At 55.1% G+C, this 228,831-nt stretch carries 231 protein-coding genes, 6 tRNA genes, 4 rRNA genes, 1 other RNA gene and 1 riboswitch (1 of these 243 cut by a window edge); of the genes, 86 read left to right on the top strand and 156 right to left on the bottom strand.

Annotated features, from left to right (window positions below):
- Both parC and IV493_RS02250 read right to left on the bottom strand, forming a co-directional pair.
- On the bottom strand, positions 1-1,279 hold the 5' portion of the coding sequence (parC, locus tag IV493_RS02255; protein ID WP_195857671.1) for a DNA topoisomerase IV subunit A. 995 nt of this gene lie to the left of the window's left edge; 1,279 of the gene's 2,274 nt are visible here — the first part of the coding sequence; the start codon lies at positions 1,277-1,279; its stop codon lies beyond the left edge, outside the window.
- Positions 1,280-1,471: 192 nt separating this feature from the next.
- The gene (locus IV493_RS02250; RefSeq protein WP_095706662.1) at positions 1,472-2,236 is read right to left on the bottom strand and encodes a transporter substrate-binding domain-containing protein; all 765 of its coding nucleotides are present in this window, start codon (positions 2,234-2,236) and stop codon (positions 1,472-1,474) included.
- A 167-nt stretch (positions 2,237-2,403) separates the two neighbouring features.
- Between IV493_RS02250 and IV493_RS02245 the strand changes: the two genes are divergently transcribed.
- Together IV493_RS02245 and IV493_RS02240 are read left to right on the top strand one after the other, a co-directional pair.
- Positions 2,404-2,985 carry an NAD(P)H-dependent oxidoreductase gene (locus IV493_RS02245; RefSeq protein ID WP_013359049.1) on the top strand — a complete coding sequence of 194 codons (582 nt, stop codon included), beginning with the start codon at positions 2,404-2,406 and terminating at the stop codon, positions 2,983-2,985.
- A gap of 48 nt (positions 2,986-3,033) precedes the next feature.
- Complete coding sequence (locus IV493_RS02240) at positions 3,034-3,342, top strand: putative quinol monooxygenase (RefSeq protein WP_013359050.1); 309 nt, start codon at positions 3,034-3,036, stop codon at positions 3,340-3,342.
- 373 nt (positions 3,343-3,715) lie between these two features.
- Here the strand turns inward: IV493_RS02240 and IV493_RS02235 are convergent, their stop codons facing one another.
- The 6 genes from IV493_RS02235 to nudF all read right to left on the bottom strand — a co-directional run bounded on the left by IV493_RS02235 (position 3,716) and on the right by nudF (position 9,167).
- Positions 3,716-4,615 (bottom strand): LysR substrate-binding domain-containing protein, encoded by a 900-nt coding sequence (locus IV493_RS02235; protein ID WP_013359051.1) that lies wholly within the window; start codon positions 4,613-4,615, stop codon positions 3,716-3,718.
- 94 nt (positions 4,616-4,709) lie between these two features.
- Positions 4,710-6,605, bottom strand: coding sequence for a DNA topoisomerase IV subunit B (gene parE / locus IV493_RS02230; RefSeq protein ID WP_033784060.1), 1,896 nt, complete (start codon positions 6,603-6,605; stop codon positions 4,710-4,712).
- Between the two features lie 49 nt (positions 6,606-6,654).
- Positions 6,655-7,236 carry an esterase YqiA gene (gene yqiA / locus IV493_RS02225; RefSeq protein ID WP_013359053.1) on the bottom strand — a complete coding sequence of 194 codons (582 nt, stop codon included), beginning with the start codon at positions 7,234-7,236 and terminating at the stop codon, positions 6,655-6,657.
- 3 nt (positions 7,237-7,239) lie between these two features.
- Positions 7,240-8,067 (bottom strand): 3',5'-cyclic-AMP phosphodiesterase, encoded by an 828-nt coding sequence (gene cpdA / locus IV493_RS02220; RefSeq protein ID WP_013359054.1) that lies wholly within the window; start codon positions 8,065-8,067, stop codon positions 7,240-7,242.
- 42 nt (positions 8,068-8,109) lie between these two features.
- Positions 8,110-8,535, bottom strand: coding sequence for a DUF1249 family protein (locus IV493_RS02215; RefSeq protein WP_008925735.1), 426 nt, complete (start codon positions 8,533-8,535; stop codon positions 8,110-8,112).
- A complete protein-coding gene (gene nudF / locus IV493_RS02210; protein ID WP_195858144.1) occupies positions 8,532-9,167 on the bottom strand; it encodes an ADP-ribose diphosphatase in 636 nt (211 codons plus the stop codon). The genes IV493_RS02215 and nudF overlap by 4 nt, the downstream gene beginning before the upstream one ends.
- Before the next feature lie 213 nt (positions 9,168-9,380).
- Between nudF and tolC the strand changes: the two genes are divergently transcribed.
- The 3 genes from tolC to IV493_RS02195 all read left to right on the top strand — a co-directional run bounded on the left by tolC (position 9,381) and on the right by IV493_RS02195 (position 12,829).
- Positions 9,381-10,847 (top strand): outer membrane channel protein TolC, encoded by a 1,467-nt coding sequence (gene tolC / locus IV493_RS02205; RefSeq protein ID WP_095706657.1) that lies wholly within the window; start codon positions 9,381-9,383, stop codon positions 10,845-10,847.
- Between the two features lie 142 nt (positions 10,848-10,989).
- Positions 10,990-11,661 carry a DUF1190 family protein gene (locus IV493_RS02200; protein ID WP_033733914.1) on the top strand — a complete coding sequence of 224 codons (672 nt, stop codon included), beginning with the start codon at positions 10,990-10,992 and terminating at the stop codon, positions 11,659-11,661.
- A 7-nt stretch (positions 11,662-11,668) separates the two neighbouring features.
- Positions 11,669-12,829, top strand: coding sequence for a glutathionylspermidine synthase family protein (locus tag IV493_RS02195; RefSeq protein ID WP_013359058.1), 1,161 nt, complete (start codon positions 11,669-11,671; stop codon positions 12,827-12,829).
- A 53-nt stretch (positions 12,830-12,882) separates the two neighbouring features.
- On the opposite strand, the gene ygiD is transcribed toward IV493_RS02195, so the two are convergent.
- On the bottom strand, positions 12,883-13,668 hold the full coding sequence (ygiD, locus tag IV493_RS02190; protein ID WP_195857670.1) for a 4,5-DOPA dioxygenase extradiol: 786 nt from the start codon (positions 13,666-13,668) through the stop codon (positions 12,883-12,885).
- 236 nt (positions 13,669-13,904) lie between these two features.
- Positions 13,905-14,561, bottom strand: a complete 657-nt coding sequence (ribB, locus tag IV493_RS02185; protein WP_033784063.1) for a 3,4-dihydroxy-2-butanone-4-phosphate synthase — start codon at positions 14,559-14,561, stop codon at positions 13,905-13,907.
- Positions 14,562-14,671: 110 nt separating this feature from the next.
- Positions 14,672-14,829: riboswitch (FMN riboswitch) on the bottom strand.
- 171 nt (positions 14,830-15,000) lie between these two features.
- Between ribB and IV493_RS02180 the strand changes: the two genes are divergently transcribed.
- Entirely contained in the window at positions 15,001-15,390 is a 390-nt protein-coding gene (locus IV493_RS02180; RefSeq protein WP_195857669.1) for an accessory factor UbiK family protein, read from the top strand.
- 38 nt (positions 15,391-15,428) lie between these two features.
- Here IV493_RS02180 and hldE read toward each other — a convergent pair whose 3' ends face one another.
- The 3 genes from hldE to IV493_RS02165 form a co-directional block, all read right to left on the bottom strand.
- Entirely contained in the window at positions 15,429-16,853 is a 1,425-nt protein-coding gene (gene hldE / locus IV493_RS02175; protein ID WP_013359063.1) for a bifunctional D-glycero-beta-D-manno-heptose-7-phosphate kinase/D-glycero-beta-D-manno-heptose 1-phosphate adenylyltransferase HldE, read from the bottom strand.
- Between the two features lie 70 nt (positions 16,854-16,923).
- A complete protein-coding gene (gene glnE, locus IV493_RS02170; protein WP_195857668.1) occupies positions 16,924-19,776 on the bottom strand; it encodes a bifunctional [glutamate--ammonia ligase]-adenylyl-L-tyrosine phosphorylase/[glutamate--ammonia-ligase] adenylyltransferase in 2,853 nt (950 codons plus the stop codon).
- Between the two features lie 33 nt (positions 19,777-19,809).
- Positions 19,810-21,120, bottom strand: a complete 1,311-nt coding sequence (locus IV493_RS02165) for an inorganic triphosphatase (RefSeq protein WP_013359065.1) — start codon at positions 21,118-21,120, stop codon at positions 19,810-19,812.
- 273 nt (positions 21,121-21,393) lie between these two features.
- Between IV493_RS02165 and IV493_RS02160 the strand changes: the two genes are divergently transcribed.
- Together IV493_RS02160 and IV493_RS02155 are read left to right on the top strand one after the other, a co-directional pair.
- A complete protein-coding gene (locus IV493_RS02160) occupies positions 21,394-22,014 on the top strand; it encodes a TIGR04211 family SH3 domain-containing protein (protein ID WP_008925741.1) in 621 nt (206 codons plus the stop codon).
- 158 nt (positions 22,015-22,172) lie between these two features.
- A complete protein-coding gene (locus IV493_RS02155; RefSeq protein ID WP_195857667.1) occupies positions 22,173-23,405 on the top strand; it encodes a multifunctional CCA addition/repair protein in 1,233 nt (410 codons plus the stop codon).
- Positions 23,406-23,420: 15 nt separating this feature from the next.
- Here IV493_RS02155 and bacA read toward each other — a convergent pair whose 3' ends face one another.
- Together bacA and folB are read right to left on the bottom strand one after the other, a co-directional pair.
- The gene (bacA, locus tag IV493_RS02150; RefSeq protein WP_013359067.1) at positions 23,421-24,239 is read right to left on the bottom strand and encodes an undecaprenyl-diphosphate phosphatase; all 819 of its coding nucleotides are present in this window, start codon (positions 24,237-24,239) and stop codon (positions 23,421-23,423) included.
- A 191-nt stretch (positions 24,240-24,430) separates the two neighbouring features.
- Complete coding sequence (gene folB, locus IV493_RS02145; RefSeq protein WP_013359068.1) at positions 24,431-24,790, bottom strand: bifunctional dihydroneopterin aldolase/7,8-dihydroneopterin epimerase; 360 nt, start codon at positions 24,788-24,790, stop codon at positions 24,431-24,433.
- A gap of 108 nt (positions 24,791-24,898) precedes the next feature.
- Between folB and plsY the strand changes: the two genes are divergently transcribed.
- On the top strand, positions 24,899-25,504 hold the full coding sequence (plsY, locus tag IV493_RS02140) for a glycerol-3-phosphate 1-O-acyltransferase PlsY (protein WP_003848436.1): 606 nt from the start codon (positions 24,899-24,901) through the stop codon (positions 25,502-25,504).
- A gap of 29 nt (positions 25,505-25,533) precedes the next feature.
- Here the strand turns inward: plsY and tsaD are convergent, their stop codons facing one another.
- Positions 25,534-26,547, bottom strand: a complete 1,014-nt coding sequence (gene tsaD / locus IV493_RS02135) for a tRNA (adenosine(37)-N6)-threonylcarbamoyltransferase complex transferase subunit TsaD (protein WP_013359069.1) — start codon at positions 26,545-26,547, stop codon at positions 25,534-25,536.
- 277 nt (positions 26,548-26,824) lie between these two features.
- Here tsaD and rpsU point away from each other — a divergent pair, with 277 nt between their 5' ends.
- The 3 genes from rpsU (at position 26,825) to rpoD (ending at position 31,202) form a co-directional block, all read left to right on the top strand.
- Positions 26,825-27,040 (top strand): 30S ribosomal protein S21, encoded by a 216-nt coding sequence (rpsU, locus tag IV493_RS02130; RefSeq protein WP_001144069.1) that lies wholly within the window; start codon positions 26,825-26,827, stop codon positions 27,038-27,040.
- Positions 27,041-27,158: 118 nt separating this feature from the next.
- Positions 27,159-28,904, top strand: a complete 1,746-nt coding sequence (dnaG, locus tag IV493_RS02125) for a DNA primase (protein ID WP_013359070.1) — start codon at positions 27,159-27,161, stop codon at positions 28,902-28,904.
- Between the two features lie 456 nt (positions 28,905-29,360).
- Positions 29,361-31,202, top strand: a complete 1,842-nt coding sequence (rpoD, locus tag IV493_RS02120) for an RNA polymerase sigma factor RpoD (RefSeq protein ID WP_013359071.1) — start codon at positions 29,361-29,363, stop codon at positions 31,200-31,202.
- Positions 31,203-31,277: 75 nt separating this feature from the next.
- Here rpoD and mug read toward each other — a convergent pair whose 3' ends face one another.
- Both mug and IV493_RS02110 read right to left on the bottom strand, forming a co-directional pair.
- The gene (mug, locus tag IV493_RS02115) at positions 31,278-31,796 is read right to left on the bottom strand and encodes a G/U mismatch-specific DNA glycosylase (protein ID WP_013359072.1); all 519 of its coding nucleotides are present in this window, start codon (positions 31,794-31,796) and stop codon (positions 31,278-31,280) included.
- Positions 31,793-32,377: a TetR/AcrR family transcriptional regulator gene (locus IV493_RS02110; RefSeq protein WP_195857666.1), complete on the bottom strand. Its 585-nt coding sequence runs from the start codon at positions 32,375-32,377 to the stop codon at positions 31,793-31,795. The genes mug and IV493_RS02110 overlap by 4 nt, the downstream gene beginning before the upstream one ends.
- A 138-nt stretch (positions 32,378-32,515) precedes the next feature.
- Between IV493_RS02110 and IV493_RS02105 the strand changes: the two genes are divergently transcribed.
- The 3 genes from IV493_RS02105 to ddlA all read left to right on the top strand — a co-directional run bounded on the left by IV493_RS02105 (position 32,516) and on the right by ddlA (position 35,744).
- Positions 32,516-33,307, top strand: coding sequence for an SDR family oxidoreductase (locus IV493_RS02105; RefSeq protein WP_195857665.1), 792 nt, complete (start codon positions 32,516-32,518; stop codon positions 33,305-33,307).
- Between the two features lie 202 nt (positions 33,308-33,509).
- A tRNA-Ile gene (locus IV493_RS02100) sits at positions 33,510-33,585 on the top strand.
- 1,061 nt (positions 33,586-34,646) lie between these two features.
- Positions 34,647-35,744, top strand: coding sequence for a D-alanine--D-alanine ligase (gene ddlA / locus IV493_RS02095; protein WP_195857664.1), 1,098 nt, complete (start codon positions 34,647-34,649; stop codon positions 35,742-35,744).
- 25 nt (positions 35,745-35,769) lie between these two features.
- Here the strand turns inward: ddlA and IV493_RS02090 are convergent, their stop codons facing one another.
- The 4 genes from IV493_RS02090 to IV493_RS02075 form a co-directional block, all read right to left on the bottom strand.
- Positions 35,770-37,191 carry a GGDEF domain-containing protein gene (locus IV493_RS02090; RefSeq protein WP_195857663.1) on the bottom strand — a complete coding sequence of 474 codons (1,422 nt, stop codon included), beginning with the start codon at positions 37,189-37,191 and terminating at the stop codon, positions 35,770-35,772.
- Positions 37,192-37,460: 269 nt separating this feature from the next.
- Complete coding sequence (locus IV493_RS02085; RefSeq protein ID WP_033784076.1) at positions 37,461-38,936, bottom strand: SulP family inorganic anion transporter; 1,476 nt, start codon at positions 38,934-38,936, stop codon at positions 37,461-37,463.
- Positions 38,933-39,568 carry a carbonic anhydrase gene (locus IV493_RS02080; RefSeq protein WP_095706637.1) on the bottom strand — a complete coding sequence of 212 codons (636 nt, stop codon included), beginning with the start codon at positions 39,566-39,568 and terminating at the stop codon, positions 38,933-38,935. The genes IV493_RS02085 and IV493_RS02080 overlap by 4 nt, the downstream gene beginning before the upstream one ends.
- A gap of 579 nt (positions 39,569-40,147) precedes the next feature.
- Positions 40,148-40,957 carry a 5'-nucleotidase, lipoprotein e(P4) family gene (locus IV493_RS02075; RefSeq protein WP_195858143.1) on the bottom strand — a complete coding sequence of 270 codons (810 nt, stop codon included), beginning with the start codon at positions 40,955-40,957 and terminating at the stop codon, positions 40,148-40,150.
- Between the two features lie 106 nt (positions 40,958-41,063).
- On the opposite strand from IV493_RS02075, the gene IV493_RS02070 reads away from it, so the two are divergent.
- The gene (locus IV493_RS02070) at positions 41,064-41,771 is read left to right on the top strand and encodes a polyphenol oxidase family protein (RefSeq protein ID WP_195857662.1); all 708 of its coding nucleotides are present in this window, start codon (positions 41,064-41,066) and stop codon (positions 41,769-41,771) included.
- A 209-nt stretch (positions 41,772-41,980) separates the two neighbouring features.
- Complete coding sequence (locus IV493_RS02065; RefSeq protein WP_195857661.1) at positions 41,981-43,999, top strand: NADPH-dependent 2,4-dienoyl-CoA reductase; 2,019 nt, start codon at positions 41,981-41,983, stop codon at positions 43,997-43,999.
- Here the strand turns inward: IV493_RS02065 and rlmG are convergent, their stop codons facing one another.
- On the bottom strand, positions 44,000-45,118 hold the full coding sequence (gene rlmG, locus IV493_RS02060) for a 23S rRNA (guanine(1835)-N(2))-methyltransferase RlmG (RefSeq protein ID WP_195857660.1): 1,119 nt from the start codon (positions 45,116-45,118) through the stop codon (positions 44,000-44,002). It abuts the gene before it with no gap.
- Between the two features lie 83 nt (positions 45,119-45,201).
- On the opposite strand from rlmG, the gene IV493_RS02055 reads away from it, so the two are divergent.
- Positions 45,202-45,705 (top strand): M48 family metallopeptidase, encoded by a 504-nt coding sequence (locus IV493_RS02055; RefSeq protein WP_013359120.1) that lies wholly within the window; start codon positions 45,202-45,204, stop codon positions 45,703-45,705.
- Here the strand turns inward: IV493_RS02055 and IV493_RS02050 are convergent.
- Positions 45,702-47,390, bottom strand: coding sequence for a chloride channel protein (locus IV493_RS02050; RefSeq protein WP_195857659.1), 1,689 nt, complete (start codon positions 47,388-47,390; stop codon positions 45,702-45,704). The two genes, IV493_RS02055 and IV493_RS02050, sit on opposite strands and share 4 nt — an antisense overlap.
- Positions 47,391-47,536: 146 nt before the next feature.
- Between IV493_RS02050 and IV493_RS02045 the strand changes: the two genes are divergently transcribed.
- The 3 genes from IV493_RS02045 (at position 47,537) to sstT (ending at position 51,215) form a co-directional block, all read left to right on the top strand.
- Positions 47,537-48,523 carry a Gfo/Idh/MocA family protein gene (locus tag IV493_RS02045; protein ID WP_195857658.1) on the top strand — a complete coding sequence of 329 codons (987 nt, stop codon included), beginning with the start codon at positions 47,537-47,539 and terminating at the stop codon, positions 48,521-48,523.
- Between the two features lie 255 nt (positions 48,524-48,778).
- On the top strand, positions 48,779-49,747 hold the full coding sequence (locus IV493_RS02040) for a TerC family protein (protein ID WP_013359123.1): 969 nt from the start codon (positions 48,779-48,781) through the stop codon (positions 49,745-49,747).
- 235 nt (positions 49,748-49,982) lie between these two features.
- Positions 49,983-51,215 (top strand): serine/threonine transporter SstT, encoded by a 1,233-nt coding sequence (gene sstT / locus IV493_RS02035; RefSeq protein WP_033784084.1) that lies wholly within the window; start codon positions 49,983-49,985, stop codon positions 51,213-51,215.
- A 341-nt stretch (positions 51,216-51,556) separates the two neighbouring features.
- On the opposite strand, the gene IV493_RS02030 is transcribed toward sstT, so the two are convergent.
- The 5 genes from IV493_RS02030 to uxaC all read right to left on the bottom strand — a co-directional run bounded on the left by IV493_RS02030 (position 51,557) and on the right by uxaC (position 56,744).
- The gene (locus IV493_RS02030) at positions 51,557-51,865 is read right to left on the bottom strand and encodes a CcdB family protein (RefSeq protein ID WP_195857657.1); all 309 of its coding nucleotides are present in this window, start codon (positions 51,863-51,865) and stop codon (positions 51,557-51,559) included.
- Complete coding sequence (locus IV493_RS02025; protein ID WP_013359125.1) at positions 51,865-52,104, bottom strand: type II toxin-antitoxin system CcdA family antitoxin; 240 nt, start codon at positions 52,102-52,104, stop codon at positions 51,865-51,867. The genes IV493_RS02030 and IV493_RS02025 overlap by 1 nt, the downstream gene beginning before the upstream one ends.
- Positions 52,105-52,382: 278 nt before the next feature.
- Positions 52,383-53,873 (bottom strand): UxaA family hydrolase, encoded by a 1,491-nt coding sequence (locus IV493_RS02020; RefSeq protein WP_195857656.1) that lies wholly within the window; start codon positions 53,871-53,873, stop codon positions 52,383-52,385.
- A gap of 4 nt (positions 53,874-53,877) precedes the next feature.
- Positions 53,878-55,326 (bottom strand): tagaturonate reductase, encoded by a 1,449-nt coding sequence (locus IV493_RS02015; RefSeq protein WP_195857655.1) that lies wholly within the window; start codon positions 55,324-55,326, stop codon positions 53,878-53,880.
- A gap of 2 nt (positions 55,327-55,328) precedes the next feature.
- Positions 55,329-56,744 (bottom strand): glucuronate isomerase, encoded by a 1,416-nt coding sequence (gene uxaC / locus IV493_RS02010; protein ID WP_195857654.1) that lies wholly within the window; start codon positions 56,742-56,744, stop codon positions 55,329-55,331.
- Positions 56,745-57,144: 400 nt separating this feature from the next.
- Here uxaC and IV493_RS02005 point away from each other — a divergent pair, with 400 nt between their 5' ends.
- The 10 genes from IV493_RS02005 (at position 57,145) to IV493_RS01960 (ending at position 63,912) form a co-directional block, all read left to right on the top strand.
- Complete coding sequence (locus tag IV493_RS02005; protein WP_095706629.1) at positions 57,145-58,449, top strand: MFS transporter; 1,305 nt, start codon at positions 57,145-57,147, stop codon at positions 58,447-58,449.
- Between the two features lie 86 nt (positions 58,450-58,535).
- Positions 58,536-59,312, top strand: coding sequence for a transcriptional regulator ExuR (gene exuR / locus IV493_RS02000; protein ID WP_013359130.1), 777 nt, complete (start codon positions 58,536-58,538; stop codon positions 59,310-59,312).
- Positions 59,313-59,635: 323 nt separating this feature from the next.
- A complete protein-coding gene (locus IV493_RS01995) occupies positions 59,636-60,310 on the top strand; it encodes a DedA family protein (protein ID WP_003850219.1) in 675 nt (224 codons plus the stop codon).
- Positions 60,310-60,657, top strand: coding sequence for an EnvZ/OmpR regulon moderator MzrA (gene mzrA, locus IV493_RS01990; RefSeq protein ID WP_013359131.1), 348 nt, complete (start codon positions 60,310-60,312; stop codon positions 60,655-60,657). Before IV493_RS01995 ends, mzrA begins: the two co-directional genes overlap by 1 nt.
- 190 nt (positions 60,658-60,847) lie before the next feature.
- Complete coding sequence (locus IV493_RS01985) at positions 60,848-61,222, top strand: DUF1090 domain-containing protein (protein ID WP_033784674.1); 375 nt, start codon at positions 60,848-60,850, stop codon at positions 61,220-61,222.
- 35 nt (positions 61,223-61,257) lie between these two features.
- Positions 61,258-61,563, top strand: a complete 306-nt coding sequence (locus IV493_RS01980) for a YqjD family protein (RefSeq protein WP_033733985.1) — start codon at positions 61,258-61,260, stop codon at positions 61,561-61,563.
- Positions 61,564-61,565: 2 nt separating this feature from the next.
- Complete coding sequence (locus IV493_RS01975; protein WP_033733987.1) at positions 61,566-61,961, top strand: phage holin family protein; 396 nt, start codon at positions 61,566-61,568, stop codon at positions 61,959-61,961.
- The gene (locus tag IV493_RS01970) at positions 61,961-62,245 is read left to right on the top strand and encodes a YqjK-like family protein (protein WP_033733988.1); all 285 of its coding nucleotides are present in this window, start codon (positions 61,961-61,963) and stop codon (positions 62,243-62,245) included. Before IV493_RS01975 ends, IV493_RS01970 begins: the two co-directional genes overlap by 1 nt.
- Before the next feature lie 202 nt (positions 62,246-62,447).
- Positions 62,448-62,861, top strand: coding sequence for a DoxX family protein (locus IV493_RS01965; RefSeq protein ID WP_013359135.1), 414 nt, complete (start codon positions 62,448-62,450; stop codon positions 62,859-62,861).
- Positions 62,862-62,937: 76 nt separating this feature from the next.
- Positions 62,938-63,912, top strand: coding sequence for a glutathione S-transferase family protein (locus tag IV493_RS01960; RefSeq protein WP_033784091.1), 975 nt, complete (start codon positions 62,938-62,940; stop codon positions 63,910-63,912).
- Positions 63,913-64,208: 296 nt separating this feature from the next.
- On the opposite strand, the gene rnpB is transcribed toward IV493_RS01960, so the two are convergent.
- Positions 64,209-64,587: RNase P RNA component class A (gene rnpB, locus IV493_RS01955), an RNA gene on the bottom strand.
- 33 nt (positions 64,588-64,620) lie between these two features.
- Complete coding sequence (gene rsmI / locus IV493_RS01950; protein WP_013359137.1) at positions 64,621-65,487, bottom strand: 16S rRNA (cytidine(1402)-2'-O)-methyltransferase; 867 nt, start codon at positions 65,485-65,487, stop codon at positions 64,621-64,623.
- Between the two features lie 62 nt (positions 65,488-65,549).
- On the opposite strand from rsmI, the gene IV493_RS01945 reads away from it, so the two are divergent.
- The 4 genes from IV493_RS01945 to dolP are packed head-to-tail and all read left to right on the top strand — an operon-like array spanning position 65,550 to position 69,122.
- Positions 65,550-67,580: a penicillin-binding protein activator gene (locus IV493_RS01945; protein ID WP_033784092.1), complete on the top strand. Its 2,031-nt coding sequence runs from the start codon at positions 65,550-65,552 to the stop codon at positions 67,578-67,580.
- Positions 67,538-67,933, top strand: coding sequence for a YraN family protein (locus IV493_RS01940; RefSeq protein WP_033784093.1), 396 nt, complete (start codon positions 67,538-67,540; stop codon positions 67,931-67,933). Before IV493_RS01945 ends, IV493_RS01940 begins: the two co-directional genes overlap by 43 nt.
- 14 nt (positions 67,934-67,947) lie before the next feature.
- Positions 67,948-68,535 carry a DnaA initiator-associating protein DiaA gene (diaA, locus tag IV493_RS01935; RefSeq protein ID WP_003855538.1) on the top strand — a complete coding sequence of 196 codons (588 nt, stop codon included), beginning with the start codon at positions 67,948-67,950 and terminating at the stop codon, positions 68,533-68,535.
- Between the two features lie 14 nt (positions 68,536-68,549).
- Positions 68,550-69,122, top strand: a complete 573-nt coding sequence (gene dolP, locus IV493_RS01930) for a division/outer membrane stress-associated lipid-binding lipoprotein (RefSeq protein ID WP_013359140.1) — start codon at positions 68,550-68,552, stop codon at positions 69,120-69,122.
- Positions 69,123-69,174: 52 nt separating this feature from the next.
- On the opposite strand, the gene IV493_RS01925 is transcribed toward dolP, so the two are convergent.
- The gene (locus tag IV493_RS01925; RefSeq protein ID WP_095706626.1) at positions 69,175-69,879 is read right to left on the bottom strand and encodes a pirin family protein; all 705 of its coding nucleotides are present in this window, start codon (positions 69,877-69,879) and stop codon (positions 69,175-69,177) included.
- 129 nt (positions 69,880-70,008) lie between these two features.
- Between IV493_RS01925 and IV493_RS01920 the strand changes: the two genes are divergently transcribed.
- Complete coding sequence (locus IV493_RS01920; RefSeq protein ID WP_013359142.1) at positions 70,009-70,908, top strand: LysR family transcriptional regulator; 900 nt, start codon at positions 70,009-70,011, stop codon at positions 70,906-70,908.
- Between the two features lie 22 nt (positions 70,909-70,930).
- Here IV493_RS01920 and IV493_RS01915 read toward each other — a convergent pair whose 3' ends face one another.
- The 11 genes from IV493_RS01915 to pmbA all read right to left on the bottom strand — a co-directional run bounded on the left by IV493_RS01915 (position 70,931) and on the right by pmbA (position 80,614).
- A complete protein-coding gene (locus IV493_RS01915) occupies positions 70,931-72,841 on the bottom strand; it encodes a transcription antiterminator (RefSeq protein ID WP_041457115.1) in 1,911 nt (636 codons plus the stop codon).
- Between the two features lie 107 nt (positions 72,842-72,948).
- On the bottom strand, positions 72,949-73,689 hold the full coding sequence (locus IV493_RS01910; protein ID WP_033734002.1) for a KDGP aldolase family protein: 741 nt from the start codon (positions 73,687-73,689) through the stop codon (positions 72,949-72,951).
- A complete protein-coding gene (locus IV493_RS01905) occupies positions 73,686-74,807 on the bottom strand; it encodes a DgaE family pyridoxal phosphate-dependent ammonia lyase (RefSeq protein ID WP_147789833.1) in 1,122 nt (373 codons plus the stop codon). The genes IV493_RS01910 and IV493_RS01905 overlap by 4 nt, the downstream gene beginning before the upstream one ends.
- Positions 74,791-75,921, bottom strand: coding sequence for an amidohydrolase/deacetylase family metallohydrolase (locus IV493_RS01900; RefSeq protein WP_195857653.1), 1,131 nt, complete (start codon positions 75,919-75,921; stop codon positions 74,791-74,793). Before IV493_RS01900 ends, IV493_RS01905 begins: the two co-directional genes overlap by 17 nt.
- Positions 75,922-75,964: 43 nt before the next feature.
- The gene (locus IV493_RS01895) at positions 75,965-76,606 is read right to left on the bottom strand and encodes a DUF4310 family protein (RefSeq protein WP_033734006.1); all 642 of its coding nucleotides are present in this window, start codon (positions 76,604-76,606) and stop codon (positions 75,965-75,967) included.
- An 11-nt stretch (positions 76,607-76,617) separates the two neighbouring features.
- On the bottom strand, positions 76,618-77,394 hold the full coding sequence (locus IV493_RS01890) for a DUF4311 domain-containing protein (protein ID WP_008925780.1): 777 nt from the start codon (positions 77,392-77,394) through the stop codon (positions 76,618-76,620).
- Positions 77,395-77,521: 127 nt separating this feature from the next.
- Positions 77,522-77,821 (bottom strand): DUF4312 family protein, encoded by a 300-nt coding sequence (locus IV493_RS01885; RefSeq protein ID WP_013359149.1) that lies wholly within the window; start codon positions 77,819-77,821, stop codon positions 77,522-77,524.
- Between the two features lie 2 nt (positions 77,822-77,823).
- Positions 77,824-78,180, bottom strand: a complete 357-nt coding sequence (locus tag IV493_RS01880; protein ID WP_010256477.1) for an SFCGS family glycine-rich protein — start codon at positions 78,178-78,180, stop codon at positions 77,824-77,826.
- Positions 78,181-78,193: 13 nt separating this feature from the next.
- The gene (locus IV493_RS01875) at positions 78,194-78,529 is read right to left on the bottom strand and encodes a glycine dehydrogenase (protein WP_061063460.1); all 336 of its coding nucleotides are present in this window, start codon (positions 78,527-78,529) and stop codon (positions 78,194-78,196) included.
- 294 nt (positions 78,530-78,823) lie between these two features.
- Positions 78,824-79,210, bottom strand: a complete 387-nt coding sequence (gene cybC, locus IV493_RS01870) for a cytochrome b562 (protein ID WP_033734013.1) — start codon at positions 79,208-79,210, stop codon at positions 78,824-78,826.
- A gap of 63 nt (positions 79,211-79,273) precedes the next feature.
- Complete coding sequence (gene pmbA, locus IV493_RS01865; protein ID WP_013359153.1) at positions 79,274-80,614, bottom strand: metalloprotease PmbA; 1,341 nt, start codon at positions 80,612-80,614, stop codon at positions 79,274-79,276.
- Positions 80,615-80,729: 115 nt separating this feature from the next.
- Between pmbA and yjgA the strand changes: the two genes are divergently transcribed.
- Positions 80,730-81,275, top strand: a complete 546-nt coding sequence (gene yjgA / locus IV493_RS01860) for a ribosome biogenesis factor YjgA (RefSeq protein ID WP_013359154.1) — start codon at positions 80,730-80,732, stop codon at positions 81,273-81,275.
- Between the two features lie 38 nt (positions 81,276-81,313).
- Here the strand turns inward: yjgA and IV493_RS01855 are convergent, their stop codons facing one another.
- Positions 81,314-82,054, bottom strand: a complete 741-nt coding sequence (locus tag IV493_RS01855) for an oligogalacturonate-specific porin KdgM family protein (protein WP_195857652.1) — start codon at positions 82,052-82,054, stop codon at positions 81,314-81,316.
- Between the two features lie 352 nt (positions 82,055-82,406).
- A complete protein-coding gene (gene mpl, locus IV493_RS01850) occupies positions 82,407-83,759 on the bottom strand; it encodes a UDP-N-acetylmuramate:L-alanyl-gamma-D-glutamyl-meso-diaminopimelate ligase (protein WP_033784102.1) in 1,353 nt (450 codons plus the stop codon).
- 168 nt (positions 83,760-83,927) lie between these two features.
- On the opposite strand from mpl, the gene fbp reads away from it, so the two are divergent.
- On the top strand, positions 83,928-84,935 hold the full coding sequence (gene fbp, locus IV493_RS01845; protein ID WP_013359157.1) for a class 1 fructose-bisphosphatase: 1,008 nt from the start codon (positions 83,928-83,930) through the stop codon (positions 84,933-84,935).
- A gap of 58 nt (positions 84,936-84,993) precedes the next feature.
- Here the strand turns inward: fbp and IV493_RS01840 are convergent, their stop codons facing one another.
- Positions 84,994-86,553 (bottom strand): methyl-accepting chemotaxis protein, encoded by a 1,560-nt coding sequence (locus tag IV493_RS01840; protein ID WP_195857651.1) that lies wholly within the window; start codon positions 86,551-86,553, stop codon positions 84,994-84,996.
- A gap of 169 nt (positions 86,554-86,722) precedes the next feature.
- Here IV493_RS01840 and IV493_RS01835 point away from each other — a divergent pair, with 169 nt between their 5' ends.
- The 3 genes from IV493_RS01835 (at position 86,723) to ppa (ending at position 88,274) form a co-directional block, all read left to right on the top strand.
- The gene (locus tag IV493_RS01835; RefSeq protein WP_013359159.1) at positions 86,723-87,133 is read left to right on the top strand and encodes a lysozyme inhibitor LprI family protein; all 411 of its coding nucleotides are present in this window, start codon (positions 86,723-86,725) and stop codon (positions 87,131-87,133) included.
- Between the two features lie 60 nt (positions 87,134-87,193).
- Positions 87,194-87,643 (top strand): DUF441 domain-containing protein, encoded by a 450-nt coding sequence (locus IV493_RS01830; RefSeq protein ID WP_095706621.1) that lies wholly within the window; start codon positions 87,194-87,196, stop codon positions 87,641-87,643.
- Between the two features lie 100 nt (positions 87,644-87,743).
- Entirely contained in the window at positions 87,744-88,274 is a 531-nt protein-coding gene (gene ppa, locus IV493_RS01825) for an inorganic diphosphatase (protein WP_003855519.1), read from the top strand.
- A gap of 59 nt (positions 88,275-88,333) precedes the next feature.
- On the opposite strand, the gene IV493_RS01820 is transcribed toward ppa, so the two are convergent.
- The 3 genes from IV493_RS01820 to IV493_RS01810 are packed head-to-tail and all read right to left on the bottom strand — an operon-like array spanning position 88,334 to position 94,169.
- The gene (locus tag IV493_RS01820; RefSeq protein WP_195857650.1) at positions 88,334-88,687 is read right to left on the bottom strand and encodes a gamma-glutamylcyclotransferase; all 354 of its coding nucleotides are present in this window, start codon (positions 88,685-88,687) and stop codon (positions 88,334-88,336) included.
- A gap of 2 nt (positions 88,688-88,689) precedes the next feature.
- A complete protein-coding gene (locus tag IV493_RS01815) occupies positions 88,690-92,457 on the bottom strand; it encodes a translocation/assembly module TamB domain-containing protein (RefSeq protein WP_195857649.1) in 3,768 nt (1,255 codons plus the stop codon).
- Positions 92,454-94,169, bottom strand: a complete 1,716-nt coding sequence (locus IV493_RS01810; protein WP_179291186.1) for an autotransporter assembly complex family protein — start codon at positions 94,167-94,169, stop codon at positions 92,454-92,456. Before IV493_RS01810 ends, IV493_RS01815 begins: the two co-directional genes overlap by 4 nt.
- A gap of 516 nt (positions 94,170-94,685) precedes the next feature.
- On the opposite strand from IV493_RS01810, the gene IV493_RS01805 reads away from it, so the two are divergent.
- A complete protein-coding gene (locus IV493_RS01805) occupies positions 94,686-96,008 on the top strand; it encodes a hemolysin family protein (RefSeq protein WP_013359164.1) in 1,323 nt (440 codons plus the stop codon).
- An 81-nt stretch (positions 96,009-96,089) separates the two neighbouring features.
- On the opposite strand, the gene IV493_RS01800 is transcribed toward IV493_RS01805, so the two are convergent.
- On the bottom strand, positions 96,090-96,296 hold the full coding sequence (locus IV493_RS01800; protein ID WP_003855513.1) for a DUF1107 domain-containing protein: 207 nt from the start codon (positions 96,294-96,296) through the stop codon (positions 96,090-96,092).
- Between the two features lie 315 nt (positions 96,297-96,611).
- On the opposite strand from IV493_RS01800, the gene IV493_RS01795 reads away from it, so the two are divergent.
- The gene (locus IV493_RS01795) at positions 96,612-97,169 is read left to right on the top strand and encodes a YtfJ family protein (protein ID WP_013359165.1); all 558 of its coding nucleotides are present in this window, start codon (positions 96,612-96,614) and stop codon (positions 97,167-97,169) included.
- Between the two features lie 66 nt (positions 97,170-97,235).
- Here IV493_RS01795 and cysQ read toward each other — a convergent pair whose 3' ends face one another.
- Positions 97,236-97,979 carry a 3'(2'),5'-bisphosphate nucleotidase CysQ gene (gene cysQ, locus IV493_RS01790; protein ID WP_033734032.1) on the bottom strand — a complete coding sequence of 248 codons (744 nt, stop codon included), beginning with the start codon at positions 97,977-97,979 and terminating at the stop codon, positions 97,236-97,238.
- Between the two features lie 293 nt (positions 97,980-98,272).
- Here cysQ and IV493_RS01785 point away from each other — a divergent pair, with 293 nt between their 5' ends.
- Positions 98,273-100,216, top strand: a complete 1,944-nt coding sequence (locus IV493_RS01785) for a bifunctional 2',3'-cyclic-nucleotide 2'-phosphodiesterase/3'-nucleotidase (protein WP_195857648.1) — start codon at positions 98,273-98,275, stop codon at positions 100,214-100,216.
- A gap of 45 nt (positions 100,217-100,261) precedes the next feature.
- On the opposite strand, the gene fklB is transcribed toward IV493_RS01785, so the two are convergent.
- On the bottom strand, positions 100,262-100,882 hold the full coding sequence (fklB, locus tag IV493_RS01780) for an FKBP-type peptidyl-prolyl cis-trans isomerase (RefSeq protein WP_010256433.1): 621 nt from the start codon (positions 100,880-100,882) through the stop codon (positions 100,262-100,264).
- A gap of 220 nt (positions 100,883-101,102) precedes the next feature.
- On the opposite strand from fklB, the gene IV493_RS01775 reads away from it, so the two are divergent.
- Complete coding sequence (locus IV493_RS01775; protein ID WP_304622260.1) at positions 101,103-101,780, top strand: LysM-like peptidoglycan-binding domain-containing protein; 678 nt, start codon at positions 101,103-101,105, stop codon at positions 101,778-101,780.
- An 82-nt stretch (positions 101,781-101,862) separates the two neighbouring features.
- On the opposite strand, the gene rplI is transcribed toward IV493_RS01775, so the two are convergent.
- Genes rplI through rpsF form a run of 4 tightly spaced genes read right to left on the bottom strand, consistent with a single transcriptional unit; the run spans position 101,863 to position 103,303 of the window.
- Positions 101,863-102,312, bottom strand: a complete 450-nt coding sequence (gene rplI, locus IV493_RS01770; RefSeq protein ID WP_003855506.1) for a 50S ribosomal protein L9 — start codon at positions 102,310-102,312, stop codon at positions 101,863-101,865.
- A 39-nt stretch (positions 102,313-102,351) separates the two neighbouring features.
- Complete coding sequence (gene rpsR, locus IV493_RS01765; protein ID WP_002210155.1) at positions 102,352-102,579, bottom strand: 30S ribosomal protein S18; 228 nt, start codon at positions 102,577-102,579, stop codon at positions 102,352-102,354.
- A gap of 4 nt (positions 102,580-102,583) precedes the next feature.
- Entirely contained in the window at positions 102,584-102,901 is a 318-nt protein-coding gene (priB, locus tag IV493_RS01760) for a primosomal replication protein N (RefSeq protein ID WP_013359169.1), read from the bottom strand.
- 6 nt (positions 102,902-102,907) lie between these two features.
- Positions 102,908-103,303: a 30S ribosomal protein S6 gene (gene rpsF / locus IV493_RS01755; RefSeq protein WP_003855334.1), complete on the bottom strand. Its 396-nt coding sequence runs from the start codon at positions 103,301-103,303 to the stop codon at positions 102,908-102,910.
- A 404-nt stretch (positions 103,304-103,707) separates the two neighbouring features.
- On the opposite strand from rpsF, the gene IV493_RS01750 reads away from it, so the two are divergent.
- Complete coding sequence (locus IV493_RS01750; protein ID WP_013359170.1) at positions 103,708-103,914, top strand: hypothetical protein; 207 nt, start codon at positions 103,708-103,710, stop codon at positions 103,912-103,914.
- A gap of 49 nt (positions 103,915-103,963) precedes the next feature.
- On the opposite strand, the gene yjfP is transcribed toward IV493_RS01750, so the two are convergent.
- On the bottom strand, positions 103,964-104,713 hold the full coding sequence (gene yjfP / locus IV493_RS01745; protein ID WP_195857647.1) for an esterase: 750 nt from the start codon (positions 104,711-104,713) through the stop codon (positions 103,964-103,966).
- 159 nt (positions 104,714-104,872) lie between these two features.
- Between yjfP and IV493_RS01740 the strand changes: the two genes are divergently transcribed.
- Both IV493_RS01740 and bsmA read left to right on the top strand, forming a co-directional pair.
- The gene (locus tag IV493_RS01740; RefSeq protein ID WP_013359172.1) at positions 104,873-106,804 is read left to right on the top strand and encodes a methyl-accepting chemotaxis protein; all 1,932 of its coding nucleotides are present in this window, start codon (positions 104,873-104,875) and stop codon (positions 106,802-106,804) included.
- 56 nt (positions 106,805-106,860) lie between these two features.
- Positions 106,861-107,187 (top strand): biofilm peroxide resistance protein BsmA, encoded by a 327-nt coding sequence (gene bsmA / locus IV493_RS01735; protein ID WP_195857646.1) that lies wholly within the window; start codon positions 106,861-106,863, stop codon positions 107,185-107,187.
- On the opposite strand, the gene IV493_RS01730 is transcribed toward bsmA, so the two are convergent.
- From IV493_RS01730 to nnr, 15 genes are all read right to left on the bottom strand, one after another.
- Positions 107,161-108,789, bottom strand: a complete 1,629-nt coding sequence (locus IV493_RS01730; protein ID WP_195857645.1) for an isovaleryl-CoA dehydrogenase — start codon at positions 108,787-108,789, stop codon at positions 107,161-107,163. The genes bsmA and IV493_RS01730 overlap by 27 nt on opposite strands.
- 220 nt (positions 108,790-109,009) lie before the next feature.
- The gene (gene rlmB / locus IV493_RS01725) at positions 109,010-109,744 is read right to left on the bottom strand and encodes a 23S rRNA (guanosine(2251)-2'-O)-methyltransferase RlmB (protein ID WP_033734044.1); all 735 of its coding nucleotides are present in this window, start codon (positions 109,742-109,744) and stop codon (positions 109,010-109,012) included.
- An 81-nt stretch (positions 109,745-109,825) separates the two neighbouring features.
- On the bottom strand, positions 109,826-112,321 hold the full coding sequence (gene rnr, locus IV493_RS01720; RefSeq protein ID WP_013359176.1) for a ribonuclease R: 2,496 nt from the start codon (positions 112,319-112,321) through the stop codon (positions 109,826-109,828).
- Positions 112,322-112,337: 16 nt separating this feature from the next.
- Positions 112,338-112,781 (bottom strand): nitric oxide-sensing transcriptional repressor NsrR, encoded by a 444-nt coding sequence (gene nsrR / locus IV493_RS01715; RefSeq protein ID WP_013359177.1) that lies wholly within the window; start codon positions 112,779-112,781, stop codon positions 112,338-112,340.
- Between the two features lie 218 nt (positions 112,782-112,999).
- Positions 113,000-114,298, bottom strand: a complete 1,299-nt coding sequence (locus IV493_RS01710; RefSeq protein ID WP_013359178.1) for an adenylosuccinate synthase — start codon at positions 114,296-114,298, stop codon at positions 113,000-113,002.
- A gap of 166 nt (positions 114,299-114,464) precedes the next feature.
- A complete protein-coding gene (locus tag IV493_RS01705; protein WP_010256126.1) occupies positions 114,465-114,665 on the bottom strand; it encodes a DUF2065 domain-containing protein in 201 nt (66 codons plus the stop codon).
- A 56-nt stretch (positions 114,666-114,721) separates the two neighbouring features.
- A complete protein-coding gene (gene hflC, locus IV493_RS01700) occupies positions 114,722-115,726 on the bottom strand; it encodes a protease modulator HflC (protein WP_013359179.1) in 1,005 nt (334 codons plus the stop codon).
- A gap of 3 nt (positions 115,727-115,729) precedes the next feature.
- Positions 115,730-116,968 (bottom strand): FtsH protease activity modulator HflK, encoded by a 1,239-nt coding sequence (gene hflK / locus IV493_RS01695; RefSeq protein WP_013359180.1) that lies wholly within the window; start codon positions 116,966-116,968, stop codon positions 115,730-115,732.
- A gap of 227 nt (positions 116,969-117,195) precedes the next feature.
- Positions 117,196-118,476, bottom strand: coding sequence for a ribosome rescue GTPase HflX (gene hflX / locus IV493_RS01690; protein ID WP_013359181.1), 1,281 nt, complete (start codon positions 118,474-118,476; stop codon positions 117,196-117,198).
- Positions 118,477-118,548: 72 nt separating this feature from the next.
- The gene (hfq, locus tag IV493_RS01685) at positions 118,549-118,860 is read right to left on the bottom strand and encodes an RNA chaperone Hfq (protein ID WP_009087468.1); all 312 of its coding nucleotides are present in this window, start codon (positions 118,858-118,860) and stop codon (positions 118,549-118,551) included.
- A 104-nt stretch (positions 118,861-118,964) separates the two neighbouring features.
- Positions 118,965-119,915, bottom strand: coding sequence for a tRNA (adenosine(37)-N6)-dimethylallyltransferase MiaA (gene miaA, locus IV493_RS01680; RefSeq protein ID WP_013359182.1), 951 nt, complete (start codon positions 119,913-119,915; stop codon positions 118,965-118,967).
- Entirely contained in the window at positions 119,908-121,767 is a 1,860-nt protein-coding gene (gene mutL / locus IV493_RS01675) for a DNA mismatch repair endonuclease MutL (RefSeq protein ID WP_013359183.1), read from the bottom strand. Before mutL ends, miaA begins: the two co-directional genes overlap by 8 nt.
- 46 nt (positions 121,768-121,813) lie before the next feature.
- On the bottom strand, positions 121,814-123,484 hold the full coding sequence (amiB, locus tag IV493_RS01670; RefSeq protein ID WP_033784114.1) for an N-acetylmuramoyl-L-alanine amidase AmiB: 1,671 nt from the start codon (positions 123,482-123,484) through the stop codon (positions 121,814-121,816).
- Complete coding sequence (gene tsaE, locus IV493_RS01665) at positions 123,481-123,957, bottom strand: tRNA (adenosine(37)-N6)-threonylcarbamoyltransferase complex ATPase subunit type 1 TsaE (protein ID WP_033784115.1); 477 nt, start codon at positions 123,955-123,957, stop codon at positions 123,481-123,483. Before tsaE ends, amiB begins: the two co-directional genes overlap by 4 nt.
- Entirely contained in the window at positions 123,954-125,474 is a 1,521-nt protein-coding gene (gene nnr, locus IV493_RS01660) for a bifunctional ADP-dependent NAD(P)H-hydrate dehydratase/NAD(P)H-hydrate epimerase (RefSeq protein WP_195857644.1), read from the bottom strand. Before nnr ends, tsaE begins: the two co-directional genes overlap by 4 nt.
- Between nnr and queG the strand changes: the two genes are divergently transcribed.
- The gene (gene queG / locus IV493_RS01655; protein ID WP_013359187.1) at positions 125,473-126,612 is read left to right on the top strand and encodes a tRNA epoxyqueuosine(34) reductase QueG; all 1,140 of its coding nucleotides are present in this window, start codon (positions 125,473-125,475) and stop codon (positions 126,610-126,612) included. The genes nnr and queG overlap by 2 nt on opposite strands.
- A gap of 350 nt (positions 126,613-126,962) precedes the next feature.
- Here queG and IV493_RS01650 read toward each other — a convergent pair.
- The 4 genes from IV493_RS01650 to orn all read right to left on the bottom strand — a co-directional run bounded on the left by IV493_RS01650 (position 126,963) and on the right by orn (position 127,946).
- Positions 126,963-127,038, bottom strand: a tRNA-Gly gene (locus IV493_RS01650).
- Positions 127,039-127,063: 25 nt separating this feature from the next.
- Positions 127,064-127,139: transfer RNA gene (locus IV493_RS01645), tRNA-Gly, on the bottom strand.
- 28 nt (positions 127,140-127,167) lie between these two features.
- Positions 127,168-127,243, bottom strand: a tRNA-Gly gene (locus tag IV493_RS01640).
- Between the two features lie 154 nt (positions 127,244-127,397).
- Positions 127,398-127,946 (bottom strand): oligoribonuclease, encoded by a 549-nt coding sequence (gene orn, locus IV493_RS01635; RefSeq protein ID WP_003855299.1) that lies wholly within the window; start codon positions 127,944-127,946, stop codon positions 127,398-127,400.
- 101 nt (positions 127,947-128,047) lie between these two features.
- Between orn and rsgA the strand changes: the two genes are divergently transcribed.
- The 3 genes from rsgA (at position 128,048) to mscM (ending at position 133,512) form a co-directional block, all read left to right on the top strand.
- Positions 128,048-129,097 (top strand): small ribosomal subunit biogenesis GTPase RsgA, encoded by a 1,050-nt coding sequence (rsgA, locus tag IV493_RS01630; protein ID WP_033784116.1) that lies wholly within the window; start codon positions 128,048-128,050, stop codon positions 129,095-129,097.
- Positions 129,098-129,268: 171 nt separating this feature from the next.
- Complete coding sequence (asd, locus tag IV493_RS01625; protein WP_013359189.1) at positions 129,269-130,168, top strand: archaetidylserine decarboxylase; 900 nt, start codon at positions 129,269-129,271, stop codon at positions 130,166-130,168.
- Between the two features lie 14 nt (positions 130,169-130,182).
- Positions 130,183-133,512, top strand: a complete 3,330-nt coding sequence (mscM, locus tag IV493_RS01620; protein ID WP_033784677.1) for a miniconductance mechanosensitive channel MscM — start codon at positions 130,183-130,185, stop codon at positions 133,510-133,512.
- A gap of 49 nt (positions 133,513-133,561) precedes the next feature.
- Here the strand turns inward: mscM and mdh are convergent, their stop codons facing one another.
- On the bottom strand, positions 133,562-134,500 hold the full coding sequence (gene mdh, locus IV493_RS01615; protein ID WP_033784117.1) for a malate dehydrogenase: 939 nt from the start codon (positions 134,498-134,500) through the stop codon (positions 133,562-133,564).
- 440 nt (positions 134,501-134,940) lie between these two features.
- Here mdh and argR point away from each other — a divergent pair, with 440 nt between their 5' ends.
- The 4 genes from argR to yhcN (IV493_RS01595) all read left to right on the top strand — a co-directional run bounded on the left by argR (position 134,941) and on the right by yhcN (IV493_RS01595) (position 136,856).
- On the top strand, positions 134,941-135,411 hold the full coding sequence (gene argR / locus IV493_RS01610; protein WP_013359192.1) for a transcriptional regulator ArgR: 471 nt from the start codon (positions 134,941-134,943) through the stop codon (positions 135,409-135,411).
- 474 nt (positions 135,412-135,885) lie between these two features.
- On the top strand, positions 135,886-136,149 hold the full coding sequence (yhcN, locus tag IV493_RS01605; protein ID WP_013359193.1) for a peroxide/acid stress response protein YhcN: 264 nt from the start codon (positions 135,886-135,888) through the stop codon (positions 136,147-136,149).
- Positions 136,150-136,232: 83 nt separating this feature from the next.
- Positions 136,233-136,499: a YdgH/BhsA/McbA-like domain containing protein gene (locus IV493_RS01600; RefSeq protein WP_013359194.1), complete on the top strand. Its 267-nt coding sequence runs from the start codon at positions 136,233-136,235 to the stop codon at positions 136,497-136,499.
- A 93-nt stretch (positions 136,500-136,592) separates the two neighbouring features.
- Positions 136,593-136,856 carry a peroxide/acid stress response protein YhcN gene (yhcN, locus tag IV493_RS01595; RefSeq protein WP_195857643.1) on the top strand — a complete coding sequence of 88 codons (264 nt, stop codon included), beginning with the start codon at positions 136,593-136,595 and terminating at the stop codon, positions 136,854-136,856.
- A 65-nt stretch (positions 136,857-136,921) separates the two neighbouring features.
- On the opposite strand, the gene IV493_RS01590 is transcribed toward yhcN (IV493_RS01595), so the two are convergent.
- The 5 genes from IV493_RS01590 to aaeX form a co-directional block, all read right to left on the bottom strand.
- Positions 136,922-137,191, bottom strand: coding sequence for a hypothetical protein (locus IV493_RS01590; RefSeq protein WP_013359196.1), 270 nt, complete (start codon positions 137,189-137,191; stop codon positions 136,922-136,924).
- Positions 137,192-137,246: 55 nt separating this feature from the next.
- A complete protein-coding gene (locus tag IV493_RS01585) occupies positions 137,247-138,698 on the bottom strand; it encodes an NAD-dependent succinate-semialdehyde dehydrogenase (RefSeq protein WP_195857642.1) in 1,452 nt (483 codons plus the stop codon).
- 113 nt (positions 138,699-138,811) lie between these two features.
- A complete protein-coding gene (aaeB, locus tag IV493_RS01580; RefSeq protein ID WP_195857641.1) occupies positions 138,812-140,764 on the bottom strand; it encodes a p-hydroxybenzoic acid efflux pump subunit AaeB in 1,953 nt (650 codons plus the stop codon).
- A 9-nt stretch (positions 140,765-140,773) separates the two neighbouring features.
- Positions 140,774-141,706, bottom strand: a complete 933-nt coding sequence (aaeA, locus tag IV493_RS01575) for a p-hydroxybenzoic acid efflux pump subunit AaeA (RefSeq protein WP_013359200.1) — start codon at positions 141,704-141,706, stop codon at positions 140,774-140,776.
- 7 nt (positions 141,707-141,713) lie between these two features.
- Positions 141,714-141,917, bottom strand: a complete 204-nt coding sequence (aaeX, locus tag IV493_RS01570) for a p-hydroxybenzoic acid efflux pump operon protein AaeX (RefSeq protein WP_003855277.1) — start codon at positions 141,915-141,917, stop codon at positions 141,714-141,716.
- A 232-nt stretch (positions 141,918-142,149) separates the two neighbouring features.
- Between aaeX and aaeR the strand changes: the two genes are divergently transcribed.
- Positions 142,150-143,067, top strand: coding sequence for an HTH-type transcriptional activator AaeR (gene aaeR, locus IV493_RS01565; protein ID WP_013359201.1), 918 nt, complete (start codon positions 142,150-142,152; stop codon positions 143,065-143,067).
- A 33-nt stretch (positions 143,068-143,100) separates the two neighbouring features.
- Here the strand turns inward: aaeR and tldD are convergent, their stop codons facing one another.
- The 8 genes from tldD to csrD all read right to left on the bottom strand — a co-directional run bounded on the left by tldD (position 143,101) and on the right by csrD (position 155,601).
- Positions 143,101-144,546 (bottom strand): metalloprotease TldD, encoded by a 1,446-nt coding sequence (gene tldD, locus IV493_RS01560; protein ID WP_033784121.1) that lies wholly within the window; start codon positions 144,544-144,546, stop codon positions 143,101-143,103.
- A gap of 64 nt (positions 144,547-144,610) precedes the next feature.
- Positions 144,611-148,441, bottom strand: a complete 3,831-nt coding sequence (gene yhdP / locus IV493_RS01555; RefSeq protein WP_195857640.1) for an AsmA2 domain-containing protein YhdP — start codon at positions 148,439-148,441, stop codon at positions 144,611-144,613.
- A 132-nt stretch (positions 148,442-148,573) separates the two neighbouring features.
- A complete protein-coding gene (gene rng / locus IV493_RS01550) occupies positions 148,574-150,043 on the bottom strand; it encodes a ribonuclease G (RefSeq protein ID WP_003855268.1) in 1,470 nt (489 codons plus the stop codon).
- Entirely contained in the window at positions 150,033-150,626 is a 594-nt protein-coding gene (locus IV493_RS01545; protein WP_013359204.1) for a nucleoside triphosphate pyrophosphatase, read from the bottom strand. The genes rng and IV493_RS01545 overlap by 11 nt, the downstream gene beginning before the upstream one ends.
- Before the next feature lie 8 nt (positions 150,627-150,634).
- Entirely contained in the window at positions 150,635-151,123 is a 489-nt protein-coding gene (mreD, locus tag IV493_RS01540; protein ID WP_013359205.1) for a rod shape-determining protein MreD, read from the bottom strand.
- On the bottom strand, positions 151,120-152,148 hold the full coding sequence (gene mreC, locus IV493_RS01535) for a rod shape-determining protein MreC (RefSeq protein WP_013359206.1): 1,029 nt from the start codon (positions 152,146-152,148) through the stop codon (positions 151,120-151,122). Before mreC ends, mreD begins: the two co-directional genes overlap by 4 nt.
- A 148-nt stretch (positions 152,149-152,296) precedes the next feature.
- The gene (gene mreB, locus IV493_RS01530) at positions 152,297-153,340 is read right to left on the bottom strand and encodes a rod shape-determining protein MreB (protein ID WP_003855260.1); all 1,044 of its coding nucleotides are present in this window, start codon (positions 153,338-153,340) and stop codon (positions 152,297-152,299) included.
- A 311-nt stretch (positions 153,341-153,651) separates the two neighbouring features.
- A complete protein-coding gene (gene csrD / locus IV493_RS01525) occupies positions 153,652-155,601 on the bottom strand; it encodes an RNase E specificity factor CsrD (RefSeq protein WP_095706609.1) in 1,950 nt (649 codons plus the stop codon).
- Between the two features lie 284 nt (positions 155,602-155,885).
- On the opposite strand from csrD, the gene msrP reads away from it, so the two are divergent.
- From msrP to IV493_RS01455, 14 genes are all read left to right on the top strand, one after another.
- Positions 155,886-156,890: a protein-methionine-sulfoxide reductase catalytic subunit MsrP gene (gene msrP, locus IV493_RS01520; protein WP_013359209.1), complete on the top strand. Its 1,005-nt coding sequence runs from the start codon at positions 155,886-155,888 to the stop codon at positions 156,888-156,890.
- A gap of 3 nt (positions 156,891-156,893) precedes the next feature.
- Positions 156,894-157,496 carry a protein-methionine-sulfoxide reductase heme-binding subunit MsrQ gene (msrQ, locus tag IV493_RS01515; RefSeq protein WP_033784679.1) on the top strand — a complete coding sequence of 201 codons (603 nt, stop codon included), beginning with the start codon at positions 156,894-156,896 and terminating at the stop codon, positions 157,494-157,496.
- 232 nt (positions 157,497-157,728) lie between these two features.
- Positions 157,729-158,181: a type II 3-dehydroquinate dehydratase gene (aroQ, locus tag IV493_RS01510; protein ID WP_195858142.1), complete on the top strand. Its 453-nt coding sequence runs from the start codon at positions 157,729-157,731 to the stop codon at positions 158,179-158,181.
- Positions 158,182-158,206: 25 nt separating this feature from the next.
- Positions 158,207-158,668 (top strand): acetyl-CoA carboxylase biotin carboxyl carrier protein, encoded by a 462-nt coding sequence (gene accB, locus IV493_RS01505; protein ID WP_013359212.1) that lies wholly within the window; start codon positions 158,207-158,209, stop codon positions 158,666-158,668.
- Between the two features lie 11 nt (positions 158,669-158,679).
- On the top strand, positions 158,680-160,029 hold the full coding sequence (gene accC, locus IV493_RS01500; RefSeq protein ID WP_013359213.1) for an acetyl-CoA carboxylase biotin carboxylase subunit: 1,350 nt from the start codon (positions 158,680-158,682) through the stop codon (positions 160,027-160,029).
- A 72-nt stretch (positions 160,030-160,101) separates the two neighbouring features.
- Entirely contained in the window at positions 160,102-160,344 is a 243-nt protein-coding gene (locus IV493_RS01495) for a YhdT family protein (RefSeq protein WP_013359214.1), read from the top strand.
- Positions 160,334-161,779 (top strand): sodium/pantothenate symporter, encoded by a 1,446-nt coding sequence (panF, locus tag IV493_RS01490; protein ID WP_013359215.1) that lies wholly within the window; start codon positions 160,334-160,336, stop codon positions 161,777-161,779. The genes IV493_RS01495 and panF overlap by 11 nt, the downstream gene beginning before the upstream one ends.
- Positions 161,780-161,795: 16 nt before the next feature.
- Positions 161,796-162,677: a 50S ribosomal protein L11 methyltransferase gene (gene prmA / locus IV493_RS01485; protein WP_013359216.1), complete on the top strand. Its 882-nt coding sequence runs from the start codon at positions 161,796-161,798 to the stop codon at positions 162,675-162,677.
- Between the two features lie 367 nt (positions 162,678-163,044).
- Positions 163,045-164,010, top strand: a complete 966-nt coding sequence (gene dusB, locus IV493_RS01480; protein ID WP_013359217.1) for a tRNA dihydrouridine synthase DusB — start codon at positions 163,045-163,047, stop codon at positions 164,008-164,010.
- A gap of 23 nt (positions 164,011-164,033) precedes the next feature.
- Positions 164,034-164,330, top strand: a complete 297-nt coding sequence (gene fis / locus IV493_RS01475; protein WP_003855228.1) for a DNA-binding transcriptional regulator Fis — start codon at positions 164,034-164,036, stop codon at positions 164,328-164,330.
- A 544-nt stretch (positions 164,331-164,874) separates the two neighbouring features.
- The gene (locus IV493_RS01470; RefSeq protein WP_033784126.1) at positions 164,875-165,900 is read left to right on the top strand and encodes an amino acid ABC transporter substrate-binding protein; all 1,026 of its coding nucleotides are present in this window, start codon (positions 164,875-164,877) and stop codon (positions 165,898-165,900) included.
- 68 nt (positions 165,901-165,968) lie between these two features.
- Complete coding sequence (locus tag IV493_RS01465; protein ID WP_033784127.1) at positions 165,969-167,147, top strand: amino acid ABC transporter permease; 1,179 nt, start codon at positions 165,969-165,971, stop codon at positions 167,145-167,147.
- 15 nt (positions 167,148-167,162) lie between these two features.
- Positions 167,163-168,263: an amino acid ABC transporter permease gene (locus IV493_RS01460; protein ID WP_013359220.1), complete on the top strand. Its 1,101-nt coding sequence runs from the start codon at positions 167,163-167,165 to the stop codon at positions 168,261-168,263.
- Between the two features lie 8 nt (positions 168,264-168,271).
- Positions 168,272-169,033 (top strand): amino acid ABC transporter ATP-binding protein, encoded by a 762-nt coding sequence (locus IV493_RS01455; protein ID WP_010699823.1) that lies wholly within the window; start codon positions 168,272-168,274, stop codon positions 169,031-169,033.
- Between the two features lie 202 nt (positions 169,034-169,235).
- On the opposite strand, the gene rrf (IV493_RS01450) is transcribed toward IV493_RS01455, so the two are convergent.
- The 6 genes from rrf (IV493_RS01450) to IV493_RS01425 all read right to left on the bottom strand — a co-directional run bounded on the left by rrf (IV493_RS01450) (position 169,236) and on the right by IV493_RS01425 (position 174,528).
- Positions 169,236-169,351 (bottom strand): 5S ribosomal RNA (gene rrf / locus IV493_RS01450).
- A 34-nt stretch (positions 169,352-169,385) separates the two neighbouring features.
- Positions 169,386-169,461: transfer RNA gene (locus IV493_RS01445), tRNA-Thr, on the bottom strand.
- A 14-nt stretch (positions 169,462-169,475) separates the two neighbouring features.
- A 5S ribosomal RNA gene (gene rrf, locus IV493_RS01440) occupies positions 169,476-169,591 on the bottom strand.
- A gap of 92 nt (positions 169,592-169,683) precedes the next feature.
- Positions 169,684-172,593, bottom strand: a 23S ribosomal RNA gene (locus tag IV493_RS01435).
- 230 nt (positions 172,594-172,823) lie between these two features.
- Positions 172,824-172,898, bottom strand: a tRNA-Glu gene (locus tag IV493_RS01430).
- 88 nt (positions 172,899-172,986) lie between these two features.
- Positions 172,987-174,528: ribosomal RNA gene (locus IV493_RS01425) — 16S ribosomal RNA — on the bottom strand.
- Together the 16S, 23S and 5S rRNA genes with 2 tRNA genes alongside form the textbook arrangement of a ribosomal RNA operon.
- A 490-nt stretch (positions 174,529-175,018) precedes the next feature.
- Here IV493_RS01425 and IV493_RS01420 point away from each other — a divergent pair.
- On the top strand, positions 175,019-175,573 hold the full coding sequence (locus IV493_RS01420; RefSeq protein WP_195857639.1) for a gamma carbonic anhydrase family protein: 555 nt from the start codon (positions 175,019-175,021) through the stop codon (positions 175,571-175,573).
- Here IV493_RS01420 and IV493_RS01415 read toward each other — a convergent pair.
- Genes IV493_RS01415 through dprA form a run of 6 tightly spaced genes read right to left on the bottom strand, consistent with a single transcriptional unit; the run spans position 175,540 to position 179,334 of the window.
- Positions 175,540-175,797, bottom strand: coding sequence for a DUF1488 domain-containing protein (locus tag IV493_RS01415; protein WP_013359224.1), 258 nt, complete (start codon positions 175,795-175,797; stop codon positions 175,540-175,542). The genes IV493_RS01420 and IV493_RS01415 overlap by 34 nt on opposite strands.
- Positions 175,798-175,811: 14 nt before the next feature.
- Complete coding sequence (gene aroE, locus IV493_RS01410; RefSeq protein ID WP_195857638.1) at positions 175,812-176,612, bottom strand: shikimate dehydrogenase; 801 nt, start codon at positions 176,610-176,612, stop codon at positions 175,812-175,814.
- A 3-nt stretch (positions 176,613-176,615) separates the two neighbouring features.
- The gene (tsaC, locus tag IV493_RS01405; RefSeq protein WP_013359226.1) at positions 176,616-177,188 is read right to left on the bottom strand and encodes an L-threonylcarbamoyladenylate synthase type 1 TsaC; all 573 of its coding nucleotides are present in this window, start codon (positions 177,186-177,188) and stop codon (positions 176,616-176,618) included.
- A gap of 3 nt (positions 177,189-177,191) precedes the next feature.
- Positions 177,192-177,740, bottom strand: a complete 549-nt coding sequence (locus tag IV493_RS01400; protein WP_033734101.1) for a topoisomerase DNA-binding C4 zinc finger domain-containing protein — start codon at positions 177,738-177,740, stop codon at positions 177,192-177,194.
- A gap of 24 nt (positions 177,741-177,764) precedes the next feature.
- Positions 177,765-178,238, bottom strand: a complete 474-nt coding sequence (gene smg, locus IV493_RS01395; protein ID WP_013359228.1) for a DUF494 family protein Smg — start codon at positions 178,236-178,238, stop codon at positions 177,765-177,767.
- Positions 178,210-179,334: a DNA-protecting protein DprA gene (gene dprA, locus IV493_RS01390; protein WP_013359229.1), complete on the bottom strand. Its 1,125-nt coding sequence runs from the start codon at positions 179,332-179,334 to the stop codon at positions 178,210-178,212. Before dprA ends, smg begins: the two co-directional genes overlap by 29 nt.
- A 115-nt stretch (positions 179,335-179,449) precedes the next feature.
- Here dprA and def point away from each other — a divergent pair, with 115 nt between their 5' ends.
- The 5 genes from def (at position 179,450) to mscL (ending at position 184,208) form a co-directional block, all read left to right on the top strand.
- Positions 179,450-179,962, top strand: a complete 513-nt coding sequence (gene def / locus IV493_RS01385; protein WP_013359230.1) for a peptide deformylase — start codon at positions 179,450-179,452, stop codon at positions 179,960-179,962.
- Between the two features lie 20 nt (positions 179,963-179,982).
- Entirely contained in the window at positions 179,983-180,927 is a 945-nt protein-coding gene (fmt, locus tag IV493_RS01380; protein WP_195857637.1) for a methionyl-tRNA formyltransferase, read from the top strand.
- Between the two features lie 49 nt (positions 180,928-180,976).
- Positions 180,977-182,278, top strand: a complete 1,302-nt coding sequence (rsmB, locus tag IV493_RS01375) for a 16S rRNA (cytosine(967)-C(5))-methyltransferase RsmB (RefSeq protein WP_013359232.1) — start codon at positions 180,977-180,979, stop codon at positions 182,276-182,278.
- Between the two features lie 18 nt (positions 182,279-182,296).
- Complete coding sequence (gene trkA / locus IV493_RS01370; RefSeq protein ID WP_013359233.1) at positions 182,297-183,673, top strand: Trk system potassium transporter TrkA; 1,377 nt, start codon at positions 182,297-182,299, stop codon at positions 183,671-183,673.
- Between the two features lie 124 nt (positions 183,674-183,797).
- A complete protein-coding gene (mscL, locus tag IV493_RS01365; protein ID WP_013359234.1) occupies positions 183,798-184,208 on the top strand; it encodes a large-conductance mechanosensitive channel protein MscL in 411 nt (136 codons plus the stop codon).
- Here mscL and IV493_RS01360 read toward each other — a convergent pair.
- From IV493_RS01360 to rpsJ, 32 genes are all read right to left on the bottom strand, one after another.
- The gene (locus IV493_RS01360) at positions 184,144-184,440 is read right to left on the bottom strand and encodes an alternative ribosome-rescue factor A (RefSeq protein ID WP_071822199.1); all 297 of its coding nucleotides are present in this window, start codon (positions 184,438-184,440) and stop codon (positions 184,144-184,146) included. The genes mscL and IV493_RS01360 overlap by 65 nt on opposite strands.
- Before the next feature lie 59 nt (positions 184,441-184,499).
- Positions 184,500-184,916 (bottom strand): Zn(2+)-responsive transcriptional regulator, encoded by a 417-nt coding sequence (zntR, locus tag IV493_RS01355; protein ID WP_013359235.1) that lies wholly within the window; start codon positions 184,914-184,916, stop codon positions 184,500-184,502.
- Entirely contained in the window at positions 184,917-185,288 is a 372-nt protein-coding gene (locus IV493_RS01350) for a DnaJ family domain-containing protein (RefSeq protein WP_013359236.1), read from the bottom strand. It lies immediately after the preceding gene.
- Positions 185,289-185,383: 95 nt separating this feature from the next.
- On the bottom strand, positions 185,384-185,770 hold the full coding sequence (gene rplQ / locus IV493_RS01345) for a 50S ribosomal protein L17 (RefSeq protein ID WP_003850180.1): 387 nt from the start codon (positions 185,768-185,770) through the stop codon (positions 185,384-185,386).
- Positions 185,771-185,810: 40 nt separating this feature from the next.
- Positions 185,811-186,800, bottom strand: a complete 990-nt coding sequence (gene rpoA, locus IV493_RS01340) for a DNA-directed RNA polymerase subunit alpha (RefSeq protein ID WP_003850179.1) — start codon at positions 186,798-186,800, stop codon at positions 185,811-185,813.
- 25 nt (positions 186,801-186,825) lie between these two features.
- Positions 186,826-187,446 (bottom strand): 30S ribosomal protein S4, encoded by a 621-nt coding sequence (gene rpsD / locus IV493_RS01335; RefSeq protein ID WP_008927131.1) that lies wholly within the window; start codon positions 187,444-187,446, stop codon positions 186,826-186,828.
- Between the two features lie 33 nt (positions 187,447-187,479).
- Entirely contained in the window at positions 187,480-187,869 is a 390-nt protein-coding gene (gene rpsK / locus IV493_RS01330; protein ID WP_004160563.1) for a 30S ribosomal protein S11, read from the bottom strand.
- A gap of 16 nt (positions 187,870-187,885) precedes the next feature.
- On the bottom strand, positions 187,886-188,242 hold the full coding sequence (gene rpsM / locus IV493_RS01325) for a 30S ribosomal protein S13 (protein WP_003850176.1): 357 nt from the start codon (positions 188,240-188,242) through the stop codon (positions 187,886-187,888).
- A gap of 146 nt (positions 188,243-188,388) precedes the next feature.
- Positions 188,389-188,505, bottom strand: coding sequence for a 50S ribosomal protein L36 (gene rpmJ, locus IV493_RS01320; RefSeq protein ID WP_010252805.1), 117 nt, complete (start codon positions 188,503-188,505; stop codon positions 188,389-188,391).
- A gap of 32 nt (positions 188,506-188,537) precedes the next feature.
- Positions 188,538-189,869 carry a preprotein translocase subunit SecY gene (secY, locus tag IV493_RS01315; protein ID WP_003850175.1) on the bottom strand — a complete coding sequence of 444 codons (1,332 nt, stop codon included), beginning with the start codon at positions 189,867-189,869 and terminating at the stop codon, positions 188,538-188,540.
- Positions 189,870-189,876: 7 nt separating this feature from the next.
- Positions 189,877-190,311 (bottom strand): 50S ribosomal protein L15, encoded by a 435-nt coding sequence (rplO, locus tag IV493_RS01310; protein WP_003850168.1) that lies wholly within the window; start codon positions 190,309-190,311, stop codon positions 189,877-189,879.
- A 3-nt stretch (positions 190,312-190,314) separates the two neighbouring features.
- Positions 190,315-190,494: a 50S ribosomal protein L30 gene (gene rpmD, locus IV493_RS01305; protein ID WP_003850166.1), complete on the bottom strand. Its 180-nt coding sequence runs from the start codon at positions 190,492-190,494 to the stop codon at positions 190,315-190,317.
- A gap of 5 nt (positions 190,495-190,499) precedes the next feature.
- The gene (gene rpsE, locus IV493_RS01300; RefSeq protein ID WP_003850164.1) at positions 190,500-191,000 is read right to left on the bottom strand and encodes a 30S ribosomal protein S5; all 501 of its coding nucleotides are present in this window, start codon (positions 190,998-191,000) and stop codon (positions 190,500-190,502) included.
- A gap of 14 nt (positions 191,001-191,014) precedes the next feature.
- Complete coding sequence (rplR, locus tag IV493_RS01295) at positions 191,015-191,368, bottom strand: 50S ribosomal protein L18 (RefSeq protein WP_003850163.1); 354 nt, start codon at positions 191,366-191,368, stop codon at positions 191,015-191,017.
- Positions 191,369-191,377: 9 nt separating this feature from the next.
- Positions 191,378-191,911: a 50S ribosomal protein L6 gene (gene rplF, locus IV493_RS01290; protein ID WP_013359237.1), complete on the bottom strand. Its 534-nt coding sequence runs from the start codon at positions 191,909-191,911 to the stop codon at positions 191,378-191,380.
- A 13-nt stretch (positions 191,912-191,924) separates the two neighbouring features.
- A complete protein-coding gene (gene rpsH / locus IV493_RS01285; RefSeq protein WP_003850158.1) occupies positions 191,925-192,317 on the bottom strand; it encodes a 30S ribosomal protein S8 in 393 nt (130 codons plus the stop codon).
- Positions 192,318-192,349: 32 nt separating this feature from the next.
- Positions 192,350-192,655 carry a 30S ribosomal protein S14 gene (rpsN, locus tag IV493_RS01280; protein ID WP_008927132.1) on the bottom strand — a complete coding sequence of 102 codons (306 nt, stop codon included), beginning with the start codon at positions 192,653-192,655 and terminating at the stop codon, positions 192,350-192,352.
- 14 nt (positions 192,656-192,669) lie between these two features.
- Positions 192,670-193,209, bottom strand: coding sequence for a 50S ribosomal protein L5 (gene rplE, locus IV493_RS01275; RefSeq protein WP_003850155.1), 540 nt, complete (start codon positions 193,207-193,209; stop codon positions 192,670-192,672).
- 14 nt (positions 193,210-193,223) lie between these two features.
- Entirely contained in the window at positions 193,224-193,538 is a 315-nt protein-coding gene (gene rplX, locus IV493_RS01270) for a 50S ribosomal protein L24 (RefSeq protein ID WP_003850150.1), read from the bottom strand.
- 10 nt (positions 193,539-193,548) lie between these two features.
- Positions 193,549-193,920, bottom strand: a complete 372-nt coding sequence (gene rplN / locus IV493_RS01265) for a 50S ribosomal protein L14 (protein WP_006120590.1) — start codon at positions 193,918-193,920, stop codon at positions 193,549-193,551.
- Between the two features lie 248 nt (positions 193,921-194,168).
- Positions 194,169-195,521, bottom strand: coding sequence for an 8-oxoguanine deaminase (locus tag IV493_RS01260; protein ID WP_195857636.1), 1,353 nt, complete (start codon positions 195,519-195,521; stop codon positions 194,169-194,171).
- A 359-nt stretch (positions 195,522-195,880) separates the two neighbouring features.
- The gene (rpsQ, locus tag IV493_RS01255; RefSeq protein ID WP_003850147.1) at positions 195,881-196,135 is read right to left on the bottom strand and encodes a 30S ribosomal protein S17; all 255 of its coding nucleotides are present in this window, start codon (positions 196,133-196,135) and stop codon (positions 195,881-195,883) included.
- The gene (gene rpmC, locus IV493_RS01250; RefSeq protein ID WP_003850146.1) at positions 196,135-196,326 is read right to left on the bottom strand and encodes a 50S ribosomal protein L29; all 192 of its coding nucleotides are present in this window, start codon (positions 196,324-196,326) and stop codon (positions 196,135-196,137) included. The genes rpsQ and rpmC overlap by 1 nt, the downstream gene beginning before the upstream one ends.
- Complete coding sequence (gene rplP / locus IV493_RS01245; protein ID WP_008927134.1) at positions 196,326-196,736, bottom strand: 50S ribosomal protein L16; 411 nt, start codon at positions 196,734-196,736, stop codon at positions 196,326-196,328. The genes rpmC and rplP overlap by 1 nt, the downstream gene beginning before the upstream one ends.
- 12 nt (positions 196,737-196,748) lie before the next feature.
- A complete protein-coding gene (rpsC, locus tag IV493_RS01240) occupies positions 196,749-197,447 on the bottom strand; it encodes a 30S ribosomal protein S3 (protein ID WP_008927135.1) in 699 nt (232 codons plus the stop codon).
- A gap of 17 nt (positions 197,448-197,464) precedes the next feature.
- On the bottom strand, positions 197,465-197,797 hold the full coding sequence (gene rplV / locus IV493_RS01235) for a 50S ribosomal protein L22 (RefSeq protein ID WP_008927136.1): 333 nt from the start codon (positions 197,795-197,797) through the stop codon (positions 197,465-197,467).
- Positions 197,798-197,810: 13 nt separating this feature from the next.
- Positions 197,811-198,089 (bottom strand): 30S ribosomal protein S19, encoded by a 279-nt coding sequence (gene rpsS, locus IV493_RS01230; protein ID WP_001138115.1) that lies wholly within the window; start codon positions 198,087-198,089, stop codon positions 197,811-197,813.
- Positions 198,090-198,105: 16 nt separating this feature from the next.
- Positions 198,106-198,927 carry a 50S ribosomal protein L2 gene (rplB, locus tag IV493_RS01225; RefSeq protein WP_013359239.1) on the bottom strand — a complete coding sequence of 274 codons (822 nt, stop codon included), beginning with the start codon at positions 198,925-198,927 and terminating at the stop codon, positions 198,106-198,108.
- A gap of 17 nt (positions 198,928-198,944) precedes the next feature.
- Complete coding sequence (gene rplW / locus IV493_RS01220) at positions 198,945-199,247, bottom strand: 50S ribosomal protein L23 (RefSeq protein ID WP_003850708.1); 303 nt, start codon at positions 199,245-199,247, stop codon at positions 198,945-198,947.
- Positions 199,244-199,849, bottom strand: a complete 606-nt coding sequence (gene rplD / locus IV493_RS01215) for a 50S ribosomal protein L4 (RefSeq protein WP_003850711.1) — start codon at positions 199,847-199,849, stop codon at positions 199,244-199,246. The genes rplW and rplD overlap by 4 nt, the downstream gene beginning before the upstream one ends.
- Positions 199,850-199,859: 10 nt before the next feature.
- The gene (gene rplC, locus IV493_RS01210) at positions 199,860-200,489 is read right to left on the bottom strand and encodes a 50S ribosomal protein L3 (RefSeq protein ID WP_003850712.1); all 630 of its coding nucleotides are present in this window, start codon (positions 200,487-200,489) and stop codon (positions 199,860-199,862) included.
- A gap of 32 nt (positions 200,490-200,521) precedes the next feature.
- A complete protein-coding gene (rpsJ, locus tag IV493_RS01205; RefSeq protein WP_001181005.1) occupies positions 200,522-200,833 on the bottom strand; it encodes a 30S ribosomal protein S10 in 312 nt (103 codons plus the stop codon).
- Positions 200,834-201,226: 393 nt separating this feature from the next.
- Here rpsJ and IV493_RS01200 point away from each other — a divergent pair, with 393 nt between their 5' ends.
- Positions 201,227-201,994, top strand: coding sequence for an A24 family peptidase (locus tag IV493_RS01200; RefSeq protein ID WP_195857635.1), 768 nt, complete (start codon positions 201,227-201,229; stop codon positions 201,992-201,994).
- On the opposite strand, the gene bfr is transcribed toward IV493_RS01200, so the two are convergent.
- The 11 genes from bfr to fkpA all read right to left on the bottom strand — a co-directional run bounded on the left by bfr (position 201,981) and on the right by fkpA (position 210,222).
- A complete protein-coding gene (bfr, locus tag IV493_RS01195) occupies positions 201,981-202,454 on the bottom strand; it encodes a bacterioferritin (RefSeq protein ID WP_013359241.1) in 474 nt (157 codons plus the stop codon). The two genes, IV493_RS01200 and bfr, sit on opposite strands and share 14 nt — an antisense overlap.
- A gap of 100 nt (positions 202,455-202,554) precedes the next feature.
- Entirely contained in the window at positions 202,555-202,749 is a 195-nt protein-coding gene (gene bfd, locus IV493_RS01190) for a bacterioferritin-associated ferredoxin (RefSeq protein ID WP_033784140.1), read from the bottom strand.
- Between the two features lie 172 nt (positions 202,750-202,921).
- On the bottom strand, positions 202,922-204,106 hold the full coding sequence (tuf, locus tag IV493_RS01185; RefSeq protein WP_013359243.1) for an elongation factor Tu: 1,185 nt from the start codon (positions 204,104-204,106) through the stop codon (positions 202,922-202,924).
- A gap of 68 nt (positions 204,107-204,174) precedes the next feature.
- The gene (gene fusA, locus IV493_RS01180) at positions 204,175-206,289 is read right to left on the bottom strand and encodes an elongation factor G (RefSeq protein WP_147789573.1); all 2,115 of its coding nucleotides are present in this window, start codon (positions 206,287-206,289) and stop codon (positions 204,175-204,177) included.
- A gap of 90 nt (positions 206,290-206,379) precedes the next feature.
- Positions 206,380-206,850 carry a 30S ribosomal protein S7 gene (gene rpsG / locus IV493_RS01175; protein WP_009087603.1) on the bottom strand — a complete coding sequence of 157 codons (471 nt, stop codon included), beginning with the start codon at positions 206,848-206,850 and terminating at the stop codon, positions 206,380-206,382.
- 96 nt (positions 206,851-206,946) lie between these two features.
- Positions 206,947-207,321: a 30S ribosomal protein S12 gene (gene rpsL, locus IV493_RS01170; protein WP_003852912.1), complete on the bottom strand. Its 375-nt coding sequence runs from the start codon at positions 207,319-207,321 to the stop codon at positions 206,947-206,949.
- 124 nt (positions 207,322-207,445) lie between these two features.
- Entirely contained in the window at positions 207,446-207,733 is a 288-nt protein-coding gene (tusB, locus tag IV493_RS01165; protein ID WP_013359246.1) for a sulfurtransferase complex subunit TusB, read from the bottom strand.
- Between the two features lie 9 nt (positions 207,734-207,742).
- The gene (gene tusC, locus IV493_RS01160; RefSeq protein WP_195857634.1) at positions 207,743-208,102 is read right to left on the bottom strand and encodes a sulfurtransferase complex subunit TusC; all 360 of its coding nucleotides are present in this window, start codon (positions 208,100-208,102) and stop codon (positions 207,743-207,745) included.
- Positions 208,102-208,488: a sulfurtransferase complex subunit TusD gene (gene tusD, locus IV493_RS01155; RefSeq protein WP_013359248.1), complete on the bottom strand. Its 387-nt coding sequence runs from the start codon at positions 208,486-208,488 to the stop codon at positions 208,102-208,104. Before tusD ends, tusC begins: the two co-directional genes overlap by 1 nt.
- Positions 208,488-209,210 (bottom strand): transcriptional regulator, encoded by a 723-nt coding sequence (locus IV493_RS01150; RefSeq protein ID WP_013359249.1) that lies wholly within the window; start codon positions 209,208-209,210, stop codon positions 208,488-208,490. The genes tusD and IV493_RS01150 overlap by 1 nt, the downstream gene beginning before the upstream one ends.
- A gap of 166 nt (positions 209,211-209,376) precedes the next feature.
- The gene (fkpA, locus tag IV493_RS01145; protein WP_013359250.1) at positions 209,377-210,222 is read right to left on the bottom strand and encodes an FKBP-type peptidyl-prolyl cis-trans isomerase; all 846 of its coding nucleotides are present in this window, start codon (positions 210,220-210,222) and stop codon (positions 209,377-209,379) included.
- A 269-nt stretch (positions 210,223-210,491) separates the two neighbouring features.
- Here fkpA and IV493_RS01140 point away from each other — a divergent pair, with 269 nt between their 5' ends.
- On the top strand, positions 210,492-210,710 hold the full coding sequence (locus IV493_RS01140; RefSeq protein WP_095706600.1) for a SlyX family protein: 219 nt from the start codon (positions 210,492-210,494) through the stop codon (positions 210,708-210,710).
- 97 nt (positions 210,711-210,807) lie between these two features.
- On the opposite strand, the gene slyD is transcribed toward IV493_RS01140, so the two are convergent.
- The 4 genes from slyD to kefG form a co-directional block, all read right to left on the bottom strand.
- A complete protein-coding gene (gene slyD, locus IV493_RS01135) occupies positions 210,808-211,368 on the bottom strand; it encodes a peptidylprolyl isomerase (RefSeq protein ID WP_009087618.1) in 561 nt (186 codons plus the stop codon).
- A 197-nt stretch (positions 211,369-211,565) separates the two neighbouring features.
- A complete protein-coding gene (locus IV493_RS01130) occupies positions 211,566-211,760 on the bottom strand; it encodes a YheV family putative zinc ribbon protein (RefSeq protein WP_010253033.1) in 195 nt (64 codons plus the stop codon).
- Positions 211,761-211,783: 23 nt separating this feature from the next.
- Positions 211,784-213,592 carry a glutathione-regulated potassium-efflux system protein KefB gene (gene kefB / locus IV493_RS01125; RefSeq protein WP_013359253.1) on the bottom strand — a complete coding sequence of 603 codons (1,809 nt, stop codon included), beginning with the start codon at positions 213,590-213,592 and terminating at the stop codon, positions 211,784-211,786.
- Complete coding sequence (gene kefG, locus IV493_RS01120; RefSeq protein WP_013359254.1) at positions 213,593-214,144, bottom strand: glutathione-regulated potassium-efflux system ancillary protein KefG; 552 nt, start codon at positions 214,142-214,144, stop codon at positions 213,593-213,595.
- 112 nt (positions 214,145-214,256) lie between these two features.
- Between kefG and IV493_RS01115 the strand changes: the two genes are divergently transcribed.
- Positions 214,257-216,161, top strand: a complete 1,905-nt coding sequence (locus tag IV493_RS01115; RefSeq protein ID WP_095706598.1) for an ABC transporter ATP-binding protein — start codon at positions 214,257-214,259, stop codon at positions 216,159-216,161.
- A gap of 31 nt (positions 216,162-216,192) precedes the next feature.
- Here the strand turns inward: IV493_RS01115 and tauD are convergent, their stop codons facing one another.
- From tauD to tauA, 4 genes are read right to left on the bottom strand one after another with little or no spacing between them, the layout of a single operon-like run.
- Positions 216,193-217,032 carry a taurine dioxygenase gene (gene tauD / locus IV493_RS01110; RefSeq protein WP_147789575.1) on the bottom strand — a complete coding sequence of 280 codons (840 nt, stop codon included), beginning with the start codon at positions 217,030-217,032 and terminating at the stop codon, positions 216,193-216,195.
- Positions 217,029-217,856, bottom strand: a complete 828-nt coding sequence (tauC, locus tag IV493_RS01105; protein ID WP_013359257.1) for a taurine ABC transporter permease TauC — start codon at positions 217,854-217,856, stop codon at positions 217,029-217,031. Before tauC ends, tauD begins: the two co-directional genes overlap by 4 nt.
- Positions 217,853-218,620 (bottom strand): taurine ABC transporter ATP-binding subunit, encoded by a 768-nt coding sequence (tauB, locus tag IV493_RS01100; protein WP_195857633.1) that lies wholly within the window; start codon positions 218,618-218,620, stop codon positions 217,853-217,855. The genes tauC and tauB overlap by 4 nt, the downstream gene beginning before the upstream one ends.
- A gap of 9 nt (positions 218,621-218,629) precedes the next feature.
- The gene (gene tauA, locus IV493_RS01095) at positions 218,630-219,607 is read right to left on the bottom strand and encodes a taurine ABC transporter substrate-binding protein (protein ID WP_195857632.1); all 978 of its coding nucleotides are present in this window, start codon (positions 219,605-219,607) and stop codon (positions 218,630-218,632) included.
- A 236-nt stretch (positions 219,608-219,843) separates the two neighbouring features.
- Here tauA and IV493_RS01090 point away from each other — a divergent pair, with 236 nt between their 5' ends.
- The gene (locus IV493_RS01090; RefSeq protein ID WP_095706596.1) at positions 219,844-220,824 is read left to right on the top strand and encodes a LacI family DNA-binding transcriptional regulator; all 981 of its coding nucleotides are present in this window, start codon (positions 219,844-219,846) and stop codon (positions 220,822-220,824) included.
- A gap of 1 nt (position 220,825) precedes the next feature.
- Here IV493_RS01090 and IV493_RS01085 read toward each other — a convergent pair whose 3' ends face one another.
- Positions 220,826-221,428: a LysE family translocator gene (locus IV493_RS01085; RefSeq protein ID WP_013359261.1), complete on the bottom strand. Its 603-nt coding sequence runs from the start codon at positions 221,426-221,428 to the stop codon at positions 220,826-220,828.
- 58 nt (positions 221,429-221,486) lie between these two features.
- Between IV493_RS01085 and IV493_RS01080 the strand changes: the two genes are divergently transcribed.
- The 3 genes from IV493_RS01080 (at position 221,487) to IV493_RS01070 (ending at position 223,657) form a co-directional block, all read left to right on the top strand.
- Positions 221,487-222,503, top strand: a complete 1,017-nt coding sequence (locus tag IV493_RS01080) for a hydrolase (protein ID WP_095706595.1) — start codon at positions 221,487-221,489, stop codon at positions 222,501-222,503.
- Positions 222,504-222,507: 4 nt separating this feature from the next.
- A complete protein-coding gene (locus IV493_RS01075) occupies positions 222,508-222,726 on the top strand; it encodes a YheU family protein (protein WP_013359263.1) in 219 nt (72 codons plus the stop codon).
- A 61-nt stretch (positions 222,727-222,787) separates the two neighbouring features.
- Positions 222,788-223,657: a phosphoribulokinase gene (locus IV493_RS01070; RefSeq protein ID WP_195857631.1), complete on the top strand. Its 870-nt coding sequence runs from the start codon at positions 222,788-222,790 to the stop codon at positions 223,655-223,657.
- A 409-nt stretch (positions 223,658-224,066) separates the two neighbouring features.
- Here the strand turns inward: IV493_RS01070 and IV493_RS01065 are convergent, their stop codons facing one another.
- Positions 224,067-224,471, bottom strand: a complete 405-nt coding sequence (locus IV493_RS01065) for an OsmC family protein (protein WP_013359265.1) — start codon at positions 224,469-224,471, stop codon at positions 224,067-224,069.
- Positions 224,472-224,774: 303 nt separating this feature from the next.
- Between IV493_RS01065 and crp the strand changes: the two genes are divergently transcribed.
- Together crp and IV493_RS01055 are read left to right on the top strand one after the other, a co-directional pair.
- Positions 224,775-225,407, top strand: coding sequence for a cAMP-activated global transcriptional regulator CRP (crp, locus tag IV493_RS01060; protein ID WP_003852956.1), 633 nt, complete (start codon positions 224,775-224,777; stop codon positions 225,405-225,407).
- A 57-nt stretch (positions 225,408-225,464) separates the two neighbouring features.
- A complete protein-coding gene (locus IV493_RS01055; RefSeq protein ID WP_013359266.1) occupies positions 225,465-227,540 on the top strand; it encodes a YccS/YhfK family putative transporter in 2,076 nt (691 codons plus the stop codon).
- Between the two features lies 1 nt (position 227,541).
- Here the strand turns inward: IV493_RS01055 and IV493_RS01050 are convergent, their stop codons facing one another.
- Positions 227,542-228,762 carry an aspartate aminotransferase family protein gene (locus IV493_RS01050; protein WP_195857630.1) on the bottom strand — a complete coding sequence of 407 codons (1,221 nt, stop codon included), beginning with the start codon at positions 228,760-228,762 and terminating at the stop codon, positions 227,542-227,544.
- Positions 228,763-228,831 lie beyond the last annotated feature (69 nt).

The following is a 228,831-nucleotide window of genomic DNA, read 5'->3' as shown; positions in this document are numbered from 1 at the left end:
GCAACTTCAGTTCGAGGATCGATTCGGCCTGCGTTTCACTGATGCCAAAGCGCGACATCAGGACCGGCTTCGGCTCATCCTCAGTACGGATGATCTCGATCACTTCATCGATGTTCAGGAATGCGACCAGCAAACCTTCCAGAATATGCAGGCGGCGCAGCACGCGATCCAGTCGGTAGTTCAGACGACGTTTAACCGTGTCGCGGCGGAACACCAGCCATTCGGTCAGGATCTCATGCAGGTTTTTCACCGCCGGGCGGTTATCCAGGCCGATCATATTAAGGTTAACGCGGTAACTCTTCTCCAGATCGGTGGTGGCGAACAGATGGTTCATCACCTGATCGAGATCGACGCGGTTAGAGCGCGGCACGATCACCAGACGGGTCGGGTTCTCATGATCCGACTCATCACGCAAATCCTCCACCATCGGCAGCTTTTTGTTGCGCATCTGGTTAGCAATCTGCTCCAGCACGCGCGCGCCTGATACCTGATGCGGCAGCGCGGTGATAACCACCTCGCCCTCTTCTTTCTTCCATACCGCACGCTGGCGGATGGAGCCGCGCCCGGTCTGATAAATTTTGCGGATTTCGTCACGCGGCGTAATGATCTCAGCCTCGGTCGGGTAATCAGGCCCCTGAACAATATCCAGCAGCTGTTCCAGCGTGGTTTTCGGGGCGTCAATCAGCGCAATGGCAGCCTGAGCGACTTCGCGCAGATTGTGCGGCGGAATATCGGTCGCCATACCTACGGCAATACCGGTGGTGCCATTGAGCAGAATATTGGGCAGACGCGCTGGCAGAATTTTCGGCTCCTGCAGCGTGCCGTCAAAATTTGGCTGATATTCTACCGTTCCCTGGCCTAACTCACCTAACAACAGCTCGGCATATTTTGACAGCCGTGATTCGGTGTAACGCATAGCTGCAAACGACTTAGGATCATCCGGCGCACCCCAGTTACCCTGACCGTCGACCAGCGGATAACGATAGGAGAACGGCTGCGCCATCAATACCATTGCTTCATAGCAGGCGCTGTCGCCGTGCGGATGGTATTTACCCAGCACGTCACCCACGGTACGCGCCGATTTTTTAAATTTGGCGCTGGCATTGAGGCCCAGTTCCGACATGGCGTAGATAATGCGTCGCTGTACAGGCTTCAGCCCGTCGCCGATATAAGGCAACGCGCGGTCCATGATGACGTACATCGAATATTTTAAATACGCATCTTCGGTAAAGGTATGCAGGGCAAGACGCTCTGCACCATCCTGCGTCAGTTCACTCATGAATTTTTCATCCTCACATCGTGACCCACAACGGCGGGACACCCGGCGGTGGTTTGGCGAGGATAGTACCTTATTCCCTGGTGTTAGTCACAGGGGAAGCACGGGACAAGAGGCGTCCCGCCGGGCGATTTCATGTGCCGGAGGCACGCCGGATTCAGACCGGCAAGTCCCTGACCTCTCTGCGGAAGTGAATCAGGGCTTTGCCCCTATCCACTGCCGGGCAATATCGCGATATTCACCGGTGGCGGTGCTGAGATGCACCCACTGATCGACATAGAGCTTCCAGCTGATGTCGTCACGCGGGATCATGTAAGCCTTCTCGCCATACTGCAGCGGTTTATCAGGATTGATCGCGCACAGCGTCGGGTAATGCTGCTGCTGAAAACGCGCTTCAGAGGCATCGGTGATCATCACATCCGCCTTGTTATCGACCAGCTGCTGAAAGATGGTGACGTTATCGTGGAATAGCGTCAGTGAGGCTTCTGGCAGATGGCTGTGGACAAAGGCTTCGTTGGTGCCGCCAGCCGGTTCAATCAGCCGCACATCAGGCCGGTTGAGCTGTTCGATGGTCTGGAAGCGCTCTTTATCACTGCAGCGCACCAGCGGGATTTTGCCATCCACGTCCAGCGGCTGCGCGAACCAGGCGGTCTGCTGGCGTTTCAGCGTGACGGAGACGCCGCCAACGGCGATGTCACACTGCTTTGCCAGAAAGTCTGGCATCAGGTTTTTCCAGCTGGTCTGTACCCACTCCACCTTCGCACCAAGCGACGTCGCCAGCGCGTTCGCCATGCTGATATCCAGCCCTTCATACTGACCATCGGGTCGCAGATAGCTGTAGGGTTTGTAATCGCCGGTGGTGCAGACTTTGAGCGTCTTAGAACTGAGAACGGTGTCGAGATGAGACTGCGCATGGACAGCACCGCTGGCCAGCAGCAAAGCGAGGATTAATTTTTTCATTCTGATTATTTTCTATGATTTTTTATGGTGAGTTTGCCCACCGATGGTGCCATAAACCGGCGTATTGTTGCTGCTACAGCAAAAGTGTTGTGATCAACCTCGCATTTTTCTGCGGCTGTGGCGCGCGTAAGCTGAGCGCCATATTCAGGAAACGAGGCAACCTATTCATGAGCAGGATTTTAATTATCGATGGCGGCAAAACTTTTGCCCACTCTAAAGGCGAACTGAACCACACGCTGACCGATGTTGCGGCCAGCCAGCTGCGTGACATGGGACATGAGGTGTCAGTCACCGTAGCTGACAGCGATTACGTGATCGCCGATGAAGTGCAGAAATATGTCGACAGCGATGTGGTGATTTATCAGATGCCGGGCTGGTGGATGGGCGAGCCCTGGACGGTGAAGCGTTACATCGATGAAGTCTTTACTGAAGGCCACGGTTCGCTCTATGCCAGTGATGGCCGTACCCGTTCCGATGCAGCAAAAAAATATGGTTCCGGCGGTCTGCTGCAGGGCAAAAAATATATGCTGTCTCTGACCTGGAATGCGCCGCTGCAGGCCTTTACCGACCCGGAGCAGTTCTTTGAAGGCGTCGGCGTCGATGGTCTCTATCTGCACTTCCACAAGGCCAACCAGTTCCTGGGAATGGACGCGCTGCCGACCTTTATCTGCAACGACGTGATTAAAGCGCCGGACGTGCCACGCGATATTGCCGCTTATCGGACCCATCTTAGCCGTGTTTTTGCGTAAGATGGTAAGGGGATACCCCCTATTTTCTCACGAAAGAGGAATTCGAGAATGTTAACAGTCGTAGCTGAAATTTGTGTTAAACCCGGTCGCCGTCAGGCTGTGCTGGATGCAGTGAAAAAGCTGATCCCGCAGGTCTTAGAAGAAGATGGCTGCCATCAGTATGACGCGCTGCTGGATCATCAGGCGCAGGTGCCATGGAAGCAGAACTCGCCAGACTCTATTTTCATGCTGGAGCAGTGGGAAACGCTGCGCCATCTTGAGCAGCATCAGCAGATGCCGCACATGGATGCGCATCGCGCCATCATTAAAGATGATGTGGTGGATGTGAAGATTCTGGTGCTGGAACCGAGTGCCTGACTAATAAGCTGATTGCTAATGCTCCTGTATTCGTGCCGGAGGCTGCTGGCAAACTCAAAGCTGAGTGGCTCTGGCAGCAACGCATTAGCTCAACCCGAAGGGAATATGGGCAGAAGAGGAAAGCGTCCCGCGTCAGGGACAAAAACGCCGGGAGCGTTTTTGAAAAACGCAAAGCGTTGGCCCGACAAGGGCGCACCTCAGGGATGAGGTGCGTAATCGCGCGGGTAGAGCGACCAGGGACTGGCTTGAGCGTCTTTCCGATCTGTCCATATTCCCTGAGCGGGCACAATCAGAAAGCAAAACCGGCCAGACTTTGTCACCCTCCTCAAACCTCTGTTCTGTGACAGAGGTTTTTTGTTTCTGACATACCGGTTTAAAGCATCTGACGCCGATCAATCTCGGTGCGGAGAAAATCGAGAAAACAGCCGATACGCGACGAGAGCGTGGTATTACGGTAATAAACCGCATGCACCGGCAACCGCAAATCGCGGGTTTCCGCGGTAAGAACCGGCACCAGTCGGCCAGCGGCACAATCTTCCCGGCTGACAAAGTCGGAGAGCCGTGCGATACCCTGTCCTGCCAGCGCCAGCTGCCGGATGGTTTCACCGCTGGAGGCTGCGAGTGTCGGCTTGACGCGCATAAAATCACCATCGGGCTGCCAAATCGGCCAGACGTTGAGGGTGTCAGGATAACTGAAGCCGATAGTCTGATGCTGCGCGAGATCGGCAACACTCTGTGGCGTGCCCGCTTTCGCCAGATAGGCCGGACTGGCCATCAGCCGGATTGCACTACTGCCAAGCAGCCGGGCGCGCAGCGTGGAGTCGCGCAATTCCCCGATACGAATGGCAATGTCGGTCTGCTGCTCCAGCAGATCGATCATAATATCGTCGGTATTCAGCTCAAGCTGGATCAGCGGATAGCGGGCGCGAAAATCGTCCACCAGCGGCACAATCACATGCAGCATAAAGGGCGTCGCAGCGTTCACCCGCAGCCGTCCTGACGGCATCTCGCGCCGCAGCGCAATCTGCTCTTCCGCCTGCTCAACCGAGGCCAGGATCTGGCGCGCATGCTCCAGAAAGACCTGTCCCTCTTCAGTCAGCGCCAGCCGTCGGGTAGTCCGATGCAACAGCGTGGTCTGCAGCTTACTCTCCAGCCGCGACAACGCCCGGCTAATGCCCGAACTGGTCTGCGCCAGCTGGGTTGCCGCCGCCGTAATGGAACCGCTGTCCACCACCGCCACCCAGGCGCGTAGCTCTTCCAGGGTAATTTTCACAAGGGTTACTGTCTCTGCTCTGAATCTGCCGGGTTCTCTGAGGATGTGCGGGCTGAAGCACAAAGAGAACAGGACGCTTTCGCGTCCTGTTTTTTTACACTTCAATATCGGCCAAATCGCCTTTTTCCTGCAACCAGTTACGCCGGTCTTCGGAACGTTTTTTCGCGAGCAGCATATCCATCATGCGCAGCGTCTGATCCACATCCTCTTCACTGATCGTCAGCTGGACCAGACGGCGGGTATTCGGATCCAGCGTCGTTTCACGCAGCTGTAACGGGTTCATCTCGCCCAGCCCTTTAAAGCGCTGAACGTTCGGTTTGCCCTTTTTGCGTTTCAACTGCTCCAGCACGCCCTCTTTCTCATCTTCGTCCAGCGCGTAGTAGACCTCTTTGCCGAGATCGATGCGGTAGAGCGGCGGCATCGCAACGTAGACGTGACCATTTCTGACCAGTGAACGGAAATGTTTCACGAACAGCGCACAGAGCAGCGTAGCAATGTGCAGACCATCGGAGTCCGCATCCGCCAGAATGCAGATCTTGCCATAGCGCAGCTGCGACAGATCTTCGCTGTCAGGATCGATGCCGATCGCCACGGAAATATCATGCACTTCCTGCGACGCCAGCACCTCATCGGAAGAGACTTCCCAGGTGTTCAGGATCTTGCCTTTCAGCGGCATAATCGCCTGATATTCACGATCGCGCGCCTGTTTGGCCGAGCCACCTGCCGAGTCCCCTTCCACCAGGAACAGTTCTGTTTTATTCAGATCCTGTGCGGTGCAGTCCGCCAGTTTACCCGGCAGTGCCGGACCACTGGTGAGCTTTTTACGCACCACTTTTTTGGCTGCCCGCATACGCCGCTGGGCGCTGGAGATCGCTAGCTCAGCCAGCATTTCCGCCGTCTGAATATTCTGGTTCAGCCACAGGCTGAAGGCATCTTTTACGACGCCAGAGACAAAGGCAGCACACTGACGTGAAGAAAGACGCTCTTTGGTCTGTCCGGCGAATTGCGGATCCTGCATCTTCACCGACAGCACATAGGCGCAGCGATCCCAGATATCTTCCGCTGAGAGCTTCACGCCACGCGGCAGAATGTTGCGGTATTCGCAGAATTCACGCATCGCATCCAGCAGCCCCTGACGCAGGCCGTTGACGTGCGTCCCGCCCTGCATGGTCGGGATCAGGTTAACGTAGCTTTCCGTTAACAGCTCGCCGCCTTCCGGCAGCCACAACAGCGCCCAGTCCACCGCTTCCACATCACCGGCAAAGCTGCCGACAAAAGGTTTTTCCGGCAGCGTCGGCAGGCCATTCACCGCTTCACACAGATAGTCGGTCAGGCCATCTTCGTAGCACCAGCGCTGCTCGGTATTGTTCAGCTTGTCTTTGAAGACAATCTCAACGCCAGGGCAGAGCACCGCTTTGGCTTTCAGCAGATGGGAAAGACGCGATACCGAGAAACGCGGGCTGTCGAAGAAGCTTTCATCAGGCCAGAAATGGACGCGCGTGCCGGTATTACGTTTCGCCACCGTGCCGGTGACGGTGAGATCCTGCACTTTGTCGCCATTTTCAAACGCCATGTCATAGATTTCGCCATTACGGCGCACCGTGACTTCAACACGTTTTGACAGGGCATTAACCACAGAAATGCCGACGCCGTGCAGGCCGCCCGAGAACTGATAGTTTTTGTTGGAGAACTTGCCACCCGCATGCAGACGACACAGGATCAGCTCGACAGCGGGCACGCCCTCTTCCGGGTGGATGTCCACCGGCATGCCGCGACCATCATCAATCACTTCCAGCGACTGATCAGCGTGCAGAATCACTTCAACCCGCTTCGCATGGCCGCCCAGCGCCTCATCGACGCTGTTATCAATCACTTCCTGACCCAAATGGTTGGGACGCGTCGTATCGGTGTACATGCCCGGACGACGGCGAACAGGCTCAAGGCCAGTCAGGACCTCAATGGCATCCGCGTTATAGTTAGATTGACTCATCGTAAATGTCTGATTAGAAGGGTGAAATGGGGTGCGATTTCCGCATTACTCAGGGATGATTCAGACCGAGAAAGTCCAGAATCTGCGGGAAATGGCGCTCGAATCCAGTAAATGCATGATTACCGCCCTCTTCTACCGTATGACGGCACGCGCTGTAATAGTCGAGCGCCTGGCGGTAATCGAGAACTTCATCGCCGGTCTGTTGCAGCAGCCAGAGTAAATCGGGCGCTTCCAGCGGTTCAATCTGCATTACTTTGAGATCGTAAATGTGGCGTGACTCTAACACATATTGCTGGCCGGTGTAGGGATTCTGATTTTCGCCCAGGAAATCCGCCAGCAGCTCAAAAGGTCGCACCGCAGGATTAACGACCACGGCAGGCAGCATAAAGCATTGCGACAGCCAGGTGGCGTAATAACCGCCCAGCGAGGAGCCCACCAGCCCCAGCGTTTCGCCACTACGGCTCAGTACCAGATCTTCCAGCATGGCCGCGGCATCGGCCGGAAAAGTCGGCAGCTGAGGCACGATCATCTCGATCCCGGGATGCTGCGTCTCTAACCATTGCCGGAACTGCGTTGCCTTCGCCGACTGCGGCGAGCTGTTAAAACCGTGCAGATAAAGCAATGCCGCCACGCGTCAGTATCCTTCTGAGTCTAAATCGGGACGAAAAGCGTCGGTGTCGAGTCGGTTGACCTCGGTCTCAAGGCCGCCATCCGGATGCAGGGTAAACCAGCGCCAGCCCGGTGCCACGGTATCAATTGTAAAGCTGGTGCAGTGCGGTTTGAACTGGACGCAGGTTGAGGGTGTGGCCAGCACGCGGCGGCCGTGCCACTCCAGATCCAGCTCCTGATGAATATGACCACAGACCAGCGTCCGGGCTAACGGGTAGCGCTGTAACACCGCATCGAGCTGATGGGAATTACGCAGGCTGTGCTGATCGAGCCAGGTACAGCCCGAGGCCAGCGGATGGTGATGCAGCAGGACCAGCGTATGACGTTGCGGAAAGCGGGACAGTGCGTTGTCGAGCCACTCCAGCTGATAGTCGCTCAGCATCCCATGCGGGACACCGTAAACCTGGCTGTCGAGCAACACAATTTGCCACTGCTCACCCACCAGCACCTGCTTGTGGGCATTGATGTGCGCTGCCGCCAGCGTGTCGACCATCGCGGGCTGAAAGTCGTGATTACCGGGCAGCCAGACACAGGGGCGCGGTAAACGTGAGATACCCTCAGCAAAATGCTGATAGGCTTCGACAGAGTGATCCTGGGCGAGATCGCCGGTGGCGATGATCAGGTCATAGTCGCGCTGTTGCGCAATAATCGCATCCAGCACCGCGTCATAACTCGACCAGGTGTTCACGCCAAGCAGCGATTCATGTTTTCCCGCGAACAGGTGAGTATCCGTGATTTGCAAAATCCTGATTTCGGAACCGTTCGCTGCAGGAAGAGTTAGCAGGCTATCCAAAGCGTTTCCTTCGTCTCCACGCCATTTACTGCATTATACGCATCAGCAGACCGGAACTGCCATTGCGCCATGCGCCAGGCAGTAGCGCAGCCAGTCTGCAAGAAACTGGTTTATCTGATGCTTTTCATCGCGCTGATGCAATTTTTTATTAGGATAATCATAGCGCGCTTTGAAGCGATAGATCTGTTGAGTTGAACACACTTCGGCGACCATCGCATCGTGATAGAGCCGGACCGACATTGAGGGCAGGCTCCAGTAACTCACGGCAGGCGCGACCTGGCGGATCTCCACCAGCGTGGTGTAGCGCGTCGACTCCTGAATCGTCAGCTGATAACGGGCGCCACTCACCTGATAAATCACCGATTCGCCCGCCTCATCGTTGCGCGGCAGCAGGCGGCGTAACTGGGCGAAGTTGGTTTCGCAGAGCCGCATCATTTCGGGAAAGTCAGGGGTATAGCGCTGTTTCATTTTTGTATCCACTCTTCGCGTAGTTTTTCATGGTGCAACGCCAGCCATTGCAGGGCGATGACAGACGCCGCATTGTCGATTATCCCCTCTTCCACCCAGCGATAAGCCTGTTCGCGGCTCACCACATGCACAAGAATATCCTCATTCTCTTCCTCCAGACCATGGCATCCCTCTGCCTGGCTGGCATCCACTTCCCCAATCAGCACCGACAGACGTTCGCTGGTGCCACCAGGGCTGGCCAGATAGCTAAGCACAGGCTTAACCCGGCCAACGTCTAAACCTGCTTCTTCAACGGCTTCACGGCGCGCAACCTGCTCAACCGATTCGCCGGGTTCAATAATGCCGGCGACCATCTCCAGCAGCCAGGGTGAAGCACTGCTGTCATAAGCCGGGATGCGGATCTGTTCAATCAGCACCACTTCATCGCGTAAGGGATCATAAGGTAGCAGCACGGCGGCATGTCCGCGCTCAAAAACTTCACGCTGCACTTCCCCACTCATTTCGCCATTAAACTGGCGGTGGCGGAAGTGGTAACGTTCGACGGAAAAAAAACCATCATAGACGGTTTCGCGTGCAATAATTTCTACATCGTTTTTTGTGAAAGTCACAGGGGATTTTTTTTCTTCCGGCATCATCAGGTTCCTTGTGCAGATTGGAGTGGAGCGAAAAAAGCCTGTAACTGTGCTCCATGTAAGTAGTTCTTTCTGAATTATTTACGTAAATTAGGGGGAGAAGGCACGTTCAGCCAACTTATCTCACAGTTGCCCTCTGCTAGAATCGGCGATAATTTTTTGGCTTACCCGGCAGCGCACCCACTGCAATTTGCTGCAACAAAAGGAATGCAAATGAAAAAACTGCTCCCATTTTTTATTGGGCTGAGCCTGGGCGGTTTCAGCTTCGCCAGCCAGGCAGAAGACCTGCTTCAGGTTTATCAACAAGCGCGTCTGAGCAACCCGGATCTGCGCAGTGCCGCTGCCGATCGCGATTCTGCTTTTGAGAAAATCAACGAAGCGCGCAGCCCCCTATTACCCCAGCTCGGCCTGGGTGCAGACTACACCTATAACAACGGCTATCGCGACAGCAGCGGTCTTCATTCCAACACGACCAGCGGCTCGCTGCAATTAACCCAGACTATTTTCGACATGTCGAAATGGCGCGCGCTGACCCTGCAGGAAAAAGCAGCCGGTATTCAGGATGTCACCTATCAGGTCGCACAGCAGGATCTGATACTGAACACCGCGACCGCCTACTTCAACGTGCTGAAAGCGATTGATACGCTTTCTTACACCGAAGCGCAGAAACAGTCGATCTATCGCGAGCTGGATCAGACCACGCAGCGCTTTAACGTTGGCCTGGTTGCCATCACTGACGTACAGAACGCCCGCGCGCAATATGACAGCGTACTGGCCAATGAAGTCACCGCGCGTAACAACCTTGATAATAACGTAGAAACGCTACGTCAGATCACCGGTATGGATTACATGTCGCTGGCTTCGCTGAGTATCGATCGCTTCAGAACCGATAAGCCCGAAGCGGTCAGTGCGCTGCTTAAACAGGCTGAAAGCCGTAACCTGTCGCTGCTCTCTGCACGTCTGAATCAGGATTTAGCCCGTGAGCAGATTCGCTCTGCAGAAACAGGTCATATGCCGACGCTGGATTTGACCGCCTCTACCGGCATGTCGAACAGCAAATATGGCGGCAGCCGTGCCAATCAGAGCCAGGGGTCTACTGACTCGATTACCGGTTCAAATCAGGTTGGCCTGAGCTTCTCTCTGCCACTCTATAGCGGCGGTAGCGTCACCTCTCAGGTAAAACAGGCGCAGTACAGCTTCGTCAGCGCCAGCGAATCGCTGGAAAGCGCGCACCGCTCAGCCGTCCAGACGGTACGTTCATCGTTTAACAACGTGAATGCGTCTATCAGCAGCATCAACGCCTACAAACAGGCCGTCGTTTCTGCACAAAGCTCTCTGGATGCGTCAGAAGCAGGCTATCAGGTGGGTACGCGTACTATCGTCGATGTGCTCGATGCGACTACCGTGCTCTATAACGCGAAGCAGCAGCTTTCCGATGCGCGCTATAGCTACCTGATTAACCAGCTGAATATCAGCTATGCGCTGGGTACGCTCAATGAGCAGAGCCTGCAGAAACTGAACAGTCAGTTGGGTAAAGAGATCCCGACGTCACCGGAAACCGTGGCACCGGAAAATGCCCAGCAGACCGCACGTGTGGATAGCGGTCCGGCGGCAACCGGCTCTTCTGAGGCAGCGCGTCCTGCAGCTCGCCACAGCAGCGGTAATCCTTTCGGTAATTAATCTGCGGGCGGGCTGCTTTGCGGCCCGCCTCTCTGTTGAACGTATAACTAAGTAAAGATCCCTGTTGTATCAGGCCTCCAGCTTCAATTTTACCCCCCCATCCCCTATTCTATGCGCTACCTTTGGGCACAGGATAATCATAATGAAACGCACAAAATCTATTCGCTATGCCGCTTTTCGTAAGAGCTGGCAGGCACGCCATTTAACGCCCGTTGCTATCGCCGTTTCGGCGGTATTTATGCTGGCTGGCTGTGAACAGAACGATGAAACGGTTTCGATGTACCAGAACGCCGATGACTGTTCGAAAGCCAATCCGGGCCAGAGTGCGCAATGTACCACCGCATTCAATGAGGCTAAAAAAGAGGCGGAACGCACCGCGCCAAAATATGCCACCCGTGAAGATTGTGTCGCTGAATTTGGCGAAAACCAGTGTCAGCAGACACCGGCTCAGGCAGGTGTAGGCACCACCAATGCGGAATCACAGCAGAGCGGCGGAAGCTTCTGGATGCCACTGATGGCGGGTTACATGATGGGCCGCATGATGGGCGGTGGTTCAGGCTTTGCGCAGCAACCGCTGTTCTCGCCGAAAAATGCCCGTAGCCCGGCCAATGGTCAGTTTGTTGATGCATCGGGCCGTAACTACGGCGCAGCTACCTCCGGCAAAACCATGACCGTGCCGAAAACGGCGCTGGCACCAAAACCGGCCACCACGTCGACCATTACCCGTGGTGGCTTCGGTGAAACCGTCGCGAAGCAGAACAGCATGCAGCGCAGCAGCGCCACCGGCACCTCCAGCCGCTCAATGGGAGGCTAACGCCCCGATGGAACGCATTGCCATTTCAGAGCGCCCAGGCTGGCGCGAAAAAGCCACCGAGTTCGGTTTTCGTTTTCACACCATGCATGGCGAACCCTACTGGTGTGAAGAGGCCTATTACCAGTTCACGCTGGCGCAAATCGAGCATCTGGAAGAGGTCACCGCCGAGTTGCATCAGATGTGCCTGCAGGTGGTGGAAAAAGTGGTCAACAGCGAAGCGCTGCTGACTAAATTCCGCATCCCTAAGCATACCTGGGATTTCGTGCGCGATTCATGGCATCAGCGTCAGCCATCGCTGTACTCTCGTCTGGATCTCGCCTGGGATGGCAAGGGTGATGTGAAGCTGCTGGAGAACAATGCTGATACGCCGACCTCGCTGTATGAAGCAGCATTTTTCCAGTGGCTCTGGCTGGAAGACCAGCTTAATGCCGGTCAGCTCCCCGCTGGCAGCGATCAGTTTAATAGCCTGCAGGAAAAGCTGATTGAACGCTTTGCCGCGTTACATCAGCAGCACGGCTTTAACTGGCTGCACTTCGCCTGCTGCCGCGACACCGACGAAGATCGTGGCACCGTGCAGTACCTTCAGGATTGCGCTACCGAAGCGGGTCTGCCGAGTGAGTTTCTCTATATTGATGAGATTGGCCTGGGCGAAAAAGGTGAATTCACCGACGCTCATGATCAGGTGATTAGTAACCTGTTCAAGCTCTACCCATGGGAGTTCATGCTGCGTGAAATGTTCTCTACTAAGCTGGGCGATGCTGGCGTGCGCTGGCTGGAACCGGCATGGAAAAGCATCATTTCGAACAAAGCTCTTCTGCCGCTGCTGTGGGAGATGTTCCCGAATCACCCTAACCTGCTGCCCGCCTGGTTCGCGGAAGATGACGTGCCACACATGGAAAAATATGTGGTGAAGCCGCTGTTTTCACGTGAAGGGGCTAACATCCGCATCGTAGAGAATGGTCAGGAGATTGCCCGCGTTGATGGACCGTACGGCGAAGAGGGAATGATCGTCCAGCAGTTCCATCCGCTGCCAAAATTTGGCGACAGTTATACGCTGATTGGTAGCTGGCTGATCGACGATCAACCGGCTGGGATCGGCCTGCGTGAAGATCGCGACCTGATCACTCAGGATCTTTCCCGTTTCTATCCGCACGCCTTTATCGGTTAACGCACCGCGATAATAACAGGCCAGCTTCTGGCCTGTTTTCTCTCAGCTTCGCCCTAACCTACCTGAACCGACAGCATGCTGATAGCACCCATCTCCATGCCATCAACCGGAATACTGATGACGTCATCCGGCTGACGTGCGCCCAGCACATAGAGCAGCGGCAGATAGTGCTCAGGCGTCGGGTTAGAAAGTGCCGCGCCGGGATGATCCATAAAGTTAACCAGCGGATGAGAAGCTGCATCGCTCTGTACTGCAAGGTTATTGCGGACGAACTGTTCAAAACTGCTGGCCCACGGATAGACTTCGCTGTTGCCATCCCAGCGCACTTTACGCAGGTTGTGCACCACGTTGCCGCTGGCGACAATCATTACGCCCTGATCGCGCAGTGCAGACAGTTTCTGGCCCATCTCAAAATGCCATGACGCAGGTTTAGTGCCATCAACGCTGAGCTGTACCACCGGAATATCGGCATCCGGGTACATCTTAATCAGGACGCCCCAGGAGCCATGGTCCAGTCCCCAGTCCTGATCCAGCTTCACCTCAACGGGCGCTAACTGCTCCACCAGCTGCTGAGCAAGTTCAGGCGATCCGGGTGCCGGATAGCGCGTATCAAACAGCGCCTGTGGGAAGCCACCAAAATCATGAATGGTCTTCGGCTTTGCCATTGCCGTCACGGCGGTGCCACGCGTATACCAGTGCGCCGAAACCGCAATAATGGCGCGTGGACGTGGCAGCGTGTCGCCTGCGTGACGCCACGCGGCGGTATAGCGGTTCTCTTCAAGGGCATTCATCGGGCTGCCGTGGCCTAAAAACAGGGCTGGCATGCGTAACTGGCTCATTCGTACTCTCCGGCATCCGGTGGTTTAATAGCCACTACGATACGCGCATTTGCCAGGTTATCACGCGGATAACCATGATGATGATCACCAGGAAATTTGAATGAAATCTGACGTAACAGCTGGCACAGGTATTCAGCAGAGAGAAGTGTGGAAAAGCGAGAGTTCAGCCGGCGTCATGGCGGTATGAAAAAAATGAAACAGGCCCTGATCGGGGCCTGTTTATCGCAGCAGAAAGATTAACTGGCGTGGCGCGTTTCGTGCGTACGACGCCAGGCGATCAGATCTTCGATTGTCACTACCGGCATGTTGTGCTGACGCGCGAACGTAATCGCTTCAGGCGCATGGGCCATAGTGCCATCATCGTTAGTCAGTTCACACAGCACACCCGCAGGCTTAAAGCCGGCCAGAGTGACTAAATCGATGGTTGCTTCAGTGTGTCCGCCACGGGTTAACACGCCGCCTTCGCTGGCACGCAACGGGAAGACATGACCTGGGCGATGCAAATCGGCTGGTTTTGCATCGTCGGCAATCGCCGCGCGGATGGTGGTGATACGGTCCTGCGCGGAAACACCCGTCGTGACACCTTCTGCGGCCTCAATGGTCACGGTGAAGCCGGTGCCAAAGGAGCTGGTGTTGTTTTCTACCATCATCGGCAGGTCGAGCTGCTGGCGACGCGCTTCGGTCAGGCAGAGGCAGACGATGCCGCTGCCGTGACGAATAGTCAGTGCCATTTGTTCAACGGTCATGGTTTCTGCGGCGAAGATCATATCGCCTTCGTTTTCACGATTTTCATCGTCGAGTACCATCACACCGCGTCCCTCACGCAGGGCGGCGATAGCACGTTCTACACGCTGTTCAGGCGTGCCAAATTCAGAAAGTAGCGTCTGATTCATGGTAATAAAAACCTTAAAATGTATGGGTTACCAGAATCAGGGCGTGCTTAGGAGTGACGTCAAAAAGACGTGGCAATAACGTGATGCAGACACAATTGTCCGACAGATGTCGTTACCCTCTCCCATCCGGACTGTAACCGTCGGCCCCGGAATTACACCGGATCTGCTGACCTTTATCTCTCTTTTCATCAAGATAAAGCGCTCGCGGGCTTTCAGCCAAAGCTGATTTACCGCCGGTGGGGAATTGCGCCCCGCCCTGAGAATAAGCCTTTCAACTATAACGCCGATCGTTTGAGGCGGCAATCATCAATAGCGCAATTGCTTTTGCATTTCCTGCGTTACGGATTTGAGGTTTATCCTTTTCATTTCTGGCATTACACTTAACACTTATTACGTTGGTAAACACGCTGACACAGCTCCCCGTAACCAGGAAATCATCATGATCGACACGAAAAAAATTGAACAACTTGCCCGTCAGGTTCACGAAGCGATGCCTAAAGGTGTTCGTGAGTTTGGTGATGATGTCGAAAAGAAAGTTCGTCAGGTTCTTCAGGCGCAGCTGACCCGGATGGATCTGGTCAACCGTGAAGAGTTTGATGTGCAGACGCAGGTATTACTGCGTACGCGGGAGAAACTGGCGGCGCTGGAGCAGCGTCTGGCCCAGCTGGAAAGTCAGGGTTCATCAGCGGGTACGCCTCCGACGGCAACCGCACCGGCAACACCTGTTGCAGCGGCCACACCATCTGCTTCAGTAGCCACCTCACCCGCTGTTTCACCGCCACCGGTTGCCGATGTCGTGAAACCTGTTCCGGACAACAAGTCAGAATAAGCGTTAAGCGGGAGCCAGGCTCCCGCTTACCCTCTGCGTTAGCTGCCGCGAATGGTTTTGATGATGTTGGTAGTGGAGATACCATCTTCGAAGTTCAGCACCTGCACGTCGCCGCCATTTGCCCAGACTTCTTTACTGCCCGCGATATCTTCCGGCTTGTAATCACCGCCTTTGACCAGCAGGTCAGGCAGAATGCCCGCAATCAGCCTCTGCGGCGTATCCTCTTCAAATACGACCACCCAGTCGACCGCTTCCAGCGCACCCAGCACGATCATCCGGTTTTCCTGCGGATTGACCGGACGGCTTTCACCTTTCAGACGCTTAGTCGACGCATCGCTGTTCACCGCAACGATCAGTCGATCGCCGAGCTTGCGGGCGTTGGCCAGATAAGAGACATGTCCCGCATGCAGAATGTCGAACACGCCGTTAGTCATCACCACTTTTTCGCCACGACGGCGGGCCATCTCAACGGCGGCTTTTAACTGCGCTTCCGTCATGATGCCAAAACCCTGTTCCGGGCGGGCATGAATCGCATTTTCCAGTTCAACGGTGCTGACGGTCGAGGTACCGAGTTTACCCACCACCACGCCCGCTGCCGCGTTGGCCAGGAAACAGGCTTCTTCCAGCGAGTCGCCGGCTGCCAGCGCTGCCGCCAGCACGCCAATCACCGTATCGCCGGCACCGGTGACGTCATAGACTTCCTGCGCCTGGGTTGGCAGATGCAGAGGCGCTTTGCCCGGCTGCAGCAGCGTCATACCGTTTTCGGAACGGGTCACCAGCAGTGCGGAGAGATCAAAATCCGCGATCAGTTGGGTGCCACGCGCCACGATCTCCTCTTCGTTTTTGCATTTGCCGACCACGGCTTCAAATTCGGAGAGGTTCGGCGTCAGCAGCGTCGCGCCACGGTAGCGCGCAAAATCAGTGCCTTTCGGATCGATCAATACCGGCACGCCCGCTTCGCGCGCAAGGGTAATCATGGTCTGCACGCTGGAGAGCGCGCCTTTGGCATAATCGGACAGCACCAGCGCACCCGCTGCGGCCAGTGAATCACGCATTTTCTGATGAATTGGCTCCGGATCGACCTGTTCAAAGCCCTCTTCAAAGTCGAGGCGGATCAGCTGCTGGTTGCGGGAAAGCACGCGCAGTTTGGTAATGGTCGGATGGCTTTTGACCGCCACGAAGTCACAATGAACGTTGACGTCTTTCAGCGTGTTGCTCAACACGCGCGCCGCATCATCTTCGCCGGTCAGGCCGATTAGCCGGGACGCGGCACCGAGTGCTGCAATGTTCATCGCTACGTTTGCCGCGCCGCCAGGGCGCTCTTCAACCGTGTCCACTTTCACCACCGGAACCGGTGCTTCAGGGGAGATACGGCTGGTTGGGCCATACCAGTAACGATCCAACATTACATCGCCAACAACCAGCACTGAGGCTTGGCCGAACGCGGGCAGAGTCACTTTCATTCCAGACACTCCAGACTGCATTAAAAATAGTGCGCGGATGATAGCACAGTTGCGATTTGTGCTATCAGCATCACGCCAGGATAGACGCAGGCGTTATCAGCCAGCGCTGCCAGCTGTTCAGAACCGTCTGCCGCTCCGCTGCGTAAGCCTCTGGCTCAACGTGGCCCGGCAGCTCCTGCAGGGCGCGATGGTGCAGGGCGTCGCGCAGCGTGACATAAGCCTGCGTCAGCGCCTGCGCTTCATCGGCGGGCATTTTATGGTACTTCGCCATCAGCTCGAAAATGCGCACATTGTCAGACCAGCGCGTCAGTTCAGGCTGCTCAGCGGCGTAGCGTAAGACAAGATATTGGGCGATGAATTCAATATCGGTGATGCCTCCCGCATCGGCTTTGATATCCCAGCGACCTTTATGTTTGTTGCTGAGGTGAGCGCGCATCTTTTCACGCATCTCACGCACTTCGGTTTGCAGCGCGTCTGCAGGACGTGGCAGCGACAGAATCGTCTGACGAATCGCGTTGAAACGGTCACCCAGTGCCGCCTCACCAAACACCACGCGCGCCCGGACCAGCGCCTGATGTTCCCATGTCCAGGCTTCACTGCGCTGATACTCTTCAAATGCCTCAAAGGTACTGACCAGCATCCCCGCCGCGCCAGAAGGACGCAGCCGCGCGTCCACTTCGTAGAGAATGCCGGAGGCAGTGCGGGTACTAAAGAGATGCATAATGCGCTGAGCGAGCCGCAGATAGAACTGACGACCATCGATGCTGCGATCCCCTTCGGTCACGGCGTCTGCCGGACAGTCATGCAGGAAGACTAAATCGAGGTCAGAACTGTAACCCAGCTCCCAGCCACCCAGTTTGCCGTAACCCAGCACCGCAAAACCGCGTTCATGTTCATTGCTCAGGTGAGAGGGACGACCGTAGCGCTGCACCATCATGTTCCACGCCTGACGCACCACAGAGTCGATGATTGCTTCCGCCAGCCAGGTGAGATGATCGCTGACTTTCATCACCGGCAGCGTGCCCGCGATGTCAGCAGCAGCGATACGCAGATGCTGCGCCTGCTTAAACTGCCGCACCGCTTCCAGCTGCTGCTCCTCATCCTCAGTGGGGATGCGCAGCAGATACTGCCGCAGCTCGTCACGATAGGCGTCGGTGGCAGTCGGCTGATAGAGCGTGGCGGGATCGAGCAGTTCATCCAGCAACAGGGGGTGACGCGCCAGCTGGCTGGCTACCATCGGTGAGGCCGCACACAGGCGAATCAGGTGACGCAGGGCACCGTGATATTCGGTCAGCAGCTCCAGATAGGTGCTGCGGGTCAGCACGCCGAGCAGCAGTGGCGTCAGACGGCTCAGCGTGACCGCCGCGTCTTCACGCGGGCAGACCTCGCTCAGCAGGCGCGGCATCAGCTGATCCAGCGCCTGACGGCCACGCGGGCCGATGGTGCGCCGGCTGATGTCCTGACGAAACGCCTCCAGCGTCTGATGCAGCGTAAGCCGCTGATCGTCGCTGAGCTGCGGCACCAGCGGAGCCAGTTCACTATCTTCCAGCTGGTCCTGCCACAGCACCTGAAACTCCGCCAGCTCACGCTGATCGCCAATCTCAGGCGTATCTTCCCCAATCAGCTCATCAAAGATTGTCCGTACCGCTGCCATCTGAGCATCAAGTTGGGTCATCAGCGCAGGCCAGTCGGCACAATCCATCGCCCACGCCAGCCGGGCGCGATGCAGCTCATCCTCGGGCAGCGTCTGGGTCTGCTCGTCACCCAGGCTTTGCAGCAGATTCTCCAGCCGCCGCAGGAACAGATAGGCGTCACGCAGCGCATCCACCTGCTCAGCAGGCAGCAGGGCCAGCGTTTTGATCGCCTCAAGCGTCGGCAGCAGCGAACGCAACTGAAGCGAGCGTTCACGTCCGCCGCGAATCAGCTGGAACACCTGCACGATAAACTCGGTTTCACGGATGCCGCCCGCGCCGAGTTTGATATTGTTTTTCAGCCCGCGTCGCCGGACTTCACGGCTGATCATCCCTTTCATGTTACGCAGCGACTGGATCACGCTGAAATCGATGTAACGCCGATATACGAACGGCCGCAGCATCTGCTGCAGCTCCAGGCTCCAGCGGTCGTGGTCATTGCCCATCAGGCGGGCCTTGACCATGGCGTAACGCTCCCAGTCACGTCCCTGCTCCTGGTAGTAATCTTCCAGTGCGGCAAAGCTCATGACCAGCGGACCGCTGTCGCCAAACGGCCGCAGCCGCATATCCACACGGTAGACAAAGCCATCCATGGTGGGTTGATCCAGGACTTTGATCAGCCGCTGGCCCATACGGGTAAAGAACTGAGCATTATCGAGCTCACGCCGTCCGCCGCGCGTGGTGCCGTTTTCTGGCCAGGCGAAAATAAGGTCAATGTCAGAGGAGAAGTTCAGTTCACCGCCACCCAGCTTGCCCATGCCCAGAATCAGCAGCGGCTGAGCGTCGCCATCGGCATTACAGGGCGTACCAAAATCACGGCAGCAATCCTGATATACCCAGTCGCGCGCCCTGCTGACCAGCACCTCAGCTAAGACACTAAGCTGTTGCAGACTCTGTTCAGTCGTGGCGTGTTGCAGAGCCTGCATCCAGGCGATACGCACCAGCATACGGCGGCGAAACAGCCGCAGTTCGCGCATCAGGCTCGCTTCACTGTCAATGCCGCTGAGTACCTCATTTAGCCATACAGCGTAGTGCTGCCACTCATCAGGCTGCAGCGGCTGGTCGAGCATCGTCTGCCACCAGTCGGGATGTTGTTGCAGGTTTTCCAGCACGAAATCGCTGAAAGCCAGCCCGGCGGCCTGCTCCGGGCTAAGCGAAGTCGGCGGAACCCCAAGCTGTCGGGCGGCCTGGTCGGCCTGGTCGCGTAGCAACGCGGGAAGTGCTGCCAACATAACGCCCTCCTTGATGGCGGTACGAATTACCCGTTAGCGGCTAGCGCCGCTGGTGAGCCAGAATGGCTGCTGTTTCAGTGCCTGCGACGTCAGCCAGGCTAATCCGGATGACTGCTTTTCATGAATCGCCGACAGTAGTTGCTGCCAGGGTTCGAGCCAGGCCATCACCGTTTCCACGGGATAGGAACCCGCCAGCAGGTGCACCGTCAGCAGCTGACGCGCCAGACGGGTAGCTTTGTCCTGATACTCATTGGGCTGTTTGACCGTGATGAATGTCTCTCTCAGATCGGCATTGACGCGGCTCAGCATGATGTCGCTGAAACGCTTAAACGAACCCTGCAGCTTGGCTTCTCCTTTGGCATCGATCCACTGACGCCACTGAGACTCCGCCAGCCAGTGGGTCAGCGCCAGCTGCGTTTCAACCGAGAGGGAAGATAAGCAGAACGTCGCCGCCTCCTGCTCTTCGTTTACCAGCGTCTCTTCCAGCGTGGTCAGCTGCTGACGCAGAGCACTGCTGGCTTTGCGTGGCACCAGCGCACCAAACAGGCTGAACGCCTGACGCAACAGATCCAGCGCTTCGCGCACTGCATCCTGCGCCGCCGCGTTGCCGCGCAGCCAGACTTCTTCATGATATTGCCAGTGACGCAGCCCCGCCGACATTGAAGCGACCATGCCCTGCTCAACGGTCGCTTTAGCGCCTGCTTTCAGCAGCGGGAAAGCCTCAATCTGGCGCGGCGGATTACCCTGCGCCAGTTGATAACCGCGGGCGGCTTTGCTCAGGCTGCCCATACGCAGACCGCCCAGCGCCACCAGTTGCTGCGCAAAGGCCAGCAGATCCTGGCGTTCGCCACTTTTCAGCTCCAGTTCGATCTCGCACAGCGGTTCGCTGAGCTCACCCGCCGTGACCGCACCCTGATCAAATGCGACTTCAATTTCACTATTGCCTGTGGTGATCAGCCAGACTTCGCGCTGGAAATGGGTGGTGAATAGCGGCTGTAACCGCTGTTGCAACGCCGCGACATCAGTGCCCTTAGGCCAGATCTCTGCGGGCAGGCGCGCAATATCCAGCACCGGCTCGCTGAGCTCAACGTTATATTCCGGACGCTGATGCAGGCCGCCGAGCGTCTGCCCCGCCGCTTTCAGCGTCATTTCATAACGCTGGTCGACGCCACGGATACGTAATCCCATGTCCCAGCGCCGAAGCTGGTTGTCGTCAGTTTCGAAGTAGATGTTGGTCAGCTCGCGAGCAGCCTGATGCTGATGCGGCAGAGTGGAGAGCAGTTCAGCCAGTTTCCCGGCTGCCTGTGGAGTTGCAATGAACTTTAGTTCGATTTCGATGGTCATAATTTTTTATTCACTACGCCGCTGGCACTTAAGAGGGTTTTTCCTGCATATTTCAGGCGATTATCAGCAGGTTACTCACGCTGCCGCCTGGAGGGCAAGGGGTTTATGAGGCGAAGATTAATGCACAGAAGCCGCGCTGTCTCTGCTTTCTTTGCTCTTTCGCAGACCTTTTCGCACTCTCATGAGACCAGGATAGTTCTCATTCAGATTTATGCGAGGCCTCTCCAGACTGTGCCGGTAAATTTTAAGTCAGACTAAGCCAAACGAAATCGAATGAAAAAAATCACACTCGCTGGACTCACTTTGCTGGCCCTCAGCACCCTTGCACCTGCCCATGCCGACGAAAAACGCTATGTTTCTGATGAACTCTCAACCTGGGTCCGCAGCGGGCCGGGCGATCAGTTCCGCCTGCTCGGTAAGCTGAACGCCGGGGAAGAGGTGCAGCTGCTACAGACTAACAATGACACCCATTATGGCCAGATCCGTGATTCGGAAGGCCGCACCACCTGGATCCCCCTGTCGCAGCTCAGTGCCAATCCGAGCCTGCGTACCCGGGTGCCGCAGCTTGAGCAGCAGGTGAAAGATCTGACGGCCAAGCTGGATAACATCGACAACAGCTGGAATCAGCGTACTGCTGAGATGCAGAACAAAGTCGCCAGCAGCGACGGCGTGATCAACGGGCTGAAAGGCGAGAATCAGAAGCTGAAAAATGAGCTGATCGTCGCCCAGAAGAAAGTCAGCGCCGCTAACGTTCAGCTGGATGACAAGCAGCGCACCATCATCATGCAGTGGTTTATGTATGGCGGAGGCGTGCTGGGTGTTGGCCTGCTGCTGGGACTCTTATTGCCGCACATGCTGCCGCGCCGTAAGAAAAGCGATCGCTGGATGAACTGACCCCCTTCTGTCGGGTTTGAGCAGGGGATCGCAGGATCCCCCTTTTGGCATGTCTGCAATCCGGGGAATCTGTGCAACAATAAAATGAGATGCACCGCTGATTTCAGGCGCGGGATACGCCCGGCGTGCAGGTCATTTCTTTTTCTCTGGAGTTTTGCGTGAAGACGTTTCTTGTTGGCGGTGCGGTGCGTGATGCGCTGCTGAATCTGCCGGTTACAGACAAAGATTGGGTGGTAACAGGCTCCACGCCCGAAGTCATGCTTGAGCAGGGTTATCAACAGGTCGGTCGCGATTTTCCCGTTTTCCTGCATCCCGTCAGTCGCGAAGAGTATGCGCTGGCCCGGACCGAGCGGAAAAACGGGAAAGGCTACACCGGCTTTGTCACCTGGTCTGCGCCCGACGTGACGCTGGAGCAGGACTTACAGCGCCGCGATCTGACCATCAATGCTATTGCGCAGGATGAAAACGGCGAGCTGGTTGATCCCTACAACGGCCAGCGTGATATTGCCCAGCGCCTGCTGCGTCATGTCTCGGAAGCCTTCAGTGAAGATCCGCTGCGGGTATTGCGCGTTGCGCGCTTTGCTGCGCGTTTTGCCCATCTCAACTTTCGTATTGCTCCCGAAACCCAGCAGCTGATGCAGCAGATGGCCGAAAGCGGTGAGCTGTCGAATCTCACTGCCGAACGGGTGTGGAAAGAGACGGAAAAAGCGCTGAGTTCACGCAATCCGCAGGTCTATTTTCAGGTTCTGCGAGACTGCGGTGCGCTGCAGGTACTGTTTCCTGAGCTGGATAATCTGTTTGGTATTCCTGCACCGATTAAGTGGCACCCGGAGATCGACACTGGCGTTCACACGCTGATGACACTGGCGATGGCCGCCGCGCTCTCCAGTGAGATCGATGTGCGCTTCGCCACACTGTTTCATGACGTCGGTAAAGCGCTGACGCCGCCTGAGCTGTGGCCGAGCCACCACGGTCATGGTCTGGCAGGCGTTCCGCTGGTCGAGGCGCTGTGCCAGCGGCTGCGGGTGCCCAACGCAATTCGCGATCTGGCGCTGATCGTGACCGAGTTTCACGACATTGTGCACACCATTGAGCGGCAATCTGCGGCGTCACTGGTAGCGCTGTTCGACCGCATCGATGCCTGGCGTAAGCCGCAGCGCGTTGAGCAGATGGCGCTGACCAGCGAAGCGGATGCGCGCGGGCGAGCCGGGCTGGAGAGTATGCCTTATCCGCAGGGCGACTATCTGCGTCGTGCTTTTGCGCTGGCGCAGGCGGTGCCGACCAAAGCGGTCATCGAAGCGGGATTCAAAGGAATGGAAGTGCGGGAAGAGATGACGCGACGACGCATTGCCGCCGTCGCGCAGGGTCTGGCGATCGGGCAGCCTGACTAGCAGGCTGCCACGGGTTTACATGAAGATCATGTAAACCGCTGCCGCCACGATAAAGCGGTAAATGGCGAACGAGACAAACGAGATGCGTTTGATCAGCTCAAGGAAAGCTTTAATCGCAATCAGCGCCACGATAAATGCCGTTACGAAGCCCACGGCGAACATCGGAAAGTCTGCCATGGTCAGGAAGCCGATGCTCTTGTACATGTCCAGTACGGTCGCACCCATCATCATTGGCACCGCCAGGATGAAGGAGAACTCTGACGCGGCATAGCGGCTCACACCCATCAGCATTCCGCCGGAGATGGTTGCACCGGAACGTGAGAAGCCCGGCCACAGCGCTAAGCACTGGAAGCAGCCAATCATGAAGGCCTGACGATAGGTAATATCATCGACGCCGACGGCTTTCGGCTGTTTTGGCTTAAGATACTCTGCGGCCAGCAGCAGCACACCCCCCACCACCAGCGCGTACATCACGTTGATCGGATTGAACAGCGTTTTGATCTGATCGTGCAGCACCAGACCCACTACCACAGCCGGAACCATACCCAGCAGGATATGGATCAGCGACAGGCGCCCGGTGCCGACACCTTCATGTTTGACTTCGCCAAAGTGAATGCCGATCAGGCCAAACAGACGGCGCCAGAACATCACTACTACAGCCAGAATCGATCCTAACTGGATCACAACTTCAAAGGTCTCGGCTTTTTCACCTTCAAAGCCCAGCAGGTGACCCACTATAATCATGTGCCCTGTGGAAGAGACCGGTAAAAATTCGGTCAGCCCTTCCACAACGCCCAGGATTGCAGCTACCCAAAGCTGATGAATATCTGCCATCAAATGTTCCCTCTATCCGTTTCAAAACCATTAAAAAGGCGGTAGCGCGTTGCTATCGCCTGAAATCATGCCGCAATTAGCCTGAATTAAACCTTAAGGTCCGCTCCGTTTCGCCTGCTGTAACGAAACGGTTCACGCTATGACAGACAGTAATTTGGTTTGGTTTCATTGTGATGGCAATCACATCGTATTTATTTAGGAATAGTCCCGCGCTCAATTCGCACGCCAACCTGCGCCGCCTGGGCTACAGCGCCCGGTTTGCTTACCTTTATGCGTACGCCAGGCGAATTGAAACGGTTCATCAACAGATCCGCGATTTCTTCAGCTACCCGCTCAACCAGGGCAAAACGCCCCCCGTTCAGATGGGTCAGAATCGCCGAGGAGACATCGGCATAGCTGAGACAATCTTTAACATCGTCGCTGCTGGCCGCCAGACGGTTATCCCAGGCCATTTCGACATCGAGCACCAGCTTCTGCTGTATACCCTGTTCCCAGTCGTAAACGCCAATGGTGGTGAACACCGTGAGTTGTTCTATAAATACGATATCCATGATGAGGGTCTCTGTTTTTGGCTAAGCCGGATACCACTTCCGGCGGATTATGCGTATTATCCACGGTTGATGAGATCAAAACGACCCTAAAGGGAACGGTACGGTGTTATGAGTGCTTTCGCGCTTGGTATGATTATTTTCGCGTATCTTTGCGGTTCGATTTCCAGTGCGATTCTGGTTTGCAAACTCGCTGGCCTGCCCGATCCCCGCACACACGGTTCCGGTAATCCGGGTGCCACCAACGTACTGCGTCTGGGCGGTAAAGCCGCAGCAGCAACCGTATTAGTGTTTGATGTGCTGAAGGGGATGGTGCCGGTCTGGCTGGCTTATCTGATGCACGTGACGCCGCTCTATCTTGGCCTGACCGCCATTGCCGCCTGTCTCGGACATATCTATCCGGTGTTCTTTCACTTCCGCGGAGGCAAAGGTGTGGCGACGGCATTTGGCGCGATTGCGCCGATTGGCTGGGACTTAACCGGGCTGGTCACCGGCACCTGGCTGCTCACGGTTTTACTCAGTGGCTATTCCTCGCTGGGGGCGATTGTCAGTGCACTGATCGCGCCATTCTATGTCTGGTGGTTCAAACCGCAGTTTACCTTTCCGGTGTCCATGCTCTCCTGTCTGATCCTGCTGCGTCATCACGATAATATTCAGCGGCTGTGGCGCGGTCAGGAAGGCAAAATCTGGAAGCGCAAAAAGAAATCTCAGCCATAAAAAAAGCCGGCAAGCCGGCTTTTTTTACGTCAGATGGCGGGCAACTCCGCCAGCGGCCAGCGCGGTCGCACGCTGACACTCAACTCGCCCCGCGTCCCGCCTTTTAACCGCACCATGCCCGCGTACGCGATCATCGCACCGTTGTCGGTACAGAACTCCGGGCGGGCGTAAAACACTTCGCCCCCGCGCTTTTGCATCATGACCGCCATCTGCTCGCGCAGTGTGCGGTTAGCGCTGACGCCACCGGCAATGACCAGACGCTTAAAGCCGGTCTGATCCAGCGCGCGCTTACATTTGATCGACAGCGTATCCACCACCGCATCTTCAAAGGCGCGGGCGATGTCAGCACGGGTCTGCGCATCATCAGGATTAGCGCGAATCGTATTCGCGGCAAAGGTTTTCAGGCCGGAGAAGCTGAAGTCCAGGCCCGGACGATCGGTCATCGGCCGCGGGAAGGTGAAACGCCCTGCCGTACCCTGCTGCGCCATCTTCGACAGCATCGGCCCGCCCGGATAATCCAGACCCAGCAGCTTCGCCGTCTTATCAAAGGCTTCGCCCGCTGCATCATCGATCGATTCACCCAGCAATTCATATTCACCGACGCCAGTGACACTAATCAGCTGGGTATGTCCGCCGGAGACCAGCAGTGCGACAAACGGAAATTCCGGTGGATTCTCTTCCAGCATCGGTGCCAGCAGGTGGCCTTCCATATGATGAACCGGCACGGCAGGCACTTTCCACGCAAACGCCAGCGCGCGGCCAATGGTGGCGCCGACCAGCAGCGCACCCACCAGTCCGGGACCGGCTGTGTAAGCCACGGCATCAATCTGTTGCGGTTCAAGCCCCGCCTCTTTCAGCGCCGCCTGAATCAGCGGCACGGTTTTACGCACGTGATCGCGTGAGGCCAGTTCCGGCACCACTCCGCCATAATCGGCGTGCAGTTTTACCTGGCTGTAGAGCTGGTTAGCCAGTAATCCAGCCTCGTCATCATAGATTGCGATGCCGGTTTCATCGCACGACGTTTCAATACCCAGAATTCGCATTGCATCACCTCATTCTTGCGGCGCGCAGTTTATCACAGCAATGTGATGTGCAGCGCGGGCATCCCGCGTAAAAAGTCATTTTCTGTCGGCTAAAGAGTGCGCTATACTCCCGCCCCTGGAAAAACCGGCAGCCGCACAGGCAAACGCTCCTGTTGGTTTCAAATTATCCATGGTGCTTTACAAACCAACATGAGTTGGAGTAAAATGCTGCACCATTTTGAAATGTGCTGGCGCCGCAGTCAGCAGCAAAACCGAATTTTATCGAGGTGAGAGTTACATGCCGGTAATTAAAGTACGTGAAAACGAGCCATTTGACGTAGCACTGCGTCGCTTCAAGCGTTCATGCGAGAAAGCAGGCGTTCTGGCTGAAGTTCGTCGTCGTGAGTTCTATGAAAAACCGACTACCGAACGTAAGCGCGCTAAAGCGTCAGCAGTTAAGCGTCACGCCAAGAAACTGGCTCGCGAAAACGCACGCCGTACTCGTCTGTACTAAGTCGTTCCGGAGGTCCGCCTCCACCGCGTGATTCACGCAGACAGAGTCAAGTAAAAGGCCGTGCTTTCCGAAAGGAAGCGCGGCTTGTTGCCGTTTATGAGCTGAAAATCTGGGGCGTATGGCTGGACGAATTCCACGCGTATTTATCAATGATTTACTTGCCCGCACGGATATCGTGGATCTTATCGATGCCCGCGTTAAGCTGAAAAAGCAGGGTAAGAATTTCCATGCGTGCTGTCCTTTCCATAATGAAAAAACGCCCTCTTTCACCGTAAACGGCGAAAAGCAGTTCTATCACTGTTTCGGCTGTGGTGCACACGGCAACGCTATCGACTTTTTAATGAACTTTGATCGTCTGGAGTTTGTTGAAAGTATTGAAGAGTTGGCCACTTCTCACGGTTTAGACGTGCCTTACGAAGCAGGCAGCGGGCCCAGCCAGATGGAACGCCATCAGCGCCAGAGCCTGTATCAGCTGATGGAGAACCTGAACGGTTTTTATCAGCAGGGTCTGCAGCAATCCAGTGCGCAGCCAGCACGCGACTATCTTGATCGTCGTGGTCTGAGCGCCGACATCATCAATCATTTCGCTATAGGTTATGCGCCAGCCGGCTGGGACAACGTTCTCAAACGTTTTGGCAAGCAATCGGAAGACCGCGAATCGTTGATGGAAGCGGGCATGCTGGTCAGCAATGACAAAGGCCGTACCTATGACCGGTTTCGCGACCGCGTCATGTTTCCGATCCGCGATAAACGCGGACGCGTCATCGGTTTTGGTGGTCGCGTACTGGGTAACGATACGCCGAAGTATCTGAACTCACCGGAAACCCCTATTTTCCATAAAGGCCGCCAGCTTTATGGCCTGTATGAAGCAGTTAAGAACCATCCTGAACCCGCCCGCCTGTTAGTGGTCGAGGGATACATGGACGTGGTTGCGCTGGCGCAGTACGGCATCGATTATGCTGTTGCGTCGTTAGGCACCTCCACCACGGCTGAACACATTCAGTTGCTGTTTCGCAGTACCGACACCGTGATCTGCTGTTACGACGGCGACAGGGCGGGTCGTGAAGCAGCATGGCGCGCGCTTGAGACCGCATTGCCCTACATGAATGATGGTCGTCAGCTACGCTTTATGTTTTTACCCGATGGTGAAGACCCGGATACGCTGGTACGTAAAGAGGGTAAAGCCGCCTTCGAAGCGAGGATGGAGCAGGCGATGCCGCTCTCTTCGTTTTTGTTTGATAGCCTGCTGCCGCAGGTTGACCTGAGCTCACGCGACGGAAAAGCGCGTCTGAGCACGCTGGCTTTACCGCTGATTACGCAGATCCCCGGTGAGACCTTACGTATTTATATGCGTCAGGAGCTGGGGAACAAGCTCGGTATTCTTGACGACAATCAGCTTGAAAAGCTGATGCCAAAGCTGGCCGCAAGCGGAACGGCGCCGGTTGCGCCACCGCTGAAACGGACCACCATGCGTGTGCTGGTAGCATTGCTTATTCAGAACCCGCAGCTGGCGACACTGGTGCCTTCGCTTGATGGGCTGTCTGAGTCAAAAATGCCGGGTTTACCGCTATTTGTTGAGTTAGTGGGTCGTTGTACTGAGAATCCTGGATTGACCACCGGACAGCTACTAGAGTTATATCGCGGAACAAATTTTAGTCAGACGCTTGAAACGCTGGCGATCTGGAACCACATGATAGTAGATGAAGAAGCCGAAGCGGTGTTTCAGGACTCGCTGGCCAGCATCTACGATTCTGCTCTTGAAGAGCGCCTGGAGTTTTTAATTGCGCGTGAGCGCACCCAGGGACTAAGCGCCGATGAGCGCCGTGAACTCTGGACACTCAGTCAGGCGTTTGCCAGGAAATAATTTAGCACGCTGCCCGTTCTGACGAAGGGCGGCGTGGCTGTTTTAAGGCCGGGAGCGTTAAGCCAGTCTGGTTACCGCCAGCGCACAGCTCCCGGAGCGTACTGAAGTACGTGAGGAGAGCGAGCACTGCCGGGAAGCAGAATGGCGAGTAAGCCAGGCCGTCAGCACAGGAATTAAGGGCCGTCGGCGGCGAAGCCAGTCTGGTTACCGCCAGCGCACAGCTCCCGGAGCGTACTGAAGTACGTGAGGAGAGCGAGCACTGCCGGGAAGCAGAATGGCGAGTAAGCCAGGCCTGTACCACCAAAAATTTATACAAGCGGCTTAAGTGCCGATTACTGTTGGGCAAAGCCCACGCCGCGACGAAGGCAGCGGCAAGAATTAAACGCCTTCACTGCTATTGTTGGCGCGCTGCCGACCGACACCAATCTAATTTAACAGAAGTGTGGATACCGTCTTATGGAGCAAAACCCGCAGTCACAGCTCAAGCTTCTTGTCACCCGTGGTAAGGAGCAAGGCTATCTGACCTATGCTGAGGTCAATGACCATCTGCCGGAAGATATCGTCGACTCAGATCAGATCGAAGACATCATCCAGATGATTAACGACATGGGTATTCAGGTGGTTGAAGAAGCCCCGGATGCCGACGATCTGATGCTGAATGAAAACAGCTCCGATACTGACGAAGATGCCGCGGAAGCTGCCGCTCAGGTGTTATCCAGCGTTGAATCTGAAATCGGGCGCACCACTGACCCGGTTCGCATGTATATGCGTGAAATGGGTACCGTGGAACTGCTGACGCGCGAAGGCGAAATCGACATCGCCAAGCGTATTGAAGACGGTATCAACCAGGTTCAGTGTTCTGTAGCCGAATACCCTGAAGCGATTACTTATCTTCTGGATCAATACGACAAAGTTGAAGCAGGTGAATCACGCCTCTCCGATCTGATCACGGGTTTCGTCGATCCTAACGCAGAAGAAGATCTGGCCCCGACGGCAACGCACGTGGGTTCTGAACTTTCTGAAGCCGATCGTAACGACGACGATGAAGAAGATGAAGAGGATGATGACAGCTCCGACGACGATAACTCTATCGACCCGGAACTGGCGCGCGAGAAGTTTTCTGACCTGCGTAAGCAGTATGAAACCACCCGCGACGTGATTAAAAGCAAAGGTCGCAGTCATGCTGCCGCCGTTGCCGAAATCCAGAACCTCTCCGACGTCTTCAAGCAGTTCCGCCTGGTACCGAAGCAGTTCGATTACCTGGTAGGCAGCATGCGCACCATGATGGAACGTGTCCGTACCCAGGAACGTCTGATCATGAAGCTCTGTATTGAGCTGTGCAAAATGCCAAAGAAAAATTTCATCACGCTGTTTACCGGTAATGAAACTAATGAAAGCTGGTTCAAAGCCGCACTGGCAATGAACAAGCCGTGGTCTGAGAAGCTGCTGGAAGTGCAGGATGACGTGATGCGTTCCCTGCAGAAACTGGCACAGGTTGAAGAAGAGACCGGCCTGACCATTGAGCAGGTTAAAGACATTAACCGTCGCATGTCGATCGGTGAAGCCAAAGCGCGTCGCGCGAAGAAAGAGATGGTGGAAGCGAACCTGCGTCTGGTTATTTCGATTGCCAAAAAATATACCAACCGCGGTCTGCAGTTCCTCGACCTGATTCAGGAAGGTAATATCGGCCTGATGAAAGCGGTAGATAAGTTTGAATATCGCCGTGGTTACAAGTTCTCGACCTATGCGACCTGGTGGATCCGTCAGGCTATCACCCGCTCTATCGCTGACCAGGCGCGTACCATCCGTATTCCGGTGCATATGATTGAGACCATCAACAAGCTCAACCGTATTTCGCGCCAGATGCTGCAGGAGATGGGCCGCGAACCGACGCCGGAAGAGCTGGCTGAGCGTATGCTGATGCCGGAAGATAAAATCCGCAAAGTGCTGAAAATCGCTAAAGAGCCGATCTCGATGGAGACGCCGATTGGTGATGATGAAGATTCACATCTGGGCGATTTTATTGAAGACACCACGCTGGAGCTGCCGCTGGATTCTGCTACCTCAGAGAGCCTGCGTTCTGCTACTCACGACGTGCTGGCTGGCCTGACCGCGCGTGAAGCGAAAGTACTGCGCATGCGTTTCGGTATCGATATGAACACGGACCATACGCTGGAAGAAGTGGGCAAACAGTTTGATGTTACGCGTGAGCGTATTCGTCAGATTGAAGCGAAAGCCCTGCGTAAACTGCGCCATCCGAGCCGTTCGGAAGTGCTGCGTAGCTTCCTCGACGATTAAGTCCGACAAAAACCCCGGTTCGCCGGGGTTTTTTATGCCTGCCTTTTACCATTTCCTCCCCTGCCCTGCCCCACTTCAATGACTCTCCGGATGCAGCTCCAGCCAGAGCTGACGATACGCTTCTACCATCTCATCCAGCGATGCGCGATTTAGTCCACTCGGATTCGGCAATACCCACACCTGCGTTTTTCCCATACAGATTGGCTGCTTGCCCCATTCAACCTTGCTCTGCTTAAAGGCGCGACGAAAAGCATCTTTACCCAGAATCGCGAGCGCAGCGGGCTGATAATCCAGCACCTTTTGCATCAGACGCTTACCGCCATCGCGCAACTCATCAGGCGCTAACTCATTCGCCTGGACTGTAGGTCGTTCAACCAGCATGGTGATGCCGCAGCCGGTTTCTGTCAGACGCTGCTCCTCTTCCGGTTTCAGCTGCTGTTGGGTGAATCCTGCCAGATGAATCACCTTCCAGAACCGGTTACCGGGATGCGCGAAATGGAACCCCTGATGGGCAGTTGACTGACCTGGATTGATGCCGCAGAACAGCACATCAAGACCGGAGCTGATGATGTCGCGGATAGCGTGTTCACTCATGCCGCCACCTTCAGCGTGCGCTGCTTCAGCGCATCGCGGCTGCGTTGCAGCATCTGGCTGGCCTGCTCTGCATCCGGACAGGCGCGCGCCAGCGCCAGCGCGCCAACCATCTCTGTCAGCATGCTGGAGGCCAGCGCTTCCGCATCCGGCAATCTCAGCTCACCCAGCATCCGCGTCAGACCGGCATGCATCGCATTAAAGCCCTGGGCGAAGATCTGCCGTGTCGGCTGTGGAAGATGGGCCACTTCGCTCACCAGCGCCGCCATCGGACAGCCCTGAGCCGGCGCATTGCGATGCGCCTCGGAAAGATAGTTATCAATAAAATCCGCCAGCTGCTGCGCAGGCTTTGTCACCGACTCAGCGGGCTTGAAGGTATCGGCTTCAGCAAACATATGCTTCAGCACCTCCTCGACCAACTCCTCACGTGACGCAAAATGTGCATAAAAACCGCCGTGTGTCAGACCGACCCGCTTCATCAACGCCGCCACACCAATTCCTTCAGTGCCGGTTTCACGCATCACACGCGCCGCCTCATCAAGTATACGCCGCCGCGTTTGTGCTTTGCTGCCCTGCTTTTCCATCTCATCTCCTGCGGTGTCTGCTACGTAGCATCTGGCTATTATAGTAATTATTACGCTCATCATATTCCAGCTTGACGAATCATATGATGATCGTCATATTAACGATCATTATGACGACCATCATACGAGGAAGCAAACATGTCACAATCAGGCACAGCTTTAATCACCGGCGCATCCAGCGGTATCGGTGCAACTTACGCAAAACGACTGGCAGCACGCGGTTATGATCTGATCCTGGTCGCACGGGATCAGGCACGACTCACCACACTGGCTGAGGCGCTGACGCAGCAGCACGACATTCGCGTAACCGTAATGAAGGCTGACTTAACGCATGAGCAGGACCTGCAGCGCGTGGAGTCGGAGCTGTCAAACAACGCTCAGATTACACTGCTGCTAAACAACGCAGGCATGGGTGTCGAAGGCGAGTTTCTGGAGGCGGATATCACACGCATCAACAGCATGCTGGCGTTAAATATTCTGGCACCGACACGTCTGGCACAGGCGGCTGGCCGGGCATTTAAAGCACGCGGTCACGGCACCATTATCAATATCGCCTCGGTACTGTCGCTGGTGCATGAGATGTTCAATGGTGCCTATAACGCCACTAAGTCTTATGTGCTGACCCTGACGCGTGCCATGCAGCGTGAACTCGCGGAGAGCGGTGTGCAGGTACAGGCGGTGTTACCCGGCGCAACCCGTACAGAGATTTTTGATCGCGCAGGCCAGTCTATTAATGAAATCCCGGCTGAAATGCTGATGGACGTCGATGAGATGGTGGACGCCGCGCTGGCCGGACTCGACAGCAAGGAGACGGTCACCATTCCTGCGCTGGAAGATCTGCAGATGTGGCACGACTACGATCAGGCACGTGGCGCGATGGTCCCTCACCTTTCTCGTGATAAATCGGCATCCCGCTATCGTCAGAGCTGAGTCAGCCATTAGCCATAATGACTGAAGTCCGGTTTCGCTAAAGGCACGGAGAAGCATTTTCCGTGCCTGTTTGCGACTTCGGGATCGCTGTTCTCCAGATTTGCTATAGAAATCAGCAGGTAAATCGCTGCTGCTTATTTCAGCAACCAGTGGCTGAGTGCTGGATCGCCCTGAAGAGATACTTTATAATCCCCGCTCCGCTGGCCCCTTAGCTCAGTGGTTAGAGCAGGCGACTCATAATCGCTTGGTCGCTGGTTCAAACCCAGCAGGGGCCACCAAATTTATTATATGAAGACATATGCTTAAGCCGCTCATTGAAGCGGTTTTTTTGTGTCTGGCTTTTCGAGTGGCGGTAAAGTGGCGGCACATTTTCACCGCTACCGCCTCCCCCCGACTGATTATCCTGAGCAGCCCGAATGAAGGCCGTGAATAGCAGAGCCTTCTGCAAGCCTTTATCCTCAATGACAGGGCTGGCGCCACACCGCAGAATCGGCAGACGGTTTCAAAATCCACGACGCATCAATAATGGCTGAGGCCAGGAACAGGGGACCTGGTTTCTCCCCTGTAACTAACCCTAAACGCCTCTCATAAATCCGGCCCATTAAATATTAGCTTCATGTTAAAGTCATTGGCATTGCCTGACCTGAAGACGAGAGCAACATAACCATGCATCCGATTTTCGAAATACTCTCAGAGTTATTTAGCGCGTGGCCTGCCACGTCAGGGAAGCAAAAAGAGAGAAAGCCAGTCAGGGATAGAAGAAAGGTCTCACGTCTTGACTACAAACCTTTATGCAAGATAACGACCGACCCAAAAAGAAATGAGGTACCGCATAAAGATGAAAGCAACTGAGAAAACGTACTCTTCTTCCTATCTGCTGGTGTGAACACAAGCGAGGCAGGCAGAAGTCATCTTCCACACTGACGTTGCACCTTAGCTCACAGTTTCATCCTCTCAAGCGGCATCGCGAATCGTCAGTCATTGTCCTGAATGTGGCGTCATCGCCACATTCAGGACACTATCCCGAAAGCGCCCACGACATCGTACTGAGCGAGGTGCAACAACGGGCTGCACTATCCTCCAGCCCTACCCGGCGATATCCCACATTGCCCTCTGCCCAATCGTCAGATTTAGTCATCTCTCATCCTTTCTGATCTGCAACCGCTCTTCCTCCAAAGTAATCCCTGCGACCTGTCTACACCGTGTGGAAGAAAGGATGGCTGCGATTAAAACAGTCTGAGGACGCAATTCCTGTCGCCAGCATTTAGATTTCAGGTAATTTAACCCGCGCAACCCCCATGCTATCTTGTGGTTTTGATTTTTTCAGTGGGCAAAACAGATGACAAAGTTGCGGGTAGGGATCGTGTTTGGCGGGAAATCGGCTGAGCATGAGGTGTCGTTGCAGTCGGCCAAAAATATCCTTGAGGCGATCGACAAGACGAGGTTTGACGTGGTGTTGCTGGGCATCGACAAACAGGGACACTGGCGTCTTAATGATGCGTCGAACTTCTTACTTAACGCTGAAAATCCGGCGCTGATCGCGCTGAATCACGCCGCTGAAGATGTGGCGCTGGTACCAGGTACGACGCAGCAGCAAATCATCACCCGCCACAACGCCCATCCGCTGTCGCAGATCGACGTCATCTTCCCTATCGTGCACGGTACGCTGGGTGAAGATGGCTCACTTCAGGGCCTGCTGCGTATGGCCTCGCTACCCTTCGTTGGTTCCGACGTGCTGGGTTCGGCGGTCAGCATGGATAAAGATTTCACCAAGCGCCTGTTACGCGATGCCGGTCTCAACGTCGCGCCATGGCTGAGCGTCACTCAGGCACAACGCGCCCATCTGGATCCAGAGGCCGTGATTGCCCGCTTTGGACTGCCGCTATTTATCAAACCCGCCAACCAGGGTTCTTCAGTGGGCGTCAGTAAAGTGGATAGCATTGAAGAATTTGATGCTGCGCTGGCGCTGGCCTTCTCCTTTGACCGTAAGGTGCTGATTGAACAGGGCATCAAAGGTCGGGAAATTGAGTGTGCCGTGCTGGGCAACGATGCGCCGGAAGCCAGTCCCTGCGGAGAAGTGGTGGTGCATGACGCCTTCTACTCTTATGACACCAAATATATCTCTGAGAGCGGTGCGCAGACGGTGGTCCCGGCGGCTATTGCAGCGGAAACCAGCGAGGCCATTCGTGAGGTTGCCATTAAAGCTTTCTCCGCGCTGGAGTGCTTTGGCATGGCGCGCGTGGATGTATTCCTGACCGACGATGGTGAGATTATCGTTAATGAAGTCAATACCCTGCCGGGCTTCACCAATATCAGCATGTACCCGAAACTCTGGCAGGCGGCCGGACTGAGCTATCAGGATCTGATCAGCCGTCTGATCGACCTGGCGATTGAACGCCACCAGCAGGGCAGCACCCTGAAAAGTAGCGTCAGCTGACCGAACCGAATCCGGTGACGTGGCGTTATGCCACGTCGCTGGTAATGGCGCGATAGTTAACCGGCGAAGTCTGATTACGGCCATTGCGCTTTGACAGATAGAGATTCTTATCCGCCGCGGAGATGAGCCAGTTGATCACGCGGTGCCATTCCGTCGCCTCATCGGCACTGCCATGGGCCAGCCCCAGGCTGACGGTGACCGTGGCGGTACTGCCCTGCAGCCAGAACTTCTCTTTCGCCATCTTCTGTCGGATGCTTTCGGCAAGGAAATAAAGCTTTTCAGGGTTCTGATCGAACAGCACCACCACAAATTCCTCTCCGCCAAAGCGACAGATACGCCCCGCTTTACCCACTACCCGCTGCATCCGGCGGGCGATCTCTTCCAGCACGCTGTCACCTGCATCGTGACCAAAATTGTCATTGATAGCTTTGAAGTAATCGACATCCAGCAGGATCACGCCCACTCTCCGATCCGGGAAAATCGGCTCCGCACGCAGGCTTTCATATAAACCGGAACGTGACAGCAGGCGGGTCAGGAAATCGTAATTCGCGCGCAGCGCCAGACGCTGATTAAGCTGGCGGATTGCATCCATGCTTGCGGCCACGATCAGCGGACTGATCGCGATGGTTGCCACGCCCAGCCGCGCAGAGGTCAGATGGCTAATCGGCAACAGATTATCGTCGCCCTGAATGTTCATCACACCATGAGAGACCAGAATGATTTCGGTAATGCCGGTCAGCAGGATCACCAGGCTGGTCAGCGGCATCGGCAACACAATGGCGCACCAGACCAGCGCCGGAACCGGCAGCGTCAAACTGCCCGCGCCGCCCATCATCGCGCCGATCATCAGCGAAACCATCACAGCGATGACCGGTGCCAGCTTGCGGATTTGCAGAAACTGGCGGGGCGACAGCGACGACCAGTCGCGCGTCAGCAAAAAGGGCAGCAGCATCAGCCCGGTTGAGAACTGCTCGCTGAACCAGTCACCCCATGCCACCGCCAGTCCGGCATTAAAATCAGCCTGCTGTGCCAGTGCTCCCCAGCTGGCACAGGCCAGCGCGGCCAGCAGACAGGCCGGAAAAATACGCAGCACACTGGTAATACGCTCGCTGCCGGAGTCGTGCTGAAGATGCTTTACCAGCAGCGTGGCAGCCACCAGCACAAACAGAAGATTCGCCAGGTTGAGGGTAAATGCAGAGAGCGCCCAGCCAGAAAATACGGTGTCGTTAAACACCATCGCGGCAAAAATGGCCAAATAAGAGCGGGTCTGATGCAGAAAAGGATTACGGACGATAACGCCAGTGACGATCGCGTTGACCGGCCAGAACAGAGACAGCTCCTGGGGGAAACGCAGGTGTCCGCCGATAAAGCAAAACAGCAGCGTGATCAAAAACAGCAAAAATGCGTTCTTCTTAGCGTTGTGCTCTTCAAACAGCTGTATGCGCATACATCCGGACCTTGTCGCAGAGAGGCTGGCTGTCCACGCCAGCCTGAACAGGCGCGTGGTGTCAGAATGATTAAATCCTGAATACCCTCAATGTCATCCGGCGATAAAGCCTCATTTCACGGGCTGATTCAGGAAAGTTATCCTGCAGAGGTTAAACCCATCAGATGACAGCAGAAATTAGGAACTTATTATGCCTCGCAAATAAAAAAATCGGATATCCGAGATATCCGATTTTTGCCTTTTAAACGACTTTACCGTTGCGCTAAGCGCTATTTTACCGCGACCGGCCACTGACTCAGGCGGATGCCACGTTTGTCGGCGTTATCACCAAAATCTTTCAGCACCGCTTTAACGTCCGGATCGATATACTCCGCATTGTCGTTATCAACAATGACGACGCTGTTCTCCGGGATCTCATCCAGCAATCCCTGCAGCTTTGGATTGTGCATAAAGGTCAGGTTCTGTTGGAAACGCAGCACGTAGTGGTCGTCATAGCGGGTAAGCTGCAGCGCGTTACGATGGCTCTTATAGATGCTGTAGAGGATTTGCGTGGCGATGCCGATGCCGATACCGACCAGCATACCCAGCGTGATAATGCCGACGATGGTGGCCAGAAACGGCACGTACTGCTGTGCCCCCATCCGGAACTGCTCAACAAACAGTTTGGGTGTCGCCAGTTTATAACCGGTATAGAGCAGCACGGCAGCCAGGCTGGCCAGCGGAATGGCATTCAGCATCTCACTGAACCACATGCCGCAAATCAGCAGCAGCACGCCGTGAATGAAGATCGAGAGCTTCGTCTGCGCGCCCGCACTGACGTTGACTGAGCTGCGCACAATCACTGCCGTTATCGGCATCGCCCCAAGAAAACCGGCCGCCAGATTACCGATACCCTGCGCGAACATCTCTTTGTTGGGCGATGGCGCGGGTGTCTGAGGACGCAATTTTTTCAGCGCCTCCTGACTCAGCAGGGTCTCCAGACTGGCGACCAGTGCCAGCGTCACCGCAACCACCCAGACCTGCGGATTCTGCCAGGCCATCCAGTCGGGCGTTTCCAGTTCAGCCACCAGCGCAGAGACGCTGTCAAAAGCGGGTAAAGAGATGCGCGCCAGCCCCTGGGTCATCTCAGGAAAAAGTCGTCCTCCCACCACGGTAGCCAGGCAACCGATCAGCACCGCAATCAGCGGGCCGGGGATCCAGGCGAGCGCTTTGATCCGTTTCACCGGCGCGGTCGTCCAGAGACACAAAATGGCCAGACCGACACCCGCTACCATGATTGCGGGCAGCGAGAAAGTCATCTGGCCGGTCACCAGTGACACAAGTTCTGCATCACCAGCGGCACCCAGCGCTACCGGGATCTGCTGCATAATCAGCAGCAGGCCAATCGCCGCCAGCATCCCTTTGATGACGCTACCTGGCACCAGCGAAATAAACCGCCCGGCGCGCAGCAGACCAAACACGCATTGCAGTGCCCCGGCAATAATCAGCGCAGTGAGAAAGGCGGAGAAACTGCCCAGTGAGGCCATTGAGGCGACGACGATGGTGACCAGGCCCGCCGCCGGGCCACTCACGGCAAACCGGGATGGGCTCAGCGACGTCACCACCAGACCGCCAATCACACCGGTAAGGAGACCGGCAAACGGGGGTAATCCGCTGGCCTGAGCGATGCCAAGGCAGAGCGGTAAGGCGACCAGGAAAACCACCAGACCCGCAGGAATATCGCGACGCAGGGTATCGAGGTTCATAATGAAGGCTCCTCTGCAGATTGATGAATCAGCTCTTTGAGATGACCGGAGCGCAGGTCGTAAACACAACCAAACACCTCCAGTTCCTGGCCCGATTGCCAGATTTGCCTGACCGGTTCAGATTTCACCAGTCTGGCGAATTGCGCCTTAACATTGGCCTCAACCAGCCGATCGAGCTGTTCGCCCGGCGGTGCGTCTGAGGAAGGCATTTCTGCCAGGCCATGCTGAATATCATCACGCAGGGTCTGAATGCGTCTCGCCAGTGCGCTCTCCTGCCCGTCCAGTACGCTGCCCGGCAGATTTTGTGCGGCTTCTACACCGCCGCAGCCATAGTGACCGCTTAATACAATGCGTTTAACGCCGAGAAAGAAGAGTGCGTATTGCAGCACGCTCAGTAAATTGTCATCGTCCTCGATCACCATGTTGGCGATATTGCGATGCACAAAGAGTTCGCCAGGATGGGAGCCGGTTAAGACTTCTGCCGGAACGCGACTGTCAGAACAGCCAATCCAGAGTGAGTGCGGCTTTTGCTGATGAAGGAATTTATTAAAATAATCCGGATTACGCTGGCGGCGCTGTAATGCCCAACTGCGATTTTTCGCTAATAAGGGTTTAAGTGTCGTCACAATCATCTTCTCTCTACTACCGGGATGTCGCATCCTGGCTAACCACAAAGTGTATCGGCTCACAAATAAAGCGTGAGCCGCCAGGTTAATAAGAACTGAGTCACAGAAAAAGGTTATAGACGCTAACCAATTTCAATGCACGCGCAATATTTCACAGCGATTTAACAACGCGGTTTTTGTCAGTCAACGGTCAGTAAAGGTCAGGCTTAAGTAAATTTAATTCAGCAGCAGAAATGAGGCCAGATAAACCAATCGCCTTATTAATCCATTAAAATCAATCAGCTAAAAAAGAAGTAAAAATAAACTAAGGTTGCCGCTGACAAATAAATACAAACATTAAATAAGGGGATATTCACTGCCATACCAACCGGCGTGCTTTTTACCAGGAATACTCTTAATTAAAAAATTAACCATTAGCACAATCCACCAGCTTAATTACTGACAGCCAGTTAAATATGCCTGTAATAAGAGAAGAATGAAGCAAGAGATGATTAATTTGATTTGCAGCAGAATAGTGACGGCAGTAAGTAAATCAGGGCCATTTCTGAACAGAGCCTGAACGGGCAGGCTCTTTTTCTTGACGAATTATTTACCGTTCCAGCTCTGCAGCCGTGATTCCCGCACCGACAGTTGCTGTTCGGGTGTCAGTTTATTGTAGTTTTCCGCCATTCCACTCTCCCAGTCGCCGTAGAGCGGATTCGGCAGCACGATGAACTGCGTACCAAACTGCTGGTGGTTAAGATTCACAAAATCGCGACGCGTCTGATTACCCTTATGCCAGGTCGAGCCACCGAAATCGTTGAGGTTGTCGCCGACATAGAGCACCACGTTGTAGCCCGCGTTTTTGATAGCATCGAAACGCGCCTGCTTGTTGGAGCTGTCGGTATTCAGACGTACCGTTTTATCGCTGACGTTCGGGAAGCCGAGCTGCTGCATATTGGCGACCGTGGCGGCGTAATCTTTCTGATCGCGGTTCGACACATAGAACAGCGTACCGCCATTCTCTGTCACATGACGTGCGAACTCTACCGCACCCGGCACCGCTTTCGCCTGACGCGCCTGCGTCCAGGCTGACCAGGTTTTGCTGCTGAACGGCTGGCCGTTCTTCGCCTGCCATGCACTGTAGGCGCTGTTATCCAGCATGGTTTCATCCAGATCGACAATCACCGCTTTGGGTTTGCCGGTCAGCGACGGTGCCTGATCAAACGCCATGCGCGCGGTGTTAAACGCCTGCCAGGTCAGCGCCTGATATTCACCAGACTGCTGGAACCAGTTCAGCGCCAGCACCGATTGCTGGCCGAGCTGCTGTTGTGCGGTCTGATGTGACGACGAGGCGCAACCGGTCAGCAGCAATGCGACCAGTCCGGATGCAGCGAGTTTTGCGGAGGTTTTCATCATTTCATCCTTAAGGTGATAAAGGTCTGAGGAGAAGCTTCAAAAATGTAGCAGTTAACGTAAGCTGTGGGCAGCCCAACGCACGCTGTTATAACAGGAGATTCTTATGGCCGTGATCCCGCGCTCGCCATTGCTCGATTCGCTGGAGTGGCTCGATTATGCGTTTCAGCCCGCCGGTGAGCCGCCTCCCGCCGATGCCGCCTGGGGCCATCAGCGCCACAGCGCGACCGTGGTCACCGACATTGAGAACATCCCGCCGAAAAGCTGCGAGTCAGATGGTGTAATCGGCAGCGGGACGCGCCCGGTGGCGGTTTATACCGCTGACTGCCTGCCGGTGCTGTTCGCCGATCGCAATAAGCGAATCGTGGCGGCGGTGCATGCCGGACTTAAGGGCACGCTGGCGGGCGTGCTGACCCGCGCCGTGGAAAAACTGGGCGAGCTGGGCTGTGAGCCGCAGGATCTGGTGGTGGCCATCGGCCCGGCGATGGGCCCCTGCTGCTATGAACTGGCCGAACCGCAACTGGCGGAGATAGCGCAGAACCCGGCGTTTGCCCTCGGGCTGCGCTGGCACCAGAAGCAGCCGGTCAACCCGCTGGCGCAGCGTACTCAGGCCTCTGCTCACCAGCAGGGCGTCTGGTTCGATCTGCCTGCGCTGGCGACGCAGTTGCTGGTGAACGCGGGCGTCCCGGCCGTGCAGATTGATAACGTGAATGTCTGCACCTACTGCATGGCTGAGAGCGGATCAAGCTACCGCTTTAATACTCACCATGGCAGCGGCTATCGCTCACGCTATTCGTGGATCCGGCGGCGTTAGCGGTTTCAGAGCCGGTTAATCGGTCTGAACATCAAAAGCGATGCAGGAGATGGCGGTGCTGCGTAACGCACAACCTCCCTGCTCCCACTCATTCGCCTTTCCCCACCGATGTTTATGATTTCACTCACACCCTGACATTCTTTCACTTTTTTTTAACGCAGAAGTGGCTAGAGTAAACTCATCCGACCACTTAACTGTGAGTGACTATCATGTCCGTCAATCCTGATTATCCTGCGCTGTTTACGCCGCTGGATCTTGGCTTTACTCAACTGAAAAACCGCTTTCTGATGGGATCGATGCACACCGGTCTGGAAGAGCATCCGGATGGCGCAGCCCGGCTGGCGGCGTTCTATGGCGAGCGGGCGCGTGAAGGCGTCGCGCTGATCGTCACCGGCGGCATTGCGCCCAATGCGCAGGGTGTCACCACCGCGCATGGCGCGATGCTTACCGATGAGGCGCAGTGCAGCTGGCATCGTCAGATCACGGCGGCGGTGCATCAGCATCAGGGCAAAATCGCCCTGCAGATCCTGCATACCGGCCGTTACAGCTATCAGCCCGATCTGGTTGCGCCTTCGGCACGTCAGGCCCCGATTAACCCGTTCACGCCACAGGCGATGAGTGAGGCGGCGATTGAACAGACCATTGAGGACTTTGCCCGCTGTGCCCGTCTGGCGCAGCAGGCGGGCTACGATGGCGTGGAGATTATGGGTTCCGAAGGCTACCTGATTAATCAGTTTCTGGTGAAGCACACCAATCAGCGCACCGATCGCTGGGGCGGCGACTTCCGCCAGCGGATGCAGTTCGCGCTGGCAATTACCCGCGCGGTGCATGCCGCAACCGGCGACGCCTTTATCATCATCTTCCGGCTGTCGATGCTCGACCTGATCGAAGAGGGCAGCACGCTGGAGGAGACGCTGCTGCTGGCGGGCGAGCTGGAGCAGTGTGGCGTCACGCTGTTCAATACCGGCATTGGCTGGCACGAGGCGCGCATCCCGACCATCGCTACCTGCGTGCCGCGCGCGGCCTTTGCCTGGGTAACGCAGCGCCTGCGAGCCCACGTGTCTGTGCCGGTGATCGCCACCAACCGCATTAACCACCCCGCCGTTGCCGAAGAGCTGTTGCAGTCGGGCTGCACCGATATGGTCTCGATGGCGCGCCCTTTCCTTGCCGATCCTGCTTTTGTCAGCAAAGCACAGCGCGGCCAACCCGACAGCATCAACACCTGCATTGCCTGTAACCAGGCCTGCCTCGACCAGGTGTTTGCCGGGAAGATCACCTCCTGTCTGGTCAATCCGCGCGCCTGCCATGAGTCGCTGATGCCGGTCATTGCCACCATCGCACCGCGCAGGCTGGCGGTGGTAGGTGCCGGTCCCGCCGGAATGGCGTTTGCGTTGCAGGCAGCGCAGCGCGGTCATCAGGTGACGCTGTATGAAGCCGCGCCCGACATTGGCGGCCAGTTCAATATTGCCCGGCAGATTCCTGGCAAATCTGAGTTCAGCGAAACCCTGCGCTACTTCCGCAATCAGCTGGCGGCTGCGGGCGTGACGGTTAAAACCGGCTGTCGGGTCACGGCGGATCAGCTGTGTGACGCCGATGAAGTGGTGCTGGCAACCGGCATCCAGCCGCGCACGCCCGATATTCCGGGCATCGATCACCCCAGCGTGCTCAGCTATCTTGAGGTGCTGCGCGATAAGCGCCCGGTGGGTAAACGGGTGGCGATTATCGGCGCGGGCGGGATTGGCTTTGATGTGGCGGAGTATCTGTCACAGCCTTCCCATGACGAGGATCGGGCGGCGTTTTATGCCGAATGGGGCATTGACCACAGTCTGACGCAGCGCGGCGGCATCGTGAAACCTGAGCCGCCTGCCGCGTTACGGCAAATCTGGCTGCTGCAGCGCCGGACGGGGAAACCCGGTGCCGGCCTGGCAAAAACCACCGGCTGGATCCATCGCGCCAGTCTGCAGGCGCGCGGCGTGGAGATGTGGGGCGGCGTGGAGTACCTGGCGATTGATGACAGCGGTCTGCATCTGCGGCGCAACGGCGAAACGCTGCTGCTGGCGGTGGATAACGTGATTATCTGTGCCGGACAGGAGCCGCAGCGCGAACTGGAAGCCGCGCTGCGTGCACAGGGACAGGTGGTGACGGTGATAGGCGGTGCAGATGTGGCGCAGGAGCTGGATGCGCGCCGCGCGATTGCGCAGGCGACGCAGCTGGCGTTAACGGTCTGACTAGCGCATTTTCACCGCGCGCAGCACCACAAACTTCTGGTTAGAGGCGATCAGCGTGCAGTTGCCGAACAGCTTCTTCAGCTTGTGGTGATAATCGAGGTGGCGGTTGCCGACAATACGCAACTCGCCGCCATACTGAAGGCAGCGTTTCGCATCGCGGAACATCTGCCACGCAAGGTGATCGGTGACCGCGTGCTGCTGATGGAACGGCGGGTTGCACAGCACCGCATGCAGCCGATCCGACGGATAGCCGCTCAGCACGTTGTTCACCAGGAACTGACAGCGCGACAGATCGTCAGGACGGTTTACTTCCACGTTAAGCTTGCTGGAGGCGACCGCCATATAAGACTCATCAAGGAAATGCACTTCGGCCTGCGGATTCTGCTCCAGCGCCACCAGTCCTACCACGCCGTTGCCACAGCCCAGATCGACAATCTCACCCTCAATGTTTTCCGGCAGATGCTGCACAAACAGCCGTGCGCCGATATCCAGCGACGAACGTGAGAAGACGTTGGCGTAGTTGTGAATCTGGTAAGGGGTGCCATCCAGCGGCCAGACCAGCGTCGGCGTCGCCTCACGCAGTGCAGGCTTGCTGAACTGGCTGAAAATCAGACGCGCTTTTTTCCACGCCAGTGAGGTTTTAGTTTCACCGATGATCTGTTCGAACAGCTGCAGAGTCGAGTTATGGATCTCTTTGGCGCGCGCCGCCGCCAGAATCACCGTATCAGGTGTGACGACTTCGCGAATGGCACGCAGCTGATGCTCCAGCAGCGCCAGCGTTTTCGGCACCTTAATCAGCACTGCCGCCGGAGCCGCCGGCAGTTCAGCCAGGCTATCAACAAAGTGTACGTCGCTATCATCCAGCCCATTAAAGGAAAGGTTCTGACGTGCGGCCTGCTGGCTGAGCCAGGAGTCGCTGACGTGCCAGACGGTGCGTGGACTCAGGGCGCAGGTTAATGCCCCGAAACTGTCGTTGAAGACCAGCACGGGTCCTTCCGGCAGCGCCTGCTGTAACAGATATTCATCAGCCGCATCCCAGGCTTGTAATGGACTTTCGTCACGCATCTGCGGGAAGCGATGCAGGATCAGTGTGCGATCGTTCAGTTCAAGTTGGCTCATGAATTCTCCGGCGTGGTACACTTTGGTTGATTTTCGCCCCAAAAACGGGGGCGCAGTATACTGTCTTTCGCCTGGAATCCCTAATGTCCTCACTGATCTACCTTCAGGGCTATCCTGCCCCTCTGCTTGAGCAGGTTCAGACGCTGATTACCCATCAGCGCTTAGGTGCGTTTCTGCAGGAACGTTATCCCGACACCCACGACGTGATGAGTGATAAAGCGCTGTATGACTACACCCAGGCGCTGAAAAACCGCTATATGCGCAACGCACCACCGATCAGCAAAGTGATGTGGGATAACAAAATTAAGGTGATGAAGCATGCGCTCGGGCTGCACACGGCCATCTCACGGATTCAGGGCGGCAAACTCAAGGCGAAAGCGGAGATCCGCATCTCGACCTTTTTCCGCCTCGCGCCGGAACCGTTTCTGCGGATGATCGTGGTGCATGAGCTGGCGCACCTGAAAGAGAAAGATCACGATAAGGCGTTCTATCAGCTCTGCTGCCATATGGAGCCGGATTACCACCAGCTCGAATTTGATGCGCGACTCTGGATGACTGACCAGGCGATGCGCGGCAACGCAGCTTAAAGAAACTCCTGCGCTTTCTGAATCAGGCTGGTTTTGGTCAGCGCCCCCAGAAAGCGTCGCTCCCGGGGATTGTTCAGCACCGGCAGTCGCTCCAGCGTGACCGCCGCAAACGCCTCCCAGCCCTCGCGCATACTCTGATTCTCAAACACCACCGGGAAATCCTGATCCATCACGCACTGCACCGGTGAATCGAGGGTGATCTCCTGCGCCAGCACCCGGCGCGAAATCTCATGAATCGACACCACGCCGAGGAAAGCGCCGGCGGCATTAATGACATAGACGTAGCGTTCACGCTTCAGCGAGCTGACCGCCAGCGCCTGCCCCACTGACTCTTCCGGCTGCAGCGCCGCACCGGGAATGATTAACTCGGCAATGCGCATGTTATCGAAATCATATTTCGCCTCTGAACGGCTGAAATGATGACTCACTACTGGATAGGTACTGGCCGATTGCAGGCGATAGACCACCATTGAAGCCAGCACGGTGGCGATCATCAGCGGGAACAGCAGGCTGCTGTTAAGCGTCATCTCCAGCACCATCAGCATCGCCATCAACGGCGCCTGACTGACTGCCGCCAGCACCGCCGCCATGCCAATCGCGGCATAAAGCAGCACATTACCCAGCGGCAGATGCAGCGCTGCCCCCACCGTGGCAATGATGACGCCAAGCAGTGCGCCAATCAGCAGCGAAGGTGTGAAGAGTCCGCCGACCGCGTTCGATCCCACCGACAGGCTGGTGGCGAGGGTTTTCAGCACCAGCAGCAGCAGCAGCCCCGGCAGCAGATAGTTGCCCGCCATCACTTTGACGATGACTTCGTAGCCGTTGCCGAGGATATCGGTGGAGATCAGCGCCAGTAAGCCTACCGCAAAGCCGCCTACGCCCAGACGCACGGGCAGCGAGGCGACCCGGCTGAACAGCACTTTGCTGCGCGCGATGCACTTAATCAGCATCCAGCCTGCCAGTCCGGCGCTCAGCCCAATCACTACCGTCATCAGCAGGCTGCTGAGATCCATGGCGAAGCTCGTCTCCGCCAGCGGATAGAGCGCGCTGCGGAAGCCCAGCGTCCACATGGTCATCACCGCCGTCGCCGAGGCGATAATCAGGGGGATCAGTCGCTGCAACGCGGAAATGCCGAAGGCGATCTCCGCGACGAAAATCGCGGAGGCCAGCGGCGCATGGTAGACCGACGCGAGGCCTGCCGCGGCCGCCATCGCCACCACGTCACTGTTTTTCAGGTTAAGCGAGGACGGTAACAGGCGGCCAATCGCGCTGCCGCACAGTGCCGAGAGCTGCACCATCGGCCCCTCTTTACCGATCGACGCACCGCTGCCGATACTGGCAATCGACGACAAGGCGCGGAACAGCGAGGTTTTGGTCGGCACCGCGTCGAGCCGGGCGTTGATCACTTCAAGGTAATCCGTTTTCACCGTCTGCTGCTGCTCGATGGCTACCGCATAACGCAGGAAATAGCCCGCCAGCACCCCGCCTGCGCCCACCAGCAGCGGCCAGAAGATCCACGGCCAGAGATGCAGTGATTCGGTAATGTCGCCGCTGCGGGCAAACAGCAGATGGTTGATCAGCTCAATGACGCCGCGAAAAGCCAGCGTCACCAGCGACGCCGCACACCCGACCGGAATGGCAATCAGCAATGTGGTCCAGTTTAATGCGTGCTTACTTGCTTTCACCTGTGCTCCCTGGTTGATGCCTGTTTATTATCGCTTCCGCATAGTATTGGAATGCGGATCGCAGGATCAATCCCTGCCTGCCCGGCGCGCTTGCACCGCGTCGGTGAGATGTTACTCTGCCGCTTTACCGCTGCCGGAGAGATGACGTGATTCGTTTTGCCATTGTGGGAACAAACTGGATTACACGCCAGTTTATTGATGCCGCTCATGAAACCGGAGCGATGAAGCTCTGCGCGGTCTATTCACGCAGTCAGCAACAGGCTGAGGGCTTTATTGCCGATTATCCCTGCAAACAGACCTTCACTTCACTGGACGCCCTGGCCGCCAGCCCGGAGATTGATGCGGTCTATCTTGCCAGTCCCAATGCCCTGCACTGCGAGCAGGCGCTGCTGTTTATGTCGCACGGCAAGCATGTCATTTGCGAAAAACCGCTGGCCTCGAATCTGACCGAAGCAGAGAAGATGATCGCCTGCGCCCGTGAGCATCAGGTGGTACTGTTTGAGGCGTTTAAAACCGCCAGCCTGCCGAATTTCCTGCGGCTGCAGCAGGCGCTGCCTGACGTGGGTAAACTGCGAAAAGCGCTGCTGAATTACTGCCAGTACTCCTCACGTTACCCGCGCTATCTCAACGGCGAGAACCCCAATACCTTTGATCCGCGCTGGTCAAATGGCTCGGTGATGGATATCGGGTATTACTGCCTGGCCTCGGCGGTGGCGCTGTGGGGCGAGCCGGATCGTATGCAGGCCACCGCGACCTTGCTGGCGAGCGGCGTGGATGCGCATGGCGTCGTCGTGCTGAGCTACGGCGACTTCGACGTGACGATCCTGCATTCAAAAGTGAGTGACTCCAGCCTGCCCAGCGAGATTCAGGGTGAGGCGGGCGCGCTGGTGATTGAAAAGCTATCGGAGTGCCAGCAGCTGACCTTTATCCCTCGCGGTGCGGAAAAGCAGGCGCTGAGCCAGCCGCAGCATATCAACACCATGCTGTATGAAGCAGCCGCGTTTGCCCGGCTGGTTGAGCATCGTCAGGTGGACCATCCGGGACTTGAGGTTTCGCGGATTACCGCCGCACTGCTGACTGAAATCCGCCGTCAGACCGGCGTGATCTTCCCGGCCGATCGGGCGGCTGTGTAAATATTTCTAAATATGTCTGCGAGGTGTTGCTTCCTGTGCGGCGAGACCGTAACTTACCCTCCTGCAAAGGGGAGTAACTTGTAAGCTGATTGATCGTCATTACGTTGCGCAAGCATCCGGTCATCAGGCAACCCGGAATCCATTTCTGTGTTGTAAGTGAGACCTTGCCGGAAGGCGAGGTTTGCTTACACAAAAATAAGCGGCTGACGTCTTCTGACTTCAGCCGTTTTTTTATTTTTAAGACAGGATACGAATATGCAAACTGTGGGTACGCCTCTACTGTGGGGCAGCTTTGCGGTTGTGGTGCTGATCATGCTGGCTATCGACCTGCTGTTGCAGGGACGCCGCGGCGCGCAGACCATGTCTTTCAAACAGGCGGCTGTCTGGTCGCTGATCTGGGTTTCTGTCTCACTGCTGTTCAGCGCCGCCTTCTGGTGGTATCTGGAGGGTAGCGCAGGACGTGAAGTGGCTAATACGCAGACGCTCGCCTTTCTGACCGGTTACGTGCTGGAAAAAGCGCTGGCGGTCGATAATGTCTTCGTCTGGCTGATGCTGTTCAGCTACTTCTCTATTCCGGCTAATCTGCAGCGCCGCGTGCTGATCTACGGCGTATTGGGCGCTATCGTACTGCGTACCATCATGATCTTCGCGGGTAGCTGGCTGGTCACGCAGTTCAGCTGGATCCTCTATGTCTTCGGTGCCTTCCTGCTGTTTACCGGCGTGAAAATGGCGCTGGCGAAAGAGGATGACGGTGCGGTCGGCGACAAGCCTGTGGTGCGCTGGCTGCGTAAGCATTTACGCATGACCGACGATCTCGACGGCGAGAAGTTCTTCACCCGCAAAAACGGCGTGCTGTTTGCGACGCCGCTGCTGCTGGTGCTGATTATGGTGGAACTCAGTGACGTGATCTTTGCCGTCGACAGTATCCCGGCGATCTTCGCCGTGACCACCGACCCGTTCATCGTGCTGACCTCAAACCTGTTCGCTATCCTGGGCCTGCGTGCCATGTACTTCCTGCTGGCGAACGTGGCGGAACGTTTCTCGATGCTGAAGTATGGCCTGGCGATTGTGCTGGTGTTCATCGGCTTCAAGATGCTGATTGTCGACCTCTACCATATCCCGGTCGGGATCTCACTGGGTGTAGTCGGTGCCATTCTGGCGTCTACCCTGCTGATCAACGCCTGGGTTAACCGCAAAAGAGACCAGAAAAAGCTCGCACCATAATTACCTGCGGGGGCAGCGGATGCCCCTGTTTTATTTTGTGGCAGCCTGTCACGCCATTTCATCTCTCTGTCACACTTCCACTATCCAGCATAATAAAAACCTGACCTGTGCCACAGCGACAGAACTTTCTCTTTTCTCAGCCTGTCATTTCCTTATACTCCGCCGGGCAAACCGTTTTAGCCGATGTAAAACATCGCGTCTGAAACTACATCCGCGACAAAATATAGAAAATATTATGCAGAAAACTCTCTCCGCACGTCTGGGCACACTGCTCGCCGGAAGCCTGGTGAAGCAAATCATGATTGGGCTGATCGCCGGTGTGGCGCTCGCCTGGATTTCACACGATGCCGCGCTGGCGGTCGGTCTGCTGGGTGAACTGTTTGTCAGTGCGCTGAAAGCGGTCGCGCCATTGCTGGTTCTGGTACTGGTCATCGCTTCGATTGCCAACCACCAGCAGGGCCAGAAAACCAATATCCGGCCAATCATCATGCTCTATCTGCTGAGCACCTTTTTCGCGGCGGTCGTCGCGGTGGTCTTCAGCCATCTGATCCCGCAAACGCTGACGCTGGCGGTGGGCAGCACGGAAATCGTTCCCCCTTCCGGCATTACCGAAGTGTTGCGTGGACTGTTGATGAGCATGGTGTCGAATCCGATCACGGCTCTGATGCAGGCGAACTACATCGGCATTCTGGTATGGGCGATTGGCCTGGGGCTGGCGTTCCGTCACAGCAGTGACAGCACCCGTGCCTTTCTCAACGATGCCTCTGAGGCGGTGACCTGGCTGGTGCGCTGCGTCATCCGCTGCGCCCCGGTTGGTATTTTCGGTCTGGTGGCGTCGATTCTGGCCTCAACCGGCTTTGGCGCGCTGTGGCAATATGCCCATCTGCTGGCGCTGCTGCTGGGCTGCATGGTGTTGATGGCGCTGGTGGTAAACCCGCTGCTGGTGTTCTGGAAAATCCGTCGTAACCCCTATCCGCTGGTCTTCACCTGCCTGCGTGAAAGCGGCGTGACCGCCTTCTTTACCCGCAGTTCTGCCGCCAACATTCCGGTGAATATGGCGCTGGCGAAACGTCTGGATCTGGATGAGGATACCTATTCGGTGTCGATTCCGCTGGGCGCGACCATCAGTATGGCGGGTGCATCGATCACCATTACCGTGCTGACGCTAGCGGCGGTGCATACGCTGGGGATCAGCATTGATGTGCCGACGGCGATTCTGCTGAGTCTGGTGGCGTCACTCTGTGCCTGTGGTGCATCGGGCGTGGCGGGCGGTTCGCTGCTGCTGATCCCGGTTGCCTGCAATATGTTCGGCATTCCGAATGATCTGGCGATGCAGGTGGTGGCCGTGGGCTTTATTATCGGCGTCCTGCAGGATTCAGCGGAAACCGCGCTGAACTCCTCAACGGATATTCTGTTTACCGCCGCGGTCTGTCAGGCAGAAGCGGAGCGCGAAACCAGCCGGGCCTGATTCTGGAAGACAAAAAGACGATTAGTCGGTATATGGCCCTGGACGGCTCACAGTAAGCCTTTGCGCCTTGCCTGAACCAAGTACCGACTGAATTCGTTAACTGATTACATTTTTGAATTCAGATTTGGGTCTTACGCCTGTTTCACCCTGATAAGCCGATAACAAGAAGGTCGCTTCAATGCCTGAATCACCAGGCAATGGGTAGCCGGGCGCGACCTGACGTTTTTGGCATACTGCCCGTCCTTTAAAGCGGGCAGGATTTCAAATGGCGGACACGTTAGGGTGTGATAAACACGATAGGGTTTAACGTGTGTCTTAAAACCAGCCCTTTCAGTAAGGTTTCAGATACCATCAAACAGAAAATCGAGGGCAGATTTTATCACCACCGCCTGACCGCTAATGTTCTCCACGTCTTCGCGTAGCGCCTTTTCCGGTACACTCGCCATTTCGTGGGTCATCATCACGTATTTTTGCCCCTCTATGACCAGAATTGGCGTTAGCCGTTCAGCACGTGGCCCTTTGTAGTTCTCATGCGGGAACAGAGGAATAGCCATCCGGGTTTTCCGCCGGCCAATGATGTTGCTCTGAACGTCCAAAACTAATGGGTATATCTCCGCCTTCCCGGTGTTCCTGTAAACGTCAAACTGCATCAGAACGTCCTGTGTTCGTCAGAGAAAAGGCCATGCTCGTCACTGAGCTGGTTCAGATAGTCGATAGCGTCCGCGTTTTCATGTTTCCAGCGTTCTGCTGCGAGAGATTTCAGCTCTGCGCGCACCGCTTTAGCAAGTGTCTGAGAGAAGTTAATCCCTGCTTCACGCGCTTCCAGGGCCAGTTTCGTGTCGATAGTGACGTTGATGTTTTTCGTTGGTTTTGTGGCTACTTCACCCATATAAACCTCCAGCGTGCGTATTGATGTGGGTAGACTACGCACATCAATAGCTCGCAAACAAGGAAAATTAAGTCCAGGCGATCGAAAAGATGTTTCTTTGTGTCTGACATTCTCTTCGCCTTAAAGCGCAGGGAATACGGGCAGAGCAGGATAAGCGGTCCGCCCCCCGGATAAAAACGCCATGAGCATTTTTTGAACAACGCAAAACGTGGGTCCTGCAACCGGCCAGATTTTATCAACGATTTGAAACGACCCGCACTCTGGCGGGTCGTTTTTGTTTAGAGCGTCACACCGCTTTTGAAAATCGCCAGCTCGCGGAAATCGTTTTTCTCATTGTTGGTCTGCTGACCGCTGGCAATCGCCACAATGCTGCCGACAAAATCTTCCAGCATCGCATCCATGCTCATTCCCTCGATCAACCGTCCGGCATTAAAGTCGATCCAGTGCGGCTTTTTCTCCGCCAGCGGCGTGTTGGTCGCCAGCTTCACCGTCGGCACAAATCCCCCATACGGCGTGCCGCGTCCGGTACTGAACAGCACCATATGGCAACCGGCTCCGGCCAGCGCACTGGTGGCAACTGCATCATTACCCGGTGCGCTCAACAGATTCAGCCCCGGCGTTTTTAACCGCTCGCCATACTTCAGCACATCGACCACCTGGCTCTGTCCTGCTTTCTGGGTACAGCCCAGCGACTTCTCTTCCAGCGTGGTGATGCCGCCCGCTTTGTTGCCCGGTGACGGGTTCTCGTAGATCGGCTGCTGGTGATCGATAAAGTACTGTTTAAAGTCGTTGATCATCGCCACCGTTTTGCTGAAGGTCTCTTCGTCGCGGCAGCGGCTCATCAGAATCCGCTCTGCGCCAAACATCTCCGGCACTTCGGTCAGCACGGTGGTGCCGCCATTGGCGATCATCTGGTCTGAGAAACGCCCCAGCAGCGGGTTGGCAGTGATACCTGAAAAACCGTCTGAGCCGCCGCACTCCAGACCAAACTTCAGCTCGCTGAGCTTGCCTGGCTCGCGCCGATCGTGGCGCATTTTTTCATACAACGCATGCAGACGCTCCAGCCCGGCTTCCACTTCGTCATCATGCTGCTGGCACACCATGAACTCGACCCGGTCACTTTCGAACGCGCCAAGCGTATCGCGGAAGGCATCGACCTGATTGTTCTCACAACCCAGACCAATCACCAGCACCGCGCCCGCGTTGGGATGGCGCACCATATTCTGCAGCATGGTGCGGGTATTTTCGTGGTCCTGCCCCAGCTGCGAGCAGCCGAAGGTGTGGCTGAACAGGAATGCACCGTCAATGCCTTCTGCCTCCTGGGTCTCTTTCAGGAAACGCTGCAGGATCTGACGTGCAATCCCGTTGACGCAGCCAACGGTCGGCAGGATCCACAGCTCATTGCGGATGCCGACTTCGCCGTTAGCGCGACGGTAGATCTGCACCTCACGGTCACCCGGCTGCGGTGGCAGCGTCACAAAATCGGGCTGATACGCATAATGATCCAGATCGCTGAGATTAGTGCGGGCGTTCTGCGAATGGATGACCTCACCGGCGGCCACAGGTTGTGTGGCATGGGCAATTGGCAGCCCATATTTGATTACCAGCTCATCCTGCGCGATAGGCTTCAGGGCAAATTTATGCCCGCGTCCCACGGCCTGTTGCAGCGCCACGCTCAGTGGCGGCAGCGCTATCGTAGCGCCCGCATCCAGGTCACGTAACGCCACGGCGACGTTGTCGCGGGGATCAATTTTGATTGCATCTTGCATAGCGTTATCTCAGTTGGCTCAGCGCCTCACGCATTCCGTGAGCGATGATATTTTGCAGGTGTCGGGTAACAACCGCAGCCAGTCCGGGCTGACGGGTTAAATCTTCGCCCCAGTGTTGCGCGTCGCTGAGCACAGCGTGCACCAGCTGTTGCGGCGACATCTGGTCCGCATCAACCGCTTTCCAGCCGTCGGCGTAGCGCTGTAGCCACTGCGGCTCATCCTGTAACGGCCAGCTTTTTCCGGCTGACTCACCGCGGTAGAAAGCAATCAGCGCCGCCAGCGCAAAGGTGATGTGTGTCGGCCATTCACCGGTTTGCTGATGTGCGGCAAGCAGTGGCGTCAGGAGACGGGTGCGGAATTTGGTCATGCCGTTGAGGGCAATCGACAGCAGCGCGTGACGAATGAACGGATTGCGGAAGCGCCGCTGAACCGCATCGGCAAAGGCGTGCAGTTCGTTTGTCGGCAGATCCAGCGTCGGGATCACTTCGTAACGCAGCAGGTTGTCCACAAATCCGGCGATGGCCGGATCGGCCATCGCCTCACCCACGCTCTCAATCCCGGCCAGAAACGCCACCGGCACCATCGCGGTATGCGCGCCATTAAGGATGGCCACTTTCTGCGCTTTATAGGGCGCAATGTCATCCACATGCCGGACCTGCGGCGACAGCGCCGCCAGCTTCAGCTCACTGAACAGCGCCGACGGCCCCTGAATAACAAACTGATAGTAGACTTCACCCGCCACCAGATAGCGATCTTCATAACCCAGCTCACGTTGCAGCTGCTCGCTTTCCGCCGGGAAGCCGGTAACGATGCGGTCAACCAGGGTGTTGTAGAAAGCACAGTGCTGATGAATCCAGGTTTTAAATTCGGATGGAAGATGCCAGTGATCGGCGTAGCGCAGAACCAGATCGCGCAACGCGTCGCCGTTATGGTCAATCAGCTCGCACGGCACCACCAGCCAGCCCCGATCGCTGGCCCCATTGAAGTGTGAATAGCGCGCCCACAGCAGTTGCGTCAGTTTGCCCGGGAAGCTACTGGCAGGCTGATCGGTCAGCTGGTCCGTGCCGACAAAAGTGATGCCCGCCTCAGTGGTGTTGGAAAAGACCATACGCAGGTCAGGATTCCGGGCCAGCGCCATAAATTCGCCGAACTGCTGCCAGGGCTGGATTTCACGGTTGAGGCTGCGGATCAGCCGGGTTTCGCTGACCTGCTCGCCCTGATCGTTCAGTCCGCGGATCAGCGTGGTGTAGAGGCCATCCTGCTGGTTCAGGCTGTCGCTGACTTCACGGTTGCGTGGCCGCACCACCACGATCCCGGCATCGGTGCCCTGATGTTCATTCAGCCAGTCAATCTGCCAGTCGATAAAGGCGCGCAGGAAATTGCCTTCGCCAAACTGGATCACCCGGTCGCGATAGACTGCACCGGGAAAGTCGTGGCGGTTTAGCCTTTTCATTATCAGGCTCCCAGCTCGATACCGAAGTAATCGCGGGCGTTGTTAAAGCAGATGTTCTGTACCATCTGACCTAACAGCGCTTCATCGGCGGGGGCTTCACCCTGCTCTACCCAGCGGCCAATCATCTGGCACAGCAACCGGCGGAAATATTCGTGGCGGGTGTAAGAGAGGAAGCTGCGGCTGTCGGTCAGCATCCCGACGAAGCGGCTCAGCAGGCCAATCTGCGCCAGCTGCGTCATCTGACGCTGCATACCGTCCAGCTGATCGTTGAACCACCAGGCTGAACCGAACTGCATTTTGCCCGCCTGACCTTCGCCCTGGAAATTGCCCGCCATGGTGGCCAGCACTTCGTTGTCGCGCGGATTCAGGCAGTAGAGGATAGTTTTCGGCAGTGCATTGTTGAGATTCTGCGCGCCCAGCAGGCGTGCCAGCGGTTCCGCCAGCGGCTGGTCGTTGATGGAGTCAAAGCCCACATCCGGCCCCAGCAGCTGATACTGGCGCGGGTTGGTATTGCGCAGTGCGCCAATGTGGTACTGCTGTACCCAGCCACGGCGGGCATATTCGCTGCCCAGCCAGACCAGTACCGCCGTTTTAAACTGGGCCGTTTCCTGCGGGTTTGGCGCGGCACCGCTACGACGACGCGCCAGGATTGCATCCAGCGTGGCGTCATCCGCCTCGGCATAACAGACCACATCCAGCGCGTGATCGGAAACTTTACAGCCGTGAGCCGCAAAGTGATCCAGCCGCTGATACAGTGCGCGGCGCAGATCGTCAAAACGCTGCATGCTGATGTCGGTCAGCTGCTCCAGCGTCGCGATCCACGGCAGGAAGGTGTCGGCTTCGATATTAAAGGCTTTGTCCGGACGCCAGCTCGGCAGCACCTTGACGCTGAAGCTGGCATCGTCTGCCAATGCGCGGTGATGGCGCAGGTCATCCAGCGGATCGTCGGTGGTGCCGACCATCTTCACCTTCATCTGCTGCATGATGCCGCGCGTGGTAAAGCTATCCTGAGCCAGCAGTTCATTGCAGCGATGCCAGATGCTGTCGGCGGTTTTCTCAGAAAGCAGCGTATCGGTAATGCCGAAAGGACGGCGTAATTCCAGGTGGGTCCAGTGATAAAGCGGGTTGCCAATGGTGTGCGGCACGGTGCGTGCCCAGGCATCAAATTTTTCACGATCGCTGGCGTTACCGGTACAGAACGCTTCAGCCACACCGTTGGCGCGCATTGCCCGCCATTTGTAGTGATCGCCCTTCAGCCAGATGTCATAAAGGTTAGCAAAACGATAGTTTTCGGCAATCTGCTGCGGCGGTAAGTGGCAATGATAGTCGAAAATCGGCTGATCCTTCGCGTAGTCGTGATAGAGACGACGGGCGAATTCGCTATCCAGTAAAAAATCCTCGGTCATGAAACGTGACATACAAGCTTCCTCATCGACTGAACCACTGATGGCCCAAAGTTATCATACCAATTTTAGTCCGTTACGGATTTATTTGCGATCCTGCTCACATAAACGGCGGTCCCTGACTGCCGTTATGGACGTTTCTGTCGCCCGCAGCGCGCTAAATGGCTGTCATTACGCAGGTTTCCAGTATCCCACAGTGCAGAAAGGGTTTTTGTGATGGCTCTCAACTTTTAAAGTTGTATAACAAGTTAGGCTCTCGCTCCATCATGAGGTCGTTAGAGACTCAGATAACGGCAAGGTCATAACAGGGTTGCTCACACAGAACCTGCGGGCGTGAGCAGAGCTGCATCACGTGCTGTCCCGCTCCAGATAACAACAGCGGCAAGACCGCATACAGAACTGGAAGAGGTAGAGGATGCGTAAGATCAAAGGGTTACGCTGGTACATGATTGGACTGGTGACGATCGGCACAGTGTTGGGGTATCTGACCCGTAACACCATTGCCGTGGCGGCTCCGACATTAATGTCAGAGCTGCATATCACCACGCAGCAGTACTCCTACATCATTGCGGCCTATTCAGCCTGCTACACGCTGATGCAACCGGTGGCAGGTTATGTGCTGGATCTTCTCGGCACCAAAGTCGGCTATGCCATGTTTGCCGTGTTGTGGGCAATATTCTGTGCCGCAACCGCGATGGCAGGCAGCTGGGGCGGCCTGGCTCTGGCACGTGGCGCCGTCGGTGCAGCTGAAGCAGCGATGATTCCGGCTGGACTGAAGGCAAGCAGTGAGTGGTTCCCGGCCAAAGAGCGTTCCGTCGCAGTGGGTTATTTTAATGTCGGTTCGTCTATCGGGGCGATGCTGGCTCCGCCGCTGGTGGTCTGGGCGATCGTGGCGCACAGCTGGCAGATGGCCTTTATCATGACCGGCGTACTGAGCATGGCCTGGGCGCTCTGCTGGCTGGTGTTTTACAAGCACCCGAAACAGCAGAAGAAGCTGAGCGATGAAGAGCGCGACTATATTCTCTCCGGTCAGGAAGCGCAGCATCAGACCGGCAACACCCGCAAAATGTCGGCCCTGCAGATTATCCGTAACCGCCAGTTCTGGGGCATTGCCCTGCCGCGTTTTCTGGCAGAACCGGCATGGGGAACCTTTAACGCCTGGATCCCGCTGTTCATGTTTAAGGTGTACGGCTTCAACCTGAAAGAGATTGCGATGTTCGCCTGGATGCCGATGTTGTTCGCAGACTTCGGCTGCATTCTGGGTGGCTATCTGCCGCCGCTGTTTCAGCGCTGGTTCGGCGTTAACCTGATCGTCTCTCGTAAGCTGGTGGTGACAATGGGTGCAGTGTTAATGATAGCGCCGGGCACCATCGGGCTGTTCACCAGTCCTTACGTCGCCATTGGTCTGCTGTGCGTCGGCGGGTTTGCGCATCAGGCCCTCTCTGGCGCGCTGATCACCCTGTCGTCAGACGTTTTTGGCCGCAACGAAGTTGCGACAGCTAACGGCTTAACCGGCATGGCCGCCTGGACCGCCAGCACCCTATTTGCGCTGGTTGTCGGCGCCCTGGCCGATACGCTGGGCTTCAGCCCGCTGTTTGCCGCACTGGCGGTGTTTGATCTGCTGGGTGCCGTTGTTATCTGGACGGTCCTGAAAAATAAACCGATTTCAGAGCTGAATACTGAAGCGGTTATTCCACAGGCTAGCATTGTTCGCAGTTAATCTGCCGGGCTGGCTTGCGCCAGCCCATTTCCTCGCACGCCCTGAAGTGGTATAACAACTTATCTGTCTGCAACCAGGATTGTGCTATGGACATCACTGAATCCCGTCGACTCTATCAACAGCTGGCCAGCGAGCTGAAAAGCCGCATTGAAACCGGAATCTATCCGGTGGGTGACAAACTGCCTGCTGAGCGCCTGATTGCCGAAGAGATGGAAGTGAGCCGTACCGTCGTCCGCGAAGCGATTATCATGCTGGAAGTGGAAGGCTATGTTGAGGTCCGTAAAGGTTCAGGCATTCACGTCATTGCCAGCCAGCAGCAGAATCGTATCGCCGCCACCAGCAGCCAGCTCGAGTTTGCCACCTTTGGTCCGTTTGAATTACTTCAGGCGCGCCAGCTGATTGAGAGTAACGTGGCGGAATTCGCTGCCACCCAGGTAACGCGTCAGGACATTATCGATCTGATGGCGATACAGGAAAAAGCCCGCCAGGAGGATCACTTCCGCGACTCCGAGTGGGACATGCAGTTTCATGTGCGTATTGCGCAATCCACCCAGAACAGTGCCTTAGCCGCCATCGTTGAAAAAATGTGGCTGCATCGTCTGCACAATCCCTACTGGCTTAAACTTCACGAACATATCGACCAGCGCAGCATTCTCAGCTGGTGCGACGACCACGATCAGATTCTTAAAGCGCTGATGCGTAAAGATCCCGCCGCCAGCAAACTGGCGATGTGGCAACATCTGGAAAATACTAAACAGATGCTGTTTAACGCGACGGCGGATGATTTTGAATTTAACGTGGATCGTTACATGTTTGGTGAAAATCCGGTCATCCTGCCTGATGGGTCCAATAACGCCCGCTAAACGTGCCTGAAAACACCCTGAGATGGTCAGTTAATCTGCAATAGTGTCAGGTCATGTAAAGCTCCTTTTTACACGCCGTTTCACAAGGTAAAACTCCTGTTCGCCAGAGAGTTTTCCTGTCTCAGACAGGCGATTTTTGTTACAGTTATCGCCCTTTTATTACCCTTTGCGACAGGGTTTTATAAAGTCGCTGATTTAACAATCAATTCTGGAAGGATCCGGAAAACCCCGCCCAGGCTGCGCTCCTAAAATTTATAACGAAATGCCGGTCTGCGTTTAAGTCCCTGTGGGACATGTTTAACAATGATGTTCAGGAATGATTGATGGATATTTTGCAAGCGTTGCTGCATGCCCTGTGGCAACAGGACTACGAAACCCTCTCCGACCCCACGCTGGTATGGGCCATTTACGGCGTGCTGTTCATGATTTTGTTTTTAGAAAATGGCCTGCTTCCTGCCGCATTTCTGCCGGGTGACAGTCTGCTGATTCTGGTCGGCGTTCTGATTGCCAAAGGCACCATGAGTTTCCCATTAACGATTCTGGTTTTAACCACCGGAGCCAGCCTCGGCTGCTGGGTGAGCTACATTCAGGGCCGCTGGCTGGGCAATACGCCTACGGTACAGAAATGGCTTTCTCACCTTCCCGCCCAGTATCATCTGCGCGCGCACAGCATGTTCCACCGTCACGGCTTATCTGCCCTGTTGATTGGCCGCTTTATCGCCTTTGTGCGAACGCTGCTGCCGACCATCGCCGGGTTATCAGGCCTCAGCAATGCCCGCTTTCAGTTCTTCAACTGGGTGAGTGCTTTCCTCTGGGTGGTCATTCTGACCGTTATCGGCTTTGCGCTGGGTAAAACCCCCATTTTCCGTCGTTATGAAGATGAGATGATGTTCTTCCTGATGATGCTGCCGCTGGCGCTGCTGGTCTTTGGCCTGGTGGGATCGCTGGTCGTGTTATGGCGTAAGCGTCAGGCGAATCAGAACGGGAAAGCCGAGTAATGAAACTGCTGCAGGCTATTCCTAAACGGTGGATACCGTGGTTGATTGCTGGCGCGCTTGCGCTGACCGCGCTTTGTGTGGTTCCTCCTCTGATGCAGCACGAGACAGTGGTGCAGATTCGGGTTTCTCATGCTGGCGCAACGCTGCCTGATGGCTTTTATCTCTATCAGCAATTAAGCGCGCAGGGGATCCGTATCAAAAGCATCACGCCTGCGGGTGACGCACTGATCATTCATTTTGACAGTGAAGAGCAGAGCCTGGCCGCACAGAAGGTATTACGCCGCCTTCTGCCGCAGGGCTTTATCGTCGCTCAGCACGATCACGCTCAGCACCTCTCTCTGGCGTAATCTGACCCTCTCTTTGCTTTCAGATCGCCGCGAAAGGGTGCGGCGGTCTGAAAGGCTCTCTATCTCCCGGTCTTCTTTGAACTTTTTACTATCGATGTCTATGCTTAACCGAGAGTCGATTTTCAGCACCTGCAGGCATAATGCCTGACGCGTGATGACGAATCAGGTCGCAATGGAAGGTTCAGGACCGATGAAATATCAAGTATTGCTGGGCGTCGCGCTGCTTTCGCTGTCGGGTTCGCTGCTGGCAGCAGAATCGCTTTGTGAACAGAAAGAACAGGATATTCAGCGTGAAATCGGGATGGCGCAGAAGCATAACAACCAGCGCCGGGTTAACGGCCTGGAGCGTGCGTTGACCGAAGTCCGGGCTGATTGCAGCGATAAAAAGCTGGAAGCCGCCCATCTGGAAAGAATTAATGCTCAGAAGCAGAAAGTGGCTGAGCGTGAGCACGCACTCAGGGAAGAGCGTGAAGAGGGCCATGACAGGGAGAAGATTGCCAAACGACAACAAAAACTGGATGAAGCGCGCCGGGAGCTGAAAAAGTTACAGGCGGAGCCCTATTAATCGGAATTAACCAACTGATGTTAAAGGAGTATTTTATGTCTAAAGACACATCATCGGAACATTTGCGTGCTGAACTGAAAAACCTTGCCGACACCCTGGAAGAAGTGCTGAGCAGCAGCACCGAAAAATCCAAAGGCGAGCTGGATAAACTTCGCAGTAAAGCGCGTGATGCGCTGGACAGCTCACGTGAGCGTCTGGGCGAATCAGGCGAGCGCATCGCAGCGACTACGCGCGAAGCGGCGCAGAAAGCCGAAGGCTACGTGCGTGAGAATCCATGGCATGGTGTGGGTATCGGTGCAGCGATTGGCGTCGCACTCGGCATGCTCATTTCGCGTCGCTAACCATGGCCGACTCACAGCAGAACCACGGCCCGGCTAAAGGGGTCATTAACATCGGCCAGCGTATCGTTACCACGCTGGTTGGCATGGTTGAGACACGCGTTCGTCTGGCAGTGGTGGAACTGGAGCATGAGAAAGCGAATCTGATACAGATGCTGTTGATGATTGGCCTGACAATGCTGTTCACTGCATTTGGTCTGATGAGCCTGATGGTTCTGATCATCTGGGCAGTCGATGCACAATATCGTCTGATGGCGATTGGCATCACGACCGGTACGCTGTTTTTGCTGGCGGTTATTTTCGGGCTCTGGACGCTTCACAAATCACGTCAGTCCACGCTGTTGCGCCATACGCGCAAAGAGCTGGAAACAGACCGTAATTTGCTTGAGGACCAGCGCTGATGAGCCGCCGCGAGCGTGAAGAACGCATCCATGAACTGCTTAAGCATGTGCAGCAGCAGCGGCTGGATTTAAGCGCTGCGCGGCGTGACTGGCTGGAAGGCACCGCCCACTACGATCGCGGCTGGTTTACTTTCCTCAGCTTACGTCGCTATCTGGCCATTGGCAGCAGCGCGCTCGCCGTTTACTCCATTCGCAGTCCGAGCAAGCTGTTACGCTGGGCGAAGCGGGGATTCGGTGCCTGGAGCACCTGGCGCATGATCAAGTCTGCTCTTCCCCCGCGTTAATCCCGCTTAAAGCCGGTCCTGAAAAGGCCGGCTTTTCTTCTTCAGAATTTCTGAAGAACACTGACAGTATATCTCGCTTACAACCTTTCCACGCCGCGATTATCATCTCCAGCTATCAACCCAATGAATGCAGAACTGCTTTCAGCGGGCATAAACCCTGCGGGCAGCTTGCCCTGCATCCCTGATAGCGCTGGAGTAAATGATGAAAAAATTCGAAGACGTTGGTTTATTAGTGGCTCGTATCCTGATGCCAATCCTGTTCATTACGGCCGGCTGGGGCAAAATCACCGGTTATGCAGGTACTCAGCAATATATGGAAGCGATGGGCGTCCCTGGCTTTATGCTGCCATTGGTTATCCTGCTGGAGTTTGGCGGCGGTCTGGCGATTCTGTTTGGTTTCCTGACCCGTTTTACTGCCCTGTTCACTGCCGGCTTCACCATCCTGACCGCGTTTCTGTTTCACAGTAACTTCGCAGAAGGCGTAAACCAGCTGATGTTCATGAAGAACCTCTCTATCGCAGGTGGTTTCCTGGTGTTAGGTCTGGTGGGCCCGGGTGCATACAGCCTTGATCGCCTGATCAGCAAAAGAAAACCACAGGCATCAATTGCGCGCTAATCTCACATAAAGCGTATTGCCACATATACTTAACAGGGCGGGGACATTTCCCCGCCCTGCTTGCATTGGAGCCATTATGGGACAGTTAATTGACGGTGTCTGGCATGACACCTGGTACGACACCAAATCTACCGGCGGACGTTTCAAGCGTTCAGAATCGGCTTTTCGCAACTGGGTAACGCCGGATGGCAGCGCCGGTCCGGTCGGTAAAGCGGGATTTGCCGCTGAGCGCGATCGCTATCATCTTTATGTCTCGCTGGCCTGCCCCTGGGCGCACCGCACGCTGCTGATGCGTCAGCTGAAAGGTCTGGACAGCATGATCGATGTCTCCGTGGTAAATCCACTGATGCTGGAGAATGGCTGGACGTTCGATGACACCTTCCAGGATGCGACCGGCGATAAGCTCTACCAGAACGAGTTCCTTTATCAGCTCTATCTGCACGCCGACCCGCAATACAGTGGCCGCGTTACTGTGCCGGTATTGTGGGACAAGCAGCAGAACACCATCGTCAGCAATGAATCAGCGGATATCATCCGCATGTTCAACAGTGCGTTTGATGCGGTGGGCGCCCGTGCCGGTGACTACTATCCCGTTGCGCTGCGTGAAAAGATTGATGAGCTGAATGGCTGGATTTACGACACCGTGAATAACGGCGTCTATAAGTCGGGCTTCGCCACGTCGCAATCCGCGTACGATGAGGCCGTCACTGCGCTGTTCCATTCGCTGTCACGGCTGGAGCAGATCCTGGGCCAGCATCGCTATCTCACCGGCGATCAATTGACCGAAGCGGATCTACGTTTGTGGACCACGCTGGTGCGCTTTGATCCGGTCTATGTGACCCACTTCAAATGCGATCGTCACCGGATCGGTGACTACAGAAACCTCAGCGGTTTCCTGCGTGATATCTATCAGATGCCGGGCATTGCGGAGACGGTCAATCTGCCGCATATCCGTCATCACTACTACTGCAGCCACAAGACCATCAACCCGAGCGGCGTCATTTCGCTGGGCCCGGCGTTTGACTGGGATGAACCGCACGGCCGCGGTTAAATGTTGTTAGCGCCACAAAGCAAAAACCCCGCCGAAGCGGGGTTTCTGGTAAAAAGTCGACGCTGACCGTTAAGCCGCGTTCTTTTCATAGAGAGCGTCGTGGACAGTCATTCATCGCTGCCTGCACCAGGCCCGCAAAAGCAAAAACCCCGCCGAGGCGGGGTTTCTGGTAAAAAGTCGACGCTGACCGTTAAGCCGCGTTCTTTTCATAGAGAGCGTCGTGGACAGTCATTCATCGCTGCCTGCACCAGGCCCGCAAAAGCAAAAAACCCGCCGAGGCGGGGTTTCTGGTAAAAAGTCGAAGCTGACCGTTAAGCCGGGTTCTGTCGTGGACAGTCATTCATCTAGGCCAGCAATCGCTCACTGGCTCAAGCAGCCTACCCGGGTTCAGTACGGGCCGTACCTTGTGAACCCCTATTTGGCCTTGCTCCGGGTGGAGTTTACCGTGCCACGAACTGTTGCCAGTCGCGCGGTGCGCTCTTACCGCACCCTTTCACCCTTACCTGATCCCATTTCTGGGCCATCGGCGGTTTGCTCTCTGTTGCACTGGTCGTAGGCTTGCGCCTCCCAGGCGTTACCTGGCACCCTGCCCTATGGAGCCCGGACTTTCCTCCCCTCTGCCCGTCTCCCCACAAGTGAGGACGACGACAAAGCGGCGACTGTCTGGTCAGCTTCGGCGCGGGATAATAGGACATTCGCCGGCATTTGTCACGCCTCTTGCTGCTCCAGCGCATACTTATAGAGGGCATTTTTCTTCACGCTGTGGATCTCAGCGGTCAGCGCAGCGGCGCGCTTCAGTGGCAGCTCTTTTTGCAGCAGCGCCAGCGTACGCAGCGCATCGGCCGGTAACGCGTCTTCGTCATCGACCTTGTGCCCTTCAACAATCAGCACCATTTCACCTTTACGACGATTGTCATCTTCTTTCACCCAGGCCAGCAGTTCGCCAACCGGTGCACCGTAAATTGACTCCCAGGTCTTGGTCAGCTCGCGCGCCAGCACGACGTAGCGTTCAGCCCCCAGCTCACTCACCATATCCTGCAGACTGTCGATCAGACGGTGGGTCGATTCATAAAAAATCAGCGTGCGTGGCTCCTGTACCAGCGCCCGCAGCGCATCGCAGCGGCCTTTGGTTTTGGCGGGCAGAAACCCTTCGTAACAGAAACGATCGGATGGCAGTCCTGCAGCACTTAACGCGGCAATGGCAGCACAGGCACCGGGCAGCGGCACCACACGAATACCCGCTTCACGGCAGCGACGCACCAGATGGTAGCCCGGATCGTTGATCAGCGGCGTGCCAGCATCGGAAACTAAGGCTATGCTTTGACCCTCCTGCAGCTTCGTTAACAGCAGTTCAGCCTTGTGCTGCTCGTTGTGGTCATGAAGTGAGAAGAGTCGCGCATTGATGGCGAAATGTTGTAGCAACAGCCCGGTATGACGTGTATCTTCCGCAGCGACCAGATCGACGCTCGAAAGCACCGTCAGCGCCCGCTGGGTGATATCACCCAAATTACCAATCGGGGTTGGAACGATGTAGAGCGTGCTGGCAGAAATCTCTGCCCGATCGAGTTGTTTCATTGTTTCATCCGAATTGCCGATTTAATATTGAGCATCTTGAAAAAAACATCACTGGATACAGTATGCTTCCTTCAAAAGTCGTTCGTCATAAAGCAGGACGCTTTCTGCCTGTCATTCTTGCTGGGCTGATTTTAGCCGCATGTAGCGGTCAGGGGCCGCAAACCTCAACCGTCAATATTCAGGGGCCAGTCACCGCCAGCTCCGCTTACTATCTGCAGCAAGCGCAGCAAAGCAGCGATGATAGCAAGACCGACTGGCAATTACTCGCAATCCGCGCCCTGTTGAAGGAAGGAAAGTATCCTGAGGCGACCCAGCAACTGAGCCAGTTGCCGCAGCAACTCTCTGAGACGCAGCAACAGGAATCCCTGCTGCTGAAAGCGCAATTGCTGATTTCACAGCAGAAAACCAAAGAAGCTGAACCGCTATTAGCTGCCGTGAAAACCGGTTCGCTGTCGCAGGATCAGCTGGCGCGTTATTACAGCCTGCAGATCGCCAGCGCCCAGGGTCGCCCTTCACTCTCACTGCTGCGCACCTATATTGCGCAGGAGCCGCTGCTGAAAGGCACCGATCATCAGGCCAACATTGACGCCACCTGGCAGACACTGACGCAGATGTCGCCGCAGGAGGCCAGCAACCTGGTGATTAATGCCGACGAAAATGTGCTGCAGGGCTGGCTCGATCTGCTCGCGGTCTGGCGCGCCAACGCGCAGGATGCGGAGATGCTGAAGTCAGCTATCAAAGACTGGCAGACCCGCTATCCACAGAACCCGGCGGCCAAAACGCTGCCGACGCAGCTAAGCCAGATGCAGAACTACACCAAAGCCTCAACCAGCATCATCGCGCTGTTGCTGCCGCTGAACGGCCAGGCGCAGGTGTTCGCGAATGCGATTCAGAAAGGCTTTAACGACGCGAAGAACGGCGTCTCCGCACCGGTCGCTCAGCCTGCTGCTGCCCAGCCTGCCGCTGCAGATGCGACGGCCAGCACGCAACCTGCCGCTGCAGCGGGATCGGCTGCCGATCCCATCAGCGCGCCGCAGCAGTCTGCTGACACCACAACCCAACCTCAGTCACAGCCCCAGTCTCAGCCTGCTACTGCCGCACCGGCCAGCAACGCCCAGATCAAAGTCTATGACACCAGCAGCCAGCCTATTGAGCAGGTCATGCAGCAGGCTCAGCAGGATGGCGCGACTATCGTGGTCGGCCCGCTGCTGAAGAGCAACGTTGAAAAGGTCGCCAACAGCCAGACGCCACTGAATGTGCTTGCGCTCAATGAGCCGGAGAAGATCCAGAACCATCCGAATATCTGCTACTTTGCGCTTTCTCCTGAAGACGAAGCGCGCGATGCCGCGCACCATATCTGGGATCAGGGCAAACGCCAGCCGCTGTTGCTGGTGCCGCGCAGCGGACTGGGCGATCGCGTCACCAACGCTTTTGCTCAGGAGTGGCAGAAACTGGGTGGCAGCACCGTCATGCAGCAGCGATTTGGCTCGACATCTGAGCTGAAACAGGGCATCAACAGCGGTGCGGGCATCAGCTTATCGGGTACGCCGGTGAACGCTGCACCTGCTGAGCCGCAGGGTGTTTCGATTGCGGGCCTGACCATTCCGGCACCGCAACAGAGCACGCCAGATGTGGTCAGCACCAGCAGCGGTGGCGACGTCGATGCGGTCTACATCGTCTCCACGCAGGATGAACTGCAGCTGATCAAGCCTATGATTGCCATGCGCACCGGCAGCCGCAGCAACATTTCGCTGTATGCCAGCTCGCGCAGCGCGCAGGCGGGTGCCGGCCCGGACTTCCGTCTGGAAATGGATGGCCTGCAGTTCAGCGATATTCCGCTGCTCTCCGGCAGCAACCCTGGCCTGATGCAGCAGACCTCAAAGTCATTCAATAATGACTACTCGCTGGTGCGTCTCTATGCCATGGGTATGGATGCCTGGACGCTGGCGAATCACTTCAACCAGATGCGTCAGTCTCCTGGCTTTACGCTGGATGGCAATACCGGCAAGCTCAGCGCCGACACGGATTGTGTGATCAACAGGAAGTTGACATGGAACCAGTATCGTCGGGGCGAAATCGCACCGGCCAACTAAATCGCCGTCAGATTGGTGCCGGGCATGAAGAAGATGCCCGGCGCTATCTGGAGCAGGCTGGCCTGATATGGGTCGCCAGCAATGTTCACTTTCGCAATGGTGAACTTGACCTGATTATGCGTGACGGGCACTGTTGGGTGTTTGTTGAAGTCCGCTACCGGCGCGATGCGCGTTACGGTGGCGCACTTGCCAGCGTTACCCGGAATAAACAACAAAAGCTGCTGCGCGCTGCCGCTCTCTGGCTGGCGCAACGCGGCGGCAGTTTTGAAACAGTGAATTGCCGTTTCGACATCATCGCCATTACCGGCACGGCGCTCGAGTGGCTGCCGAATGCCTTTAATGCAGACGTTTAGAACCAGGTGGTCGTGTGCAGGAAAGAATTAAAGCGTGTTTTACCGAAAGTATTCAAACCCAGATTGCCGCAGCCGAGGCGTTGCCCGATGCTATCTCGCGCGCGGCCATGACGCTGGTGCAGTCGCTACTGAATGGCAATAAAATCCTGAGCTGTGGTAACGGTGCTTCATCTGCCAATGCCCAGCACTTCGCCGCCAGCATGATCAACCGTTTTGAGACCGAACGCCCCAGCTTACCGGCGCTGGCCTTAAGTGCCGACAACGTGATGCTGACCGCGATTGGTAACGACCGTCTGCATGATGAAATCTATGCCAAGCAGGTACGCGCACTGGGACACGCAGGCGATGTGTTACTGGCTATCTCAACCCGGGGCAACACCCGCGACATCGTCAAGGCGGTAGAAGCGGCGGTAACACGCGATATGACTATCGTTGCGCTTACCGGGTATGATGGCGGAGAGCTCGCCGGACTGCTGGGTCCGCAGGATGTGGAAATCCGCATTCCGTCGCACCGCAGCGCCCGTATTCAGGAGATGCATATGCTCACCGTTAATTGCTTATGCGATCTGATCGATAACACTCTCTTTCCCCATCAGGAATGACCGAAGGAGCACGAATGAAAGCATTGAATGCTATAGCTATTCTGTTAACCGCCATGCTGCTGCAGGGCTGCGTTGCGGTTGTGGCTGGCGGCGCAGCGGTTGCCACCAAAACGGCGACCGATCCCCGCTCGGTAGGGACGCAGGTTGATGACGGCACCCTGGAGCTGCGCGTCACTAACGCGCTGGCGAAAGATCAGCAGATTAAAACCGATGCCCGCGTCATCGCCACGGCTTATCAGGGCAAAGTGCTGCTGACCGGCCAGGCACCTTCGCAGGAGATCGCCAATCGTGCCAAACAGATCACCATGGGCGTTGATGGCGCAACCGAAGTCTACAACGAGATCCGCATCGGCCAGAAAGTGACGCTGGGCACCACGTCGTCCGACACCTGGATCACCACCAAAATTCGCTCGCAACTGCTGGGCAGCGATCAGGTGAAATCCTCCAACGTGAAGGTGACGACCGAGAATGGCGAAGTGTTCCTGCTGGGTCTGGTGACGCAACAGGAAGCGCAGGCCGCGGCCGATGTTGCCAGCCGCGTCAGTGGCGTGAAGCACGTCACCACCGCCTTTACCATGCTGAAGTAACCGGTAAAAGCGCAAAAAGGCGGCCCTGGCCGCCTTTTTTATTGCCCGGTTTTCAGACCGGAATGTCGATAACCAGCGCGCGGGTCGCGGTTTTTGCAGTCAACTGCAACTGCCTCTCTTCCTGCAAAAAGGCACCATCGCCACAGCCCAGCTTCTCCTGATGATCCGTGCCGGACATCGCCTCCAGCGAACCGTGAATCGACTGCAGATAGGCTCGCGGCCCCTGTATCGGCAGCGAGTAATGTTCGCCCGGTGCTAGCTCGACCTGATGGATCCACACCTGCTGACGCAGTTGCAGGCTGTCGTCCACGCCATCCGGCGAAGCAATCAGCTGAGACACGCGACCTTCCGTCAGGGCTATTTTCTGCATCCGCGGATTTTCGCGCTCTGGACAGGCGGCCAGCCAGAGCTGCATGCGCGTCAGCGGGCGATCTTTGCTCAGGTTAATTTCGGTGTAACTCACTCCGGGCTGAGCAGAGAGCAGCAGCGCTTCCCCTTCCCGCACGCTGATCGTGTTGCCTTCACTGTCGCGGTATTCGGCTTCACCCTGCAGCACGATGTTCAGCACATCGACCTGAGGATAAGTGCGCGGCTGAAAAGCGGCACCCGGTGCCAGCACTTCCTGGTTCAGTACGCGCAGCGACGCGTAACCCATCAGTTTGGGATCAAAATAGTGGCCAAAAGAGAAACTGTAGCGGCCCTGTAACCAGCCGAAATCGGCCTGACCACAGGCGGACGCACTGCGTGTCGTTATCATTATTTACCTCCGGCATCCGGTGACGAGGATCGGCCACGGACTTTATGCACCTATGGTAAAAGTCTGGACGCCGGATTGTTAGCCAGTTAATCTGCCCGGCATGTTCAAATTTCCTGACAGAGAACCGGGATGGCTAAAGAGCGTGCGTTAACCCTTGAATCGTTACGCGTTATGGATGCGATTGATCGGCGTGGCAGTTTCGCAGCAGCCGCAGATGAACTGGGGCGCGTGCCTTCCGCCCTCAGCTACACCATGCAGAAGCTGGAAGAGGAGCTGGATGTGGTGCTGTTTGACCGCTCCGGTCACCGTACCAAATTTACCAACGTGGGACGCATGCTGCTGGAGCGTGGCCGGGTACTGCTGGAAGCGGCCGACAAGCTCACCACCGATGCGGAAGCGCTGGCGCGTGGCTGGGAAACCCATCTGACCATTGTTACCGAAGCGCTGGTGCCCATTGATGCACTGTTTCCGCTGGTGACCCGTCTGGCCGACAAAGCCAACACGCAGTTTTCGCTGGTGACGGAAGTGCTGGCGGGCGCATGGGAAAGACTGGAACAGGGCCGCGCCGATATCGTGATTGCCCCCGATATGCACTTCCGCGCCTCTACCGAGATCAACACCCGCAAGCTCTACACCATGATGAGCGTCTACGTCGCCAGTGCGGATCACCCGATTCATAACGAGCCGGAACCGCAGTCTGAAGTAACGCGGGTGAAATACCGTGGCATTGCGGTTGCGGATACCGCACGTGAGCGTCCGGTGCTGACCGTGCAGTTGCTGGATAAGCAGCAGCGCCTGACCGTGAGCAGCATGGACGACAAGCGCCGTGCGCTGCTGGCGGGCCTGGGCGTGGCAACCATGCCCTATTCATTAGTCGAGCAGGATATTGCCGAAGGCCGCCTGCGGGTGGTGAGTCCGGAGTATACCCGCGAGGTCGATATTATTATGGCGTGGCGACGTGACAGCATGGGCGAAGCCAAATCCTGGTGTCTGCGCGAGATCCCGCGCCTGCTGGCGAAGAAAAACTAAGTATCATGGTTTCAGGGCGAAGCTAAGACCGGCTCAGGCAATCCATCGCTACCGCCCTGAAGCTGTTGAAATCGCTGCTGTCCCGCAGGCGGGTCATCGCCCGTTCACGCAGGAACGTCACAAACAGATCGTATATCGCCATTGCCTCTTCATACTCACTTTTGCTGATTGCCAGCAGGAAGATGACATAGGCGGTATCGTCGCCCCACGCGATGCCGTGCGGTGCCAGCACGGTATAGACCACGGTTTTCTTTGCCAGCAGTCCCAGCGAGTGCGGCAGTGCGATCCCTTCGCCCAGCATGGTGCTGACAATCGCTTCACGCTCTTCAACCGACGGACAGAACGCCGCATCCACAAAGCCCTCCGCCTGCAGCTGATCGCACAGCTGACGAAACAGTTCAGACTGGGTCATCGGCCTGTCAACAATATGAAAATGCTGGGCATCAAAAAATTTCGCCAACATATAGGGCCGGGTCCGGTCGACCAGCACCAGCTTGCCAATCTGCTCCAGCTGAAAACCGGTGGGAAACGGTGACATCACCACCACCGGTTTCTCTTTTTCACTGAGCCGGATGGTCGAGATAACAAAATCTTCGTCGATACGGCTGCGCGCCTCATATTCGCGCTGTGACAGGCGCGCCGTGACCTGTAACTGCGGGTATTTACGCAGCAGCATTGCCTCAATCATGCGCAGCGTAGAGTTACCGCTGTCGCACACCAGCAGCACCTGCGGATGGCGCTGATAGCCGACGTCATAGTGGCGCTCCAGCCCGACGCCAATATGCAGCACCAGAAAGCCGATCTCATTTTCGGAGATAACATACGGGGTATATTTCCCCCAGCTGGTTACCGCCGCTAAGGTGACATCGTAGGCCATCGGATAGTGCTGCTTGATGTTGCTGAGCAAGGGGTTGGGAATGTGGATCTGATAGCGCACCCGGGTAATCATGGTTTTGATGTGGGTGAGCAGATCGGCACGCAGCTGCTGATCGTTTTGAAGATTGAAGTTGTAGTGGGTGTTGATAAAGCTGAGCAGGTAATCCACCAGCGCGTCGGCGTCATCGGCATTAATAGCGCTGGGGGCGATCGCCTGAATGCGCCGCGCCGCAATATTGACCCGCAGCCAGTTCTCTTCCGCTGGTGAAATCGGTTTGCTGACCAGCGGGCGCATCAGATTAATCAGCTGATGTGCCGCTTCACGCACCTCATCACCAATCTCCTCGGCTCCCGGATCGTTTAGCGGATAGCCTTCACTGATGCGACGCACCGCCACGGCGCAGTAAAGCCGCAGATAGCGCTCGCCCTCATCGCTGAGACGAATATTGTGCTGGGCAAAGCAGTTTTGCAGCAGCGGGCGCAGCGTCTCCAGCATGCCGCTGTTGAGCGCTTCAATCGTCAGCAGCGGACTCTCCGGCTGCGCCTGATCGATTTGCCATAACAGATCGGTCAGGCAGGTCCGAATCGCCACTTCGCTGCCGAACAGCTTCATGCCGTAGTGTGGCTTGCTTTCAATAGTGAGGTGATAGCGCCCCAGCCATTCGCGGACTTCTGCCATATCATTCTGCAGGGTGGCGCGGCTGACAAACCACTCTTCGGCCAGCTCTTCAAGTTTCAGCGAATAGGCCGCAGTGAGAAAGCGGGTCAGCAGGTAGCGAACCCGGTCTGGCGAGCTGCGTGGCACCCGTAGCGGCGACGCGGTGTGCTGCTGCAGATGCTGAAAGCGCTGAGCATCCTCAATCTTCAGCTGATAGCCCGCGCCACGGCTCAGGATAAACTGCGCGCCATGCTCTGCCAGCAGCGCATTCAGCGCCGTGATATCGGTGCGCACGGTGCGGGTCGAGACGGCAAAACGCCGCGCCAGCTCATCCTGAGGCAGCGTTTCGTTTTGCAGGGCATCGAACAGTTGCGCGAGGCGCTGATTGGGAAATCTCACAAGCGTTACCTGTTTGCAGACAGAAAGTGGGAACATCAGCCTACGGCGATCGTCACACAACGTCCATGTTGCGCGATCGGCCTGCTGCAGGCTGATCGTGTCGATCTCTACGCCAGTAGCGTTTTACAGATAGCCAGTAGCTGCTGCACATCTTCGATGCGGGTTTCTCCGCTGGCTTTGTCGATGATCGAACTGTAGACGTGCGGGATCACTTTGCTGACGCCGGACTCCAGCGCAATGCGCACGATCTCGCCGAAATTCTCCAGATCGATACCGCCGGTGGGCTCCAGCCAGAAATCGAGTTTTGCACAGGCTTCCGCCACGGCGCGATACTCATCCACCGCCTGCAGACCGCCCATCGGGAAATATTTCACCGAGCTGCCGCCCATATCCTGCAGCATCGCAATCGCCGTTTCGATAGGCACGATCCCGTCCTGCTGTTTTGCGCTGCGCGGCCCGGTAGAGATTTTCACCTGACCCGGCGTGCCGGTGGGCGAGATCAGACCGTTCACGATGGTCTGTGACTGGCCCAGCAGCGCACGACTGGTGGCGACACCGGTAAAAACCTGGTTCACATGCTGCGGTTGCAGCACCGCGGAGATCTCACTCACCATCTGTGACTGATTAGGATCACCCGCACCCAGCCCCACCGACAGCGCATTATCAATCAGCGCAGCATACTCGCGCATATCAGCGATAGCGGCGTCATTGCTGGCGTAGTTTTTTGACAGCACGCCGACCAGCACGTGCCCTTCTGCTGCCTGCCAGATGGCGCGGGCGTTCTCTTTTGATCCCGCCAGGACGTTAAGGCAGATACGATCCTGATAAAAGTTGGGGGTCAGCGTCATGCGTGTTTCTCTCCGTTTAACAGTGCCTGAATGCGGGTAAAAATAGTGTTCAGTTGATCGGCGCTGACGCTGCGCACGTCTGCTTCAATGATCCCCTCGTTAGCTTTGTAGCCACGGAAGTAGATCGCGACGTCGCCCTTTTTCAGCGCCTGCACCAGATCGCCAGTGCGCTGCTGGATCGCAGCTTCGTCAAAGGCGATCTCCGCGCGGGCGATATCACGTCCGGCGGCATCCCACACGATACGGGCCGTCACGCCATTCAGGCCATTGAGCTGCTCAATAAACGGCGTCATTTTTTCCACCATCTGCGCACCGCTGATTTTTGGCTGCGTCAGATAGTTTTCGATTGCCTGAGTCAGCCCCAGAATCCCCTCTTTGCCCACTTTCATCGCGCGGCCAATGCCGTTGGTCTGGCGTTTGACCCACTCAACATAGTGGTGTCTGCCAATGACCAGCCCGCTGGTCGGCCCTTCAATCGCTTTTGCGCCGCTGTAGATCACCAGATCGGCGCCCGCCTGGTAGTAACACTGCAGATCCTCTTCCGCGGCCGCATCAACGATTAGCGGCACACCATGCTCACGCGCAACCGCCGCGGCCTGCGCCACATCGAGATGGCTCTTCTGCACGCAGTGATGCGATTTCACATAGAGGATTGCTGCGGTCTGTGGCGTGATCGCCGCCGCCAGCTGGGCAGGTGAGCACTCGTTGCTGTAACCCGCTTCCACCAGTTGCCCGCCACCCAGCGCCACCATGCTGCCGACCGGGGCGCCATAGTTCACGTTGTGCCCTTTCGGCACCACAATCTGGTGCGGGATGGTCAGCGGTGCGGCGTGCAGGTTATCCACCAGCCAGTCATTGTCTTTCACTATCACCGCCGCCACGCACTGGGCGATGCCTGCGGAGGCGCAGGAGACCACCAGCGCGTTCTCCACCTTCAGCAGACCGGCGATATAAGCACCGGTCTTATCCACCAGATCTTTCATTTCAAAGTAGTGGTCGAGGCCGTACTTCACCGTATCGATCACGTCACTCGACGGCGTAGAGACGCCGAGGATCGTCATACGGCCAGAGGCGTTAATTACCGGCTTCAGGCCATACTTTTCATATACCGAGGTCATGCGCTATTCCTTCTTCTGTCGCGATCCACGTACCAGCGACCACGGCCGCCAGCGGAACCAGATGCTTCTCACCGGCGACCTGTTCACCTTCTGAATCGATGAAGGGCCGGGTTTCCTCTTTGACGCTAAAAACAGTCAGGTCGGCGTCATAGCCAACTTTCAGCTGGCCCTTGCGCAGCAGGCGCAGTCCTGCGGCCGCATTGACCGTCACACAATCGATTACCTGCGGCAGCGTCATGCCGACGCTGAAGAATTTCGACATCACATGCGCCAGGCTGTGAACCGGCCCGGTCAGGCGATTACGGCAGTAGATGTCAGAGCTGATGGTGTCGGGCAGAATGCCCTGCGCAATCGCCACGCGGGCGACCTCGAAGCTGAAGCTGGCGCTGCCGTGGCCAACATCGAGTTTTACGCCACGTGCGATGGCATGTTTTACCGCCGCTTTGAGTTCACCCTGCGGCGTCAGAATGCGGTTGGGTTTGCCATTAAAGCAGTGCGTGATGATGTCGCCCGTGGTCAGCAGATCCGCAATCTGGTCGAGATTGGGTGGATTATTGCCAATGTGAACCATCAGCGGCAGACCGCCGCTCTCCTGCTGGATCGCTTTGGCTTTGATCAGCGGCTGGACGCCGTTCTGACCGACCACGCTGCTGCTGATGCGCGCCTTGAGGCCGACAATAAAATCGGGCAGTCGCGCCACGGCCTGCTGCACCGCCTCGCCATCGATCTGCGTCATATCGGCCAGCTCATTCTGAGTGACGATGCCGGTGCGGGCGATATTGATCAGCGCATAGACCTGGGTCTGCGCCGCGCGCGTCAGCTGGTAGAAGTCATCGATGTGTTCTGCGCCGGTGCTGCCCGCATCGACCACCGTGGTGACGCCATGCGCCACGCCAATCGCGTCCGCTTCATCATGGTAAATCGGTGATTTGGGATAGCAGTGAACGTGGGAGTCGATCCAGCCCGCGCTGAGGTAGTAGCGGCCCGCCAGATCGCGCTCACGCGGTGCGCTGCCCTGCACCTTGCCGATGGCAGCAATGCGGCCATCCTGCAACGCAATATCGACCACCTGCTCATCGCTGAGGCGCGCATTGCGGATAATCAAGTCGTACATGGTTTCTCCTTAACGGCAGCCCGCTGCCGGGCTGCCGGTGAGATCAGAGAGCAATCGGGAACAGCGCACCCAGGATCATCGCGCCGAGGATGGCACCGCCGGTAATCGGCTTGTTCCAGAGATAGAACAGCAGCGCACCCAGCAGCGAGCCCAGACCAATCGGAATGGAGGCCGCCATGGCGGACAGGATGATCAGCGGCCCCAGAAAGCGGCCTGAAGCATTACCTGCACCCATCATCACGTCTGCGCCGTAGGTGGAGTCGCTCTGATTGATGGTGAATTTACGCGCCAGAATGATCAGGTAGCCAATCGCCACGCCAATCACCAGGCCCGTCGCCAGCGAAGCTGCGAAGTTCGCCACGGGGAAGATGATGCCCGCCCCCAGCAGCAGTGCCGGCACACCCAGCCCGACCCCAGTCTGGATCGCGCCGCCGATATCCAGAATACCCACCAGCGAGCCTTCGATAATGCGGGCAAACAGGAAGCTGGCACCGAAGGCGGCGACCGCGCCGTAGACGCCGGTTTCCATCCCTGCGCGCAGCATCGAGACAAACGCCACTTCGTTAAACGCGCCAATACCATAGAGGTAATACATGTGGGTCCCGGCGAAAACGCCCGACGAGAGCAGGCCAACAAAGATCGGGAAAGACCAGTCGGCGTACCAGAAGCCTTTATTTTCGTTCATCACATTGCCTCTTATTTGCCGCTGACTGAGTTGTGGATCATGTCGAGCCAGCCTGGAATGCCGAGCTGGAAGGACTGCAGCAGCTTCATGTCGAAACCGCGGAAGAAGCCGCTCAGCACAAACAGCAGCACAATGGCGGTCATCATTACTTTGGTGACCCGGTTCCAGCCGCTCTCTTCCACGCCTTTACCGATCAGGATCCCCAGCACCAGACCTGGTACGGCGTTGCCCATGATCAGTTGCGCCAGACCGCCAAAAATGGTGGCCCAGAAGCCTGATTTTTTGCCTGCATCGATCGCCGCCAGCCAGAAGATGACCGGCATGACGGTATTCACCAGCAGGTTAGCGGCGGGCACCAGCACTTTGACCGCCGTCACCTGCAGCGCAGCCGGCACCGCAGAGGCGGTAGAGTTAAGGAAGGCGACCACGATCATGCCGATGATGCCGCAGGCGATGGCCATTTTTTTCGGATCGTGCAGCGTCTCCGCCACATTACGATTCTTCACCATCAGGGCAGCCGCACCCCAGTTTGGAATGATGCGATGGTCCACATCCTGCGTGAATGAACCGGCTGCGACAGACGATGCCCAGGCATTGAAAAAGAAGCCAAGACCAAAGGAGAAGTGGGAGGCCGGATCGCCTTCACACGAGTTCAGCTCGCCCAGCGTACGAAACGCCCCCATGCCCTGGGTGGTGGGCGCGTGGAACATACGTGCCGCCCCCGCGCCAACGCCGACGCCTACCAGGCCCCCAATGATCAACGACTTAAACAAAATGATTAAAAACATGTTGCTGTACCTTGTTGTCGTTTTTACCCGCCCTATCCGCGCCGCCGCATCGCCCCGGCCTGACCGCCGCGCTATCGCTACAGCAGTGGAATGGGCAAACGGCGGGCTGATGTAAACAGGTTCTGTTTTATGATGCCGCCGTGAACGTCACCTGTTCGGTGTCGAAAACGGTGACGCTGACGGTGATCTCCAGCGTCACGCTGAAGCTCCGCCGTTGGCGCGCCAGAAAGAAAAAGAGAAACTTCTCGGTTCTGACGCTCTCCTGCGCGCGCAGCACCCGGACATCCTGAGGTTCGATGCGCAGCAGAATTTTTTGCGTCGCGCGCAGAACCTGGTTCTGCACACGACTCAGGGCATCGGCAAAGGCTTTCGCTTTGGTGTCGCCTTTGCCCTCAACCGTCACCTGGGTAACGTAGTGTTCTTTCATAATCAGCTGCCGTGCTTCTTGTTCCAGGCCTGCACCAGCCGCTCGCCTAACTCTTCTTTATCCATAAAGCCGAAGCCCAGCACCGTGGCGCCTTCATTGATGGCGGTGACGCCTTCGTCAACAGAACGCATGCCGTGTTTGGCTTTGTAGCCATATTTGTTCTGCGCGGTGATAGCACCCGCGCCGCCGCTGCCGCAGAACGAGATGCCGAAATCGGCGTTTTCTGCCTTCATCACGTCACCCAGCTTCATGTCAGCGGCCACGCCTGGCACCACGACAGCACGACCACCCGCTTTCTCGATGCCCGCCGCCACTTTCTGGCCCTTACCTAAACGATCGCCAATCACTACTGTTACCATGGTGTGTTCCTCTTCAGTTATTTGATCGCGCGACTTCAATATGCACAGACAGCAGCCAGGCCTCTTCGCGGGGGAGATTGCCGAACAGGTCGACGACCTGCTGCGCCAGCGCGACCGTTTCAGGCGGAATATCCTCAAACAGCTCCGCTTCCACTTCCGGCAGCGGCTCCCCGCTCAGCGAACGTGACGCCATGGCCCCGACATGCGATTGCAGCATCTGCTGCTGGACCGCGTTGGGCTGAATGCCATGCTGCTGATAGATCGCCGCAATCTGCGTCATCACGCTGTCAGCCAGCTGTTGCACTTTCTCCGGTGGCGCTTCATACACCGGGACGCCGTTATTGCTCACCTTGCTACTCCTGTTAAACCGGATAATTCGCGTTAGAAATAAATTAGCGGTCATCACCCCGGCTGTGGAGAGGCAACATTTCCAGCAGTAAGTGGAAATTGAAGTGAAGGTTGTGCGTCAGATCGCAGGCTGCACGCTTAGTGCGATATGCGTCGCAAAATGCGCAAAATGATGCCATTAGCCTCGCAAGGCGGTGATGTTGTGCGGCAGCCAGACTGCCGGGCGATGGTTTACGGTGCGGTGATAAGCAGAAGTGATGGTAAAAACCGCCGGTCGGGCTGACCGGCGGTCGGATTAGCGGAATTTCTTATGGTTGGTATTACGGATGTCATCAAATTTAGCGGCTTCGCGCTTTGCGCCGTCCACGTTGTTAGCTTTCGCCAGCGCGCTGACCACGTCAATCTGTGCGATAAGTGAGTCAAGGCCCGCGTGGTAGTCTTTGATCTGCGCACTGTCAGCAGGCTGACCTTCCAGCTTATCGGGCGTCGACTTTTTGGCATCCTGCGCCGCGGTTCGCATTTTGGTTAACGCCTGCTGCATCTCCTGCGCACTGTCCGTTTTCTTAACGATTTTCAGATTCGCATTGAGCGTGTCCATATCCTGCTCCAGATCTGCCGCATAGAGGCTGACGCTGGAGAACAACAGAGAAGCCGACAACATTGCAATCACATGCTTACGCATCATTACTTCCTTTTTATTGTGATGAAAAAAAAGCAGCCAACCGGCTGCTTCAGGAATTCATCTTTATTGTCCCGCTATCTTCATCTCAGGCAGTAACACGGAACCGCACTGGATATTACTGCGGGTTTCAATATCGTCACCGATGGTCACCATGTTGTGCCACATCTCTTTAAGATTGCCGGCAATGGTGACTTCGCTGACCGGGTACTGAATGACGCCATTCTCAACCCAGAAACCGGCTGCACCGCGTGAGTAGTCACCGGTAATGGCGCTGACGCCCTGGCCCATCAGCTCGGTCACCACTAATCCGGTTCCCATCTGCTTCAGCAGGTCGTCAAAGCTGTGGCCCTGACCCGCAATGCGCCAGTTATGAATACCACCAGCATGACCGGTGCTGGTCAGACCCAGTTTACGGGCGGAATAGCTGGTCAGCAGCCAGGTCTGCAATACGCCATCTTTGATGATGTCGCGCGCCTGAGTCCGCACCCCTTCGCTGTCGAACGGCGTGGAGGCGAGCCCTTTCAGCAGGTGTGGCTGTTCACTGATGGTGAGCCACTCCGGCAGAATCTGCTGACCCATTGAATCCAGCAGGAAAGTCGATTTACGGTAAACGCTGCTGCCGCTGATCGCACCAACCAGATGACCAAACAAGCCGGTCGCCACTTCAGCGGCAAAAATCACCGGGGCTTTCATGGTCGGCAGTTTACGCGGGGCCAGACGGGAGAGCGTACGGCGCGCGCACTCGGCTCCTACCCACTCCGGGCTTTTCAAATCTTCAAATGCACGGCCAATGGTATAGGCGTAGTCGCGCTCCATGTTGCCATCCTGCTCAGCGATGACGCAGCTGGAGAGCGAATGGCGGCTTGAGCAGTAGCTCTGCAACATTCCGTGGCTGTTGCCAAAGACTTTGATGCCGACGTGGCTGTTGAAACTGCCGCCTTCGGTGTTGGTAATTCGCTTGTCGGCACGCAGTGACGCCTGCTCCGCCTGCGCGGCCAGTTCAATGGCGCGGTCAGCGTCAATTTCCCACGGATGGTAAAGATCCAGATCCGGCGCATCATAGGCCAGCAGCTCTGCGTCGGCCAGACCGGCAAACGGATCGGGCGAGGTGTAGCGGGCAATATCAATCGCCGCCTGCACGGTACGTTTGATCGCATCCGGGCTGAGGTCGGTCGATGAGGCACTGCCTTTACGATTCTGATGATAAACGGTGATGCCCAGCGCACCGTCGCTGTTAAATTCAACGTTTTCCACTTCGCCATAACGGGTGCTGACCCCGATGCCGGTGGTCTTACTGACAGCCACTTCCGCGCTGTCAGTGCTTGCTTTAGCCAGTTCAAGTGCCTGCGCAATGGCCTGCTCCAGTACTTTTCGCTGTTCTGCAACCTGAGTAGATACGTTCATCGACCTGCCGTCTAATCTTATGTGTGAATGATTTGAGTCTATCAGAGTCAGAGAACAATTTCGCAGTCACCCGATAAACTGGTAGGATTAGCCTCTTTTTTTTGGGAGCCCGGAAATGACCAGACAGCCCGATGAGTGGCTCGACGATGTGCCAGATAATGACGAAGAAGAAGATGAAGAGATTATCTGGGTCAGTAAGAGTGAAATTAAACGCGATGCAGAAGAGTTAAAGCGCCTGGGAGCCGAACTGGTTGATCTGGGTAAAAACTCGCTGGATAAAATCCCGCTGGATGAGCGCCTGCGCACCGAGATCGAACTGGCACAGCGCATCAAGAAAGAGGGTCGCCGCCGTCAGCTGCAGCTGATCGGTAAACTGCTGCGCAGCATTGATGTGGAGCCTATCCGCATTGCGCTGGATAAGCTCAAGAATCGCCACAACCAGCAGGTTGCGCTGTTCCATAAACTGGAAATGCTGCGCGATCGTCTGATTGAGCAAGGTGATGAGGCGATGAGCGACGTGATTGCACTTTATCCCGATGCCGATCGTCAGCAGTTACGCAGCATGATCCGTAACGCGCAGAAAGAGAAAGCGGGCAACAAGCCGCCGAAGTCTGCCCGTCAGATTTTCCAGTATCTGCGCGAGCTGGCTGAAGCGCAGTAATGCCATGGCGGGCAGTCTCGCCCGCCTCCCGGCAGCACTTACCGATAGATATAGAGAATACCGGTGCGCAGCCGCAACTGGCGTTCGCTCGATGTAGCAGAACGTCCGATATCGCCAAAGGTGACGTAAGGCACCCAGACGCGATCGTTGCCAAGCGCATAATCGAACTGTAACTCCTGTTCATAGTCATCATGTTTATTAGCAAACAGTTTCGCATCCGCGTGCTTATACACCAGCTTATAGGTAGTGGTGAGGCGATCGGTTTTATTCCGCAGATAGAGATCAAAACGGTTAGCCGTGCGATGCCGGTCAGTATCGCAATAATCAATACCCCCGGTGCGGCAGTGATCGTCATGGGCATAATCGGTCAGTTCAAGGCGATATAATCCGCCAACAGACCAGCGGTCATTAATTTTATACCAGGGTGCCACACCAAACTTCCATTCGGTGCGCGAGGAGTTAAATTCCGGCTGAATAAAAGGCGATAGCGTCCAGTTCCCCCAGTACCAGGACTTCAGAAAGGTGACTTCCACCACATTTAACACGGTGTCGTTATAATATTTATCTTTTGGATCTGCGCCACCGGTTTTAAATTTGGTTTCGACGCCAAGAAACATATTATCCGGCAGTGTGGTACTCAGCCCCAGCTTGTCATAGTGCGTGCGGTCGCGAAGACGGTACTCGTGCCGGTAATCCACCGTAGCCGTTGCCAGCGCTGCCGCCGAAGTGCATAACAGCGTGACGCCCAGAGCTAATGATCGTGCTGTACTTTTTCCCATAAAAATGTCCTTATTCTCAGTAATAAGGGCAATGAATTATCCGAATTCATTTAACCCAAATTTAACTTATATTTAAACCCTGTATTAATATAAGATGCCACATAAAGAAAACCTGTTAATTGTTTCTTTAATCTGAATCCTTCTGATTATTATTTATTTCTCAGCTGCAACAGAGACGATGCTAAAAATAACCGGCAGGTGTGGCCTTTCTGTTTCAGACACTAATAAAGAAAATATGGCAACTGAAGGAAGAGTGAGCAGATCGGATTCAAACTATGCGGGATTTATTCAGGAAATAATATTAACGGCAATAACGCTTTAAAAAAAAGCGCCCGAAACGGGCGCCTGATTTTCAGGCCAGCCTGTCCAGCAGCTTCTGATGAATGCCACCAAACCCGCCGTTGCTCATCACCAGAATCGTGTCGCCAGGCTGAGCGGCTTTAGCCACCATTTCCACCAGGGTATCGATATCCGCGCTCCAGTGCGCAGGCGGAATGCACGCTTCTGCTACATCTGAAACCTGCCACGGAATATGGTGCGGCTGGAACAGGAAGACCTCATCAGCACGCGCCAGCGACGGCGCCAGGTCGTTTTTGCTGACGCCCATCTTCATCGTATTGGAGCGAGGCTCCAGCACGGCCAGGATGCGTGCTCTGCCACCCACTTTACTGCGCAGGGCAGCCAGTGTCGCCAGAATGGCCGTCGGATGGTGAGCGAAGTCATCATAGACTTTGATGTTATTCACTTCGCCACGCAGCTCCAGCCTGCGACGTGCATTGATAAAGGTGTTCAGCGCCTGGCCGGCATCTTCCGGCTTCACACCTACATGCCGCGCGGCAGCAATTGCCATCAGGCCGTTGTGCATGTTGTGTTCGCCCACCAGCGCCCAGTTCACTTCCCCGACTTTCTCACCGTCGAGCCAGATTTCCCAGTGAGACGCATCGTTGGTCAGCTTCTTCGCCTGCCAGCGCCCGTGCTCGCCAACGCTCTCCTGCTCGCTCCAGCAACCCATCGCCATCACCTGTTTGAGGTTAGGATCATGTTCCGGCAGCAGGATCTTGCCCTGGCCCGGCACGATCCGCACCAGATGGTGGAACTGTTTCTGGATCGCCCGCAGATCGTCAAAGATATCGGCGTGATCAAACTCAAGGTTGTTGAGGATCAGGGTTCGTGGAGAGTAATGGACAAACTTGGAACGCTTATCAAAAAACGCGCAGTCGTACTCATCCGCTTCAATCACGAAGAATGGACTTTTTCCTAATTTTGCCGAGACATCGAAGTTTCCAGGCACACCACCAATAATGAAGCCGGGTTCAAGGCCGCAGGCCTCGAGAATCCACGCTGCCATGCCGGCTGTGGTGGTTTTACCGTGGGTTCCGGCCACGGCCAGCACCCAGCGGTCGCGCAGCACGAAATCATGCAGCCACTGAGGGCCAGAGAGGTAGGGAATGTTGCGTTCCAGCACTGCTTCCACACAAGGATTACCTCGCGTCATCGCATTGCCGATAATGACTAAGTCAGGCACCGGATCAAGCTGACTGGCGTCATAACCTTCCGTTAATTCAATGCCTTGCTGTTCGAGCAGTGTACTCATTGGCGGGTAAACGTTGGCGTCTGAACCGGTCACCTGATGACCCAGTGAACGAGCCAGCACCGCCAGACCACCCATAAAAGTGCCACAAATCCCGAGGATGTGAATGCGCATAACATGATCCATTACTCAAAAGTTCGGCGCACAGTGTAACGCCGCTCGCAGACGGAAGAAACGGATTAGGACTATGGTTTTTGAAGTTCAATCGGCTAAACTGCGTACGCATCCGTTGGCAGACTGTTACGCGTGCTGCCACTCCATCGAAGATTCAGGGAATGTGTTATGAAAACGTTGGGCGAATTTATCGTCGAGAAGCAGCACGACTTTCCGCACGCCACAGGTGAACTGACGGCGCTGATTTCAGCTATCAAGCTGGGTGCCAAAATTATCCACCGCGACATCAATAAAGCCGGTTTAGTGGATATTCTCGGTGCCAGTGGTGTGGAAAATGTTCAGGGTGAACAGCAGATGAAACTGGATCTGTTCGCTAACGAAAAACTGAAGGCAGCACTGAAAGCACGTGGCATCGTCGCCGGTATCGCTTCTGAGGAAGAAGACGAGTTCGTTATCTTTGAAGGTGAGGAAAACGGTAAGTACGTGGTGTTAATGGATCCACTGGATGGTTCTTCTAACATCGACGTTAACGTTTCCGTCGGTACCATTTTCTCTATTTATCATCGCGTCAGCGAGCCGGGTACGCCAGTGGTTGAAGCGGACTTCATGCAGCCAGGCAACAAGCAGGTTGCTGCCGGTTACGTGGTCTACGGCTCATCCACCATGATGGTGTACACCACCGGTGCAGGCGTGCATGCGTTTACTTACGATCCGTCACTGGGTGTGTTCTGCCTCAGCCACGAACGTATGACCTATCCACCAACCGGTTACACCTACTCGATTAACGAAGGTAACTACATTCGTTTCCCGCAGGGTGTGAAGAAATATCTGAAGTTCTGTCAGGAAGAGGATCTGCCAACGCACCGTCCTTATACCTCACGTTACATCGGCTCGCTGGTCGCGGATTTCCATCGTAACCTGCTGAAAGGCGGGATCTACCTCTACCCAAGCACCGCCAGCCATCCTCAGGGCAAGCTGCGTCTGCTGTATGAGTGCAATCCGATGGCCTTCCTGGCCGAGCAGGCGGGCGGTAAAGCCAGCGACGGTCAGAAGCGTATTCTGGATATTCCACCGGTCACGCTGCATCAGCGCTGCCCGTTCTACTGCGGTAATGAGGCAATGGTAAACGACGTTGAGCGTTTCCTGGCCGAGTTCCCGGATTGCCGTCAGGGTTAATCTGGTCGTAGTATAAAAAGAGATATAAAAAGGGCGCGATTTCGCGCCCTTTTTGCTTTTACGCCGTCTGCAATCTGAACTGCGCCATGGTTGCCTGAAGCTGATCGGACTGCGCTTCCAGCGACTGGGTCGCGGCGGTGGCCTGTTCCACCAGCGCCGCGTTCTGCTGCGCCGCCGCATCCATCTGCGTGACCGCCAGATTGACCTGCTCAATGCCACGGCTCTGCTCGTCGGAGGCCATCGAGATCTCCTTCATCAATGCCGTTACGCGCATCACTTCGCCAGAAATCTCATCCATGGTTTCCCCGGCGCGCGTCGCCATCTCGCTGCCCTCTCTGACCCGCGTCTGTGAATCACTGATCAACGTGCGAATCTCTTTGGCGGCGTTAGCACTGCGCTGTGCCAGCGTGCGCACTTCATTTGCGACAACCGCAAAGCCACGGCCCTGCTCGCCTGCACGCGCCGCTTCGACGGCAGCGTTGAGCGCCAGAATGTTGGTCTGGAAGGCGATACCGTCAATCACGCTGAGAATGTCGCCGATGCGATTGGCGCTGTCGGTGATCTCATGCATTTTTTCCATCACGTAGCTGACCACCTCAGCGCCGCGATCGGCAGTCTCGGAGACCGCGCTAGCCAGCTGATTCGCCTGCTGAGCATTCGTGGCGTTAAGGCGCACGGTTGCCGTGAGCTGCTCCATGCTGGCCGCCGTCTGCTCCAGCGAAGCGGCAGACTCTTCGGTGCGCTGCGACAGATTGACGTTACCCGCGGCCAGTTCACGGCTGCCGATGTCGATCTGCATACTCGCTTCACGCACCTGACTCACTGAGGTGCGCAGTGACTGCTGCATCCCGCTCAGCGCGTGGTTAAGCCGTCCCAGCTCGTTGTTACTTGACGGTGGCAATGCCTGTGACAGGTCGCCCAACGCGATCTGCTCAAGATGGACAATTGCCTGGTTCAGCGGCTGCAGCAGCATCCGGCGCAGCAGTTGCCAGGCGAGCACCAGCAGCAGCAGGGTTAATACCCCTGCTACGGCGATCAGGATTTTCATTTTGGTTTCGTTGTAGGCCGCCTGTTCAAGCTGGGCCTGAGTGATCTGATCGGCCAGCTGGCTGAAGTCATTGACCGCCTTGTCGTAACTGGCCGCCAGCGTCGCCAGATTGCCTTCCAGCAGCTGGTAATATTCGTCGGTATATTGCTTATCCAGCGCATCCATCATCGGTTTGATGCCCTGATCGAGATAGGCTTTGTAACTGGCTGAAACCGCATCCGCCAGCATTTTGCCGTGCGCCGTCACTGTTCCGGCATCAACAAAACGCTTCAGGTGTTTCTGCGATGACACCACATCCGCCTGCGACAGTTTTGTCACTGCCGCGCCCTCTTCCAGCATTCCAATTTCAATTTTACGTACCGCCAGCGCCGCGTTTGCGCGGGCCCGCATCAGATCGGAATTGCTCTTATACAGACTGTTCAGCTCGATCCCCTGAATGCGATTGATTACATCCAGCGAGCGATTGCCTTTATTAATTGCCACGATACCCATAAAACTCACCGCCAACAGCAGCAGTGTCATAAATGCCAGCAATGCCAGCAACCCCGTGCGAAGTGATAACTGTTTCATCCTGATAGTTTCCGTGTATGTGAAAAGGCGAATTTTGAAGCGGCCCTAAAGCGGAGAAATTATCGGCAGTAACGAGGCGAAACTTTAACTCTGATTAGTGTTAACAACTTGATCATCACAGAAACATCGCTCAATCTGATCGCCGCCTGCCCGCTATCCGGAGAAAAGAATGAAATCGGGATTACTTCTGATGCTGCTGTTCGTCAGTACGGCGACGATAGCGAAGGATTTGCCTTCAGACGCCGCACTGGATCGCTGCCTCAATGACGCCTCTGCAACCCTTGAGATGAACCAGTGCTATGCTGCGGCTACAACGATCTGGGATCAGCAGATGAATCAGCAGTACAACACACTGATGAAGACCCTGAACGGCGACGCTAAAAACAGACTGCGTATTGCACAGCGCGCCTGGCTGAGCTACCGCGATAGCTGGCTTGCAGCGAGCCACAGCCAGCTGGCGACGCAGGGAACGCTGGGCAGCGTAGCGCTGAGTGCCCAGGGCCTGAGCCTGGTACGCAATCAGGCATTGATGTTGCAGTCCCTCGGTAAAGGCAGTTGTGCCAACCCCGATGACTGCTGACCCATAACCCGCTTTTGCGCTGGCTGACGTCAGTGCGCTGTTAACCTTCAGGGAGAAACCATGGCTGCTTACGCCTCGACATTGATTCTGATTGCCCTTGCCGTACTGAGCTATTTCGTTCACAACAACGCAGTCACCATTTCTATCCTGGTGCTGCTGGCGATTAAAATTACCCCGCTGGCGCAGTTCTTTCCCTACGTGGAAAAACAGGGCATTACCCTGGGCATCATTATTCTTACTGTGGCGGTAATGGCGCCGCTGGCCAGCGGCTCACTGCCCGCCTCCGCGCTGCTTAAATCCTTTGCCAACTGGAAGTCGATTGTGGCGATTGTGGTGGGGATTTTTGTCGCCTGGCTGGGCGGCCGTGGCGTGAACTTAATGAGCGTGCAGCCGTCGGTTATCGGGGGGCTGCTGATTGGTACGGTGATTGGCGTAGCGTTCTTCCGCGGCGTGCCGGTAGGACCACTGATTGCCGCAGGCATTGTTTCGCTGTTTGTGGCGGCTAAGTAGCGTTAGGGCGCATTCCGAAACGCCAAAAAGAGGGCATACTTTCAGAGTCAGTTGGCTATAATAGCCGACACTCAACATACGACTACTGAAGGAATGCCAGATGAGTTTGAACCAGGTGCCAGCAGGTAAAGACCTGCCAGAAGATATCTACGTTGTCATTGAGATCCCAGCGAATGCTGATCCGATCAAATATGAAGTTGATAAAGAGTCTGGTGCCCTGTTTGTAGACCGTTTCATGTCTACCGCCATGTTCTATCCGTGCAACTACGGCTACATCAACCACACCCTTTCTCTGGATGGTGATCCGGTTGACGTACTGGTTCCGACCCCGTATCCACTGGTCCCGGGCTCAGTGATCCGCTGCCGTCCGGTTGGCGTGCTGAAAATGACCGACGAGTCTGGCGAAGATGCCAAACTGGTTGCCGTTCCGCACACCAAACTGTCTAAAGAGTACGATCACATCAAAGATGTGAACGACCTGCCAGAACTGCTGCGTGCACAGATCACCCACTTCTTTGAGCACTACAAAGATCTGGAAAAAGGCAAATGGGTGAAAGTGGATGGCTGGGATAACGCCGAAGCCGCTAAAGCCGAAATCATCTCCTCTTACGAGCGTGCACAGAAGAAGTAATTCTGCTGCCGGTTTGTGAGTCGAAAAAAAAACACCGTCCAACTGGACGGTGTTTTTGTTCAGGCCTCTGGCTCCTCATCGCGCTTCAGCCAGTCACCACTCATAATGCGCTGGCGTCCTGCCACTGAGCGTTGATAGACATAAAGCCATGCACTGCCAAACGGCGTCTGAGTCAGATAACGTTTGTACTCTCCCCCTTTGGTGCGAAGCGCATCCAGCTCCGCAAGGGTTGAGGCATCAATGCGGTACACTTCACACTGTACCGCTCCATTGCCCTCTATGACGCCGGGATAATGCCCCAGACTGTAAAGCTCAAAGCCTTTAATCTGGTGATCACCCAGCCACTGCGCATTCGTCATCCAGTGACTGTTTCCCTGTTTGCGCCGTAAACTGCCGTAGACAATTATTCGCATTGCTAAAACTCAAACTGATAGAGCAAATCGAGAGCCTGATCCACACCGGATACGGCTTCCAGATAGAGCTTAGGCATCAGGCGGTAACGCAAGGTTAACGTCGCCAGTGAATCAAATATGCCAACACCGTATTTTACCTGCAGACCCGGTAGTACATAGCCACTGACCTGCACCTGCTGGCTGTCGCCAACACCCGCAGTATCAACGGCCAGATTACTGACACCGAATGTCTCCCCGATTTTACCCACAACCTGCCCACTTTGTGCAACCCCTAAGCCAACAAGGGCCGAAGTAAGGGCGTTACTGTCGCCGTCACTGCCCAGTCCCTGACCGCGCAGCAGGTAGGAAAGCGCTTCCTGCTGTGACATTGCCGGATCGGAGAAGACTTCTGCTTTCGGCTCATCGGCAAGGCCAGTGACGCGCAGACCGGCGGTGACGCCATCTTCAGTCGCATCCGGGTTACGGATAGCTTCCAGATTGACGTAAGGCTGATCAGGCGGACCGGCAAACTGCAGCTCGCCTTTACGGACGATCAGATCCTGACCGTAGGCGTGGAAGCGACCGGACGGAATGTTGATCTGGCCATTCAGACCAAGCCCTGTCCTATCCTGTACCAGTTTAAGATCGCCATTCAGTTTCGCTTTCAGGCCAAATGCCGAGAGCCGCACATCGTTACCGACGTGGATCACCAGATTACTGTTAATCGGGATCGCGGCGGTTTGCGGTGCAATTGGCTTCAGCTGTTCATCCAGCATCACCTCATCCGACGAGACGCCAGTGGCGCTTTCCGGCACTTCCTGCACCGTGATGCGCGCCCACGGAATGTCGACCCGGCCATCAAGGTTAAAGGCGGCTGGCGTCGCTTCAAACACCAGATCCGGCGAGACATCCATACGCACCATTGGCGGCACGGTCACGCGAACCCGGCTGCCCTGCGCCGCAATGCGCGCACGCCAGTTATCAAGCTGACTCCAGTCCGCGTTACCGCTGAGGTTAATGTTGCCCTGCGCGGTCTGCACCAGCCCGTTCAGGGTCGAGCTCATGCCGTTGAACACCAGATTCAGGTTAGCGGCTGTGAGATCGACCGGCATAAAGTTGCCATCCACATCGACACCCGTCAGACCAAGCTGACCAAATACCTGCGGCTGCTGGATGCTGCCACCCAGACGCAGGCTGCTGTTCAGGCTGCCTTTGATCTTCTCACCCTGCATCAGCGCCGGATTGATCATCGCCAGCGAGATATTGCGGATATTAACGTTGCCGCCCAGCGTACGGCGGTTTTGCGGATCGTCGATCTGCACGTTGCCATCCAGCTGCCCGTTTTTGGCGATGCGGATCAGCCAGTCGAGCTTAGCACGTCCGTTTTGCAACGCGGCATTGAGGTTCAGCGTGTCGAAGGCGATCGGCAGGTTATTGCCCTGCACATCCTGCACCACTTTCACGCCGTTGCCTTTCAGCGCCACGGTGCCGGTCGGCAGCGCGCCGTCGGCCGTCCAGTTGACGCGCACATCGCCGCTGAACAGGCCGCTGAGCTGGGTCGCATCCGGCATAAACGGCTTCACCATCGCCAGGTCAAAGCGATTCAGCACGACATGCGCCTTGCCTGCCGGCCCGGCTTCTACCGGTTCTGGTACACAAATCTGTGCATTCGGGTTCTGCCAGCAGTGCGGCCCGATGGTCGCCGTCTGGCGGCTGTTGAGATAGTCGATGGCCATCGCGCGGGTCAGACGCCACTCGCCGACAGGCGTATCAAAATGGGTATCGTTCAGCGTGCCTCTCCAGCGTTCGGTCTGGCGATCGAAGCTGCCGTTCAGCGCCAGCTGGCCAGAGACCGGTTTGCCCTGCACATTCAGCTTCAGCTGATGCTGATGCTCGTTGCCGTCCGCATTCAGCGTCAGCAGGCTGATGTTCAGCGCATCCTGCTTCAGTTGCTCGACGCGCAGTTGCAGTTTACCCGCCACCTGTTCGCCGGAGCGCACGTCACCATTCAGCGTAACGCGATTGATCTGCATCTGCTGCCAGTGCAGACCACGGGCATTGAGATCGGCCAGCAGCTGTGGGGCTTTCAGCGTGCCACGCGCTTTGAGGGTGCCGTTGACGACACCACTCAGACCGGGTAGCGCATTGTCGAGCTGTGGCGCGTCGATGCTGGCATCAAGATCCAGACTGTCGCCCAGCGCCCCTTTGACATCCAGATGGTTGCGTCCCAGCGCCAGCTTAATGCCCGGCACCGTCCACTGGTTGTAACTGTTACCGGTCAGTGAACCGTCAGCGGTCACGGCGTTCTGCTTCACGTTTCCTTTCAGCTGAAGCTGCGGCACACTCAGCTGCCAGCTGCCGCCATAGAGACTGCCGCGGGTGGTGATTTTTCCATCCAGCCGCGCCGGCCAGTCAGGATACTGTTTTGCGGTGTTGATCCCGGCCAGCGTCAGCTCACTGCGCCAGCTGATCGCCTTGCTCCAGTCCACCAGCGCGGTGAGGTCAATATTGCCCTGCAATGCAGCCACGCGCAGGCGATCCAGGCTGAACTGCTCAACATTGCCTTTACCCGTCAGCGAGACAGTGGCTGGTGGTACGGACTCGCCCTTCACGGCGGTCTGCAGTGACATCACATAGTCGGTGGCTTTGCCTTTAAACTGATAGTTCAGGTCATCCGCCTGATACTGAACCGGGCCGGTTAACGGCCAGCGTAACTGCGGGCTGGTTAACTGCAGTGACAGCGGCAGTCCTGCTACCGCCAGCTGCGTCGTGGCGTCCAGTTGTGCCTTCACCGGACCGGAAAGATTCAGTCCCAGCTTCAGCTCGTCGCGCATTGCACCATTCAGTTTCAGCGCCAGCTTTTCGCCTTTGATCGGGTCGGTGTTAACCGTGCCGTTCAGGGTGAAATCGACCGGCCAGTTATCCGCCAGCGTCGCCTGTCCGCTGCCGTTGAGGTTGCCAAGATTCGAGTCCACTTCCAGCGTCGTCAGTTGCATATGACGATCGGCGGTTTTAGCTTTCAGCAGTAACCGGCTGACGGAGATATCGGTGTCGCCGGTAATGCGCAGCTGTTCACCCAGAATCTGCTGCACCTCGATATCCAGCGGCAGACGGAAATCGGGCAGCGCAGGCAGCAGCGGTTGGGCAAACATCGCCTGCAGCGTTTCACCCAGCGGTTTCTCCGCAGGGTGAGGCTGCTGAACCTTCGGCTCCACCACCTCGTCATTCACGACTTTCGCCGCTTTCGGCAGCGCAATCAGCAGGCTTTGAATATGGGTCGGATTCAGCGTCAGCGCGCGATCCTGCCATTGCAGGCCGGTAGTGAAGTCGAGTAGCGAGATCGCCGTGTCATCCACTTTGACATTGATGTTGTGCAGGCCGAGGTGACGCAGCGTAATCGGGTACGGCGTACTGAGGTTGGTGTTGCCACTCTCCTCTTCCGGCGCTGGCGCAGCAGGTGCCATCTTCTTGCTGTCGACGACCACGCTGATATCACGCAGGGAGACATCGTTAACGCATACGGAGGAGTGCAGCAGGCAGTTGAGATCCACCGCCAGATGGATTTGCCCGGCATCGACGCTGACGCCTGGCATCTCAAAACGCAGACCGTTGAGCGTCAGGTTACGCCAGCCGCCATCAACCTGTCTGATGGACAGGCCGGGCACCCAGCGCGATGCCCCCTTCAGCACTAAATGCAGCCCCGGCGTGGTACCGATTAAAAATGCCACGCCGCCCAACAGCAGTACCAGAAAGATCAGAATACCGATCAGGACCTTTTTCCACAGCTTCATAGTTCTGGCCCCAGCCCTACGTAAAATTGTAATCCATGTGCCTCGTCATCCCCGATGGGTCTGGCGATATCAAATTTGATGGGGCCAACCGGCGAAGACCAGCGCACGCCGACGCCCGCACCGGTTTTGATATTGCTCTGTTTGATGTCGTTAACGGCTTCACCCGAGTCAACGAACACCGCGCCCCACCATTTCCCGGTGACGTTGTACTGATATTCCAGCGATCCGGTGGCGAGTTTGGATGCACCAGTGAGTTTGCCGTCGTCGTCACGCGGTGAAATGTTTTTGTATTTGTAGCCGCGAATACTGCGGTCGCCCCCGGCAAAGAAGCGCAGATCCGGCGGCACTTTGTCAAAGTCGTTGGTTTCGATCCAGCCAAGATTGCCGCGCGCCACAAAGCGATGGCTGTCGCCCAGCGTGCGGATCCAGACGTTCTGCGCCTGCAGGATCAGGAAGTCAACGTCCGAACCCCAGGTCGTATCAGAGACGTCCACCGAGTAGCGCTGTGAATCGCCCCAGGTCGGCATCAGACCGCCACGCGAACGGGTGCGGTTTACGCTGACGCCGGGATAGAGCAGCATCGTGGTGTTGGTCACGCTGCCCTGCGTAAAGTGGTCCAGGCTCCAGCGCAGGTTAACTGCCTTCTGCCAGCCGCTGCTGCTGTCCCAGTTGCGCGACATCGCCAGCGTCGTGGTATCGGCTTTAGTGTCGTTGAGGTCGGTGCGCTTCAGGCCGCCAGAGAAGGTGTAGTACTGCTCCAGCGGGCTTTTCAGCAGCGGCACTTTGTAGCTGAGGTCGACCTGCTGTTCCGGCGCAGAAACGTAGGCGCTGGCCGCCAGGCTGTGGCCGCTATCGTTGATCCACGGTTTTTTCCAGGTGCCTTTCAGGCGCGGACCGACATCTGTGGAGTAGCCGACACCGGTTTCAATGGTGTTTTCGGTGCGGGGCGACATCACGGCATTCAGCGGCAGGACTTTGGTCTGGCGTCCCTTGCTGAATTCGGGCGCGACCACTACCGAATTAAACCAGCCGGTAGCGGAGAGACGCCGATTCAGTTCGGCTAAATCGCGGGAGCTGTAGTAATCCCCCTCTTTGAACGGCACCAGGTTCTGCAGGTACTCTTCGCGAATCTGCGAACCCTGGAACGTGACGTCGCCAAAGCGATAGCGCTCGCCGCTGTCGTAGTCAATATCCCAGAAGGCTTCACGCCGCTCTACCGAGACGCCTAGCTGGCTTTTTTTAAAGGTGCCGTCGAAATAGCCGTTACGCAGCGCAAGATTTGAGAAGCCGCTTTTGAATTTGTCATATTGCCCGTGGTTAAGCTGCGTACCCACTTTCGGCCGTCCCTGCTTCACCCAGGCTTTATAATCGGCGTCGTTCCGCGCATCGCCTTCGACCACGATGGTGCTGCCGCCGATTTTTACCGGTTCGCCGGGGGTGACATGGGCCACTAATACCGGGCGTCCGCCCTGCGCTGGCGCGGGGCGGGATTCAAAATCAATGGTGGGTTCATAATAACCGAGTGCGCGCAGCCCCTCTTTTATCGCAACAGAAACACGCGCGCGAAAACGACCATCGTTAGAGACCTCATCGCTGCCGATGGTCGACAGGCGCGCCCTGACATTTCTTTGAAGATCCCCGGTTAAGCCGTCTACCTGTAATCGCACTGTCGCCGCCTCAAGGGCGGGCGCGGCAAGCAGCAGGCCAGCCATGCAATAAACATAAAATCGTGGCACCTGTACTCCTGTTAATCATGCCGGCCCCTTTTCCGCGGGGCACTTATTAATCATCTTTGCCCGCACTACCGCAACGGCAACACCCTCATCATAGCCGCACTTTATGGTAAACGGCGACGCAACGCTGACATCTAAGTCAAATAACAGGGTATTGTCGGTAAATGGGGATCGCGATACAACTCCTGAGGGGTGGAATGATCAAACCCGGATGACTCACTCAGATAAATCCGAGTCAATAACCGGCCGCTCTGGACGCAGATGCGGTGTGATGCGGCGGTTTGCCCTCTGGCGGCACAATGAGCGCTCCTGCTATAATCTGCCACCACAGGCATTCCGCCTGTTTTCATTTCTGCCCCGACATCTTTTTCCTGTCGAACAGGCGCAGACATTTTTGGCACGGATAGCTGTGATTCACGGATAAACCAACTCTGTTTGCGCTTACCCACGCTGCCCAGGCCAAAAATGACAAGTGGATAACCCTTTGGATCTCATATGTTAGATAGCTTGCTTGTCATTCTGTTGCTGATCGTAATCAGTGCCTTTTTTTCTCTGTCAGAGATATCGCTGGCGGCCGCCCGTAAGATCAAACTGAAACTGCTTGCCGATGAAGGCAATGTTAATGCGCAGCGTGTCCTTAAAATGCAGGAAACGCCGGGCATGTTCTTCACCGTGGTGCAGATTGGCCTTAACGCCGTCGCCATCCTTGGCGGTATTGTCGGCGACGCCGCCTTTTCACCGGTTTTCAGCGGCCTGTTTAACCGTTTTGTCTCGCCGGAACTGGCGGAGCAGCTCAGCTTTATCTGCTCCTTCACCATCGTCACCAGCCTCTTTATCCTGTTCGCTGACTTAACGCCGAAGCGGGTTGGCATGGTCGCACCGGAAACCATCGCGCTGCGCATCATCAACCCAATGCGTTTTTGCCTGCTGGTGATGCGTCCGTTGGTGTTCCTGTTTAACGGCCTGGCTAACGTCTTCTTCCGTATTTTCAAACTGCCGATGGTGCGTAAAGATGACATCACCTCTGACGACATCTATGCCGTCGTTGAAGCGGGTGCGCTGGCGGGCGTGCTGCGTAAGCAGGAGCATGAGCTGATTGAAAACGTGTTTGAGCTGGAATCGCGTACCGTTCCCTCTTCAATGACCTCACGTGAGAATATCGTCTGGTTTGATCTGCATGAAGATGAGACCAGCCTCAAGACCAAAATCGCTGAGCATCCGCATTCTAAGTTTCTGGTCTGCAGCGGTGATATCGATCATATCGTTGGTTATGTCGACTCTAAAGAACTGCTGCTGCGTGTGCTGGGCAATCAAAGTATGGCGCTGAACAGTGGCCTGCAGATTCGCTCTGCGCTGATTGTGCCGGACACGCTGACCCTCTCCGAAGCGCTGGAAAGTTTTAAAACCGCTGGTGAAGATTTCGCAGTGATCATGAACGAGTATGCGCTGGTCGTGGGCATCATTACTCTGAATGACGTGATGACCACGCTGATGGGTGACCTGGTGGGCCAGGGCATGGAAGAGCAGATTGTGGCGCGCGATGAAAACTCATGGCTGGTTGAGGGCGGTACGCCGATTGATGACGTGATGCGCGTGCTGGACATTGATGATTTCCCGCAGTCAGGCAACTACGAAACCATCGGCGGCTTTATGATGTATATGCTGCGTAAGATTCCGAAGCGTACTGATTTTGTGAAGTTTGCTGGCTACAAGTTCGAGGTGGTGGATATTGATAGCTATCGCATCGACCAGCTGCTGGTTACCCGCATCGACGAACGACCGCCGGTGCTGAGCATGACGAAAAGCGAAGAAGAGTAGAATGACCGAGGGCCAGGTTCAGACTGTGAAATAAATAGTCTGACGGGCCAGACACTAAGGGCGCCATCGGCGCCCTTGATATTAGTTGAACTCAAGCTTGAGACGAACGACCTGGCGGTTAATTTCTGACATCACGCTCAGATGCTGTTTGTCTTTGACGCGCGGGATTAAGACTTTCCCTTTATCGAACTCGAACGCGCCAACGTCCTTGATATACAACCTTCCTTTGAACAGCGTTTTTACATATTTCGCTATTTGTAGCGGATTATAGCGCTGGAAGATCTTCATACTGACTAACTCCTGTACATTTTTAAAGCACGCTTCGCCGTTTCCAAATTTGGTTCCAGCCCATGAAGCGCGAATTCGCGATAACTATAGAACACTAAAATCAACTGGTGTTCCGAAAAGTGAATTTTTTTACTGAATTGACACATCATTACAGAACACTCTGTTATCAGGGTCATACAAGACAGTATAAACCTTCATTGGTTAAGGAATTGTGGTGTCCATAACAAACCTGACACCTTTCCATGACAGGCGCATCATCCCTGCTTACTATTGCAGTAAAATGACTGACTGGTCCGATCACTTAAGGAAATAGCAATGCGAAACATTCTGACCGCTGTGGCGTTGTCTTTGCTGATACCAGCAAGCGTGATGGCCCATGACCTCAGGCTGGGATCACGAGTCCCCGCCACTGGCGTTAACGATAAGGGCGAATTGTTATTACAGCAGGAGAAGTTTAGCTACAAAAACTGGAATAGCGCGCAACTCAGTGGAAAAGTTCGTGTGGTCCAGCATATTGCTGGTCGCTCCTCCGCTAAAGAGATGAATGCGGCACTGATAGAGGCGATCAAAGCGGCGAAGCTGCCACACGATCGCTATCAGACCACCACTATCGTGAATACCGATGACGCCATTCCTGGCACCGGCATGTTTGTTCGCAGTAGCGTCGAGACCAACAAGCAGCAATATCCGTGGTCGCAGTTTGTCATAGACAGCAAGGGCAATGTGCAGCATGCCTGGCAGTTACAGTCGGGCGGTTCCGCCATTGTGGTACTGGATAAACAGGGCAAGGTGAGATTTGTGAAGGATGGATCGCTGACGCAGGATGAAGTGACAAACGTGATGGCGCTGCTGGCCTCACTGCTGAAAGAGTAATCGCTGAAATCCCGGCGGTCACAGAGCGACCGCCGGGATTTCATCAGCCTGCAAATTCAGACAGCATTAAAACAAGGAGACGCGGAAGCCAGGATTAAGGAAGGATTCGCGCGGCGCGTAGTCCAGGGTTTTACCCTGCCAGTCATGCACATGGGCGCCAGCGGCCATCGCCACGGCATGACCCGCGCCGGTATCCCAGATGTTGGTGGGCCCGAAACGGGGATAGAGCTGAGCTTTCCCTTCCGCCACCAGGCAGAATTTCAGAGAAGAGCCGGTGGCGACGGTCTGATGTTCACCCAGCTGTTTCAGGTACTCTTTCATCTCGGCGTCATCGCCATGTGAGCGGCTCACCACGACCAGCGGAGGACGCGCGTCACGGGCATGAATCTGTTCACGCTGACCGCCCTCCTCTTTCCACGCTTTACCGTCTGCAGCGGCGTACATGACGCCCAGCACCGGTGCATAAACCACGCCCATCACCGGCTTGCCCGCTTCGATTAGTGCAATATTGACGGTAAATTCGCCGTTGCGTTTGATGAACTCTTTGGTGCCATCCAGCGGATCGACCAGCCAGTAACGCTGCCAGTGCTGACGCACCTCCCAGGCTGGGGGATCTTCTTCTGACAGCACCGGGATCTCAGGCGATAACTGCTTCAGGCCCTTCATGATAACGTTGTGCGCCGCGATATCCGCAGCTGTCACCGGTGAATCGTCCGATTTGTGAGAAACGTCAAGCGGCGCGGCACCGTTATAGACCTGCATAATCGCGTCGCCCGCTTCGCGTGCCAGTTGGCAGATTTGCTCTAACATTTTTCACCTCGTTGTGTCTGTCTGCAGCGGGATAGATTCACCCCAGCTAGTGACATTTTAGCAGTTCAGCCTGCGGTGCTCATGTGCAGGCAGGTTGCCCCATCAATTCATAGATATATCAATATCATAGTTACCCAACAATCGCCACGTCTGCGCCGCTGCGCCTCCGTCGTATAAGAATCCGCCGCTGACTGATGCGCCAAAACGTTATATCCATCACGATTTAAAATGACTATCTGTCATGCTTTTACATTATTTTGAGAGCCTTAATTTAATTTGCAGCAGGAGCAAGCATGTTTAAGCCCGGAATGATGTTACTGGCCCTGAGCGTTTCCGTCGCAACCCAGGCCGCAACGGTAGATTTGCGGATACTGGAAACCACCGATCTGCATAGCAATATGATGGATTTCGACTATTACAAAGACACCCCAACCGCGAAGTTTGGCCTGGTGCGAACCGCCACGCTGATTCACGCCGCGCGCCAGGAGGTGAAGAACAGTCTGCTGGTCGATAACGGTGACATCATCCAGGGCAGCCCGCTGGGTGACTATATGGCGGCCAAAGGATTACGTGAGGGCGAGATCCATCCGGTCTATAAGGTGCTCAATACGCTGGATTACAGCGTCGGCAACCTCGGTAATCATGAATTCAATTATGGCCTGCCCTACCTGAAAAAAGCGCTGGCAGGCGCCCACTTTCCTTATGTAAATGCCAACGTGATTGACGTGAAGAGCGGCAAACCGCTGTTTACCCCATACATCATCAAATCCACCACGGTGGTTGATCGCGACGGCAAAACACAGACCCTGAAGATTGGCTATATCGGCTTTGTGCCGCCGCAGATTATGGTGTGGGACAAAGCCAACCTGCAGGGCAAGGTGCGGGTCGACGACATCACCGAAACGGCACGTCGTTATGTGCCTGAGATGCGCGCACAGGGTGCCGATCTGATTATCGCTATCCCCCACTCCGGCCTGAGCAGCGAGCCGTATCACACGATGGCGGAGAACTCGGTTTACTATCTCAGCCAGGTGGAAGGCATCAACGCCATCCTGTTTGGTCATGCACATGCGGTCTTCCCCAGTGAGGAGTTCGCAGCCATTAAGGGTGCGGACATTGCTAACGGCACGCTGAACGGCATTCCGGCGGTGATGCCAGGCATGTGGGGCGATCACCTGGGCGTGGTCGATCTGGTGCTGAGCAATCAAGATGGACACTGGCAGGTAAGCAGCGGCAAAGCGCAGGCGCGGCCGATTTATGATATCGCCGCGAAGAAATCGCTGGCGGCTGAAGATCCGGCGCTGGTGAAAGTGCTCGCTGACGATCACCGCGCGACGCGGGAGTTTGTGGCGAAGCCTATCGGCAAATCCGCCGATGTGATGTACAGCTATCTGTCGCTGGTGCAGGACGACCCGACAGTGCAGATCGTCAATAATGCGCAGCGCGCCTACGTAGAACACTTTATTCAGGGCGAGCCGGATCTGGGCCGACTGCCGGTGCTCTCTGCTGCTGCGCCGTTTAAAGCGGGCGGACGTAAAAACGACCCATCGAGCTACACCGAAGTGGAGAAAGGCGCGCTGACCTTCCGTAACGCCGCCGACCTTTATCTTTATCCCAATACGCTGGTAGTGATGAAAGTCACGGGCGCACAGGTCAAAGAGTGGCTGGAGTGTTCTACGGGCCAGTTTAACCAGATCGATCCACACAGCAGCAAAACGCAGTCGCTGATCAACTGGGATTTCCGCACCTATAACTTCGACGTCATTGACGGGGTGAATTACCAGATCGATGTGACACAGCCCGCGCGCTACGACGCGGAGTGTAAACTGATCCACCCGGATGCTTCACGTATCCGTCAGCTCACCTGGCAGGGTAAGCCCGTCGATCCGCAGGCCACTTTCCTGGTCGCGACCAATAACTATCGCGCTTACGGCGGCAAGTTTGCCGGCACCGGGGATAAATACATTGCCTTTGCTTCGCCGGACGAGAACCGGGCAGTGGTTGCGGCTTATATCAGCGCGGAAACCAAAGCACACGGTGAAGTGCAGCCGAAGGCGGACAATAACTGGCGTCTGGCACCGATTACCTCATCCACCCCACTCGATATTCAGTTTGAAACGGCACCGGGTGATAAGGCGACCGGCTTTATTCAGCAGCATGCACAATATCCGCTTCAGCCCAAAGGGACAGATGCGATTGGCTTTGCGCTGTGGCAGGTGAATTTACAGCAGAAATAAGGCGGGAGAAGACGCTGCAACCGGGTTGGTTGCAGCGTCCGGGTATTACAGAATTTCCAGCAGCTCAACTTCGAAGATCAGGGTGCTGAATGGCGGGATAGAGGCACCCGCACCGCGCTCGCCATACGCGAGGTTCTGTGGGATCACCAGTTCCCATTTTGAGCCAACCGGCATCAGGGTCAGTGCTTCGATCCAGCCAGGGATAACACCGCTGACCGGGAATTCTGCCGGTTCGCCACGGGCAACCGAGCTGTCGAATACGCTGCCGTCTATCAGTTTGCCGGTGTAGTGAACGCGTACGCGGTCCTGACGTGATGGGATTGGACCTTCGCCCTGAGTAATCACGCTGAACTGCAGGCCTGATTCGGTGCTGCTCACGCCTTCACGCTGCGCATGTTCCTGCAGGAACGCCTGACCTTCTGCTGCCATGGCTTCGGTACGCTCACGACGTACGCCTTCCGCACGTTCGTGTACTTCACGCAGTGCGCGATGAACCACGTCAACCGGTACGGCCGGTGAGTTCCCTTCCAGCGCGTCGCGCAGACCCGCGAGCAGTGCTTCTGGTTGCAGACCCTGCAGACCAGATTCCAGCAACTGCTGGCCAACCTGTAAACCAATACCGTAACTTGCTTGTGCTTCGACGCTGTCGAAAGAAGGGGTAGTCATCTTCGTTCCTTTCACTCTCGGATAAATTCGAACCGGCAGCATAGCAGCGCAGGCCGCTGGCGTAAAATGCCCTGCGTCGCAGATGACTTTTGCGGGGGAAAGAGAAACAATAGAGCCGTCAAATTTATCAATGCTGGCAGGCACTTCGCGCCGGTATTGCCCATACTATAACTATCGATGGGGATCATCCCGTCTGTAGCACCTGAATAAGAGAGCAAACATGGGCCAGATTGCCCCACGACGCCGCAGGATGCGTGCACAACATATTGTATTCCGGCTGCAGAGCTGGCTGGCCGCACGCAGGCCACAGCAGCCTGCCGGAGAGGAGAAACCCCGAATGGCTTCAGACGCGTCATCCCGCCTGCCGACATGGCTTCAGCGTATATGGCATTTTACCGACCACATTCGCTGGATGGACCCGCTGCCTGCGCCGCACCGTCGGGGCATCGTTGCCGCTCTGCTGGTGATGCTGGTGGCGTTTCTCTGGCCCGCCAGTACATTGCGCTATCCGGTTGAGCAGCCTGTCGCACCGCAGGCTGAGAAAGAGGTGCCGATGCAGGCGGATATTTATGAAAACAACGGTACCCGTCAGCCTTCATCCTCGCAATCTCAGCAGACGCCAAAAGCCGATTCTCAGGGGGAATGGCGTAACCTGACCATTGCATCCGGTCAGACGCTGGCGCAGCTGTTTCGTGACAATAGTCTGCCGGTCAATGATGTGTTTGCGATGGCGCGGGTGGAAGGCAGCGATCAGCCGCTCAGCACACTGAAAAGTGGCCAGCAGGTTAAAATCCGTCAGGATGCGCAGGGCGTGGTAACAGGACTGACCGTGGATGGCGCTAACGGCCCGGTGCTGTTTACCCGTCAGCCCGATGGCAGCTTTATTCGCGCGCAGTAACGCGAACAGTGCCTGGAGAAAGGCATAAAAACAAAAACGCCGGCACAGGGCCGGCGTTAATGTCGTGCTCAGTTAATCAGGATTAACCAGCAACAACTTTCACGTTCAGTTTAGCGAAGACTTCGCTGTGAACCTGGAAGCTTACTTCATGCTCACCGGTAGTGCGCAGAACGCCGTTTGGCAGACGAACTTCGCTCTTAGCCACTTCAACCCCTGCTGCAGTCACTGCATCAGCGATGTCGCGGGTACCGATTGAACCGAACAGTTTACCTTCATCGCCTGCTTTAGACGTGATGGTTACCGTGCCCAGTGCATTGATTTTCTCAGCGCGAGCAGTTGCTGCAGACTGAACGTCAGCCAGTTTGGCTTCCAGTTCAGCACGGCGTGCTTCGAAGAACTCAACGTTTTTCTTAGTAGCAGGAACAGCTTTGCCCTGTGGTACTAAGAAGTTACGAGCGTAGCCCGCTTTAACGTTAACCTGATCACCCAGGGTGCCAAGGTTTGCTACTTTATCAAGCAGAATAACTTGCATTACCTTATCCTCTTAAAGTCGTTAATGGACAGTTGCCGATTACTGATGACGATCAGTGTACGGCAGCAGAGACAGGTAACGCGCGCGCTTGATGCAGCGAGCCAACTGACGCTGGTATTTTGCACGAGTACCGGTGATACGGCTCGGGACAATTTTACCGCTTTCGGTAATGTAGTTTTTCAACGTTGCGATGTCTTTGTAATCGATCTCAACAACGCCTTCCGCGGTGAAACGGCAGAACTTGCGACGACGGAAATAACGTGCCATTAGGCTAGTCTCCAGAATCTATCAATTCAATCTGCTCGGCATGGAACACCACTTTGCTTTGGCCATTTCGTGCCTGATGGCAACTAATGAAACCGTCGAGTGTGAGTTGCGTGCCGACCGTTATATGTTGAGTAATCACCTGATGGGCGCTGCCGCTAATAATAACAGGCATACGACACCAGGCTTGCCGGTGAAACCCGGCCTCCTCCTGCACTGAGCGGTGCTCAAGCACGAACTGACAGTGAGGAATTCCTGACGGGCTAACTCTTCGAACCGGTGTCCTGCACACAGTGCCAGACAGGCGAAGCCGATTGACCGTCACGATGGATTACTCTTCAGAATCCCCAGCATCTGACTCATCAGCGGATTCGTTAGCAAAATCTTCGCGACGATCACGACGCTCATCTTTCGCTTTAACCATCGGCGATGCTTCAGTTACCGCGTTTTTAACGCGCATAACCATGCTACGGATAACGGCGTCGTTGAAGCGGAAGTTCGTTTCCAGCTCATCGATCGCTTCCTGCGGCGCTTCAACGTTCATCAGAACGTAATGCGCTTTGTGCAGTTTGTTGATCGGGTAAGCCAGCTGACGGCGGCCCCAGTCTTCCAGACGGTGAATCGTGCCTTCTGCACCAGTGATAGCACCAGTGTAACGCTCGATCATGCCAGGAACCTGTTCGCTCTGGTCAGGATGAACCATAAATACGATTTCGTAATGACGCATCGAAATTGCTCCTTACGGATTATTCAGCCTCCTGTCGGGGTCAACCGCGGCCCATGGAAGCAAGGAACGTTATAGGCTGTGTCCCACAAAGGTTCGCTGTAGCGAGCGCTTGTGGGACACAGCCTGAGAATGCGGCTGAAAAATTGACGCGTAATAATACTGGCGACGGCCCCTGAACTCAAGCGCACATTTAAACAAATTGCCGGCAGCGTGCCAGATACCGTGGCTTTTTGTGCTAATGATGTGAATACAGCGGGTTAATACCGCTTTGTTCAAAAACGCTGACAGAGAGGTTCAGAGGAACGATCTGGCGATAATATGCTCAGTCGCTAAACTGAATAAAGACGCGACGGTTCGCTTAGTGGCGTCATTCAGAGTGTGTTCCCTGAAGTGAGGAGTCGGGCATGAAAACGTTCGTCATCGCCACTTTACTGGGTCTCTTCCTGTCTCCACCCGCTCTTGCCAGCTATGCTGACTGTGCGCAGCAGATGAGAAGTCACAGCAGCGAAGCGGCATCGGGTTATGTCTACGTTAACCGGCTGGATACGCCGGAAAGAAACCCGGTTAATGCGCCTGCCAGAACAGCAGAAAAATCGTCTGCACACTGGTAAGGGCCGGTAAGTTTACGGGCGGCAGAGTTCTTCTCCGCCCGTTCATCGTTTAAAGCTGATTTTTAAAAAAACTGACCAGCGCCGTTAAAGCGGATGGGGTGATCTTGTGACCAATCTGCTTTTCTGACAGTGAGGTCAGATGCTGGGCCAGCCCGTTTTCACGCAGTGCGCGCTCCAGTCGTACGCTCTCCGCCCAGGGCACCACCTCATCCGCCTCGCCATGCCACAACAGCAACGGACGGTTTGACAGTGCCTCCAGATGGTTGCAGGGATCATAGTCCGCCAGCGGGGCCATGCGGGCCGCAAACTGCGCCTTCTGCTCCGGCGTGTCAGCCACCAGCGGCGGAAACAGCGACTCGCTGAGCTGCATAAAATAGCCCGATCCCATCATGCAGGCGATGCTCTGAATCTGCGGATAACGCGCCATCGCACCCAGCGCCGTCATCCCGCCCATCGACGCGCCTGCCACCGCGAAACGCTCGCCAGCGATCAGACTCTTATTACGCAGCGCAGTCTCCAGCAGCGGCAGTTCATCAATGTTCTGTTTCAGAATCTCCCAGAAGCGGCCCAGCCGTGCTTCGGCGTCACCGTGATAACGTGCGCCGTGCAGCTCGGCATCCGGCATGACGGCCCGAAACCCCGCCTGCGCCAGCGCAACGGCGAAGTAGGCGTAGACCTCTTTTGATGAGGTGAAGCCGTGATAAAACAGTACGGTCGGCAGTGGCTGATGCCGTTGTCCGGCAGGCGTGGCGTGCAGGCATTCGATACCGGCCAGCGTTTCGGTGGTGAGTTCAATCATGGTCTCTCCTGAACAGGGGCAAGGCGTGCTGTTCAAGTGTACGTACTGCGGGTTAATTTGCGAAATTCCCCGCTGCGCTTAGTTATGCTTTTACGCGCTAAACTTTTTCCGCAGCGTGCCGTTGATCGTGTATTCCCCTAACTTGATCAAAGGTAATTTATGAAGCGTCTCTCTCTCAGCGGACTGAGTCTCGGAGTTAAGCTGTCTGTACTGACGTCTCTCAGCGTAGCGCTGCTGTTGCTGGTATTGACACTGACTCAAAGCCACAACGCCTCGCGCCAGCTGGAAAATCTCGCCATTGATGACATGCACAATCAGGTGCAGGGCATCAGTGAAATGACCACGATGTTCAATGCCACCCTCACCGAAGAGGTGTCTCATTACACCAGCCTCTTTACCAGCTTTCTGCCTAAGCGCTTTAGCCTGGATGAAAGCTCGCGGGTGCAGGTCGGTGCCTTTTCAACGCCCGTGCTGCGCGCCGGGTTAAAAACGCTGAACCTCGATCAGACCGCGGTTGACGATTTCACCGACCGCACCGCCGCCGTGGCGACCATTTTTGTGCGCGACGGCGACGATTTTATCCGTATTTCCACCTCCCTGAAAAAGCAGGATGGCAGCCGCGCGATTGGTACGCAGCTTGACCGCACAGGTGCCGCCTGGAAAAGCGTTCATCAGGGCGAGGTGTATCAGGGGCTGGCCACGCTGTTCGGCCACCGCTACATCACCCAGTATCAGCCAGTAAAAGATGAGAGTGGCAAGGTCGTCGCCATCCTGTTTGTCGGCGTAGGCATTGATAAGCAGTATGCCCTGATGCGCGAGAAGATTCTGGCACGCCGGCTGGGCGACAGCGGCCATTTCTATGTGCTCAACGGCACGCCCGGCAAGAATCAGGGCGAGTATCTGTTCGATCAGCACAACGAAGGGAAACGGCCAGACTGGGATGACGCGACACTGCAGCCGCTGCTGACGCAGCCGCAGGGCATGCAGCAGGTGGAGATCAACGGTGAGCAGCAGATGCTGGCATGGCAGCAGTTGCCGGGCTGGAACTGGGTGATTACCGGTGAAGTTAACCGTGCCAGCCTGCTCGCCCCGATTACCCACAGCCGTAACCTGTTCCTGATTACCGGACTGATTCTGGTGGTGATCTTCGCGCTGGGCTTTGTCTGGTACAGCCGTCGGGCGATTACCCGTCCGCTGCAGCAGGTGATCCATCTGGCGGAGCAGTATGCCGCCGGAAATCTGCAGGTCCATATGGATACCCGCCGTCGTGATGAAGTCGGTCAGTTGATTATTGCGATTAACGGCATTGGCGATGGGCTGGAAAAAATCGTCGGCCAGGTGCGTGGCGCAGCGCAGGAGATCAGCGACGGCACGGACACCATCGCGGCCAGCAGCCATAACATCAGCGAGCAGATCGGGCGTCAGGCCAGCAGCGTGGAGCAGACCTCAGCCAGCATGGAGCAGTTTGGTGCCACGGTCGAACACACTGCTGACAGCCTGCGTCAGGCGATGTCACTGGTGGCCGAAGCCAGCGATATCGTCAGTCATGGCAGCCAGACGGTGGTGCGCTCGGTCAACACCATGTCAGCCATTAAGGTGTCATCGCAAAGCATTGCGGATATCACCCATGTGATTGAGTCGATCGCCTTCCAGACCAATATTCTGGCACTGAATGCGGCCGTTGAAGCGGCCCGAGCCGGTGAACAGGGCCGTGGCTTTGCCGTGGTGGCCGCAGAAGTGCGTGCGCTGGCACAGCGTTCCGCGCAGGCCGCCAAGGAGATAGATGGACTGATTGCCACCTCCATCACCAACGTGGCGGAGGGCCACCAGCTCTCTGAGCAGACGCGCGATGCGATGACCGATATTGTGACCCACATCGAACAGGTGCAGGCGCTGATGGGCGAGATCAACGTGGCAGCACAGGAGCAGGCGGCGGGTATCGGCCAGGTGAATCTGGCGATGAACCAGATCAGCCAGGCGACCCATCAGAACAGCGAACTGGTGGCACAGGCAGAAAACAGCGCACAGAACCTGAGTGATAAAGGGCATCACCTGACCCAACTGGTCAGCGTTTTCAGCCTTAAATCCTGACGTCATTCAGGACGATGACATACACTTACTGTTTCGTCCTGAACAGGGGTTTTGCTATGCGTTCCGCTTACTTACTGATAATAAGTCTGTTGCTGGCAGGCTGTTCTGCGCTTGAAACCACGCCCAAAGCCCCGCCTGCGCCAACCCAACAGGCGCAGGAGATTTCACGGGCACAGAGTGGCGGTTTGCCGAAGCTGGGTAACATTACCGTTAACGTGCATGGCTCACCGGATGATGCCCAGCGGGCCATCGCCGTTCAGGCTAATCAGGCTGGCGCGGCTTACTATCAAATTGTGATGCTGAGCGAAACGGTGATGCCCGGTTTATGGTACGCCAGCGCGATTCTGTACGGTGCCTCACCGGCCACAGGCACGGGCCAGTAACCGGTCAGTCACTGCAGCCTCAGACGGGTGCGAACCGCGCTGGTCGAGCCACTGCTGGCACCACGCATCAGCCAGGGGTGGCTCACTGTATTTCAGTAGCTGAGCGCCTGTCGCCAGCTGCAGCAGCGTGTGGGTGACGTCGCGCGCCTGCTCTTCGGGAACGTTCTTGAGCCTCAATCGCAGCTGACGCCAGCGCGTATCGAAATGCCGATTACTCCCTTTTACCGCCTCAAACTCCTGACTCAGCATCTCGGTCACCTCTGCATGGCGGCTGAGTACGCGCAGCACGTCAAGACACATTACATTGCCCGATCCTTCCCAGATGCTGTTGACCGGCATGTCACGATAGAGGCGCGGCAGCTCACTCGCTTCGCAGTAGCCGATGCCCCCCAGCACTTCCATCGATTCCGCCACAAACGGCGCACCCGCTTTGCAAATCACATATTTTGCCGCTGGCGTGAATAAGCGGGCAAAGGCGACCTCATGCGGTTTGGCCGGTTGTGACCAGGCACGAGCCAGACGCATCAGCAGGGCAGTTTGCCCCTCAAGCTGCAGCGCCTGCTGTGCCAGAACCTGCCGCATTAGCGGCTGATCCACCAGATTTTTCCCCATGACCTGACGCTGATGAGCATGCCAGAGCGCCACCGAGAAGGCGCGCCGCATCTGACCATGACTGCCGAGCGCGCAGTCAAAGCGCGTCATACCGGCCATTTTCAGGATCAGCCGTACGCCTTCGCCCTCCTCCCCCAGCAGCCAGCCGGTCGCGTCGCGAAACTCCACTTCGCAACTGGCATTTGAGCGATTGCCCAGCTTATCTTTGAGCTGCTCAAGCTGGATGGCGTTACGTGACCCGTCGGGCAACAGGCGCGGCAGGAAAAAGCAGCTTAGTCCCTCGGGCGTCTGGGCCAGGACCAGATGCGCATCACTCTGCGGCGCTGAGAAAAACCACTTGTGGCCGGTCAGCCGCCAGGCTTCACCCGGGCCTCGTGCGCCCAGCGGCTCGGCACGGGTGGTGCTGGTAAGCAGATCGCTGCCGCCCTGCTTTTCTGTCATGCCCATCCCGATCAGCAATCCGCGTTTCTGGTCGCCGGATTGTGCGTGCGTGTCGTAGCGATCGCTGAGCAGCGGATCGAGCCAGCTTTCAAACGCGGCGGGCAGATAAGCCTGCAGCAGCGGAATGGCGGCGTGCGTCATGGTCACCGGGCAGAGCGTACCCGCATCTACCTGTGCGTGCAGAATAAAGCGTGCAGCGCGCGCTACGCTGGCCTGTTCACGCACCGTCGGTTGCCAGCTGAGATTGTGCAGACGACTGGCGCAGACGCCCTGCATCAGCAGGTGCCAGGCAGGATGAAAGCGAACCTCATCCAGGCGCACGCCACGGGCATCGTAGCGCAGCAGTTCAGGCGGTTCAGCGTTGGCGAGCCGCCCCAGCTCCAGCGACTCGGCGCTGCCCAGCTGGCGGCCGACTGACGCCAGCCATTCCCCATCCCATCCGGCGCCTTCGCGTGACAGTGCCTCGCCAAGCGGCGTGTCGGACAGGAACAGGTTACTGTTGCTCAGAGGATGGGGCTGATTAAAAACGGTGTGTGTTGTCCAGGTCATAACCACTCCTCGCGGATGTCACTCACTAAGTATACCCGTCGTCTTTCAAGCTGCATTTTTGTTGGCTGCGTTCACTCACCCGAATCACTTACTCATGTAAGCTCATCGGGATTCGTTCTCTTGCCGCCTCAATGCAACCCGAAATCCTTTGGGTATATACGAATGACGCGCAGTTATGCCTGGTACAGAAACTAATTTGTGGCGAGGATCACATCGGGGATCAGGCGTTGCGCTGACGCACCGCTTCAAACAGGCAGACACCGGTTGCGACCGAGACGTTGAGTGAAGAAACACTGCCCGCCATCGGAATGCTGATCAGCTCATCACAATGCTCGCGGGTCAGACGACGCATGCCTTCGCCTTCCGCACCCATCACCAGTGCCATCGGACCGGTCATTTTGCTCTGGAAGACGGTATGATCCGCTTCCCCTGCGGTGCCGACCACCCAGATGTTGTACTCCTGCAGCAGGCGCAGTGTACGCGCAAGGTTAGTAACGCGAATCAGCGGCACATTCTCTGCCGCACCGCTGGCCACTTTTTTGGCCGTGGCATTCAGGGGAGCAGAGCGATCTTTCGGCACAATAATCGCATGAACACCCGCCGCATCGGCGCTGCGCAGGCAGGCACCCAGGTTGTGCGGATCGGTAACCCCATCCAGCACCAGCAGGAAAGGCTTCTCCAGGCTCTGCAGCAGATCCGGCAGGTCGCCTTCCTGATACTGACGACCCGGTTTTACCCGCGCCACGATGCCCTGATGCACACCGCCTTCAACCTGGCTGTCGAGCCACTTACGCTCGGCCAGCTGAATCACGATCCCCTGAGCTTCCAGCGCGGCGACCACGGGTTGCAGGCGACGATCGTCGCGGCCTTTGAGGATAAAGACTTCCTGGAAACGTTGTGGATCACGTTCCAGCAGCGCCTGCACGGCATGGATACCAAAAATAATTTCGCTCATCGATCTGCTCAGTGGTTGGAAATGAATAAATGACCGCCCTTTCTGCGGAGAGAAAGGGCGGGTACGCGCATCCTGTTACGCTCAGCCTTCAGGCTCAGCTTTTTTTCTGGCGCGCTTCGCCCGGGTGGCGGCGGCGATTTTACGGGTTTTTTCCGAGACGTTTTTACTTTTTTTCTCGGTATTGGCGGCGGCAGGTTTGCCCTTGTCACCCCGGAATGCAGCATCCGGCTCGAAGTTGGACTTTTTGTTCACGTTACGACGACGCTTAGCTGGCGCGTTGTCTTCACGCTTCGCCCGATCACGCGCAGTTTTACCTTCACCACGCACCTGACGCTGGCTGGAGATAAGAGCAAAGTCGATTTTACGCTCGTCCATATGGACCGCCTCGACACGCACTTCAACGGTGTCACCCAGACGATAGGTGCGGCCGCCCGATTCACCGATCAGACGCTGACCTACCGGGTCAAAACGGTAGTAATCGTTGTCGAGGGTTGAAACGTGCACCAGACCATCGATGAACAGATCGCTCAGGCGGACAAAGAAGCCAAATCCGGTCACGCTGGAGATGACGCCGTTGAAGACGTTGCCGACCTGATCCTGCATGAAGTCACACTTGAGCCAGTCCGCGACGTCGCGGGTTGCTTCATCGGCGCGACGCTCGGTCAGGGAACAGTGCAGACCCAGCTGCAGCATCTCCGGCATCTCGTAGTGATAGCCGCCAGTTGCCGTCGTCATATCTTTGGCGACATTGCGCTCCTTCGGCATCAGGTATTTGATGGCGCGTTGTACCAGGCCTTTACCTTCATCCTGCTCTTTTGCCAGCAGATATTTAATGGCGCGGTGCAGCGTCAGATCCGGGTAGCGGCGAATTGGCGAAGTAAAGTGCGCATACGATGAAAGTGCCAGACCAAAGTGACCGCGGTTTTCCGGATCGTAAACCGCCTGCTTCATTGAACGCAGCAGCATGGTTTGCAGCATTTCTGCATCAGGACGATCGGCAACCTGCTTCAGCAGCGCCGCATAATCCACAGGCTGCGGTTTGTTACCGCCTGGCAGAGTCAGTCCCAGCTCGTTGAGCACGGTACGGAAGCTCTTGATGCTCTCATCGGTCGGACGATCGTGATCGCGGAACAGTGCAGGTTCCTGATTTTTCTCAACGAAGCGTGCTGAGGCGATGTTCGCCAGGATCATGCACTCTTCGATCAGCTTGTGGGCGTCATTACGTGACGTGCGCTCAACCCGTTCAATACGGCGCTCGGCGTTGAAGATGAACTTCGCCTCTTCCGTTTCAAACGAGATACCGCCGCGCTCTTCACGTGCAGCGTCCAGTACCTGGTAGAGGTTGTGCAGCTCTTCAAGATCTTTGACCAGCGGTGCATACTGCTGACGCAGCTCTTTGTCGCCCTGCAGGATGTTCCAGACTTTGTTGTAGGTCAGACGCGCATGGGAGTTCATCACCGCTTCGTAATGCTTAAAGCCGGTGAGCTTACCTTTGGTCGAAATGGTCATCTCGCACACCATACAGAGTCGATCGACCTGCGGGTTAAGCGAGCATAAGCCATTCGACAGCACTTCCGGCAGCATCGGCACAACCTGCGACGGGAAGTAGACTGAGGTGCCGCGCTGATGCGCTTCGTCATCCAGTGGCGTGCCAGGACGGACGTAATAGCTCACATCGGCGATAGCGACCCACAGACGCCATCCGCCACCGCGTTTTTTCTCGCAGTAGACCGCATCATCAAAGTCACGGGCATCTTCACCATCAATGGTGACCAGCGGCAGTTTGCGCAGATCGACGCGGCCTTTTTTGGCCTCTTCCGGGACTTCTTCTTTCAGCTTGCTGACCTGAGCTTCCACTTCTGGCGGCCAGGTGTGCGGAATTTCATGGGTACGCAGCGCCATATCAACGGCCAGGCTGGTGCCCATATCATCGCCCAGAATCTCAGCCACTTTACCGATCGCTTTGGTGCGGCGGTTCGGACGCTGGACCAGCTCAACCACCACCACGGAACCCATGCGGGCATTCATCGTCTCTTCAGGCGGGATGAGGATATCAAAACTCAGGCGACTGTCGTCCGGTACCACGAAGCCGGCACCGGCATCGGTAAAGTAGCGGCCAACGATCTGATTGTTACGTGGTTCCTGCACGCGGACCACGCGCGCTTCGCGGCGGCCTTTGCGATCGGCACCCAGCGGCTGCGCCAGGATTACGTCACCATGCATACAGAATTTCATCTGCTCTGCGGAGAGGTAAAGGTCATCTTTCTGACCTTCTGCCCGCAGGAAGCCGTAGCCATCACGGTGGCCAATGACTTTACCGCGCAGGAGATCAAGACGTTCTGGCAGCGCATAGCATTGACGGCGGGTGAACACCAGCTGACCATCACGCTCCATGGCGCGAAGGCGGCGACGCAGCGCCTCAAGGTGCTCTTCTTCGTGCAGGTTCATCTCTTCAGCCAGCTCTTCACGGCTGGCTGGTTTTTCACGTTTTTCTAACAGCGCCAGAATAAATTCACGGCTTGGAATAGGGTTTTCGTATTTTTCAGCTTCTCTATCCTGAAAAGGATCTTTTGACATAGCGGTTCCTCCGATGTCATTTAATATTTATTTCCGCCGGCGATTTGGAAAGGATGATTTCATAAAGTGGTGTATTTCCTTCGACCAAATCTGCCAGCGTATAGCTATCCAGCTCCTGCAAAAAGCGCTGCACTGCATCGTGCAGTGCCTGCTTCAGACGGCAGGCTGGTGTGATGGAACAGGAGGCGCAATCCACTAATTGTAGCGGTTCCATCTTGCGTACCACGTCGCCAATAACAATCTGACGAGGCGGCATACCCAAGCGAATGCCCCCATTTTTTCCACGTGTTGCGGCAACGTAGCCCGCACGGCTCAGCTGATTGATGATTTTGACCATATGATTACGGGACAAACCATAGGTATTTGTCACTTCCGTAATATTGGTCTGCTGACCTTCAGGCAACGCTGCCAGATAAATCAGCGCCCGTAAGCCATAATCAGTAAAACTCGTGAGCTGCACAGTAACCTCAGTGAACCTTCAGGCGTGGCATTGCATTATTCGCCCTGTGATTGATGTCAGAATTAAATCGGATCGTCATTCGATTAGCTACGATGATAAACCAGAGTCTGATTTGCCGTGCGTTTTTTTAAGCCAGCACAAGGTTTGACAAGCGAAGGGAGGTAAAGTGGCATCAAAGAGTGGAAAAACAAGGGCCGGACAGCGTCCGGCCTGAATGATTATGCGTCGAATGGATCGCGCAGAATCATCGTTTCACTGCGGTCTGGACCGGTTGAGATAATATCAATCGGCACACCCGTTACCTCTTCTACACGCTTAATGTAGTCGCGTGCAGCCTGAGGCAAACCTTCCAGCGTCTTCACGCCAAATGTAGTCTCGCTCCAGCCTGGCAGGGTTTCGTAGATCGGCTCAATGCCTTCCCAGTTCTCTGCCGCCAGTGGCGTAGTAGTCACTTCACGGCCATCAGGCATACGGTAAGCAACACAGATTTTCACCTCTTTCAGGCCATCCAGCACGTCCAGTTTGGTCATGCAGAAACCTGACAGGGAGTTGATCTGAACCGCGCGGCGAACCGCGACCGCATCCAGCCAGCCGGTACGACGACGACGTCCGGTGGTCGCACCAAACTCATTGCCCTGCGCACAGAGGAATTCGCCGGTTTCATCGAACAGCTCAGTCGGGAATGGACCTGCGCCCACGCGGGTTGAGTACGCTTTCACAATACCCAGCACGTAGTCGACATAGCGCGGACCAATGCCTGAGCCGGTTGCCACGCCACCTGCGGTCGTGTTGGACGACGTCACGTACGGATAAGTTCCGTGATCGATATCCAGCAGCGTACCCTGCGCGCCTTCAAACATAATCAGATCGCCACGCTTACGCGCGCTGTCCAGCAGTTCTGAAACGTCAACCACCATGCCAGTGAGGATGTCAGCGACTTCCATCACATCGCTCAGCACTTTGTCGAAGTCCACTGCCGGCTCTTTGTAGTACTCAACCAGCTGGAAGTTGTAGAAATCGACCACTTCTTTCAGCTTGGCAGCAAAGGTTTCTTTGTTGAACAGGTCGCTGACGCGCAGTGCACGACGGGCGACTTTGTCTTCATAAGCAGGACCGATGCCACGACCGGTAGTACCAATCGCTTTGGCACCACGGGCACGTTCACGCGCCATATCCATCGCAACGTGATATTGCAGAATCAGCGGACAGGCTTCAGAAATCAGCAGACGTTCACGTACCGGGATCCCGCGCGCTTCCAGGCCTTTCATCTCTTTCATTAAGGCTTCAGGAGAAAGCACTACGCCGTTACCGATAATGCTGGTGACGTTATCGCGCAGAATGCCAGAGGGGATCAGGTGGAGGACGGTTTTTTCACCGTTGATGACAAGCGTGTGGCCCGCATTGTGGCCGCCTTGATAACGCACAACGTAATTCGCGCGCTCAGTCAGAAGGTCTACAATCTTACCTTTACCTTCGTCACCCCATTGGGTGCCCAGTACGACGACGTTCTTACCCATTTCTCAAAATCACCGATTGCTTAAAAAAGGATTCTACCATCTGATCCCATGGTTTTCAGCACTTTTAGCATACGATTGCGCGCTTTTTTGCCTGAGTTTTGATCACTACAACATGTTGGGGATAATGGCGCGAAGAGGCACAATTTAGCCGGTCTTAACCCTGGTATCAGAGGTTGCCATGCAGGCTGAGCATGCAGTAAATCACCATGCCCGCGACCACCAGTCCGCCGCCAAAGCGATGCAGCAGACGGTCGGGTAAGCGGGTCATCGTCAGGATCATGCGTCGCCAGGCGCGTGGCATAAACATCGGTCCCAACCCTTCCAGCACTAATACCAGCGCCAGTGCCATCCAGATGCTTGTTTTCATCTTGCTACCCAAAAAAAAGGCCGACAACATTGTCGGCCCACAGGTTATATCAGTTCTTAACGTGTCGCGTTAGAGGGCGCCTTCATATATCGGAAGAAGTCGCTATCCGGGCTTAACACCATCACATCCTGATTTTCATTAAAGCTGTTTTCGTAGGCACGCAGGCTACGAATAAAGGCGTAGAAGTCAGGATCTTTGCTGAACGAATCCGCAAACAACCGCGCCGTTTCTGCATCACCGTCACCGCGAGTGATCAGGGCTTCACGCTGGGCTTCAGCCAGCGTACGCGTCACCTGATAATCGGCCTGAGCACGCAGTTTTTCTGCCTCTTCCTGACCCTGTGAACGCTGACTACGCGCTACGGCTTCACGCTCAGCACGCATACGGTTGAAGATTGCATCGGACACTTCGGTCGGCAGGTTGATCTGCTTGATGCGCACATCCACAACCTGAATACCCAGTGCTGCCATGCTGTTCGGATTCGGCGCTGGCTCACTGCTGTTGGTTTCACGCTCTACACGGGCTGCTGCGCTGGCAATCGCATCATCAGCCGCAGGCGTGGCGATTTCATCATCGCTGCCCGCAGAACCGGTATTCAGCGCGTCACGCACATCGGTGGTCAGGCGACCACGGGAATCTGTGACGATATCCTTCACATCCAGACGACCCATTTCAGAACGCAAACGGTCACTGAACTTACGTTTCAGCAGCACTTCCGCCTGAGAAACATCACCGCCACCGGTTGCCAGGTAGTAGCGACTGAAATCGCTGATACGCCATTTGATGTAGGAATCCACGATCAGATCTTTCTTCTCTTTGGTGACGAAGCGATCGGCCTGGTTATCCATAGTCTGAATGCGTGCATCCAGCGTTTTAACCGTTTCCAGGAAAGGGATCTTAAAATGCAGACCCGGCTCAAACACCTGGGGTTTATTTTCGCCGTCGCGCAGGACTTTACCGAAGCGCAGAACAATGCCCCGCTGCCCTTCCTGCACCACAAACAGCGACGCATAGAGCGCCACCAGCACGACAATGATTAAAAATACTATTGGCTTACGCATCGATTACTCTCTCCCTTCGCGCTGGCTGTCGCTGCGCTGAGCATTCGCCCGACGCTGATCCATAATATTGTCCGGACTGTATGACGACGTGTCATTGCGGCTGGCGTTGCGATCGGAGGTGGCTGGCAGCGAAGAACTGTTACCGCCTTTCTGACCATTCTGACCCGATGTCGCCTGACCGCCACGCATCAGCTGATCCAGCGGCAGCATCATCAGGTTGTTACCCCGATCGTTAACCAGTACTTTGCGGGTATGGCTCAGCACACGTTCCATGGTCTCGATATAGAGACGCTCTTTGGTGATTTCAGGCGCGGCTTTATACTCCGGCAGAATCTTGGCGAAACGCGCCACTTCACCCTGTGCTTCCAGAACGGTACGCTCTTTGTAAGCGCGCGCTTCTTCCAGAATACGTTGCGCCTGGCCATTAGCACGAGGCTGAACTTCGTTGGCGTAAGCTTCTGCTTCACGAACATACTGTTCGCGGTTTTCACGTGCGGCAATCGCATCATCAAACGCAGACTTCACCTCTTCCGGCGGACGGGCAGCCTGGAAGTTGACGTCCAGCACCGCGATCCCCATGTTGTAAGGGCGAATTGTTTCATCGATTTCACGCTGGGTGTCGCTACGCACCACGGTACGGCCTTCGGTCAGAATGCGGTCCATGGTAGAACGACCAATCACGCCGCGCAGCGCACTGTCAGTGGCCTGGCGCAGGCTGTCATCCGCGCTGGTCACGGCATAAAGATAACGTTCCGGATCGGTCACGCGATACTGCACGTTCATTTCCACGCGCACGACGTTTTCATCTGAGGTCAGCATCACGCCAGAAGCCGCCAGTTCACGCACTGCTTCAACGTTAACCGCGCGTACCTGATCAACAAATGTCGGTTTCCAGTTCAGACCGGGCTCAACCAGGTGACTGAACTTACCGAAGCGCGTTACCACGCCACGTTCCGCTTCTTTGATGGTGTAGAAACCGCTTGCAGCCCAGATGACTACAGCAGCAACAGCCACGATGCCAACGATTTTGCCACCGCTGCCGGAGCCGCGCTGACCGTTGTCGCTCTGTTTGCCACCGCCCAGTCCACCAAGCTTCTTGCTCAGCTTACGGAAGATATCATCCAGATCAGGAGGCCCGGATTCCCGTCCTCCCTTATTTCCCCCAGAGTTGCCGCCTTGATTATTGCTGCTTCCCCACGGGTCGCGGTCCTGTCCGTTATTTCCGGGCTGATTCCACGCCATGTCTCTACTCCATTTATTGTAATTACGGTTTTTACCCTTCATCTTTCGGATTGCAGCGGTACTGGCTGCCTTCGCTCCCCCCATTCACTTACCTGCGTAAGCGCCCGGGGATTCACTCAGTTGCCGCCTTGCTGAAATCCGAAATACCCGGGTAAATCCTGCGTATTCAGGCCTGCAACGAAAGTGCGACAATCTTCAATTTTTAAGGTAAATGCGTTTGGGCAATATCAAACAATGTAACTGGTCAGCGACGGTTCCTGTTTACATAAACGCATCCACTCAATGATAGGCATACGTATCTGCAATCCTACACTGCCGTCCTCTTCATTCCACTCTTTCTCAATCGCCTGCAACTGATAGAAACGGCTGCGAAGTCGCCCCGCCTCCGGTGGCAGACGTAACGCGTGCTGGGCTATTTCCCCTGACAGGCGCTCGGACAAAGCCTGCCACAGCAACGGAATGCCTGCACCGGTCTGGGCGGAAAGCCAGACGCGGATGGGCAGGTTCTCTTCGTTGCGATCGATACGCGGTTCGAATCCGTCGAGCATATCGATTTTATTCATGACCAGTAAGGTCGGAATTTCGTCCGCTTCAATCTCTTCCAGTACGGCATCAACGGCGGCGATATTTTCCGTAACGCGAAGATCGGCACCATCAATCACGTGCAGTAACAGCGTCGCCTGACGTGTCTCCTGCAGCGTGGCTTTAAATGCGGCAACCAGATCGTGAGGAAGATGGCGAATAAAGCCGACCGTGTCCGCCAGAACCACGTCTCCGACATCGGCAACATTCAGACGACGCAGTGTGGGGTCAAGTGTCGCAAACAGCTGATCTGCGGCAAAGACGTTGGCAGAGGTCATAGCGTTAAAGAGGGTCGACTTGCCGGCGTTGGTGTAACCCACCAGCGAAACAGTTGGCACATCCGCTTTAGCACGAGACTGTCGTCCCTGCTCACGCTGTTTTTCAACCCGCTCAAGACGAGACAGGATCTGACTGATACGTCCGCGCAGAAGACGGCGGTCGGTTTCTAACTGTGTTTCACCCGGGCCACGCAAGCCGATCCCGCCTTTCTGACGTTCAAGGTGCGTCCAGCCACGTACCAGACGTGTCGCAAGGTGACGTAGCTGCGCCAGCTCAACCTGCAATTTACCTTCGTGGGTACGCGCGCGTTGGGCAAAAATATCCAGAATAAGACCAGTGCGATCAATGACACGGCATTCGCACAGGCGCTCAAGGTTTCTTTCCTGAGCGGGCGTAAGGGCATGATCGAATAATACGACCGATGCTCCAGTTGTTTTTACCGCATCGGCAATTTCAACGGCTTTTCCTTCACCGACAAAATACTTGGGGTGTGGCGCTTTACGGCTGCCAGTAACCACTTGCAGCGCCTCAACGCCAGCAGAAGAGACCAGGGTTTCAAACTCCTGTAAATCTTCTACTTCTTTGTCTTGGGAGAACCAGATGTGTACCAGTACGGCCTGCTCACCGGCATCATAACGGTCAAACAAGCTATAACCTCGCTAAATAAAAGACCAGGACGGAAAACCTCTGTTCTCCGTTCCTGGCTGTACGGCGACGCGTTATTCTGCGTTATCACCGTCTTGTTGTGGCTGTGGCTGCGCAGATGTGTTGCTGCCACCATGATGGTAATTGTTGCTGCCGCCACCGGTATTATTGCTATGGTGAGAAACCGGGCGCGAAGGAACAACGGTAGAAATGGCGTGCTTATAAACCATCTGGCTTACCGTGTTTTTCAACAAAATGACGAACTGATCAAATGACTCAATCTGACCCTGCAGCTTAATACCGTTAACCAGATAAATCGAAACCGGAACACGTTCACGACGCAATGCGTTCAAAAACGGGTCTTGTAATGATTGCCCCTTAGCCATTCTATCTTTTCCTTATATGCTTGTTGTTTGTTGCTAGTAGAACCTATGGTTCTGAAAAAAACTGCGTAAAAATTTGCGCACGATAACCCATCAATTGTACACAATCACCCATGCTTCGCACTAAGAACCTGTAACACTGTATCACGCGCCAGCCGGGGCTCGTCACTGTCAAGCCAGTGAACATTTTCCCAACCGCGTAACCAGGTCATCTGTCGCTTAGCAAGCTGCCGGGTTGCGCAAATTCCCCGATAAACCATCTCGCTGTAATCGATTTCGCCCGACAAATAAGACCACATCTGACGATAACCAACACAACGAATGGAAGGCATGTCCGTATGCAAATCACCTCGTGCAAACAGGGCCCGAGACTCCGCTTCAAATCCTGACGCCAACATCTGCTCAAAACGCAACGCGATGCGCTGGTGCAGCAATTCGCGGCTCGCGGGGGCGATGGCAAACTGTTGCACGTCGTAGGGTAACGCTTCACCGGATGTTTTTGTCAGTTCCGTTAAAGTTTTACCCGAAATAAAAAAAACTTCCAGTGCTCGCGAAAGTCTCTGCGGATCATTCGGATGAATACGACTGCCGGCAACCGGGTCGATTTCACACAGCTGGCGGTGTAAAGCTTCCCAGCCTTTTTCACGCGCCGTTTGCTCTATCCGCTGACGAACGTCGGGATCGGCCGAGGGCAACGGCGACAATCCTTCAAGTAACGCCTTGAAGTAGAGCATGGTTCCACCAACAAGCAACGGTATTCGTCCGGCTTCAACGATATCCGCCATTTCTGCTAAAGCATCCCGCCGGAACTCCGCTGCCGAATAAGCTTCTGCGGGGTCGCGGATGTCGAGCAGACGATGGGGTGCCACTGCTAACTCCTCAGCCGACGGTTTCGCCGTGCCAATATCCATCTGACGATAGATTAAGGCAGAATCTACGCTGATTAGTTCCACTGGTAACTGCTTACGCAATTCAATTGCTAAAGCCGTTTTGCCAGACGCCGTGGGTCCCATCAAAAAAATAGCCTTTGGCCGGCCAGCCTGGTTTAGTTCACTCATGCTTCAACGCGTTGACTGCGCTCTCAATCTCTATGGGCTGTAATAAGCCTGAAGGCGGCGATTTCAGCAGCTGAGGGCAAAGCCGTTCAAGCTCTGCCAGCAGGTTGATCGCCTGTGAGTGATTCCAGTCAGAGGACTCTGTTTCCTGACGCCGCGCCAGCCACTGGGCCAGTTGCGTCGCAGAGTTCTCCTGCTGCCGGGCGAGATAGCCTAACAGCTCAGGAATCAAGATTTGTAAATTTTGTGTTCGTAACGGTAAAGGCACCGCGCGCAACGTCACGTGGTCTCCTTCGGGCTGAAGTTCAATGCCCATCTGATTGAGCAGGCTGCTATTTTCTTTTGCCGCCTGTCGTTCTTCCTGGGCGATTTTCAGGCGCACCGGGATCAGCAATGGCTGCGGTTTAAGTCCCTCTTCGCCTGGTTCAAGCTGCGCCTGTTTCAGCCAGCGCGCCGCCACCGGCAACGCCATCAGCATTAATGTCTGATCCTGCTCCAGCAGTGCAAAATGATGGTGCAACACGGTCAGTACACGGCCAAAACTTTGAGCATGCGCGGCCAGTGGCGAAGGTCTTTCGGCCTGACGCGCTATCGGCTCGCGGGCTTTTGTCGGTGATGACGTGCTGACAGGGTTTTTCAGTAACTGCTGATAAACCGCCCCTTCACGCTGACGATACACATTCTCTTTGTTCTGCCAGGCCGGTGCAGGCTGTGTTTCACGCCCGGATGCTGCTGATTTCTTCTCGCTGGCAGACGCCGCAGGCTGCGCAAAATGATTACCGCCTGCTGCCTGACGGTTTTCCGGCTGCCAGCGCGGTGCGGGCTCTTCTGCCTGAAGCGCAGGTAAGGTCGGTGCCGCCATCGCCTGTAATGCGCTGACCACGCCCTGATAGATAAAATCATGCACCAGGCGTGACTGATGAAACCGTACTTCATGCTTGGCCGGATGGACGTTGACATCAACCTGATGCGGGTCAATCTCCAGATAGAGCACATAAGCGGGCTGCTGGTCATCCTGAAGCTGGGTCTGGAACGCCTGGCGGATAGCGTGGTTAATCAGCTTATCGCGCATCATCCGACCATTCACATAGCAATACTGCAGATCGGTGACCTGACGCGAACCGGCAGGGTCGGCAACCCAGCCGCGCAGCGAGAGGTCGTCATGCTGCCAGTCGATGCGCAGCGCATGCTGCATAAACGTGGTGCCGCAGATAGAAGCCAGTCGCCGTTCGCGCTGGCTCTCCTCGCTGACGGCCCGATACTGACGCATCATTTTACCGTTGTGGCTCAGCGACAGTGCCACGTCGAAACGTGCCAGAGCAATACGGCGAATGACCTCGTCGATATGACCGAACTCCGTTTTTTCGGTGCGCATAAATTTGCGGCGTGCCGGCGTGTTATAAAACAGGTCCAGTACTTCCAGCGTGGTACCGCAGGGATGTGCCGCCGGTTTAACCGTTACCGCCATATCACGCCCTTCTGCATAGGCCTGCCAGGCTTCAGTTTGATCGGCGGTGCGTGAGGTGAGTGTCAGGCGGGAGACAGAACTGATACTGGCCAGCGCTTCACCGCGAAAACCCAGGCTCATGATCGCTTCCAGGTCATCCAGTGAGCCTATTTTACTGGTCGCATGTCGGGCAAGTGCCATCGACAGCTCGCTTTTCACGATGCCGCAGCCGTTGTCACGAATGCGAATCAGCTTTGCGCCGCCCTTTTCAATATCAACGTCAATGCGCGTCGCGCCGGCATCCAGGCTATTCTCCACCAGCTCTTTAACCACGGAGGCAGGACGCTCAACCACTTCACCCGCCGCAATCTGGTTAGCCAGCTGGGGTGGTAAAATTTGAATCGGCATGATTTTCCTTTTAGCTGGCAGCCCGGCGCAGTGGCCGGGCAAACAATCAGGATGCAGGAATTTTCAGGTTCTGCCCCAACATGACGTTGGTCGACTTCAGATTATTAGTCTGCATTATCGCTTTCGGACTGACGCCGTAGTGTGCGGCAATGCCGGTTAATGAATCACCCACCACAACTTTGTGGCGCACAACGCCGCGTGGCGTAGCGGGCGCGGTGCGACTGGCGACTGCACTGGCCGGCACTTTCAGCCGCTGTCCGACCCACACCACATCCCGCTTCAGGGTATTCATCTCACGCAGGGTGTCCATGCTGACGCCATACTTCGCGGCAATCCCGGAAAGTGTCTCACCGCGCGTTACCGTATGGCGCTGCGTTGCGCCGGTATATTGCGTCACTCCGGTCGCCGGGTTGCTGGCGACGCTAACCGCTGGCGATGAGCCCAGCGGCCGGTTTTCCTCCTTTGGGATGGATTGTAGCGGGTGCGCCAGGAAATAAGTGCGCAGACCTTTGTAGATCGACTGCGCAATCTTATCCTGGTGTGCGCTACTGCCTAGCAGTCGCTCCTCCGAGGAATTACTGATGAAGCCGGTTTCCACCAGCAAAGAAGGAATATCGGGCGAACGCAGCACGCCCAGGCTGGCATGCTCAGGCAGACGTTTGTGCAGCGAGGTGACGCTGCGCATCTGCTGCAAGACTTTCTGCGCGATGTCATAACCGACACGCTGCGAGTGGCCGAACTGCAAATCCAGTACTGCCTGACTGAGGTAGGGATCGGCCTGACTGTTAGCCAGCAGGTCACCCGCGCCGCCCAGCAGCTCAGACTGTTTCTCTTTCTGTTCCAGCCAGTTTGCCATCTCGTTGTTGGCGCGACGGTTGGACAGGACCCAGACCGAGGCGCCGGTCGCCGCATGGCTTGGCGCGGCGTCAGCGTGAATAGAGACCAGCACGTTAGCATTGGCTTTACGCGCCACGTCGGAACGTCCCATGACCGAGATAAAATAGTCGCCATCGCGCGTCAGGACGCCTTTGAACATCGGATCGTTATTGAGCAACACCCGCAGTTTGCGGGCAATGGCGATAGTGACGTTTTTCTCTTTCAGTCCGCGCTGCCCGATAGCGCCGGGATCCTGACCGCCATGTCCGGCATCGATTGCCACAATCACAGTGTCATTCTGGCTGACGGCAGTGCCGGGACGTACGGAACTCGCGGTGCTGGTCACGGACGTCACCGGATTCGAATTGAACGGGTTAGCCGCTGCGGCACTCTGCGCAGGTACGCGCGTCGGTGCTGTGACGGGCGCAGGCAGACTTCGCGTGACAGCGGGCGGCTTGCCGGTAATTGTGAAGACCACGCTGTAGCTGTTGCCATTGCGTTGGGTGACTGCCCGGGTTTTACCCGCCTGCGTCAGTTCAAACACCAGCCGCACGCTCTGTTTGTCTTTTGGGGTGCTGGTACGAATTCGCTTTACGATGTTTTCGCCACTGAAATTCAGCGGCAGCCCCTGAACTACGCCGCTCTGGCGCACATCCAGCACCACACGATTCGGGTTGTGCAGAGAGAAGAAGGCATAGACCGGCTGTCCGGCAAAGTTCAGCGTAACGGTAGCCTGACTATCGCCATTGGCCACTTTGATATCAGACAGCGTGGCGGCAAACAGGGGCGTACAGACCAGCAGCATCAATGATACCAGTGCTATTTTCATCCGTGACATCATGCCTGATCCCTGCCCTGACCAACGTGTTCAAGCCATTGCTGGCCGGACGCGGATTGTGCCGTCAGTTCCGCTTCACGCGCCTCACCTACATAACGCAGCGTTAAGGTGAGATCGGGCTGCGGCAGAAAACCGGCACCCTGCTGCGGCCATTCCACCAGACAGATGGCTTCACCGCTGAAGTAGTCGCGGATGCCCATAAACTCAAGCTCTTCGGGATCCGCAAGGCGATAGAGGTCGAAGTGGTAGAGCGTACGGTCATCCAGCGAGTAAGGTTCAACGAGGGTGTAAGTAGGACTTTTGACATTGCCCTGATGGCCCAGCGCCTGCAGAAAGCCGCGGCTGAAGGTGGTTTTACCCGCCCCCAGATCGCCATAGAGATAAATCACTGCCGCGCTGCCACAGGCGCGCGCCAGCTGAGCGCCCAAACTGAGCGTAGCCGCCTCATCGGGCAAAGAGATAACACAGGTCTTCATGCTTCTTTATTCATCTCAGGATTAACAAACTGCCACAGCAGATCCAGTAAATCAGTGGCCAGCATACCGCGAGTACCGCGTTCTGCCGCAACCGCATCGGCCGCTGCACCATGTGCAACGCAACCCGCGCAGGCCGCATCGAACAGCGTCAGTTTCTGACCCACCAGCGAGGCAATAATTCCACTCAGAAGATCGCCCATACCGCCGGAAGCCATACCGGCATTGCCCACATCCGCAAACGCCATTTCGCCCTGCTCGCTGGCAATCAGCGTGCCGGCACCTTTCAGTACCACTACGCCACCATAACGTTGCGCCAATGTCTGCGCTGCATGTAAGCGGTCACTCTCAATTTCACTGGTCTCGATATTCAGCAAACGCGCCGCTTCGCCAGGATGCGGCGTAATAATGCGATTCTGACGTTTCTCAGCACTGATTGCCAGCAGGTTAAGTGCATCCGCGTCCCAAAGCATCGGCTTTTCACTGCCTGCTACCCGCTTCAGTGCCTGCTTTCCCCATTCACGCTGACCCAGACCGGGTCCAATCGCAATGACATCAGCCCACTCCAGCGCCTCCGTCAGGCGTTCATCCGTCAGTTCATCGACCATAATTTCAGGCCGTGCGGTCAGAATCGGAATAATATTATCTTTGTGAGTAAGTACTCGCACCAATCCACTACCGCTGCGTAACGCGGCTTCTGCCGTCATGCGTACTGCGCCAGCGGTACCTGCATCGCCTCCCACGACCAGCAGACGGCCATGACTGCCCTTGTGCGAGGTTGGTCTGCGTGGCTTAAGCCAGCGGGTTAATGTGCTGGCATCATAACGGGCGATAGGTGCCTCTTCTCCGGCCAGAAAAGCAGCCAGACCAAGATCGGCATACCAGAGCTTTCCGATGTAGTCTCGCGCCTTGCCAGTGATCTGGCCCGGTTTCAGGGCCATCATACTCAGCGTGTGACTGGCATTAATCACCTCGCCGGGCGCGGTGCCGTTGCGCGCGGATAAGCCGGAGGGCATATCAATGGCAACTGTCGGTGCTGCATGGGCGTTTGCCCGCTTGATCAGCATGGCATAGGGCTCTTCGGGCGCGCGATTGCTGCCGGTTCCCAGCAGGGCATCGACAATCACATCAATCTGCTCTGGCCAGGCCGCATCGGCCGCATGGATTTCACCGCCCGCGTCCAGCCATGCGTCCCGCGCGCGCTGCGCCTCTTCCGGCAGCGCTTTTTCACTTTCGCACGCCAGCACCGTAATGGTTTTCCCCGCCGCCTGGCCCAGTCGCGCCAGCACATAGCCATCACCGCCGTTATTGCCGTGACCGCACAGGATTAACCAGTGGCTGGCTTCGGGCCAGTGTGCTGTCAGATGCTCGTAAGCGGCCTGCCCGGCACGCTGCATCAGCTCATACAGAGTAATCCCGAGCACATCGGCTCCCTCTTGCTCAAGCTGCGCCACAGCCTGCGCAGGCCAGACAGAATATGGTAAACTGCGGCTGTTTTTCTTCGAATCCTGGTTACTCATGTCATACCCTCTCGATCTTCATGAACTCGCACAACAGATTAAACAGTGGGGATTGGATCTCGGCTTTCAGCAGGTCGGCATCACCGATACCGATCTCAGTGCAGAAGAGCCGCGCCTGCAGGAATGGCTGGATAAGCAGTATCATGGTGAGATGGCATGGATGGCGCGACACGGCATGATGCGGGCGCGTGCTCATGAGTTGCTGCCCGGCACGCTGCGCGTCATCAGCGTTCGTATGAACTACCTTCCGGCCAAAGCTGCCTTTGCCAGCACCCTGAAAAATCCCCGACTGGGCTATGTCAGCCGTTATGCACTCGGCCGTGATTACCACAAAGTATTGCGCAATCGACTGAAAAAGCTCGGAGAAATGATCCAGCAGCATTGTGGCGAGCTGAATTTCCGGCCGTTTGTGGATTCGGCACCGCTGCTTGAGCGCCCGCTGGCGGCTAAAGCCGGACTCGGCTGGACCGGCAAACATTCGCTGATACTGAATCGGGAAGCCGGCTCGTGGTTTTTCCTCGGCGAGCTGCTGATCGACATTCCGCTACCGGTCGACTCCCCGCAGCAGGAGCAGTGTGGCCGCTGCGTTGCCTGCATGACCATCTGCCCTACCAGCGCTATCGTTGAGCCTTACGTCGTCGATGCCCGGCGCTGTATCTCCTATCTCACCATTGAGCTGGAAGGGGCTATCCCGGAAGAGTTTCGTCCGCTGATGGGTAACCGGATTTATGGCTGCGATGACTGCCAGCTGATCTGTCCGTGGAATCGCTATGGACAACTCAGTGACGAAAGCGACTTTTCACCGCGTGCGGCGTTACATGCACCGGAGCTGCTCGATCTGTTTCAGTGGGACGAAGCGAAATTTTTACGCATCACGGAAGGCTCAGCGATTCGCCGTATTGGCCATTTGCGCTGGCTGCGCAATATTGCCGTGGCGCTGGGTAATGCACCCTGGTCGCCCCACATTATTCATGTGCTGGAACAACGACTGGGTGAGAGTGAACTGCTGGATGAACATATTCAGTGGGCAGTGATGCAACAGCAGCAGAAACGCGAGCAGCTGGTAGTTGAAGTGCAGCCCGCCCAGCAGAAACGGCTGGTTCGTGCAGTTGAGAAGGGTTTACCGCGTGATGCATGATTGAACAGCGAGCCGCTGGATATCTTTTTCCACATGCTGTGAATAAAAATAAAAAGCTGTTGTCATTCAACTGCAACAACGCTGATTTCACTGTGAAACAACAAATTGAAATATCTTCATAAACATAAATATCAACAACTTATGAAAAAGTTGTGTTTATTTAATAATGAGACTACCGCTGCGGTTAAATCACAAAGCTGTGGATAACTCTGTTCAGAACGCATTTGCAGATCGCCCTGACAGGCACGAAAGATGGGAGGTGGTGCTGTGGATAACCTTCTGGAGACAACTGAAATCACGCGACCAAAAACAGTCGTATAACGAACTGAAACAGGGGGTGATGTAAAATCTGGAGCGGGAAACGAGACTCGAACTCGCGACCCCGACCTTGGCAAGGTCGTGCTCTACCAACTGAGCTATTCCCGCATAGAAGGGTACTGCTTTATAAAACTGGAGCGGGAAACGAGACTCGAACTCGCGACCCCGACCTTGGCAAGGTCGTGCTCTACCAACTGAGCTATTCCCGCAAAGAGGTTACTGCTTACATTTTAAATCTGGAGCGGGAAACGAGACTCGAACTCGCGACCCCGACCTTGGCAAGGTCGTGCTCTACCAACTGAGCTATTCCCGCGCCTTGTACCGACACTAAATTCTTCACCGGTACGGGGTGCGCATTATACGAGAAATCGTTGCTGCTGCAAGCGTCTGAAAGCAAAATTTTTCGCTTTCCGCGCGTTTGCTGATTAAATCAGCAACCTGGTGATTTCATGCGCACCCGTCGTCGATTAAAGCTGCAAAAAGTGTTCGCGGTAGTAAGCCAGCTCCGCCACCGACTCGCGGATATCGTCCAGCGCCTGGTGCGTACCGCCTTTTTTGAAGCCAGGCAGGATTTCCGGTTTCCAGCGACGAGCCAGCTCTTTCAGGGTACTGACATCCAGATAACGATAATGGAAATACGCTTCCAGCTCAGGCATGTACTTAAACAGGAAGCGGCGATCCTGCCCGATACTGTTGCCACAGATTGGTGACGTGTTAGCCGGCACCCACTGTTTCAGGAATTCAATAGTCGCCAGTTCGGCTGCGCGATCGTCAATCTGGCTTTCCTTCACCCGCGCAACCAGACCGCTGTTGGTGTGGGTGCGGACATTCCACTCATCCATCAGCGCCAGCTGCGCATCGGACTGATGGACGGCCATGACCGGCCCTTCCGCCAGAATGTTCAGGTTGGCGTCAGTCACCAGGGTCGCAATTTCAATAATGCGATCGTGCGTCGGATCAAGTCCGGTCATCTCAAGATCAATCCAGATCAGATTCTGTTCATTTCCAGTAGCCATGCTGTTTCCTGCGGTTGCTGTAGTCGTCATTCACGATGAATAAGGTGTATCATAGACGTTTTGCCCAGCCGGGCGAAATCTGGCTAACGCTGTGAGGGTGAGTGAGTAAAAATAAACTGTCGAAGGGCCAACAACGTCGCGTAAGCGCTAACCACGATCGCCGTCTCAACCAGCGCAGAGAGCGTCCGGAAGCGGATGACAACCTGTTTGGTGAAGCTGCAGATGGGGTCGTTGTGAGCCGTTTTGGCATGCATGCTGATGTTGAGGATAGCGCAGGCGTCGCCCACCGCTGCAATATCCGCCGTACTATCCGTTCGCTGGTTACGGGCGACCGTGTGCTGTGGCGTCCGGCCACCAGCGGCGGCAAAGGCATTGTTGAAGCGGTGCATGAACGCACCAGCGTATTAACCCGCCCCGATTTTTACGACGGCGTAAAGCCGATGGCGGCGAATATCGATCAGATCATCATCGTCTCTGCGATCCTGCCGGAACTGTCGCTGAACATCATCGATCGCTATCTGGTTGCCAGTGAAACGCTGGACATCGAGCCGTTACTGGTCCTGAATAAAACCGATCTGCTGGATGACGAGGCGCGCGGCTTTGTTGATCAGCAGATGGATATTTATCGCGATATTGGCTATCGCGTGGTGATGGTCTCCAGCCGGGCGAAAAACGGCCTGGACGATCTGGAAGCGGCCTTAACCGACCGTGTGAGTATCTTTGCCGGTCAGTCTGGTGTCGGTAAGTCGAGCCTGCTGAATGCCCTGCTCGGCTTCGACAAAGATGAGCAGGTCGCGATTCTGACCAATGAAGTATCAGATGGCTCAGGCCTGGGCCAGCACACCACCACCGCATCCCGCCTGTATCACTTCCCGCATGGCGGCGATGTGATCGATTCTCCCGGCGTGCGTGAGTTTGGTTTGTGGCATCTGGAGCCGGAACAGGTTACGCGTGGCTTTGTCGAATTCCGCCCCTTCCTGGGCTATTGCAAATTCCGTGACTGCAAACATGGCAGCGATCCCGGCTGTGCGATTCGTGAAGCGGTCGAACAGGGAAAAATCAACCGGTCCCGTTTCGATAACTACCACCGTATTCTGGAGAGCATGGCGCAGGTAAAAACGCGTAAAAACTTCCCTGATGGTGAAAGTTAATCGGTGTAACCGCGTCTGAGCGAATGAGCTGCTGCATTTTGCGAGGTGGATTCCGATCAGGCGTCCGGAGCGTGCAGCGTGCCGGAAATCAGGTATAGTCGCCATCTGAACGGGGCACTGCTACAATCCGCCCCCTTTTTTACCATGTCCTGAAATAGCCAGGAGGCTAAGGTGTTTGATCGTTTAAAACTCGGCTTGAATCATATTCTCCCGAAGAAATGGCTGACTGAACTTGCCGGTTGGGGCGCCAGTCGCCGCGGTGGTTGGTTGACCAAACTGGTCATTGACATCTTTGTCTGGTTTTACAAAGTCGACATGGCGGAGGCGCGCAAGCCCGATACCGCCAGCTATCGCACGTTTAATGACTTTTTCGTTCGTCCGCTGAAAGACGATGCGCGTCCGGTGGATGCAGACGCCAGCCTGATCGCCCTGCCCGCAGATGGTGCTATCAGCCAGCTCGGCCATATTCATGGCGATCAGATTTTCCAGGCTAAAGGTCATCACTACACCATCGATGCTCTGCTGGCGGGTGATGAGCGGATGGCCGCTCAGTTTGTGGAGGGTGAGTTCGTCACCACCTATCTGGCTCCGCGCGATTATCACCGCGTCCACATGCCGTGCAACGGTATCCTGCGTGAGATGATTTATGTGCCTGGCGATCTCTATTCAGTTAATCCGCTGACCGCGCGTAATATTCCCAACCTGTTTGCCCGTAACGAGCGCGTCATCTGCTATTTCGAAACGGATATCGGACCGATGGTGCAGATTCTGGTGGGTGCAACGATTGTCGGCAGCATTGAAACTGTCTGGGCGGGCACCATCACGCCACCGCGTGAAGGTGTGATCAAACGCTGGCACTATCCGGCAGCGGATGATGAAGGCGCGGTAGTACTGCTGAAAGGACAGGAAATGGGCCGCTTTAAACTTGGCTCTACCGTCATTAACCTGTTCGCACCTGGCCGCGTCAAACTGGCTGAAAGTCTGGAAGCAGAAAGCAAAACCCGTCTGGGCCAACCGCTGGCGATCGCGCTGCCTGTGGCGACAGACATTTCCGACGTCATCGTCGACTAAATTGAGTGTCCTCTGTGCGTTCGATTCTCCTCCTGCTGCTGAGCCTGTGGCTCAGCAGCCCGGCCTTCGCGGCCAGCCTTCCTGACGCCAGCCAGCTCAAACAGCAGCTGGAAGAGATAAAATCGGCCAAAAGTTCTCCATCCCAGGCGGAACAGATCCAGACGATTGAAGCTGCCTTGAACTTCCTCTCTGAACGCGATGACTCGCTGGAGCGCGCGGCGCAATATCAGCAGGTGATTGATGACTTTCCGCGTCTGGCGCGCGAACTGCGTCAGCAGATCGCCGCGCTGAGCGACAGCGGAAAAACCGTACGCAGCAACATGAGCAGCGCCGAGCTGGATCAGGAGATTCTGCAGGTCAGCAGCCAGCTGCTGGAAGAGGGGCGTCAGGCACGCCAGGAGCAGGATCGGGCGCGGGAAATCAGCGATTCGTTGTCGCAACTGCCGCAGCAGCAGACCGAAGCGCGCCGGGCGATGACGGAGAGTGAACGGCGGCTGCAGGGCGTCAGTACCAGTTCACCGCAGGGCCAGCTGCAACTGGCGGCGCGTCAGGCGGAAAGCGCCGCAAATAAAGCGCTGGTCGATGAACTTGAGCTGGCCCAGCTCTCCGCTAACAACCGTCAGGAACTGGCGCGGATGCGGGCTGAAGTTCACCAGCGTAAAGCGACACAGCTCGATAACTACCTGCAGGCACTGCGCAATCAGCTTAATGACCAGCGGCAACGAGAAGCGGAAGTCGCCTTGGCCCGCACTGAACAGCTGGCGGAAAACAGTGGCGATCTGCCACCAGCAATCAGCGATCAGTTTCGGGTTAACCGCGAACTCTCGGTTGCGCTGAATCAGCAGGCGCAGCGTATGGATCTGGTGGCATCGCAGCAGCGGCTGGCCACCAATCAGATTATTCAGGTCCGTCAGGCGCTCTCTACGTTGAGAGAACAGTCGCAGTGGCTGGGCGCCTCTAATCTGCTGGGCGAAGCGCTTCGGGCGCAGGTCGCACGTCTGCCAGAGATGCCTAAGTCCCAGCAGATTGATAATGAGATGGCACAGCTTCGCGTACAGCGTCTCTATTATGAAGATCTGCTGGAGCGTCAGGAGACGCTGCGCAAAGGACGGCAGGCCGATGGTCAGCCCTTCAGCGCAGAACAGAAGCGCATTCTTGATGCGCAGCTACGCACCCAGCGTGAACTGCTCAATTCCCTGATCTCCGGCTGTGACACCCTGATTCTGGAGATCACCAAGCTCAAGGTCGGCAACACTCAGCTGCAGGATGCGCTGACGGAAGTCAAAGACGCGACGCACCGCTATCTGTTCTGGACCGCTGACGTCAGTCCGATCGGTCTGAGTTATCCGCTGGATCTGGCTAAAGACCTTTCCCGCCTGCTGTCGCTGGATACGCTGGGTCAGCTCGGCAAAGCGATGGCGATGATGTTTACCAGCCGCAACTCGGTGCTGCCGATTATTGGTGCGCTGCTGCTGGTCGGCTTTAGCATCAGCTCGCGCCGCCACTTCAATGCCTTTCTTGAACGTTCTGCCAGTAAAGTCGGCAAGGTCACCCAGGATCGTTTCCGTCTGACCATCCGTACCGTGTTCTGGTCGATTCTGGTGGCGCTGCCGCTGCCGGTGTTGTGGGGTGCACTGGGTTATGGCCTGCAGAACGCCTGGCCCTACCCTATCGCCGTGGCGATTGGCGATGGCATTACCGCCACGCTGCCGCTGCTGTGGGCATTTATGATCAGCGCCGCCTTTGCCCGTCCGAATGGCCTGTTCATTGTGCATTTCCGCTGGCCGCAGAACCGGGTGGCGCGCGCCATGCGCTACTACTCGCTGAGCATCGGGCTGATTGTGCCGCTGATTATGCTGCTAATCGCCTTTGGCAATCTGGAAGATCGGCAGTTCTCCTCGTCGCTGGGTCGCCTCTGTTTCATCCTGATCTGCGGAGCAATCAGCATTGTTACCGTCAGCCTGAAGCGGTCCGGTATTCCGCTCTATCTCGATAAAGAGGGAAATGGCGAGAACATAGTGAACCGGATGCTGTGGAACCTGATGATCGCCATGCCGCTGATGGCTGCCCTCGCCTCCGCTGTAGGGTATCTGGCAACCGCGCAGGCGCTGCTGGCGCGACTGGAAACCTCCGTCGCCATCTGGTTTCTGCTGCTGGTTATCTATCACATTATCCGGCGCTGGATGCTGATTCAGCGTCGCCGTCTTGGATTTGACCGCGCCCGTCAGCGCCGTGCCGATATGCTGGCTAACCGGGCGCGCAGTGAAGAAGAAAAAGAGCAAAGCGCGCTGAATACCGACGCGATTGAAATCGAAGAACCGGTGATTGATCTGGATGCGATCAGTGCGCAGTCGCTGCGGCTGGTGCGTTCTATCCTGACGCTGATTGCCCTGGTCTCGGTGATCGTGCTGTGGTCAGAAATTCACTCGGCCTTCGGCTTCCTGGAGAATATTCAGCTGTGGGATGTCAGTACATCTGTACAGGGCGTGGAGTCGATTCAGCCAATTACCCTGGGTTCGGTGCTGATTGCTATTCTGGTGTTTATCATCACCACTCAGCTGGTGCGCAATATGCCCGCGCTGCTTGAGCTGGCACTGTTGCAGCATCTTAATCTGACGCCGGGTACCGGTTACGCCATTACTACACTGACCAAATATCTGCTGCTGCTGATTGGCGGGCTGATTGGTTTCTCGATGATTGGTATTGAATGGTCGAAACTGCAGTGGCTGGTTGCTGCGCTGGGTGTGGGACTGGGGTTTGGCTTGCAGGAGATTTTTGCCAACTTTATCTCTGGCCTGATTATCCTGTTCGAAAAGCCGATTCGTATCGGCGATACCGTGACGATCCGCGACCTGACCGGCAGTATTACCCGGATCAACACGCGTGCGACCACGATCACCGACTGGGACCGCAAAGAGATCATCGTGCCAAACAAGGCCTTTATCACCGAGCAGTTTATTAACTGGTCGCTGTCCGATTCCGTAACGCGGGTGGTACTCACTATCCCTGCCCCGGCCAAAGTCAGCAGTGAGCAGGTAACCACCATTCTGGTGCAGGCGGCCGAGCGCTGCAGTTATGTGCTTGATACGCCACCGCCGGAAGCGTTCCTTGTCGATCTGCAGCAGGGGATTCAGTTGTTTGAGATCAGGGTACATGCTGCAGAGATGGGGCACCGTATGCCGCTGCGCCATGAACTGCACCAGCTGATTCTGCTCGGATTTGAGCAACACGGTATCGAGATGCCGTTCCCACCGTTCCAGATGCGCATGGAAACGCTGGGTAAGAAGCTGCCTGCCAGCAACGGTGCGCCCGCGGCCCGCGCCTACAAATCTGGCGGCCTGTAATGCAAAACGCCCGGCAAAGCCGGACGTTATTTCAGATCTGAGCCATCAGTTACTGTTTAACGAACTCTTCACCCTGAGCGATATCTTTCTTCAGCGTATTGAGCATGCCTGACAGCGCCTGCTGTTCGTAAGCGCTAAGTGTGCCAATTGGCCTGCGTTCAGCAATGCCATTTTTACCGAGCAGCAGCGGCTGAGAGAAGAAGCGGGCATATTCGCCCTCGCCTTCCACGTAAGCACACTCTACAACATTCGCTTCACCCTTCAACGCGCGTACCAGCGACAAACCAAAACGCGCGGCCGCCTGGCCCATCGACAACGTAGCCGATCCGCCACCTGCTTTAGCTTCCACGACTTCTGTGCCAGCATTCTGAATGCGTTTGGTTAAATCAGCCACTTCCTGATCGCTGAAGCTGACGCCTTTGACCTGTGACAGCAGCGGCAGAATGGTTACGCCAGAGTGGCCGCCAATCACCGGGACTTCCACCTGATCCGGCTGCTTGCCTTTCAGCGCGGCCACAAAGGTGTTAGCACGAATAATGTCCAGCGTGGTCACGCCAAACAGACGATTTTTGTCATAGACGCCGTGCTTTTTCAGCACTTCTGCCGCAATGGCAACAGTGGTATTGACCGGATTGGTAATAACGCCAATCAAGGCTTTAGGGGCCGTTGTGGCAACCTGTTCAATCAGATTACGAACAATGCCTGCGTTCACATTAAACAGGTCAGCGCGATCCATACCAGGTTTACGTGCGACGCCCGCAGAAATCAGTACCACATCGGCACCCTGTAAGGCAGGCGTGGCGTCTTCTCCACTAAAACCTTCAATAGAGACAGCAGTAGGAATATGGCTGAGATCAACGGCGACGCCAGGCGTAACCGGCGCAATGTCATACAGTGAGAGTTCTGAACCTGCGGGAAGCTGGGTTTTGAGCAGAAGTGCGAGCGCCTGGCCTATGCCGCCAGCGGCACCGAGAACGGCAACTTTCATTCTTAACTCCTTATTAAGGTGGGGCAGAGATGGGCCGAAATTCTATCTGTGTCAGACCTTAATCAACTGCTCAGGCGATGATAAATATCCGCTGTTAATTCTACGTGTTTTCACACTTGCTCGCCGGATTCAAAAGTTACTTATCATTGCGCCTGAATGACCGACAACTTTGCCGTCGTCAGACAGAGAACGGCTATGTGCGTTTTCTGTTACTACTTCTGATACTACACCACCAATAATATAACAACTTTGCAACCTTCGCCTTTCGGGGCTGTGACGGGGGTTTTGGTCTGAGCGGATTTATTTGCTATTATCGCCGCCCGCTAGCCGCCCGAACTCTGCTCATCAATCGACCGATTGCATAAAAATGCATTTAAATGCATAATCACCACTCTGCCGCGGGCGGATGCGCGGTTATTCTCTCTATTTATTGGTAACCTATGCGAAACCCATCGAAACAAGACGATCTTATCAAGGCTTTCAAAGCCTTATTAAAAGAAGAAAAATTCAGTTCCCAGGGCGAAATTGTTCAGGCGCTTCAGGATGAGGGCTTTGAAAATATCAATCAGTCCAAAGTCTCGCGGATGCTGACCAAGTTTGGCGCAGTGCGCACCCGTAATGCCAGGATGGAAATGGTCTATTGCCTGCCCGCTGAACTGGGCGTGCCGACCACCACCAGCCCGTTAAAAAACCTGGTACTGGATATCGACTACAACGATGCGCTGGTGGTGATTCATACCAGTCCGGGTGCAGCACAGCTGATTGCACGTATGCTGGATTCGCTGGGCAAAGCACATGGGATTCTTGGCACGATCGCTGGCGATGACACGATCTTTATTACCCGTGCGCGCGACTTTACGGTTAAGCAGCTGCACAGCGCGATCCTCAACCTGTTTGAACAGGAACTCTGATCGCTGACTGACGGCCTGCTATCCCGCCCCGGGTCGTCAGTTTGTTCTTTCTACCCATCGTTTTGCGGCACACTGCCCCGCTGTTTAATACTAATAAGCCAGTTTTAATACACCTGACTCCTGGTCAGATCGCTTACTCTGCTTAACCTTCTGCGCTATTTTACACTGCTTTACATCAGTGATCCGGCACCATTGCCCGGATCCAGATCAAACTCCAGTCCAATACGCCTCATAGTTTCGCACTAAACGTTAAAGTGATCTATCTCACTGTTTTTCTGATTAAAATCACCGTAAAGGCTATTTTTTATGCTGTTTTTATAACGTTAAGTTATTAAAAGTAGGCATAAGGATAAAGAATCACAAAAAAAAATTATTAGCTGGGTATTAATTTCTCTCGTTATTAGTTCTATACTTCTTTTCGTGATGCAAATCACACTAACTAGAAAGATAAAAATAGACGACGAGGAAATATCTATGAACGTAAAAACTACCATCGCTACCCTGAGCATTTTCTCTGCACTCTCATTTGGTGCAGTAGCAGCAGAATCTATCGATGCCGCACAGGCACAGGATCTGCAGGCTATTGGCACCATCAGTGTCAGCGGCGTCGCGGGTTCCCCGATGGATATCAAACAGAAGCTCAGTGACAAAGCGGATCAGCAGGGCGCAAAAGCCTATCGCGTGATCGAGGCTTACAACAACGGCAATTATCACGCTACCGCCGCGCTGTATAACTAAACCCAATAATGCCAGCGGCTCTCTGTCTGACGCGCCTTTTTGCGCTCCGGAGGACCGAAGCAAAATCTTCAGGAGAGTTGACCATGAAAATGAAATTAGCGATTGCTGCTCTTAGTCTGGCGTCCCTGTTCTCAGTGGGTGCCAGCGCCGCCAGCCTGGTATCAAATGAACAGGCGCAGGGTTTGCAGCCCATGAATCAGACCATCAGCATTGGTGGACGTAACGGCGACCAGACGCATATCCGTCAGGTGCTGTCAGAGAAAGCGGATGCACAGGGCGCAAGCCATTATCGCATCATCGAAAACAACCAGGACAACACCTGGCATGTCACCGCTGAGCTTTATAAATAATTAACCGTGATGACGCCTGAAGGCGCATAACAAATATCGACGACCGGCCCTTACGAGTAACCGCAGGTTGTTGAATGTATTGAGGAGATAATCATGAATATCAAAACAACCATCGCTACAGTCAGTCTGCTTTCCGTTATGGCGTTCGGCGCATCAGCCGCACAGCTGGTCACCAGCGAACAGACGCAGAACCTGCAGCCTGTGGGCACCGTAAGCATCAGTGGAACCGGGGGATCCCCAATGGATTACCGCGCTGAGCTTTCACAGAAAGCGGATGAACAGGGTGCCAGCGCCTATAAAGTCATTGAAGCGCGCACCGGTGATAGCTATCACATCACTGCACAGCTTTATAAGTAATTCCTCGTCAGATCTATGACGAACCCTTTGGCCCCGCTCGCCGGGGCCTTTTTTCATCTGATGTATTATCTGACGTTAAAGTGCAGCCGGCCTTCCAGCTCCTCTTCCGCTTCATCAAATAACAGAATCAGCGCGCCATAGCGCCGTCGCTGTCCCCTGCCCAGATTGACAAACTCAATCTCCAGCGGCATCGGTAACAGATCGCCCGTCACGACATCCCACAATCCATCCAGATCGCAGATGCGGCGCTCCTCCAGTGCAAATCGCTCGCTGAACTGGCGAAAGAAATGGGACTGGTCGACTATTTCATTAAAATCAAAACGCTCGATTTTCATGCTGACGGCTCCCATGCTCCGTCTGCGGGCGACCTCTGCCGCCCGTTCATGACCGTTAGCTCAAACCGCCCAGGTGCAGCGCTTTGACCTCCAGATACTCTTCCATACCGAGTACCGAACCTTCGCGGCCCAGACCCGACTCTTTCACACCACCAAACGGCGCCAGCTCGGTGGAAACGGCGCATTCGTTAATGCCAATCATGCCGCTTTCCAGCGCCGCTGAAACGCGAAACACCCGTTGCAGATTCTGGGTATAAAAGTAAGCGGCAAGGCCGAATGGCGTATCATTGGCGCGGCGGATAACATCATCTTCATCATCAAAGCGGAAACAGGCGGCTACCGGACCAAAGGTCTCCTCCTGCGCAAGCTGCATGCCTTCATGCGCCTCGGTAATGACCGTAGGCTGCCAGAAGTTGCCACCCAGCGCATGTCGCTCGCCACCCGCCAGTAATTTGCCGCCTTTGGCTACTGCATCTTTTACGTGCTGCTCAACCTTTTCCACCGCCGACGCTTCAATCAATGGCCCGACAATCACGCCTTCGTCCATGCCGTTGCCCACCTTCAGCTTGTTCACTTCGGCAGCCAGTTGCTGAGTAAACGCATCATAGACAGCGTTATGAATATAGAAGCGGTTAACACTGACGCACACCTGACCCGCATTACGGAATTTGTTGGCAATCGCACCCTGTACCGCGGCATCAATGTCGGCATCGTCGAACACGATGTATGGGGCATTTCCGCCTAATTCCATCGACACTTTTTTCATGGTTTCGGCAGCATTACGCATCAGCAGCTTGCCTACCTGGGTGGAGCCGGTGAACGAGATTTTACGCACCGCTTTGCTGGCCATGATCGCATCGCTGATGGCATGGGTATCACCCGCCACCGCATTCAGCACGCCATCCGGCACGCCCGCCTGCTTCGCCAGCGCCAGCAGGGCAAAGGCGGAGAGTGGCGTGTTATTAGCGGGTTTGATAATGCCGGTGCAGCCTGCCGCCAGAGCCGGACCCAGCTTGCGGGTCAGCATCGCCATCGGGAAATTCCACGGCGTAATGGCAGCCACTACGCCAATCGGTTCGCGGGTCGCCAGAATGCGGGATCCAGGTTTTGCCGGCGGAATGATCTCGCCGTTCGCCCTCTTCGCCTGCTCGGCGAACCACTGAATAAAGCTGGCGGCATATTCAACCTCTCCCTCCGCCTCCTTCAGGGGTTTGCCCTGTTCGGTCGTCATCAGCTCGCCCAGCCAGCGCTTGTTCTCAATGATCAGCTGGTACCAGCGAGTGAGAATTTCAGCACGCGCTTTTGCGGTCTGCGCCCGCCAGGCGGGAAAGGCGCGTTCCGCGGCGGCGATCGTCTGTTCCGTTTCCGCCTTACCTGCTTTTGCCACCTGCGCAATCACCTCGCCGGTTGCCGGATTGGTCACGTCAAAGGTAGACGCCGCCTGATGCCATTGGCCGTCCGCTAAATAGCCGGTCCGAAACAGTTCGCTCTCTTGCAGTGATTTCATTGATTCGCTCCTGTCAGTTTTGCTCTTCCGTCTGGAGAGTATAGTTGGCAAAAGCGACAGATTTTGTGATGGATGGGGATTGCACAGGCCGCTGCAGGTCGCAGCGGCCAGATTCAGATTTGGATGAGCGTGTTCTGGTATTTATCCAGCATCGTCGCCAGTCGTTTGACCGGTTCCGTTACGCTGACAGGAGCCTCGTAATGGACCAGTTTTTCCTGATAGACATCCAGCTCTTTGAGCAGACGTTCAAAGTAGTAACGGCGCTTGTCGTCGCTGCTGGCGGAGATCACCCGATCGGCGGTGTAACGCAGCTGTCGGTGATACGCAGAGAGATCGGCGTTAACGGGCACTTCTGCGTCGCGTAATCGCTGATGACCGATAATCAGCGTCAGGGCGATGCGATATTTATTGATGTCGCCAGGAAACAGGTTCAGCAGCAGAAACAGTTGCTGATAGAGCGCCGGCAGATGATTTTCGCGCCGACGCGCCTGATTGGTGGTCATGGCCGAGACCGCTGCATACATAAAGCGGTTCAGCAGTTTGCGGCCGGTGCGCGCCTTCGATTTATCCCGAATCAGCAGAATGACCATCATCGCGACAAAGCAGCCGATAACCTGACCGAGCACATTATCGAGGAAAACGTTAATGTGAAATTCCATCGGATTATCAAGGACCAGAACGTTAAGCGTACCAATCAACGCACCCAGCGTGCCGAGCTGACGCCGCTGAATGAAGATGCCGCCGATAAATCCCAGTATGCCGATGGCGATGCAAAGCAGTAGCGCGCTCTGCTGCGTCGCGGGCAGAACATACATAAAATAGAGCGCCCCGAGTGGAACCGCGACCGTCATGCCGTAGAGAAAATCCTTGGCCATCATCAGCGGATTAGGCATACGCATCGCCAGCGCGGTAATAACGGCCAGCATGACCATACAGCCACTGCCAGACGTCCAGCCCGTATAGAGCCAGAACAGCGAACCCAGCGCGGTTGCAACGAAGGTACGGATGCCGTTAATCATTGCATGATGTGTTTCAGCCGAACGCGCCTGAATCACCACTTCGCGCTGCAGAATCTCCTCTTCCAGCGAGGTTATCCGGCTGTTGCTTTTGATGCCTTTAAGCAGCAGCAGATATTCGGTGGCGCTGCCTACCCAACTGGCCAGCGTGACCGGCGTTATTTTGCCCGTAGCGCCAATCACCCGCCGCATCACTTTCATCCGCTTATGCACCTCTTCAACCGTCGAGGCCGGTTTTTCAACCATCAACCGATACTGGGGCGTAATGTAGTCCGGACGGGAATTCTGAATGAGGAAGGTTTCGGCAGCCTGCGTTATCAGCGTCAGTGACAGGGTATTAAGCATCTGCAAACGGCGGTTGCTGTTCTTCCAGCGTGACGACTCCATCATCAGCTGGCTGCGCATGCTGTTCAGCGCCGTGGTGCGCCGTACCAGCGCGCTCCAGGCTTTATCGACCTCTTCCTTATCACCATGGGCGACGCAGAGTTGCAGCAACTGGTAGTGGGCCACCAGCAGCGAATCAACTTCCGCGTCGATCACTTTTTTAATCGAACGTGGCGAGAAGATCATGTCGGCCAGAATGGCGCACAGGATACCGAGTACGATTTCACTGCAGCGCTCAACCGCATATTGCGGCACCAGCGTCAGACCGCCGCTGGCGTTCGCCGTCACCACAATAATCAGCGCGGTATAGCCCGCCAGTCCCAGCGCATAGGAGTTTTCTACCTTAATCAGCGAAGAGAGCCAGACGCAAAGCCCTGCCCAGATGCAGCACAGCAGCAGCATCACAACCGGCGCACGCACGGTGGCGATCATGATGGCGAGTGCAGCGATACAGCCGATGAATGTCCCGATAATACGTAAAACGCCGCGATAGCGCAGTGCGCCGGAATAGGGATCGCCACCCGCTGCAAACGCGGTGCCGCCCGCCACGATCCCGGCGGTCATGACTGCCCAGCGTGGTGTTTCAAGGTTAAAGTGAAACCCTACCATCAGCGCTAACACCAGCGCGAAGGTCAGCTTTACCGGGAAACGCAGGAACTCGATCATATCGCCCTCTTAACCAAACTCACGCAGGCGATTGAACAGTCGGATCATGGGTGAAACCTGTTCAGGCTGGCGATCGGCCTGACCGGTAATCACCACGGTCGCGGTGGTTCCCGCCGGGAAGCGATTACCGGGCTGCTGATCAAGCCGGATGCGCACCGGCACACGCTGTGCCAGACGGACCCACTCCAGATTGGAATCTACCGTTGCCATGCCTTTACTGTCGACCGAGCTGCTGCTGTTGGTGACGCCCGCCGCGACGCTGTCGACGGTGCCACGCAGCACAATGTTGCTGCCAAGTGGCGTCACTTCCGCGCGGAAGCCCTTCTCAACGCCGTGCAGTTTGGTCTCTTCCAGGTAAGCCAGCACATAGAAAGAGTGCTGCTGAACCAGCGCCACCGCCACAGAACCACGGGTAATAAATTCGCCCTGATAGACGTTGAGGTTGGTGACCCAGCCATCGGATGGCGCTTTCACGGTGGTGCGCTCAAGATCGATCTTCGCCAGATCGCGCGTCGCCACCGATTTTGCCAGCTGATGCTCGCTGGTTTGCAGATCGTTGTTAGATTGCTCGATCGCCTCGCGCGACATTGCAGAGGTACCAAGCTGATTACGGCGGCCGGCTTCGCGACGTTTCTCACTCACCAGGGCCTGGTAATATTCAACATCCGCCTGTGCCTGATCGAGCGCCTTCTGATAGCGAGGGCGGTCAACCACAAACAGCGTATCGCCCTTCTTCACCAGCTGGTTGTCGTGTACCGGGACCTCAGTAATCAGGCCAGTGACGTCAGGCGAGATCGCCACCACGTCAGCTGCAAAACGTGCATCACGAGTCCAGGGTGATTCGGTATAGAACACCCAGGCGCGGAAGATGATAACCACTGCGATGATGACCAGCAGAATAGTGATCGCGTAGCGCGCGATTTTTCTTATGAGTGCTTTCACTTCAACCTCAGACTAATAAACGGGAGACAAGGTAAAACACACAGCAGTAAAGCGCTGTATTAAAAAGTGCCGGATGCCAGACAAGATCGTAGATACCGCTCGGCGTCAGTACGCGTTTCACTAACCAGAACAACATCAGTGAAATAATCAATTCGATGAAAACGGGCGGAAAAGAGAGCCCAAACATGACAAATACCGGAAGCACACTCATCACAAATCCTTAGTTCGACCTTGCCGGGATACTTCGTTGCCTTTTCAGATGTCGCAGGAAAACCCTCTGGCAGCGCTATCCGAACCGCAGCTGGCTTAATAATAGCGTATCATCGAAGGGTTTAAGGCAATGAAGAATCACCGGGAAATACCCCGGCGCGCTTATAATAACGCGCCTGACTATAAGTTTTCTACAGAATGTGATCTAAATCACTTTTAAGCCAGAGTAAATAATGGAACGACTGAAAGGTATGTCTGTCTTCGCCAGAGTGGTCGAACTCGGTTCGTTTACTGCGGCGGCGCGTCAGCTCCATCTGAGCGTCTCATCCATCAGCCAGATCGTCGCGAAACTGGAGGATGCATTGCAGGTTAAGCTGCTGAATCGCAGTACCCGCAGTATCGGGCTGACCGAAGCGGGTAAAATCTATTATCAGGGCTGCCGCCGTATGCTGGCGGAAGCGACGCAGGTGCATGAACAGCTCTACGCGTTTAACAATACGCCGATTGGCGTGTTGCGGATTGGCAGCTCCTCAACCATGGCGCAGAATGTGTTAGCCGGTATGACCAGCGATATGCTGCGGGAGTATCCGGGGCTAAGTGTGAATCTGGTTACTGGCGTTCCGGCCCCGGATTTGATTGCGGATGGTCTGGATCTGGTGATTCGGGTGGGCGCATTAAAAGATTCCAGCCTCTTTTCGCGTCGTCTTGGCGCGATGCCGATGGTGGTGTGCGCCGCAAAAAGCTATCTGGCCCAGCACGGCACGCCGGAGAAGCCGGGCGATATCGATAATTTTTCCTGGCTGGAATATAGCGTACGGCCCGACAACAATTTTGAGCTGATTGCGCCAGAAGGCTTAGTCACCCGCCTCGCGCCACAGGGGCGTTTCGTGACCAACGATTCGCTGACGCTGATTCGCTGGCTCAAGTCGGGCAATGGCATCGCCTATGTGCCGATGATGTGGGTGATTGATGAGATCACCGCAGGCGAGATCGATATTCTGTTTCCGCACTATCAGTCCGACCCGCGTCCGGTGTATGCGCTCTATACCGAGAAGGATAAACTGCCGCTGAAGGTGCAGGTCTGCATCGATTATCTGACCGACTATTTTGAACAGGTGGCTGAACAGTATCAGCAGCACCGTAAAAGCTAACAACCCGCCGGGCGGCGGGTTGTTGAGGTCACATCAGGCGGTGCCGCCGATGGTCAGTTTATCCAGCTTCAGGGTTGGCTGACCGACACCGACCGGCAGGCTCTGACCCTCTTTACCGCAGACGCCCACGCCTTTATCCAGCGCCAGGTCATTACCCACCATTGAGATCTGCTGCATCGCTTCAATGCCGGAGCCAATCAGCGTCGCGCCTTTGACCGGTTTGGTGATTTTGCCCTTCTCAATCAGATAAGCCTCTGAGGTGGAGAAGACAAATTTGCCGGAGGTGATATCCACCTGACCGCCACCAAAGTTCGGCGCATAGATGCCGTATTCAACGCTCTCAATAATATCCTGTGGCGATGACTTGCCTGCCAGCATATAGGTGTTGGTCATGCGCGGCATTGGCAAATGCGCGTAGGATTCACGGCGTCCGTTACCGGTCGGGCTGACGCCCATCAGTCGCGCATTCAGCTTGTCCTGCATGTAGCCTTTCAGCACGCCGTTCTCAATCAGCATGTTGTACTGACCGGGAACGCCTTCATCATCGACCGCCAGTGAGCCGCGCAGACCTTCGAGGGTGCCGTCATCCACCACGGTACAGAGTTCAGAGGCAACCTGCTGACCGATTTTACCGCTGAACACCGAGGTGCCACGGCGGTTGAAGTCGCCTTCCAGACCATGACCGACTGCCTCATGCAGCAGCACACCAGGCCAGCCAGCACCCAGCACCACCGGCAACGCGCCAGCAGGTGCCGCCACGGCTGAGAGGTTAACCAGCGCCATACGCACCGCTTCACGCGCCCATGCATCAGCACGTACGTCGCCATTTTCATCTTCAAGGAAGAACGCATAGCCGGTACGTGCACCGCCGCCGCTTGCGCCGCGCTCACGCTTGCCCTGATCTTCAACCTGGACGCTGATAGAGAGGCGAACCAGCGGACGAACGTCTGCCGCCAGCGTGCCATCAGTGGCCGCCACCAGCACCTGCTCGTAAACACCGGTCAGGCTGGCATTGACTTCCTGCACGCGCGGATCAGCCGCACGGGCGACTTTATCGACGCGATGCAGCAGGGCAATTTTGTCTTCACGCGTCAGGCTGCTCAGCGGATCGACCGCCGAATAGAGCGAACGGTTCATCACGGCAGAAAGCGTATGGGCCTTGCCGTTTCCCTGTTCGCGTACAATGCTGCGAGCCGCTTCAGAGGAAAGACGCAGCGCATTCAGCGTAATCTGGTCGGCATAGGCGAAGCCGGTTTTCTCACCGCTGACCGCGCGCACGCCGACGCCCTGATCGATATGGTATGAGCCATCTTTAATGATTTTGTCTTCCAGCACCCAGGATTCGTGAAAGCTGGACTGAAAATAGAGATCGGCATAATCCAGACGACGTTCTGAAAGCTGCCCTAACAGGGAAAATAGGTCCTGCTGATTAATGCCGTTAGCAGTCAGTAACTGCTCACTTACCAGGTTCAGAGTCATCGTTTCTCACTCATTATGTGCTCAGATAATCATAGCCTGCGGTAATTCCGGTACGGCGTCAAATTCACTTGTTGTCTGTTTCACGCGGTTTACGCAGCACTTCATTGATTTCCGGTTTATCCAGCGGGCCACTGATGTGATAACGCAGCAGCGATATCTTGTTCCACAGGGGTCCCAGAACTTTACTGGCGGCAAATACCGCCGCGCCAATCACCGGATTAATGGCAAAGGCAGTCGCTACGCCGACAGAGGCAGAGATCTCAGGCGCAACCACCGCTTCCATATCTATCTGACGTTTCACCAGGTCGAGATTGCCCTGCATGGCGATGTCTGCTTCCAGTCCATCCACCAGCAGGTTATCGGTGCGCATGACGCCGTTTTCGATCCAGGCCGTGCCGTTAATCGAATCGAAATAGAACGAGTTGGTAAAGGTGTCGCTGAAGTCGAAGCGCAGCTTGCGCAGCAGCGCATCGAAGCTCACCAGTCGCAGGATTTTTCCCGCCGTGCCGGTGTTCACATCCGCGATCTGGCCTTTGCCAAAGTGGGTCTTAAGGGTGCCGCTCAGCGTCTCTGCCGAGGGCTGCCACGGTGCAGAGCGCCAGTGCAGGTCGTAAGCAATATCAAAAGGCGCATCGCGCAGCGGGGTATTCACGCCAAACCAGTTGGTCGCATTATTAATATTCGGCCCCTTAAGCGTGCCCTTCAGCGAGGTGCGCTGGTCGTCCGCACGATTAACCCACTCACCGTTAATTTTAAGCTGCGAGCTGCCGGTATCCACTTTTCCGTTAGTAAGCGCTAACGTATCTCCTTTAGGCTGCAGCATCGCGGAGACCTGACCATATTTCTGGCCCAGTACCCAGCACTCTTTACAGCGCAGCTGTAAGGCGGGCCACTGACTGAAGTTAATGTTTGTGGTTTGCTGAGAAGACGCTTTGCCGCCCTTGCCTGCCTCGTTTTCCCATTGCGGATTGTAGTAGAGGTAATCGAGGTTCACCTGCCATGGCGCTCTGGGGGCCATCGCCAGTTCACCGCGCAGCTCTTTCGCATTGACGCTGACCTGACCTCGGCCACCTGAACTTTGTGCCAGCGTCGCCTCAACCTCATGCCATTGCTGTCCGGCCAGCGTAACCGCAGGACTGCGCAGCGTAATGTTACCCGGCAGTGTAACGCCACCGGTCTGGAAGTCGCTCCCGCCGCCCGACACACCCGCTCCCGCAGAGCCGCCTGCAGCCATCATCGCTACCCAGGCCTCACCATCCAGCGCGGGCAGATTCAGTACCATGCCCTCATGATCAGGTAGCGCAGGCGTTTTCTGTGCATCATTCAGCCAGATGCCACGATCAACGCGCAGCGTCGGCTCCAGCAACCAGCGGCTGTTAAAACGGTGGTTTGCATCGACGCTGCCGCTGAGATCGAAATGGTTCAGGTCGCCGCTGGCCTGAATGGCAACTGGCATCGCCTCACCGGCTTTTTTATCGAGTGGTGCAGGTAAGTGACTGCTTACTTCTTTGGCATTACCGTTCAGCGTCACGTCATAACGTGCCCCGCCATGATGCGGCAGCGTAATATTGACGTCCCCCTGCCACGGCAGATGCCCGCCGAGCTGCCTGCTGACAGCTGCCGGAACCTGGCTGATTTTCGCGGGTTGCCAGTCGCCCTGAAGTTTGACGTTAACGCCAAAGTCATCCGGATTCTCCCGGGTGCTGAAACGGACGCCCATCGGCTGCCCAAACCAGTTCGCCCGCAGGTCCTCACTGGCCAGATTGCCGTTCTCATAACGGAAGCGGCCAGAAAGATTGTTGATGGTGGTTTTTAACGGTTTGATAAACAGCGAATTGTTATTGAGATCGACATTGCCGCGGGCGTGGACCTGCTCTCCATCCAGTGGAATATCCAGATTCAGATGACCACCGACACGGCCTTTAATTTCCAGTTGCTCCAGCGCGGCACCCAGTGACGGCTTAAGCGGCGTCTGATCGAAATAGTCAGCGATCTGCTGGCCTTCACCACTGATATCCCCGTCGATGATCAGTTTTTCTTTCAGGTAGTCAGGGATCACCGCCGTGACGTTGCGAGCATCTACTTCGCCCAGTCTGGCCACTGGCGCTTTCATCCACAGACCGTCGTTCAGGAAATTGAGGTCGACATCGAGATTGCTCAGCGCCGGCCATTTGGGCTGAAATGCATAGGTCGCCTGGCGAAGCGGCACCCAGACCTGGAACATGCCATCATTGTGCTTGAAAGGGAACAGCGCCGGGTTACCGGCAAACAGCAGCGTGGCGTTGTCCACCCTGCCACCCTTCACCGCCCCACTCAGATAGTGCGTCAGGCTGTTACCCATCAGCGGCACCGGGAAGTAGCGCCAGGCATCGCCCGCATCGGTAAGCCGGATACCCGCCAGAATATCCAGACGGGGCTCGCCGCCGCTATTCTGCTGGTAGCTGAAGTCGCCGCGCGCCCAGAGTGAGCGCGCTTCGAGGTCAAGGTTTTCACCCGCCAGCGTCAGGCCATGTTCATCTTTAAGCCAGCGCAGTGCCCCGGTCACCCGCTTAATCTCTAAGGGTGCCTGGAACATGTCGCCATAGGGGACGGTTGCCGCGCCCATATCCACACTGACCTGACCATGGCTCAGGCTGCCGCGTGCTTCTCCACTCAGGTGACTGATGCCCGGCAACAGTTTCCAGTGCTGCCAGCTGAAATCACGCCACTTCACCTGTAAGCGGGTTTTTTCAGGCTGCTGTAATGGAATATCCAGCGCAAGGCCATCGATGGTGCCCTGTGGCTGCAGCGTCTGCCAGTTTTCAAACAGCGTCGGAGAGAGCGGCGCAAATAACGGAACGATCGGCGCAATATGACTCAGCACCAGCTGTGTGGCGCGCACCCGCACTTCCTGCTGACCATCCGGCCCCAGCAACTGCTTATCTTCGGGACGCCATAGCAGCGAGAAGTGACCGGCAGGCCAGGCCTCGCCGTCAGTACTGAGCCGCGTCTGCGGCACATTGACCACCCAGCCATTCTGGAAGCGTGACAGATGCGCGGTCAGCCCATCGACTTCTATGCGGTGTCGTCCGGTTTCGCCCTGCCAGCTGGCGCCGCCCTTGCGCAGCAGCAGATCGCCAGCATAGATGTCGCCATCACGCAGGTTAACCCAGGCCGCCAGGCTGAAGCGGGCGCTGTCCAGCCGGGTATTGTCGCGCACCCAGCGGCCCAGCCATGGACGCATGTCGACATCGTCGGCCTGCATCCAGATGCGGCCGTCATTAAGTAAACCGTTGCTGTCGTTAAGGTCGAGCCGCACCTGAACCACGCCGTGCTGACCGGTAAAGCTCGACAGACTGACTTCGCCTTCGGCGCGATGGCGGTTATCTTCATTGACCCAGGTGAGTCGGGGGATCGCCAGCTCAGCATGCTGGCCGGAAGGCGTACGGAAACGAATGGTGCTGTCGCGCAGGTCAAAGTGGTCAAACTGACGCAGGAAAAGTTCGTTAATCTGCGCCGGACGGAAACTGTTTTTCTCTTTGTCGTTGTCGAGTAAGGGGCGATTCGTGTCGAGGTGCAGCTGCCAGAAGGTCAGATCGCGGAACTGCCAGCGCCAGTGCAGCAGAGACTGCCAGACGTCGAGCGCCAGATTGATACGTTTAATCGTGAGTTTGCCGTTTTCATGCAGATCGACGCTGAGGTCACGAACCTGCAGGGTTGGGCCGAAATTCTCCCATTTACCCTGTAACTGGCTGGCGTTGACCGGCACATCCGTTTTGTCGGAGATGAATTGCAGAAGGTTGTTGCGATAGCTGTCGAGATGCGGCATCACCAGACGCAATCCGCTGACCAGCAGCGCGACAATCACGATGATTGCCGCGACCAGCAGTAACAAAATCCTCGGCAACTGCCTCACTCACGCCTCTCCTTGTGTTCCGTAAACGACGGATAGTTGGTTCTCATACCCGACCGTCTTCGAATAAAAGCGTTAAAGATACGCATTTTATCCCAAACAAGGGCGTTTATTCAGCCCGATTACGGGCTGACGTTACATCATTACCACGTCGAACTGCTCCTGAGTGTAGAGCGCTTCAACATGAACTTTCACCTGCTTACCCACAAAGATTTCAACTTCAGCCAGCGCATGAGACTCGTCGGTTTTTAGCGCCTCACCGACTGTCGGTGAAACATAGACCAGGAAACGGTCAGAATCATAAGCGTGGTGAACCCGCACAATCTCACGCATGATTTCATAGCAGACCGTTTCAACCGTTTTCAGCGTGCCGCGCCCTTTGCAGACCGGGCAATCCTGGCACAGGACATGCTCAATGCTTTCACGGGTACGCTTACGCGTCATCTCCACCAGACCCAGCGCCGAAAAACCATTAATCCCGGTTTTGACCCGATCTTTACTGAGCGCGCTTTCCAGTGAGTGGAGTACCCGGCGTCGATGGTCTTCATTGCTCATGTCGATGAAGTCGATAATGATGATACCGCCAAGATTACGCAGTCGCAGCTGACGCGCAATCGCCTGAGTGGCTTCAACATTGGTGTTGAATATCGTCTCATCGAGATTGCGATGGCCAACAAATGCACCGGTATTAATATCGATAGTCGTCATCGCTTCGGTCTGATCGATGATCAGATATCCGCCTGACTTTAGTTCAACTTTGCGATCCAGCGAGCGCTGAATCTCATTTTCAACGTCAAACAGGTCAAAAATAGGCTGTTTACCGTTGTAGAGCTCCAGTTTACCGGCCATCTCCGGGATATATTCGCCGGTAAATTCCACCAGCATGTCGCAGGTCAGACGCGAGTCGACCCGAATGCGATCCAGCGCTGCGCCCGCGAAATCACGCAGGATACGCTGCGCCAGGGCCAGCTCGCCATAGAGCAGACAGCGGGTCTGGTTGCGCTTTTTACGCTCGCTGACTTTGGTCCAGAGACGTTTGAGAAAAGCCGCGTCCTGCGCCAGCTCCTCTTCGCCGATCCCTTCTGCGGCGGTGCGGATGATAAAACCGCCCAGATCGTCGCAGTAATCCGCCACCACCGCTTTAAGCCGATCGCGCTCTTTCTCACTCTCGATGCGCTGAGAGACACCGACATGCGATGCGCCAGGCATAAAGACCAGGTAACGCGAAGGCAGGGTAATGTCGGTGGTCAGCCGGGCGCCTTTGGTGCCAAGCGGATCTTTAACTACCTGAACCACCAGGTCCTGTCCCTGACGCACCAGCTCGGCGATATCGCGCACGATGAAATTTTTCTTTTCGTCGCCCGCTACACATTCCGTATGCGGCATGATGTCAGAAGCGTGCAGAAAGGCGGCTTTTTCCAGGCCAATATCGACAAAGGCGGCCTGCATGCCGGGCAGAACACGGCTTACCCGTCCTTTGTAAATATTGCCAACAATGCCGCGCCGCGCTTCGCGCTCAATATGGATTTCCTGAAGGATGCCGCCATCAATGTAAGCAACGCGTGTTTCAGAAGGCGTGACGTTAACCAGTAATTCAGCCGTCATGTTGACCCCTTACGGCACGCAGTGACTGGAAATGGCTGAGCAGTTCCGCTGTCTCAACTAACGGTAATCCGACCACTGCATGATAACTTCCATTAATTTTGCGGACAAAGTTTCCTCCCCTGCCCTGAATACCGTATGCACCCGCTTTATCCATTGGCTCACCGGTCGCGATATAGTCGTCGATGTCGCTCTCAGTTAAGGTGCGGAATGTCACATCAGTCGTCACGATGCAATCCAGCGCCTGCTGGCTGTCGGCCAGCGCCACTGCCGTCATGACCTGATGCGTATGACCGGAGAGTTTACGCAGCATCGCGTGGGCATCGGCGGCATCGCGCGGTTTTTCCAGCACGTCACCATTCAGCACGACAATCGTATCTGCGCCCAGCACCGGCAGATCCTGCGCGGCCAGTTTTACGCCCGCCTGCGCTTTGTCATTAGCCAGACGGCGGACATAGCTCTCAGCCGCTTCATTCGGCTGACGCTGTTCTTCAACGTCAGTCACGATGCGCTCAAATGTCAGGCCAAGTTGAGTTAACAGCTCACGACGACGCGGTGAACCGGAAGCAAGATAGAGGGTTACCATAAATTTCCTTATTGAACAGCGAACTGACGACGAATTTTTCTCATAAGTAAGAATAGCCAGGGCCAGAGAATACCGTCGACGACACTGCTCCAGAAAATTTCAGGTCGGAATGAAACGTTGATTACCAGGAATTCAGCCCAGAAGACAATTACATCCATCGCCAGTGACAGCACCATAACCATTAACGCCTGCTGCCACAACGCTAAGTTGCGGAATAACTGGAACTTAAAGGCTATCAGGTAGGCGATGATACTGAGTGCCAGCGCACGTACGCCCAGCGTGGATCCGGCAATCAGATCCATGATAGCACCCAGCATAAATCCGCTGCCGACGTTGACCCGATGCGGCAGTGCGAGAACCCAGTAGATAAGGATGAGCAGCAGCCATGAAGGCCGGAACATATAAATTTCATCCGGCCATGGCATGATCTGCAGGACTAACGCGACCAGGAAAGAGAGCCAGATGACCCAACGTCCCTGGCTGCGATATCGACTCAAGGCTGCCCCCCGCGTGAACGCGAGGAGTTGCTCTGTCCGCTACTGCCACTGCTGCCTGTTGATGGAGCAGGCGGCCCCATCTGTGCGGTGGGTGCAGGCGGACCCATTTCACCCGCAGGCGGTAAGACCTGCGGCATCATCTGCATCAGACGCTCATTCGCAACGCGATGAACCTCATCCTGCGGCAGCGGCATATCGCCATTACGATCTGCGCCCCACAGCAGCAGCAGATAACGCAGACGCTGCAGACCCGCGGTCGGATGCGCCTGAATCACCGTGTAAGCGCGCTGAGTATCCACTTTCACAGAGGAGACCACGCCCACTGGATAACCCTCAGGGAAACGACCACCGATACCTGACGTCACCAGCACATCGCCGACCCGTATGTCCGTATTACCCGGCAGATGCTCAAGCTGGAGATCTTCAGTACAGCCGTTACCCGCGGCAATCACACGAATGTCATTACGCAGCACCTGAATAGGCAGCGCATGTGACGCATCGCAGATCAGCAGAACACGGCTGGTGAGCTGTCCGACGGCGATAACCTGACCGACCACGCCTTTATCACTGATGACCGGCTGACCTTCATAGACACCGTTAACGCTGCCTTTGTCGATCACCACCTGGTCGGTGTAAGGATCGGTGCCGGTGGAGATCACCTGCGTCACCATCTTTTGCTCATCCTGACGCAGCGGTGAACCCAGCAGTTCACGCAGGCGTGCGTTTTCCTGTTTATATTGCCCCAGCATTAGCAGGTTACTGTTTTTCAGGAAGAGCTCACGACGTAACGCTTTATTTTCCTGCTCCAGCTGCTGACGCGACGCCAGCGACTCTGACACGCCATCCAGCAGCTGACGTGGCCCATTAGCCAGGAAGTAAAACGGACTGACCGACGTATCCAGATAGTTGCGTATTTGGGTGAAAGAGCTCACACGGCTGTCGGCAATGATAATGGCAATTGCCACAATGACCGCCAGGAAAAGACGCAACTGCAGGGAAGGTCCCCTGCTAAAAATCGGCTTCATATAATCTGCGTGATCCTCGACAACAGGAGAGGAAGCGACGGCAAAACACCGTGCTTCCCTGGGCTGAACGCACTGTACCGGCACAGATTTCGCCGGTTCACATGCCACTCCCTCGCATGATCATTGCGTTCTCAGCCGGTTGAGGCAATTATTCTTCGCTGAACAAATCGCCGCCATGCATGTCGATCATTTCCAGCGCCTTGCCGCCACCGCGCGCCACACAGGTCAGCGGATCTTCAGCAACAACAACCGGAATACCCGTCTCTTCCATCAGCAGGCGATCCAGGTTGCGCAGTAATGCACCACCACCGGTCAGCACCATACCGCGCTCTGAGATATCGGAGGCCAGCTCAGGCGGACACTGCTCAAGAGCAACCATCACCGCGCTGACGATGCCGGTTAACGGCTCCTGCAGCGCTTCCAGAATTTCGTTGGAGTTCAGCGTGAAGCCGCGCGGTACACCTTCTGCCAGGTTACGGCCACGCACTTCAATTTCACGGACTTCATCACCCGGATAGGCTGAACCGATCTCATGCTTAATACGTTCTGCGGTCGCTTCACCGATCAGTGAACCGTAGTTACGACGCACATAATTAATAATAGCTTCATCGAAACGATCGCCGCCAATACGTACGGATGAGGAGTAGACCACACCGTTCAGGGAGATCACCGCCACTTCGGTAGTACCACCACCGATATCAACGACCATTGAACCGGTCGCTTCAGAAACGGGCAGACCTGCACCAATGGCTGCAGCCATCGGCTCTTCAATCAGAAAGACTTCACGCGCGCCGGCGCCCTGAGCGGATTCACGAATCGCACGACGTTCTACCTGCGTAGCCCCGACGGGTACGCAGACCAGCACACGTGGGCTGGGACGCATAAAGCTGTTGCTGTGAACCTGCTTGATGAAGTGTTGCAGCATCTTTTCGGTCACGAAAAAGTCAGCGATAACGCCATCTTTCATCGGACGGATAGCGGCAATATTGCCTGGCGTACGGCCGAGCATCTGTTTGGCGTCATGACCTACGGCCGCGACGCTTTTCGGTGAACCGGCACGGTCCTGACGAATAGCAACCACGGAAGGCTCGTTCAGCACGATGCCCTGTCCTTTTACGTAAATCAGGGTATTCGCGGTACCCAGGTCAATGGACAAGTCGTTGGAAAACATGCCACGAAATTTTTTAAACATACTAAGGGATAATCCTGCAAGCTGGGGGCGGAAAATAAAATCCGCTTACTTTACCAACCACACGAAGCTGCCACAAGGCGCAAAAACGTTCTGCTTCGGTGAAAAAAGACGCCTGATTGCGTTTAAGTCATCTGAACCCGCGATCCGTAGCAGCAGAATGGCGACCAGACGCCATCAGTGCTGCATTTGCCGTGATTTCCGCTTGCCATGCCCGACATAAAATTTAACATTTCCGGCACGATGGTTATGGGTTCAGATGCGGCTTAACATTAAAAAAAACCGTCAATTTCTGTCATTACGACAGCAAATCATTAAATACGGTAACGTTGGGAATACTTCTTCACGTTACTGTTAACCGGAAGCGAAGGGGCAAAAAAGTCGCCCTGCCCGCCTGCCACACCTAGCGCCACTAATGTCTGCCACTCCGCTTTAGTGCGGACACCGGTAGCAAACACCTGAATACCCGTGGACTTACAGACCTCCAGCAGACTCTGTACAAACAGCTGATTGGCGGTCCGCCGTTCAATGTTGCGCACCAGACCCGCATCAAGCTTGATCAGTTCCAGCGGCAGGTGTCGTATATAGGCGCTGCTGACGACGGTTAAACCCGCCTGATTTACCGCTACCCGACAGCCAAAAGCCTTAAGTGCACGGAATACTGGCGTTAAATGGTCGATGTGTTGACAGACATCTGCCTCAGCAAGTTCAAATAAAAATCGTTTTCTTTGTGATTTGGGGCACTGCAGCAGCATATTCTGCAGCCAGAGGACAAATGAACGTTGCAGGAGAGAGGTTATCGTCACCGGCATCACCAGCGTCTCTTCCGGCCAGAGTTCAGAGAGTGCCGCGATGCGCGTGACCAGCTGACGATCCCAGCCATCAGCCATACCGAGCTGCTGCACCAGCGGCATATATTCTGCGGCCAGCACCTCTTTATCGCCATCGAAGATGCGGGTCAGCATGACCCGATGCTGTACCTTGCCTTCGGTATTCACGGTGGGTTTATGGTACAGCCGCGGACCGCCGCGACTAAGCGTGTTCTCCAGCAGGGTTCGCCAGCGCACGCTACCCCGCCCGGCGTCCTGAGGATTTCCTTCGCCATTAGTCCAGTTATTACCCCCCAGCAGTGCCGCACGTCGCGTGGCCATTTCGGCATTTTCTATCACCTGCAAGACGGTCTGCCCGCTGTGCCAGGCGGTGATACCGATGTGGATCAGATCATCGCGATTGACCAGGCGCATCGGCGGCAGAGAATCAACAGCATTAATCAGCTGATCGGCAATACTGTTTGCCTCTTTAAGACTGCGATGCGGCAGTAATACAGCAAAATCACTGCGAAAATAGCGTGCCAGCAAGGCGCCGGGATAGCGCAGCACAAAGGTAGAGAGCATGTTGACGAAATTGAACAGGTACTCCTCAACCAGCGCCGGCTCCAGTGAATCTTTCAGCGCGTCCAGATCGGGCAGGCGCACCATCATCACTACACCGTGGGTACCGACAGCTTCCTGATCTTCCAGCAGGGTCGCGAGCTGATTATCAAAGAACAGCCGGTTGTTAAGGCCAGTGCGTCCATCCTGCGCGGCAAAGGTGCGGATCAGCGTGTCGATACGCAGACGCTGTTCGCCCGCTTCCTGAAGATCCGCCAGCAGTACATCCATCGCGCGACTCGCTCTGGGTGGCCACTCATCCACATCCCGTTTCGGCACGACCCCGCGTTCGCCGTTGATAATCGCCTCTGCCCGTACTTCAAGATGCTCCATGCCACGCCACTGACGGCTGAGCCAGCGATGCATCATCAGCAACAGCAGACTCATCACCAGCATAGCCGTAAACAGAATGCCCAGCGTAGAGGTACCGGTGAATGAGCGCAGCCAGGTTTTGGCAGGATCAAGGGTGACAACCCGCAGCTGCAAACCGGTCTGATGCATCAAAGGCACATCGACCTGGATAAAACGATTGGGTTCGTCTTCCAGCATCTGGTTTTCGTGTCGGGAGAGTGTGAGGAAAGTCTGCCTGCCGTTATGAAGGGAAATCTGCTCGGCATTCATTATGGGCATCATGCGCGTAAGCCAGTTATGAAGCTGTTCTGGCGTCTCGGAGAACATCGCCTGATCGACCTCGGTCGCCAGCACCTGCGCCCGATGTTCAACCCGCTGATGACTGAACCAGAAAACACTGAATGCGCAGCCTGCCAGCATTAATGACATCGCCAGCAGGCTTAGAAAGGTAATAAACGCAGATAATTTTGTGGTTAATCGCATCCCTGTGCCTGTATTGCTGCGGTGATAACCGGATCACCCCACCTTGTACCGTCAGCCTGACGAAAACGCGAGCAAAATAGCATAATTTGCCGCTGCCGACAGCGCCGAGTCGCATGAAGCCGAAGTATATCGTCGGGACAGGATTGCTGATGTTGATCCCGACACTTTTCAGCGCATTCTCATCGCGCAGGCCAGCCAGGAAATTTCACATTTTCAGGGCGAAACTGGCTGATATCAGCGATAGTCATCATGCTGGTTGATGACATCCTGTCTGGAGAAGCCCCATGAAACGCATACCCTGTCTGACCGAAGCCGACGTAACGCCGGAAAGCATATTTAATATGAAGCGCCGCCAGGTGCTGAAAACACTGGGACTGAGCGCTGCGGCGATGGGTATGCCGGGCGTGGCAAATGCCGATATCCTCAGCTGGTTCAAAGGCAACGATCGCCCACCTGCCCCAGCAGGCCGGCCGCTCGACTTCACCAAACCGGCGCAATATCAGGCCGATCTGACGCTGACGCCTGCGGATAAAGTTTCTGGCTACAACAATTTCTACGAGTTCGGGCTGGATAAGGCCGATCCGGCTGCCAATGCCGGAACATTGAAAACAGAGCCCTGGAAACTGACCATTGATGGCGAAGTGTCGAAGCCCGTAACCCTGGATATGGATGACATCTTCAAACGCTTTGCTATGGAGCAGCGAATTTATCGCATGCGCTGCGTGGAGGCCTGGTCGATGGTGGTGCCCTGGGTAGGCTTCGAGCTGAATAAACTTCTCTCGCTGGCGGAACCCACCAGCAAAGCGCGCTTTGTTGCCTTTCAGACGCTCTACGATCCCGAGCAGATGCCGGGCCAGAAGGATCGCTTTATTGGCGGTGGCCTCAATTATCCCTATGTCGAAGGTTTGCGTCTGGATGAAGCAATGCATCCGCTAACCATACTGACCACCGGTGTCTATGGCAAAGCGCTGCCGCCGCAGAATGGCGCGCCGATTCGTCTGACGGTGCCGTGGAAATATGGCTTTAAAGGCATTAAGTCGATCGTCAAAATCACGCTGACCGACAAACAGCCGCCAACCACCTGGAACCAGATTGCCGCCGACGAGTATGGTTTTTATGCCAATGTGAATCCCCACGTTAATCATCCACGTTGGTCACAGGCGACAGAGCGGTTTATTGGCCCAGGCGGCAGTCTGAAGGTCGAACGTCAGCCAACGCTACTGTTTAACGGCTATGCCGAACAGGTGGCGTCGCTCTACCGCGGCATGGATTTACGGGAGAATTATTAGGTGGTGCGCCTGTCGATAAAACAGATCATGTGGCTCAAGGTGATTCTGCACCTGGCAGCCCTGTTGCCGCTGGTCTATCTGGTGCTTGCCGCGATGCAGGGTGGTTTGAGTGCGGACCCGGCAAAAGATATTCAGCATTTTACCGGCCGCATGGCGCTGAAGCTGCTGCTGGGTACGCTGCTGGTTTCACCACTGGCACGCTACGGCAGGCAGCCGTTATTAATCCGCACCCGGCGCCTGCTCGGCGTCTGGACGTTTGTCTGGGCCTCTCTCCACCTGCTGAGCTACTACCTGCTGGAATTGGGCGTGGATAATCTGCGTCTGCTGGGCAGCGAACTCATCTCCCGGCCCTATCTGACACTGGGAATTATCAGCTGGCTGATATTACTGGCTCTGGCGGTAACGTCGTTTCAGCGCGCTCAGCGCAGGCTTGGTAAACGCTGGCAAACCCTGCACAACGCGGTCTATCTTGTGGCGATTCTGGTACCGATTCACTATATCTGGTCGGTAAAAACCGTGTCCCCGCAGCCACTTATCTATGCCCTCCTTGCTGCATTGCTGTTAGCCTGGCGTTACAAAAAATTTCTCAAATGGTGGCCCCGCTAGCACTTCACCCGTTGTTTTCCTCTGCTGTTTTCTGATAAAAGATGTGGCCCGCAGGCCACATCCGATCATCTTCGCAGATAAGACCAGTATTTTGCTGCGAAATGACACGAAACGGATATAATGCCCGGCTTTATTGCTCGTCGGGTCTTCTTTTTCAGCCTGAAAGGTGACAAATGAAGATTCGCAAGGTATTTTACGCGATGCCTCAATGATTGCGGGAGATGGCAGCACGATGGCGCATAAATTACATATTCTGCTTTTAAACGGGCCCAACCTGAATCTGTTGGGAACACGTGAACCTGAGAAGTATGGTCATTCCACGCTGAGTCAGATCGTTGATAATTTGACGCGTCAGGCAGACCAGTTGAATGTGGAATTGAGCCACCTGCAAACCAATGCTGAATTTCAGCTGATTGATCGCATTCATGAGGCCAAAGGCAATGTGGATTACATCATCATTAATCCTGCCGCGTTTACCCATACCAGTGTCGCACTGCGTGATGCCCTGCTGGCGGTAGAAATACCGTTTATCGAGGTTCATCTCTCAAATGTGCATGCCCGCGAGCCCTTCCGTCATCACTCCTATCTTTCTGATGTTTCTGCTGGCGTGATCTGTGGGCTTGGCGCTGACGGCTACACATGGGCTTTACAAACGGCAGTAAAACGCCTGTCTCAAACTAATTAATCAAACTGAGTACGGAACCCCACTCATGGATATTCGTAAAATTAAAAAACTGATCGAACTGGTTGAAGAGTCTGGCATTTCTGAGCTGGAAATCTCTGAAGGTGAAGAGTCCGTTCGCATCAGTCGTGCACCTGCAAACGTGGGTTACCCGATGATGCAGCAGGCTTACGCTGCGCCGGTTCAACAGCCTGCTCTGGCGACAGCCGTTGCCCCTGTTGCAGCCGTTGCCGAAGCGGCACCGGCTGAAATCAGCGGTCACATCGTGCGTTCACCAATGGTAGGTACCTTCTACCGTACGCCGAGCCCGGATGCTAAAGCCTTTGTGGAAGTTGGCCAGAAAGTGAATGCCGGCGATACCCTGTGCATCGTCGAAGCTATGAAAATGATGAACCAGATCGAAGCTGACAAATCAGGTGTGGTGAAAGCTATCCTGGTTGAAAGCGGTCAGCCGGTCGAATTTGACGAGCCACTGGTTATCATCGAGTAACGGGGCAGATCATGCTGGATAAAATTGTTATTGCTAACCGTGGTGAGATCGCACTGCGTATTCTGCGTGCCTGTAAAGAACTGGGCATCAAGACTGTTGCGGTACACTCAAGCGCGGATCGTGACCTGAAGCACGTGCTGCTGGCAGACGAAACCGTCTGCATCGGCCCGGCGCAGTCAGTCAAAAGTTACCTCAACATCCCGGCGCTGATCTCTGCAGCAGAGATCACCGGCGCGGTGGCGATTCACCCTGGCTACGGCTTCCTCTCTGAGAATGCCGATTTTGCTGAGCAGGTTGAGCGCTCCGGCTTTATCTTTATCGGCCCGAAAGCAGATACCATTCGCCTGATGGGTGACAAAGTTTCTGCAATCAATGCGATGAAGAAAGCAGGCGTCCCGACCGTACCCGGTTCTGACGGTTCGCTGACGGATGATATGGAAAAAAACCGTGCCTTTGCCAAGCGCATCGGTTATCCGGTCATCATCAAAGCGTCTGGCGGCGGCGGCGGTCGTGGTATGCGCGTAGTGCGCGGCGACAAAGATCTGGAAGAATCCATCAACATGACGAAAGCGGAAGCCAAAGCGGCTTTCAACAACGACATGGTCTACATGGAGAAGTATCTGGAGAATCCGCGCCACATCGAGATTCAGGTACTGGCTGACGGTCAGGGCAACGCGATCTATCTGGGCGAACGTGACTGCTCCATGCAGCGTCGTCACCAGAAAGTTGTCGAAGAAGCGCCAGGCCCAGGCATCACAGAAGAACAGCGTCGCTTTATAGGCAACCGCTGTTCCCAGGCCTGTATTGAGATTGGCTATCGCGGCGCAGGTACCTTTGAGTTCCTGTACGAAAACGGTGAGTTCTACTTCATTGAGATGAATACCCGTATTCAGGTAGAACATCCGGTAACCGAGATGATCACCGGTGTGGACCTGATCAAAGAGCAGCTGCGTATTGCTGCCGGTCAGCCACTGTCAATTAAACAGGAAGATGTGATCATTCGCGGACATGCGGTCGAGTGCCGTATCAACGCTGAAGATCCAGTCACCTTCCTGCCAAGCCCGGGTAAAATCACCCGCTTCCACGCGCCAGGCGGTTTTGGCGTGCGCTGGGAGTCGCATATTTACTCAGGCTACACCGTACCGCCTTATTACGACTCCATGATCGGCAAGCTGATCACCTATGGCGAAACGCGTGACGTGGCTATCGCTCGCATGAAAAATGCGCTGGCGGAACTGATCATCGACGGTATCAAAACCAACGTTGAACTGCAGATGAAAATCATGTCCGACGAAAACTTCCAGCACGGTGGAACCAATATCCACTATCTGGAGAAAAAACTCGGCTTGCACGAGAAATAATCGCAACGCTGAGTCAGTCTGAGGCCGGTTAATCCGGCCTTTTTCTTTTGCCGCTGGCGTTAAGGTTGAATCATGGATGCTCGTTTTATACAGGCACATAAAGAGGCGCGCTGGTCGCTTTACCTCACACTGCTCTGGCTCGCCGCCTGGGGGCTCTCTGCCTGGCTGGGTGGCAGTGAAATCGGTATTACCGGCCTGCCGCGCTGGTTTGAACTCTCCTGCCTGTTTGCTCCCCTGTTGTTCATTTTTCTGTGCTGGATGATGGTGCGTGTGATTTTCCGCGACATGCCGCTGGAGGATCAAAGTGAACAGTGAAATTATCCTGCCGTTACTGATTTATCTGGTGCTGATTGCCGCGCTGTCGGTATTTGCCGTCCGTAAAAAGCGTGAAGGCAGCTTCCTGACTGAATATTTCCTTGGCAGCCGTTCCATGGGCGGATTCGTACTGGCGATGACGCTCACTACCACCTATATCAGCGCCAGCTCATTTATCGGGGGTCCCGGTGCCGCCTACAAATATGGGCTGGGCTGGGTATTGCTGGCGATGGTGCAGGTTCCCGCCGTCTGGCTGTCGCTGGGTGTGCTGGGGAAAAAGTTTGCCATTCTGGCACGCAAGCATAATGCGGTAACGCTGAATGATATGCTCTATGCCCGCTATCAGAGCCCGCTGCTGATCTGGCTGGCGAGTCTGAGTCTGCTGATTGCCTTTATCGGTGCCATGACGGTGCAGTTTATCGGTGGTGCACGGCTGCTCGAAACCGCCGCTGGCATCCCGTATGACACCGGCCTGCTGATTTTTGGTGGCACCATCGCGCTCTATACCGCTTTCGGTGGATTCCGTGCCAGCGTACTCAATGACGCCATGCAGGGCATTGTAATGCTGATTGGCACTTTTCTGTTGCTGTTCGCAGTGATTCATCAGGCAGGTGGCCTGAGCACGGCGGTGCAGAAACTGCATGACATCGATCCGGCTCTGCTGTCGCCACAGGGGCCGGGCGAGATTATTACGCCAACCTTCCTCAGTTCGTTCGTTGTGCTGGTCTGCTTTGGGGTGATTGGCCTGCCGCATACGGCGGTGCGCTGTATCTCTTATAAAGACAGTAAGGCCGTCCATCGGGCCATTATTCTGGGCACTATTGTCGTGGTGGTGTTGATGCTGGGCATGCATCTGGCCGGTGCGCTGGGCCGCGCGGTACTGCCGAATCTGACCGTGCCGGATAGCGTCATTCCGACGCTGATGATCACTGTTCTGCCACCGTTAGCGGCCGGACTGTTTCTGGCAGCCCCGATGGCCGCAATTATGTCGACAATCAATGCCCAGCTGTTACAGGCTTCAGCCACGCTGATTAAAGATCTCTACCTGCGTGTCGCTCCGCAGCAGCTGGAAAATGAGTCACGGCTGCGGCTGTTATCTGGCACCATTACCTTCGCACTGGGTATCCTGCTGCTGATTGCGGCATGGAATCCGCCCGATATGATTATCTGGCTCAACCTGCTGGCATTTGGCGGCCTGGAGGCGGTTTTCCTCTGGCCGCTGGTTCTGGGCCTCTACTGGGAACGTGCCAATGCCGCAGGCGCCATCACCGGCATGGTAACAGGTGGAGGCTGCTACGCTTTTATGGCGAGCCTTAACCTGCAGATTCTGGGTTTTCACCCTATCGTGCCCTCCCTGCTTTTAAGCCTGCTGGCATTTCTGGTGGGCAACCTGTTTGGACGCGCGCCGCACGTGGCCGACGCGCCGCAACATTGACGGAAAGAGAGACGTTATGCCGTGGATTCAAATCAAAATTAACAGCTCAGGTGAACATGCGGAAACGCTGAGCGATGCGCTGATGGAGATCGGTGCGGTTTCAGTCACCTTTCAGGATACCAACGACACGCCAGTGTATGAGCCGCTGCCAGGCGAAACGCGCCTGTGGGGCGACACCGACGTTATCGGCCTGTTCGATGCAGAAACAGATATGGCCCTGATTACTGCCGAACTGGCGCAGCATCCGCTGCTGGGTGACGGTTTTCGTCACCGGATCGAACAGATCGAAGATAAAGACTGGGAGCGCGAATGGATGGAAAACTTCCACCCGATGCGCTTCGGCGAGCGTCTCTGGATCTGTCCGAGCTGGCGTGATGTGCCGGATCCTGATGCCGTCAACGTCATGCTCGATCCCGGTCTGGCCTTTGGCACCGGTACGCATCCCACCACCTCGCTCTGTCTGACGTGGCTTGATGGGCTGGATCTGGAAGGCAAAACGGTGATCGATTTCGGCTGTGGATCCGGGATCCTGGCGATCGCCGCCCTGAAGCTGGGCGCGGCTCAAGCGATCGGCATTGATATCGATCCGCAGGCTATTCAGGCCAGCCGGGATAATGCTAAACGCAACGGTGTCTCCGATCGCCTGTCGCTCTATCTGCCCCACCAGCAACCTGACAATCTGCAGGCTGATGTGGTGGTAGCCAATATCCTGGCAGGTCCGCTGCGTGAACTGGCACCGTTGATCAGGGTACTGCCGAAGTCTGGCGGTCACCTGGGTCTTTCGGGCGTGTTAGAGAGCCAGGCGGAGAGCGTCTGTGAGGCCTATGCCAGCGAGTTCACACTCGACCCGGTTGCGGTCAAAGAGGAGTGGTGCCGGATTACCGGGATTAAATCCTGATTTTAGCGCTTGTCCGTTTGCGCTGATATCGCCGTCGCCATAACAAAGCGGCTTTACAGAATATTCAGCCAGCCCGTAGCGTAAGTTGCGGGCTTTCCCGATTTGAAATGGATGCTTGTATCGTTAATCACGGCATGTGACGTTTTTTATCTGGCGAATTGACGTACTTTTCTGGAAAAACTTTTGCTCACAATTTCAGCATAAATAGCTAAATAATTGTTATTTAAGACTATTAATGAATAACACCGATCATCATCCGGATTTCATTGATCTTTCTTGCTGATTGTTCAAAGTTTGGCCTTTCATCTTCCTGCAAAAATGCGTAATATACGCCGCCTTGCAGACACAGTATGGCCATTCTGACTTCATGCGTATTGGAAACCTCCAGCTGAGAAATCGACTGATTGCAGCACCGATGGCCGGTATTACCGACAGGCCGTTCAGGACGCTGTGTCACGAAATGGGTGCAGGCATGGCAGTTTCTGAGATGCTGTCTTCTAACCCGGAAGTCTGGGCTAGCGACAAATCTCGATTACGTATGGTTCACAGTGATGAGCCAGGCATTCGCGCCGTGCAAATTGCCGGTTGCGATCCCAGTGAAATGGCGCAAGCTGCACGCATTAATGTTGAGGCTGGTGCACAGGTCATCGACATTAATATGGGATGCCCTGCCAAGAAGGTTAACCGCAAAATGGCGGGTTCAGCCTTGCTGCAATATCCCGCCGTGGTGGAGTCTATTCTCTCCGCAGTGGTTAATGCAGTGAATGTGCCGGTTACGCTGAAAATTCGTACTGGCTGGGATCCTGAAAACAGGAACTGTGTCGCGATTGCCCAATTGGCTGAACGCTGCGGTATACAGGCTCTGACGATACATGGTCGCACTCGTGCCTGCCTGTTCAACGGAGAAGCTGAATATGACAGCATTCGGACAGTTAAGCAGAGTGTCTCCATTCCGATTATCGCGAATGGAGACATAACTGACCCGCATAAAGCCAGAGCGGTGCTCGACTATACAGGGGCCGATGCTCTGATGATAGGACGCGCTGCTCAGGGAAGACCGTGGATCTTCCGGGAAATCCAGCATTATCTGGACACTGGGGAGTTGCTTGCCCCGCTGCCGATGGCAGAGGTCAAGCGCTTGCTTGTTTCGCATATACGTGAGCTGCACGACTTTTACGGTTCAGGCAAGGGATACCGTATAGCGCGAAAGCACGTCTCCTGGTACCTGCAGGAGCACGCCCCGAATGACCAGTTTCGGCGCACATTCAACGCCATAGAGGATGCCAGCGAACAGCTGGAGGCGTTGGAGGCATACTTCGAAAATCTTGCGTAACGAAATAAAGAGCTGAAAGAACTATGTTCGAACAACGCGTAAATTCTGACGTACTGACCGTTTCTACCGTTAACTCACAGGATCAGGTAACTCAAAAACCTTTGCGTGATTCGGTTAAACAGGCACTGAAGAACTATTTTGCTCAACTGAATGGTCAGGATGTGAGCGACCTGTATGAGCTGGTTTTGGCTGAAGTCGAGCAGCCTCTGTTGGACATGGTGATGCAGTACACCCGTGGCAACCAGACCCGTGCTGCCCTGATGATGGGTATCAACCGCGGTACGCTGCGTAAGAAATTGAAAAAATACGGCATGAACTGATTTTTAGTTCTGTCTGTTAATCACGCCAGCCTTCGGGCTGGCGTTTTTATTTGTGCGTCATCGCACAAAGTAACGGCAGGGAGAGTGAAACAGTTGCCTGTCGTATGGTAATTATAGTTGCAATCGCTGGCGTGATATTTCATCCCCTCGCTTTCGTCCGATCTGATTTGATTTAAGTAATGTCCTGCCTCCAGCTTTGCTGCCTATGCCCGTCACTACTGGGCATGTGACGTCCCGCGCATAAAAAAGCAACGTCTTCTCTTCATACATTTCTGCCTGAGCGAGCGCTCACACTGCTCTCATATAGTGAAACTATTTGCACTAAATGTGATCGGGTCGACTCGCATTGCTTCCTTTTGGTGCGCCATATTAGCGAAACTTTCCAGGTGCTTCTGATTATTAACCGTTCTTTCATACGAATTCAGGATTCTGCAAACCTGGCATCAGCTTTGCAGAGTCGTGGATGGCTGACCGCCACAGACAGGAAAAACGCACACCAAAGTGCGCAAACATAACAACATGATCCCGCCACACAGGATGCTTTATGAAAAAGATGATGCTCTCTACGCTGATCGCTGCCGCCTCGCTGGTTGCCATTACTCAGCAGGCACACGCAGGCACCACACTGGATGCGATAAAGAAAAAAGGTTTTGTTCAATGTGGTATCAGTGACGGCCTGCCGGGCTTCTCCTATGCAGATGCTGGTGGCAAGTTTACCGGTATCGATGTGGATGTGTGTCGTGCTGCCGCCGCCGCGGTATTCGGCGATGCGACCAAAGTGAAGTATACCCCGCTGACCGCAAAAGAGCGTTTTACCGCGCTGCAGTCAGGTGAAGTGGATGTACTTTCACGTAACACCACCTGGACCTCATCGCGTGATGGCGGCATGGGCTTCCTGTTTGCGGGCGTGAACTATTACGACGGCATCGGCTTCCTGACTCACCAGAAAGCCGGTCTGAAAAGTGCGAAAGAGCTGGATGGTGCCACCGTCTGTATTCAGGCGGGAACAGACACCGAGCTGAACGTGGCAGACTTCTTCAAAGCCAACAAAATGCAATATACGCCGGTGACTTTCGACCGCTCTGACGAGTCAGCTAAGGCGCTGGACAGCGGTCGCTGCGATACGCTGGCGTCTGATCAGTCTCAGCTTTATGCCCTGCGCATCAAGCTCGGCAAACCCGATGAATTTATCGTCCTGCCAGAAGTGATCTCCAAAGAGCCGCTGGGACCCTTGGTGCGTCGTGGTGATGATGACTGGTTCACCATCGTCAAATGGTCGCTCTACGCCATGCTGAATGCCGAAGAGATGGGCATCAACTCGAAGAATGTTGATCAGATGACAGCTAAGCCGACCACGCCAGATATGGCGCATCTGCTGGGTGCTGAGGGTGACTTTGGTAAAGATCTGAAGCTGGATAACAAGTGGGCCTATAACATCATCAAACAGGTCGGCAACTATCAGGAAAGCTTTGACCGTAACGTCGGTAAAGACAGCGCACTGAAGATCGCGCGCGGTCAGAATGCGTTGTGGAACCAGGGCGGGATTCAGTACGCACCACCGGTACGTTAACAGACCTCACCAATCGGGCACCGTATTCTGCGGTGCCCTACCCCAGCTTTCGTTACTGAGGTTTCAACATGTCACAACGCCCAACCGTGAAAAGGGATTTTTCATTTGGTAATCCCACGGTTCGCGCCTGGATTTATCAGTTCATCGCCGTCGTCGCGGTGCTTGGTGTGGTGGGTTATCTGGTGCATAACACCATTATCAACCTTGCCAATCGCGGCATTACATCAGGGTTTGGATTTCTTGAGCGCACTGCCGGTTTCGGCATCGTTCAGCATCTGATTGAGTACACGGAGGGAGATACCTACGCGCGCGTGTTTCTGGTCGGATTAACCAACACGCTGCTGGTCTCTGCACTCTGTATTGTTTTCGCGTCGATTCTCGGATTCGCGGTCGGTCTTGCCCGCCTTTCTGATAACTGGCTGCTGCGGAAGCTCTCGAATATCTATATCGAAACCTTCCGTAATATCCCGCCTCTGCTGCAAATCTTCTTCTGGTACTTCGCGGTATTACGCAATCTGCCAGGCCCGCGTCAGGCGCTGAATGCATTTGATCTGGCCTATGTCAGCAATCGCGGACTCTACGTCCCGTGGCCGACCTATGCACCAGGCAGCTGGCCGTTTGTTATCGCACTGCTGCTGGCCGTGGCTGTCAGCTATGGCCTGTACCGCTTTAACCGTCAGCATCAGCTGAAAACCGGTGAGTTACGTCGTACATGGCCCGCCGCTGTTGCAATGCTGATCCTCTTTCCTTTGCTTGCGCACCTTGGGTTTGGTGCAGCAACGCACTGGGATGTGCCGCAACTGCGCGGGTTCAATTTCCGTGGCGGCTCGGTGATGATTCCGGAGCTGGCGGCGCTGACCCTGGCACTGTCGATCTATACCTCCTCGTTTATCGCTGAAGTCATCCGCTCGGGGATTCAGTCGGTGCCGCATGGTCAGCACGAAGCTGCACGCTCGCTGGGTCTGCCGAATCCGGTGACGCTGCGTCAGGTTATTATTCCGCAGGCCATGCGCGTCATTATCCCGCCGCTGACCAGCCAGTATCTGAACATTGTGAAGAACTCCTCACTGGCAGCTGCTATCGGATATCCCGATATGGTGTCGCTGTTCGCGGGATCGGTGCTGAATCAGACCGGTCAGGCCATCGAGACGATTGCTATCACAATGGGCGTTTACCTGATTATCAGTCTGCTGATATCGCTGCTTATGAACTTCTACAACCGCAAAATTGCGCTGGTTGAGCGTTAAGAGAACGGGATAACTATGTCTGTCACTACGCATGAAACGCCCCCCGTGCCGACGACGCCTGTCAGTCGCGCCTGGCTTTGGGCTCGTAAAAACCTGTTTTCCAGCTGGTTTAACACGTTACTGACGCTGTTTTGCATCTGGGTTATCTGGCACGTCATTCCGCCTGCGCTGAACTGGCTGGTCTTTCAGGCAAACTGGATTGGCACTACGCGCGCCGATTGCACCAAAGAAGGTGCCTGTTGGGTCTTTATCCATGCGCGTTTCGGTCAGTTCATGTATGGGCTTTATCCACATGAGCTGCGCTGGCGTATTAACCTGGCGCTGGTGATTGGTCTGCTGTCGATTGTGCCGATGTTTCTCAAAAGCCTGCCCTATCGTGGACGCTACATTGCGGCCTGGGCCGTCATCTATCCGGTGATTGTCTGGTTCCTGCTGTATGGCGGCTATCTGGGACTGGAACGTGTGGAAACACGTCAGTGGGGCGGGTTAACGCTGACGCTGATTATCGCGTCGGTCGGTATTGCCGGTGCATTGCCGCTGGGCATCCTGCTGGCGCTTGGCCGTCGCTCACGGATGCCGGTGGTCCGCACGCTGTCGATTATCTTTATTGAGTTCTGGCGTGGCGTGCCCCTGATTACCGTACTGTTTATGTCATCGGTGATGCTGCCGCTGTTTATGTCTGAAGGCACCACCATTGATAAGCTGGTGCGTGCCCTGGTCGGTGTAATCCTGTTCCAGTCCGCCTATGTGGCGGAGGTGGTGCGCGGTGGCCTGCAGGCATTGCCGAAAGGTCAGTATGAGGCTGCAGAATCGCTGGCGCTGGGCTACTGGAAAACGCAGATGCTGGTCATTCTTCCCCAGGCACTGAAGCTCACCATCCCTGGCCTGGTTAACACCATCATCGCACTGTTTAAAGATACCAGCCTGGTCATCATCATTGGTCTTTTCGATCTGTTCAGCAGCGTCCAGCAGGCAACGGTCGATCCGACCTGGCTGGGCATGTCGACTGAAGGTTATGTCTTTGCTGCACTGGTCTATTGGATTTTCTGTTTTAGCATGTCGCGCTACAGCCAGTATCTGGAAAAGCGCTTTCACACCGGGCGTACATCGCACTGAGGTTTTACATGACTGACTCTATGACACACTCTTCCGACGCGTTGATGATTTCGCTTGAGAACGTGAATAAATGGTACGGGCAGTTTCACGTACTGAAAGACATCAACCTGCAGGTTAAACCCCGAGAGCGCATCGTGCTGTGCGGCCCTTCCGGCTCCGGCAAATCGACCACGATCCGCTGTATCAACCATCTGGAAGAGCATCAGCAGGGGCGTATTGTTGTTGACGGTATCCACCTTAATGACGACGTACGTAACATTGAGCGCGTACGCACAGAAGTGGGGATGGTATTCCAGCACTTCAATCTCTTCCCGCATCTGACTGTTTTACAAAATTGCACGCTGGCACCTTCCTGGGTGAGAAAGATTCCAAAGAAGGAAGCGGATGAACTGGCTATGCATTATCTGCAACGCGTGCGTATTGCTGAGCATGCGCATAAGTTTCCGGGTCAGCTTTCCGGCGGACAGCAACAACGTGTCGCTATCGCCCGCTCACTCTGTATGAAACCCAAAATTATGCTATTTGATGAGCCAACGTCAGCGCTGGATCCTGAGATGGTTAAAGAGGTGCTGGATACGATGATTGGTCTGGCTGAGGATGGGATGACCATGCTGTGCGTTACCCACGAGATGGGCTTTGCCCGAACGGTGGCTGACCGGGTGATCTTTATGGATCGGGGTGAGATCGTCGAAGTTGCGCCACCGCAGGAGTTCTTTGCGAATCCTAAATCGGAGCGTACCCGGGCGTTTTTATCGCAGGTTATTCACTGATTACCGACTCCGTTCATCTTACTACCCGGCCTGGTGCCGGGTTTTTTATGGCCTGACCAGCAGGTGCATTAAGCTGACTGACTGGATGCGATGGTAAAGGTAAGGGACAGAAGGCTGATAAGAGGAGGTTTTATTGCAGATTATCGGCTTGCCACAACGAAAAAAGCCCTTCGCATACGCGAAGGGCTCTCTCTTATTTGATGCCTGGCAGTTCCCTACTCTCGCATGGGGAGACCCCACACTACCATCGGCGCTACGGCGTTTCACTTCTGAGTTCGGCATGGGGTCAGGTGGGACCACCGCGCTACAGCCGCCAGGCAAATTCTTTTATTTACCGAACTCGTGTCTTAACTGGTGCTGATACCCAGAGTCGAACTGGGGACCTCACCCTTACCAAGGGTGCGCTCTACCAACTGAGCCATATCAGCACACTAAATTTGATGCCTGGCAGTTCCCTACTCTCGCATGGGGAGGCCCCACACTACCATCGGCGCTACGGCGTTTCACTTCTGAGTTCGGCATGGGGTCAGGTGGGACCACCGCGCTAAAGCCGCCAGGCAAATTCTGTCTCCGCGCCGCCACAGGGGGCCGCGCAGAATATCCGGTACAAGGCTGAAAATCGTGTCTCTCAAAAACGCCTCTGGCGTTGTAAGGTTAAGCCTCACGGGTCATTAGTACCGGTTAGCTCAACGCATCGCTGCGCTTACACACCCGGCCTATCAACGTCGTAGTCTTCAACGTCCCTTCAGGACCCTCAAGGGGTCAGGGAGAACTCATCTCGGGGCAAGTTTCGTGCTTAGATGCTTTCAGCACTTATCTTTTCCGCACTTAGCTACCGGGCAATGCCATTGGCATGACAACCCGAACACCAGTGGTGCGTTCACTCCGGTCCTCTCGTACTAGGAGCAACCCCCCTCAATTCTCCAGCGCCCACGGCAGATAGGGACCGAACTGTCTCACGACGTTCTAAACCCAGCTCGCGTACCACTTTAAACGGCGAACAGCCGTACCCTTGGGACCTACTTCAGCCCCAGGATGTGATGAGCCGACATCGAGGTGCCAAACACCGCCGTCGATATGAACTCTTGGGCGGTATCAGCCTGTTATCCCCGGAGTACCTTTTATCCGTTGAGCGATGGCCCTTCCATTCAGAACCACCGGATCACTATGACCTGCTTTCGCACCTGCTCGAGCCGTCACTCTCGCAGTCAAGCCAGCTTATGCCATTGCACTAACCTCACGATGTCCGACCGTGATTAGCTGACCTTCGTGCTCCTCCGTTACTCTTTAGGAGGAGACCGCCCCAGTCAAACTACCCACCAGACACTGTCCGCAGCCCGGATCACGGGCCTACGTTAGAACATCAAACATTAAAGGGTGGTATTTCAAGGTTGGCTCCACGCAGACTGGCGTCCGCGCTTCAAAGCCTCCCACCTATCCTACACATCAAGGCTCAATGTTCAGTGTCAAGCTGTAGTAAAGGTTCACGGGGTCTTTCCGTCTTGCCGCGGGTACACTGCATCTTCACAGCGAGTTCAATTTCACTGAGTCTCGGGTGGAGACAGCCTGGCCATCATTACGCCATTCGTGCAGGTCGGAACTTACCCGACAAGGAATTTCGCTACCTTAGGACCGTTATAGTTACGGCCGCCGTTTACCGGGGCTTCGATCAAGAGCTTCTCCTTGCGGATAACCCCATCAATTAACCTTCCGGCACCGGGCAGGCGTCACACCGTATACGTCCACTTTCGTGTTTGCACAGTGCTGTGTTTTTAATAAACAGTTGCAGCCAGCTGGTATCTTCGACTGGCTTCGGCTCGGGGAGCAAGTCCCTCCACCTACGCGCCAGCGTGCCTTCTCCCGAAGTTACGGCACCATTTTGCCTAGTTCCTTCACCCGAGTTCTCTCAAGCGCCTTGGTATTCTCTACCTGACCACCTGTGTCGGTTTGGGGTACGATTCTGTGTTACCTGATGCTTAGAGGCTTTTCCTGGAAGCAGGGCATTTATCACTTCAGCACCGTAGTGCCTCGTCGTCACGCCTCAGCGTTAATAAGGGACCGGATTTACCTGGACCCTCCGCCTACACGCTTAAACCGGGACAACCGTCGCCCGGCTGATATAACCTTCTCCGTCCCCCCTTCGCAGTAACACCGAGTACAGGAATATTAACCTGTTTCCCATCGACTACGCCTTTCGGCCTCGCCTTAGGGGTCGACTCACCCTGCTCCGATTAACGTTGAACAGGAACCCTTGGTCTTCCGGCGAGCGGGCTTTTCACCCGCTTTATCGTTACTTATGTCAGCATTCGCACTTCTGATACCTCCAGCATGCCTCACAGCACACCTTCAACGGCTTACAGAACGCTCCCCTACCCAACAACGCCTAAGCGTCGCTGCCGCAGCTTCGGTGCATGGTTTAGCCCCGTTACATCTTCCGCGCAGGCCGACTCGACCAGTGAGCTATTACGCTTTCTTTAAATGATGGCTGCTTCTAAGCCAACATCCTGGCTGTCTGTGCCTTCCCACATCGTTTCCCACTTAACCATGACTTTGGGACCTTAGCTGGCGGTCTGGGTTGTTTCCCTCTTCACGACGGACGTTAGCACCCGCCGTGTGTCTCCCGTGATAACATTCTTCGGTATTCGCAGTTTGCATCGGGTTGGTAAGCCGGGATGGCCCCCTAGCCGAAACAGTGCTCTACCCCCGAAGATGAGTTCACGAGGCGCTACCTAAATAGCTTTCGGGGAGAACCAGCTATCTCCCGGTTTGATTGGCCTTTCACCCCCAGCCACAGGTCATCCGCTAATTTTTCAACATTAGTCGGTTCGGTCCTCCAGTTAGTGTTACCCAACCTTCAACCTGCCCATGGCTAGATCACCGGGTTTCGGGTCTATACCCTGCAACTTAACGCCCAGTTAAGACTCGGTTTCCCTGCGGCTCCCCTATACGGTTAACCTTGCTACAGAATATAAGTCGCTGACCCATTATACAAAAGGTACGCAGTCACCCTGATAAATCAAGGCTCCCACTGCTTGTACGTACACGGTTTCAGGTTCTGTTTCACTCCCCTCGCCGGGGTTCTTTTCGCCTTTCCCTCACGGTACTGGTTCACTATCGGTCAGTCAGGAGTATTTAGCCTTGGAGGATGGTCCCCCCATATTCAGACAGGATACCACGTGTCCCGCCTTACTCATCGAGCTCACAGCATATGCGCTTTTGTGTACGGGAGTATCACCCTGTACCCTGCGACTTTCCAGACGCTTCCACTAACACACATGCTGATTCAGGCTCTGGGCTGCTCCCCGTTCGCTCGCCGCTACTGGGGGAATCTCGGTTGATTTCTTTTCCTCGGGGTACTTAGATGTTTCAGTTCCCCCGGTTCGCCTTGCAGCACTATGTATTCATGCTGCAATGATGCACAGAGTGCACCGGGTTTCCCCATTCGGACATCGACGGCTGTAGCGGTTCATATCACCTTACCGTCGCTTTACGCAGATTAGCACGTCCTTCATCGCCTCTGACTGCCTGGGCATCCACCGTGTACGCTTAGTCGCTTAACCTCACAACCCACAGGCGTTTTTCAACGCTGCGAGCTGCAAGCATTTGAGAGACTCGAACGTATCGTATTTTTCATTCTTATTACGGAGAATGAAAACGACACGTCGTTTCAATTTTCAGCTTGTTCCGGATTGTTAAAGAGCAAATATCTCAAACGCGACCCGGCTGCTTACGCAACCCGAACGGTTTTGAGATACTGTATGGAGACACCTTTCACCTGTCACCAAGCAGGTGGCGTCCCCTAGGGGATTCGAACCCCTGTTGCCGCCGTGAAAGGGCGGAGTCCTAACCGCTAGACGAAGGGGACACGATAGTGTCACGACTTCGCAGCCGTCCTGCTCATTACTTTTTATCAGACAATCTGTGTGAGCACTGCGCGGGAAGGTATCTTCAGGTAAGGAGGTGATCCAACCGCAGGTTCCCCTACGGTTACCTTGTTACGACTTCACCCCAGTCATGAATCACAAAGTGGTAAGCGCCCTCCCGAAGGTTAAGCTACCTACTTCTTTTGCAACCCACTCCCATGGTGTGACGGGCGGTGTGTACAAGGCCCGGGAACGTATTCACCGTGGCATTCTGATCCACGATTACTAGCGATTCCGACTTCACGGAGTCGAGTTGCAGACTCCGATCCGGACTACGACGCACTTTGTGAGGTCCGCTTGCTCTCGCGAGGTCGCTTCTCTTTGTATGCGCCATTGTAGCACGTGTGTAGCCCTACTCGTAAGGGCCATGATGACTTGACGTCATCCCCACCTTCCTCCGGTTTATCACCGGCAGTCTCCTTTGAGTTCCCGACCGAATCGCTGGCAACAAAGGATAAGGGTTGCGCTCGTTGCGGGACTTAACCCAACATTTCACAACACGAGCTGACGACAGCCATGCAGCACCTGTCTCACGGTTCCCGAAGGCACTAAGGCATCTCTGCCGAATTCCGTGGATGTCAAGAGTAGGTAAGGTTCTTCGCGTTGCATCGAATTAAACCACATGCTCCACCGCTTGTGCGGGCCCCCGTCAATTCATTTGAGTTTTAACCTTGCGGCCGTACTCCCCAGGCGGTCGACTTAACGCGTTAGCTCCGGAAGCCACTCCTCAAGGGAACAACCTCCAAGTCGACATCGTTTACGGCGTGGACTACCAGGGTATCTAATCCTGTTTGCTCCCCACGCTTTCGCACCTGAGCGTCAGTCTTTGTCCAGGGGGCCGCCTTCGCCACCGGTATTCCTCCAGATCTCTACGCATTTCACCGCTACACCTGGAATTCTACCCCCCTCTACAAGACTCAAGCCTGCCAGTTTCAAATGCAGTTCCCAGGTTAAGCCCGGGGATTTCACATCTGACTTAACAGACCGCCTGCGTGCGCTTTACGCCCAGTAATTCCGATTAACGCTTGCACCCTCCGTATTACCGCGGCTGCTGGCACGGAGTTAGCCGGTGCTTCTTCTGCGGGTAACGTCAATCGACGCGGTTATTAACCGCACCGCCTTCCTCCCCGCTGAAAGTACTTTACAACCCGAAGGCCTTCTTCATACACGCGGCATGGCTGCATCAGGCTTGCGCCCATTGTGCAATATTCCCCACTGCTGCCTCCCGTAGGAGTCTGGACCGTGTCTCAGTTCCAGTGTGGCTGGTCATCCTCTCAGACCAGCTAGGGATCGTCGCCTAGGTGGGCCATTACCCCGCCTACTAGCTAATCCCATCTGGGTTCATCCGATAGTGAGAGGCCCGAAGGTCCCCCTCTTTGGTCTTGCGACGTTATGCGGTATTAGCCACCGTTTCCAGTGGTTATCCCCCTCTATCGGGCAGATCCCCAGACATTACTCACCCGTCCGCCACTCGTCACCCAAGGAGCAAGCTCCTCTGTGCTACCGTCCGACTTGCATGTGTTAGGCCTGCCGCCAGCGTTCAATCTGAGCCATGATCAAACTCTTCAATTTAAGTTTGATTTGCTTAAACAAGTTAAGCGGTGCTCATCTGTAAAACGTCATAATGAATTTCATTATGTGTTCACTCGTGAGGCTTTGATATTTTTTACGTCCTAAGACGCTGATATCAATCCTGCGAGTGCCCACACAGATTGTCTGATAAATTGTTAAAGAGCAGTGCGAACAGTGCGTTAGCGTCCTGTCGCGAGGTGGCGTATATTACGCTTTCCTCCTGCAGAGTCAACCTCTTTCTCAGAAGTTTTTCTCCGGCGGCGCAGTCTCCTGTGCCTCTCAACCCGTTTCCCGTTGCCGGTGTTCCGTGTCGATGGAGGCGCATTATAGGGATCCCGTTTGAGAGCACAACCCTTTTTTAGGATCTTTTATCTGAACGGTTATAAATGATCCAGATTGGTGAGATCGCCAGCGATCCGCGTCAGAATTGGCTTGTCAGCTGGCTAAAATGGCATCAGGCTGAAGTGAAAATAGAACAAAGGAGAACAAGATGACTTCCGCCCTACGTCCCTATAAAGATCTTTTCCCACAAACGGGCCAGCGCGTTATGGTCGATCCAAGCAGCGTTGTCGTCGGTGATGTGATTATGGAAGATGACGTGAGCATCTGGCCGCTGGTTGCGATAAGAGGTGATGTGAATCAGGTCCGCATTGGTGCCCGTACTAATGTGCAGGACGGCAGTGTTCTGCACGTCACACATAAATCAGCCGCCAACCCCCAGGGCTTCCCTCTTATTATTGGCGAGGACGTCACCGTCGGGCATAAAGCGATGCTACACGGCTGTACCATTGGCGATCGCGTGCTGGTCGGAATGGGATCGATTCTGCTGGATGGCGTAATAGTAGAAGAAGAGGTAATGATTGGTGCCGGAAGTCTGGTGCCGCCCGGTAAAAGGCTGGAAAGCGGCTATCTCTACCTGGGTAGCCCGGTAAAGCAGGTCAGGCCGCTGAATGACAGTGAGAAGGAAGGTCTGCGCTGTTCCGCTAATAACTATGTTGGCTGGAAGGATGATTATCTGGCGGGAGATAACCAGATCCAGCCCTGATTATCTATATCATCCTGACGAATGGCCGCTTCGGCCTCATCTTCCAGATCCCAGCGATGGTGCTGAAACAGCGCCATCGCCTCTCCTTCACCAAAACGTGAATTTAGCGAATCGCGGCTGATTGCACAATTCAGCCGCATGCCGTTGACCAGTACTGGAAAACAGACCGCGTTCAGTTCAGCGTCATAGGTTTCCTCATCCGGGAACTGTATCGCCTGATTCATGGCTGCATGGCCTGCTAAAGCTGAGCAATCACGGGCGTGATTTCCGGCATCACACCGTGCCATATGTAGAAAGCATGCGCAGCCTGACCCACCAGCATCCCCAGTCCATCGGCCAGATGATCACTCCCTTGCGCCTGACACCAGCGTAAAAAAGGCGTCAGCCCGCTTTGGTAAAACATGTCGTAGCAGCGCACTTCAGAATGGATGACCTCTGCAGGTAAAGGAGGCGTTTCTCCATTCACACCACTTGAAGTGGCGTTGATGATCAGATCAAAGCGCTGATCCGTCAGTTGCTCAAAACCAGATGCCCGGATAGTCCCGCTCGCGCTAAACAGGTTCGCCAGCTCTTCAGCGCGCGCGGCGGTACGATTGACGACGGTCAGTGTCACGCCTGCTGAAAGCAGCGGCAGAATAACACCGCGTGCGGCCCCGCCCGCTCCTACCAGCAAGACATTGTCGCCAGCATTGATCATATTCAGCCGTTCAAGATCGCTTAACAGGCCGATACCATCCGTGTTGTCTCCCAGGATCTGCCCATCACTGAGCTTTTTAACGGTGTTTACCGCACCGGACAGAGCTGCACGTTCGCTGAGCTGATCGGCAAATTCCCATGCCTGCTGTTTGAAGGGTAACGTCACGTTGGCACCACGACCTCCCTGTTCGAAAAAGGCAGAAAGCGATTGAGGAAAACCATCAACCGGGGCACAGATGCGACCATAGCGATGTTCAATGCCCGTCTGCTCAGCGAAAGCCTGATGGATCAGCGGCGATTTACTGTGGCTGATCGGATTACCGAAAACGGCGAAGTGATCCATGAATTAACCCTGACGTATGAGTTCGCCGCTGATGACATCGCGGATTTCAGAAGGATTGAGTCGTCCACCCGTTTTCCCCGACAGAACCGGGAACGGCTCACCAAACTGCTGCTTCACTTCTTCAGCCGTACGGCAGGGAGGCTGGCCTGACAGGTTTGCGCTGGTCGAAACCAGCGGTTTGCCAAACGCCCGACATAGCGCCTGAACATCCGGATGGTCACTGACGCGAATGGCCAGTGAATCAAACTGTCCGGTAAGCCAGCGAGGCGTCTGTGGCGGCACAGGCACGACAAAAGTCACCGGGCCGGGCCAGCAGGCAAACATCCGCTCTCGCTGGACTACAGAAAGTTCGCGCGCCGAGATGTAAGGTTCTAGCTGACTGTAATCAGCCGCAATCAGGATGAGCCCCTTCTCTACCGGGCGCTGTTTCAGCGCCAGCAACGCCATAACGGCAGATTCACTGTCAGGGTCACAGCCCAGACCAAATACGGCTTCCGTAGGATAGGCGATGACTGCCTGACGATTCAGATGCTCTAAACAGGTCTCAAGTGAATCGGCGAGGTGTTGATTTTCCATGGTCTATGAATTCTCTTCAGCGATGGCTTTGCCACAACTCTTACTGGCGCAGAAGCGCTTAACGCCCTGCGCCGTCTTTTTCTCAACTAACAGCGGATACTCACAATAAGGACAGATTCCGGCAACGGGTGTCAGATTGACGACAAACTGGCAGGCCGGATAACGATCGCAGGAGTGAAACGTTTTGCCATAACGGGAACGCCGCTGAACTAACCGGCCTTCATGGCACTGTGGACAGGCCAGCGAGGTTTCATCCGGTTTATCGATGGTTTCTGTGTATCCGCATTCCGGATAGAGGCTGCAGCCGATAAACATACCAAAACGTCCCTGCCGCAACACTTTATCCGCACCGCATTCAGGACAGGCGTGTCCTTCCAGCACTTTGACCACATGGCCATCGGCCTGACCTTTTAAAGGTCGAATGTAGTCACAAGCCGGGTAGTTCGCGCAGCCCAGAAAAGGACCGTGTTTACCGGAACGGATAACCAGTTCTGCCCCGCAAGCGGGGCAGGGATCCTGTTTACGCACGGTGAAGAGTGCAGCTTTACTCATAGCGATCAATGCATGAAAGGAAATTTAATGCAGCATACCTTCATTGGCGTCGAATAGCAGTTCTTCCATCTGCTGATAGGCATTTTCACATCCCGGGATGTTGAACAACACCATCAGCACTACCCATTTGAGATCCTCCAAATCAAACTCAGAGGTATCCAGCGCCATGATACGTTCGATGACCATTTCACGGGTTTCCAGGTTCAGCACCTGAATCTGCTCCAGGAACAGCAGGAAACCACGGCTGTCAGCATCTAAACGTTTGCTCTCTTCATCGGTATAAATACGCATGGAGAGCGGATCATTTGTCAGTAAAATTGGTTCTACCAGACCTTCCTGATAGTCAGCCAGTCTTTCTAACCAGTTCAGCGCACTGTAAACATCTTCACGATGGAACCCGGCATCCGTCAGGTCATCTGTCAATCTGTCCTGATCAACACCCATTTCTGCTTCGTTGTGGATATATGTCTCAAACAAGTACATCAGTACGTCGAACATGGCATGCCCTCCTCAATCGGACATAGCCGCCGGGTACAGCTGCGATCCATCCTGCTAACTCCAGTTCCAGCAACTGAGCTGAGATAACTGGCACAGATTGGCCGGCACGTTCAGCGACAACGTCAACAGGTGTAACATCATCTCCTACGTTAGCCAACACATCAGCAAATGGCAATGGAGCATCGTCCCTCACCTCAGAATAAATTTCATCCGCCTGAGCCACAGGTAGCCAGTTAAGTGCATTTGCCAGATCTTCTGCGATGTTATTGGGATGAGCCACCAGCAGCGCGCCCTGCTGAATCAGCCAGTTTACGCCTTCGCTTAACGGGTTACCGAGCGCGCCAGGTAAGGCATAGACATTACGATTTTGCTCCAGCGCATAGCGGGCCGTCACCAGTGAGCCACTTTTCAGCGAGGCTTCTACCACCAGCACACCGTGGCTCAGGCCGCTAATGATACGATTACGGCGTGGAAAATTAAGGGGATGCGGTATGGTGGTCAGTGGAAACTCAGAAACGATAGCACCGCCCTGCCCGACAATCTCTGCGGCAAGACGGGTATGGTTTTTGGGATAAAGATGCTGCAACCCGCTTCCTAACACCGCCACCGTTTTACCGCCCACGTTAAGTGCGGCCTGATGCGCAACGCCATCAATACCCCGCGCCAGTCCGCTGGTGATGGTCAATCCGCCCAGGCTTAAATGCTGGGTAAACCAGTCACACCAGTAACGGCCATAGTGAGAGCTGTTCCGGCTTCCTACAATTGCTAACTGTGGTGTACTGATAACAGCAGGATCGCCATCAATATAAAGCAGCGGCGGAAAGCGATTGGTTTCTTTAAGACGGGCTGGATAAGCTGCATCCAGAGCGGTAATCAGATGATGAGCCGGACTCTGCGCCAGCCAGGAAAAGACTTCCTCAATATTTTTTTCATTAAATTCATAATATTGCTGTCGCTGGCTGGCATCTAACCCAAGCCGGATAAGCTGCTCATCGTCTGCCAGTCCGGCACCTGTCTGCTGCGCCACGTCAACCCAGCGTTTTCCTGTCATTCCGGTGACGGCCGCCAGCCGCACATACTGCCCTGTTTTGTCCATCTCCTGCTCCCTGATCGCCCTTGCTTCCTGCCGCACAATGCTGTCAATCGGGCCTCGAAAAGTCTACAATATGAGGCAGTAATCTTTTCTTAACCGAATACAGATCTGGATATTTATGTCAGTTTTGCAGGTATTACATTTCCCTGACGAGCGTCTTCGCAAAGTCGCTGCGCCCGTTAAAGAAGTTAACGCAGACATTCAGCGTATCGTTGATGATATGTTCGAGACGATGTATGCCGAAGAAGGTATCGGTCTTGCGGCTACGCAGGTCGATATTCATCAGCGCATTATCGTGATTGATGTCTCTGAAAGTCGTGAAGAGCGTTTAGTCCTGATTAACCCTGAGCTGCTGGAAAAAAGCGGCGAAACCGGTATTGAAGAGGGTTGCCTCTCTATTCCGGAACAGCGCGCGTTTGTTCCACGTGCTGAGCGGGTAAAGGTTCGCGCACTTGATCGTGATGGTAAAAGTTTCGAGCTGGAAGCCAGCGAGTTACTGGCCATCTGCATCCAGCATGAGATTGATCATCTGGAAGGCAAACTGTTTATTGATTATCTGTCGCCTCTGAAGCGGCAACGAATCAAAACTAAGTTAGAGAAACTGGCGCGTCAGAACGCGCAGGCTTCCTGAGATCTTAAGAAGGGATAAACGTGTCTGCCCCGCTAAAAATCATCTTTGCCGGCACACCTGACTTCGCAGCGCGTCATCTTGACGCGCTGCTTGCTTCTGAACATCAGGTTATCGGCGTATTCACCCAACCCGACCGTCCTGCGGGCCGCGGTAACAAACTCACGCCGGGCCCGGTCAAAACGCTGGCGCTGGCACATGACATTCCGGTTTATCAGCCTAAGTCACTGCGACCTGAAGAAAATCAGCAGCTGGTCGCTGATCTGAAGGCAGACGTGATGGTCGTTGTGGCCTACGGATTAATTCTGCCAAAGGCCGTACTGGATATGCCACGTCTCGGCTGTATCAACGTTCATGGTTCGCTGCTGCCGCGCTGGCGTGGAGCCGCGCCTATTCAGCGCGCACTGTGGGCTGGCGACAGCGAAACCGGCGTGACCATCATGCAGATGGACGTGGGGTTAGACACCGGCGATATGCTGCATAAGCTGGCTTGCCCGATTACCGCTGAAGATACCAGTGCAACGCTCTATGACAAGCTGGCACAGCTTGGTCCACAGGGGCTGCTGGATACGCTGACGTTACTGAGCACAGGACAGGCTTCACCTGAAAAGCAGGATGAAACACTGGCCAACTATGCTGAGAAACTTAGCAAAGAGGAAGCACGTCTCGACTGGACCCTCTCTGCAGACCAGCTTGAACGTTGTATTCGCGCGTTTAACCCGTGGCCGATGAGCTTTTTCATCATTGATGATCAACCCGTAAAAGTCTGGCAGGCAAGCGTTCTGCCGCACAGCGATCGTTCGCCGGGTGAAATTATCAGTGCGGATAAGCATGGCATACAGGTCGCGACGGCTCAGGGTGTACTGAATCTGCTGCAGTTACAGCCTGCCGGTAAAAAACCGATGTCGGCTCAGGATCTTCTCAACTCGCGCCGGGAATGGTTTGAACCTGGAACCCTTCTCGACTGACTCCCAGGCCCGGTCACTCACCGGGCCTTTTGTTTGATGACAAAACCCTATGACTAAATCTATCAACCTGCGAAGCCTTTCCGCTCAACTTATTGAGCGTGTGGTCGACAAAGGCGAATCCCTGAATACCGCACTGCCGGCCGCCCAGAAAAAACTCTCTGACAAAGATAGCGCGTTAGTGCAGGAAATCTGTTTTGGCGTATTGCGCACATTGCCGCAGCTTGAAGCGCTGATCGGCAGACTGATGGAGCGTCCACTGACCGGCAAACAGCGGGTTCTGCACTATCTGATCATGGTCGGGCTTTATCAGCTGGAATATACCCGTGTGCCTGCCCATGCCGCACTGGCAGAAACCGTCGCGGGCGCCGAAGTCCTGAAGCGTACCAGCCTGAAAGGCTTGTTAAATGGTGTATTACGCCAGTTTCAGCGCCAGCGGGAAGAGCTGCTTGCCAGCATTCAGGATGGTCCACAGCGTTATCTTCATCCGGGATGGCTGCTAAAGCGGTTACAGCATGCCTGGCCTGAACAGTGGCAGCAGATCGTCGAAGCCAATAATCTTCGTCCGCCGATGTGGCTGCGGGTTAACCGCCAGCACCACAATCGTGACGCATGGCTGGCCATGCTGGTCGAAATCGACAGAAATGCACAACCCGCTGACGACGTACCGGATGCGCTGCGGCTTGACGCGCCTGCCCCGGTCAGCCAGCTACCCGGCTTTGATCAGGGTTGGGTGACCGTGCAGGATTTATCCGCTCAGCGCTGTGCTTTGCTGCTTGAACCGCAAAATGGCGAACAGATTCTGGATTTATGCGCGGCGCCTGGCGGTAAAACGACCCACATTCTTGAAATTGCGCCGGAAGCAGAAGTGATGGCCGTCGACGTAGATGCGCAGCGCCTTAAACGTGTTGAGGAAAATCTGCAGCGGTTGGGCATGAAAGCAGACGTTAAACAGGGTGATGGACGAACGCCGCAACAGTGGTGCGGTGATCGTCAGTTTGACCGTATTCTGCTGGATGCGCCCTGCTCTGCGACCGGTGTAATCCGACGCCATCCTGATATTAAATGGCTGCGTCGCGATCGCGATATCGCCGAGCTGGCAAAGCTTCAGAGTGAAATTCTTGACGCCATCTGGCCGCACCTGAAACCAGGCGGTACGCTGATTTATGCCACCTGCTCGATCCTGCCTGAAGAGAATCATCAGCAGATTGAGGCTTTCCTGCAACGCCAGCACGATGCTCAGGCAGAATCCCTCAGGGGTGCGCCGGCGAACGGCTTGCAGGTATTCCCGCAGGCCGAAGGCGGAGATGGTTTCTTCTACGCTAAGCTGATAAAGAAATCGGGTACAAACTGAGATGAGTATTGATAAGCGATGAAAATAATCATTCTGGGTGCAGGACAGGTTGGTGGAACCCTGGCAGAAAATCTGGTCGGTGAAAACAACGACATTACGGTGGTCGATACCGATTCTTCACGTCTGCGTCATCTGCAGGATAAGTTCGATTTGCGCGTTGTTCAGGGCCATGGTTCCCATCCGCGAATTCTGCGTGAGGCGGGTGCGGAAGATGCCGACATGCTGGTTGCCGTAACCAACTCGGATGAAACCAACATGATCGCTTGCCAGATTGCTTATTCGCTTTTCAATACCCCGAATCGCATCGCCCGTATCCGCGCGGCCGACTATTTGCGCGATGCAGACAAGTTGTTTATACCTGAAGCAGTGCCTATTGATCATCTGATCTCACCTGAGCAGCTGGTAATCGACAATATCTACCGGCTGATTCAGTATCCTGGCGCATTGCAGGTGGTTAACTTTGCTGAGGGAAAAGTCAGTCTGGCAGTGGTAAAAGCCTATTATGGCGGGCCGCTGGTAGGAAATCCGCTCTCGATCATGCGTGAGCACATGCCACACATCGATACACGCGTAGCCGCTATATTCCGGCAGGATCGTCCTATTCGTCCGCAGGGTTCAACCATTGTAGAAGCAGGTGATGAAGTGTTCTTCATCGCTGCCAGTCAGAATATTCGTGCGGTGATGAGTGAAATGCAGCGGCTGGAGAAACCTTATAAACGGATTATGCTGGTCGGTGGCGGCAACATCGGTTTCGGTCTGGCGCAGCGACTTGAGAAACACTACAGCGTTAAGCTGATTGAGCGGAATCCCCAGCGCGCAGCGGAACTTGCAGAACATCTGCATGACACCGTGGTGTTTTATGGCGATGCGTCCGATCAGGAGCTGCTCGCTGAAGAGCACGTTGAGCAGGTCGATCTGTTTATCGCCGTCACCAACGATGATGAAGCGAACATCATGTCAGCCATGCTGGCGAAAAAGATGGGTGCGAAAAAAGTGATGGTACTGATTCAGCGCCGCGCTTACGTCGATCTGGTCCAGGGCAGCGTCATCGATATCGCTATTTCCCCTCAGCAAGCCACGATCTCTGCTCTGCTGGGTCATGTGCGCAAAGCGGATATCGTGGGCGTTTCATCGTTACGACGCGGTATTGCAGAGGCGATCGAAGCGATAGCGCATGGTGACGAGTCGACGTCACGCGTTGTGGGTCGTTCGATTGATGACATCAAACTGCCGCCAGGGACCATTATTGGCGCAGTCGTTCGTGGTGATGATGTGATGATTGCCAATGATAACCTGCGTATTGAACAAGGCGATCATGTCATCATGTTCCTGACCGATAAGAAATTCGTATCAGATGTGGAACGCCTCTTCCAGCCGAGTCCGTTTTTCCTGTAAATGCCGCTTTTACAGGCTAACTCAGCATGCTGCATGCAAAACTGCCGCTTAAATGGCTGCGTTGATGGCAAAAACAGTGAGGTTTGTTAGACTTTATGGCGTTGGCTTAGGCAAGGAGATAAGTATGAGTTTAATCAAAGAGTTTCGTGATTTCGCAATGCGCGGCAATGTAATGGATTTAGCCGTGGGTGTCATCATCGGTGCAGCATTCGGTAAAATCGTTTCATCATTAGTCGCTAATATCATCATGCCACCATTAGGCTTGCTGATCGGCGGAGTCGATTTCAAATCATTCGCATGGGTTCTTAAGCCCGCAACAGGCGATGCGCCAGCTGTTGTTATGCAGTACGGTATCTTCCTTCAGACCATCTTTGATTTCGTCATTATCGCTTTCGCGATCTTTATGGCGATTAAGTTGATGAATCGTCTGTACAAGAAAAAAGAAGTGGAGAAGCCAGCTGCTAAACCGTCTAACGAAGAAGTCTTACTGACCGAAATCCGCGATCTGCTGAAACAGCAGAATACCCGGGTATAGTGAATAAGCCGCCACGAAGGCGGTTTTTTACTGTAAAAGCAGAAGGGCAGTGATAAGACGCTTTCTTATCACTGCCCTCCCATCCAGTCCCCTTACCATGTTTCTCTTTCCGCTTAAAACTGCCTTTACCCTTTTGCTTCTGCTCAATACGTTGTCGAAATAACGGGTCGTGCAGCAGTGCCTGAATCGCGTTATCGCGAATTTGCCCTTTAGTATGCTGATATTTACTCATAAAGCCTCCTGTTGAGATGGTCAGATACTCTATTCCTTTGCAGCAAAATAACAAGATGCTTATTTACTCAACGCCTCTCCACGCTCCAGCGCCTCAAGAATTGAGCACGAAATGCTACTGTGACTGTCACCACAACACGCATCCGAGAGGTGTCGCAAAGAGCGCTGCATCGTTTCTAATTCTGCGATCATCTGAGCCACTTCACTTAGCCGTTTTTCAACGATCGCTTTTGATTCCTGACAGGTATGATGCGCAGGATCGACCCGGATGGAAAGTAGCTCTCTGATGGCTTCAAGGCTAAACCCGAGTTTACGACCGTAGCGGATAAATTTCAGACGCTGAAGATCGGCCTCGGTATATAGGCGAAACCCCCCTTCCGTACGACCGTCATGATCCATCATCTGCTGTTTTTCATAAAAACGGATGGTGTCTGGCGTGACGTCAGCAAGCTTAGCTAACTGTCCGATGCGAAACATCTACTCCTCCTCGCTGAAGTGATTCTGAAGGGCTGTCGAATAATCGCCATGCAGAAAATCCGTGCTCATACCCGCCTGGCGTAATCGCAGCGCCAGCAACTGAAGCCGATGACAATGATCCTGATAGTGATGATCCGCGGGATCGAGCTGGCGAATAAGATCGTTCACTTCCATCGCCTCCCGTCTTAACTCCAGCTCCGGCGGCAGAAAGCCCGCGTTTTTCAGTAGCCGGTAGCCCGCTCTTAATTCAGGAGGAACATGGCTGTCATCATCCAGCTGTAATGGCTTTCCAGAGCCCGGAAGATTGCTAAGCTCACCCTTTTCCAGCGCTGCCTTAATATGCTGTTCCGCAAGTTCATCAACCAGCCACATAATCGGCTCCTTTGAACATGAAAGACATCTTTCTAAGGTAGTAAATTTCAGGCAATAAAAAACCCGCCGAAGCGGGTTTTTTACGTTGCTACAGATTACTCTGCGGCTGCTTCTGCTTGAGCTTCTGGACGATCAACCAGCTCGATGTAAGCCATCGGAGCGTTGTCACCAGCACGGAAGCCACACTTCAGAATACGAGTGTAACCACCGGCACGGCTCGCGAAACGCGGGCCCAGCTCATTAAACAGTTTTGCCACGATCTCGTTATCACGAGTACGGGCGAATGCCAGACGACGATTAGCTACGCTGTCGGTCTTGGCAAGAGTAATCAGCGGCTCAACTACGCGACGCAGTTCTTTGGCTTTCGGCAGAGTCGTTTTGATGATCTCATGACGAACCAGAGAACCGGCCATGTTGCGGAACATAGCCTGACGATGGCTGCTGTTGCGGTTCAGTTGACGACCACTCTTACGATGGCGCATGACCTTATCCTTCTCAGTGAAACCTTAACCTGTGATCTGATTATTCATCAGCAATGCTTGCTGGCGGCCAGTTCTCGAGGCGCATGCCCAGAGAAAGACCACGCGAAGCCAGCACATCTTTAATCTCAGTAAGAGATTTTTTACCAAGGTTAGGCGTTTTAAGCAGCTCAACCTCGGTACGCTGTACCAGATCACCGATGTAGTGGATAGCTTCTGCCTTAAGGCAGTTAGCAGAGCGGACAGTCAATTCCAGATCGTCAACAGGGCGCAGCAGGATCGGATCGAATTCTGGTTTCTCTTCTTTAACTTCTGGCTGACGTACATCACGTAAGTCAACGAAAGCTTCAAGTTGTTCTGCCAGAATGGTTGCCGCACGACGAATCGCCTCTTCAGGATCGATTGTGCCGTTGGTTTCCATTTCGATGACCAGCTTGTCCAGGTCGGTGCGCTGCTCTACACGCGCTGCTTCAACATTGTAGGCGATACGGTCTACAGGGCTGTAGCAAGCGTCAACTAACAGGCGGCCGATTGGGCGCTCATCTTCTTCCGAATGAATTCGGGCAGAAGCCGGCACATAGCCACGTCCACGCTGAACTTTGATACGCATGCTGATAGCAGCGTTCTCATCGGTCAGATGGCAAATGACATGCTGAGGCTTGACGATTTCGACATCACCATCATGGGTAATGTCGGCTGCAGTCACAGGGCCAATGCCAGATTTATTCAAGGTCAGAATAACTTCATCTTTACCCTGAACTCTTACCGCCAGCCCTTTCAGGTTGAGCAGGATTTCCAGGATATCTTCCTGTACGCCCTCTTTGGTGCTGTACTCATGAAGTACACCATCAATTTCAACCTCGGTCACCGCGCAACCCGGCATGGATGAAAGCAGAATACGGCGCAGTGCGTTACCAAGAGTATGGCCAAAGCCACGCTCTAAAGGCTCAAGGGTCACCTTGGCGTGCGTCGAACTCACTTGCTCGATATCTACCAGGCGCGGTTTTAGAAACTCTGTCACAGAACCCTGCATTGTGTCCTCTCTTTGGTACTAAGCCTTACTTGGAGTAAAGCTCGACGATCAGGTGTTCGTTAATGTCCGCAGACAGATCAGTACGTTCAGGAATACGCTTGAACACACCTTCCATCTTAGTCGCATCAACTTCCAGCCAGGTTGGCTTTTCACGCTGCTCAGCCAGCTCCAGAGCGGCCTTCACGCGAGATTGCTTTTTGGCTTTCTCACGGATGCTAACGACATCATTCGGAGATACCTGATAAGAAGCGATGTTAACAACGCGGCCATTTACCAGAACAGACTTATGGCTCACCAGCTGACGTGCTTCTGCACGAGTGGCACCAAAGCCCATACGATAAACTACGTTGTCCAGACGACCTTCCAGCAGAGCCAACAGGTTTTCACCGGTGTTGCCTTTCAGACGAGCTGCTTCTTTATAGTAGTTACGGAACTGACGCTCCAGCACGCCGTAGATACGACGAACTTTCTGCTTTTCACGTAACTGACCGCCGTAATCAGACAGACGCGGTTTACGCGCACCATGCTGACCAGGGGCTTGTTCAATCTTACACTTGGAATCAATCGCGCGAACACCAGACTTAAGGAATAAGTCAGTGCCCTCACGACGGCTCAGCTTGAGCTTAGGACCCAAATATCTTGCCATTTTCTTTCTCCAACTATCCTAAAAAAACGGGCGTTATACGCGACGTTTTTTCGGCGGACGACAACCGTTATGAGGGATCGGAGTCACATCAGTAATATTAGTGATGCGGAAACCAGCGGCGTTCAAAGCACGAATCGTAGATTCGCGACCTGGACCCGGACCCTTTACCATAACTTCCAGGTTCTTAATTCCGTAATCTTTTACCGCTTCTGCACAGCGCTCTGCAGCGACCTGAGCAGCAAACGGAGTGGATTTACGTGAACCGCGGAAACCGGAACCACCGGCGGTTGCCCAACCCAGTGCGTTACCCTGACGATCAGTAATGGTAACGATGGTGTTGTTAAAAGAAGCATGGACATGAGCCACGCCATCTGAGACTTGTTTTCTTACACGCTTGCGTGCACGAACTGGTGCCTTTGCCATTATTTACTCACCCCGATTATTTCTTGATCGGTTTACGCGGACCCTTACGGGTACGTGCGTTGGTCTTAGTACGCTGACCGCGAACCGGAAGACCACGACGATGGCGCAAACCACGGTAGCAACCAAGGTCCATAAGACGCTTGATGCTCAGGGTGATTTCACGGCGCAGATCACCTTCTACAACGAATTTCGCAACTGCATCACGCAGCTGATCAATTTGTTCTTCAGACAGCTCACTGATCTTAACATTTTCAGCAATACCCGTTGAAGCGCAGATGGCTTTTGAACGGGTTTTACCGATACCGAAGATCGAAGTTAATGCGATAACGGTATGTTTTTGATCAGGAATGTTAATGCCTGCTATACGGGCCACTATGCACTCCTATAATTAAACAAGCACGTCCCATGCTGAAAAGCCCGTTTTCAGGATACTCAAATGGAAACGTACTGACATACAAAAGATTGGCTGGCTAATCTAGCCAGCTCAACCCGACTTTGCAAGAAAAATATGTGACAAAATCAGCCTTGGCGCTGTTTATGCTTTGGCTCGGCGCTGCAGATCACACGTACGACACCGTCGCGACGAATGATTTTGCAGTTACGACATAATCTCTTGACGGAAGCACGAACTTTCATTTTTACTCTCCGTAACTTCTCAACCAACTGAATTAACGGCCGTAGCCTTTCAGGTTAGCTTTCTTCAGTGCCGACTCATACTGACTGGACATCATCAGAGTTTGCACTTGAGCCATAAAGTCCATGATGACGACAACTACGATGAGCAGTGAAGTACCGCCAAAGTAGAAGGGAACCTTCATCGCATCACGCATGAACTCCGGGATAAGGCAGATAAAAGTAATATACAGCGCGCCGATTAAGGTCAGTCGCGTCATTACTTTATCAATATACTTCGCCGTTTGCTCTCCCGGACGAATTCCCGGTACGAATGCACCAGACTTCTTCAGGTTATCTGCTGTTTCACGTGGGTTGAAAACCAACGCCGTATAGAAGAAACAGAAGAAGATGATTGCAGTCGCATAGAGTAGCACATAAAGCGGCTGTCCTGGCTGCAAATACAGCGAAATTGTTGTCAGCCAGTTCCAACCGGTACCGCCCCCAAACCACGATGCAATCGTTGCCGGGAACAGAATAATGCTGGAAGCAAAGATGGCTGGAATAACGCCCGCCATATTCACTTTCAACGGTAAATGTGTGCTCTGTGCAGCGTAAACGCGACGACCCTGCTGACGTTTTGCGTAGTTCACCACAATGCGGCGCTGACCACGTTCAACGAAGATAACAAAGAAGGTCACTGCGAATACGAGTACTGCAACCAACAGCAACAGAAGGAAGTGCAGGTCGCCTTGCCGCGCTTGCTCGATGGTATGGCCAATGGCCGGCGGAAGACCCGCAACAATACCTGCGAAGATAATGATCGAAATACCGTTACCGATACCACGCTCAGTAATCTGTTCGCCCAGCCACATCAGGAACATCGTTCCTGAGACCAGACTCACAACAGCGGTAAAGTAGAAAGCAAAGCCTGGATTCATGACCAGGCCTTGCATCCCTGGCATATTCGGCAGACCGGTAGCAATACCGATCGACTGAAATATGGCCAATACCAACGTACCGTATCGGGTGTACTGGCTAATCTTACGACGGCCAGCCTCCCCTTCTTTCTTAATTTCCGCTAACGCTGGATGAACCACCGTTAATAACTGGATGATAATCGATGCCGAAATATACGGCATGATACCCAGTGCGAAAATAGAAGCACGGCTGAGAGCACCACCAGAGAACATGTTAAACATTTCAATGATGGTGCCACGCTGTTGCTCAAGCAGTTTGGCAAGTACAGTGGCATCAATACCAGGGATTGGAATAAAAGAGCCAATACGGAAGACAATGAGTGCGCCGATTACAAACAGCAGTCTGCGTTTCAGCTCACCAAAGCCGCCTTTGGCACTTTGAAAATCTAATCCCGGTTGTTTAGCCATCTGCTACTTATTCCTCGATTTTACCGCCAGCAGCTTCGATTGCAGCACGAGCACCTTTGGTGACACGCAGGCCGCGAACCGTTACCGGTGTAGATACTTCACCAGACAGAATTACTTTAACGAATTCAATCTGAACACCGACAATGTTGGCTGCTTTCAGCGCGTTCAGGTCGACGATACCGCCTTCAACTTTCGCCAGATCAGACAGACGAATCTCTGTGGTGATCATTGCTTTGCGAGAGGTGAAACCGAACTTCGGCAGACGACGGTACAGAGGCATCTGACCACCTTCGAAACCGCGACGTACGCCACCGCCAGAACGTGAGTTCTGACCTTTGTGACCACGACCACCGGTTTTTCCGAGGCCAGAACCGATACCACGACCCAGACGCTTGGTAGCGTGCTTAGACCCTTCGGCCGGAGACAGAGTATTTAAACGCATCTCTTACTCCTCCACTTTAACCATATAGGAAACCGCGTTAACCATACCGCGTACTGCAGGCGTGTCTTCACGCTCAACGGTGTGGCCAATACGACGCAGACCCAGGCCAACCAGAGTGGCTTTATGCTTAGGCAAGCGGCCGATTGAACTACGGGTTTGAGTGATTTTAATAGTCTTAGCCATCGTGATTACCCCAGAATTTCTTCAACGGATTTACCACGCTTAGCAGCGACCATTTCCGGAGATTTCATATTGCCCAGGCCGTCGATAGTTGCACGAACCACGTTAATCGGGTTAGTAGAACCATAGGCTTTTGCCAGTACGTTATGAACTCCAGCGACTTCCAGAACGGCGCGCATTGCACCACCGGCGATGATACCGGTACCTTCTGAAGCCGGCTGCATGAACACGCGGGAACCCGTGTGTGCACCTTTAACAGGGTGCTGCAGGGTGCCGTTGGTCAGCGCGACGTTAACCATGTTGCGACGGGCTTTCTCCATCGCTTTCTGGATCGCTGCTGGAACTTCACGCGCTTTACCGTAACCAAAACCTACGCGACCATTACCATCACCTACCACAGTCAGTGCTGTGAAGGAGAAGATACGACCACCTTTAACAGTTTTAGAAACACGGTTTACCGCGATCAGTTTTTCCTGCAGTTCGCCAGCTTGTTTCTCGATGTGTGCCATCTTAGACCTCTACCTTAGAACTGAAGGCCAGCTTCACGGGCAGCATCTGCCAGTGCCTGGACGCGACCATGATATTGGAAACCGGAACGGTCGAAAGAAACACCAGTGATGCCTTTTTCGATTGCGCGTTCTGCGATAGCTTTGCCTACTGCAGCTGCGGCTTCTTTATTACCGGTATACTTCAGTTGTTCAGTGATAGCTTTTTCTACAGTAGAAGCAGCGACCAGAACTTCGGAACCGTTCGGGGCGATTACCTGTGCGTAAATATGACGCGGGGTACGATGTACCACCAGGCGAGTAGCACCCAGCTCTTTGAGCTTGCGACGTGCACGGGTCGCACGACGGATACGAGCAGATTTCTTATCCATAGTGTTACCTTACTTCTTCTTAGCCTCTTTGGTACGCACGACTTCGTCGGCGTAACGGACACCCTTGCCTTTATAAGGCTCAGGACGACGGTAGGCGCGCAGGTCCGCAGCAACCTGACCAATCAGCTGTTTATCAGCGCCTTTCAGCACGATCTCAGTCTGAGTTGGACATTCTGCAGTGATACCCGCGGGCAGCTGGTGATCGACTGGATGAGAAAAGCCCAGAGACAGGTTTACCACGTCGCCTTTAACGGCTGCACGATAACCTACACCAACCAGCTGCAGCTTCTTAGTGAAGCCTTCGGTAACACCGATAACCATTGCGTTCAGCAGCGCGCGAGAAGTACCCGCCTGCGCCCAGCCGTCAACGAAACCTTCGCGCGGAGCGAAAGTCAGAGCGTTGTCAGCATGCTTAACTTCAACAGCATCATTGATAGTACGAGTCAGCTCGCCGTTTTTACCTTTAATCGAAATTACCTGACCGTCGAGTTTTACCTCTACGCCGGCAGGAACAACGACAGGTGCTTTAGCAACACGAGACATATGTATCCTCCGATTACGCTACGTAGCAGATAATTTCGCCACCAAGACCTGCCTGGCGCGCTGCACGATCAGTCATGACACCTTTAGATGTAGAAACTACAGCGATGCCCATACCAGCCATTACCTTTGGCAGCTCATCTTTTTTCTTATAGATGCGCAGGCCAGGACGGCTTACTCGCTGAATGCTTTCTACAACAGCTTTTCCCTGGAAATACTTGAGAGTAAGTTCCAGTTCCAGCTTGATGTCGCCTTCGATTTTGAAATCTTCAATATATCCTTCTTCCTTCAGAACGTTGGCAATTGCCAATTTCAGCTTGGAGGAAGGCATGGTGACCGCAACTTTGTTCGCGGCCTGACCGTTACGGATACGGGTCAGCATATCCGCGATCGGATCTTGCATGCTCATCTGTGTTACTCCCGTGATTCAATTGGTGACAATTACCAGCTAGCCTTTTTCAGACCCGGAATTTCACCGCGCATGGCGGCTTCGCGGACCTTGATACGGCTCAACCCAAACTTCCGCAGGAAACCGTGCGGACGACCTGTTTGACGGCAGCGGTTACGCTGACGTGAAGGGCTGGAATCACGCGGCAGACTCTGCAGCTTCAGAACAGCATCCCAACGGTCTTCGTCGGAAGCGTTCACATCAGAGATGATCGCTTTCAGTTCAGCGCGTTTAGCGAAGAATTTGTCTGCTAATTTTGCACGCTTAACTTCGCGCGCTTTCATAGATTGCTTAGCCATTAAGTAACCCTACCTTACTTACGGAACGGGAAGTCAAAGGCAGCCAGCAGAGCACGGCCTTCATCATCAGATTTCGCAGTAGTGGTAATGGTGATATCCAAACCACGAACGCGATCGACTTTGTCGTAGTCGATTTCTGGGAAGATGATCTGCTCACGTACACCCATGCTGTAGTTGCCACGACCATCGAATGACTTAGCGGACAAGCCACGGAAGTCACGGATACGTGGAACTGCAATGGTGACCAGACGCTCAAAGAACTCCCACATGCGCTCGCCACGCAGAGTTACTTTACAGCCGATCGGATAGCCCTGACGGATTTTGAAGCCTGCAACTGATTTGCGTGCTTTGGTGACCAGCGGTTTTTGACCGGAGATTGCTGCCAGGTCAGCTGCTGCGTTATCCAGCAGTTTCTTGTCAGCGATCGCTTCACCAACACCCATGTTCAGGGTGATCTTCTCGACCCGAGGGACTTGCATGACAGAATTGTAGCCAAACTCTGTCATGAGTTTCTGGACTACTTCGTCTTTGTAGTAATCATGCAGTTTCGCCATCGTACTACTCCAAATTACTTGATAGTTTCGCTGTTAGACTTGAAGAAACGGACTTTTTTGCCGTCTTCGAATCTAAAGCCTACACGGTCAGCCTTACCAGTTGCCGCGTTGAACAGTGCAACGTTAGAAACCTGAATAGCAGCTTCTTTTTCAACGATGCCACCTGGTTGGTTCAGGGCCGGAACCGGCTTCTGATGTTTTTTAACCAGGTTGATACCTTCAACGATGACCTTACCAGAAGACAGGACATTCTTAACTTTACCGCGCTTACCTTTATCTTTACCGGTTAACACGATAACTTCGTCGTTACGACGGATTTTAGCTGCCATTGTTCGCTCCTTAGAGTACTTCTGGTGCCAGAGAGATAATTTTCATGAACTTTTCAGTACGAAGTTCACGAGTTACCGGCCCAAAAATACGCGTACCGATAGGCTGCTCACTGTTATTGTTCAGAATAACGCATGCATTACCATCGAAGCGAATGACAGAACCGTCCGGGCGACGAACACCCTTCCTGGTGCGCACCACTACCGCCTTCAGGACATCACCTTTTTTGACTTTACCACGAGGAATTGCTTCCTTGATGGTAACTTTGATGATGTCACCGACGCCTGCGTAGCGACGGTGCGAGCCACCCAGAACCTTGATACACATTACGCGACGTGCACCGGAGTTGTCGGCGACGTTCAGCATAGTCTGTTCTTGGATCATTTTAGTGCTCCGCTAATGTCAACTACTACTTCGGGACCTAAACCTCAGGTCGTTAGAAAGCCCCATAATTGAGGGCGCGGCATTGTAACACCGGTTCTCACAGATGGGTAGAAAAAATAAACGGCTCTCAATCGAGCCGCTGATTTTCCCTGATGACAGGGAGGGCGTATTCTAGGGAATAGTGCGAACAGTAGCAAATGTAATCTGCCTTATTTTTCGTCGCCTCCCTAATAAAGTGCCCTTCTGACTCAACTAACCAGTTTTCTGGCCAGTTGGTTATGCTGATGCAGCACGGCTGGCAGTTCAATTCCGGCCAGTTGTCCGTCACGCACCCTGACTTTTCCGTTGATGATGCTGTAAGCGACCTGCCCCGGATTACAGAACACCAGGGCGGCGACAGGATCGTGCCCTGCCCCGGCAAGACCAATGCGATTCAGGTTAAAGATCGCCAAGTCAGCCATCATGCCCGGTGCAATGGCGCCCACGTCGTCGCGATTCAGCACTTTTGCTCCACCCAGCGTCGCCAGCTCCAGAGCCTGACGTGCCGTCATCGCATCCGGGCCGAAACCCACGCGTTGCAACAGCATCGCCTGACGTACCTCTGCCATCATGTCTGAGCTGTCATTGGAGGCTGACCCATCCACGCCCATACCGACATGGACACCGGCATCACACATGTGGCGTATCGGTGCAATACCCGAACCGAGACGCATGTTTGAACAGGGGCAGTGTGCGACGCCGGTTCCGGTACGTGCAAAGAGCTCCATACCATGCTGATCCAGTTTTACGCAGTGTGCATGCCAGACATCCGGCCCTACCCAGCCGAGGTCCTCAACGTACTGCGCTGGCGTCATGTTGAATTTCTCGCGGCTATAGCGGATATCGCTGTCGTTCTCCGCCAGATGAGTATGCATCGAGACGTTGAAGCTGCGTGCCAGTGCAGCGGACTGCTTCATCAGCTCATGACTGACCGAGAACGGTGAACATGGTGCCACCACGATGCGTAACATCGAGCCGTGGCTGTCATCGTGATAGCGCTCAATCACACGCTGCGTGTCCCTGAGGATGGCGGCTTCATTCTCAACCAGCGAATCAGGCGGCAGGCCACCCAGGGATTTACCGACGCTCATGCTGCCCCGGCTGGCATGGAAACGCATGCCCATTAACGCTGCAGCCTCAATGCTGTCGTCAAGCTTACAGCCGTTAGGGTAGACATAGAGATGGTCACTGGTGGTGGTACAACCGGAAAGCATTAACTCGGCCATCGAAATCTGCGTTGAGATATGAATCATCTCAGGTGTCAGATTCTGCCATAGTGGGTAGAGGTGGGTAAGCCAGTTGAAAAGTTCGCCGTTTTGTACCGCAGGAATAGCCCGGGTCAGGCTCTGATACATGTGATGATGCGTATTAATCAGGCCAGGTATAACAATGTGTCCCCGCAGATCGATAATCTCATCTGCGCTATCGGGTAACGATCCTGCTTCCCCGACCGCAACGATCTGATTTCCTTTAATCAGAATACTGGCGTTCCGTATTTCCCGCCGGTCGGCATCCATGCAAACCACGCATTCAGCATTCTTCAGTAACAGAGTTCGTTCCATGCTATTGCCTGTGGGTTGAGATTGTGTGCTACCCGATAATAGCGGCAAGCTTTTGGCAGAGCTAATCGCAGGTAACGCAGCTAACAGTGGCAGCTTTATCAGTGACCGGCGTAAGCGGTCAGGACTCTCCATTTTCACAGCACATTTCCTTGTACAGTTATGATAACCCAGACCTTTATGGCCTACAGCTTTCAGGCCTCATTGCCTGAATCGTCTCAGCTTAGACCTGACAATCTGCTAAATTTTTGAGCACCATCAAATCTGCTCTGTCACAGGCACAAATGGATCAACCCCCGATTACAGGCAAAAAAAAAACCCCCTGCCGAAGCAGAGGGTTTCCTCAGAGAATACAATTCTTATTACAGAACCGCTTTCTCGATTACGCGAACCAGGGTCCAGGATTTAGTCTTGGACAGTGGACGGCATTCGCGGATTTCTACCACGTCACCAATTCCACATTCATTGTTCTCGTCATGGATGTGCAGCTTGGTCGTACGTTTGATGAATTTGCCGTAGATCGGGTGTTTCACAAAACGTTCGATAGCAACAACTGCAGATTTCTGCATTTTGTCACTTACTACACGACCCTGCAGAGTACGGATTTTATCGGTCATTACGAACCCGCCTTCTCAGTCAGTAAAGTCTTAACGCGTGCAACATCACGGCGAACCTGTTTCAGCAGATGAGTCTGCTGCAGTTGGCCAGATGCTGCCTGCATGCGCAGGTTAAATTGCTCACGCAGCAGATTAAGCAGCTCAGTGTTCAGCTCTTCAACGCTTTTTTCACGCAGCTCAGTTGCTTTCATTACATCACCGTCTTAGTTACAAAGGTGGTTTTGATAGGCAGTTTTGCTGCTGCCAGCTTGAATGCTTCACGGGCCAGCTCTTCTGGTACGCCGTCCATTTCATAAAGGACTTTACCAGGCTGGATCAGGGCAACCCAATACTCTACGTTACCCTTACCTTTACCCATACGCACTTCCAGCGGCTTCTCGGTGATCGGTTTGTCCGGGAATACTCGGATCCAGATCTTACCTTGACGCTTAACTGCACGGGTCATAGCACGACGTGCTGCTTCGATCTGACGAGCAGTCAGACGACCACGGCCAACAGCTTTCAGACCGAAAGTACCGAAGCTGACATCCGTACCCGCAGCCAGACCGCGGTTACGGCCTTTGTGCACCTTACGGAATTTCGTACGCTTTGGTTGTAACATCAGCGACTCTCCTTACTTACGGCCTTTACGCTGCTGCTTTTTAGGTTGAGCAGCCGGTTCCGGTTGTTCAACAGCAGCCATACCACCCAGGATCTCACCTTTGAAGATCCATACCTTAACGCCGATTACACCATAAGTGGTGTGCGCTTCAGAGGTGTTGTAGTCAATGTCAGCACGCAGTGTGTGCAATGGCACGCGACCTTCACGATACCATTCGGTACGTGCGATCTCAGCGCCACCCAGACGGCCGCTAACTTCAACTTTAATACCCTTCGCGCCAAGACGCATGGCGTTCTGAACTGCACGCTTCATAGCACGACGGAACATCACACGACGCTCCAGCTGTGAAGTGATGCTGTCAGCTACCAGTTTCGCGTCCAGTTCCGGCTTGCGGACTTCGGCGATATTAATCTGTGCAGGAACGCCAGCGATTTTCGCGACGACCGTGCGCAGTTTTTCTACATCTTCGCCTTTCTTACCGATAACGATGCCCGGACGAGCGGTGTGAATAGTCACACGGATGCTCTTCGCTGGACGCTCGATAACGATACGAGAGACAGATGCTTTAGCCAGTTCTTTAGTCAGGAACTGACGTACTTTAAAATCGCTGTCCAGGTTGTCAGCGAATTCGTTGGTGTTCGCAAACCAGGTAGAGTTCCATGGTTTTACAATACCCAGGCGAATACCATTAGGATGTACTTTCTGACCCATTGCTAGTCTCCAGAGTCTCAGCGATCGGACACAACCACAGTAATGTGGCTGGTGCGCTTCAGGATGCGATCTGCACGACCTTTGGCACGCGGCATAATGCGTTTCATGGTCGGACCTTCATCAACGAAAATTTTCGTGATTTTCAGATCGTCGATATCAGCGCCATCGTTGTGTTCGGCGTTAGCAATGGCAGATTCCAGAACTTTTTTGACCAGTACAGCCGCTTTCTTATTGGTGTAGGTCAAAATGTCCAGTGCCTGCGACACTTTCTTACCGCGAATCAGGTCAGCAACAAGGCGAACCTTCTGAGCAGAAGAACGAGCGTGGCGATGTTGAGCTAAAGTTTCCATCTCTTCCTCCTACTTATTTCTTCTTGGCTTTTTTATCAGCCGCGTGACCGCGATAAGTACGTGTCGGCGCGAATTCACCCAGTTTGTGACCAACCATTTCGTCGGAAACAAAGACAGGAACGTGCTGACGACCATTATGGACAGCGATGGTCAAACCGATCATGTTAGGAAAGATCGTTGAACGACGGGACCAAGTGCGCAAAGGCTTCTTGTCACCGCTTTCCACCGCTTTCTCTACCTTCTTCAGCAAGTGCAGGTCAATAAAAGGACCTTTCTTGAGAGAACGTGGCATGGCTTATCCTCTAATATTATTTGCTACGGCGACGTACGATAAACTTATCGGTACGCTTGTTGCTACGGGTCTTCTTACCTTTGGTCTGAACGCCCCACGGAGTTACCGGGTGCTTACCAAAGTTACGACCTTCACCACCACCGTGCGGGTGATCAACTGGGTTCATCGCGGTACCACGAACGGTCGGACGAACACCACGCCAACGGGCTGCACCAGCTTTACCCAGAACGCGCAGCATATGCTCAGCGTTGCCGACTTCGCCCAGTGTTGCGCGGCAGTCAGACTCGACTTTACGCATTTCACCTGAACGCAGACGCAGGGTAACGTAAGAACCTTCACGCGCAACGATCTGCACGTAAGCACCAGCTGAGCGAGCAATCTGACCGCCTTTGCCTGGTTTCATTTCTACGTTATGCACGGTTGAACCCACCGGGATGTTACGCATCGGCAGTGTGTTACCTGCTTTGATCGCAGCATCAACGCCAGATTGGATCTGGTCGCCGGCTTTCAGGCCTTTAGGGGCCAGGATGTAACGGCGCTCGCCGTCTTTGTACAGAACCAGTGCGATGTTCGCAGAGCGGTTCGGATCGTACTCAAGACGTTCAACGGTTGCCGGGATACCATCTTTGTTGCGTTTGAAGTCAACAATACGGTAAGCCTGCTTGTGACCACCACCGATATGACGGGTAGTGATACGACCATTGTTGTTACGGCCACCGGATTTGCTGTTTTTTTCTACCAGCGGGGCAAATGGTTTGCCCTTGTGCAGCTCCGCGTTTACCACTTTAACTACATGGCGACGACCCGGAGATGTCGGTTTACATTTAACAACTGCCATTGTCTTTCTCCTCCGACTTACTCAGCGCCGCCAGCGAAGTCCAGATTCTGGCCTTCTTTCAGGGTGACGTAAGCTTTTTTCCAGTCGCTACGACGACCGATACGCTGTCCTTGACGCTTAACTTTGCCCTTAACTACCAGGGTGTTTACGTCTTTAACTTCAACTTCGAACAGTTTCTCAACAGCAGCAACGATCTCTGCTTTGGTCGCGTCATTAGCAACTTTGAGAACGATGGTATTAGTTTTTTCCATCGCGCTAGATGCTTTTTCAGATACGTGCGGCGCGCGCAGTACTTTCAGCAGACGTTCTTCACGGATCATGCCAGCATCTCCTCAACTTGCTTAACTGCATCAGCAGTCATAACGACTTTGTCGAAGGCGATCAGGCTAACTGGGTCGATACCGGATGCATCACGCACGTCAACCTTGTACAGGTTACGCGCAGCCAGGAACAGATTCTCATCCAGTTCACCGGTGATGATCAGCACGTCTTCCAGAGCCATGTCTTTCAGTTTCTGTACCAGCAGCTTGGTTTTCGGTGCTTCTACAGCAAATGATTCGACAACGATCAGACGATCTTGACGTACCAGCTCGGACAGGATGCTTTTCAGCGCGCCGCGGTACATCTTTTTGTTAACTTTTTGACTGTGGTCCTGCGGCTTCGCAGCAAAGGTCACGCCACCTGAACGCCAGATTGGGCTCTTTACAGAACCTGCACGCGCACGGCCGGTGCCTTTCTGACGCCATGGCTTTTTGCCTGAACCGGTTACTTCGGCGCGAGTTTTCTGCGCACGAGTACCCTGGCGGGCGCCAGATGCGTAAGCAACAACAACCTGGTGAACCAGCGCTTCGTTGAAATCACGACCGAAGGTAGTTTCGGAAACAGTCAGCGCGCTCTGCGCGTCTTTCAATACTAATTCCATTGCTATCCCCTTACGCCTTCACAGCTGGTTTAACGATCAGGTCGCTACCGGTAGCACCGGGAACTGCACCTTTAACCAGCAGCAGGTTGCGCTCAGCGTCAACACGTACTACGTCCAGACTCTGAACGGTTACGCGCTCATTACCCAGCTGACCTGCCATTTTCTTGCCTTTGAACACTTTGCCCGGAGTCTGGTTCTGACCGATAGAACCCGGAACGCGGTGAGACAAGGAGTTACCGTGAGTAGCGTCCTGGGTACGGAAGTTCCAGCGCTTAACGGTACCGGCGAAACCTTTACCTTTAGAGGTACCGGTTACGTCAACTTTCTTAACTTCAGCGAAAATCTCAACGCTGATGCTCTGACCTACAGAGTACTCTTCACCTTCAGCGGTGCGGAATTCCCACAGGCCACGGCCAGCTTCAACGCCAGCTTTAGCAAAATGACCAGCTTCAGGTTTGGTCACACGGTTTGCTTTTTTAGCACCGGTGGTAACCTGAATTGCCTGGTAACCATCGTTTTCCAGGCCTTTGACCTGAGTAACGCGGTTCGCTTCAACTTCGATTACGGTGACGGGGATAGAAACGCCATCTTCAGTGAAGATGCGGGTCATGCCCACTTTTTTACCGACTAAACCAATCATTGTTTCAACCTCTCAATCGCTCGATGACCTGATTAACCCAGGCTGATCTGCACGTCAACACCGGCAGCCAGATCCAGACGCATCAGAGCATCAACCGTTTTTTCAGTTGGCTCAACGATGTCTACCAGACGCTTGTGAGTGCGGATTTCGTACTGATCACGCGCATCTTTGTTAACGTGCGGAGAGATCAGAACAGTAAAACGCTCTTTGCGGGTTGGCAGCGGGATTGGACCACGAACCTGCGCACCAGTGCGCTTGGCGGTCTCAACGATTTCCGCGGTTGATTGATCGATCAGACGATGATCAAACGCTTTAAGACGGATACGGATTCTTTGGTTCTGCATGAGACCAGAGCTCCAAACTTTTTATAGACGAAAAAAATTACTACTCGAGCCCATTACGATTGATGGGAGAGTGTAATCGTTCAGCATATAACTCCCCAATTGGGAGTATTGTCAGGCGGCCTATATTTCAGCCGTCTGCGATTCTGCTCGAATCGCGCCTGCAATATCTGCAGGCCCGCGCATTATACGTAAATCTGTTCAGGAAGCAACCCGTGTTGCGGTTTTCCCTGTTAAATAGTGGCCGGTTCGTGCGGCACGCGTCGCAATGCATTGCCACAGAGCGGTTAAACCACAAATTTTGTTGCGAGCACTTTTCCGCCGTTATTTATCCATGGATGACACAGAATAAGAAGCCGATGAAAGTGCTCTTAACTTCTCATCCGGAGCAGCATCATGTCACTGTTCACTCAATTCATAGCACTCGCTGGCGGAGGCGCACTGGGAAGCTTTCTTTCGCTGGCCTGTGTGCGCTTCTCACCTGCCCTCTCGCCCGCTCCGTGGTTTGTCGCACTCTGCTTTCCCGGTTCACGGTGTGATTGTTGTCAGCAGCGCCTGCTATGGCGCGATACGCTGCCATTGATTAGCTGGCCATGGTTAAGAGGCCGGTGCCGCTTCTGTCATCATCCGTTCGGTGCGAAAAGCTTTATCACTGAATGGCTGGTCGCAATACTTTGCCTGCTGGTGCTGCAAAGCTTCACCGATCCTGCCGACGCTATCTTCATCATTACTGCCTCCAGCCTGCTGCTTCTGGTGGCTGCCATTGATCGCCACCACTTCTGTATACCTGACCCGCTCAGCTATCTGCTGCTCTGGCTGGGATTACTTCACGCCACCGTAACCGGAAATGAAACAGCAGCGATATGGGGCGCCCTGTCGGGCTACTGTACATTATGGCTACTTGCCTGGAGCTATCGGCAGGTTCGGGGCCACGAAGGATTGGGTTATGGTGATATGAAGCTTTTCGCGGCGTTAGGGGCGTGCTGTGGATGGCAGGCACTACCCTGGATTGCACTGGGAAGCACTTTTCTGGCACTGGCGACAATTGTAATGCTGCAGCGTCGGGGGATAATTCAGGGGAAAAGCCCGCTGCCGTTTGGCCCTTTCCTGGCCATTGCGGGCTGGGTAACGATCGTGCTGCAGACCCGATTCACTCTTCTTTGATTTGAGCCTGCAGATAGTTCTGGATGCCCATCTTCTGGATTAACTCAAGTTCCGTTTCAATCCAGTCGATGTGATGCTCTTCATCAGCCAGGATTTCAATCATCATGTCACGACTGACATAGTCATGTACCTTGTCAGCATAGGAGATGGCCTCACGCAGATCTTTAGCGCCTTCCAGCTCCAGATTCAGGTCTGAACTCAGCATCTCCTCGACGTCTTCACCAATACGCAGACGTCCCAGATCCTGAAGATTTGGAATGCCCTCAAGAAAGAGTATGCGTTCAATGTATTTGTCAGCATGCTTCATCTCGTCGATCGATTCGTGATACTCCACATCGTTGAGGCGCGTCAGCCCCCAGTTTTTAAACATGCGCGCATGCAGAAAGTACTGGTTGATGGCAACCAGTTCATTTCCAAGCAGTTTATTAAGATGACTGATAACTTTGATATCGCCCTTCATTGTTAACCCTCCGCGTCTGGTTTATTAGAGCGTAGATGTGGTTAAAAAGAAGTCAAAAAAACGCGATAGATATTGTGGGTATTCACACATCCAGGGGCAGTCAGGCTATCTCTTTATAGAGCGGGGCATGCTGCATCTCTTCATCCATAATCTCACGCGCAGCACGAACGCATTTGCCACACTGTTTGCCTACCGGAACAAACTGGCGCAGCTGCTGAATAGATTTGGGCTGATATCGACGCACAACTTCACGAAGGGTTTTATCACTGATGGCATTACACAGGCAGACGTACATTGATTCATCACTCGGGTACATTTTCTGTACACAGTGTAAATGCGAATCGTTTTTATTTCAAACCTACCCTTTGCAGGGTTATGGCCATTTTCAGAGCAAAAAAAAGAGCACCGGAGTGCTCTTTTTCACTGTGTTGCAGTGGCCGTTTGCACGACCACAGCAGGTATCACAATTAAGCGATAACTTTAGCAACAACACCCGCGCCAACGGTACGGCCACCTTCGCGGATTGCGAAGCGTAGACCTTCGTCCATTGCGATTGGGTGGATCAGGGTAACAACCATTTTGATGTTGTCGCCTGGCATGACCATTTCAACGCCTTCTGGCAGCTCTACTGAACCGGTCACGTCAGTGGTACGGAAGTAGAACTGTGGACGATAGCCTTTGAAGAACGGAGTATGGCGGCCACCTTCGTCTTTAGACAGAACGTAAACTTCTGACTCGAACTGGGTGTGCGGCTTGATTGAGCCTGGCTTAGCCAGAACCTGGCCACGCTGGATGTCTTCACGCTTGATACCGCGCAGCAGAACACCACAGTTTTCGCCTGCCTGACCCTGGTCCAGCAGCTTACGGAACATCTCAACACCGGTACAGGTTGATTTCGCAGTATCTTTGATACCCACGATTTCAACTTCGTCGCCGACTTTAACGATGCCGCGCTCAACACGACCGGTAACAACAGTACCACGGCCAGAGATTGAGAATACGTCTTCGATTGGCAGCAGGAACGGCATGTCGATCGCACGCTGTGGTTCTGGGATATAGGTATCCAGATGCTCAGCCAGTTCGATGATTTTCGCTTCCCACTCAGCTTCGCCTTCCAGCGCTTTCAGAGCAGAACCACGAACGATTGGAGTGTCGTCGCCTGGGAAGTCATAGGCTGACAGCAGGTCACGCACTTCCATCTCAACCAGTTCCAGCAGCTCTTCATCATCAACCATGTCACATTTGTTCAGGAACACGATGATGTAAGGAACGCCAACCTGACGACCCAGCAGGATGTGCTCACGGGTCTGTGGCATCGGGCCATCAGTCGCAGCAACAACCAGGATCGCGCCGTCCATCTGCGCAGCACCGGTGATCATGTTTTTCACATAGTCGGCGTGGCCTGGGCAGTCAACGTGTGCATAGTGACGTGACGGGGTTTCATACTCAACGTGTGAAGTGTTGATGGTGATACCACGTGCTTTCTCTTCTGGTGCGTTATCGATCTGATCGAATGCACGAGCCTGGCCGCCGTAAGTTTTAGACAGTACGGTGGTGATAGCTGCAGTCAGGGTGGTTTTACCGTGGTCGACGTGACCGATGGTGCCCACGTTTACGTGCAGTTTGTTACGCTGAAATTGCTCTTTCGCCATGGCGATAATTCCTTACGTTGTGCCTTCACCATCTGGGTGAAGGCATCAGTTCAAATTTAAACCGTAGCTTATTTGCTACGAGCTTCAATAACGGCCTGCGCTACGTTGTTCGGCGCATCGTCATACTTCAGGAACTCCATGGAGTAAGAAGCACGACCTTTGGTCAGAGAACGCAGCTGAGTTGCGTATCCGAACATCTCAGACAACGGAACTTCAGCGTGAATCTGAACGCCAGTAGCGTTAGATTCCTGCCCTTTGAGCATACCACGACGACGGCTAAGGTCACCGATGACATCACCCGTGTTCTCTTCTGGCGTTTCAACTTCAACCTTCATGATAGGCTCAAGCAGAACAGGTGTCGCTTGTTTAAAGCCTTGTTTGAAGGCAATAGACGCGGCCAGTTTAAACGCCAGTTCTGAGGAGTCGACATCATGGTAAGAACCGAAGTGCAGACGCACGCCCAGATCCACAACCGGATAACCAGCCAGAGGGCCTGATTTCAGCTGCTCCTGGATACCTTTGTCAACCGCAGGGATGTATTCACCAGGAATCACACCACCTTTGATGTCGTTGACAAATTCGTAACCTTTCGGGTTCGAACCTGGCTCCAGTGGGTACATGTCGATAACAACATGACCGTACTGACCACGACCACCAGACTGCTTGGCGTGTTTACCTTCAACATCGGTAACTTTGTTGCGAATCGCTTCACGGTAAGCAACCTGTGGTTTACCCACGTTTGCTTCAACGTTGAACTCACGTTTCATGCGGTCAACGATGATGTCGAGGTGCAACTCACCCATACCTGCGATGATGGTCTGGTTAGATTCTTCATCAGTCCATACGCGGAATGATGGGTCTTCTTTCGCCAGACGGCCCAGAGCCAGACCCATTTTTTCCTGGTCAGCTTTGGTTTTTGGTTCAACGGCGATAGAGATTACCGGCTCCGGGAACTCCATGCGCTCAAGGATGATGACGTTCTCTGGGTCACACAGGGTGTCACCAGTGGTCACATCTTTCAGGCCGATTGCAGCTGCGATATCACCCGCACGGACTTCTTTGATCTCTTCACGCTTGTTAGCGTGCATCTGAACGATACGGCCCAGACGCTCACGGTTTGACTTAACCGGGTTGAACACGGTGTCGCCAGTGTTAACAACACCAGAGTAAACGCGGAAGAAGGTCAGGTTACCTACAAACGGGTCGGTAGCGATTTTGAACGCCAGTGCAGCAAACGGCTCGTTGTCGTCTGAGTGACGAACAGCCGGCGTGTCTTTACCGTCGTCCAGCATACCGTTGATCGCGGTAACGTCAGTCGGTGCTGGCAGATATTCAACAACTGCATCCAGCATCGCCTGAACACCTTTGTTCTTAAATGCAGAACCACAGGTTACCAGGATGATTTCGTTGTTCAGAACACGCTTACGCAGAGATGTTTTGATCTCTTCTTCAGTCAGTTCTTCACCACCGAAGAATTTCTCCATCAGCTCATCAGAGCCTTCAGCAGCGGCTTCAACCAGCTTCGCACGCCATTCTTCAGCCAGTTCCTGCATATCAGCTGGAATATCTTCGTAATCGAAGGTTACACCCTGATCTGCGTCGTTCCAGTTGATTGCTTTCATTTTCACCAGGTCAACAACACCGGTGAATTTCTCTTCTGCGCCGATAGCCAGCTGCAGAGGAACTGGAGTTGCGCCCAGACGAACTTCCATCTGGTTAACAACTTTCAGGAAGTTAGCACCCATGCGGTCCATTTTGTTAACGAACGCAATGCGTGGAACTTTGTATTTGTTAGCCTGACGCCATACGGTCTCAGACTGTGGCTGAACGCCACCAACTGCACAGTAAACCATTACCGCGCCATCAAGCACACGCATAGAACGTTCTACTTCAATGGTGAAGTCAACGTGTCCTGGGGTGTCGATGATGTTGATGTGGTGTGGTTCGAACTGCTTAGCCATACCAGACCAGTAACAGGTGGTCGCAGCGGAAGTGATGGTAATACCACGTTCCTGTTCCTGCTCCATCCAGTCCATGGTTGCTGCGCCGTCATGTACTTCACCGATTTTGTGGTTTACACCGGTGTAGAACAGAACGCGTTCGGTAGTGGTAGTCTTACCGGCGTCGATGTGCGCACTGATACCGATGTTACGGTAGCGAGCAATGGGTGTTTTACGAGCCATTTGATTCCTCGGTTTTTCGGACGTTCAAAATTAGTCAACCCCAGCGGGTTGGCCCTTTGGGCGCCCGCTGGTTTAACAACTACGCGACTGTTACCAGCGGTAGTGAGCGAACGCCTTGTTGGCTTCAGCCATACGGTGAACGTCTTCACGTTTCTTCACTGCAGTACCTTTGTTCTCTGCAGCATCAGAAAGTTCGTTCGCCAGGCGAAGAGCCATTGATTTATCACCACGTTTACGAGCAGCATCTACGATCCAGCGCATTGCCAGGGCATTACGACGAACCGGACGGACTTCAACTGGTACCTGATAAGTAGAACCACCAACGCGACGTGACTTAACTTCGACAGTCGGACGCACGTTTTCCAGCGCTACTTCAAAGGCTTCCAGGGAGTTTTTACCTGAACGCTGAGCCAGGGTCTCAAGCGCGGTATAAACGATTGATTCTGCAGTAGATTTTTTACCATCTACCATCAGGATATTTACAAATTTGGCCAGCAGCTCTGATCCGAACTTAGGATCTGGCAGAATTTTACGCTGACCAATGACGCGACGACGTGGCATGGAAATACTCCGTTGTTAATTCAGGATTGTCCAAAACTCTATGAGTTTATTATGACATTTAATTTAAAATGTTTGGCCTTACTTAACGGAGAACCATTAAGCCTTTGGCTTCTTCACGCCGTACTTGGAGCGAGCCTGCTTACGGTCTTTAACACCTGAGCAGTCCAGCGCGCCACGAACGGTGTGGTAACGCACACCTGGCAGGTCTTTTACACGACCGCCACGGATCAGGATCACGGAGTGTTCCTGCAGGTTATGACCTTCACCGCCGATGTAGGAGGTAACTTCAAAACCGTTGGTCAAACGCACACGGCAGACTTTACGCAGTGCGGAGTTTGGTTTCTTAGGAGTGGTGGTGTACACACGAGTACAAACGCCACGTTTTTGCGGGCAAGCTTCCAGCGCCGGCACGTTGCTCTTTGCAACTTTGCGGACGCGTGGTTTGCGAACCAGCTGGTTAACTGTTGCCATTAAATAGCTCCTGGATTTGCTTTTGCTTCGTAAACACGTAATAAATCGCCTCGTAGAATTACGAGGAGGCAGAATTTTAGGGCTGAGTCAAAGGGGTGTCAAGAAATAACCAGGTTTTAGCCGATTACCAGACCATTTGTTGCGGATGCCTGATCGTTAGCCTGACAAAGCCAGTATAGTCTACTGACTGCACGCTGGTTGAAATTTGTTCAGTGAGTCCGCGCGCCTGGACATCTTCAGCAAGCACCCATAGCGTTGCTTTACACGCTGACAACTGCGCCAATGCGCGACTGCCTGCTAAGGCAGCCAGCACGCCATCCTGCAGCAGCAGCAGGTCATCCCCCTCACCCGCGATTAAAAGCAGGGTTTCGAGGTCACAGTGTGCCGGTGAATGCATTAAGGTGTGCAGCATTAACGTCTCTTAAAAAGTCAGAATGCGATCGTAGCTGGCCAGCGTCTGACGCAGCTCCGTCGCGTCCAGTAGCGTAACATCCAGCAACCGGTCAGCGTCAACCGCTAATCCACGCGTTATCAGCGATGTCCGGCAGAGACAACACTGTTCAATGTCATACAGCGCCAGCACGCCAAAGGTCGCGGCATAGTGACGACTCTTAATCGCCTCAGGCTGCTGGTGCAGATTGAGCTGCAGTACGCCATCACCAATAAAAAACAGGCCGATATCTTCACTGAGTGCCCCCGTGGCCAGCGCGGCATCCAGCCCTTCGCGCCCTGCACTGCTACCGTGCGGGGCCTGGGTAAAGACAAATGCGACACGATTCATCAGAACTGCACCATACGTTCACAGCTCAGCGCCGCTTCTGCCAGCGCACCCAGCCCGCTCAGGGTAAAACCCGGCTGCAGGTTACTGCCCGCCAGCTGGAGTCGGGCCGCTTCCTGCTGATCGCTGACACCACGCCGCAGCGCAGCCGCGACACAGATGTTCAGTGCCACACCCTGCTCCTGATGTAATGTCTGCCACGCGCGCACCAGATCAAACTCATCGCTGGCCGGAGCGGTGAGCTGATTAGCGTTCAGCACCCCTTCGCGATAGAAGAAGACGCTTTCGAGCTGATGGCCCGCCGTCAGCAGCGCGCGGGCGAACAGATATGCACTGGTCGCCTGTTGCGTCCCATAAGCCGGGCCGGTGACCAGCAGGGTGTAACGCATTACCGATCCTGTCCCTGGAAGTCGCCATTTTTAAACTGGCGGATGTAAAGATAAACGGTGTGCTTCGAGATGTTCAGCCTGTCCGCCACCTGATTGATGGCATCTTTAATGTCGAAGATTCCCTTCTCATACAGGTTCAGCACAATCTGACGATTCTTGGCGTTGTTCGACACGTTGCGATCGGCACTCACCTCTTCAATGGTGAACTCCAGCGTCTGCATCACCAGATCGTCGACCGAACTGGCGAAGTTGACGTTGGAATCAACCTGCTGCATCTCAGGCGGCATGAAAGTCGACATGATCTGTGAGAACGGCACATCCAGGTTCATGTTGATGCAGAGCAGGCCAATAACCCGTTGCTGGCGGTTACGGATCGCGATGGTGACCGACTTCATCAGCACGCCGCTTTTGGCACGCGTAAAATAGGCACGTGACACGTTGCTGTCCGCGCCATGCATATCATGCAGCATACGCAGGGCCAGGTCGGTAATCGGCGAACCGACTTTACGACCAGTGTGTTCACCATTGGCGATACGCACGGCCGAACACTTCAGATCTTCAAGCGAATGCAGGACAATTTCACAATGCGAGCCGATCAACATCGCCAGGCCATCCACGACAGCCTCGTACGATTTCAGAATATCGTAATCAGTTTCTTCGAACGGGCGCTGCTCCAGAAGATCGAAGTCGCTCAGTTCACCCGGATTGAATGGATTAGACATTGAAGAGTATCACCCTGAATGGCTGGAGCCTGTCACAGCGGCTTATGGGCAGACTCAATATTGGGATAATTAGGCAGGCATTAGTCTGGCAAATGTCGTCGGCTTATGCCAGAGGTTTGTCGTGAAGCTAAAATGAAACCGCCGCCCGGAGGCGGCGGTCAGCACATTACTGCGCTTTTTCTGCAGCAGCAGGCGCAGGAGCCTGTGCTTTTTCATCTGCTTTAGGCGCGGGTTTGATATCAAGCAGTTCAACATCAAAGACCAGAGTGGAGTTAGCCGGGATGCCCGGAACGCCGTTTTTGCCGTAAGCCAGATTCGGTGGGATCACCAGCTTGATCTTGCCACCTTTCTTCACGTGCTTCAGACCTTCAGTCCAGCCTGGGATAACGCCATCCAGACGGAACGAGAGTGGCTCGCCACGGGTATAAGAGTTGTCGAATTCAGTACCGTCGATCAGCGTACCTTTGTAGTTCACCACGACAGTGTCGCTGTCTTTAGGTGCGTCGCCGGTACCTTCTTTCTCAACTTTATACAGCAGGCCGCTTTCGGTTTTCTTCACGCCGCTCTCTTTAGCAAATTTGGTTGCGAAAGCGTCGCCCTTTTCAGCGTTCTCTTTCGCATCTTTTTCCATTTTCGCTGAGGCTGCGCCTTTCACGCGGCCTTCAAAGGATTGCAGCGTCTGCTCAATCTCTTCGTCAGACAGTTTGCTCTTGCCACCAAACGCATCCTGAACACCAGCAATCAGCTGCTGCTTATCCAGTTTGATGCCCAGTTTTTCCTGCTCCTTCAGGGAGTTGTCCATGTAGCGACCCAGTGAAGCACCCAGTGCGTAGGCAGACTGCTGGTCTTCATCTTTGAAAGCCGCATTCTTAGGTGCCTGAGGCGCGGACTGTGGCGCGGCGGCTGGTGCAGCCTGTGGCGCCGCAGCGGTGTCTGCTGCCATTGCCATTGATGCATTCAGTGCAACAGCCATGGTGGTAGCTAACAATGTGACTTTAAACAGTGATTTCATCCATTCTCCAAAACCGAAGCGTCTAACCTCGGGAAACATTGCGGACTTCAGGGCCCACACTATAACTTTACGTGGCAGTGTCGAACACTCCCACAATGTAATTACCCGGTCTACCTCCGACCTTTATAACATCGGGAAGTTTCATCAGAGATGATGCCGCGCTGCCTTTTTTCAAGCGCAACGCCTCCGGGCGTGAAAAAAACAGGTGATTCCTGGCATTCAGGTCGTAGAATCACACCCTGAGTCGCACCTTAACAGAGGAACAGGTCATGCAACAATCTGAGTGGGAACAGCGTCTGGAGACGTTAGAAAGTAAACTGGCCTTTCAGGAGATGACCATTGAGCAGCTGAACAATGCGGTGGTTCAGCATGAGCTGGAGATGAATAAGATGCGTGAACAGATGCGCATTTTAACCGACAAGCTCAAAGCGAATGCGCCCTCGATGGTCGCCTCACAGTCTGAAGAGACGCCACCGCCACACTACTGATAGTGGGCGGTGTCTGGCCCTGGCCCAGCCGGGCCGAACCAGAGTATCAGCCAAAAGAAAGGCCACCCGGAGGTGGCCTTGAAAGGTCTGTTGAGACTTAGTGGCTGCAGCCGCAACCGCCAGTACCACAACCGCCTTTACCATGGTCATGGTCGTGATCATGGCCGTGATCGTGGTCATGATGATGGCCATCTGCACCGTGAACGTGGCCATGAGCCAGCTCTTCCGGTGTGGCTTCACGGATAGCAACCACTTCAACGTTGAAGTTCAGGTTCTGACCCGCCAGCATGTGGTTACCATCAACCACGACGTGATCGTCTTCCACTTCGGTGATTTCTACCGGTACCGGACCCTGATCGGTCTCTGCCAAGAAGCGCATGCCAACCTGCAGTTCGTCAACGCCCATGAAGACGTCTTTAGGTACGCGCTGCACCAGGTTGTCGTCATACTGACCGTAAGCATCGTTTGCCGGGATATGCACGTCAAACTTGTCGCCGGCAACGTGGTTTTCCAGCGCATTTTCCAGACCAGAAATCAGGGAACCATGACCGTGCAGGTAGTCTAACGGTGCACTCACCGGTGACTCGTCAACTAACACGCCGTCTTCTGTACGTACCTGATAGGCCAGGCTTACCACCAGGTCTTTTGCTACTTTCATGATATCTCCTAACCGTTGAGAGCTGAGATCCCGTCTCATTGGTCTATTCTTGCGTGCAATAACACCAACCAGAAAGGTTCGGGGTTGAGTGCAAGAGGGGTTTCACTTTCTCTTGCGACTTCAGCCTTAATGGCGTCAATTGTAACGGAATTCAATCCCGCTGTAAGTTTAAGCGTGAAAAAAGCTGCCCGATTCCGCTATTCAGGATGGAAAATGCCGATAACCTGCTCATTGGTCCGAACCTGATCGCGCGCCTGCTTATCTGCCTCACGCATCTGATGACCACATTTCACACACTCCACCACATCGACATTGTTTTCACGCCACATCGCCAGCGTGTCCTTCTCCTGGCAGTGCGGGCATGTCGCACCGGCAATAAAACGTTTACGCATTAGCTTCTGCCTGTTTAAAAAGGTTATTGATCATCGTCCCAGCCGTCGATCTGCCGCTTTTCGCGCTGCATTTCACGCTGGAAGATATCTTCCAGTTCACGCCGCGCTTCACGGACACGTGAAGCCTGTGCAGCGCTTTCAGAGAGCGTCGGCACCAGCTCGCGAAGCATCCGCATATCAAGCCGGCGGAAATGCTGCTGAGCGCGGTGCGCCTGATGGGGATGCATCCCCAGTGACATCAATGTTTTACGGCCCAGCTCCAGCGCACTCGAGAAGGTCTCACGCGAGAACTGGGTGACGCCTGCCTGCAGCAGCTCATGCGCTTCCACACGGCCCCGGGCGCGCGCCTGAATCTGCAGCTGCGGAAAATGCTGCTGGCACAGATGCACGATAGTCATCACATCTTCCGGCTCATTACAGGTGATCACAATCGACTGGGCGCTGGCTGCACCGGCGGCACGCAGTAACTCCAGCTCGGTGGCATCACCGTAATAGACTTTGTAACCATATTTGCGCATCAGACTCACCACACTGATGTCCCGTTCCAGCACGGTAATGCGTTTGTTGTTCGCCATCAGCAGGCGACCTATCACCTGTCCGAAGCGACCAAAGCCCACCACAATGACCTGCGGCTGATCATCTTCGACAAAGTGTTTCTCTGCATTTTCGTCCGGCTCATTAAAGCGGCGTGCCAGCAGTCGGTCGATACCCTTCATCAGCAACGGCGTGGTCATCATCGACAGCGTCACCGTCACCAGCAGCATCGGCAGTTGATCGCCTGAGAAAAGCTTTGCCGACGAGGCCGCTGAAAAGAGCACAAAGGCAAACTCGCCGCCCTGACTCAGTACGCCAGCAAACTGCTGGCGCTCGGAACTGCGCAGGCCATAAATGCGCGCCAGCAGATAGAGCACCAGCGTTTTCACCGCCACCAGCGTTACCACGCCCAGCAGGATGGTCACAATATGGGTATAGAGCACTCCGAGGTTGAGTGCCATGCCCACCGAAATAAAGAACAGGCCCAGCAGCAGCCCCTTAAACGGATCGATAGCGACTTCCAGCTCATGCCGGTATTCACTTTCTGCCAGCAGGATCCCGGCAATAAAGGTGCCCAGCGCCATCGACAGGCCCAGCGCATCCATGAACAATGCGGAACCCAGCACCAGCAGCAGCGACGCCGCGGTAAAGACTTCGCGCACGCCTGATGCCGCGATGTAACGGAAGATCGGCCGCAGCAGATAGCGTCCGCCCACCAGCATGCCGGCAAACGCCAGCACTTTCATACCGACCTTCATCCAGTCGATGTGACCGCTGTCGGTGCCGGCCAGCAGCGGGATCAGCGCCAGCGCCGGGATGACCGCGATATCCTGAAACAGCAGCACCGAAAAGCCCAGTTGTCCGGCTTCGCTGCGGTTCATACCTTTATCCATCATCAGCTGCAGCGCCATGGCGGTCGAAGACATCGCCAGACCAATCCCGCCGATAATTGCCGCCTGCCAGCTAAAGTCGGTCAGCCATAATAAGCCACCCAGAATAGCCGCTGAGAAGATCACCTGCGCTGCGCCGACGCCAAAAATGGAGCGGCGCAGCGCCCACAGCTTTGCCGGATTCAGCTCCAGTCCGATAATAAACATCAGGAAAACGACGCCGAGTTCAGAGAAGTGAAGAATCTCGTCGACGTCGCTGATAAAGCCTAATCCCCACGGGCCGATAGCGATACCCGCCACCAGATAGCCCAGAACAGCACCAATACCGAGGCGAGCCGCCACCGGCACAATCAATACCGCCGCGACCAGATAAATCACCCCGGCGGTCAGCAGCGTTTGCCCTTCCATCTATACCCCTCCATTCGGCAGCGGTGCTGCCAGCCAGTCGCCATAGGCGCGGGCATAATTTTTCATTAATTCCGGACTCTGCCGACGCGCCCAGTAGACGATCATCGGTGGCATCCAGTGCATACGGCACATCTGCGCGGTCAGCTCAAAAGGACGCATAATGTCATTGAGCGAATAGCGGTTCAGACCCTGCTGTTTAAAGGCACTTTCCGGTTCCCCGGTCGTCACTACGCTGCGCCAGTACTTGCCTTCCAGCGCATTGCCATCCACACCATTTGCGAAACCGCGTGACAGAACGCGATCCAGCCACTCTTTCAGCAGCGCCGGACAGCTATAGGTATAGAGCGGATGCTGGAAAATGATGACGTCGTGTTCGCGCAGCAGCTGTTGTTCATAGTGAATATCGATAAAAAAATCCGGATAGGTCGCGTACAGATCGTGCACGGTGACGTGTTCCAGTGCCTGAGCCGGCTGCAGCAGGATCCGATTTGCGACCGAATCCTGTGATTCCGGATGAGCATAAAGCAGCAAAACCCTGGGTGGCTGCGACATCCTTTCCCTCCAAAGCGTCGTCATTGGTGCGGTTTTCAGCTACCATGCACGACGCAGCAAAATCTCATTATGTTGCCAGTAAATTAACATATTCTGACGATACGGCGCTTACATGATTGTCTTCTCAGCCTTACAAATTCGCCGCGGCATCCGCGTCCTGCTCGACAATGCCACCGCCACCATCAATCCCGGTCAGAAGGTCGGGCTGGTGGGTAAAAACGGCTGTGGGAAATCCACGCTGCTGTCGCTGTTAAAAGGTGAAATCACCAGCGATGCCGGTACCGTCACGTTCCCCTCTCACTGGGCACTGGCCTGGGTGAATCAGGAAACTCCCGCGCTGGATAAAGCTGCGCTGGAGTACGTGATTGATGGCGATCGCCAGTTTCGCCAGCTTGAAGCAGAACTGGCGGATGCCAATCTGCGCGACGATGGTAATGCCATCGCGCTGCTGCATGGCAAGCTGGATGCGGTGCAGGCGTGGAGCATTCATGCGCGCGCCTCAAGCCTGCTGCACGGTCTGGGCTTCAGTCAGGAACAGCTGCAGCGTCCGGTCAGCGACTTCTCCGGTGGCTGGCGTATGCGCCTTAATCTGGCCCAGGCGCTGATTTGTCGTTCCGATCTGCTGCTGCTGGATGAACCGACCAACCACCTCGATCTCGATGCGGTGATCTGGCTGGAACGCTGGCTGAAGAGTTATGAAGGCACGCTGATCCTGATCTCGCACGATCGTGACTTCCTCGATCCGGTCATCGACAAAATTATCCATATCGAACAGGAGTCGATGTTCGAATACACCGGCAACTACAGCTCCTTTGAGCGGCAGCGCGTCGCCAAACTGGCTCAGCAGCAGGCGCTGTATGAGAGTCAGCAGGAGAAAGTGGCACATTTACACAGCTACATTGATCGCTTCCGTGCGCAGGCCACTAAAGCCAAGCAGGCGCAGAGCCGAATCAAGATGCTGGAGCGCATGGAGATGATCGCGCCTGCCCATGTCGACAATCCGTTCAGCTTCACCTTCCGCAAGCCGGAGAACCTGCCTAATCCGCTGATGAAGATGGAGAAGGTCACCGCAGGCTATGGCGACCGTATCATTCTCGACGCCATCAAGCTCAACCTGGTTCCGGGATCGCGTATCGGCCTGCTGGGACGTAACGGCGCCGGTAAATCGACCCTTATCAAGCTGCTGGCAGGTGAGCTGGAAGCGATGGACGGCAAGATGGGGCTGGCGAAAGGGATCAAGCTCGGTTACTTCGCCCAGCATCAGCTGGAGTATCTGCGGGCTGACGAGTCGCCGCTGCAGCATCTGTCGCGCATTGCGCCTCAGGTGCTTGAACAGCAGCTGCGCGACTATCTGGGTGGCTTCGATTTCCGTGGAGATAAAGTCACTGAAAACACCGAGCGCTTCTCCGGCGGTGAGAAAGCGCGACTGGTGCTGGCCCTGATTGTCTGGCAGCGCCCTAACCTGCTGCTGCTCGATGAACCTACCAACCACCTCGATCTCGATATGCGTCAGGCGCTGACCGAAGCGTTGATCGACTTCGAAGGTGCGCTGGTGGTGGTGTCGCACGACCGTCACCTGCTGCGCGCCACCACCGACGATCTCTATCTGGTGCACGATGGCAAAGTGGATGTGTTTGAGGGCGACCTCGAAGATTATCAGCAGTGGCTGAGCGATCTGCAGAAACAGCAGGCGCAACAGGATGCCGCACCGAAGCAGGATAACGGCAACAGTGCCCAGGCGCGTAAAGATCAGAAGCGCCGCGATGCCGAACTGCGCACCCAGACGCAACCACTGCGCAAAGAGATCGAGAAGCTGGAAAAGCAGATGAGCAAATGGCAGAGCCAGCTGGCCGATGCCGAAGCGCAGCTCTCAGACAGTGCAATTTATGAGCCGAGCCGTAAAGCGGACCTGACCACCGCGCTGCAGCGTCAGGCGGAGAGTAAGTCTGCGCTGGAAGAGGTTGAGATGGCGTGGCTGGAGGCCCAGGAACAGCTCGAACAGATGATGGCTTCATAAATAAACTCTCCCCGCTCGCGGGGAGAATCTTTTAACGCGGTTTATCGCCCAGCACCGTTGCCCGCTGCATGATGCGCCGGGCGGGATAGTAGTCGGCATTGGCATAATGCTGCGTCACCCGATTATCCCAGATAGCCAGATCGTCTGGCTGCCAGCGCCAGCGCACCTGAAACTCCGGTTTGGTGGCATGCGCAAACAGGAAGTCCAGCAGCGTATCACTCTCCTTCTCGCTTAAATCCACAATCCGCGTGGTAAAGCCCTCGTTCACAAACAGCGCTTTTTTGCCGCTGACCGGATGGGTGCGGATCACCGGATGCTGCACCGGCGGATGCTTCGCCACCGCCTGCTGCCAGCGCTGATGCTCCTCTTCGGTTTTGCGGTACTTATACTCCTGGAATGACTTTTTGAAATCATGCTCGGCACTCAGGCCTGCCAGCAGCTGTTTAAAAGGCTCAGAGAGCGCCTCATAGGCCGCAATGCCGCTGGTCCAGAGCGTGTCACCGCCCGCCTCCGGCAACACTTTTGAGGCCAGCAAAGCGATAGCCGGTGGCGTGTCGATAAAGGTGACGTCGGTGTGCCAGTTGTCGTTATCCGGCGGATTATCCTGATGCGTATCAAGTACGATAATCTCCTCAACGCCTTCTGCATGGGGATAGACCGGATGAATATGCAGGTCGCCGAAGCGGATCGCCAGGGCGCGATGCTGTTCCGGCGTAATTTTCTGGTCACGCAGAAACAGCACCTGGTGCCGCAGCAGGCCATGGTAAAGCTGTTCAAACTGCGCATCACTTAATGGCCGGGAGACATCCAGGTTTGAAACCTGCGCGCCGATATAGGGACCAAGCGGGGTAAAACTGATACGTTCATTCATGACTGTTCTCCACTCCAGGGCGTCAGACGGCGCTGCAACGCGCGGAGCCCGAGTTCTAAACTAAAAGCGATAAAGGCGATCACCGCGATACCCGCCAGCACCACATCGGTGGCGAGAAACTCTCCCGCTGACTGCACCATAAAACCGAGGCCACGCGTTGCGGCAATCAGCTCCGCTGCCACCAGCGTTGACCAGCCCACTCCCAGACCAATGCGCAGACCGGTCAGAATCTCCGGCAGCGCGCCCGGCAGGATCACCCAGCGCAGCAGCTGCCAGCGGTTAGCCCCCAGCGAGCGAGCGGCGCGAATACGTACCTGCTGCGTGTTACGCACCCCGGCCAGGGTAGAGAGCGTCACGGGTGCGAAGATCGCCAGATAGATCAGCAGGATTTTTGATGTCTCACCAATGCCGAACCAGATCACCATCAGCGGCAGATAGGCGAGTGGAGGAATGGGACGATAAATTTCAATCAGCGGGTCGAGCAGGCCGCGAGCGACCGGGCTGAGGCCCATCAGAATCCCCACCGGAATACCGATAGCGGCAGCAGCCGTCAGCGCAATCAGCATCCGCGTCAGGCTGGCAGCCAGATGCTGCCACAGCGTGGCATCCATAAAGCCCTGCGCGCTTGCAATCACCAGCAGCTTGCTGAACACCTGCTGCGGCGACGGCAGAAACAGCGGAGCAATCAGGCCCAGCGCGGTGACGCCCCACCAGAGCAGTAACAGCAGAGAGAGGCTCAGAACGCTCAGCGTAAAGGCGGTTGAAAACGGCCAGCGCAGCCGACGGCGCACCGGCAGAGACTTATCGTGGATTAACGCGCTCATGCAAACGCCTCCCGCTGATCAAATACCCGGCTCAGCACATATTCGCGCTGAGCGATAAACTGCGGATCGGATTTGATGCTGCGGCACGACTCTCCCGCAGCAAAACGGCGGCCAAAATCGGGCCGTAGCCGCTCCACGATACGGCCCGGTCCTGGCGACAGCAGAATCAGTTCGCTGGCGAGGAAAATCGCCTCTTCTATATCGTGTGTAATCAGCAGGATCTGTTTACCGCTGTCGCGCCACAGCGTCAGCAGCAGGGTCTGCATCTGCTCACGGGTAAAAGCATCCAGTGCGCCAAACGGCTCATCCAGCAGCAGCAGTTGCGGATCGGTGGCCAGCGCACGGGCAATACCTACCCGTTGACGCTGACCGCCGGACAACTGCCAGATGGCGCGCTTTTCCGCCCCTTCCAGCCCGACCTGCCTGATGAGTTTCCGCGCTATGGCCTCACGTGCCTGGCGCGGCATCCCCGCCAGCTGCAGGCCAAAGGCGACGTTATCCAGCACGTTGCGCCACGGCAGTAACCCTTCATTCTGAAACACCACGCCGCGCTCCGCGCCTGGCCCGGTCACCGGCTGGTTATCCAGCGTGATGCTGCCCGACTCCACCGGCAGGAATCCGGCGACCAGATTAAGCAGCGTGGTTTTGCCACAGCCGGAGGGGCCGAGCACGACCAGCAGTTCCTGGCTATCCAGTTGCAGATTGATATCCTGCAACACGGGCTGTCCGGCATAACGGGCATTAAGGTGAGCGATGCGCAGCATAGTGCCTCCTTACGGTTTAACTAATGGCTCGACGAAACGGGAGGTCACATAACTGCTGTAGTCGTTATCTGCCTGCGGCACCCGGCCCTGCGCTTTCAGAAACTGCGCGGTATCGACGATCGCCTTATTGACCGGCTTGCCCAGCTGCTCAACCTGCTGCTGCGCTGTCAGGTAGGTATTGCCCTTCACCAGACCCGGCACCTGCGCTTCCGGCACGCCGCTCAGGCGTGAGAGTTTGCTGAGGTTATCAGGCTGCTTCAGCCAGCTGTCGGGACTGTTAAGATAGGCCTGCTGCGCATCGATCGCGCTGCGGGCAAAGGCGGTCACGATCTCCGGGTGCTGTTCGGCAAAATCTTTGCGGACTACCCAGACATCCAGCGTCGGTGAACCCCAGCTCCCCACTTCCGCAGAGTCGGTTAACACCTTGCCTTCTTTCTCCAGCTCATTGACTGCGGGCGCCCAGACGTAAGCGCCATCAATGTCGCCACGTTGCCAGGCCGCGATAATCGCTGGCGGCTGCAGGTTTATCAGCTGCACCTGTGACGGCTTAATGCCCCAGTGCTTCAGTGCAGCCAGCAGACTGTAGTGGGTAGTAGAGATGAATGGCACCGCGATGCGTTTGCCGATGAGATCTTTAGGAGAGGTAATGGTCTTTTTTACAACCAGCGCTTCAGAGTTGCCCAGCTGAGAGGCGAGTAAAAACGCTTCAATCGGCAGTTTCTGTGCTGCTGCGACCGCTAACGGACTGGAACCGATGTTGCCAATCTGGACGTCGCCGGACGCCAGTGCGCGTAAGACGCCTGCACCGCTGTCAAACTTACGCCAGTCAACGCTGGCCCCGCTCTCTTTCGCAAAACTGTTGTCAGCCTGCGCCACTTTCGCAGGTTCGGCTGAGGTCTGGTACGCCACGGTGACATTGACCGCATCTGCCCGAAACGCCAGCAGTGCCAGCGCTGCGGCTAAAAAAGTTAAACGTGTTGCTGCCATGATCATTACCCCGCCGTTTTTATAGTGGAGGTAGTGTCTGCGGCCGCTATAGTTTCATAAAGGAATTAAAAATTATCCCTAATAGAAATAAGTTCTTAGATCACTATCTGCAAAACTAAGTTAAAAATCGCAAATGCTGAAAATAGCTAAAGTAAGCAAAAATGTCAGGCGCTCACATTATCCCTGTGCTATTGATATGCGTTCCCAATTATTGCCTGTTAAGGTCTCTGTATCCGATGTCGATCGAGAAAGTCGCTCAGCTGGCTGGCGTCTCCAAAGCCACGGTATCGCGGGTTCTCAACGCGCATCCCGGCGTAAAGCCCGATACGCGTGAGAAAGTTCTGGCGGCAATCTCTGCCTGCGACTATCAGCCCAATCTGCTGGCGCGTCAGCTGCGTACGGCGCAAAGCAACATGCTGCTGGTACTGATCTCGGATATCACGAATCCCTTCTGTTCACGCGTGGTTCAGGGCATTGAGGCCGAAGCGGAACTGCATGGCTATCATATCCTGCTCTGTAACTCCGCCTCGCAGCTTCAGCGCGAAGCCGCCTATCTGAGTCTGCTGACCGGCAAAGTGGTGGATGGCGTGATTACCATGGATGCGGCCTCCGGCTTACAGGATTTGCAGGCGCTGATCGCCGGAGCCCCCTGGGTGCAGTGCTGTGAATTTGATCCGGATATTCCCGCCTCCTCGGTCAGCATTGATCACCTTGAAGCCGCGCGTGACACCGTCCATTACCTCGCCGGTAAAGGGCGTAAACGCATCGGGCTGGTCAATGGCGACATGCGCTACCTCTACTCGCATCATCGTGAAAAAGGCTACCGGCAGGCGATTGAGGAGCTGGGGTATGCGTGGTCTGGCGTCTCTTATACCTATGAAATCTCTCCTGAAGCAGGCAGTCAGGGGCTGAGGGAGTTGATGGCGCTGCCGGAACCGCCGGATGCAGTGTTTGCGGTATCAGATGTACTGGCGGTGGGCGTGGTTCATGCGGCGCTGGAAGCAGGTCTGCGCGTGCCGGAAGATCTGGCGGTCGTCGGGTTTGATGGCGTGCCGTTTACCCGCAGCCTGAATCCACCGCTGACCACCATTGAGCAGCCGATGAATCAGCTCGGCGCGCGCAGCGTGCAGCTGCTGCTGCAGAAGATCCGCAATCCGAATGCGCCGGTCATCCGTGAGGTGCTGCCCTGGACGCGCGTTGAACGCGCATCCAGCTGACTCAGTGCCAGATTAACAGCACGCAGGCCGCAGTCAGCAGCCCCATAGCCAGGTTAAAGATTTTCCAGGCACGACGGCTGCGCAGAATGCGGCCGATCATCGCGCCAAAAGCCATCCAGATCGCGCCTGACACCAGATTAACCAGAAACATGCCGACGCTTATCGCCATCACTGAATGACGATATGCATCACCCGCCAGACTGAAGCTGGCGACCGCGCCCAGCGCCATCAGCCAGGCCTTAGGATTGATAAGCTGCAGCAACCCACCCTGCCAGAACGGCATCGGCGCATCCGGTGCCTGATCGGTTTCCAGCTTTTCATAGCTGGACGTCGCTATCTTCCACGCCAGCCAGAGCAGATAGAGGCTACCAGCGATCTTCAGCACCAGGTGCAGCGACGGATAGAGCAGGATCAGACCGCCAACGCCAAAGGCCACCATCAGCAGCATCACCTGCATGCCGATCATGATGCCGATCATCAGCGGAATGGTGCGCAAAAAGCCAAAATTAGCGCCTGAGGCGGTGAGTAACATATTATTAGGCCCGGGCGTAATCGCCGCGACCCAAAGAAAGCCCAACATTGATAAGAAAAGACTCAGTTCCATGGCAATCGGGTACTCCTTACCCTTGCAAGAAAAAACTTATCGAAGCTAACAGTGTGATATGGAACAGACAAGCTTTTACCACATGAAATTTACCGGACCGGAAAACGAGCAATTCACGCCGCCTGACAGCCTGCGTAACGCCCACCTGCAGACGATGCTGCCGCGCCTGCTGCGTCGCCGTGTCACGTTCGCGCCTCACTGGCAGCGACTCGATCTGCCGGATGGCGACTTCGTCGATCTCGCCTGGAGCGAAGATCCACAACAGGCGCAGCATAAACCGCGCGTCGTGCTGTTTCATGGGCTGGAGGGCAGCTTTCACAGCCCCTATATTCATGGCCTGATGAACATCTGCCGTGCGCGCGGCTGGCTGGCAGTAGTGATGCATTTTCGCGGCTGCAGCGGCGAACCTAACCGGCTGAACCGTATCTATCACTCCGGCGAAACGGAAGATGCCCGCTTTTTCCTGCACTGGCTGCGAACGCGCTGGGGCCACGTGCCGACCGTTGCCATCGGTTTTTCGCTGGGCGGCAATATGCTGGGCTGCCTGCTGGGCCAGCAGGGCGCAGCTGCCGAAGTGGATGCAGGCGTCATTGTCTCCGCCCCGCTGTTACTGGAGCCGTGTAGCGTAAAACTGGAACGCGGCTTCTCACGCTTCTATCAATACTATTTGCTGGCGCAGCTGAAGAAAAATGCCCGCCGTAAACTGCACGCCTGGCCGGACACGCTGCCGGTCAATCTGGCGCAGCTAAAAGCACTGCGGCGACTGCGCGATTTTGATGATGCGATTACTGCCCGTGCCCACGGTTTTGTCGATGCAGCCGATTACTATCATCGTGCCAGCGCCATGCCCTGGCTGAAGCACGCAGAGAAACCGCTGCTGATCATCCACGCCAAAGACGATCCTTTTATGAGTGATGAGGTGATCCCGCACAGCAGCCAATTATCTGCCACTATTACTTATCAACTGACACCACACGGCGGCCACGTCGGTTTTGTCGGCGGGACATTACGCCAGCCCGAAATGTGGCTGGAACAGCGCATCCCGCAGTGGATCGCCCCTTTTCTGGATAACTGATCTCGTGATTATTCCCTGGCAACAGGTCTCTCCTGAGACCCTTGAAAATCTGATTGAAACCTTTGTGCTGCGAGAAGGCACTGACTATGGCGAGCATGAACGTAGTCTGCTGGACAAGGTGGCTGATGTGCGACGCCAGCTGGAAACCGGTGAAGTGGTGCTGGTATGGTCGGAACTGCATGAATCGGTCAATATCATGCCGCGCAAAGAATTTCGTGGCTGATGCACCCGGCACCCTTTCATGATAACAATGCTCATCGTTCGACCTCACAGGGAGCTTTTCTATGTCTGCACGTCATCCCATTATCGCGGTGACCGGTTCCAGCGGCGCAGGAACCACCACCACCAGCCTGGCGTTCCGCAAAATCTTTCAGCAGCTTGACCTGCATGCGGCGGAGCTTGAAGGTGACAGCTTTCATCGCTTTACCCGCCCGGAAATGGATATGGCGATTCGTAAGGCGCGCGATCTGGGACGTCATGTCAGCTACTTCGGCCCGGAAGCCAATGACTTTGGTCTGCTGGAGCAGAGCTTTAAAGAGTATGGTCACAGCGGGCAGGGGCAGTCGCGTAAATATCTGCACACCTACGATGAAGCCGTGCCGTGGAATCAGGTACCCGGTACTTTCACGCCCTGGCAGCCGCTGCCGCAGAACACCGATATTCTCTTCTATGAAGGGCTGCACGGCGGCGTGGTGACGGCGCAGCACAACGTGGCGGAACAGGTCGATCTGCTGGTGGGCGTGGTACCGATTGTTAACCTGGAGTGGATTCAGAAGCTGGTGCGCGATACCGGCGAGCGCGGTCATTCACGTGACGCAGTGATGGATTCCGTGGTGCGCTCAATGGAAGATTACATCAACTACATCACGCCCCAGTTTTCACGCACCCATATCAACTTTCAGCGCGTTCCAACCATCGATACTTCCAACCCGTTCGCAGCCCGCGCCATTCCGTCACTGGATGAGAGCTTTGTCGTGATTCACTTTCAGGGGCTGGAGGACATTGACTTCCCCTACCTGCTGGCAATGCTGCAGGGTTCGTTTATCTCGCACATTAATACGCTGGTGGTGCCTGGCGGCAAAATGGGGCTGGCGATGGAGTTGATCATGGGCCCGCTGGTGAAACGGCTTATGGAAGGTAAACGGATAGAATAAGAGGTCAGCAAAAAACCCTCAGATAGCAGATGCCTTTCGCAAAAATGTAAAACCGGCTTTTCTGCGGATAAAGGCTTACTGCTGAGCAGGCTTCAGGGAGGTCGCTACAGACACACCCTGAGCACAACGAATCTGACAGCAGCATATAAGCTCAACACGCAGGGAACCGGGTCAGAAGAGGAAAGCGTCCCACGCCTGGGACAAAAACGCCTGGAGCGTTTTTGAACAACGCAACGCGTTGGCCCGGTCACGGGCGCACCTCAGGGATGAGGTGCGTAATTGCGCGGGCCGAGCATGCCATGGATGGCGGTTTTTGCGTCTTTCCGATCTGACCCGGTTCTCTGCGCAGGCACAGTCTTAAAGCAACCTGCAGCAGACACTGGAAGTGAAGTTAGCAGGTCTGCAATGACTACAGCTCAACCACCTCATAGCTATGCGTAATCGTCACACCTTTACCCAGCATGATGGCCACAGAGCAATATTTTTCCGCCGAAAGATCGACGGCGCGTGAGACCGCTTTATCCTGGAGCGCTTTTCCACTCACGATAAAATGCAGGTTGATGTGCGTAAAGATTCGCGGCGCCTCTTCACGACGTTCTGAGGTCAGTTTTACTTCACAATCAGCCACATCGTTGCGGCCTTTTTGCAGAATTGAAACCACGTCAATCGCGCTGCATCCGCCCGCCGCCATCAGCACCATCTCCATTGGGCTGGGCGCTTTATCACCCGAATTGCCATCCATCAGTATCTGATGGCCGGATGAGGATTCTCCGAGGAATGTCAGCCCTTCTACCCATTTCACTCTTGCCTGCATGATTTTTACTCCGGAATACGCTGTTTTGTCGCCAGAGTACGCTTTCACCTGGTAAACAGCAATCCAGAGAAATCCGCCCGTAGCTGAAGCGAGACAACAGAAGACAGTCGGCAAAAGCTGTGCTACAAACAGTGCTGAAAATATTTTTCGTCACCCGATGGCGAAGCCGGGAAGAATGATGCGCACTGCGCCTGATGCGGCCCGAATAATTTCCTGAAAAGGAAACGCTTGAAGCTTTCACCGCCTGACAGGGAAAACTGCCCCCTGTATTTTGGGCACGATTACAACAGAGGATAATAGCGAATGGTTCTCGGCAAACCGCAAACAGACCCTACACTCGAATGGTTCCTGTCCCATTGCCATATTCACAAGTATCCATCCAAAAGTACGCTGATTCATCAAGGTGAAAAAGCAGAAACGCTTTACTACATCGTGAAAGGTTCCGTCGCGGTTCTGATTAAAGATGAAGAAGGCAAAGAGATGATTCTTTCCTACCTGAATCAGGGCGATTTTATTGGTGAGCTTGGCCTGTTCGAAGAAGGTCAGGAGCGCAGCGCCTGGGTACGTGCGAAAAGCGCGTGCGAAGTAGCGGAGATTTCTTACAAGAAATTCCGTCAGCTGATCCAGGTTAACCCCGACATCCTGATGCGACTCTCCTCGCAGATGGCGCGTCGCCTGCAGGTCACGTCTGAAAAAGTGGGTAATCTCGCTTTCCTCGATGTTACCGGACGCATTGCACAGACTCTGCTTAACCTGGCGAAGCAGCCAGATGCCATGACGCATCCCGACGGCATGCAAATTAAAATCACTCGTCAGGAAATTGGCCAGATTGTGGGTTGTTCACGTGAAACCGTGGGCCGTATTCTGAAGATGCTGGAAGATCAGAACCTGATCTCCGCACACGGCAAAACCATCGTCGTTTACGGCACCCGCTAATTCCTGTCATCCACGGCGTGATGGCAACATCACGCCGTTATTGTTTGTGTTGGGCCGATGTGGCGTCGAATCATTTACCATCCTGAAGTTAACTACGCCTTGCGGCAAACGCTGGTGCTCTGTCTGCCGGTGGCGCTGGGCTGGCTGGCTGGCGACCTGCAAAAAGGTCTGCTGTTCTCGTTAGTGCCCGCCTGCTGCAATATCGCCGGTCTTGATACTCCGCATAAACGCTTCTTCAAACGTCTGATTGTAGGCGGCAGCCTGTTTGCCCTCGGCAGTTTTCTGATCCAGTGGCTCACCCTGCATGCGATTCCACTGCCGCTGATCCTCTTCGCTATGCCTTTGCTGCTTGGCGTCACCGGTGAGATCAGCCCGCTGCATGGTCGCCTGCTGCCCGGCACCCTTATTGCCGCCATCTTTACCCTCAGCCTGATTGGCCGCATGCCCATCTATGTCACTCCGCTGCTCTATATCGGCGGCACGCTCTGGTATGGGGTATTTAACTGGTTCTGGTTCTGGCTGTGGAAAGAGCAGCCGATGCGTGAGAGCCTGAGCCTGATCTACCGCGAGCTGGCCAACTACTGCGACGCCAAATATACCCTTCTGACGCAGCTGACCGATCCCGAAAAAGCGCTGCCGCCGCTGCTGGCTCACCAGCAGAAAGTGGTCGATCTGATCAACACCTGTTATCAGCAGATGCACATGCTGTCGGCAAGCCGCGATCACAGCCATAAGCGGCTGACGCGCGCTTTTCAGGTGGCACTCGATCTGCAGGAGCATATCTCGGTCAGCCTGCACCGCCCGGAAGAGGTGCAAAAGCTGGTGGAGCAGAGCCATGCTGAAGCGGTGATCCGCTGGAATGCCAAAACCATCTCGGCCCGACTGCGGGTACTGGCGGATAACATCCTTTATCACCAGTTACCCGACCGCTTTGCGATGGATAAACAGCTCGGCGCGCTGGAGAAAATCGCCCATCAGCACCCCGATAATCCGGTGGGTAACTTCTGTCTTTATCACTTCAACCGCATTGCGCGCGTGCTGCGCACCCAGAAGCCGCTTTACCAGCGCGACCTGATGGCAGACCGCCAGCGCCGCCTGCCGCTGTTACCGGCGCTGCGCAGTTATCTCTCGTTTCGCTCGTCGGCGCTGCGCACGGCGGGTCGCTTTGCGGTGATGCTGATGCTGGGCAGCGCGCTGGCGCTGTTCTTCAACATCCCTAAGCCCTACTGGATCCTGATGACCATTATGTTCGTCAGCCAGAACGGCTACAGCGCTACCCGCGTCCGTATCCAGCACCGGGCGCTGGGCACCTTTGCAGGACTGGTAATTGCGGCTGCCACGCTGCGGCTGGCGGTGCCGGAGTCACTGGTACTGCTGATCATGCTGGCGATCACCTTTATCAGCTATCGCTTTACCCGCCAGTTCTATGGCTGGTCGATGATTGGTTTTACGGTCACGGCGGTTTACTCGCTGCAACTGCTGTCACTGAATGGCGCACAGTTTCTGCTGCCGCGACTGATGGATACGCTGATGGGCTGTCTGATCGCCTTTGGCGGGATGCTGTGGCTGTGGCCGCAGTGGCAGAGCGGCTTACTGCGGCAAAACGCCCACGACGCGCTGGAAACCTATCAGGATGCGCTGCGGCTCTTGCTAGGCGATGAACAGTCGCCAGAGAAACTGGCTTATCAGCGCGTGAAAGTGAATCAGGCACACAACGCGCTGTTTAACTCACTGAATCAGGCGATGCAGGAACCGGCATTCAACTCCCGCTATCTGAGTGATATGCGGCTCTGGGTCACCCACAGTCAGTTTATCGTCGAGCATATCAATGCGATAACGATTCTGGCGCGCGAGCACACGATGCTGACCGCCTCGCTGGCTCAACGCTATCTGCAATCCTGCGAAATTGCGCTGCAGCGGTGTCAGCAGCGGCTGGAATATGATGGTGAAAGCTCACAGGTGAATCTGCTGGATGACCTGGAGAACATCAGTGAAGGACCGATCACGGTGGTGGAACAGCATGTGCGGCGCATTCTCGATCACCTGAGCGTGATGTACACCATTTCATCGCTGGCGTGGAACCAGCGACCGCAACATGGCCGCTGGTTAATCAGACGCTTACGCAAAAACTAAGCTAGCCGTTGAGCACTTTGCCGACGGCGGTGGCGAAGCGGCGCATGCCCTCTTCAATGTCAGCAGGCTCAATGATCAGCGACGGGGCAAAGCGCATCACGTCGGTGCCGGCCACCAGCACCATTACACCCTCAGCGGCAGCAGCATTCAGAATATCGCGCGACCTGCCGGCATGCTGAGGTTTCAGCGCCGCGCCAATCAACAGACCTTTCCCGCGAATGTCACTGAACAGTTCATACTTCGCGTCGATGGCCTGTAGCGCCGTAACAAAGTGCTGGCGACGCATCTCAACGCCCGCCAGCACGTCTGGCGTATTGATGATATCCAGCGCCGTTTCGGCGATGGCGCAGGCCAGCGGATTACCGCCATAGGTGGTGCCATGCACGCCTGGTGCCATAGTCGAAGCGATCTCATTGGTGGTCAGCATGGCGCTCACCGGGAAACCGCCGCCCAGCGCTTTGGCTGAGGTCAGAATATCGGGCTGGACGCCATAATGCTCATAGGCGAACAGTTTGCCGCTACGTCCCATACCGCTCTGCACTTCGTCCAGTACCAGCAGCGCCTGATGCTGATCGCAAAGTGCACGCAGTCCCTGCATAAATTCCTGCGTCGCGGGCATGACGCCGCCCTCACCCTGAATCGGTTCAACCACAATGGCACAGGTGTGATCGTCGATTACCGCTTTCACGGCGTCCAGATCATTGAACGGCACGTGGACAATATCCGCCGGTTTCGGGCCGAATCCATCAGAATATTTTGGCTGGCCGCCGACCGTAACGGTAAACAGCGTCCGGCCATGAAAAGCGTTATGAAACGCGATGATCTTACTTTTGAACGGGCTGTGACGTTTGCAGGCATAGTAACGCGCCAGCTTAAACGCCGCTTCATTGGCTTCGGCACCGGAGTTGGCGAAGAAGACGCGATCGGCAAAGGTCGCCTGAATGAGCTTACTGGCGAGACGCAGTGCCGGTTCGTTGGTAAAGACATTGCTGGTGTGCCACAGCGTTTCGCCCTGGCTTTTCAGTGTTTCCACCAGCGCAGGATGGCAGTGTCCAAGTGCGGTAACGGCAATACCACCCGAGAAGTCGATATACTCTTTGCCCTGCTGATCCCATACGCGACTGCCCTTGCCTTTTACCGGCACAAACTGCGCAGGTGCATAAACAGGCAAAATAACGTTATCGAACGTCTCCCGCGTGACCGCCATTTTTTCCGCTGCCATTAGTGACCCCATTTGAATGATTGTTGTGCAACATTGAAATAATAATCACAAAATATGCATAAAAAATCA

This window comes from Pantoea sp. SM3640 (assembly GCF_015654165.1).
GTDB lineage: Bacteria > Pseudomonadota > Gammaproteobacteria > Enterobacterales > Enterobacteriaceae > Pantoea > Pantoea vagans.
Note: the sequence above shows the minus strand (reverse complement) of the source record. Positions and strands in the feature narration are given on the sequence as shown.

Coding starts and splice junctions, on each gene's coding strand:
- IV493_RS02250 (WP_095706662.1), bottom strand. CDS start 2,236: ATGAAAAAATTAATCCTCGCTTTGCTGCTGGCCAGCGGTGCTGTCCAT.
- IV493_RS02245 (WP_013359049.1), top strand. CDS start 2,404: ATGAGCAGGATTTTAATTATCGATGGCGGCAAAACTTTTGCCCACTCT.
- IV493_RS02240 (WP_013359050.1), top strand. CDS start 3,034: ATGTTAACAGTCGTAGCTGAAATTTGTGTTAAACCCGGTCGCCGTCAG.
- parE (WP_033784060.1), bottom strand. CDS start 6,605: ATGAGTCAATCTAACTATAACGCGGATGCCATTGAGGTCCTGACTGGC.
- IV493_RS02215 (WP_008925735.1), bottom strand. CDS start 8,535: ATGAAACAGCGCTATACCCCTGACTTTCCCGAAATGATGCGGCTCTGC.
- nudF (WP_195858144.1), bottom strand. CDS start 9,167: ATGCCGGAAGAAAAAAAATCCCCTGTGACTTTCACAAAAAACGATGTA.
- tolC (WP_095706657.1), top strand. CDS start 9,381: ATGAAAAAACTGCTCCCATTTTTTATTGGGCTGAGCCTGGGCGGTTTC.
- IV493_RS02200 (WP_033733914.1), top strand. CDS start 10,990: ATGAAACGCACAAAATCTATTCGCTATGCCGCTTTTCGTAAGAGCTGG.
- IV493_RS02195 (WP_013359058.1), top strand. CDS start 11,669: ATGGAACGCATTGCCATTTCAGAGCGCCCAGGCTGGCGCGAAAAAGCC.
- ygiD (WP_195857670.1), bottom strand. CDS start 13,668: ATGAGCCAGTTACGCATGCCAGCCCTGTTTTTAGGCCACGGCAGCCCG.
- ribB (WP_033784063.1), bottom strand. CDS start 14,561: ATGAATCAGACGCTACTTTCTGAATTTGGCACGCCTGAACAGCGTGTA.
- IV493_RS02180 (WP_195857669.1), top strand. CDS start 15,001: ATGATCGACACGAAAAAAATTGAACAACTTGCCCGTCAGGTTCACGAA.
- hldE (WP_013359063.1), bottom strand. CDS start 16,853: ATGAAAGTGACTCTGCCCGCGTTCGGCCAAGCCTCAGTGCTGGTTGTT.
- glnE (WP_195857668.1), bottom strand. CDS start 19,776: ATGTTGGCAGCACTTCCCGCGTTGCTACGCGACCAGGCCGACCAGGCC.
- IV493_RS02165 (WP_013359065.1), bottom strand. CDS start 21,120: ATGACCATCGAAATCGAACTAAAGTTCATTGCAACTCCACAGGCAGCC.
- IV493_RS02160 (WP_008925741.1), top strand. CDS start 21,394: ATGAAAAAAATCACACTCGCTGGACTCACTTTGCTGGCCCTCAGCACC.
- bacA (WP_013359067.1), bottom strand. CDS start 24,239: ATGGCAGATATTCATCAGCTTTGGGTAGCTGCAATCCTGGGCGTTGTG.
- folB (WP_013359068.1), bottom strand. CDS start 24,790: ATGGATATCGTATTTATAGAACAACTCACGGTGTTCACCACCATTGGC.
- plsY (WP_003848436.1), top strand. CDS start 24,899: ATGAGTGCTTTCGCGCTTGGTATGATTATTTTCGCGTATCTTTGCGGT.
- tsaD (WP_013359069.1), bottom strand. CDS start 26,547: ATGCGAATTCTGGGTATTGAAACGTCGTGCGATGAAACCGGCATCGCA.
- rpsU (WP_001144069.1), top strand. CDS start 26,825: ATGCCGGTAATTAAAGTACGTGAAAACGAGCCATTTGACGTAGCACTG.
- dnaG (WP_013359070.1), top strand. CDS start 27,159: ATGGCTGGACGAATTCCACGCGTATTTATCAATGATTTACTTGCCCGC.
- rpoD (WP_013359071.1), top strand. CDS start 29,361: ATGGAGCAAAACCCGCAGTCACAGCTCAAGCTTCTTGTCACCCGTGGT.
- mug (WP_013359072.1), bottom strand. CDS start 31,796: ATGAGTGAACACGCTATCCGCGACATCATCAGCTCCGGTCTTGATGTG.
- IV493_RS02110 (WP_195857666.1), bottom strand. CDS start 32,377: ATGGAAAAGCAGGGCAGCAAAGCACAAACGCGGCGGCGTATACTTGAT.
- IV493_RS02105 (WP_195857665.1), top strand. CDS start 32,516: ATGTCACAATCAGGCACAGCTTTAATCACCGGCGCATCCAGCGGTATC.
- ddlA (WP_195857664.1), top strand. CDS start 34,647: ATGACAAAGTTGCGGGTAGGGATCGTGTTTGGCGGGAAATCGGCTGAG.
- IV493_RS02090 (WP_195857663.1), bottom strand. CDS start 37,191: ATGCGCATACAGCTGTTTGAAGAGCACAACGCTAAGAAGAACGCATTT.
- IV493_RS02085 (WP_033784076.1), bottom strand. CDS start 38,936: ATGAACCTCGATACCCTGCGTCGCGATATTCCTGCGGGTCTGGTGGTT.
- IV493_RS02080 (WP_095706637.1), bottom strand. CDS start 39,568: ATGATTGTGACGACACTTAAACCCTTATTAGCGAAAAATCGCAGTTGG.
- IV493_RS02075 (WP_195858143.1), bottom strand. CDS start 40,957: ATGAAAACCTCCGCAAAACTCGCTGCATCCGGACTGGTCGCATTGCTG.
- IV493_RS02070 (WP_195857662.1), top strand. CDS start 41,064: ATGGCCGTGATCCCGCGCTCGCCATTGCTCGATTCGCTGGAGTGGCTC.
- IV493_RS02065 (WP_195857661.1), top strand. CDS start 41,981: ATGTCCGTCAATCCTGATTATCCTGCGCTGTTTACGCCGCTGGATCTT.
- rlmG (WP_195857660.1), bottom strand. CDS start 45,118: ATGAGCCAACTTGAACTGAACGATCGCACACTGATCCTGCATCGCTTC.
- IV493_RS02055 (WP_013359120.1), top strand. CDS start 45,202: ATGTCCTCACTGATCTACCTTCAGGGCTATCCTGCCCCTCTGCTTGAG.
- IV493_RS02040 (WP_013359123.1), top strand. CDS start 48,779: ATGCAAACTGTGGGTACGCCTCTACTGTGGGGCAGCTTTGCGGTTGTG.
- sstT (WP_033784084.1), top strand. CDS start 49,983: ATGCAGAAAACTCTCTCCGCACGTCTGGGCACACTGCTCGCCGGAAGC.
- IV493_RS02030 (WP_195857657.1), bottom strand. CDS start 51,865: ATGCAGTTTGACGTTTACAGGAACACCGGGAAGGCGGAGATATACCCA.
- IV493_RS02025 (WP_013359125.1), bottom strand. CDS start 52,104: ATGGGTGAAGTAGCCACAAAACCAACGAAAAACATCAACGTCACTATC.
- IV493_RS02020 (WP_195857656.1), bottom strand. CDS start 53,873: ATGCAAGATGCAATCAAAATTGATCCCCGCGACAACGTCGCCGTGGCG.
- IV493_RS02015 (WP_195857655.1), bottom strand. CDS start 55,326: ATGAAAAGGCTAAACCGCCACGACTTTCCCGGTGCAGTCTATCGCGAC.
- uxaC (WP_195857654.1), bottom strand. CDS start 56,744: ATGTCACGTTTCATGACCGAGGATTTTTTACTGGATAGCGAATTCGCC.
- IV493_RS02005 (WP_095706629.1), top strand. CDS start 57,145: ATGCGTAAGATCAAAGGGTTACGCTGGTACATGATTGGACTGGTGACG.
- exuR (WP_013359130.1), top strand. CDS start 58,536: ATGGACATCACTGAATCCCGTCGACTCTATCAACAGCTGGCCAGCGAG.
- IV493_RS01995 (WP_003850219.1), top strand. CDS start 59,636: ATGGATATTTTGCAAGCGTTGCTGCATGCCCTGTGGCAACAGGACTAC.
- mzrA (WP_013359131.1), top strand. CDS start 60,310: ATGAAACTGCTGCAGGCTATTCCTAAACGGTGGATACCGTGGTTGATT.
- IV493_RS01985 (WP_033784674.1), top strand. CDS start 60,848: ATGAAATATCAAGTATTGCTGGGCGTCGCGCTGCTTTCGCTGTCGGGT.
- IV493_RS01980 (WP_033733985.1), top strand. CDS start 61,258: ATGTCTAAAGACACATCATCGGAACATTTGCGTGCTGAACTGAAAAAC.
- IV493_RS01975 (WP_033733987.1), top strand. CDS start 61,566: ATGGCCGACTCACAGCAGAACCACGGCCCGGCTAAAGGGGTCATTAAC.
- IV493_RS01970 (WP_033733988.1), top strand. CDS start 61,961: ATGAGCCGCCGCGAGCGTGAAGAACGCATCCATGAACTGCTTAAGCAT.
- IV493_RS01965 (WP_013359135.1), top strand. CDS start 62,448: ATGAAAAAATTCGAAGACGTTGGTTTATTAGTGGCTCGTATCCTGATG.
- IV493_RS01960 (WP_033784091.1), top strand. CDS start 62,938: ATGGGACAGTTAATTGACGGTGTCTGGCATGACACCTGGTACGACACC.
- rsmI (WP_013359137.1), bottom strand. CDS start 65,487: ATGAAACAACTCGATCGGGCAGAGATTTCTGCCAGCACGCTCTACATC.
- IV493_RS01945 (WP_033784092.1), top strand. CDS start 65,550: ATGCTTCCTTCAAAAGTCGTTCGTCATAAAGCAGGACGCTTTCTGCCT.
- IV493_RS01940 (WP_033784093.1), top strand. CDS start 67,538: ATGGAACCAGTATCGTCGGGGCGAAATCGCACCGGCCAACTAAATCGC.
- dolP (WP_013359140.1), top strand. CDS start 68,550: ATGAAAGCATTGAATGCTATAGCTATTCTGTTAACCGCCATGCTGCTG.
- IV493_RS01925 (WP_095706626.1), bottom strand. CDS start 69,879: ATGATAACGACACGCAGTGCGTCCGCCTGTGGTCAGGCCGATTTCGGC.
- IV493_RS01920 (WP_013359142.1), top strand. CDS start 70,009: ATGGCTAAAGAGCGTGCGTTAACCCTTGAATCGTTACGCGTTATGGAT.
- IV493_RS01910 (WP_033734002.1), bottom strand. CDS start 73,689: ATGACGCTGACCCCCAACTTTTATCAGGATCGTATCTGCCTTAACGTC.
- IV493_RS01905 (WP_147789833.1), bottom strand. CDS start 74,807: ATGACCTCGGTATATGAAAAGTATGGCCTGAAGCCGGTAATTAACGCC.
- IV493_RS01900 (WP_195857653.1), bottom strand. CDS start 75,921: ATGTACGACTTGATTATCCGCAATGCGCGCCTCAGCGATGAGCAGGTG.
- IV493_RS01895 (WP_033734006.1), bottom strand. CDS start 76,606: ATGAACGAAAATAAAGGCTTCTGGTACGCCGACTGGTCTTTCCCGATC.
- IV493_RS01890 (WP_008925780.1), bottom strand. CDS start 77,394: ATGTTTTTAATCATTTTGTTTAAGTCGTTGATCATTGGGGGCCTGGTA.
- IV493_RS01885 (WP_013359149.1), bottom strand. CDS start 77,821: ATGAAAGAACACTACGTTACCCAGGTGACGGTTGAGGGCAAAGGCGAC.
- IV493_RS01880 (WP_010256477.1), bottom strand. CDS start 78,180: ATGGTAACAGTAGTGATTGGCGATCGTTTAGGTAAGGGCCAGAAAGTG.
- cybC (WP_033734013.1), bottom strand. CDS start 79,210: ATGCGTAAGCATGTGATTGCAATGTTGTCGGCTTCTCTGTTGTTCTCC.
- pmbA (WP_013359153.1), bottom strand. CDS start 80,614: ATGAACGTATCTACTCAGGTTGCAGAACAGCGAAAAGTACTGGAGCAG.
- yjgA (WP_013359154.1), top strand. CDS start 80,730: ATGACCAGACAGCCCGATGAGTGGCTCGACGATGTGCCAGATAATGAC.
- IV493_RS01855 (WP_195857652.1), bottom strand. CDS start 82,054: ATGGGAAAAAGTACAGCACGATCATTAGCTCTGGGCGTCACGCTGTTA.
- mpl (WP_033784102.1), bottom strand. CDS start 83,759: ATGCGCATTCACATCCTCGGGATTTGTGGCACTTTTATGGGTGGTCTG.
- fbp (WP_013359157.1), top strand. CDS start 83,928: ATGAAAACGTTGGGCGAATTTATCGTCGAGAAGCAGCACGACTTTCCG.
- IV493_RS01840 (WP_195857651.1), bottom strand. CDS start 86,553: ATGAAACAGTTATCACTTCGCACGGGGTTGCTGGCATTGCTGGCATTT.
- IV493_RS01835 (WP_013359159.1), top strand. CDS start 86,723: ATGAAATCGGGATTACTTCTGATGCTGCTGTTCGTCAGTACGGCGACG.
- IV493_RS01830 (WP_095706621.1), top strand. CDS start 87,194: ATGGCTGCTTACGCCTCGACATTGATTCTGATTGCCCTTGCCGTACTG.
- ppa (WP_003855519.1), top strand. CDS start 87,744: ATGAGTTTGAACCAGGTGCCAGCAGGTAAAGACCTGCCAGAAGATATC.
- IV493_RS01820 (WP_195857650.1), bottom strand. CDS start 88,687: ATGCGAATAATTGTCTACGGCAGTTTACGGCGCAAACAGGGAAACAGT.
- IV493_RS01815 (WP_195857649.1), bottom strand. CDS start 92,457: ATGAAGCTGTGGAAAAAGGTCCTGATCGGTATTCTGATCTTTCTGGTA.
- IV493_RS01810 (WP_179291186.1), bottom strand. CDS start 94,169: ATGGCTGGCCTGCTGCTTGCCGCGCCCGCCCTTGAGGCGGCGACAGTG.
- IV493_RS01805 (WP_013359164.1), top strand. CDS start 94,686: ATGTTAGATAGCTTGCTTGTCATTCTGTTGCTGATCGTAATCAGTGCC.
- IV493_RS01800 (WP_003855513.1), bottom strand. CDS start 96,296: ATGAAGATCTTCCAGCGCTATAATCCGCTACAAATAGCGAAATATGTA.
- IV493_RS01795 (WP_013359165.1), top strand. CDS start 96,612: ATGCGAAACATTCTGACCGCTGTGGCGTTGTCTTTGCTGATACCAGCA.
- cysQ (WP_033734032.1), bottom strand. CDS start 97,979: ATGTTAGAGCAAATCTGCCAACTGGCACGCGAAGCGGGCGACGCGATT.
- IV493_RS01785 (WP_195857648.1), top strand. CDS start 98,273: ATGTTTAAGCCCGGAATGATGTTACTGGCCCTGAGCGTTTCCGTCGCA.
- fklB (WP_010256433.1), bottom strand. CDS start 100,882: ATGACTACCCCTTCTTTCGACAGCGTCGAAGCACAAGCAAGTTACGGT.
- IV493_RS01775 (WP_304622260.1), top strand. CDS start 101,103: ATGGGCCAGATTGCCCCACGACGCCGCAGGATGCGTGCACAACATATT.
- rplI (WP_003855506.1), bottom strand. CDS start 102,312: ATGCAAGTTATTCTGCTTGATAAAGTAGCAAACCTTGGCACCCTGGGT.
- rpsR (WP_002210155.1), bottom strand. CDS start 102,579: ATGGCACGTTATTTCCGTCGTCGCAAGTTCTGCCGTTTCACCGCGGAA.
- rpsF (WP_003855334.1), bottom strand. CDS start 103,303: ATGCGTCATTACGAAATCGTATTTATGGTTCATCCTGACCAGAGCGAA.
- IV493_RS01750 (WP_013359170.1), top strand. CDS start 103,708: ATGAAAACGTTCGTCATCGCCACTTTACTGGGTCTCTTCCTGTCTCCA.
- yjfP (WP_195857647.1), bottom strand. CDS start 104,713: ATGATTGAACTCACCACCGAAACGCTGGCCGGTATCGAATGCCTGCAC.
- IV493_RS01740 (WP_013359172.1), top strand. CDS start 104,873: ATGAAGCGTCTCTCTCTCAGCGGACTGAGTCTCGGAGTTAAGCTGTCT.
- bsmA (WP_195857646.1), top strand. CDS start 106,861: ATGCGTTCCGCTTACTTACTGATAATAAGTCTGTTGCTGGCAGGCTGT.
- IV493_RS01730 (WP_195857645.1), bottom strand. CDS start 108,789: ATGACCTGGACAACACACACCGTTTTTAATCAGCCCCATCCTCTGAGC.
- rlmB (WP_033734044.1), bottom strand. CDS start 109,744: ATGAGCGAAATTATTTTTGGTATCCATGCCGTGCAGGCGCTGCTGGAA.
- rnr (WP_013359176.1), bottom strand. CDS start 112,321: ATGTCAAAAGATCCTTTTCAGGATAGAGAAGCTGAAAAATACGAAAAC.
- IV493_RS01710 (WP_013359178.1), bottom strand. CDS start 114,298: ATGGGTAAGAACGTCGTCGTACTGGGCACCCAATGGGGTGACGAAGGT.
- IV493_RS01705 (WP_010256126.1), bottom strand. CDS start 114,665: ATGAAAACAAGCATCTGGATGGCACTGGCGCTGGTATTAGTGCTGGAA.
- hflC (WP_013359179.1), bottom strand. CDS start 115,726: ATGCGTAAGCCAATAGTATTTTTAATCATTGTCGTGCTGGTGGCGCTC.
- hflK (WP_013359180.1), bottom strand. CDS start 116,968: ATGGCGTGGAATCAGCCCGGAAATAACGGACAGGACCGCGACCCGTGG.
- hfq (WP_009087468.1), bottom strand. CDS start 118,860: ATGGCTAAGGGGCAATCATTACAAGACCCGTTTTTGAACGCATTGCGT.
- miaA (WP_013359182.1), bottom strand. CDS start 119,915: ATGAGTGAACTAAACCAGGCTGGCCGGCCAAAGGCTATTTTTTTGATG.
- mutL (WP_013359183.1), bottom strand. CDS start 121,767: ATGCCGATTCAAATTTTACCACCCCAGCTGGCTAACCAGATTGCGGCG.
- amiB (WP_033784114.1), bottom strand. CDS start 123,484: ATGATGTCACGGATGAAAATAGCACTGGTATCATTGATGCTGCTGGTC.
- tsaE (WP_033784115.1), bottom strand. CDS start 123,957: ATGAAGACCTGTGTTATCTCTTTGCCCGATGAGGCGGCTACGCTCAGT.
- queG (WP_013359187.1), top strand. CDS start 125,473: ATGTCATACCCTCTCGATCTTCATGAACTCGCACAACAGATTAAACAG.
- nnr (WP_195857644.1), bottom strand. CDS start 125,474: ATGAGTAACCAGGATTCGAAGAAAAACAGCCGCAGTTTACCATATTCT.
- orn (WP_003855299.1), bottom strand. CDS start 127,946: ATGGCTACTGGAAATGAACAGAATCTGATCTGGATTGATCTTGAGATG.
- mdh (WP_033784117.1), bottom strand. CDS start 134,500: ATGAAAGTTGCCGTTCTCGGTGCCGCTGGCGGCATAGGCCAGGCGCTC.
- argR (WP_013359192.1), top strand. CDS start 134,941: ATGCGAAACCCATCGAAACAAGACGATCTTATCAAGGCTTTCAAAGCC.
- yhcN (WP_013359193.1), top strand. CDS start 135,886: ATGAACGTAAAAACTACCATCGCTACCCTGAGCATTTTCTCTGCACTC.
- IV493_RS01600 (WP_013359194.1), top strand. CDS start 136,233: ATGAAAATGAAATTAGCGATTGCTGCTCTTAGTCTGGCGTCCCTGTTC.
- yhcN (WP_195857643.1), top strand. CDS start 136,593: ATGAATATCAAAACAACCATCGCTACAGTCAGTCTGCTTTCCGTTATG.
- IV493_RS01590 (WP_013359196.1), bottom strand. CDS start 137,191: ATGAAAATCGAGCGTTTTGATTTTAATGAAATAGTCGACCAGTCCCAT.
- IV493_RS01585 (WP_195857642.1), bottom strand. CDS start 138,698: ATGAAATCACTGCAAGAGAGCGAACTGTTTCGGACCGGCTATTTAGCG.
- aaeB (WP_195857641.1), bottom strand. CDS start 140,764: ATGATCGAGTTCCTGCGTTTCCCGGTAAAGCTGACCTTCGCGCTGGTG.
- aaeX (WP_003855277.1), bottom strand. CDS start 141,917: ATGAGTGTGCTTCCGGTATTTGTCATGTTTGGGCTCTCTTTTCCGCCC.
- aaeR (WP_013359201.1), top strand. CDS start 142,150: ATGGAACGACTGAAAGGTATGTCTGTCTTCGCCAGAGTGGTCGAACTC.
- tldD (WP_033784121.1), bottom strand. CDS start 144,546: ATGACTCTGAACCTGGTAAGTGAGCAGTTACTGACTGCTAACGGCATT.
- rng (WP_003855268.1), bottom strand. CDS start 150,043: ATGACGGCTGAATTACTGGTTAACGTCACGCCTTCTGAAACACGCGTT.
- IV493_RS01545 (WP_013359204.1), bottom strand. CDS start 150,626: ATGGTAACCCTCTATCTTGCTTCCGGTTCACCGCGTCGTCGTGAGCTG.
- mreC (WP_013359206.1), bottom strand. CDS start 152,148: ATGAAGCCGATTTTTAGCAGGGGACCTTCCCTGCAGTTGCGTCTTTTC.
- mreB (WP_003855260.1), bottom strand. CDS start 153,340: ATGTTTAAAAAATTTCGTGGCATGTTTTCCAACGACTTGTCCATTGAC.
- csrD (WP_095706609.1), bottom strand. CDS start 155,601: ATGCGATTAACCACAAAATTATCTGCGTTTATTACCTTTCTAAGCCTG.
- msrP (WP_013359209.1), top strand. CDS start 155,886: ATGAAACGCATACCCTGTCTGACCGAAGCCGACGTAACGCCGGAAAGC.
- aroQ (WP_195858142.1), top strand. CDS start 157,729: ATGGCGCATAAATTACATATTCTGCTTTTAAACGGGCCCAACCTGAAT.
- accB (WP_013359212.1), top strand. CDS start 158,207: ATGGATATTCGTAAAATTAAAAAACTGATCGAACTGGTTGAAGAGTCT.
- accC (WP_013359213.1), top strand. CDS start 158,680: ATGCTGGATAAAATTGTTATTGCTAACCGTGGTGAGATCGCACTGCGT.
- IV493_RS01495 (WP_013359214.1), top strand. CDS start 160,102: ATGGATGCTCGTTTTATACAGGCACATAAAGAGGCGCGCTGGTCGCTT.
- prmA (WP_013359216.1), top strand. CDS start 161,796: ATGCCGTGGATTCAAATCAAAATTAACAGCTCAGGTGAACATGCGGAA.
- dusB (WP_013359217.1), top strand. CDS start 163,045: ATGCGTATTGGAAACCTCCAGCTGAGAAATCGACTGATTGCAGCACCG.
- fis (WP_003855228.1), top strand. CDS start 164,034: ATGTTCGAACAACGCGTAAATTCTGACGTACTGACCGTTTCTACCGTT.
- IV493_RS01470 (WP_033784126.1), top strand. CDS start 164,875: ATGAAAAAGATGATGCTCTCTACGCTGATCGCTGCCGCCTCGCTGGTT.
- IV493_RS01465 (WP_033784127.1), top strand. CDS start 165,969: ATGTCACAACGCCCAACCGTGAAAAGGGATTTTTCATTTGGTAATCCC.
- IV493_RS01460 (WP_013359220.1), top strand. CDS start 167,163: ATGTCTGTCACTACGCATGAAACGCCCCCCGTGCCGACGACGCCTGTC.
- IV493_RS01455 (WP_010699823.1), top strand. CDS start 168,272: ATGACTGACTCTATGACACACTCTTCCGACGCGTTGATGATTTCGCTT.
- IV493_RS01420 (WP_195857639.1), top strand. CDS start 175,019: ATGACTTCCGCCCTACGTCCCTATAAAGATCTTTTCCCACAAACGGGC.
- IV493_RS01415 (WP_013359224.1), bottom strand. CDS start 175,797: ATGAATCAGGCGATACAGTTCCCGGATGAGGAAACCTATGACGCTGAA.
- aroE (WP_195857638.1), bottom strand. CDS start 176,612: ATGGATCACTTCGCCGTTTTCGGTAATCCGATCAGCCACAGTAAATCG.
- tsaC (WP_013359226.1), bottom strand. CDS start 177,188: ATGGAAAATCAACACCTCGCCGATTCACTTGAGACCTGTTTAGAGCAT.
- IV493_RS01400 (WP_033734101.1), bottom strand. CDS start 177,740: ATGAGTAAAGCTGCACTCTTCACCGTGCGTAAACAGGATCCCTGCCCC.
- smg (WP_013359228.1), bottom strand. CDS start 178,238: ATGTTCGACGTACTGATGTACTTGTTTGAGACATATATCCACAACGAA.
- dprA (WP_013359229.1), bottom strand. CDS start 179,334: ATGGACAAAACAGGGCAGTATGTGCGGCTGGCGGCCGTCACCGGAATG.
- def (WP_013359230.1), top strand. CDS start 179,450: ATGTCAGTTTTGCAGGTATTACATTTCCCTGACGAGCGTCTTCGCAAA.
- rsmB (WP_013359232.1), top strand. CDS start 180,977: ATGACTAAATCTATCAACCTGCGAAGCCTTTCCGCTCAACTTATTGAG.
- trkA (WP_013359233.1), top strand. CDS start 182,297: ATGAAAATAATCATTCTGGGTGCAGGACAGGTTGGTGGAACCCTGGCA.
- mscL (WP_013359234.1), top strand. CDS start 183,798: ATGAGTTTAATCAAAGAGTTTCGTGATTTCGCAATGCGCGGCAATGTA.
- IV493_RS01360 (WP_071822199.1), bottom strand. CDS start 184,440: ATGAGTAAATATCAGCATACTAAAGGGCAAATTCGCGATAACGCGATT.
- zntR (WP_013359235.1), bottom strand. CDS start 184,916: ATGTTTCGCATCGGACAGTTAGCTAAGCTTGCTGACGTCACGCCAGAC.
- IV493_RS01350 (WP_013359236.1), bottom strand. CDS start 185,288: ATGTGGCTGGTTGATGAACTTGCGGAACAGCATATTAAGGCAGCGCTG.
- rplQ (WP_003850180.1), bottom strand. CDS start 185,770: ATGCGCCATCGTAAGAGTGGTCGTCAACTGAACCGCAACAGCAGCCAT.
- rpoA (WP_003850179.1), bottom strand. CDS start 186,800: ATGCAGGGTTCTGTGACAGAGTTTCTAAAACCGCGCCTGGTAGATATC.
- rpsD (WP_008927131.1), bottom strand. CDS start 187,446: ATGGCAAGATATTTGGGTCCTAAGCTCAAGCTGAGCCGTCGTGAGGGC.
- rpsK (WP_004160563.1), bottom strand. CDS start 187,869: ATGGCAAAGGCACCAGTTCGTGCACGCAAGCGTGTAAGAAAACAAGTC.
- rpmJ (WP_010252805.1), bottom strand. CDS start 188,505: ATGAAAGTTCGTGCTTCCGTCAAGAGATTATGTCGTAACTGCAAAATC.
- secY (WP_003850175.1), bottom strand. CDS start 189,869: ATGGCTAAACAACCGGGATTAGATTTTCAAAGTGCCAAAGGCGGCTTT.
- rplO (WP_003850168.1), bottom strand. CDS start 190,311: ATGCGTTTAAATACTCTGTCTCCGGCCGAAGGGTCTAAGCACGCTACC.
- rpmD (WP_003850166.1), bottom strand. CDS start 190,494: ATGGCTAAGACTATTAAAATCACTCAAACCCGTAGTTCAATCGGCCGC.
- rpsE (WP_003850164.1), bottom strand. CDS start 191,000: ATGGCACACATCGAGAAACAAGCTGGCGAACTGCAGGAAAAACTGATC.
- rplR (WP_003850163.1), bottom strand. CDS start 191,368: ATGGATAAGAAATCTGCTCGTATCCGTCGTGCGACCCGTGCACGTCGC.
- rplF (WP_013359237.1), bottom strand. CDS start 191,911: ATGTCTCGTGTTGCTAAAGCACCTGTCGTTGTTCCTGCCGGCGTAGAG.
- rpsH (WP_003850158.1), bottom strand. CDS start 192,317: ATGAGCATGCAAGATCCGATCGCGGATATGCTGACCCGTATCCGTAAC.
- rpsN (WP_008927132.1), bottom strand. CDS start 192,655: ATGGCTAAGCAATCTATGAAAGCGCGCGAAGTTAAGCGTGCAAAATTA.
- rplE (WP_003850155.1), bottom strand. CDS start 193,209: ATGGCGAAACTGCATGATTACTACAAAGACGAAGTAGTCCAGAAACTC.
- rplX (WP_003850150.1), bottom strand. CDS start 193,538: ATGGCAGCTAAAATCCGTCGTAACGACGAAGTTATCGTGTTAACCGGT.
- rplN (WP_006120590.1), bottom strand. CDS start 193,920: ATGATCCAAGAACAGACTATGCTGAACGTCGCCGACAACTCCGGTGCA.
- IV493_RS01260 (WP_195857636.1), bottom strand. CDS start 195,521: ATGGAACGAACTCTGTTACTGAAGAATGCTGAATGCGTGGTTTGCATG.
- rpsQ (WP_003850147.1), bottom strand. CDS start 196,135: ATGACCGATAAAATCCGTACTCTGCAGGGTCGTGTAGTAAGTGACAAA.
- rpmC (WP_003850146.1), bottom strand. CDS start 196,326: ATGAAAGCAACTGAGCTGCGTGAAAAAAGCGTTGAAGAGCTGAACACT.
- rplP (WP_008927134.1), bottom strand. CDS start 196,736: ATGTTACAACCAAAGCGTACGAAATTCCGTAAGGTGCACAAAGGCCGT.
- rpsC (WP_008927135.1), bottom strand. CDS start 197,447: ATGGGTCAGAAAGTACATCCTAATGGTATTCGCCTGGGTATTGTAAAA.
- rplV (WP_008927136.1), bottom strand. CDS start 197,797: ATGGAAACTTTAGCTCAACATCGCCACGCTCGTTCTTCTGCTCAGAAG.
- rpsS (WP_001138115.1), bottom strand. CDS start 198,089: ATGCCACGTTCTCTCAAGAAAGGTCCTTTTATTGACCTGCACTTGCTG.
- rplB (WP_013359239.1), bottom strand. CDS start 198,927: ATGGCAGTTGTTAAATGTAAACCGACATCTCCGGGTCGTCGCCATGTA.
- rplW (WP_003850708.1), bottom strand. CDS start 199,247: ATGATCCGTGAAGAACGTCTGCTGAAAGTACTGCGCGCGCCGCACGTA.
- rplD (WP_003850711.1), bottom strand. CDS start 199,849: ATGGAATTAGTATTGAAAGACGCGCAGAGCGCGCTGACTGTTTCCGAA.
- rplC (WP_003850712.1), bottom strand. CDS start 200,489: ATGATTGGTTTAGTCGGTAAAAAAGTGGGCATGACCCGCATCTTCACT.
- rpsJ (WP_001181005.1), bottom strand. CDS start 200,833: ATGCAGAACCAAAGAATCCGTATCCGTCTTAAAGCGTTTGATCATCGT.
- IV493_RS01200 (WP_195857635.1), top strand. CDS start 201,227: ATGTCACTGTTCACTCAATTCATAGCACTCGCTGGCGGAGGCGCACTG.
- bfr (WP_013359241.1), bottom strand. CDS start 202,454: ATGAAGGGCGATATCAAAGTTATCAGTCATCTTAATAAACTGCTTGGA.
- bfd (WP_033784140.1), bottom strand. CDS start 202,749: ATGTACGTCTGCCTGTGTAATGCCATCAGTGATAAAACCCTTCGTGAA.
- tuf (WP_013359243.1), bottom strand. CDS start 204,106: ATGGCGAAAGAGCAATTTCAGCGTAACAAACTGCACGTAAACGTGGGC.
- fusA (WP_147789573.1), bottom strand. CDS start 206,289: ATGGCTCGTAAAACACCCATTGCTCGCTACCGTAACATCGGTATCAGT.
- rpsG (WP_009087603.1), bottom strand. CDS start 206,850: ATGCCACGTCGTCGCGTCATTGGTCAGCGTAAAATTCTGCCAGATCCT.
- rpsL (WP_003852912.1), bottom strand. CDS start 207,321: ATGGCAACAGTTAACCAGCTGGTTCGCAAACCACGCGTCCGCAAAGTT.
- tusB (WP_013359246.1), bottom strand. CDS start 207,733: ATGCTGCACACCTTAATGCATTCACCGGCACACTGTGACCTCGAAACC.
- tusC (WP_195857634.1), bottom strand. CDS start 208,102: ATGAATCGTGTCGCATTTGTCTTTACCCAGGCCCCGCACGGTAGCAGT.
- tusD (WP_013359248.1), bottom strand. CDS start 208,488: ATGCGTTACACCCTGCTGGTCACCGGCCCGGCTTATGGGACGCAACAG.
- IV493_RS01150 (WP_013359249.1), bottom strand. CDS start 209,210: ATGTCTAATCCATTCAATCCGGGTGAACTGAGCGACTTCGATCTTCTG.
- fkpA (WP_013359250.1), bottom strand. CDS start 210,222: ATGAAATCACTGTTTAAAGTCACATTGTTAGCTACCACCATGGCTGTT.
- IV493_RS01140 (WP_095706600.1), top strand. CDS start 210,492: ATGCAACAATCTGAGTGGGAACAGCGTCTGGAGACGTTAGAAAGTAAA.
- slyD (WP_009087618.1), bottom strand. CDS start 211,368: ATGAAAGTAGCAAAAGACCTGGTGGTAAGCCTGGCCTATCAGGTACGT.
- IV493_RS01130 (WP_010253033.1), bottom strand. CDS start 211,760: ATGCGTAAACGTTTTATTGCCGGTGCGACATGCCCGCACTGCCAGGAG.
- kefB (WP_013359253.1), bottom strand. CDS start 213,592: ATGGAAGGGCAAACGCTGCTGACCGCCGGGGTGATTTATCTGGTCGCG.
- kefG (WP_013359254.1), bottom strand. CDS start 214,144: ATGTCGCAGCCACCCAGGGTTTTGCTGCTTTATGCTCATCCGGAATCA.
- IV493_RS01115 (WP_095706598.1), top strand. CDS start 214,257: ATGATTGTCTTCTCAGCCTTACAAATTCGCCGCGGCATCCGCGTCCTG.
- tauD (WP_147789575.1), bottom strand. CDS start 217,032: ATGAATGAACGTATCAGTTTTACCCCGCTTGGTCCCTATATCGGCGCG.
- tauC (WP_013359257.1), bottom strand. CDS start 217,856: ATGAGCGCGTTAATCCACGATAAGTCTCTGCCGGTGCGCCGTCGGCTG.
- tauB (WP_195857633.1), bottom strand. CDS start 218,620: ATGCTGCGCATCGCTCACCTTAATGCCCGTTATGCCGGACAGCCCGTG.
- tauA (WP_195857632.1), bottom strand. CDS start 219,607: ATGGCAGCAACACGTTTAACTTTTTTAGCCGCAGCGCTGGCACTGCTG.
- IV493_RS01090 (WP_095706596.1), top strand. CDS start 219,844: ATGTCGATCGAGAAAGTCGCTCAGCTGGCTGGCGTCTCCAAAGCCACG.
- IV493_RS01085 (WP_013359261.1), bottom strand. CDS start 221,428: ATGGAACTGAGTCTTTTCTTATCAATGTTGGGCTTTCTTTGGGTCGCG.
- IV493_RS01080 (WP_095706595.1), top strand. CDS start 221,487: ATGGAACAGACAAGCTTTTACCACATGAAATTTACCGGACCGGAAAAC.
- IV493_RS01070 (WP_195857631.1), top strand. CDS start 222,788: ATGTCTGCACGTCATCCCATTATCGCGGTGACCGGTTCCAGCGGCGCA.
- IV493_RS01065 (WP_013359265.1), bottom strand. CDS start 224,471: ATGCAGGCAAGAGTGAAATGGGTAGAAGGGCTGACATTCCTCGGAGAA.
- crp (WP_003852956.1), top strand. CDS start 224,775: ATGGTTCTCGGCAAACCGCAAACAGACCCTACACTCGAATGGTTCCTG.
- IV493_RS01055 (WP_013359266.1), top strand. CDS start 225,465: ATGTGGCGTCGAATCATTTACCATCCTGAAGTTAACTACGCCTTGCGG.
- IV493_RS01050 (WP_195857630.1), bottom strand. CDS start 228,762: ATGGCAGCGGAAAAAATGGCGGTCACGCGGGAGACGTTCGATAACGTT.